The following is a 230686-nucleotide window of genomic DNA, read 5'->3' on the forward strand; positions in this document are numbered from 1 at the left end:
CCGCCAGCCCGGTGATCCTGTTGATGAGCAAGACCCGGGCCGAGCCATTGAAGCATGTGTACATCGGCCTGTATTACGTAAAGTTCGTACCGTTGCTGTTGTCGCTGTACGCGATCAATCTCAGCGCCAGTTTCCTGGCCTGGAAGTGGGTGCAGTTGAAATGGCTGCTGCCGCGCTACTTCGGCTACCGCCACTACAACCGCGACTCCATCTCGATGGAGAGCACGGCGATCCCGGGCACTGACTACCACATGGGCTACATCCCCAAGAAACTGCCCGCCGAACTGGTCTATCGCTGGAGAAAAGACAAGGTCTACCATAACTACATCCAGTCGATCATCAAGGCCAACCGCGACTACTACAAAGTACCGCTGGGCCAGTTCCCGCAACCGACGGCGATTTCCGACGAGGACCTGAAAGTCTTCCTGATGTCGTCGCAGATCACCCATTACCTGCAGACGGTCGATGGCGTATCGACCTTCGACATGCGTGATTTCACCCGCGAGATCCGCCTGTCCAGCTCGGTGTTCGACGTGGCCAGCATTTCCATCGCCCAGGACTTCGCCACCGACAGCATGCGCATCACCCTGCGCGACGGCTTCAGCGTCGGCCCGGGCGAGCCGCACTGGGACCTGGCCAAGGTCTACTTCATGTCGAACACCATGGTGTTCTTCATCCTCGGCGCGCACCTGCACCATCACCTGTTCTTCGCCGAAATGGGAGCGGCGTTCCTGTTCAACCTGGTGCCCAAGGGCTCCAACTTCCACAAGCTGATGGACCCGCACACCGCCTATATCCTGATGCTCAACCACCAGTTCAAGGAATCGCCGCTGTCGCTGCGCGAAACCACAGGCATCGCCGACAAGTTCCTCTACAGCTGCATCGGCTACTACTCGGCGCAGACCTTCTACAAGGTCGGCTATGAAAACGCCCTGAACATGTACAACAAGCGCGACACCGAAGACCAGGCGCTGACCCAGAAATTCGAGATCAAGTTCGCCATCCCGTTCGACCAGTACCTCAATGGCCAGCACGCACTCAACGCCCAGTACCGCGACTACTACGCGGCGGTGCTGAAGTTCGTCACGGCCAGTTACGACGACCTGCTGCGCGACGGCTCCGAGCCCTACATCAACAACTGGGTCGCCGAGCTGTGCCGCTATGTCAACCTGCCGTGCCAGGCCAATGACAAGGCCTTCAACATCGAAGTGATCGCCACCTATATCTGGTACGTATCGTTCGTCCACTCCCTGGAGCACTACCAGTTCCACAAGTACAAGATGAACTACTGCCTGCTGACCCGGCTGCCGTTCGCGGTCGCCAAGCACTTGCCCGCGGAACAGGTGTTCAGCCAGTACGACATCTGGAAGTCCAAGCACATCGTGCACACCTTCGGCAAGAACCACCTCAATGCCGGTGTCTCGGAGAGCTATGCCGACCTGGACTACAAGTTCCGCGACCTGCCGCTGATCGACAAGCAGGCGCAACTGAAGAAGGACGTACTCGCGCTACTGGAGAAACACCAGACGCCAAACGAGGCGATCGCTTTGTCCATTCGCTACTGAGCCTGGGCGCGGAAGGCCGGCGACGAAGGGGTCTGTTCAGTTTTCGCAGAAAGGAGTACAAATGTGCTCCATGGACAATTTATCCCCCAAACGCCGCGCCATCCTCGAATTCATCCGCGAGCGCATCACCGATCAAGGCCAGCCGCCGTCGCTGGCCGACATCGCCGAGCGCTTCGGTTTCGCTTCGCGCAGCGTGGCGCGCAAGCACATCACCGCCCTGAGCCAGGGCGGCTTCATCGACGTCACCCCCAACCAGGCGCGGGGCATCCGCCTGGCCGAGCCGCTGCGCCGGCCCGAGATCCTCGAAGTGCCGGTGCTCGGCCAGGTCGCCGCCGGTGCGCCGATCGGGCCCGACCTCGATATCCACGAGCAGTTGCTGCTCGACCCCAGCCTGTTCCGGCGTACCCCTGACTACCTGCTCAAGGTGCGCGGCGACTCGATGGTCGACGACGGCATCTTCGACGGTGACCTGGTCGGCATTCGCCAGCAGGGCGAGGCCCGCGACGGGCAGATCGTGGTCGCCCGGCTCGACGGCGAGGTGACCATCAAACGCCTGCAGCGCATCCGCGGCGGTTATCGCCTGCTGCCGCGCAACCCGGCCTATGCCCCCATCGATGTGAGCCCCGAGCGCGAGTTCTTCATCGAAGGCGTGTTCTGCGGCTTGCTGAGGCGTGACTGATGGGCGCGGTGGTCGAACTCGACCGGCTGCTCGACCAGCGCCAGGTATGGCGCGGGCGGCAGGCCCGGGCGCGCCCGCAGGGCCTGCAGCCCACCGGGCATGCCACCCTCGATGGTCGGCTGCCGGAAGGCGGTTGGCCGGCGGCGTCGCTCAGCGAGCTGCTGCTGGCCAGCCCCGGCTGCGGTGAGTTGCAGTTGCTCTGGCCCACGCTTGCCCGGCTGAGTGGGGACGGGCAGCGGGTGGTGCTGGTGGCGCCGCCGTTCATCCCTTATGCACCGGCCTGGCAGGCTGCCGGAGTCGACCTGCGCTGGCTGGTGCAGGTCGACGCCGAGGCCGGCGATGCCCTGTGGGCGGCCGAGCAGTGCCTGCGCTCGGGCAGTTGCGCCGCGGTGTTGTGCTGGCCGGAGCGTGCCGATGATCGGGCGCTGCGGCGTTTGCAAGTGGCCGCGGAAACCGGCAACGCGTTGGCGTTTGCCTGCCGCCCGCGACAGGCCGCGCTGAACCCTTCGCCCGCCGCCCTGCGCATTGCCCTCGACCTGCGCCCGGCACAGTGGCGCGTGCTCAAGTGCCGGGGTGGCCTGCCGCCTGCCGCACCCATCGCCTGCCCAGGGCAGGGGTGATGCGCCATGCTCTGGGCCTGCATCCTGTTTCCCCAGCTGGCGCTGGACACTGTCCTGCGCGAACGCGACGACCCCGAGGCACCGCTGGTGCTGCTTGGCGGGCCGCCCCAGCGCCGCGTGCTGCGGGCGGTCAACCCGGCAGCCAGTGCGCTGGGCCTGCGCGCCGGCCAGGCATTGACCGCCGCCCGTGCCCTGGCCGACGGTTTCGCCTGCGTCGATGTCGAACCGGCGCGTATCGAGCAACTGCAACAGTTGCTCGCGGCCTGGGCCTACCGTTTCAGCGCCCAGGTCAGCCTGCACTATCCCCGTGCGTTGTTGCTGGAAGTGGGCTCGAGCCTGCAACTGTTCGGCCCGTGGCCGTCGTTCGAGGCGCGTCTGCGCGAGGAACTGGCGGCACTCGGCTTGCGCCAGCGCATCGTGCTGGCCAGCAACCCGGTGGCGGCGAGAATGCTCGCCAACGGCCATGATGGCCTGGCGCTGAACTGCCCGCAGGCAACCCGCGACGCCTTGCTCGACATGCCCGTGGAGCGTGTCGGCCTGCCCAGCGAGGCAGCCGAAGCCTTCGCCCGCATGGGCCTGCGCCGCCTCGGGCAGGTACTGGCGTTACCCCGGGATGCCCTGGCCAGGCGTTTCAGCGCCCAGGTGCAGTTGCACTTGGACCAACTGCTCGGCCTGCGTAGCCTGGGGCTGGATTTCTACCAGCCGCCCGACCGTTTCGAGGCGCGGCTGGAGCTGAACTTCGACGTCGAGTCGCACCAGGCGCTGCTGTTCCCCCTGCGTCGTCTTATCCACGATCTGGCGGCTTTCCTCGCCGGGCGTGACTGTGGCGTGCAGCGGTTCGAGTTGCACCTGGAGCATGCCGAAGGCGCCGACACCGTGCTCAAGGTCGGCCTGCTGGCCGCCGAGCGCGACGCCTCGCTGTTGTTCGAGCTTGCCCGTGGCCGCCTGGAGCCGCTGCGCATCCCGGCGCCGGTGCGCAACCTGCGGCTGCTGGCCGCCGACCTGCCACCGTTCGTGCCTCAGCACCAGGCGCTGTTCGACCCGCGTGCGCAGCAGGCCCAGCCTTGGGACCAACTGCGCGAGCGCCTGCGCGCGCGGCTGGGCGATGACGCGGTCAAGGGCTTGCGCGCCGAGGCCGATCATCGCCCCGAGTGCGCCTGGCAAGGAGTGGAGCAGGGTGGGCAGGGCCATTTGGTGATGGCCCCTGGTCGACGCCCCGGCTGGTTGCTGCCGGTGCCTCAGGTGCTGTCCGAGACCGGCCTGCAACTGCTCGGACAGGCCGAGCGTATCGAGTCCGGCTGGTGGGACGGTGGTGATGTGCGGCGCGACTACTACCGCATCGAAACCCGTGATGGCCTGCGCGGCTGGGCCTTCCGCGACCTCGCGGCCCCGGGGCCGTTGTGGCTGCAAGGCTGGTTCGCATGAGCGCCCCCGGCTACGCCGAGCTGCACTGCCTGTCGAACTTCAGTTTCCAGCGTGGCGCCTCCAGTGCCGACGAGCTGTTCCGCCGCGCCCGCGAGCAGGGTTACCAGGCCCTGGCGATCACCGACGAATGCACCCTGGCAGGCATCGTCCGGGCCTGGCAGGCGGCAAAGCAGCATCAGGTGCGGTTGATCGTCGGCAGCGAGGTGCGGGTGCACCAGGGGCCGAAGCTGGTCCTGCTGGCACAGGACCTTGCCGGCTACCAGAGCCTCTGCGCCTTGATCACCCGCGCCCGGCGGCGTTCGCAGAAGGGCAGCTACCAGTTGCTCGTCGAGGACCTCGAGGCCCATCACCAGGGCTTGCTGGCGCTGTGGGTGGCCGAGCCAGGCGACAGCGCCGGGGCCTGGCTGCAGCCGCTGTTCGCCGGGCGCCTGTGGCTGGCGCTGCACCTGCACCGCGGGGCCGACGACGCCCAGCGCCTGGCTTACCTGCGCGCGCTAGGGGCACGGCTCGATATTCCGCTGGTGGCCTGCGGCGATGTGCACATGCACGTGCGTGGCCGGCGGGCGCTGCAGGACTGCATGACCGCCATCCGCGAACATTGCGCGGTCGCCGAGGCGGGGCGGTACCTGTTCGCCAATGGCGAGCGTCACCTGAGGTCGCTCGAGCAGTTGCGCGAGCTGTACTCCGACGATCTGCTCGCGCAGACCACGCAGGTCGCGGCGCGGTGCACGTTCGACCTGTCGCAGTTGCAATACCGATACCCGCGTGAGCTGGTGCCCGAGGGGCAGACCCCGGCCAGCTGGCTGCGCGAGCTGTGCCGCCGAGGGTTGCCCGAGCGCTGGCCCCAGGGCCCGAGCGACAAGGTGCGCATGGTGCTGGAGCAGGAGCTGGCGCTGATCGAGGAACTGGGCTACGAGAGCTACTTCCTCACCGTCCACGACATCGTCGCCTTCGCCCGCCGCCAGCGCATCCTCTGCCAAGGGCGCGGCTCGGCGGCCAACTCGGTGGTGTGCTTCGTCCTCGGCATCACCGAACTCGACCCGATGGAGCACCGCCTGCTGTTCGAACGCTTCCTTTCCCGCGAGCGCAACGAGCCGCCGGACATCGACGTGGATTTCGAGCATGAGCGCCGCGAAGAGGTGATCCAGTACGTGTTCCAGCGCTACGGCCGGCACCGGGCGGCGCTCACCGCGGTGGTCAGCAGCTACCACGCCGCCGGCGCGGTGCGCGATGTGGCGCGGGTGCTCGGCCTGCCGGCCGACCAGGTGGACGCCCTGGCCAAGTGCTGCGGGCGCTGGAGCGACCGCATCCCGGATGCCGCCCGCCTGTCCGAGGCCGGGTTCGATGCGCACAGCCCGTCGCTGCGGCGCATCCTGGTGCTGGCGGGGGAGCTGATCGGCTTTCCCCGGCACCTGTCGCAACACCCGGGAGGCTTCGTCATCTCCGAGCAGCCGCTGGACCAGCTGGTACCGGTGGAGAACGCGGCGATGGCCGAGCGCACGGTGATCCAGTGGGACAAGGACGACCTGGACATGGTCGGCCTGCTCAAGGTCGACGTGCTGGCGCTGGGCATGCTCAGCGCGCTGCGCCGCTGCTTCGACCTGATCGCCCGGCACCGGGGCCGCGAGTACACGCTGGCGACCCTGCCCAAGGAAGACCCGGCCACCTACGCCATGATCGGCCGCGCCGAGACCATGGGCGTGTTCCAGATCGAGTCGCGGGCGCAGATGGCCATGCTGCCCCGGCTCAAACCGGTGAAGTTCTACGACCTGGTGATCGAGGTGGCCATCGTCCGTCCGGGGCCGATCCAGGGCGACATGGTTCATCCATATCTGCGCCGCAGGTTGAAGCAGGAGCCGGTCACCTACCCATCGGAAAAGCTCAAGGCCGTCTTCGAGCGCACCCTGGGCGTGCCGCTGTTCCAGGAGCAGGTGATGGAGCTGGCCATGGTCGCCGCCGACTACAGCCCCGGCGAGGCCGACCAGTTGCGCCGCAGCATGGCCGCCTGGAAGCGCCATGGCGGCCTGGAGCCGCACCGCGAGCGGCTGATCGCGGGCATGCTCCGTAATGGCTACGAGCTGGCCTTTGCCGAGCGTATCTTCGAGCAGATCAAGGGCTTTGGCAGCTACGGTTTCCCCGAGTCCCACGCCGCCAGCTTTGCCCTTTTGTGCTACGCCAGCAGCTGGCTCAAGTGCCATGAGCCGGCAATCTTCACCTGCGCGCTGGTCAACAGCTGGCCGATGGGCTTCTACAGCCCCGACCAGTTGCTGCAGGAGGCGCGCCGCCAGGGCATCGAGGTGCGCCCGGTGGATGTGTTCCACAGCGAGTGGGATTGCACCCTGGAGGCACTGGGCGAGAACGAACTGGCCATCCGCCTGGGCCTGCGCCAGATCCGCGGCTTCAGCGAGGTCGATGCCCGGCGCCTGGAGCAGGCGAGGGCGCAGCGCCCCTGGCGGGATGTCGAGGACCTGTGCCTGCGCGCCCGGCTCGATGGCCGGGCCCGGGCGCGCCTGGCCGATGCCGGGGCACTGCGCGGGCTGGCTGGCGACCGCCACCAGGCGCGCTGGCAGGTGGCGGCGGTGCAGGCGCAACTGCCGTTGTTCGCCGAGGTTGAATCGACACTTGAACAGGCGGTGGCCTTGCCTGCACCCAGCATTGCCGAAGACCTGGCCGCCGACTACGACACCCTGGGCACCACCCTCGGGCCGCACCCCCTGACCCTGTTGCGGACACGCTTGCGCGCGCTGGGGTGTCGCAGTTCAAGGGAGCTGGCAGGGGTCGAGCATGGCGACAGCATCGCCGTCGCCGGCATCGTGGTCGGGCGCCAGCGACCACAGACCGCCAGTGGCGTGACCTTCGTCACCCTCGAGGACGAGCATGGCATGGTCAACGTAGTGGTCTGGCGCGACCTGGCAGAGCGCCAACGGCGCGAGCTGGTAGGTTCGAAGTTGCTCAAGGTGAGCGGGCGGCTGGAGCAGGAGAGCGGGGTGCGGCACCTGATCGCCCGGCGCCTGGAAGACATCAGCCCGCTGTTGCAGGGGCTTGATGTGCGCAGCCGGGACTTTCATTAAGCCTCAGACCATCGCCAGTCGCTGCTTGCGTGTCGGAGCCGGGAACGCCTGCTCGATGGCTTGCAGGTCCTCTTCGGCAAGCACCAGGTCGGCCGCCGCCGCATTCAAGCGCACATGCTGCGGATCCACCGCCTTGGGAATCGCGATCACCCCATCATTGCGCGTGACCCAGGCCAGGCTCACCTGGGCCGGCGTGGCGCCATGGCGCTCGGCGATCTGCGTCAGCACCGGGTGACCCAGCAAGCGCCCGGCCTGGGCCAACGGGCAGTAGGCCATGGTTGGCAAGCCCTGCTCGCGGCTCCACGGCAGCAGGTCGAATTCGATGCCACGCTCGGCCGGGTTGTACAGCACCTGGTTGGTGGCGCAGGCCCTGTTATCCAGTTCGCGCAGGTCGTCGAGGTCGAAATTGGACACGCCCCAGCGGCGAATCTTGCCCTGCTCGATCAGCCGCTCGAAGGCTTCCACCGTCTCGTCCAGCGGGTACTGGCCGCGCCAGTGCAGCAGGTACAGGTCGATGCAGTCGGTGCCCAGGCGCTGGAGGCTGCGCTCGCAGGCGGCCGGCACACCGCGTCGGCTGGCATTGTGCGGATAGACCTTGCTGACCAAAAACACCTGGTCCCGGCGCCCAGCGATGGCCTGGCCGACCACCTGTTCGGCGCCGCCCTCGGCGTACATTTCAGCAGTGTCGATCAGGCCCAGGCCCAGGTCGATGCCTTGTTGCAGCGCCGCCACTTCGGCGGCCCTGTGGCCCGGGTCCTCGCCCATGTACCAGGTACCCTGGCCGATGGCCGGAACGCGGGAGCCCGCCAGATTCACGTAACGCATGTCACCTCCTGTGGATGGGTATGGGTCAGCAGCACATCGAGCAGCGCCTCGGCGGCCTTGGACAGCTTGTGATCGCCCAGGGCGATCACGCCGATGCGCCGCTCCACGGTGGGATCGACCAGCGGCACGCAACGGGCGCCGAGCTCCTGCATCTGCTCGATGCACAGCGCCGGTACCGCGCTGACTCCCAGACCACTGGCGACCATGCGGCCGATGGTCGACAACTGATGGCTCTCGAAGGCCACCGCCAGCTTGCCATGGTTGGCGGCCAGGTGCTGTTCGAGCAGCAGGCGCACCGCAGATGGCCGCTGCAGGGCGATGAAGTCCTCGGCCAGCAGCTCCTGCCAACGCACCTGGGGCTGCTGGGCAAGGGGCGAGTCGGCCGGCACCACGGCGACGAAGCGATCCATGTACAGCGGGTGGAAACGCAGCGCCTCGCTGCTTTCCGGCTCGAAACCGATGCCCAGTTCGACGCGGCGATGGCGCACTAGTTCCAGCACCTGCTCGTTGATCACGTCGTGCACGGTGACATTGACCTTGGGGTAGCGCTGGCGAAACACCTTCAGCGACCGTGGCAGCAGATTGCCGGCGAACGCCGGCATTGCCGCCACCGACACCCGGCCCAGTTGCAGGGTGAAGCGCTGGCGCAACATTTCCTCGGTATCGTCCCAATCGGCGAGCAGGCGCCTGGCCAGGGGCAGCAGCACCTCGCCCTCGGGGGTCAGGCTGACGCTGCGGGTGGTGCGGGTGAGCAGGGCGCCGCCGAGGTTGTCCTCCAGGGCCTTGATGGTCAGGCTCAGGGCCGGTTGCGACACGTGCAGGTGCTCGCCGGCCTGGGCGAAGCTCTGGTACTTGGCCACGGTGACGAAGGCCCGCAGTTGCTTGACGTTCATGAGGGGTTGACCCTTTGTTTTGGAAAAGTTATCAATCGATGACGAAAACAAAATTAACAAATCAGTCGGCTACAGTGAAGATGACCATACGGTTCCAACAACTACAAAAGGCGACTGAGCATGGCCGGACTGGACAAGCGTGTAGCAACTTATGAAGAGGCCCTGGCGGGCCTGACCGACGACATGACCGTGCTGGCCGGCGGCTTTGGCCTGTGCGGCATCCCCGAGAACCTCATCGCCGAAATCAAGCGCCGTGGCGTCAAGGGCCTGACCGTGGTCTCCAACAACTGCGGCGTCGACGGCTTTGGCCTGGGCGTGCTGCTCGAGGACCGGCAGATCCGCAAGATGATCGCCTCCTACGTCGGCGAGAACGCCGAGTTCGAACGCCAGCTGCTCAGCGGCGAACTGGAAGTGGAGCTCACTCCGCAAGGCACCCTGGCCGAGAAGATGCGCGCCGGCGGCGCCGGCATCCCGGCCTTCTTCACCGCTACCGGCTATGGCACCCCGGTTGCCGAAGGCAAGGAAGTACGCGAGTTCAACGGTCGCAAGTACATCCTCGAAGAATCCATCACCGGCGACTTCGCCATCGTCAAAGGCTGGAAGGCCGACCACTACGGCAACGTGGTGTACCGCAACACCGCGCAGAACTTCAACCCGCTGGCCGCCACCGCCGGCAAGATCACCGTGGTCGAGGTCGAAGAGGTCGTCGAGCCCGGCGTGCTGCTGCCCAGCGAGATCCACACCCCGGGCATCTATGTCGACCGGGTCATCGTCGGCACCTTCGAGAAGCGCATCGAAAAGCGCACCGTCAAGGCCTGAGCGCCGCCCTCAAGAACAACAAAGAGATCCTGACCATGGCATTGACCCGCGAACAAATGGCGCAACGCGTCGCCCGTGAACTCAAGGACGGCTACTACGTCAACCTCGGCATCGGCATCCCCACCCTGGTGGCCAACTACGTGCCCGACGGCATGGAAGTGATGCTGCAGTCGGAGAACGGCCTGCTGGGCATGGGCGAGTTCCCCACCGAAGCCACCATCGACGCCGACATGATCAACGCCGGCAAGCAGACCGTCACCGCCCGCCGTGGCGCGTCGATCTTCGATTCGGCGCAATCCTTCGCCATGATCCGTGGCGGCCATGTCGACCTCACCGTGCTCGGAGCCTTCGAGGTGGACGTGCAGGGCAACATCGCCTCGTGGATGATCCCCGGCAAGCTGGTCAAGGGCATGGGCGGCGCCATGGACCTGGTGGCCGGCGCCGACAACATCATCGTCACCATGACCCATGCCTCCAAGGACGGCGAGTCCAAGCTGCTGCCCATGTGCAGCCTGCCGCTGACCGGTGCCGGCTGCATCCGCAAGGTGCTGACCGACCTGGCCTACCTGGAGATCGAAAACGGCGCCTTCATCCTGCGCGAGACCGCGCCGGGCGTGAGTGTCGAGGAAATCGTCGCGAAGACTGCCGGCAAGCTGATCGTGCCGGACGATGTCGAGGAAATGACCTTCTAATCAACATTCCCCTGAGGGGGCTTGTGGGAGCGCGCTTGCCCCGCGATGACGTCAGCCCAGGTGCCACGATCGCCTGGTCGGGCGCTGTCGCGGGGCGAGCCCGTTCCACGCTTGCGCTTCCATAGGGCTTTGCCTTGTCTGTTGCAAAATCCACCAATAAAACCAAAAAAGGAAAACATCGTGGCCGCTGATATCCAAGACAGCCGCTCCGCCCGCTTTGCCCTGCGCTGCTCCAACTGGGCCGAACGCTGGTTCCCCGATTCCTGGGTGTTCGCCGCCCTGGCCGTGATGCTGGTGGCCCTCGGCGCCCTGGCCATGGGCGGCAAGCCCACCGACACCGCCAAGGCCTTCGGTGACGGCTTCTGGAGCCTGATCCCGTTCACCATGCAGATGGCCTTCGTGGTCATCGGTGGCTATGTGGTGGCTAGCTCGCCACCCGCCGCCCGGCTGATCGACCGCCTGGCGCGGCTGCCGAAGAACGGCCGCTCGGCGGTGTGCTGGGTGGCGCTGATCTCGATGCTCGCCTCCTTGCTCAACTGGGGCCTGTCGCTGGTGTTCGGCGGCCTGCTGGTGCGCGCCCTGGCGCGCCGCACCGACCTGAAGATGGACTACCGCGCCGCCGGCGCCGCCGCCTACCTGGGCCTGGGCGCGGTGTGGGCGCTGGGCCTGTCGTCGTCGGCCGCGCAGTTGCAGGCCAACCCGGCCAGCCTGCCGCCGTCGATCCTGTCGATCACCGGGGTGATCCCGTTCACCGAGACCATCTTCCTCTGGCAGTCCGGGGTGATGCTCGCCGCCCTGGTGATCGTCTCGCTGATCGTCGCCTATGCCACCGCGCCCGGCCCGAACAGCGCCCGCAGCGCGCAGGATTGTGGAGTGGACCCGAGCTTCAGCGCACCACCTTCGCCCCAGCGCACGCGTCCGGGTGAGTGGCTGGAATACAGCCCGATCCTGATCCTGCTGCTGGTGGCCCTGGCCGCTGGCTGGCTGTACCAGGAGTTCGCCACCAAGCCGGCGATCACCGCGATTTCCGGGCTGAACACCTACAACCTGTTGTTCATCATGCTCGGTGCCTTGCTGCACTGGCGCCCGCGCAGCTTCCTCGATGCCGTGGCTCGCGCCGTGCCGACCACCACCGGGGTGCTGATCCAGTTCCCGCTGTACGGCTCGATCGCCGCCATTCTCACCCAGGTCAAGGGCGCGGACGCCCAGACCCTGGCCCACCATATCTCGCTGTTCTTCACCCAGATCGCCACCCATGACACCTACGCCTTGCTGATGGGCGTGTACTCGGCGGTGCTTGGCTTCTTCATTCCGTCCGGCGGTGGCAAGTGGATCATCGAGGCGCCGTACGTGATGCTGGTAGCCAACGACCTGCAATACCACCTGGGCTGGGCGGTGCAGATCTACAACGCCGCCGAGGCGCTGCCGAACCTGATCAACCCGTTCTACATGCTGCCGCTGCTGGGGGTGTTGGGGCTCAAGGCGCGTGACCTGATCGGCTTCTCGTTCGTGCAGTTGCTGGTGCATGTACCGCTGGTGCTGGTGTTGCTGTGGGCGCTGGGCACCACGTTGCAATATGTCCCGCCTGTAATGCCCTGATCAGGCAGATTCATCAGACGCCTGCCTGGAAGGGAGTCTGATGAGCGCACAAGCGCTATGGATCGGCGCTTGTGCAGCTTCCTACCGGAGTCTCCGAAAAAGCTGACTGATGGCAAATTGACGCCAATATGCTGGCCACTTACTATGCGCGCCACTTTGCGTTGATCACCAGGGACAGGTATGCCGGTACGTCTTCACTCAGCGCGCAATTATGCGCGCTTCGCATTTGTTGCAACACTGTGCAGCCCGTTGGCCTGGGCCGTTTCACCGGGTGACCAGGACCTGATCCGTGAACGCCAGAACCGCCTGCTCGAAGAGCAGCAACGGCGCCTCGAGGACCTGCGCAACCTGCCCGGCGAAAGCGCGCAACCTACCCAGCAGCAACGGCCCGAAGATACCCGCTGTTTCGATATCCACACCATCGAGCTCAAGGGCGCCGACAGCCTGTCCGCCGCCGACCGCGACAGCCTGCTCAAGCCTTTCATCGACCAGTGCCTGGGCGTCACCCAGCTCAATGCCTTGCTCAAGGCGATCACCGACCATTACCTAGGCCGTGGCCTGGTCACCAGCCGCGCCTACCTCCCGCAGCAGGACCTGTCTTCGGGCCACCTGCAGGTGCTGGTGGTGGAAGGGCGCCTGGAAGGGCTGCGCCCGGACCCGGCCAGCGGCCTGAGCGAGCGCGAGCTGGCCATGGTTTTCCCCGGTGAAGTCGAGCAGCGTCTGAACCTGCGCGAAGTCGAGCAGATGGTCGATCAGCTCAACCGCCTGCCGTCGAACAAGGCGCAGATGGAGCTGACCCCCGGCAAGGCCGTCGGCGGTAGCGAAGTGCTGGTGCGCAACACCCAGCAGAAACCCTGGCGCGCCTCGCTGTCGCGCAACAATGAAGGCCAGCGCAGCACCGGGGAACAGATGCTCAACCTCGGCCTGGAATGGGACAGCCCGCTGGGCCTGGCCGACCAGCTCATGCTGCGCGGTGGCCACGACGTGGTCAGCGACCACACCCAGGGTTCGAAGAACGGCGTGCTGTACTACAACCTGCCGTGGGGCTGGTGGAACTTCACCTACAGCTACAGCGAGAGCGAGTACCGCTCCCTGGCCCAGGCCAACGGCTTTGCCTTCAAGCAGACCGGCGACAGCCAGAACCACCAGCTGCGCGCCGAGCGCGTGGTGCACCGTGATGCCACCAGCAAGACCTCGCTGAATGCCGGCATGGCCCACCTGCGCACCAACAACTACATCGAGGACAGCCGCCTGGAGGGCAGCAGCAACCGCCTGAGCGAGGCGCAGTTCGGCATCAACCACGGCCGCCGCCTGGGCAATGCCTTCGTCAACATCGACCTGGGCACTCAGGAAGGCATCGGCGCCTTCGACGCCCAGGACAATGCCCACCCGCGCCCCGGCCAACCAGTGGCGCGCTACCGCAAGTACAGCGCCACCGTCAGCTATGTACAGGGCTTTGAAGTGCTCGGCGAGCGCCTGAGCTTCAGCAGCCTGGCCACCGGCCAGCGCAGCGAGGACGTATTGTTCAGCCCGCAGCGCATCAGCCTTGGTGGTCTGTCGTCGGTACGCGGCCTGAAGGACCAGTCGCTGTCCGGCGACAGCGGCGGCTACTGGCGCAACGACCTGCGCTGGACCCGCCCGGTGAGCTGGCCGCTGCTGCAGCCGCTGGTGGCCGAGTACGGCCTGGGCCTGGGCTACGACCTGGGCGTGATCCGCAACGACCGCTACAACGGCCAGTACCACGGCCGTGCCAGCAGCCACTCGCTGGAGCTGTTCGCCCGCGGCCAGCATATGGCTGCCAGCGTGACCTTCGCCCACAGCCTGGAACGCCCCGACGTGCTGACCGAAAAGGAACGCCCGGTCTACTTCCGCCTCGACTTTTTCATCTGATCACCTGATTGACGAGATTTGACATGGATGTTCGCCTGTTTGCCTTCCTGGCCCGCCAACGCTCGGCCAAAATTCAGCCGCGCGAGCAGTTCTGCGGGTTGCCCAAGCGCGGTCTGGCGCTGCTGCTGGCCAACGCCATGTTCTGGCAGCCGCTTTGGGCACAGGCCGCCGAAGGCGTGGTGGTCAGCGGGCCGGGCACCAGCCTGGGGCAGGCGGGCAACGGCGTGCCCATCGTCAACATCGCCGCGCCCAACGGCAGCGGCCTGTCGCACAACCAGTTCAGCGACTACAACGTCGGCCAGCAGGGGCTGATCCTCAACAACGCCACCGACCGCACCCAGGCCACCCAGCTGGGTGGCATCATCCTCGGCAACCCCAACCTGCAGGGCACCGCGGCCAACGTCATCCTCAACGAGGTCAACGGCGCCAACGCCAGCCAGCTGCGCGGCTACACCGAAGTGGCCGGGCGCGGGGCGCATGTCATCGTCGCCAACCCCCACGGCATCACCTGCGATGGCTGCGGCTTCATCAACACGCCACAGGCCACGCTCAGCACCGGCAAGCCGGTGCTCGAGAACGGCCAGCTGAGCCGTTACCAGGTCGACCAGGGCCATATCGCCATCGAAGGGGCGGGGCTCAACGCCAGCAACGTCGACAGCTTCGAGCTGATTGCCCGCAGCACGAAAATCAACGCCGAGATCCAGGCGCGCAACCTGGCCATCGTCGCCGGGCGCAACGATGTCGATGCCAGCACCCTGGCGGCCACGGCACGCCAGGATGACGGCAGTGCCAAGCCGAGCCTGGCCATCGACTCCAGCGCCTTGGGCGGCATGTATGCCGGCGCGGTCAGGCTGGTGGGCACCGAGGCCGGGGTGGGCGTGCGCCTGGACGGGCGGATGATCGCCAGCGGCGGCGATATCCAGCTCGAGGCCAACGGCCAGTTGCACATGGCCCAGGCCAGCGCCAGCGGCGACGTACGCCTGCAGGCGGCGGCTATCGATGCGCAGGGCCCGGTGCATGCCGGCCAGCAACTGCAGCTGGACAGCCGCGGCGAGCTGGTCAACCGCCAGGGGCTGACCGCCGGGGGCCAGGTACAGTTGAACGCTGGCGGCCAACTGAGCAACCTTGGCGGTATCCAGGCGGGTATCAACATCGATGGTCAGCGCGTGGCCGGCGCCGACCTGAAGATCAGCGCCGGTGCGGTGGACAACCGCAACCAGCGCCTGATCGCCAGCGGCGACCTGACCCTCTCCACCGGCACCCACCTGGACAACCAGGGCGGTAGCCTCAGCGCCGGGCGCGACCTCAGCGTCAATGCCGCGACCCTGGATAACCGTCAGCAGGGCGCGCTGAACGCCACCTGGGCCCATCTGGACAACCAGGCCGGCGAACTGTCCAGCCTCGATACCCTGGCCCTGAACCTCGGCAGCCTGGACAACCGCACTGGCAAGGTCCTGGCCAACCGCGGCATCACCGTCACCAGCCAGGGGCTGGTCGACAACCGCAGCGGCCGGATCGCCAGCCAGGCCACCCTCGAACTGAGCGTCCAGGCCCTGAACAACCAGGGCGGCGTGGTCACCAGCAAGGCCGGCCTGGCATTGGTCGCGGGCGCAGCCATCGACAACCGCCACGGCGAGATCTCCAGCGCCGGCACCACTCAGGTAGAAGCCGCCAGCCTCGACAACCGCGAGCAAGGCAAGCTGCTCAGCGATGGCACGCTCACCGCCAAGGTCAGCGGGCTGCTGGACAACCAAGCCAAGGGCCTGGTGAACGGCGTGGGCGCCACCCATATCGACGCGGGGCAGTTGGACAACCGCGGTGGCCGCCTGGTGGGTAAGGACCTGCTGACCTTGCAGGGCCAGCGCTGGGACAATCGCGGCGGCAAGATCGAGGCCGACGGCGCACTGACACTGACCATCGACCACCTCGACAACCGCGACCAGGGCCTGGTCAGCGGCCAGGCCGGGGCCCGCTACAGCGGCAGCGAGCTGCTCAACCAGCTCAGCATCCTGGGCGCCAAGGGCAACCTCGACCTGGTCGCCGCGCACCTGGACAACAGCGGTGGCAGCCTGACCAGCGGCGGCGATCTCGATGGCCAGGTCACGCGCCTGGAGCAGCTGAGCGGCAAGCTGTCCGCCGACGGCAAGCTGACCCTCAAGGGCAGCGCACTGGTCAACCGCCAGGGCGCCGTGATCGGCGCCGGGCAGGGCATGCGCCTGACCGTGGACAGCGTCGACAACCGCGGCGGCGAACTGTCCGCGGCCAAGGCGCTCAGCCTCACCGGGCAGCGCCTGGACAACACCGGCGGCCAGGTCCTGGCCGATACCGACCTGGCGCTGACGGTGGCCGAGGTCATCAACCAGGCCCAGGGCCTGTTGCGCGGCAAGGGCCAACTGACCCTCGACGGCCAGACCCTGGACAACCGCGACGGGCGTGTTTCCGCCGAGCAGGGCGCACGCTTGCGCCTGAGCCAGGCGCTGGACAACGGCAAGGGGCTGCTGACCAGCGAGGGTGACCTCGACATCGGCGCCGCCAGCCTGGACAACAGCGACGCCGAGCTGAGCAGCGCCGGCAAGCTGACCCTGGCCACCACCGGCAAGGTCGACAACCAGCGCGGCTCGATCACCGCCGACGGCGCCCTCGACCTGCGCAGTGCCAGCCTCGACAACCGCGCCGGCGAGGTCGGCGCCCAGGGGGCCATGGACATCGTCACCGGCACCCTCGACAACCGCGACAGCGGCCATGTGGTCGGCAACGACCGCCTGACCCTCAAGGCCGGCCAGGTCAACAACGCGGGCAGCGACAGCCGCATCGACAGCGATGGCGCCATGCACCTGACCGCCAGCGGTTTCGACCAGCAGGCCGGACGGATGCTGAGCAAGGCCTCGATCACCCTCGACCTGGGCCAGGGCGCGCTGGTCAACCACGGCCTGATCAAGGCCCCGGTGCTGGTACTGAACAACCTCTGCAGCGTCGACAACCAGAACGGCGAAATCACCAGCCCGCAAGGCTTCACCCTGGCGGCCAATACCCTGGACAACCGCCAGGGCAAGCTGCTCAGTGAGCAGGCCTTGACGGTGCGTATCGCCCAGGCGCTGGACAACACCAAGGGCCTGGTCTCGGCCAAGGGCCTGGACCTGCATGCCGCCAGCCTCGACAACCGCGAGGGCACCGTCAGCAGCCGCGCCGGCCTGGTGCTGACCGTCGACGGTCGCCTGGACAACCGCCAGGGCACCCTGGTGGGCGACACCGCCCTGAACCTTGTGGCCGGGACGCTGGACAACAGCAAGGGCAAGGTCTCGGGCAAAGGCCAGGGCGAGATCCAGGCCGACACCTTGCTCAACCACGCCGGTTCGCTGGTCAGCCTCGAGCAACTGCGGATACAGGGTGGTGAGCTGGACAACCGTGAGGCGGGGCTGCTCGGCAGCAATGGCGCGCTGACCCTGGAGGTCGACCGCATCGACAACCGTGGCGGCGAGATCACCGGCAAGGCCGCTGTCGCGGTCACCGGCACCTCGCTGGACAACAGCGACGGCGGCCTGCTGGTCGCTGGCACCGGCATGACCCTGGCGTTGCAATCGCTGCTCAACCGCAACAAGGCGCGCCTCGAGGCCCAGACCGGCCTGACCCTGACCGGCCTGAGCCTGGACAACGACGGCGGCCGCCTGGACCAGCCAGCGGGACATGACCCTGACCTTGACCGGCGCGGCCCTCAACCGCCTCGGTCTGCTCAGCGCCGAGGGCCAACTGGTACTGGCCGCGCACAGCCTGGACAACAGCACCGGCAAACTGGACAGCGCCGGCAGCCTGAAACTGACCACGGGCGGCGCGCTGCTCAACCAGGGCGGCGAGCTGCTCAGCGACAGCGACATCACCCTGGCCAGCGCCAGCCTGGACAACACCGACAAAGGCGCGCTGGCCAGCAAGGGCCAGCTGACCCTCAGCACCGGCCACCTGGACAACAGCCGCCAGGGCAGCATCAGCAGCAACCGCACCCTCGACGTGCACGCCGGCCAGCTCGATAACCGCGACGGCGGCCGCGTGGGCAGCCGCGAAGCACTCACCGCCACGGTCACCGGCCTCGACCAGCAGGGCGGCAAGCTGTTCAGCGACACCTCGGTAAAACTCGACCTGGGCCATGGCCACCTGGACAACCGTGGCGGCCTGATCAATGCGCCGTCGCTGCAACTGGACAACCTCAAGACCGTGGCCAACCAGGGCGGCGAGATGTCCAGCGCCCAGGCCTTCACCGTCGCTGCCGAGCAACTGGACAACGGCAACGGCCGCCTGCTCAGCGACCAGCGCCTGCTGCTGCGGGTCAGCCAGCGCCTGGACAACCTCAAGGGCCTGATCGGCGCCCAGTCGCTGGAGATTCATGCCGGCGCGCTGAGCAACCGCGACGGCGGCCGCATCGAAGCCAAGGACGCGCTCGCCCTCACCAGCCAGGGCCTGGACAACCACGCCGGCAAGCTGCTCGGCAGCAGCCTCGCGCTGGACCTCGGCGGCGCCGACCTGGACAACGGCGCGGGCCTGATCACCACCGCCGGGCCGCTGACCCTGGTCAACCTGGCCAAACTGGACAACCAGGGCGGCGAGATCTCCACCGCCCAGGCCCTGCAGTTGGACGTCAGCGAGCTGGACAACCGTGACGGCAAGCTGATCAGCGAACAGACGCTGGCCATCACCAGCGGCGCCATCGACAACCGCAACGGCCTGGTCTCGGGCTGGCAGGGCCTGACCGTGAGCGGCCAGAGCCTGGACAACCGCCAGCAGGGCACCCTGTCGAGCCGCTCCGGCGCCGTGCAGGCGACCGTGACCGACGCGCTGCGCAACAGCGACGGCGGCGCGCTGGTCGCCCAGCAGCGCCTGGACGTCAAGGCCGCCAGCCTGGACAACAGCGCCAAGGGCATCCTCTCCAGCGGCAGCGGCCAGCAACTGACCATCACGGCGGCACTGGACAACCATGACGGCGGCCTGATCGATGCCGGGGAAAAACTGGTCATCAGCGCCGGTGCTCTCGACAACCACGGCGGCCGCGTGGCCAGCCGCCAGGACCTGGACCTGACCGCCGCGAGCCTGAACAACACCGACGGCAGCCTCGCCGCCCAGGGCGCGCTGACCCTCGACCTGCTCGGCGAACTGCTTAACCGCCAGGGCAAGCTGTTCGCCGGCAAGGACCTGCTGATCCAGCGCGCCGGCCTGGTCGACAACCAGGCTGGCCAGATCGCCAGCCAGGGCCTGCTCAAGGTGCTGGCCGCCAGCGTCGACAACAGCCAGCGCGGCACCCTGGCCGCCAATGGCCCGCTCACGCTCGACAGCCGCGGGGCGCTCAACAACTCAGGCGATGGCCTGATCTACAGCCAGCAGGGCGACGCAGGTCTGCAGGCGGCCAGCCTGAACAACGCCAAGGGCACCGTGCAGGCCAAGGGCGCGATCACCGCGCAGACCTCCGGCGTGCTCGACAACCAGGGCGGCAAGCTGATCGCCCAGGATGGCGCTCTGACCGTGACCGCCGACACCCTCGACAACCGCGGTGGCATCCTCGCCAGCCTCAAGCAGGCGCTGGGCGTGCGCACCACCGGCGTGCTGCGCAACGGCAGCTACACCACTGGCCAGCGCGGCATCCTCCAGGCGCTGAGCCTGGACGTGCAGAGCGCCAGCCTCGACAACCACGGTGGGCGCATCGCCGCGCTCGGCGGTGATACCGTGATCCGCACCGGGCAGCTGGACAACCGCGATGGCGGCATTTCCGCCAGTGGCCTGCTCAAGGTCACCGGCGCCAGCCTGCTCAACGGCGGCGACGCGCGCGGCGAGATGGTCGGTCAGCGTATCGACCTTGGGCTGAGCGGCGCGCTGGATAACCGCTCCGGCATCATCGAAAGCGCCAGTACCCTCGCCATCACGGCCGCCACCCTGGACAACCAGGCGGGCCAACTGCGTGCACTGGGCACCAGCGGCACTACACGATTCCAGATCGGCGGGCTGCTGGACAACCGCAACGGGACCCTGGAAACCGCCAACACCGATCTTGCCCTGGTCATTGGCGATCTGCTGAATGCCGGGGGCAGCATCACTCACCTCGGCAATGGTGATTTCGGTGTCAGCAGCCAGCAGGTCATGGCGGCGGGAGGCCGCCTGTTGACGCACGGCACCCTGAATCTCAGTGCCGACGACTGGGTCAACAGCAGCGTGCTGCAAGCCGGCACGCTCAACCTCGATGTCAAGAACTTCACCCAGACCTCCAGTGGGCAACTGCTGGCGACGAAGGCGTTGCTGGGCAAGGGCGGCAACTGGCTCAATGATGGGTTGATTGCCAGCGACGGCACGCTGAGCCTGACCTTGGGTGGTACCTATTCGGGCAACGGCCGACTGACCAGCCTGGGGAACATGACCCTGTCTGCGGCGCAGATGAGCCTGGGCACCGCCACAAGCATTGCCGGTGGCGACAACATCGTTGTCAACGTCGGCAACCAGCTGAGCAACATTGGGCGCTTGTCGGCGGTCAACGACCTGACGATCCACGCCGGCAGCCTGTCCAATTACGGGGCATTGGCCGCGTCGGGCAACCTGAACCTGATTGCCCAGTCCGTCCACAACGACCAGGCCGCCGATGGCAGTCGAGGCTTGCTGTTCAGTGGCCGGGACATGTCGATCCACACGGCGGATTTCAGCAACCGTTATGCGGACGTCTACAGCCTGGGCAATCTGCTGGTCGCCGGCGTCACCGCAGGCAGTACTGCGGCAACCTTCCTGAACAGCTCCGGGACTGTCGAGGCGGCCGGCGACATCAACCTGCAGGCAGCCAGCTTCGTCAACAAACGCGATAAGTTCAGCGCCAGCCAGCAGATCACCGACGGCTACATGACCATCTACTGCGTCCAGCATTGCAAAGGGTCGCGGTGGGTGAGGGGGCCGGTGCACATCTACAAGACCCAGGAAACCGTGGTGCTGGAGGATTCGCCAACGGCAACCCTGGCTGCCGGGCGTGACCTGACCATTGGTGGGGGCAGCGTTCTCAATTCTCGCAGCGTGATCTCGGCGGGCAATGATCTCACCATCACGGCCAGCAGCATTACCAACGAGGGGGAGCGTTCCAGGTCGGGAACCGTTGGCAAAGAGGTGGGGTCTGGAACCAAGGTCCCCACGGCGTACTTCTTCCAGTTGATCAACGAGGTAAACGCCTACAACCAGGCCCACCCGCGTTCTGGACCGTTCGATGAAGCAGCCTTCAAGGCCCTGGTCGCGAAGTTCGACCCCGGGATGTTTTATGGCATCAATGAAGCACTCACGCTCAAGGACGATAATCAATTCATTGCTCCGGCGCTGATCCAGGCTGCAGGCACGGCGAAGCTCACCGCGGCAGGCGACGTCAACAATATCGTTGTGCGCAGGGCGCCGGAGGCGACCAGCAGTCGTGCGTTCGATACCCAGGTAGCCAGCGCGACGCAGCCTACGGTGGTCAACCTGAATGCGCAGTTGCCACCCGATCTGGCCCAGCGACAGGTAGACCCGACCACCCTGCCAGGCTTCAGCCTACCGGCGGGGCAGAATGGCCTGTTCCGCTTGAGTGGCAAAGGCAGCGATGCGGCAACCGGGCCCACTCAGGGCTGGACATTGGGCAACGCCACCGTAGGCTCACATGAGCGCCAGGGGCTGGCCAGCACCCGGCCGGGCACGATCCAGGCAGTGGATGCAGCCGCGTCCAGGGTGAGCGAGCAGGCCATCGATCGCATTGCCCACCAGCGTGTCGAGTCGGCGGCCAAGGCCAGTGCCATCGGGGTCAACGCGCCTGTGGCCGAGGCAGTGGATAGCGACGTTCGATCGCCGAACCCAGGTGCGCAGGCACATGAACTGAGCGCGCAGGATGCCGGAGTCAGTGCCCCGCCACGGATACCGGGCATCACCCGCCTGCCCGACAGCCAATATACGAGCAAGCCGCACAAGTACCTGATTGAAACCAATCCGGTGCTGACCGACCTCAAGCAGTTCATGAGCTCCGACTATCTGCTCGGCAATCTGGGCTATGACCCGGACAAGAGCTGGAAGCGCCTTGGTGACGGCTTCTACGAGCAGCGCCTGATTCAGCAGGCGGTGGTGGCGCGTACCGGCCAGCAGTTCATCGATGGCCAAACCTCTGGCGAGCAGTTGTACAAGCACCTGATGGACAATGCCATCCGCAGTAAGGATGCGCTTGGCCTGAGTGTTGGCGTCGGCCTGAGCTCTGCGCAAGTGGCGGCGTTGACGCACGACATCGTCTGGCTCGAAGAGCGTGAGGTCAATGGTGAGCAGGTACTTGCACCTGTGCTGTACCTGGCCCATGCCAACGGCCGCCTGGCGCCTGACGGCGCGTTGATTGCCGGGCAGGATGTTCAGCTGATTGCCGGGGAAAACCTCAACAACATTGGTACGCTCCGTGCCTCACGCAACCTCAGTGCCACTGCAGGCAAGGACCTTACGAACAGCGGCCTGATCCAGGCAGGTGGTCGCCTGGACCTGTTGGCCGGCAACAGCCTGGTCAACAGTGCCGGCGGCATCATCAGCGGGCGCGATGTGAGCCTGACCGCCGTCAATGGTGACCTGATCAATCAACGAGACCTGACGCGCACGGACAACGACTACGGTAGCGTGCGTGAGCAGAGGGACCATCTCGACAGCGCGGCCCGCATCGAAGCCAGCAACAGCCTCAGCCTCAAGGCGGGCCAGGACATCAAGAACGTCGCCAGCGTGATCCAGAGCGGCGGCGACTTGTCGCTCAGTGCCGGGCGTGATGTGAGCTTGCTGTCGGTCGAAGAGCGTCACGGCTTCTACACCGAGCGCCAGCGCAGCAACACGGTGCAGCAGCACGGCGCCACGGTCACTGCCGGCCGCGACCTGAGCCTCGTCTCCGGCCGCGATCTCACCGCCGTGGCCAGCCAGATCGACGCGGGCCGCAATCTCACCCTGGCCGCAGGCGAAGACCTGAACCTGAGCTCCGCCGCCAACGAAGCCCACAGCTTCAGCCGCAGCAAAAAGGTCACCCAGTCCAATGACCAGGTCACCCAGGTGTCGACCACGGCCAAGGCCGGCGGCGATGTGTCGCTGTCCGCGCGCCAGGACATGGCCATCGTCGCCAGCCAGGTCAAGGGCAAGGGCGATGTCCACATCGACGCCGAGCGCGACCTGACCATCGCCTCCGACCAGAACGAGAGTGCTTCGTACTACCTGAAGAAGAGCAAGGGTTCGTTCGGTCGCGGTAGTTCCAAGCAGCAGGAGAGCTACCACAGCACCAACGTCGCCTCGGTGATCGAGGCCGGTGGCGACCTGACCGTCAACGTCAGCAAGAAGGACGATGGCGGCATATCCCTGGACGGCGGCCGCGATGTGACCGTGATCGGCAGCCAACTCAAGGCCGGCGGCGATGTCATGCTCGGTGCCACGGGCGATGTGGCGGTACTGTCCGGTGTCGAGGAGCACGGCGAGTACAGCAAGAAGAGCAAGTCCGGTTTCCTTGGCCTGTCGAAAAGCGGCAAGAGCCAGTTGCAGACCCACGCCACGCAGGTCGGCAGTGAACTGGATGCCGGCAACGACATCGTGGTTGCGGCAGGCAGCGATGTGCGCCTGCGCGCCAGCGAGGCGAATGCCGGCAAGGACGTCGAGCTGCGCGCGGGGTTGCTGGACAAGGAGGGTGACATCAACCTGGTGTCGGCCAACGACACGGCCTACAGTCACAGCGACTCGTACAAGAAAAAGATCGGCATGTCGGTTGCCCCCGGCATCGTCGTCGTCCCGTCCGTTTCGGTAGCCTCGGCGAAGAAAGCCGGGCAGGAAGCACGCAGCAGCTCCAGCGTCGGCAGCCAGGTCCTTGCCGTGCGTGATGCCTCGCTCCAGGCCGAGCGCGATATCAACGTGCTCGGCAGCGGTGTCAATGCCGGTCGCAATGTCAGCTTGAACGCGGGACGTGATGTCAACGTCGCCGCCGCCGAGAACCAGAGCGACAGCAAGACCTGGTCGAAAACCTCGAAGATCGGTTTGAGTACCAGTGCCGACGACAACGGGATCAAGGTGTTCGCGGGCGTCGAGAAGGAATTGGCCAAGGATCGCCTGCGCGAACAGTTGGCCTCTGCCAGCCAGATCAAGGCCGGCCAGGACCTGGACGTCAAGGCGGGGCGTGATATCAATCAGACCGGCTCGGACTTGATAGCAGGCCACGATATCAGCCTGGGCGCGGGCCGCGACATCAACATCGACGCGGCGCGTGAAACCCGAATCCACGAGCAGGAGCGGGAGTATGCGACCCAGGGTGCCGGAGCTTCGATCAACCACAACTTCGGGCGCACCAAGGACGCGGTGAGCAACGCCGGCAAGGGCGAGAATGGCGTGAGCAAGGTCGCCAGCACCCTGCAGGCCATCGACGGCATCAACCAGTTCCTTGCCGGGCCAACCGGCGACCTCAAGATCGGCAACAGTTCGCAGAAGAACCAGCAGACCAGCATCGAGCAAAGCAACCGTGGCTCCAGCCTGGAGGCCGGCAACGATATCAAGCTGCAGGCCGGCAACGACGTCAATGTCAAGGGCAGCCAGGTGCAGGCCGGGCGGGACATCGACGTCAAGGGACGTGACATCAACATTGATGTCGCCCACGGCAGCAGCACCCAGAAGACCCGTGAGTCGCAGAACTGGGCCGGCATTCACGGTGGTACCAGTGGCGGCATCAAGGTCGGCATCGGCGCCAGCCATGGCGCTGCGGGTGCCGATGGCACCCAGGGCAACTCGACGCCGAGCCAGCTCGACGCGGGGCGCGATATCAAGCTCGACGCCAGCCACGACCTGAACATCGTCGGTTCGCAGGTCAAGGCCGGGCGTGACATCGACTTGGCCGCAGGCAATGACCTGAACATCCGCGCCGCGCAGAACGACTCGCACTACGAACAGAACCGTCGCAGCGGCGGTGGTGAAGTCGGGTTGGCGTTCGGCTCGGAAGGGGTGGGGATCTACGCCAGTGTCAACCTGGGCAAGGGCAAGCTGGAACGCGACGCACAGCGACACCAGGAAGCCTACGTCTACGCAGGCGACCAGCTGAAGTTCGCCAGTGGCAAGGACACCAACATCAAAGGCGCCCAGGTACGCGGCGACGAAGTCATCGGCCGTGTGGGCGGCGACCTGAATGTGGCCTCGGCCATCGATACCGGCAAGGTCAAGGGCAAAGAGTTCGACCTGAGCGCCACCGTTACGGTAGGCCCGGGCTCGGGTATCAGCGGCTCGGTCGGCAAAGGCAAGACCACGGGCGAAACCGAGTGGGTGGAAAACCAGACCCGCATCACCGCTCGGGACAAGGTCGACATCCGCACCGAAAACCACACCCAGCTCGATGGTGCCCTGATCGCCTCCGACAACGGCAACCTCAAGCTCGATACCGGCACGCTGGGCCACAGTGATATTGCCGGCAAGGACCAGGAACGCGGCTATTACCTGAACGTCGGTGGTACCTGGAAAAAAGGGACTGCAGCAACACAGCAGGACAGCAGCCAGACGGGCAAGGGTGACAAAGGCGAGAACGGCTGGAGCGTCAGTGGCTGGACGTACGAGAAGGACCGCGAGCAGATCGTCCGTGCCACCGTGGGGGCGGGTGATATCACTGTGCGCGAGGATGCGGAGACGGGGAAGGACTCCACTGTCGGGTTGAATCGGGATCTGGACAAGGCTTACGAGATCACGCGGGATCATGAGTCGCGCACCGATCTGTACTTGAGTGATTCTTCGGTTAACGGCGCAATCCATCCTGTAGAGACGCTGAGCGGATGGACAAATGAGCTGCGTAACTATGACAAGGCCGCACTCAAGAACTACGAGCAGGTTGGAAATGCTGTCAATGTCCTGGTCAACCGATTTGAACGCTTGCAAGGCCGTCAGCTGGATGCCAATGCGGTAGCCGTTGGCGGGGTGAAACTCGCAGAGGACACCTATGAAGCCTTGCTGATGGCGAACTTCAAGCCCGATGAAGCCAAGGCGCTTATGCGCACGCCGAGCTTCCAGCAAGAGGTGCTGGCACGACTGAACCAGATCGAACATGTGTTCGATAAACATCAGGAGTCCACGAAAGAACTTGTACGTGTGCTGGGGGAGCTTGACCCCTCGCATATCAGTGAGTCACGTGGTCCGGTCCAGATGGCGCTCAGCTATGCCTCGCTCATCAATGAGTATCTGGAGTCAGACCCAGAGCGAGGTCAGAAAGTGGCTTTGGCGCTGGCGATGATCCAGGGGCCCAAGGCAGTCATGCAGCTAGCGGTATCGACAGCCATTGGGCAGACGGAGCTTGGTCAAGACCTCAATGAACAGTACGACCGTGCCATGACCCGAGTCGGCACGATGCTTGCCGAGCACATGGAAGGCGGCGGTGTTGTCCTGAATGGGGAATCTGAGAGCGACAAATTCCTGGTGGGGGGCGGTAAGCTCATCAGCAGCATGATTCTGGGGGTTGCTTCGGGGCGCAAAGGGGGTGGTGGGAATGAGGCCAAAAAGCCTGCGACTACTCCTGTGGAGTTGCCAGGGGGCGGGAAGGGTGTCATAGATGGTGCAAAAGGAACTGGGGCTGTTGTAGATGACACGATCAAGGCATTACCAGCTCCAAGGCAAATAGATGCATCGTGGAGTGCGAGCACTTACAAAAAAGGCGGTCTGATGACAGGTATTGAGCATGTGTTCTATCGCCATGGACCTGACTCAGGATTTGCGAATGTTAGTAAGTTTTCGCAAGGGACATCTGTTAAAGATGTCTCCAGTTATGTTGATAGCGCATTGAGATATGGGAAGGTAACTCCCAATGGTCCTGGTGGGCACGTTATTGAGTACAACGCAGGTAAGGTGATTGGGACAAGCGTCTCAGGTGCGCCAACATCGACAATTAAAATAAATGTTCGGGATGGTGTAATCCAAACTGCATTCCCGTACTAGTTAGGAGTGGTTATGAATAGTGGGGGTACGCTAATAGAACGATTTGTCGTCCAAGAGTTGGACGACAGCGTCCGCTCTATTTTGAAAGGTGCCTTTGATGAACGGATGTGTTCAGAGAAGGTTCTGCTGAGGGAGTTCGAATTTAATTGCTTTGACGTTTCTCTGGATTTTGAAAAAGGCATTGTTACATTGCAAGATGCTCTTTCCGCTGGCGAGGGTAGCTCTCTTGATATATCTATGCGTGACTTTGCCTCTGCTTGCGGCTTGAATGTCTTTTGTCGGTTGTAGAAGCCTAGGGAGGCGCTGATTGATTAAATTTTTTGCGCTCGAAACCCCGGTAGGCCCTGATTTGTCAGGAGTGTCATAGGGATTGAGTAAAGAAAAAGGGGGCAGATTTATTTTTCTACTCTGAAAGATAAAGGGGACGGATTTATTTTCCTACTCTAATTTCTGTCTTTGCATTGCCGAGACGACGTTGAAGCCCGTTGCTTAAGGTGTCTGTGAGGAAATAACGTGCTGGAAGCCGGGGCGTCAAAATTAGAGTATGGAAAATAATTTTGTCCCCTTTTTGATGGGCTCACTGCCAGCTACGGCAGTTCTCCGGAAGCCAAAGCCTATCGGGCGAAGCAAGAGGAACTGTTGCAGGAGGGGCAGTTGAAGGATGCTATCCAGACGGATGTGGATGACCTCCGCTCTCGTTTTGGCAGCAAATATGATGCGGTGATCGAACAGATGTTAAAGTACGCGAAAACTCTGGATCCCAACGATTTCATCAAAAGGTGATGGCATGAATTTCACGTATAGTTCGAAAGATGGGTTTGATGTATTTGCTGGGGTGCGTGGGCGCGATGAAGTCCGGGCCAAGTTAAAGCTCCCCTACAAGGTGTTTGCCAAGACTGCTTTCTCCGAGAATTCGACGGATGTCTTTGGTGACGCTCTGATGAAGGCATGGTATGACCTGCACGATAGCTTGAGCGGGGTGCAACTTTACTATCCTGAAGCATCTCTGGACTTTCAGGGGCAGACACTTCTCGGGGTTTCGGCCGATTTGCTGGAGCGATTTTTCCAACGGATGCATGTAAATTATGAATTCGAGGACGATGGCTCCGGTATGAAATTGCTGACGGATGGTCTCGAGATCGGGCTCTATGCTCCAGATTTGGAAAGTGGCAAGAATGCGATAGTAGAAGCTGTCTATGTACCTATCCCAGTACCGGTATGAAAAGGGGCGAGTTGCCACTTTTACATGTAGTAGAAAAGGGGGCGGATTTATTTTTCTACTCTAATTTCTACTTTTGCATGCCAAAGCGAAGGTGAAGCCTTTAGGTATCGGTGGGGCGTCGAGTGCTGGGAACTGGGCATGTCGAAATTAGAGTATGAAAAATAAATCTGTCCCCTTTGTGTTAGGGTGTCAGAGTTAAGGCTAATTGAAGGCAGCAATAACGGGGTTGGTGGGGTTTTTGAATGGATTGTTGATGAAGGCAACGTGACTCATCGGCGCTTTTTCCCCGCCAAGTAACTGGCCTGGCTAACCAAATTCCGAAAAATAAGGAGAAGGTAATGTCCCCGCTTGGTGTATTGATTAGTTTAGGTTTGGCTTGTTGGGCAACCATTTTTTTGGGATATAGAAAGCGCTGGATAGGGCGAGAAGATATTTTTGAATTTGCCATGAGTCAGCTTTTAAATGGTTGCGAAAGCGAGCGCGTTGCCATCATTGCTGGAGGCGAATATTTAAACGATGAAGAACTTCTTGAGGTTGTCTCAAAGCAAATGGAGATGACGGATCTTGTTGCCGAAATTGAAAAGTGGCGTTTAGCTTTTCTGCTTTGTATTGATGCGTCGAATGACAGTGACGAAGATAAAATAAATAGACTTCAGGACGTCTATGCGTACTTTAATTATCCGGAGGATATGGCTTCGTGCAGTATTTACTCTCAGGATAGTGTCGGCCCGCTTGTCGCAATGAGCCAAGTTGTGGAAAAACTAAGAGGAAGGTTTTTGCTCCGATAATTCGAAGGCGGCGGTGAAGCCTGGTGCTTTAAGGTGTCGGTAAGGGCGTAGTGAAGGTTTAGAAAAAAGGAGGACAAAAGGGGCAGCTTGTTTGTTCTGCTCTAATGTTTTACTGTCGTACGGCCGGGTGGGTGGTAAGTTTACTGGGTTTAGATAAGTGAGATTGTGACCAGTTTGGTGTTTGAGAAGGTTGGCGATGTAAATAGTAACTTTCCTTATCTGTGCGTATACAAGGAGGGGAATGAGGGGCCGTTTATGGAGATTTCCGTAAATTCAGACATGGAGTTGGAGTTTGTTTTTTACTCAAATGCCAATGGTGTTTCACTCACGGCCGAGGAATGGCGGGAAATTTTTGTGCGCGGGGAGGAATTTCATCCAGAGGCATTAGAGAGTGGTGATTGAGTTGGTGAAGTGGAAGATAGTGACAGAAGAGTGACTGACAGAAAAGGGCAAAAAAGGGGAAATATTTATTTTCTACTCTAATTTCTGCCTTTGCATGGCCAAGACGACGAAGAAGCTTGATGCTTAATATGTCAGTGAGGACGTCTGGCGCGGGAAGCGGGGCAAGTCGAAATTAGAATAAATAATAAATCTGTTCCCTTTTTCGGTCTTTTTCGATGTAGGGGCCTCCGAATGCATGGTGAAGTCTTATTCGTGCAGCTCGGGGGTGTTGCGCAGCTGCCGGCCCCCAAATCGATAACTATTCGAGGCCAAACCGTTGAACTCTATACGTTGGTGGGGGCTGATGGCGTTCAAATGAACTTGCGCAATGGCTCAAGTTTCTACTGCAGAGTCTGGTGCTCTATGGGCGCTTGATATCATCGGACATTCAGGGGCGAAAGCTCCAAAGCTGGAGGTGAAATTAAAATGCTTTTGTGCTGTCGAGATTCCGAAGAATTCAAGGAAATCGTGGAGTGGAGTCAAGGCTTAGCAGTTGACGCGCTGTGGCTGAGCGTCTGCAAGACATTTTCTTGTGAGGGTTACAACGACCGTAAGCGTATTTTTTTGCAGGTGCTGGCTGAGCTGATTCTTGAGGGTAGGGTGTTTCTCGCTAATGGGGACCGATTGAAAGGGGATGTTGTTGAACAAATAGCTGCATTTGATTCGGCTTGGCCTGCAGAACAAGATACTGACGAAGCGCTATTTTGGATCACAAAAGATGGAGTTAGTTGGGTGCCGGGAGGCCTCGTTTGGGTTTACAAGGACGGTACGGAAGTTTGGACATGAGCAATGCCTGTAACATTGTTGCGGAAAAGTGAAGAAAAAAGGGCTGGCGGAAAGGGGACAGATTTGTTTGTCCTACTCCATTGTCTGCTGATGCATCACCAAGACGAAGAAATCTAGTGCTTAAGGCTCCGTTGAGGACGTCGAGCGCAGGAGGTGGGGCACGTCCAAATTAGAGCTATAGAAAATGAATCTGTCACCTTTAATCTGTAGCCGGAACGTAGCTGATCTAGAGCGGTATACCAATTCAGGAACGCCCGTTATTGCACGGATTTTTGACAACACGAACGGTACGCGTTTTTCCCATTTTGTTGTTGTGGACGGTGTTACCACGAGAAACGGTGTTGCGGTGGTAGCCATACGTGACCCGCATGGTGTTCAATATTTCAGTCCAGTGAGAACGTTCGAGAAGAATTTCTCTGGTGAAGTTGTCGTGCCAAGGAGCGCGTTGAAAAAATGATTTTGACGATTTGTTTTGAGCAAGACCTTATAAGTCAAAGGTTGCTGGAGCTGCGATATCTCCCCTGCCTTTGTAGAGTTTCGGAGACTTTTGAGATCGAGTTTTTCGATCCTTTGCCAGTCGTCAGCGGAACGGTAACGGAGTGGGACAGGACGGCTCTTGAACAGCGGGTTATCCCAGGGACAGGTGGAGAGTACTCTCACTATGCGCTCTCAGAAATCAGCCTGGCGCCGCTGGAGCGAGAACGTTATCTGATAGTCGATCTGAAAATGTTTCATCGGTATTTTGGTTGGTGTGAGGTCCTAAAGGACGGCGCTTATGTAACGCCGGGAAATTTTTGGGATGAAGAATGAGTTGGGTGCGGTGCAAATGTACATCAAGTGACATTTAATCGAGGGGGTAAGTCTTGGCCTAAAATATGCACTTTAGGACCTTGGCAGAGGGAGTGAGTATGAGTGAGGTGGCGCTGCCTTATGTTAGTCTGATGGAAAAGTATTTATCGGACAAATGTACCTTGGGCCAGTTTGTTGAGGTGTTTTTTGGGCGGTTCAAGAATGAGTCGCGGGTGTTGCCCGAGGATGTCTATCTTGTGCTGGACGAACTGTTCGGCAATCTTGACGCTTTTACAGAAAATGAGGATTTATTGCGCGACGATCCCGATTATTATCTCAACGCGGAGCAGGTGGGTCATTGCATTCGGTGCGCTTGCGAATCTCTTAAGAAGTAAATATTTTGCAAATACTCCTCATAGGCCGAAAGGGGACTGTCGTGTACGAAGTCATGCTGGAACGCGTGCCGGACGTGGCGTTGCAAGCTGTCCTCAAGGTAATCGTGGCTTCGGCGAAAACGCATTCTGATCTTTCGCTGTCGGCAGACTCCGAAGTTCAAGGAGGGGAGAGCCTGGAGGCGGTGACGCAGCGATTGCACGGTAGTGGTGAGTCGGTATGTCTGAGCCTGCGGCTCTGGGAATTCAATGTATCCAATAAGGTGAGCCTGCCGTTGGTGCTGCTGCGAGTCATCAAGTGGGAAGATCGCCTCGATATTGAACTCTCCTTCAACAGTACGCCTGCTGACGACCTGAGCGATATCATGCAGGCGCTGCATGCATATGTGTCGGGCTTGGCGGGTCGTTTCTCGATACCTGTATTTTATGGCGGGATGGAGCCCGCGATTGATAAGGATACGCGGTACTTTACTAACGAAACGCTTGGCCCCCTTTAAACTGGTCGGGCGGCACAAGGCCGCTCCTTGCAGGCTTATTCTTCTGCCTGGCGTGACAGATACACCGGCGGCACCTGGTCTACCAGCCAGACACCGTTGTCCGCTTGATAGAACACTGCTCCCGCTGCGCACATGGCCTGGGTATCGACCGTGAGCAGCACCGGCTGGCCATAGCGCTTGCCCACCGCCAACGCAGTCTGTGGATCCTCGCTCAGGTGCACATGATGGCGGCTGCCCGGGATCAAGCCCTGGGCTTCGATGGAGGCCAGGAAGCGGCTGGCGGTGCCGTGATAGAGCAGGGCGGGTGGCGCCTTGGCGACGTGGCGTACTTCGACCTGGCTGCTGCTGTGGCCTTGGGCGGCGCGGATGCGGCGGCCATCGTCGGAGAGGGTGAAACGGCGCTTGTCATTGGTCTCGACCACTTCACGCAAGGCGTGCAGGTCGAAGGCGTGACCTTGCCTGCCGGCGCCGTGGATCAGCGCGTCGACATCGGCCCAGCCGTCGCGGTCGAGGGACAATTCGATGGATTCGGGGGCGTGGCGCAGTACGTAGCTGAGGAACTTGCTGAGGGTGTCGCGTTGTTTCTGGTTCACTGGAAAGATCCTTTTCCATGGCTTCTGGTCGTTTGGGTCGGGGGCATTCTCCGGATTCGGGGTCGAGTTCTCAAGTGTGTAGAGTACCTGTGGGAGCGGACTCCCACAGGTATGTCGCTGATATCAGCCCTGACGCAATGCGTCGAGCAGCGTCTTCAGTTTGTCGCGGCCCTCGGCATCCAGCCCGAACACCGGCCGCCGTGGCTCGCCTACCGGCAACCCGGTCATCTCAAGGCCAGCCTTGATGGTCGCCGGCAAGCCGCCCTTGAGAATGAAGTCGAGCAACGGCAACTGGCGGTAGAACAGCGCCTTGGCCTGTTCCAGCTCACCGTTCTGCACCGCCTGGTACAGCCGCAGGTTCAGTTCGGGAATCAGGTTGGCCGCCGCCGTGCACCAGCCCGTGGCACCGGCAACGAAGGCTTCCAGCGCCAGCGGGTTGCAGCCGTTGTAGAACGGCACCTGGCCTTCGCCGAGCAGTTGCAGCTTGTGCATGCGCTGGATGTCGCCAGTGCTTTCCTTGACCATGGTCACGTTGTCCACCTCGCGCACGATGCGCAGGATCAGCTCCACCGGCATGTCGGTGCCGCTGGTGGCCGGGTTGTTGTAGAGCATGATCGGCAAATCGATGGCCGCGCCGATGGCGCGGTAGTGCTGGACGATCTCGGCTTCGCTGAGTTTCCAGTAGGCCGCCGGCAGCACCATCACCGCGTCGGCGCCGTGCTGCTGGGCAAAGCGGGCGCGGCGCACGGCGCCGGCGGTGGTCAGGTCGGAGACGCTGACGATGCTCGGCACGCGCTTGGCAATGCGCTCCAGGCTGTACTGGGCGACCTGCTGCCATTCGCTGTCGCTCAGATAAGCGCCTTCGCCGGTGCTGCCCAGCGGGGCGATGGCGTGGGAGCCGTCTGCGATCAGGCGGTCGATGGACTGGCCCAGCGCGGGCAGGTCGAGCTGTTCGCCGTCGGCGCTGAACGGGGTGATGGTGTAGCCGATGATGCCGTGGAATTGATTAGTCATTGTGCAAGGCTCCGCAAGCAAGGCGTAAAGGGATCAGTTCAGGCAATCGGCGTGGCTGCGCAGGGCCTGCCGGGCGTAGTAGTTGAAGGCGGCGCCGTGGCGCTTGGGCCGGTCGATCCAGTCGTGGGCGTCGCGGCCCAGCTCCGGGGCGATCGGCTTGATGGTGCCGGCGGCCATCGCCAGCAGTTGCAGGCGCGCGGCGCGTTCAATCAGCTGGGCGTAGACGCAGGCCTGCTCGATGCTGGTACCTGTGGACAGCTGGCCGTGGTGCGAGAGCAGGATGGCGCGCTTGTCGCCCAGGGCGGCGCTGATGATCTCGCCTTCCTCGTTACCCACCGGCACGCCTGGCCAGGCTTCGAGGAATGCGCAGTCTTCGTAGAGCGGACACAGGTCCATGTGCGAGACCTGCAGCGGCACTTCCAGCATCGACAGCGCGGCGACATGGGTAGGGTGGGTGTGGATGATGCAGTTGACGTCGGGGCGGGCGCGGTACACCCAGCTGTGGAAGCGGTTGGCCGGGTTGGGCATGCCTTCGCCTTCCAGCACTTCGAGGTCTTCGTTGACCAGCAGCAGGTTGCTGGCGGTGATTTCGTCGAAACCCAGGCCCAGTTGCTGGGTGTAGAAGGTGCCCGGTTGCGCGCCACGGGCGCTGATCTGCCCGGCCAGGCCCGAGTCGTGGCCGTTATCGAAGAGAATTCGGCAGGTCAGGGCCAGCTTTTCGCGCACAGTCCACGTATTATCGGCAAGCGAGCCTTGCATCTGTGTCAGTGCCTTTTGCACCAGCTGGTCTTTGCTGAGGGTAAGGGTATTGGCCATGGGGATCTTTCCTCTGTGGCGTGATGACGGATGTCAGGGCTGGCTCGCCCCCGAGCTTTGGACGGTGAGGGGGCGAACCATCAGATGACACAAATAATCCTATATGACACAAAGTGTCATGCGCAAGTGCGTTTGTTCGGGAAACCCGCTTCACATGTCTATCCGACTGAAACTGCTGAGAAAGAAACTGGGCATCACCCTTGAGCAGCTGGCCGAGAAATCCGGCATGACCAAGAGCTACCTGTCCAAGGTCGAGCGTGGCCTCAACACGCCGTCGATCGCTGCGGCGCTGAAGCTGGCGCGGGCGTTGAACGTCAATGTCGAGGAACTGTTCGACGGCGAGCATGACGGCCAGGCGCGCTACAGCCTGGTGCGCCGCGGCGAGCGCCAGGCGCTGGTGGGCGGCGGCGAGGGGCCTGGGTATGCGGTGCTGACTTCGCAGGTTGGCCAGCGCAGCCTGTTGCCGTTTTTGATCCAGCCGCCGACCGAATTCAGTGACCCGACCTTCAAGGAACACGAGGGCGAGGAGTTCCTGTTCGTCCACGAAGGGCAGGTGGAGGTGGACTTCATGAGCGAGCGGGTGCTGCTGGAGGCCGGCGACGCCTTGCATTTCAATGCCCAGACCCCGCACCGCCTGCGTTCGGTCGGCGAGCGCCAGGCGCAGTTGCTGGTGGTGGTGCAGGGCGGCGAAGGGTGAGGGTGGGGCGATGATCGAGGTCTCGAGGTTCTGGCGTGATCCGGCATTGCCCTTCGTCGAGGCACGTCTGGTCGGGGATGGCCGCCAGGTGTGCTACACCGCGCATTCCCACGCGAGCTTTTCCATCGGCGTGATCACCGGCGGGCGCAGCACATACCTGACCGGTGATGCACGGCATGAGGTGGCCGTGGGGACCACGGTGCTCATGAACCCAGGGGTGGTGCACACCTGCAACCCCCTCCAGGGCGAGCCTTGGTCCTACCTGATGCTGTTCGTTGATTTGCCGTGGTTGCAGGCCCGAGGGTTCGAACTGCCGGCCGCGACATTGAGCACGTCGACCGCGCTGTACGGGCGGTTGCTCGACCTGTTCGCCGGGCTGCTCGACAGCGAGGCGCTGGACAAGGCCGAGCGGCTGGCGACGTTCTTCGCAGAGCTGCCAGGTTATCTCGAGGGCGGCGCGGCGCGTCACCCACAGTCGCATCCACGCCTGGAGATGGCCGCCGCGTTCATTCGCACCCACCGTCTGGATCCGCTGACACTTGAGGACATCTGCGCTGCGGCGGGCTTGTCACGGGCCTACCTGATCCGCGCATTCGGCAAGCGCTTCGGGCTATCGCCGCACGCCTACCTGCTCGACCAGCGGGTGCAGCATGCCCGGGCGCAGTTGCGCGCAGGCAGGGCCATCGCCGAGGTGGCGCTGGAAGCCGGCTTTGCCGATCAGGCGCATCTGCAGCGGGCCTTCAAGCGACACCTGGCGACCACGCCGGGGCGCTATCGCAATGCCTGAAAAGCACGTGGGAGCGGGCTTGCCCCGCGATAGGGCACTAACCGTCAACCTCATACCATCAGGTACACCGCGCTCGCCACCAGCAACCCCGCCAGCACCCGATTGAGCAGACGCATCCGCCAAGGCTCGGCCAGGTACTGGCGGATCACGCTGCCGGCCCAGGCCCAACTGGCCACGGAGACGAAGCAGATCGGCCCGTAGATCCAGGTGAACAGCCACAACAGCTGCTGCTCGCCGCCGGTATAGGCGCCGATGCCGGCCACGGCCGCCAGCCAGGCCTTGGGGCTCAGCCACTGCATGGCCGCGCCGTGCCAGGCGCTTGGCGCCCGCTTGCCATCCTCGGCGCCCAGCGCGCCGTCGTCGCTGGCCAGCTTCCATGCCATGTACAGCAAGAACAGTACGCCGCCCCAATGCAACAGCTGCCCCAGCAGCGGCCAGCGCAGCAGCAGCTCATGCACGCCCAGCCCCACCAGCACCAGCAGCAGGCAGAAGCCCAGGGTGGCGCCCGCCGCATGCCCGATGCTGGCCCGCAGGCCATGGCGCGCGCCGCTGCCGAGGGCGACGATGTTGACCGGGCCGGGGGAGATGGAGGCGGCCAGGGCGAAGGCCGCCATGGACAGTGTCAGGCTCATCGGGCGTTTCCTTGTGGCGAGGATAGTGCGGCTATCCTGCCCGAGGCCGCGGCGCGGGTATTGAACAAAAATGCCCAAGGAGCCTATCAGCTGGAGGGTGTGTTGGCGTTGTCCTGGGTCTGCCGGGCTTGCTGCTGGGCGGGCGACTGGGCGTCACCCTTGGCGATCTGCTCGGCCTGCTGGCGTTGCAGCGCCCATTGGTCGCTGCGTTCCTTGAGGCGGTCGGCGCCGCCTTCGGCAAAGGCCGAGGTGGCCGAGATCGTTGCCAGCAGGGCGAGTGCACAGGTTAGGGTTTTCATCACTGGGGTCTCCATCGATTGACCTGAAAAACGGCCGCCAGGCGGCCGGGTTGAGGCAAGGATGGCGTGCGCAGATTTTCCCAGGATTAACACCCTGATCAGTTGGCCAGCAGTTGCTCGTGCACCCATCCGTGGTCCGTGAGCACCATGGCGCGGGTTTCCTCCAGCGGCTTGGCAGCACTGGCGGCCGCCTGGCCGAGGCCTGCGATGCCGGCCTGGACCGCCGCGTCGCTGGCCCAGGTCGGCAGTTCGTTCACCTGGTAGCTGTAGCTCACCTGCGACTGCTTGCGCCCATCCTGTTCGGTAGGCTTGCCGACGCTGTTGATGGCGGTGACCTGGGCCTTGCCGAAGCACAGCCCGCCGGTGCTGGTGCCGTTCGCTTTGCGCCTTGCATCGGCCTTGTAGTAGCGGCGGCCCTCGTCGGTGAGGTCGTAGGCGTAGTAGATGTCGGTGCGTGCCGGCTGCCACAGGCGCTCAGGGACTTCGGTACGGGCAACTTCCCGTTCGCTGACCACGCCGACCTGGGCCAGGGCGTGCAGGGCCTGGTTGGTGCCTTCGACATCGAAGTCACGGGTGCGGGTGGGGAAGGCACTGATCACGAAACAGTGCGGGTACTGGCTGTCGAGGTAGGCTTGGGCAGCCTGGCGCAGGTCGGCTTCGCGGGGCTGCTGGTTGTCCGAGCAGCCGACCAGGGTCGCCAGCAACGCCAGCGGTATGATCTTCCTGTCCATTGTAAGGCTTCCTTGTATTGCCAATTGCTGGGTGGAGCGCAGGCCAGGATTAGAACCCGCGGGCCAGAGCGGCCGCAATCGTGGCACGACGACATATCGCCCGTGCTGTGCGCTGTTTGGCAAAGCCTGCCTTTGGCACCGACTGGCGGCCAACCGGCAAACGGTGGGTGTTCAGCCATACTCTGCTGGTTCCGCCCCGGCGCCGTCGGACCCGTCGCTTACTGCGCCTCCCGGGTATCGATGCTCACCACCACCGACATCCCTGGCCGCAGATGCCTGGCCTCGGGCTGGTCGCCATCGACGGTGATCCGCACCGGGATGCGCTGGGCGATCTTGACGAAGTTGCCGGTGGCGTTGTCGGCCTGCAACAAGGCGAACTCGGAGCCAGTGGCCGGCGAGATCTGCTGCACGTGACCGCGCAGTTTCAGATGATCGAGCGCATCGACGGTGAAGATCGCCGGCTGGCCGATGCGCACGTTGGCCATCTGCGTCTCCTTCAGGTTGGCGATCACCCACAGGGTGTCCGGCACCAGTGCCATCAACTGCGCACCGGGGTTGACGTAGGCGCCCAGGCGGGTGCCGATCTGCCCCAGCTGGCCGTCGCGCGGCGCCTTGACCCGGGTGTTGTCCAGGTCGATGCGGGCCAGCTCCACCGCGGCCTTGGCGTTTTCCACCGAAGCTTCCAGCGCAGCGCGATTGACGACCACCGTTTCGCGGTCCTGGCGGGCGATTTCCAGTGCGGCCCTGGCCTGGGCCAGGCTGGCGACGGCGGCGGCCTGGCTGGCGCGGCTCAGGTCCAGTTCACGGCGTGATACCGAGCCGTCGCTTACCAGCGCCTGGTTGCGTTGCAGGTCGGCGCGGGCCTTGTCGGCCTGGGCGGCGGCGTCGGCGATCGCGGCCTGGCGCTGGGCAATGGTGGCCTCGGCGCTGTTGCGCTGCTGCAGGTTGTTGGCCAGCGCCGCCTGTTGCTGCTTGAGCTGGGCAACGGCCTGGGCCAGGCGTTGGGTGTAGATGCGGTCGTCCAGGCGCACCAGCAGGTCGCCCTGTTTGACGAACTGGAAGTCGTGCACCGGCACCTCGACGATGTAGCCGCCCAGCTGAGGGCCGATGATGGTCACCTGGCCGCGCACCAGCGCGTTCTCGGTGCTTTCGATGGCGCTGCTGAATGGCGGCAGGCGCCAGGCGTAGAGCACCAGCAGGATGCCGGCCAGGGCCACGGCGGCGAAGCTCAGCGATGACAGCAGGCGTACCCGCCGGGTACGCGCCGGGCTGGTCGGCTCGCTCGGGGGCGCGCTGCCTTCCGGGGTTTCGGCGATGGCGGTGGTGGTGGTCGTTGGCGTTTCCTGGGTCATCGGTTGGAGGCACCGCTGGTGGAGTGGGTGTAGCGCAGGTACAGGCTGCGGATGAAGATCCAGATCATGGTCAGGATAGCGATGGCGCCGATCAGCATGAACACATCGTTGTAGGCCAGCACATTGGCCTCGCGGGTCGCGGCGTTGGCCAGCAGGCGCATGCCGGCCTCGTTGCGCAGCGCAGGGTCGGCCAGCACCCCGGCATAACCGGCGCCCCCCCCCTGGACCCGGGCGCTGACCAGGGGTTCCAGGGCACTCAGGCGGTCCATCAGCTGGCTGGAGTGGAATTTCTCCCGCACCGTCTGGAAGGTGCCCAGCAGTGCCGAGCCGATCAGCCCGCCGAGGTTGTTGCAGATGCCGAACAGCACCGAGAAGCTCACCAGGTTGCGCGGGTTGGCGCGCACATGGCTGATGCCCAGCGCCATCGACGGGCCGACGAAGAAGGTGCTGCCGAAGGCCAGCAGGAACTGGCTGAGGTACATCTGTGCCGGGCGGGTCAGGTTGGTGGAGCCGCTGTCCATGAACGCGCCGGTGGCCATTGCGGCCAGGGAGATGAACAGCGGCAGTACCAGGTGCGTGGGGTTGATGGTCAACGCGCTGGTGGCAAGGCCGGTGATCGCGCCCAGCAGCATCACCGCGTACAGCGCGCGCATCTGCTCGTTGCCCATGTTCAGCGCCTGGAGGAAGCCCACCGCGCCGGTGGACTGCTCGGAAATCACCATGCGGATCAGGATCACGCACAGTGCCAGGCGAATGATCGCGCCGCTGCCCAGCCAGCGGGTCATCAGCAACGGGTTGCTGCGGTTGTGCTCGATGGCCAGGCCCGAGAGGATCAGGGCAATGGCGCCGGCCAGGGCGACGCCGATCCACGGCGCGTCCAGCCACCAGTCGATACGCCCCAGCGACAGCGCCGCGCAGAGCAGGGCAGTGCCGCTGGCCATCAGGGTGAAGGTGAGAAAATCCAGCGGCTCGAAGGTCTTGAAGCGATCGCCCGGCGGTAGCTTGAGCAACAGCACGCAGCCCAGCGCGGCCAGGGCCAGGCCCAGCTCGAACAGGTACAGCCCGCGCCACTCGGCGATCTGCAGCAGGTCTTCGGAAAACACCCGGGCCAAGGGTACGGCCAACTGCGAGGCGCCCAGCCCGAGGACCATCGCCTTGAGCCGCCACTGCGCGGGGAAGGCCTGGATCATGTAGTAAAGCCCCAGCGAACTCAGCGCGGCACCGACCATGCCATGGGCGGCGCGCACGGCGATGGCCGAGTTGAGGTCGTTGACGAACAGGTGGGCGAGGGTGACCAGCGCGTAGAGCACCAGGAACACTTCGGTGAAGGCGCGCAGGCCGAACTCCTGGCGAAACTTCACCAGCAACAGGTTCATCGACACGTTGGTCATCACGTAGGCCGCCGGTAGCCAGGCCATCTCCGCGCTGGTGGCACCGAGGGCGCCCTGCAGAAATGGCAGGTTGGCCACCACCAGGGCGTTGCCCAGGCCGCCGGTGATGGCCACCAGCAGACCGACCACGCCGAAGGCCAGGCGCTTGGCCGGGGCGTGCAGCGGTGTCGAGGGCGAACCGGGCAGGCTGGGCTTTTCGTGTGGCAGCCACTGGCGGGGGGCGTACTTGTCCATCGTGTTGTCCGTTACCGCGGGTGTTCAGACTCTACGTGAATGGCCGGGGGGATGAAAACAGGGCTCAGGCGTCGAGCGGCAGGCGCATGGCGCACCGCTGGTCCAGGCCATGGGCCAGCTCGCTGGCGAGAATTGCGCGCAGGCGGGCGTCCAAGCGTGTCGCAGGGATGGGCTCGAAGCCGTAGCGCGCGTAGAACGGGGCATTCCAGGGGACATCGTCGAAGGTGGTCAGGGTCAGCCAGGCCAGGCCCTTGAGGCGAGCGGCATGCCGTGCCTGGTCTAGCAGGCGCCGGCCCAAGCCGCGGCCCTGGGCCTCTTGCCGCACGGACAGCTCATGGATGTGCAAGGCGTCGTCGGCAATGCTGGCGCAGAGAAAACCCAGTGCCTGGTCCTGGTCATCCACGGCGACCCAGCTGCAACCTTCGCTCACGAATGCGAGGTGTTCGGCTTCATTCATCACGTCGCTGTCGGCCAGCCAGGCGAGGTGCGGCAATTGCCGGAATGCCTGGGCGGCGGAGCGTTCCAAGGCAGGGAGCGCTGGAACATCATCGGTGAGAGTAGGGCGGACAGGCATGGGGGACACAAGACCTTCAGGCACGGGCGTTGACGCGCAGTAACGTGCAGTTTGCCAGATCGACGCGGGAAGGTGTTGCAATGTAATTGTTATAACGTAACATTTGCATTTTTCCTCCCAGGCAGGACCCTCACCGTGATCCGCAGAAACCCCTCCGGCCATCTTCCGCAAATCGCCGAATCGGCCTATATCGACCACACCGCCATCATCTGCGGCAAGGTGATCATCCACGACAACGTGTTCGTTGGCCCTTATGCGGTCATCCGCGCCGACGAGGTGGACGCCAGCGGCGACATGCAGCCAATCGTCATCGGTGCCAACTCCAATATCCAGGATGGCGTGGTGATCCATTCCAAATCCGGCGCGGCGGTGCGCATCGGCCAGTACAGCTCGATCGCCCACCGCTCCATCGTCCACGGTCCGTGCGAAGTCGGCGACCGGGTGTTCATCGGCTTCAACAGCGTGCTGTTCAACTGCAAGGTCGGTGATGGCAGCGTGGTGCGGCACAACTCGGTGGTCGACGGCCGCGACTTGCCGCCGCGCTTCTACGTGCCGCCCACCGAGCACATCGGCCCGCATACCGACCTGGAGCGCTACCCGCCGGTCAGCGTGTCTGCCTCGGAGTTCTCCGAGGATGTAGCGCGCACCAATATCGACCTGGTCCAGGGCTACAAGGCCTTGCAGAACGAGTTCTGAGCATGGACACGCTATTGGTGCGCAATGCGCGGCTGGTCAACGAGGGGCGTGAATTCGAAGCCGACCTGCTGGTGCGCCATGGGCGCATAGAACGGATCGCCGGCAGCCTCGACAACGCCCGGGCGGCACTGGAGATCGATGCCAAGGGCGCCTGGTTGCTGCCAGGGATGATCGACGACCAGGTGCATTTTCGCGAGCCGGGGGCGCCGCACAAGGGCAGTATTGCCAGCGAGTCGCGGGCGGCGGTGGCCGGGGGCATCACCAGCTACATGGACATGCCCAACACCAACCCGCCGACGTTGACCCTGGAGGCGCTGGCCGACAAGAAGCGCCGGGCGGCGGCAGGCTCACGGGCCAACTATGGTTTTCACTTCGGGGTGAGCCGCGACAACCTCGACACCATTGCCGCCCTCGACCCCCGCGAAGTGGCCGGGATCAAGGTGTTCATGGGCGCGTCCACTGGCGACATGCTGGTGGATGATCCGCAGGTGCTGGAAAAACTCTTTGTCTATGCGCCGACCATCGTCCTGGCCCATTGCGAGCACACGCCCAGCATTGTGCAGAACGAGGGGTGGTGGCGGGCGCGCCACGGCGAATTCATCCCTCCGGCCGCGCACCCGCTGATCCGCGATGCCGACGCCTGCTACCGCTCCTCGAGCCTGGCCGTGCATCTGGCCCGGCGCTTCGGCACGCGCCTGCATGTGCTGCACCTGACCACGGTGCGCGAGCTGGCGTTGTTCACGTCCGGCCCGGTGAGCGGCAAGCGCATCACCGCTGAGGTGTGCCTGCACCACCTGCTGTTCGACGACAGCGACTACGCCAGCCTCGGCCACTTGATCAAGTGCAATCCGGCGATCAAGACCGGCACCGACCGCGATGCCCTGCGCAACGCCCTGGCCCGCGACCGTATCGATGTGATCGGTACCGACCACGCGCCGCATACGCTGGAAGAAAAGCGGCGGGTGTATACCCGCGCACCGTCAGGCCTGCCGCTGGTGCAGCACGCCCTGCCGGCGGCGCTGGAGCTGGTCAGCGAAGGGGTGCTGAGCATGGCCCAGGTGGTGACCAAGACCAGCCACGCGGTGGCCGAGCTGTTCGCCATTCGCGAGCGCGGTTTCCTGCGCGAGGGATACTGGGCGGACTTCGCCATCGTCGAGCGCCTGGCCAGGCCACGGGCCGTGGCGGACGACCCGATCCTGGCGCGCTGCGGCTGGACGCCGTTCCAGCAGCGCGCCTTCCACCATGTGGTACGTAGCACGGTGGTGTCGGGGCAACTGGCCTGGCACCAGGGCCAAGTGTGCGACCCGTGCCAGGGATTGCCCTTGATGTTCGACCGTTGATTTGAGCTGGGGGCCGCTGCGCAGCCCCTGTGGGAGCTGGCTTGCCAGCGAAAGGGGCGCGGCGCGCGCCCAGCATTTCGGAACCTTGCCATGACTGAAGAGCAATTGTTGCAACAACCTGCAGCCGCCTACATGAACGAGCCGCAGCGGCAATTCTTCCGTAACCTGCTGCTGGCCCAGCGCGGCGAGCTGCAGGGCCGTATCGAACAGGAGTTCCGCGCCCTGCGTGAGCAGGAGGTGCACAGCGACCTCGCCGACATCGGCAGCGCCGAAGAAGAGCGCCACTGGCAACTGCGCTCGCTGGAGCGGGAGAAGAAACTGCTGGACAAGATCGACCAGGCGCTGGAGCGCCTGGCCCGGGGCGACTACGGCTGGTGTGAGGAAACCGGTGAGCCGATCGGTCTGCGCCGCCTGCTACTGCGGCCCACCGCGACTTTGTGCGTCGAGGCCAAGGAGCGCCAGGAACTGCGCGAGCGGCATGTGCGTGACGACGTCTAGTCAGAGGCCAGCCCCTGAACCTGCAATTGCCAGCGCACCGAGCTGACGCCTTTCTCCAGGCTTACCCGGCCGACCAGGCGCTCCAACTGGGTTGGCGCCTGCGGCGTGCCGAGCAGTTCGGCGCGTACCTCCAGCCGTGTTGGGTCGGCCAGGTCTTCGCTGTGCAGCGACTGCAAGCGCAGGCCCGGGTCGCTGAGGCTGTGCAGCATCAGGCTGCGTACCTGGATCTCGTCCTCGGCGCGGCAGACGATGCGCACCTCGTAGCGCTGCTCGACTTCGCTGGCCGGCAGCACGTCCTGGCGGTCGAGGCGCTGGGCGAGGTCGCGCAGCAGGATGTTTGCGCACAGCACCACCAGGCTGCCCAGCGACGCCTCCAGCAACAGCCCGAGGCTGCACAGCACGCCAACCGCGGCGGTGCACCAGAGGGTAGCGGCGGTATTCAGGCCCCGCACGTTGAAGCCGTCGCGCATGATCACGCCGCCGCCGAGAAAGCCGATGCCCGACACCACGTAGGCGGCGATGCGCGAGGCATCGGTGGGCGCCATGCCTGGCACGGCCTGGGTCATCAGCACGAACAGGCAGGCACCGGTGCTGACCAGGGCGTTGGTGCGCAGGCCCGTCAGGCGCTGGCGCAGTTGACGCTCGGCGCCGATCAGGGCACCGAGCAGCAGGGCCACGCTGACGCGCAGCAGGAAGATTTTCCAATCCATAGCGAACTCCGTTCTGCGGGCGATGGCCCGCATGGGCGCCGACTTGAGACGGCGCGATTGCAAACGAGGAATGCGCAGGACCACGCGCCTTGCCGGAGGCAGGGCTGGGAAACTAAGGAGGAATGTTCAGCCAGGGAGGGCCGAAGGGAACCACCGTCTACCGAGTACGGCGAGACAGTGGCAGGAACGCTGCCGGACTAGCTCGCCGTGTGGGCCTGTCGCAATCGACTGGGGCTACTGTCCAATGCAGGGGTCTCCTGGGTGAGGGATGCTTGAATGCGCGGCGGACCATACGCCTCGATCCGCGCTGGGTCAAGGCGTGGGGCATGACAATTGTGTTACGTCAAGCGCCGGCAGGTGCCGGCCTGGGTACATTCTTCATGGAAAATCCCTCTGAATGACCTGGCGGCAATGGTACGCTTGCGCCTTTCGTTGCCAACCCCCCCGGACCGATACATGTTGTTCAATCTCGCCGTGCTGTTCGGCACCCTGGTGGCCATGGAGGGCGTCGGCACGCTGGCCCACAAGTACGTCATGCACGGCTGGGGCTGGTGGCTGCACCGCTCGCATCACGAGCCGCAACTGGGCATGCTGGAAACCAACGACCTCTACCTGCTGGCGCTCGGGCTTATCGCCGCTGCCCTGGTGATGCTGGGCAAGGCCGGGCACGCGCCGCTGCAATGGGTTGGTGGCGGCGTGGCGGGCTATGGGCTGGCCTACGTGCTGGCCCATGACGGATTCTTCCACCGCCATTGGCCGAGGGCGCCGAAACCGGTCAACCGCTACCTCAAGCGTCTGTACCGGGCTCATCGCCTGCACCATGCGGTGAAGGGCCGCCAGGGCAGCGTGTCGTTCGGATTCTTCTATGCGCCGCCGTTGCGGGTGTTGAAGCAGCAGCTGAAACGGCGACGGGGTTGATTGCTTGGCGCCTCATTTGCCTGTTGGACCGGATACGGCTCAACCGTGCCGCTCGAGGGGCTGCGACGATGACGTTCTGCTGGCCGACCCGGCTCATTGCACCGGCAGGAAATTCATCAACAGCAGGCTTTGCGCGTAGTTCAGGCCGATCCGTCGATAGCGCTCGTCAAGCATCTGCGCCAGCAGGTCGAGGCGGGCGACGACCTTGCCGAACTCCACCGCGAAGCTGAGGTTGCTGCCTTGCTCGGAGATTTCGTTGGAAAACAGCAGGAGCACGCCATTGGCATCCTGGCGCTGGCCGAGCATCCAGGTGGCCTTCTCGATGTTGCGCGCGGCATTGTGGATGAACAACGGGTCGAGGGTGTCGGTCATGTAGAACTCGGTGCGCCCGCCATGGGCGGTGACCAGCATGCTGCCGATGGCATAGATGAACGCGCCTACCCGGTCGCCGCGAAACTCCGGGCTCAGGGCGTAGCTCAAGGCCGCCAGGTCGCGGCGCTCGCCCAACTGCGCCAGGGGCTGGCGCTGTTCGATGGCGATGCGGATCTGCCGTGCCGCGGTGGTGGCGTCGAGGTAGCCCGATTGCCGCCACTGGTTGGGGTTGCGCAGGTACAGCTTGTTCATCAGCAGATACAGGCTTTGCAGGTTGTCGCGCATGGCCAGGGTGGCCATGCGGTCGACGCTGGTCTGGAACAGCTCGTCGGGCTTGCCGTTGCCGAACTGGGTGAGCATGTCACGGCCCTGCTGCTGGGTGCAGGCAACCAGGCACGCCAGGCTGCCGGCCATCAGCAGTAGGCGAGGAAACGGAAAGCGTCTTCGTACGGCCATCGGCACCGGTTGGAAAAGGCGGTCCCACCGGGGATCGGTGGGACCTGGCCATGCATAGAGCGCACAAACGCGAAAAAGTGCGATATCGGCCTGCGCCGGCGGCCGGCCAAGGTCGATCAGGCTACATCGACCAGCACGATTTCGCTGTCTTCCAGCGCCGTCACCTTGAGCAGCGTTTCCTGCTCGATCGCCACCCCGTCACGGGCCTTGGCTTGCAAGCCGTTCACTTCAATCCGTCCCTTGGCAGGTACCAGGTAGCCGCGGCGGCCCTCATCGAGGCGGTACTCGGCGCTTTCACCGGCGCGCAGGGTCGCGGCCACCAGGCGCGCGTCGGTGCGGATGCGCAGGCTGTCGTCATCGCCTTCGCGGCCGCTGGCCAGGGTCACGAAGCCTTCGCCACGTTCGCCCTTGGGGAAGGGGCGGCTACCCCAGGAGGGCGCATCACCGACCTTTTCCGGGATGATCCAGATCTGGAAGATCCGCGTGTCGACCTTCTCCAGGTTGTACTCGCTGTGGACGATGCCGCTGCCAGCGCTCATGACCTGCACGTCGCCAGCTTCAGTGCGGCCCTTGTTGCCCAGGCTGTCCTGATGGGTGATGGCGCCTTCGCGAACGTAGGTGATGATCTCCATGTCACGGTGCGGGTGCGGCGGGAAGCCAGCACCGGCCGCGATCAGGTCGTCGTTCCACACGCGCAGGTTGCCCCAGTGCATGCGTGCCGGGTCATGGTACTCGGCGAAGGAGAAGTGATGATGGGCGTCGAGCCAGCCGTGGTTGGCGTGGCCAAGGCTTTCGAAGGGTCGCAGTTGCAGCATGGTGGCGCTCCTATGAGTCGGTGGAATGAGGTCATTATGCGTGTTTAAAATATCGATAAAAAGCGTAAATATCGGCTAAATACAATCGTTAAATTCGATAATTTAGTTTGCGACTCTGCATGCGCTTCATCGCCTAATCCACTGATCCATAAGCATTCGCTGGCACTTTTGCGCGGATGAGGCGAACATGCCGGCTGTTCTGATTTTCAACGGAGTGACCGTGCCGCACGAGCATCCCCGGGCCCCGGCCGACCTGACCCCTCCCGCCCAGTTGCCCTGGTTGCGTCGCCTGGTCGCGCGCCTGTTGGGCCGCGGTTTGTCGCGCCTGCAGGCGCAGCATCGCGACTCCTGGTTCCTCGGCCACGCCACGGGGCAGCGCAACGGCCATGCCGATGGCTTGCGTGAGGGCTACGAGCAAGGCCGGGTCGATGGCTATGAGGCCGGGCGCCAGGTCCTGGTGATCCGCGATACCCGCCCGGACCAGGCTGCGACGCCGGGACGTGATGACAACCTGTTCGACGACTGGCGCCTGCCGGTGACCGCCGAGCTGAAAAGGCGCTTCAAGGCTGATGTCGCCAAGCGGTTGCCTGGCGAGGCACAACCGAGCGCGGCGCAATGGAAGTTGATTTTCAGCGACACGCCCTCGACCTGCGTGGTGGCCGGCGCCGGCGCCGGCAAGTCGACGTCTTTGGTGCTGCGCATCCTGCTGCTGCGCCACTACCTGGGCTTCGAGCTCGATGCCCTGACCGTGGTGACCTTCACCCGCGAGTCGCGCCGTGACTTCATCCAGCGCCTGCTGCAGGTGTTCGCCCTGTGGCAGCTCGAATTGTCGCCTGCCCAGGGGCGAGAGCTCGTGCGTACATTCCATTCGCGCATCCTGCCGTTGGTGCGCAGCCTGCCGGGTTTTGCCCAGGTGCGGGCGTTCGAGACCCTGGGCAACGAAATGCCCGCAGGCGGCGAGGCGAACGCTGACAGCAACCCGTTCGACCTGCGCCTGAACGATGCCCAACGCCAGCAGCTCAACCAGTGCTACAGCGACCTGCTGGGCCAGAGCCCGCGTTTCGTCCAGCTGGTCGGCGCGTTGCGCCAGGAGGCGCTGCTGCTCAAGCCGCTGGACCCGGACCACCCGGATGTGCAGAAGCGTGTACAGGTAACCCAGCTGGCCGCCCAGCGCGACGAGGAATTGTGCGATGTGATCGAGGACCTGTGGTTTACCGCCGGTGCCTGGCCAATCAAGGGTATCGAGCCGTGCCGGGACACGGTGCAGATCCGCGGCAGCCGCTTTCATGTCCATGGCCGTCTGGAAGGGCTGGACGCCTGGGTGGTATTGGGCTTCGACCCGTCTGAAAGCGCCCAGTACCAGCGGCCGGGCGCCAAGCTGGCGGTGCGCGCGGAATGGGCGGTAAAGCGCACCCTATTTCAAGCTTTCTGCGATAAGCCATTGATATGGCTCGATAATTATGCGGCGGCAAAACGACTTGCGACGTCCTTGGCGGGTGATGCCGTGGCCGGTCCGGGCTTCGAGTACAAGGTGAAGGGCGAGCTGGCTCCGGCGCCCTTGCTCGACGCCTTCGTCAGCGCCGCCAGCTTCATTGAGAACCTCGGCCTGGACGTCAACACCGCCGTGGCCGCCATGAACTTCCCGTCCGGCGACAGCGACGCGGCATTCTTCGAGGCCCTCGCGCTGTTCTGGAAAGCACTGGAAGCACACCTGCTGGCGCAGTCGCCGCCGGTGATGACCTACAACCGCATGTTTGCCCTGTTTGGCGAGAACAATCCGGAGAACCTCGGGTTGCTCCCCGATCCCTTGCTACGCCCATTGGCGCATCTGATGATCGACGAGTTCCAGGACGTCTCGCCGCAGATCGTCAGTTGGCTGCGTGCCTGCCTCGCCGAAATCCGTCGCCGTGGGCCGGCCATGCACAGCGGGCGGGTGGCGCAACATTCATCGCTGATGTGCGTGGGCGATGACTGGCAGTCGATCTACGGCTGGCGCGGCAGCTCGCCGAAATACTTCATGGAGTTCACCAAGGCCTTCCCGTCACCGGCCAACACGCGGGTGATGCTGGTGGAAAACTACCGCAGCCAGCAGTACATCATCGAGGCCGCCGAGCATCTGGTCAAAGGCGCCTCGGCCATCACCGGCAAGAAGGCCAGGGCCAGTGGGCTGGCGGCCGAGCTGCCGCTGTCGCCGGTGAAGGTCTTCGACCGGGACGAGGCCGCACTGGCCGAAACGGTGATCGAGCATTACCAGCGCGGTGAAACGGTACTAATGCTGTTTCGAAAAACAAGCGATAAGTTATTGATTGAAAAGCATTTGTCGCAAATAGCTAAAGTAGATTCTAGCTTGCCGCCCAGCCAGCGCCGCCTGCGCCAGTTGACCTATCACAGTGCCAAGGGACTACAGGCTGACACGGTGTTCATGCTTGGCGATTGCCAATACCTGACCAGCTCGCCCTATAAGAACCAGGTCTATCGCCTGGCCGGCCTGGGCAAACCAGCAGACGCCCAGGCATTCGATACGGCGCAGAAAGAAGAGGTACAGCGCCTGGCCTACGTGGCGGTGACGCGGGCGGTCCGGCAATGCTATTGGCACGTGGAGAAAGCCAGCGGCGAGGCTGCCGGGCAGGCACGTGCGTCGAGCCAAGTCCTGGGGCAGGAGGCCTTTTTCGAAGACCTGCGCGGCCAGTAGGCTCAGTTGTTGGGGTCGCGGCGGCGGGTCAGGCGCAGGTAGAGAGCATCTTCTTCCTCTTCAAGGCCCAGGGCCATGCGGTTCATCCCCTCGACGTAACCCTCGCTGGCGATGGGTTCACGCAGGGGCTGGCCATCCTCGCCCAGCGGGCTGCGACCCAAGGCCTGGGTCAGCGCTTCGATCACCGGTGCTTCGAGCGCGCCGTCGAGGTCGTTGCCCTCAAGGTAGTCCATGCCGGTGTCCCAGCGTTTTCTGAGCATCTCGAACCGGGCTCTGTTCTCCTGGCGCAGCAGGCGTCGCCAACTTGGTTGCCGGGCGATCCACTGGCGGCGAGCCTCGGCGTCCCGGTCCCGGGCGTCGACTTCCTCCAACACCGCTTCCTCGGTCCACGGCGAGATTTCGGCCGTGTGGCGGTACAACATCGCCTGCTGGGGCTCGGGGAAGTCCAGGCGCCTGGCCAGGCCGGTACGCAGGGCCAAGCGTATCTCGATCAGGTCCAGGCCTTCACCGACGCCATTGTGCAGCACGTCGTCGGACAAGGTGTCAAAGCGATGCAGGGCTGGCAGCACGGGCCTGGCGCCACGCTCGGCCAGCGGCCGGGTGGCCCAGGCATCCCGAGCGCGCAGGGCATCTCGCCGAGCTACGCGGGCGTTGAACAGGTCCTGGGCCAAGGTGTTCACCTGGTCACGCCGGAACAGGCGCCGGAAGAACTGGAACAGTGGTGGGGTGGCGACTTCCGCGCCTGCGGACTCATCGTAGGCCATCACTTCGATCTGCAAGGTGCCGAAACCATCGGCGCCTGCATCGCCACAGCTCACCGGGAACTCATCGGCCACGTCGTCCAGGCGTGCACGAAGGCGAGTACTGGCGCTTGCGCGCTCGAGCAGTGCCCATACCTGGCGGGCAAATGCTCGGGGATGGCGATGGGCACTGGCCGACAGGCCCGCCTGTTCGACGACTTGGCGCAGGCTGGCATGCTCGTCTGCGTCGAATAGCGCTGCCCACATTGCCCGCTGTTGCTGGCTGGCGCTTTGCAACCAGTCGATTCGGCATGGTGACACGGTGCCGTCGATCCCCTCGACACGTTGTTCGACCGAAGCGCCGGCAATCTGCAGGCTTTCGCGGGTTGTCTCGTCCAACGGGTTGTCGTTGAACCGCCAGCGGTATGACGCACGCCTGGCCAACAGTTCACCCAGGAAGGGAGAGGACAACAGGGCGGGCAGCCCCGGTACCTGTTCGATGCCGTTATTGCTCAGGTCCACCACCCGCAGCATGCAAGGATTGCGCTGCATCAGGCTGCTCAACCCAGTAGGCCACAGGCGCAGTCGGCTGCTATCCAGGCGCAAGGTCGCGAGGTTGTCCAGGCCGGTCAGGTTGGGACTGGTGGCGAGGGGGTTGTTGCTCAGGAGCAAGTGGCGCAGTGGTCGCATCGAACTGAATAAATCCGCTGTGTCGGCATCCAGCGCAATACGATTGGCGCGTAGGTCCAGCGTTTCCAGCGGCAGTCCGGTGAGCATCCGCAGGTCAGGCAAGGTGAGCGTCAACTGGTGATGTGGCATTTCCAGGATGCGCAGGTCCTGCAAGGTGGGGAGTACCTCATGGGCCACGGCGGGCAGCGCGCCCAGGCGCGTGCCACTCAAGCGAAGCTCCTGCAACCGTGGGGCGTGTCGCAATGCCTGCAGCACCGAGCTGGCGCTCAACTGGGAGCTGTTTCGCACATCGACGCGCCTGAGTGCCGGGAAGGCCTGCAGGAAGTCGGCCGGCATCTCGATCACATTGAGATTCTCCAGCGACAGCGTGGTGATATGGTCGAAGCGTGCCGTGAGTATCGGCAGGGCGTCGAGGGCGACATTGGAAAGACTCAGCATGTCGCCGTCCAGACGTTGCCAGGCCCGCACGAGCAGGTCTGCGGTCCTGGCGTAGCCCGCACCGACTTCGTCACCCCAGTCTTGGGTGCCTCTGTCGGTCCAGGCGTGCAGCTGTTCGCGCAGCGAGGACAGCTGGATGCGCAGCGCCTGTATCTGTTCGGCCACACCTGCGCGGACGCGCAGGGTGGCCAGTAACTGGCGCACCTCGCGACCGTTGAGCCCCGGGTACAGGGCATGCAGCTCGCGCTCTGCCCGCGTGGCGAACAAACCGGGGCTCAGTGGATAGCCGTAACGCCCGTCGCTCAGGCGCAAAGGTGAGTGCCAGCCCGGTTGTGACGGTTGCTGGCCGAGCATGCGTGCGGTCGCTGGGCGGTTGGCCAGGGCTGCGTGATAGCACTGTTCGGGCGTCCATTGCGGGTGTGCGGCCAACAGGCTGTCGCTGATCAGCCGGCTGTCGGCATTGGCCAGGCTGGGGCGATACAAGCCCAGGATCGCCCTGTCCAGCCGGCACCGGGCTTGCAACAGCCGCGCCTCTTCGGCCAACCGCAGGGGGACCCGCCCGCTGAGAAGGGCTTGCCGTTCGGCGCCGTTGGCGGTGGCCACCAGCTCTTCCAGTGCTTGCATGGGCAGTCCGGAGAACACGCGCCCGATCGTCAGCGCCGCAGCGCAACCCGGCGGGGCCGGGACTTGATGGAGGCTGTCGGCCTTGAGTCGCCGCAAGGCGTCCTCCAGTAGCGCGGGGGCGCGCCGGCCGTTGACGTGCATCTGCTCGAGCACGCCGCGCTCCAGGCCGGTGCTGTCGAGTGCCGCAATCAGCTCCTCGTCGGTCAGCCCGTCGCCAAGCGGTCCCAGCCGGCGCATCAGTTTTGCCCGCTCCCAGTCTTGTGGTCGCTCGTGCGCCATGCGCCAGGCACCGCTGCCATTGCCGTACAGCGCTGGCTGATAGGCGCGAGGGTCGGCAGGGTGTACAACGCGCCATTGTCCCTCGAGGCCGCGGCGGATTTCGTGGAGCGTACCGTCCAGGTCGACGAAATGCCGGTCATCATGGTGAAAGATGCCTTGCTCGTCGGGCTCAAGGCCCGCCGGTAACTCCACCGGGCTGCGGTAATGCTCGAGTTCAGGGTGCCATAGCAGTTCCTGGCCCTCCAGCCACAGGCTTTGCATCCAATCGACGAACCCACAGGCCTGGGCCAGCTTGGTAACACCGGCGATGGCGGTCACGCTGCCCAGGTTGATCAGAAGCGACTCGACCTGGTTCACCGCTTGCGCGTTGTCACCTTCGGACCAGGCTTCGAAGCCGTGGAAAATACTTGCCATGACCTGGCCTGCGCCCACGGCCAGCATGGCGACATCCAGTCCGGGAACGAACATGGCCGCCACGCCGAGCACATTCAGGCCACGCTCGCGCCACAAAGCCAGGCGCTCACGCCGGGCCTTGGCATCGACGTCCTCCGTTGGCACCGCGATGCAGCGGGCGTCCTCCCGCAGGCGGTGTACGTGGTCATTGAACAGCTTCGGCCATACGGGGAAGCCGACAGCGACTTCATGGATCGCCAGTGCGGGGAAGCGGATGGGAGCGGGCGGATCCTGCTGCTGTAGCAAGGGGGTGGCCGGCAGGCCTTGCCAGGGATGTAGGCCTGGCTCGGTTTCGGCGAAAGCGGGAGACGGCGTTTCCAGCGGGCGCATGCCGCTCGCAGTGGCTCCGAACAGTCTGGCCCTGAGCTTGCTCGCCATGCCTGGGCGGTCCTTAAGGGCAACATGCTCCAGGAAGCGTTCGCGATAGGCGGGCGCCAGCAAGCGACGACGCAAGTACCTGCCGAAGGCCAGCAGGTTGTCGAACTCCTGCACCGGTCGCGCATGGTCAAAAGGCAAGTAGGCGATGCACGACGGCGTGGACTGGCCGCTCGATGTCAACACCAACAGATCGTGCAACTGGGTATCGAGCATGCGCAACACCGCTACCCTGGCCGGTGCACCTCGGTAGCGCGGCATCGAACCGGTGCTACTGAGCTGTCGCACGGCCTGGAGGCCGTCGTCGGTCAGGTGTCCGCGCATCCGTGCGATCAACGCCTGTACGGTGAGCTCATGGCACCGGGCCTGACTCCACAGGGCGCACAACAGCGTTCTACGCTGACCGCCGTAGATATCCTGCAGGTGCTCCTGGTAGCGCCGGCCCAGGTCGAGCAGACGGCAATGGGTGACAAACGCGGCAGTGCTCAGGCCGGGTAGAGCACTGCTGTCGTCGGCACTGACTTGCAGGCTGCTGTAAGGGCCGACCTCGGCCACGCCCTCGAAATTGTGCAGGGCCGCTTCGAGCAGGCTGGTGAGACTGGCGGTGCCCGCCGGTTCCTCGATCGTGGCCGGAGTGCTTGGGGCATGATGGGACGCGTCCGGGTCGGGGAATTCGCCACCCAGGCTCGACGTGAACGGCTGATGCCTGAACCGGGCCTGTGTCAGCGCCACCTGACTGCCCAGTCGTGCCTGCAGCAGCGGCTCGCAGAACTCGGTGATACCGCGCAAGTCTTGCAGTGCCTTGGCCAGAGCCAAGTGGCTCGTCGCGCGCTGCTTGATGGCCTGGCGCAACTCGGCCTGGCGGGCGGCCGGGGCCTGGGCGAACCAGGGGGCTGGCTGCCCGTCTTGCTGGATATGCTCGCGGTGGGCGCGCCGCAGCAGTCTGCTGACGTGGTGGGGGTGCAGGTGCCTGGTCCAGCCCGGCAGGCTGCGCAGGATCTGTTCCTGGTGGTAGGGCGGTTCGCTGTGGTGCATGGTCGCATTCCAAAAGTGGGAGCGGCCATTCAAGGGCAGTTAGCGGCGCCTGGAGCGGTACATGATTGCTGCTGCCACCAGGGCAATGGCTGACACGCCCACGGTCTTTTGCCCCACAAAGGCTGTGCTGTACCCACCGTCGGTCATTGACGCCAATGGCCTAGGGTGTCTTCGCAGGTCGGCTGCTATGGTCTAGGCAAAGCCTGATCGTGGAGCTTCGCCATGCCAGCTTTCGCCATACTACGCATCGACCATGTCGTCCTGCGCGTCAGCGACCTGACCCGCAGCCTGGCTTTCTATCACGAGCTGCTCGGCTGCCCGGTGCGCAAGCGTCGGGACACACTGGGGATGATCCACCTTGGCGCCGGTGACGGCCTGATCGACCTGGTGGCGGTCGACGGCCCGCTGGGGCGCCAGGGCGGCGAGGCGCCCGGCCAGTGTGGGCATAATGTCGATCATGTCTGCCTGCGCATCGAGCCGTTCGAGGAACAGGCGCTGAGCGCGCTGTTGCACGAGGCCGGTGTCAGGGTGGAGGCTGCCGAGAAGCGTTACGGAGCCGAAGGTGAGGGCATGTCGCTGTACTGCTTCGACCCGGACGGCAACCGGATCGAGCTCAAAGGGCCGCCATTACCGGGTTGAAGCCTAGGCGTCCGCCGTCCCCAGCAGTAACCCAACCTGCTGGCGCCTGGGCAAGCGTCGCACCACCAGTTGGTGCGAGCGGCGCAGCAGGTCGCTCAGCTCGTCGCGGCCCATGGGATAGGGCGGCAGCATGCTGATCCACTTTGCCCGTGCCAGGTACGGGGCCGGGCGGATTCCGGGGCGGTCGCAATAACCCAGGAACAGCTCGTCGGCCACCTTGAACGACAGGCCCGCGCCGCCCAGGTCCTGCACGGCGAACATCTTGTTGCCGGCCACCGAGAACACACGGATGCCACCCCACTTGTAGTCTTCCTGAGCGCCCGGCAGGGCCAGGCACAGCGCCGCCACTTGCTCCTCGGTCATCCTTTTCTCAGACATAACGCTCTCCACAGGCCTCGAACGAGGTTGCCAGGTGATCGATCCATGCGCGTACTGCTGGAAGCAGGCCGCGCCGATGCGGATAGACCGCCTGCAGGTAGCCGCCAGGCAGCGACCAGTCTGGCAGCAGGCGCACCAGTTCGCCACGGGCCAGTTCCTCCTCGCAGAACATCGACGGCAGGGCGGTAAAGCCCAGGCCGGCGCGTACCGCGGCATTGCGCACGACGAAGTCGTCGATGGCCAGGCGCGGCTCCAGGGCGACTTCCTCCTGCCGCCCGTTGGGGCCATGCAGGCGAAAATGCACCAGCCGGTCAGCCTCGGCAGCGCCCAGCACCGGCAGGGTCGCCAGTTGTGCAGGCTCGCGGATATGGTCGGCAAACCCTGGTGCGGCCACCAGTTGCATCTGCGCCTGGCGCAGGCGTCGGGTGACCAAGGCTGGGTCCTCATCGCCCAGGTCGCGCACGCGCAGGGCCACGTCGATGCCTTCGGAGATCAGGTCGACCCGGCGGTTGAGCAGCACCATGTCCAGTTGCACCAAGGGGTACTGGGCGAGGAAGCGGCTGATGATATCTGGCAGGAATGCATGGGCCAGGGCCACGGGGCACGAGACGCGCAGCCGGCCGCGGGGCTCGCTGGACATGCTGGCCACCACTTCATCGGCCATCTCCGCCTCCAGCAGCATGGCCTGGCAATGGTTCAGGTAACGCTCGCCCACGGCGGTCAGCTTGAGTTGCCGGGTGGTGCGCTGCAGCAGACGCGTGCCAAGACGCTCTTCCAGCTCGGCGATGCGCCGCGACAGGCGCGACTTGGGAATGCCCAGCTGGCGCCCGGCAGCAGCGAAGCCACCGGCTTCGACCACCCGGGCGAAGTAGAAGAGATCGTTGAGGTCTTGCATTTGATAGTCTCATTGTTCCATCAGTGGAACAAACTAACGCGTTTTTGCCGACTTATCAGCTATTCGATGTGCCGATAGGATTCTCTACATCGTGATCGCCCACCGCCGCGGTCTTCATTCACAGGAGAGTCCCATGAAACTGTTGCATATCGATTCGAGCATCCTGGGCGACAATTCCGCCTCCCGCCAGCTGAGCCGCGAAGTGGTCGAGGCCTGGAAGGCCGCCGACCCGAGCATCGAGGTGGTCTACCGTGACTTGGCCAACGATGCCATCAGCCACTTCTCCGCCGCCACCCTCGTGGCCGCCGGCACCCCCGAGGAAATGCGCGATGCCGCACAGGCTCATGAAGCCAAGCTCAGTGCGGAAACACTGGCAGAGTTCCTCGCCGCCGACGCGGTGGTGATCGGTGCGCCGATGTACAACTTCACCGTGCCGACCCAGCTCAAGGCCTGGATCGACCGCGTGGCGGTGGCCGGCCAGACCTTCCGCTACACCGAAGCCGGCCCGCAAGGCCTGTGCGGTGACAAGAAAGTGATCCTGGTGTCCACCGCCGGAGGCCTGCACCAGGGCCAGCCGACCGGTGTCGGCCATGAGGACTTCCTCAAGGTGTTCCTCGGCTTCATCGGCATCACCGACCTGGAAATCGTCCGCGCCCACGGCCTGGCCTATGGCCCTGAGCACCGCGCCAAGGCCATTGATGCCGCCCAGGCGCAGATCGCAGGTGAGCTGTTCGCCGCTGCCTGATTGTTGCCACCGATTCAAAGCCGGCTGTCGCCTCGTGCGCCAGCCGGCTTTTTTCATCCAGTTTTCATGTGCCGCCAGCGCACCGGGTTCTATGCTGGCATCCATACCCGTGTACCGCGCAGTGCCTTGAACCTGGGAGCGCCCTGCGATGAAGCGAAGCAGCCTGCTGATGGCGCTATTCCTGCTGGGCGGCCTGTTGGCCCGCGCCGATGCAGCGCCGTGGGTGGCCGGATTGCACCGGCTGACCCTGGTCGACCCGGTGGACGCAAAGCCCATGCATGCCCTGGCATTCTACCCCTCCAGCGGCGAGGCGCGCCCGGTACGCATCGAGGGCTACCAGACCCGTGTCGCCGAAGAGGCACCGGTAGCCATGGGCCAGTTCCCGCTGCTGGTGATCTCCCATGGAAACACCGGCAGCCCGATGGCCCTGCATGACCTGGCCAACGGCCTGGCCCGACAGGGCTTCGTGGTGGTGGCGGTGGTCCATCCCGGCGACAACAACCGCGACCATAGCCGCCTGGGCACCCTCAGCAACCTCTATGGCCGGCCGCTGCAGATCAGCGCCGCGATCACAGCGGCGCGAAACGACAGACTGCTCGCGCCGTACCTGAATGATGGCAAGGTCGGGGTGATTGGCTATTCCGCCGGTGGCGAGACCGCGCTGATACTTTCTGGCGCGCGGCCCGACCTTGAACGCCTGCGCCGCTACTGCGAGCAACGCCCAGGTGACGCCGACGCCTGCAAGACCCATGGCGTGCTGATCGCCGACCACAGTGAACTGGCGCCCCGCGCCGACGCCAGGGTGGGCGCGGTGATGCTGATGGCGCCGCTGAGCCTGATGTTCGGTCGCCACGCCCTGGCCGGTGTGCAGGTGCCGGCGCTGATCTACAGCGGCGACAACGACCAATTACTGGCCCTGGAGCACAACGCTGATGCCCTGGCGCGCAAGCTGCCGGTAACACCTGACTACCGCCTGCTGGCCGGTGCCGGGCACTTCGTGTTCATGGCCCCCTGCGACGACGAGCAACACCTGCGCATGCCGGTACTGTGCAAGGACGCCGAGGGTGTCGACCGTCGACATATCCATCGCTCGCTGCGCAGCGAGACTACCGCCTTCTTCAGCCAGGCACTGGGCGCACCGGAGCCCGCCGAACGTTCAGCCGCGGCGGGCCAGCAACAGGGTCAGGCCCACCCCTGACAGGGCGAGCAGGGCGGCGACGGCGAAGATCGAGGCATACCCCAGGTGTACTGCCACCGCGCCCATCACCGGGCCGGCGACGGCCAGCGCCAGGTCGAAGAACACCGCGTAGGCGCCCAGCCCGGCGCCACGGCTGCTGCTGGGTACCTGGCGGATTGCCTCGACTCCCAGGGCCGGGTACACCAGCGACAGGCCGAAGCCAGTCAGCCCGGCGCCGAGCATCGCCCACAGCGGCGAGGGCGCCAGCCACAGCATGGTCAAGCCCAGGACCTCGGTGGCCATGCAGGCGATGGCCACGTTGTAGCCGCCGAAGCGGTTGACCGCGTTGACGAACAGCAGCCGCGACAGGATGAAGCACAGGCCGAAGGCGCTCAGGCACCAGGCTGCGCCGACCCAGCCGCGCTCCAGATAGTACAGGGTGACGAAGGTGGTCAGGGTGCCGTAGCCGATCGATGCCAGGGTCAGCCCCAGGCCGCAAGGCGCCACCCGCCCGAACGCCGACCAGAACGGCAACCGTTCCCCGCCGGCTACCACGACCTCGGGGCGCGTGCGCAGCACCAGCAGGGCCGATAGCGCCAGCAGCAACAGCGCCGGGCCGAGCACGGCGAAGCTCAGGCTTTCCACCAGCAGCACGCCGGCCGGCGCTCCTACCGCGATGGCGCCATAGGAGGCGATGCCGTTCCAGGAAATGACCCGGGCGGTATGTTCCGGCCCCACCTGGCCGATCCCCCAGCTCAAGGTCGCGACGCCGATCAGCCCCTGGGCGATCCCCAGCAGCAGTCGGCCGCCCAACAGCAGCGCCAGGCTCAGCCAGGGCAGGGCGAGGGTCCAGGCTGAAAGCAGGGTCAGCACGCCGCAACCGGCGATGCCGTACAGGCCATAGCGGATGGCGCGCTTGCCGCCTAGGGTGTCCGCTACCCGCCCTGCAAAAGGCCGGCTGAGCAGGGTGGACAGGTACTGCAGGCCGATGGTCAGGCCGGCGATCACCGCGCCGAAGCCCAGTTGATCGTGCACATGGCCAGGCAGCACCGCGATCGGCAGGCCGATGCAGAGGAAGGCGATGAAGGTGTAGAAGACGATCGAGAGGATCTGCAGGGTGACACTGGAAGCGTGAGGGGCTGTCATGGGCTCGTTCGCGGGCGGGCGGTGGGGCTGTGCCCATCATGGCTGCGGCGCGAGGGAAAAGAAAGCAGGCTAACTAATTAAACGCAGCGCGGGGCAAGCCCGCTCCTGCGAATGCCGCGAAGGCATTGCAGGAGCGGGCTTGCCCCGCGATGTAGATGACTCAGAGCTGGATCAGACCACCACACCCTGGCTGCGCAGGTAGTCGTCATAGGTGCCGCTGAAGTCCACCACGCCCTCGGGCGTCAGCTCGATGATGCGGGTGGCCAGCGACGACACGAATTCACGGTCGTGGCTGACGAACAGCAGGGTGCCCGGGTAGTTTTCCAGCGCCAGGTTCAGCGCCTCGATCGATTCCATGTCCAGGTGGTTGGTCGGTTCGTCCATCACCAGTACGTTGGGCTTTTGCAGGATCAGCTTGCCGAACAGCATGCGGCCCTGTTCACCACCGGAGATCACCTTCACCGACTTGAGGATCTCGTCGTTGGAGAACAGCATGCGCCCCAGGGTGCCGCGGATCACTTGCTCGCCGCTGGTCCACTGGCCCATCCAGTCGAACAGCGTCACGTCGTCCTCGAAATCGTGGGCGTGGTCCTGGGCGTAGTAGCCCACTTCGGCGCTGTCGGTCCACTTCACCGCGCCAGCGTCCGGCTTCATCTCGCCGACCAGGGTGCGCAGCAGGGTGGTCTTGCCGATACCGTTTGGGCCGATGATCGCCACGCGCTCGCCGGCTTCGATGGTGAAGCTGAAGTCCTTGAACAGCACCTTGTCGTCGAAGGCCTTGGCCATTTTCTCGACGATCACCGCCTGGCGGTGCAGCTTTTTCGTCTGCTCGAAGCGGATGAACGGGCTGACACGGCTCGATGGCTTGACCTCGGCCAGCTGGATCTTGTCGATCTGCTTGGCGCGCGAGGTGGCCTGCTTGGCCTTGGAGGCGTTGGCCGAGAAGCGGCTGACGAAGGTCTGCAGCTCGGCGATCTGGGCTTTCTTCTTGGCGTTGTCCGACAGCAGTTGCTCGCGCGACTGGGTGGCCGCGGTCATGTATTCGTCGTAGTTGCCCGGGAACAGGCGCAGTTCACCGTAGTCCAGGTCGGCCATGTGGGTGCAGACGCTGTTGAGGAAGTGACGGTCGTGGGAAATGATGATCATGGTGCTGTTACGCGCCGTGAGGATCGTTTCCAGCCAGCGAATGGTGTTGATGTCCAGGTGGTTGGTCGGCTCGTCGAGCAGCAGCACGTCCGGGTCGGAGAACAGCGCCTGGGCCAGCAGCACGCGCAGTTTCCAGCCTGGCGCCACTTCGCTCATCGGGCCGAAGTGCTGTTCCAGGGGAATGCCCAGGCCCAGCAGCAGTTCGCCGGCGCGGGATTCGGCGGTGTAGCCGTCCATCTCGGCGAACTCGGTTTCCAGCTCGGCGACGGCCATGCCGTCTTCCTCGGTCATTTCCGGCAGCGAGTAGATGCGATCGCGCTCGGCCTTGACCTTCCACAGCTGCTCGTGGCCCATGATCACGGTGTCGATCACGGTGAATTCTTCATAGGCGAACTGGTCCTGGCGCAGCTTGCCCAGGCGGGTGTTGGGCTCGAGCATCACCTGGCCGCCGGACGGCTCAAGGTCGCCGCCGAGGATCTTCATGAAGGTCGACTTGCCGCAACCGTTGGCGCCGATCAGGCCATAGCGGTTGCCGTTGTTGAATTTGACCGAGACGTTTTCGAACAGGGGCTTGGAGCCGAACTGCATGGTGATATTGGCGGTAGAAATCAAGTGCTTGTCCTGCGGGGGTTCCAGAGGTGTATTTAGGCCCTGTCATCAGTCTTGGGCCAATCTTGGGCCAGTTCGACTCGGGGCAGCAGCTTCTCCAGCTCCCTCCAGTCCGAGGAGGAGCTGATCCATTTCGCGTAGGTAGAGGGCAACATCTCGACGCCATGGCCGAGCTGGTTCGCGATGAACGCATAGGTCCATCCCAGCCATCAGGCACAGGGTTGCGTAGGTGTGGCGGGTGTCGTACTGCCGGCGCTCACGGATATCCAGCGCCATGAGCGCTGATTTGAATCGGCGGATTGTAACACTTGGCTCGTTGATCCACAGCCCACCTTTGCTTGGCTGGAACATAAATGGGCATAAAGGGTAGGCCGACTTAGAAGCCATTCGCCTCAAGTTGGCCAAGCACCGCGCCTGTCTCAAGGCGTTGAGCGCTCGGTCAATCAGCAACACCACCCGGTGATACTTTGTCTTCGTCCGGTCTGCAGGCGGGTGGTCTGCGATGATTCGCTGGATCGTTGCGGTGCGCTCCAGGAGGCTGCGCCGGGACCAGTGCGCGGCAAGCTGTTCCGCGATTGCAGGCTGGATGCCGAGCGCTTCGCCGCGCTGGACCAGCTCAAGGGTCTGGAGCCTTTGGCGGTTGAGCGAGTGGGTTTGGATTGATCAATCACGCAGGTACGGTATCGTATGACTCCCCGCAAGGAGACGCGCATGCTGACTGTAACAAGATCCAGGGAATACTTGACCGATAGCTTTGTTGGCACGCACGAAGGGTGCGGAATCTTCATCCCTGCAAATCGTATGCTGTATCAATTCGTGAGCGATAACCCCAGCAACACTGACCGAGACCAGATTGCATCCAAGGCGTTGATCATTGGCAGGAGCCTCGCAGCTTCCGCTGAACGTCGAACCATCAAAGGCGAGCGTTTGTCGTCTGCAGACTTCTTCCATGGATTGGCAGATGCTATTTCCAAGTCAGGCTTGGAGGAGGTGCTGGATTTTCTTCCTCAAGACGGTACCATTTCGCGCTCGACCTCCACAGAAGTACACAAGGCGCACGCTTTCCTCTGCAGCGCGATTACCGGTACACCCAGAGAGATTGCAGCAGCTTCGCTTCAAAGTACCTTCACTTTCACAGGCCTAACCACTTTCCAATGATGGATTCTCGAGCACGTACTGCGCTGAAGTGGGTGGCGGAAGAGGAAGGATGGGTATTTGCGTTCACCACCTCCAGATCCGCGAAAAATTATCCTGAGTACGTACGCATCTATCTCAACGCAAAGGATGTGTTCGAAGCCGATCTGGGAAGACCTCTAAGTCTCCGTCAGATGGATAACATTCTGTTGAATAGATACGACAACTACATCTAGGCTCTGCGCTACAAGCCTTGATCCGTGTTCATGCTGCATTGAAAATCAGGTAGCAGCGGTCGCTGGATGTGTGTCTATCGACACGGATAGAGAGCTGGCGTCGGCCTGCGATCAGGCCCGAACAGGTGGCCTGATTTACAAGGTACTCAGGGAGCTCGGGGCGACCATATTTTAAAAAACCTTTATAAATCAATGGCTGTGTGGTTTCATTTTCTGTTTTGAGGAATGAAGCCGCATGTTGAATCGTATGGGAGCTCTAGCTGGGATTGCACTGCTCTCCATCTGCATGGGGACAGCAGTCGCTGCTTCCTCCTCTGACCTGGTTGAAAAGCCAGAGTGGAAAGATTTCTTCGACGCGCAAGACACCGTTGGAACCATGGTGGTGAAAGATATGCGGGGGCGAGGGGCTGTAACCTATGTTTATAACCCGGATCGCTCTGATGTTAGGTTCACACCGGCCTCGACATTCAAGATTCCCCACACCCTCTTTGCGCTTGATGCCGGCGCCGTTTCGGACGAGTTTCAGGTTTTCAAGTGGGACGGAACGGTAAATGAGATTCCTACCCACAATGCTGATCAGAATCTAAGATCGGCAATGAGAAACTCAGCGGTCTGGGTTTATAGAGGATTTGCGGAAAAAATAGGTTCGAGAGAAGCGGCGCGATATCTCAGCCTCATTCACTACGGCAATGCGGATCCTACTGTCAAACAGCGCGACTATTGGATCAATGGCGGTCTCAAGGTTTCGGCTCGGGAGCAAGTCCACTTCCTGGAAAGCCTTTATCGAAACCAACTGCCGTTCAAGTTGGAACATCAGTTGCTGACAAAGGATGTCCTTATCGTGGGTGCCGGTCGAGACTGGATCATGCGGGCGAAAACCGGGCTGGGAGGCCAGATCGGATGGTGGGTAGGCTGGGTTGAGTTCCCTGACGGCCCTGTAATCTTTGCCCTGAACATCGATACCCCGAAGAGGATGGCCGATGCTCCCAAGAGAGAGGCGATAGGCAGGCAGGTTCTGGAGTCAATGGGGGCGCTGCCCGAGCACAGAAACTAAGCCAAACTGAAACCGCAGGGCGACCTTTTTCGTCTGAAAGACATCCCCCGGGGAGTACAGTCGTCCGGCGGTCAACTGCGCGTACGCATCCATTCATCCGCGACATCCCCCATGGTGGAGGGTGCTCCGCTCTTGATCCAGGCCATGAAGGTCCGATCGAACTTGAACGCCGCGCCGCATTCACCGAGCAGGAACTGCCGGACCTTCTGCGTATTACGGTAGTTCTTGTCGAGCAGGGTCGTGCGGGTGATAGGTCCAGCGTGCCAGTCGAAGCTCATTTCCACTACCTTGGGTGGCCAGGTTCGCTGGAGCCTAGCATCACTTATTGTTTGGCGCTTTTGCGGCGGCCGTGCCGGTTTCGCAATTCTGGATCCATCGTCACAACTCGACGCATTCAATTCGCTGGGCGGCAGGTGTACATGCAACTGCCGACGGCGCTGCTGGACGATTTTCTGGATGCGTCTCATCGGGGCACACCTCGATTGGCATCCTTGCGTAGAGCCGGAGTAAGTGATCAGTAAGCGCCTTTTTGCGCGATAGACCCTCCACGTCTGACCAATGGACATGGTCTTGAAGCGGGCAGGCTGGAATGGGAGTTGCTTGAGTCAAGCAAACCCACCAGGCGGGAGTGCAGACATGTTCCAGGATGACCTCTATTTCATGAGCTTCGTGGTGGCCGCCGTGCTGGCCTTGGATGTGGTGGCGGTTTTCGTATTCTTACAGGCCAGTGCCTGATCCCACGCTTGGGGACACGTCCCCAGAATCGGGGCCGGGCACAGAGTGCTCGGGAATTCGTCTGGGCGGGAGATCGGGCATCTGTGAGGATTGCATTCGTTCGGGGGGCTATTTTTGTTTGCGTGCTCGTTCGCGTGCTCCGCTTGTCCGCCAGCAGCGCCGACTTGCCGGGCGCTTGTAGACTCACCAGTGCTGTACGTAAATCTTACTCATAAGGAGCATGAGTCATGACACAGCAACAGGCTTTCAAAGAGGAACTGGCCGCCGATGTCCAGGTACCCCCAGGCTATACCTACCTGAGCAGCGGTCGTTGCGATGTTAAGGGCAAGGAAGGTGAGCGGGCCGGCGCTAACTTCGTCGAAGCGCAGATCCAGCAGTACAAATCCTTCATCCTCAGGACCACTGTCGGCGCGGGCACCTTCATGGTTCGCCTGGACTATTCCGGTGGCAGTGACAAGAACCTGCAGTACGTCAGCATCGATGACAGCTACTCCACCCAGGAGACCTTCAACATTCGCAGCGTTTCGATGAACAATCTGCGCGGTTTGTTCGCCGCGGGCAAGAGCTCGGCCAACCTGAGCTTCTATGTGTTCGGCAAACCTTGATCGCGATTGATTGACCTGTCCGGGCTCCGGTCGATTGAGGGCCGGAGTTCCGCGGTCATGCGCATGTGCTAGATTCCCATGCCTCACTGGCATCGCAAGGCGATGTCGGTCATGTCTGGTAGAAGGGAGCTGCGCCTTACCCATGTTCATCGAGACTCCTCGTCTTGTCCTGCGCCCTTGGGCAGAGCGGGACATCGAAGCCTTTGCCCTCGTCAACGCCGACCCCGAAGTCAGGCGCTACTACTACCCGGCAATACTGACGCCCGCTGAAACCTGCACGATGCTTGCCGAGTGCGATCGGCACCTGCAAACGCACGGTTTCGGCTTTGTCGCGGTCGAGCGCAAGGAGGATGGCGCGTTTATCGGCGGGCTTGGCTTGTCCTCGACCGGGGACGAGATACCGGGCGGCCCGCATGTCGAAATCGGCTGGATCCTCGGGCGTGAACACTGGCGCAAGGGCTACGCATTCGAGGCGGCCAGCGCGTGCCTGGCCTACGCGTGGTCGACCCTTGGGTTGCTTCAGGTCATCGGTTACACCTCGAGCATCAACACACCCTCCAGGGCATTGATGCAGAGGCTGGGCATGCGTTCGGATCCGCAGGAGGACTTCCTCGACGTGACGGTGCCTGAAGGCAATCCGTTGCGACCCCACGTGCTCTACCGGATCGACCGGCCCACCCAGGCGATATAGCGAACCGGCATACCGCACCCGTCACTCCGGGGCTAGGCTTGTAGATCGTAAGCAGACTATTAAAAAGGGTGGTGGCTGTGTGACTCTGTCCAGGGCATCCTGCTGGGGTGGTTGGAGTCTGTATGAATCGCTTGATGATGGCATTGGCCGCCAGCCTGCTGCTGGCCGGTTGCGCGCATGATCCCGATATCCGGGCCGGGCGCGACAACACCTTCGGCGTGACCGCGAAAGCCCCGCCGGATTACCTGAACTGCGTCAAGGCCGAGCTTCCCGCAAACGCGACGACCTTTATCGTGCAGAACCAGGACGCCCTCGAGCTGTTTGTCGCCAGCCTTGATCCGAACAAGGCCGACGGCCTGGTGAAGGTCCAGGGCTCCCCTGGGCGGCAACAATACTCCGCCTATCAACGCGATGCCTGGTATGACAAGGGGCGCCTGCTCGATGCCGCGCTGATGTGTTCGAGGGTATGATCGGCGCTTCGCGGGACGCTGCCGTTTGCCTCGTCCCGCGAAACGCTCTTGTCCTACTTCACTTCGGACGATTCTCATGTTGAACGGATTCAACCATCTCACCCTGGCCGTCTCCAACCTCGCCGACAGCATCGTGTTCTACCAGCAGGTACTGGGCTTCAGGCTCAGTGCTCGGTGGGAGCGGGGTGCCTATCTGAGCCTGGGCGAGCTGTGGCTGTGCCTGTCGGTCGATCAGGTAGAGGCGGGCGACCTGCAGCGCACGTACACGCACTACGCGTTTTCCATTTGCCAGGGCGACTTCGCGGCCTTCGCCCAGCGCTTGCGCGAGCACGACGTGCGCCTGTGGAAGCAGGACAGCAGCGAGGGAGACTCGCTGTACTTTCTCGACCCGGATGGCCACCAGCTCGAAGCGCATGTCGGCGATCTGCAATCGCGGCTGGCGGCCTGCCGGGTGAAACCTTATGCAGGCATGGTGTTCAACGACTGACGCAACCGCGCCATGCACAGCGCGTCGACAAACACCCCATCGCGCACACCGTAGTCGCGCAACCGGCCTTCGACCTCGAAGCCGAACTTGCGATACAGCGCCAGTGCCGGTTCGTTGTCGGCGTAGACGGTGAGCTGGACCCGGCGCAGGTTCATCCAGTTGTCGGCAATGTCGAGGATGGCCGTCATCAGCCGTGAGCCGACGCCCTTGCCTTGCCAGGCCTGGGCAACGCCCATCAGCAGTTCGCCCAGGTGCGCCTGGCGGATGCGTGTGCTCTGGTCGAGGCCGATATTGCCGATCACCTGGCCTTGGTGCACCGCCACCAGGCGGATTTGTCGGTCATGGTAGGCGGCCAGGCGCTCGCGCCACACTTCGACGCCCTGATAGGGCATCTGCAGCACCTGGCGGCACACCGCGGGTTCGTTGTAGAGCGCGGTGATACCGTGCAGGTGCTGCTCGGCAAAGCGTTCGATGACGATGTCGGGCGAGGCGTCGTTCACTGTGTTTCCGTCCTTTGAAAAACGAGTGGCGCCTCAGTGTACGGGGCGGCGCTGCGGACTGGCCAGTGGCGATGGCTGGGCAAGAAAGCGGATGCGTGGCCGCGCCGCGATGGGTACAGTGCAGCGAACGTCATCCTGCCGGAGCCTGCCATGTCCTGTGCCTTCACCCTCATGCAATCGCCTGTCGGCACCCTGACCCTGGTGGCGCGGGGCGAGCGGCTGGCCGCCGTGCTGTGGGAGCATGAGCGGGACAACCGGGTACGCCTCGGCGAGCTGCACCGCGACGACCAGCACGGCGTGCTGCGCGAGACCGCCCGCCAGCTGGGCGAGTACTTCGCCGGGCAACGCCAGCGCTTCGAGCTGGACCTGGACTTTGCCGGGACCGCGTTCCAGCGTGAGGTGTGGGCGGCGCTGTTGAGCATTCCCTTCGGCGAGACCCGTAGCTACGGCCAGATCGCCCGGCAGATCGGCAAGCCCGATGCGGTTCGGGCGGTGGGCGCGGCCAACGGCCGCAACCCGATCTCGATCATCGCGCCCTGCCACCGGGTGATCGGGGCCTCGGGCAGTCTCACTGGTTTCGCCGGTGGCTTGCCGGCCAAGCAGTATCTGCTGGCGCTGGAGGGGCGCCAGAGCCTAGGCGTCAGCTGAGCCAGGCACAGAATACCGTCAACACCAGCGCCAGCACGGTGCCGGCAAACAGGCTGTAGTGGCGGTGGGCGCGGCGGGCGTGGGCTTCGACTTCGCGCAGGTACTGCCCCGCAGGCGGGGCGTCCGGGCGATGGCGCAGGCCTTCGGCGATATCGGCCAGGCGCCCGCGAATCAGGGTGCCCACCAGGTACCAGACGCTGGCATAGCTGGCCAGGATCACCAGCGCATACTTCATGCGCCCAGCTCCAGCGGCCATGCCTGGGCAGTGCCAGTCGCCGTGTCGAGCAGCAGCAGGCCTGGCGCTGCATCACCGAGGCAGGCCAGCAGGTTGCCTTCGGCATCCCAGGCTGCGGACTGCCCGGCCCCCACGTAAATGTCCGCAGGGCCGACGCAGTTACTCATGATCACCGGCATGCGCAGCCGCCGGGCAACCTGCGGGTAGTGCGCAGCCCCTGCGCGGATGCCTTCCTCGGTCTTGACCACGCTGACCAGATAAAGGTCGGCGCCCTGGGCCTGGGCGTGCGCGGCGTGCTCGAGGAACATCGATTCATAGCAGATGGCCGGCGCCACCTGGTGGCTGCCGGCGGCGAACACCAGCGAGGTGCTGCCGGGCACGAAGTAGTCCAGTTCGTCGTCATGCAGGCGCTGCTTGGCATACACCAGCGGCGCCAGCCTCGGGCGCAATACCAGCATGCCGATGCGCACGCGGGCCATGGTCGGCATCGGCAGGCCGACCGCCGCCGTTACGCCGAAGCGATCGCACGCGGCTTGCAGCGGTACCAGTTGCGGCGAGTCGGCGGGCATGGCCAGTTGCCGGGCCAGCGTTGGTTCGTAGCCGGTCAAGGACAGTTCGGGGAACACCAGCAGTTCGGCGCCCAGGGCCGCGGCCTGTTCGATGGCGTGCAAATGATGGGCGATATTGGCGGCCACATCGCCTTTGCTCAAAGCCAGCTGTACTGCGCAGCTCTTCATGGAGTATCCGTCCTTGGCATGTCGTCGGCAGTCGAGGATACAATCGACGGCCGTTCCCTCCCAGTACCGATGTGTCGATTTCATGGACGAAAACACAATGACCCACGCCGCCACCATACCCGCCGACTCGCTGATCGCAGCGCATGCTGCTAAGGCGGGTTTTCGCCATTGCCGGGCGATTGAAATTGCGGACGACGGGCGGCCCGCCATGGCGCACTTCCTACGCCTGATGACAAGCATGCCCGGCTGGATCGACACGCTGATGGTGCTGCGCAACCGCCTGGTCGCGCTGCTCGGTCTCAAGGACCTGGGACGCTTGACCGCCATAGACCCGGCCCGCGCCCCGGGCAGCTACCAGCCCGGAGAGCGGGTGGGGATTTTCACCCTGGTTGCCAACACCGAGGATGAGGTGCTGCTGGTCGACCGCGACCAGCACCTGGACGTGCACATCGCCCTGCTGCGACGCCCGACGGCCGAGGGCCGTTGCGAGGTGCTGGTGAGCACCGTGGTGCGCACGCACAATCGGCTTGGCCGCCTGTACATGCTGCCGGTGGCACCGTTCCATCGGCTGATCGCACCCATCGCCTTGCGCCGTCTGGCGTGGTGACGCTCAAGAGGGCGGCTGGGCGAAGCGCTGGCGAAACCAGTCGCCGAGCATGGCCTTCTCCGCATACAGCCGGTCGTTGTTGCCCAGGCGGCCTGGGCGGCTGAGGTACATCTTGTCGCTCAGGTGCTCCTGGGCCTTGAGCGCGGGCTGGCCGGGCTGCTGCAGGGTGTAGTCGAGGTCGATGCTGGGCCAGGTGACTTCGCGCATGAAGCGCACATCGTAGGCCTGGCTGTGCCAGGGCTCGAACTGGCCGGCCAGGTCGATGTCGCGGATGTCGATGACCAGTTGCTGGCCGGGCCGCAAGTAGCGCTGGCCGAGTTTCTGCAGGTGCAGGGTGAGGACTTTCAGCACCTGCGGGTCGGCGCTGCGAGGGTAGGCCCGATTGTCGAGGCTGGCATCGCGGAATTTCTCGGGGTGCTCGAAACGCACCTCGACCTGCGCGGTCGAGGCGCCCTGTGCCATGCTGTCTAGTGCCAGCACCATCAGCACGGCACTGGCCAGGGTGGTTCGCATGATGCACCTCCGGGTTCGGGCGGTTTACCCGCTTATTTTACGCCGGTGCCGGAAAGAAGCAGAGGAATGATGCAATGACTGCGTTCAGGCGGATCGCCGCCAACAGCCGTGGCCGTGACCTGGCCGTGGGCGATATCCATGGGCATTTCAAGCGTTTGCGTGAATGCCTGGAGGCGGTCGGTTTCGATCCGCTGGTCGACCGTTTGTTCAGCGTCGGCGACCTGGTCGACCGTGGGCCGGGCAGCGCACAGGCGCTGCAATGGCTGGCCGAGCCCTGGTTCCATGCGGTGCAGGGCAACCACGAGTCGCTGGCGGTCAATCACCTGCGCGGCGGCCGGGTCGACCTGGACATGTACCGGGCGGCCGGCGGCGGATGGTTCCTCGATTTGCCAAAGGCCGAGCAGGTGCGTTTCGTCGAGGTGTTCGAACGCCTGCCGATCGCTTTGCAGGTCGACACGGCGGGCGGGCCGGTCGGCCTGCTGCATGCCGACAGCCCGTTCGACGACTGGGCGCAGCTGTATGCGAGCCTGCAGGCCGGGGATGACCTGCAGGTGCGCGAGGTGTGCCAGTGGTCGCGCCGGCGCCTCAAGGAGGGCGACAGCCGCCCGGTCAAGGGCCTGCGCGCCTTGCTGGTAGGCCATACACCGGTGCTGGAGATCAAGGTGCTGGGCAACGTCTGGCACCTGGACACCGGCGGCTGGAGCCGTGGTCACTTCAGCCTGCTCGAACTGGATGGCCTTAAGCCGCTCAGCGCCAAGCCAGGTGCGTGAGAACAGCGCCGGCCAGCAGGATCAACATCAAGCCCGAGGCGCGCTCGAGCCAGGGCAGGGCGCGGGCGAAGCGGCGCAGTACCCGCGGGTTGCCGATGGCCACGGCAACCGCGAGGTCCCAGGCCAGGACGATGGCGAACATCCAGATGCCATAGCCCAGCTTGGCCCAGGTACCGCTGCTGGCGATCATGCTCGCCAGGCTTGCATAGAACAGTGCGTTCTTCGGGTTGAGGATGCCCGAGGCGAAGCCCATGCCCAAACTGTTCAGCCAGCCACGCGCAGACCTTGCCACGCCAGGTTCGCGGGGCGTCAGGGTTGCTTGCCCGGCATGGCGCAGGAACAGTTGGCCGAGGTAGAGCAGGTAGCCACAGCCAGCCAGCTGGAGGGTGACGAACAGAGGGCCGCCATCGCGTAAAAAGGACACCCCGGTAAACGCCGCACAGATGAACATGCCGTTGGCCAGGGCGATCCCGGCACAGGCGCCACTGGCGAGCCGCCAGCCGGCGCTGGCCGAGGTGCGGGCCACCAGGAAAAAGTCCGGGCCGGGTGAGAGCAGGGCGAGGAAGTGGGCGGTGGCGACGAGCATGAACAGTTGCATGGGGGCGGGCTTCCTGGTGGAGGTAGCCGCAGTCTGTTGCTGGTGATGGGTGGAGTATTGAAGATTATTGCAGGGGGCCGCTGTGCGGTGATGTCAGTGCTTCAGTGCCGCCCGGTAGGCCCCAGGCGTCACCCCGACATGCGCCTTGAACACCCGCTGGAAGTGGCTCTGGTCGGCAAAGCCCAGGTTATAGGCCACCTCCGCCAGCGCCTGGCCCTGGCGCAGCAGACACCGGGCTTTGTTCACCCGCGCGTTGAGCAGGCAGGCGTGAGGGGTCATGCCGGTAGCGACGCTGAACGCCCGTATTAACTGGTAGCGCCCCATGCCGGCTTGGCGCGCCAGGCGCTCCAGGCTCAGTTCGGCCAGGTCCTGCTCCTGTGCGTGGTCCAACAGTTCGCGCAGTGTCGACGGCGGCAATGGTGGCGCCGCCAGCAAGGCCGGGTGCATGGAGAAATCATGTTCGCCGATGAAGGCCACCAACGCAGCCTCTTTCTCGAAGGTTGCCGCCGGTGAAAACAGCAACCTGTTCAGCGCGCAGAACTGCAGGTACAGCGCCTGTGAGCGAGTGACCCGGGCCACGGCACCGGGCTCGCCTGCGGCAACGCCGGATTCGAGGCGTAGCTGACGCAGCCACTCGGCATCCAGGTGCAGCATCTGGTAACTCCAGGCCTGACCCGGTTGCGGGTTGCAGGCATGCACCCGCTGCGCCGGCACGAACACCAGGGTACCCGGCGTCAAGCGCTCCTCACCGCTGGCGGCGCCGGTGAAGCGGCTGCTGCCGGCATCCACTGCGCCGATGGAAAAGCTGGGGTGGCTATGAGCCTTGTAGCAGGCGCGGCTATGGCAAGCGCGCCGGCTCTCGACGTACGGCATGGCCGGGTCGTACCAGATTTCGCTGCTCGGGCGGGTCATGGCGAGGTGCCTTGAGACGGACGGAGGGCGCCAGTCTAGCGTCTGGTCGCTGTTACGGCCATTTGCCGCGCCACTGTGCTTGACGGGCCTGCCCGCCAGGCGCGACGCTGCACCGGTCCCTGCCGGAGAACAAGAATGGACCTGTCGAGCCTGCTGCTGTTCATCCCCGCCTGTTTCGCTCTGAACATGGCGCCGGGCCCCAACAACCTGCTGTCCCTGCACAATGCCAGCCGCTATGGCCTGCGCACCGCTTGTGTGGCCGGTGCCGGGCGCCTGCTCGCCTTCAGCGGCATGATCGCCCTGGCCGCGATGGGCCTGGCCGTGGTGCTGCACACCAGCGAGTACCTGTTCCTGGCGATCAAGGTGCTGGGCGCGGCTTACCTGTTCTATATCGCCTGGCAGCTGTGGCGGGCACCGGTTGGCGAGGCGGCGGTGGCCGGCGAGCAACCTCGCGGCACCTGGAAACTGGCGCGCCAGGAGTTCTGGGTGGCGGCGGGCAATCCCAAGGCAATACTCATCTTCACCGCGTTCCTGCCGCAGTTCGTCACCGTGGGCAGCGCCACCCCGGTCAGTGAACAGTTCCTGCGCCTGGGCGTGCTGTTCCTGTTGCTGGAGTGGGCGGCCATCGCCATCTATGCCGGGCTTGGCGCGTACCTGCAGCGCTGGTTCGCACGGCCCGGGCCACGGCGCATGTTCAACCGGGTCAGCGCCTCGCTGCTGGGGTGCGCGGGGCTTGGCCTGCTGGCGGCCCGTCGCTGATCCGCTGTTTTCCATCGCAGCTGAGTATTGCCGCGCTTTGCGCTTGCTGAGACCTTTCCATGTTTCTGCCCGGAGCTTTTTCGCCGGGTGACAGGCGGTGGGTCTATCCCGGGAGCGTGGTGTGAAGTGGTGGAGCAAGGCAGGTCGGCAAGACCCGCGGATCAAGGAGCTGAACGTCGCCCTGGAGCATTCCCGTTCACAGTTGGCGGCATCTGAGCAGCGCGTCCGCGAGGCGGAATCGAGGGCTGAGGAACTGGCGCGAGAGAACCAGGTGCTCGGGCACCTGGCCGGCAACCTCTCGGCGTTCTCGCATTCCCTGGAAATGACCCAGACGTCGTTCGCCAGCCTCGCCCACAGCATGGAGCAGGAAAGACAGTACGCCATCCGCATCCAGGGCATTGCCAGCAGCAACCAGGCCAGCATTGATGCCATCGCGACCAACCTCGAGCAGCTGGCCGATGCCTCCGGCGAGGCGTCGGAGAAGGTCGGCAGGCTCGATCATCAGGCCCAGCAGGTTGGCGGTGTGCTGGAGATCATCCGCGAGGTGGCAGACCAGACCAACCTGCTGGCCCTGAACGCGGCCATCGAGGCGGCGCGGGCGGGCGATGCCGGGCGCGGCTTTGCCGTGGTGGCCGATGAGGTCAGGACCCTGGCCAGGCGCACAGCCGACGCCACCGCCGAGATCGGCACGCTGGTCTCGGCCATTCGTGCCGACAGTGCGCAAAGCCGAGGACATATCGCCAGCCTGGCCGAGCATTCGTCGTCATACAGCGGGGTCGGCCAGTCCGCGGCCAGTACCATGCGCCAGTTGCTCGACATGTCAACGGTGGCCGAAGGATCGGCATCGGTGTCGGCGCTGCGCAGCTTCTGCGAGCTGGCCAAGCTCGATCACCTGATCTACAAGTTCCGCGTCTACAAGGTGCTGTTCGGCGTTTCGCAGGAGCGCGGTTCGGACTTTACCGACCATACCCACTGTCGCCTGGGCAAGTGGTATCGCGAGGGGGACGGGGCGCTGCACTATGCGCATCTTGCCGGGTACAAGGATATCGACGCGCCCCATGCCGCCGTGCACCGCTGCGCATTCGACGCCATCGATGCCCATGCCAGCGGCGATACCGCAGCAATGCTCAAGGCGGTGGCCGAGATGGAAAGTGCCAGCCTTGCCGTGCAGGAGGGTTTGGAGCGCGTGGTCGCCAGTGGCGAGCAATCGCCTGCGTTGTTGCAGAGACGGCGCGAGAGCGAGGCTCAGTCGCGATAGAACGTTTGCACCAGGTGATAGCCGAACTTGCTCTTGATCGGTCCGTGTACCACCCGCAGGGGCTTCTTGAAGATCACCTGGTCGATGGCGCCGACCATCTGCCCCGGACGTATTTCACCCAGGTCGCCGCCGCGCTTGCCGGACGGGCAGGTGGAAAATTTCTTCGCCAGCACGTCGAAAGCCTCGCCGTTGGCGATGCGCTGCTTGAGCTTTTCGGCTTCGTCAGCGGTCTTGACCAGGATGTGGCGGGCTTGGGCTTTCATCGGGTTACCTGTGCTTCGGGGCAAAAGGGCGACATTATGCCTGATGTCGCCCTCAGCGTAACGCCGGGCGGTCGCGGAACTGCTCCAGCGCCTCGGGGTTGGCCAGCGCGTCGGTGTTCTTCACCGGCCGGCCATGCACCACGTCGCGGATCGCCAGCTCCACCAGCTTGCCGCTGAGGGTGCGCGGGATGTCGCTGACCTGGACGATCACCGCCGGCACATGGCGCGGTGTGGTGAACTGGCGAATCACCTGACGGATACGCAGGCTGAGCGCCTCGTCGAGCTGCAGACCGTCGCGCAGGCGCACGAACAGCACCACGCGCACATCGTTATTCCAGTCCTGGCCGATGGCCACGCTCTCCAGTACCTCCTCGACCTTTTCCACCTGGCGGTAGATCTCGGCGGTGCCGATACGCACGCCGCCGGGATTGAGCACGGCGTCGGAGCGGCCATGGATGATCAGCCCGCTGCCAGGCACCTGCTCGGCGTAGTCGCCCTGGCACCAGACACCTTCGAACTGGCTGAAGTAGGCGTCACGGTAGCGCTGGCCGTCAGCGTCGCCCCAGAAGCCGAGCGGCATCGAGGGGAAGGGATGGATGCAGACCAGCTCGCCTTTCGCGCCGCTGACCGGCTGGCGTTGTTCATCCCAGACTTCCACCGCCATGCCCAGGCCCTTGCCGGAGATCTCGCCACGACGCACCGGCAGCAGCGGGTTGCCGGCCACGAAGCAGGCGACGATATCGGTGCCACCGGACATCGAGGCCAGGCACACGTCGGCCTTTATCTTGGCGTAGACATAGTCGTAGCTGTGGGGCGACAACGGCGAGCCGGTGCAGAGGATCAGGCGCAGGCTGCCCAGGCCATGGGATTTCGCCGGCTCCACAGCGGCCTGCTCCAGGGCGGCGAGGTACTTGGGGCTGGTGCCGAAGGCGCGGATGCCTTCGGCATCGATCAGGTCGAGCAAACGCTCGGGCCCGGGGTGAAGCGGCGAGCCGTCATACAGCACCAGGGTAGCGCCGACCGCCAGTCCGCTGGCCAGCCAGTTCCACATCATCCAGCCACAGGTGGTGTAGTAGAACAGCACATCGTCGGCCTTGAGGTCGTTGTGCAGGCCGTGTTCCTTGAGGTGCTGCAACAGCACGCCGCCAGCGCGGTGGACGATGCACTTGGGCACGCCGGTGGTGCCGCTGGAATACAGGATATACAGCGGATGATCGAAGGGCTGCGCGGCGAAGGTCGGCGTCCCGCCGGGCGTAAAGTAATCGGCCCACAGGGCCGTCGGCTTGCCGGTGAACTCATCGGCGCGGGTCTGCGGCCGGGTATGCGGCACCACCAGCAACTGCTCGATGCTCGGTAGCTGGGCCACGACCTGGTTGATCTTCTCCACCTGGTCGATGACCTTGCCGGCATATTGATAACCGGCGCAAACCACCAGCAGCCGAGGGGCGATCTGGCCGAAGCGGTCGATGATGCCGTGGCTGCCAAAGTCCGGCGAGCAGCTGGACCAGACCGCGCCGAGGCTGGTGGCGGCGAGCATGGCCACCAGGGTTTCCCAGGTGTTGGGCATGACCGCGGCGATACGATCGCCCGGCGCGATGCCGGCCTGGCGAAAAGCCTGCTGCAAGCCGGCGACCTGCGCGGCCAGTTGATTGTGGGTGAGGCTGTGGCGGCCGCCGTCCTCGCGCACGGCCACCACGGCCGGACGGTCATCGCGGCGCTGCAGCAGGTGTTCGGCGAAATTCAGGGTGGCGCCGCGGAACCAGCGCGCGTCGGCCATGTGTTCGCCTTCCTCGAGGATGCTCGATGGCGGCGTGTGCCACTGCACATGGAAGTACTCGGCGAGGGTCTGCCAGAACTGCGGGCGCTGCTCGATGCTCCAGCGGTGCAGGGCGGCGTAGTCGTCGAGCTGAAGGTTGAAACGCCGGTTGACGCGACGACGGAAGGCGTCCATCCGGCTGGCTTCGATCTGGGTGGTGGTGGGGCGCCAGAGTACGTCTTTCATGCGGAAGTCTCGGTCAGGGCTGAGAGTCTTGTCGCGGTGCGAGCCCGCTCCGCTACAGGAACGGGCTTGTCTTGTTCCACTCTAGCCTTTACTGGGCGAGCCAACCGCCATCGACGTTCCAGGCGGCGCCACGGACCTGGCTGCCGGCCTCGCTGCACAGGAACAGCACCAGTTCGCCGAGGTGGCGAGGGGTGACGAAGGCGAGGGAGGGCTGCTTCTCGGCCAGCAGGTCGTGTTGCGCCTGCTGCGCATCGCCACTGCCGGCGGCGCGGTCGTCAATCTGCTTCTGCACCAGCGGCGTCAGTACCCACCCCGGGCAGATGGCGTTGCAGGTGACGTTGCTGGTGGCGGTCTCCAGGCCGATCACCTTGGTCAGGCCGACCACGCCATGCTTGGCGGCCACGTAGGCGGCCTTGCCGGTGGAACCGACCAGGCCGTGCACCGAGGCGATATTGACGATCCGCCCCCAGCCACGCGCGCGCATGCCCGGCAACACCAGGCGGCTGCCATGGAACACCGCCGAGAGGTTCAGGGCGATGATCTTGTCCCAGGCCTCCACCGGAAACTGCTCGACCGGTGCCACATGCTGGATGCCGGCATTGTTGACGAGGATGTCGACCGCGCCGAACTCGCGCTCGGCCAGGGCGAACATTTGCTCGATTTGTGCGACGTCGGACAGATCGGCCGGATGATGGGCGACCTTGACCCCGAACCGCCTGATCTCGGCGATGGCCGCGGCCGGGTCGCCGAAACCGTTGAGCAGGATATCGGCGCCGGCCTCGGCCAGCACTTGGGCTATTCCCAAGCCGATGCCGCTGGTGGAACCGGTGACCAGTGCGGTCTTGCCTTTGAGCGTCATGCTTTTCTCCTTCATACGATGCCGGTGGCGTAGAACGTGGCGATGACCACGAACACGGCCAGGGTCTTGATCAGGGTAATACCGAAAATGTCCTTGTAGGCTTCGCGGTGGGTCAACCCGGTGACCGCCAGCAAGGTGATCACCGCGCCGTTGTGCGGTAGGGTGTCCATGCCGCCGCTGGCCATGGCGGCGACCCGGTGCAGCACCTCCAGCGGGATGTTGGCGGCGTTGGCGGCGGCGATGAAACTGTCGCTCATGGCTGCCAGGGCGATGCTCATGCCGCCGGAGGCGGAGCCGGTGATGCCGGCAAGCAGGGTGACGGTGATGGCTTCGTTGACCAGCGGGTTGGGGATGCCGCGCAGGGCGTCGGCCAGTACCAGGAAACCAGGCAGCGAGGCGATCACGGCGCCGAAGCCGTATTCCGAGGCCGTGTTCATCGCTGCCAGCAAGGCGCCGCTCACCGCGCTCTTGGTGCCTTCGGCCAGGCGCTGGCGAATGGTGCCGAAGGCGCACACCAGCACCATCAGGATGCCCACCAGCAACGCCGCCTGCACCGCCCAGATCGCCGTGAGCTTGGCCACGTCGCTCTGCACCGGCGCGGCCATGCCCGGCAGTTGCAGGGTGTGGCTGGTGCCGTACCAATGCGGGATCCAGTGGGTGAACAGCAGGTTCATCACGCCTACCAGAAGCAGCGGCGCCAGGGCCAGCCAGGGATTGGGCAGGGCGATGTCGTCGGCGGTCTCCGGTTCGTTGCGCAGGTTGCTGCCATAACCTTCGCCCTTGCGCTGGGCCTTGTTGCGCTGGCGTTGCAGGTAGAGCATGCCGGCGCTGAACACGAACAACGTGCCGATCAGGCCCAGCCAGGGCGCGGCCCAGGCGGTGGTGTTGAAGAATGTGCTGGGGATGATGTTCTGGATCTGCGGAGTGCCGGGCAGGGCGTCCATGGTGAAGGAGAACGCGCCCAGGGCGATGGTCGCCGGGATCAGCCGCTTGGGGATGTCGCTCTGGCGGAACATCTCGGCGGCGAATGGGTATACCGCGAACACCACAACGAACAGCGACACGCCGCCGTAGGTGAGCAGGGCGCAGACCAGCACGATCACCAGCATGGCCTGGCGGGTGCCGAGCAGGCGGATGGCGGCGGCGACGATCGAGCGCGAGAAGCCCGACAGCTCGATCAGCTTTCCGAACACCGCGCCTAGCAGGAACACCGGGAAGTAGAGCTTGATGAAGCCGACCATTTTCTCCATGAACACCCCGGTGAAGGCCGGGGCCACGGCGGCGGGGTCGGTGAGCAGCACCGCGCCGAGGGCGGCGATGGGGGCGAAGAGGATCACGCTGTAGCCGCGGTATGCAGCGAGCATCAGCAGGGCCAGGGCGGCCAGGGCGATGAGCACGGTCATCCTAAGGGGATCTCCAACTGTTGTTTTTATGGTTGGAATGCAGATAGCGGAAATCGTGCCAAGTTACTAAGTCATTGAATTTATTGAGTTTTATTATTTATCTGAAGCTCAGTGTCTCTGATTTGAGAAAGTGGGGTCGCGCCGCGATCCATCGCCGGCTTCCACAGTTGATCGCGGTACGCCCCTGTGGGAGCCGGCTTGCCGGCGAAAGAGGGCGCAGCCCTGGACGGATCTCGGTAATGAGATGCGAGTCTCGTTATTGAGACTCGATTTCCAGAATCGCCATCTTCTTGTACAGCGTGGACCGTCCCAAGCCCAATGCCTGCGCCGCCTCCGGCACGTTTCCGGCGCTGCGCGCCAAGGCATCGATAATCAATCCTCGCTCGAACTGGGCACATGCCTGGCGGTAATCCAGCGCTGGCGCGGCCAATGCCACCGGGCTCAACGGCCCCAGTGCGTTCGCCAGGTCATGCACGCCCAGTCGCGGCTGGTCCGCCAGCAGGGTCGCCCGCTCCAGCACGTTGCGCAGCTCACGGATATTTCCTGGCCAGGCATGGCGCCGCAACAACGCCTGGGCCTCGGCCTCCAGCTCGTACTGGCTGCCCAGTTCGGCGAGGATCGCCTCGCACAGCGCCGGCAGGTCCTCCAGGCGTTCGCGCAGCGGCGGCACCTGAACCGGCAGCACGTTCAGCCGGTAGTACAGGTCGGCGCGGAACGCACCCCGGGCCATGGCCGCCTGCAGGTCGATGGAGGTAGCGGCGATGATCCGCACGTCGCTGCGCAGCATCTGGTTGCTGCCCACCGGCTCGTATTCCTTTTCCTGCAGCACGCGCAACAGCTTGCTTTGCAGGGTCAGCGGCATGTCGCCGATCTCGTCGAGGAACAGCGTGCCACCCTCGGCCAGTTGCAGCTTGCCGCTGCGCCCCTTGCGGTCGGCGCCGGTGAAGGCGCCTGGGGCGGTGCCGAAGAACTCGGCTTCGAGCAACGCTTCGGGGATCGCCGCGCTGTTGATGCTGACAAAGGCCTTGTGCGCGCGGGCCGAGGCGGCATGGATGGCGTGGGCCAGCAGTTCCTTGCCGGTGCCGGTCTCGCCCAGCAACAGTACCGGCGAGTCGCTGCCGGCCCCACGCCGGGCGCGGCGCTTGGCCTCGAGGCAGGCGGGGCTGCTGCCGACGAACTGGGCGAAGCTGTAGCGGGCCTGGCGCGCGCGCAGTTGCGAGCGGGTCGAGGCCAGCTCCTGCTGCATGCTGGCGTAGCGCTTGAGCAGCGGCGACAGGCTGCGCAGCTCGTCGAACAGGGCGAAGCCGATGGCGCCGATCAGCGCGCCCTGGTCGTCGTGGATCGGCAGGCGCATCACCACCAGCGGTTCGTTCGGCGTGTCGAGCATGTCCAGCAGGATCGGCTTGCCGTTGCTCACCACCTCGCGCATCAGGCTACCGGGGATCACCGTCTCGCACGGTTTGCCGATGGCGCTGGCGGCGTCCTCCAGGCCGAAGCGGCGGGCATAGCGCTCGTTCATCCAGACGATGCGCGCCTGGCGGTCGACGATCACCGTGCCTTCGCTGGACTGCTCGATGATCTCGAACAGCGAGCGTATGGCCAGTTGGCGAACCTGGGGGTAGTCCTTGAGGTTGTCGTGCATGTATTGGCCTTGGGTTGGACGTGAAGGCCTCATCGCCGGCAAGCCGGCTCCAGAGATAGCGCGAACCCTGTGGGAGCCGGCTTGCCGGCGATGAGGCCGGTACAAGCGATCACCTGCGCGGGTCGAACGCCTCGCGCAGCGCATCGCCGATGAATACCAGCAACGACAGGATCAGCGCCAGGGCAAAGAATGCGGTGAAACCTAGCCACGGCGCCTCGAGGTGCTGCTTGCCCTGGGTCACCAGCTCGCCCAGCGAGGCGCTGCCGGCGGGCATGCCGAAGCCGAGGAAGTCCAGCGCGGTCAGGGTGGTGATCGCCCCGGTGAGCATGAACGGCACGTAGGTCAGGGTCGCGTTGAGGGCGTTGGGCAGGATATGCCGCAGCATCACCTGGGTATCGGAAAGCCCCAGTGCGCGAGCGGCCTTGACGTATTCCAGGTTGCGCCCACGCAGGAACTCGGCGCGTACCACATCCACCAGGGTCAGCCAGGAGAACAGCGCCATGATCCCCAGCAACCACCAGAAATCCGGCTCGACGAACCCCGACAGGATGATCAGCAGGTACAGCACCGGCAACCCCGACCACACCTCCAGCAGGCGCTGGCCGAGCAGGTCGACCCAGCCGCCGTGGTAGCCCTGCAGGGCGCCGGCCGTGACGCCGATCAGCACGCTGAGCAGGGTCAGGGCGAAAGCGAACAGCAGCGAGACCCGCGTGCCGTACAGCACCCGCGCCAGCACGTCGCGGCCCTGGTCGTCGGTACCCAGCCAGTTGCTCGTGCTGGGCGGGCTGGGGGTGGGCACCTGCAGGTCGTAGTTGGGCGTGTCGGCGCTGAACGGGATCGGCGCGAAGAGCATCCAGCCGCCCTGGCCCTCGATCAGCTGACGCACGTATTGGCTGCGGTAGTCGGGCTGGAACGGCAGTTGCCCGCCGAACTGCTGCTCGGTGTAGCGCTTGAGCGCCGGGGTGTACAGCTCGCCCTGGTAGCCGAGCAGCAAGGGCTTGTCATTGGCCACCAGCTCCGCCCCCAGGCTCAGCAGCAACAGCCCGGCGAACAGCCACAGCGAGATCCAGCCGCGGCGGTTGTCGCGAAAGCGGCGCAGCCGGCGCCGGGCGATGGGCGAGAACATCAGTGGCCCCTCGCGTCGAAGTCGATGCGCGGGTCGAGCACCGTGTAGCACAGGTCGCCCAGCAGGCGGATCAACAGCCCGGCCAGGGTAAAGATGAACAGGGTGCCAAACACCACCGGGTAGTCCCGCGACACCGCTGCCTCGTAGCTCATACGCCCGAGGCCATCGAGGGAGAAGATCACCTCGATCAGCAGGGAGCCCGCGAAGAACACCGTGATCAGCGCCTGGGGTAGCCCAGCCACCACCAGCAACATGGCGTTGCGCAGCACATGGCCGTATAACACGCGCCGTTCGCTCAGGCCCTTGGCCCGGGCGGTGACCACGTACTGGCGCGCGATCTCGTCGAGGAAGGCGTTCTTGGTCAGCAGGGTCAGGGTAGCGAAGCCGCCGATCACCAGGGCGCCGACCGGCAGCACCAGGTGCCAGAAGTAGTCGGCGACCTTGCCCAGCAGGCTGAGCTGGTCGAAATCGTCGGAGACCAGGCCGCGCACCGGGAACCAGTTGAGTGAGGTACCGCCAGCGAACAGCACGATCAGCAGCAGGGCGAACAGGAACGATGGCAAGGCGTAGCCGATCACGATCAGCGCGCTGCTCCAGGCATCGAAGCGGCTGCCATGGCGTACCGCCTTGCGGATGCCCAGCGGGATCGACACCAGGTAGGTGATCAGCGTGGCCCAGAAGCCCAGCGACAGGGTCACCGGCAGTTTCTGCACGATCAGGTCGGTGACTTTGGCGCCGCGGAAGAAACTCTGCCCGAAGTCCAATCGGGCGTACTGTCCGAGCATCAGCCACAGGCGTTCGGGCGCGGACTTGTCGAAGCCGTACTGGCGCTTGATCTCCTCGATCAGCTTGGGGTCCAGGCCACGGGTGGCGCGGGACCCGCCTTGCACCGCCTCGACCCGTGCACCAGGCGCGCCGCCGCCGATACCCTGCAGGCGCGCCACGGCCTGTTCCACCGGCCCGCCGGGCGCGGCCTGGACGATGGCGAAGTTCACCAGCAGGATCGCCAGCAGGGTGGGAATGATCAGCAGCAGGCGGCGCAGGATGTAGGTGGTCATGGCCCTTTCCTTAGGCGCTCGGCCATCTGTTGGGTGGTCAGTGCCCGTGGGCTGACTTCCCACCAGGTGTCCAGGCCTTCGTCATAGGCCGCCTGCACTTTGGGCAGGCCGAAGCGGTTCCACCACACCGTCGAGCTGCCAGGCGGGTAGTAGTTGGGGATCCAGTAGTAGTTCCATTGCAGCACCCGGTCCAGGGCGCGGGCGTGACGCAGCATGTCAGCCTGGCTGTTGGCGCGCACCAGACCGTCGAGCAGGCGGTCCACCGCCGGGTCCTTGAGCACCATCAGATTGTTCGAGCCGGGGTCGTTGGCCGCTGCGGAACCGAAGTAGTTGTACTGCTCGCTGCCCGGCGACAGGGTCACCGGGTAGCCGGTGACGATCATGTCGTAGTCGCGGGCCATCACGCGGTTGACGTACTGGGCGGCGTCGACGTTGCGGATGTTCAGCTCGACGCCGATCTGCGCCAGGTTGCGCTTCCACGGCAGCAGCAGGCGCTCCAGGCCCGACTGGCCATTGAGGAAGGTGAAGCTCAGCGGCTGGCCCTGGGCGTTGACCAGTCGATCGCCCTGGGGATGCCAGCCGGCTTCCTGCAGCAAGGCCAGCGCCTGCAACTGCTGCTGGCGGATGATGCCGGAGCCGTCGGTGACTGGCGCATTGAACACCTGGCTGAACACTTCGTCCGGCACCTGGCCGCGCAGCGGCTCGAGCAGCTTGAGTTCCTCTGCGTCGGGCAGGGCGCGGGCGGCCAGCGGCGTGTTGGCGTACAGGCTCTGTTGGCGGATGTACATGTTGCGCATCATCTGCCGGTTGCTCCACTCGAAATCCCAGAGCATGGCCAGGGCCTGGCGCACGCGGCGGTCCTTGAACTGCGGCTGGTCCAGGTTGAACACGAAGCCCTGGGCGATCTGCGGCTTGGCCGGGCCCAGGTGGGCACGGCGCAGGCGCCCGTCATCCAGGGCCGCGCCGTTGTAGCCGAGGGTGTAGGCGGTGGCGGAGTACTCGCGGTTGTAGTCGTAGCCACCGCCCTTGAGTACCTGGCGGGCCACTTCGGTGTCGCCGAAGAATTCGACGCTAATGCGGGCGAAGTTGTACAGCCCGCGTGCGACCGGCAGGTCCCGCGCCCACCAGTTCGCATCGCGCTCGAAGGTGATGCTGCGGCCGTTGTCGATCCTGCCGATGCGATAGGGGCCGCTGCCAACGGGTTTGTCGAAGCCGGCGCCGTTGGCGAAGTCGCGCTGGCGCCAGTCATGCTCGGGCAGCACCGGCAGGCCGGCCAGCTCCAGCGGCAGGGTGCGGCCATGGGGCTGCTTGAAGTCGAAGCGCACCTGGCGCGGGCCTTCGACGGTGACCCCGGCGACGTCGGCAAACTGGGTGCGGAACTTGAGGCTGCCCTGGCTCATCAGCAGGTCGTAGCTGAAGCGCACATCCTCGGCGCGCACCGGATTGCCGTCGGCGAAAGTGGCGCGCGGGTCGAGGTAGAAGCGCAACCAGGCGTCGTCGGGGCCGCGCTCCAGGCGCTGGGCGATCAGGCCGTAGACGGTGTAGGGCTCGTCGAGCGAGCGTATGGCCAGCGGCGCATATAACCAGCCGTCGACCTGGCTGACGCCGATGCCCTTGTCGATATAAGGCAGGATATGGTCGAACTGGCCGATCTCGATGGCCGAGCGGCGCAGGCTGCCGCCCTTGGGGGCGCCAGGGTTGACGTAGTCGAAGTGGTGGAAGTTCGCGGGATAGCGGGGGGCTTCACCGTAGACGGTGAGGGCGTGGGTGGGGGCGGCCTGTAGTGAAAACGGCAGGATCAGGCACACGCAACTTGCAACCACACAGCGCATGATCATGTCGAAACGGCTTTTGTGGGAGCGGGGCAAGCCCGCTCCCACAACGTTCGCTCCTACAGGAACGAGCACGGCAATGCCGGATCAGTCCTGGCGGCTGGTCACTTCCAGCAGGTGGTAGCCGAACTGGGTCTTCACCGGGCCCTGGACGACGTTCAGCGGCGCGCTGAAGACCACGGTATCGAACTCGCGAACCATCTGGCCCGGGCCGAACGAGCCCAGGTCGCCGCCCTGGCGGCTGGATGGGCAGGTAGAGTTGGCCTTGGCGACTTCGGCGAAGTCGGCGCCAGCTTCGATCTGCGCTTTGAGTTCGTTGCACTTGTCTTCGCTGGCAACCAGGATGTGGCGGGCGGTGGCTCGGGCCATGGGTACTGCTCCTTAGGTTCGAAAAGGCAAGCCTAGCGCACTTGCTCGTGCCCTGTCTCGCCAGGCTTGCCGCAGAGACTCACAGGCGCGCGGCGGCGTCGCGCAGCAGTGCTTGCGTTGCGTCCCAGCCCAGGCAGCCGTCGGTGATCGACACGCCGTACTTCAGCGCGCCTTTGCCGAGAGTCTGGCAGCCGTCGAACAGGTGGCCCTCGAGCATCACCCCGAGCAGCGAGCGGTCACCGCCCAGGCGCTGGGCCAGCACGTCCTCGAACACCGCCGGCTGGCGCGCCGGATCCTTGCCGCTGTTGGCGTGGCTGCAGTCGACCATGATGCGTGGCGCCAGACCTGCCTTGGCCAGACCCTGACGCGCCAGGGCGACGCTCTGGGCGTCGTAGTTCGGGCCCTTGTGCCCGCCGCGCAGCACCAGGTGGGTGTCGGGGTTGCCCAGGGTCTCGATGATCGCCGGGTGGCCCTGCGTGTCCATGCCGAAGTGACGATGCGGGTGGGCGGCGCTGCGCATGGCGTCGCAGGCGATGCCGATACCGCCGTCGGTGCCGTTCTTGAAGCCGACCGGCAGCTCCAGGCCACTGACCATCTCGCGGTGAATCTGCGACTCGGTGGTGCGCGCGCCGATGGCGGCCCAGCCCAGCAGGTCGTCGAAGTAGCCGGCAGCCATCGGCTGCAGCAGCTCGGTGGCGATCGGCAGGCCGCGCTCGAGCATGCCCAGCATCAGGCCGCGGGACAGGGCGATGCCGGCGTGCATGTCATCGCTGCCGTCGAGGTGCGGATCGTAGGCCAGGCCTTTCCAGCCCACGGTGGTGCGCGGTTTTTCCACGTAGGCGCGCATCACCAGCAGCAGCTTGTCGTCGACCTCGCGGCTGAGCGCGGCCAGGCGGTCGGCGTACTCGAGGGCAGAGCGCGGATCATGGATCGAGCAGGGGCCGACCACCACCAGCAGGCGTTCGTCGCGGCCTTCGAGAATGGCGCGGATCGCCTGGCGCTGGGCATGGACTTGCTGGGTGAGTTCGCTGGACAGCGGCATCTGCTGCTTGAGCAGGTGCGGGCTGGGCAGGCGCTGGCTGACGGTGGTGTTGGCTGCGTGCGGCTGGGTCAGGGGCAGGGCGAGATTCGAGGCTTGCATGGCGTTTTTTCCCTGGGCGGACGGCGGGTTCTGGCCCGCGCGGTCGGCCCTATAGAGGTGTTCGACTGATCGTCAAATGGGGTGTCTGTGCGGCATTGCCACCGGAAATCGACCGAACGGAGGCGGCAGGCTGGCCCGAACGGAACTGGCTAAATCGCCATGCATAGGTGCGGTAGTAGGTGGTGTGGTTCATGACGCTGTCCTCAAGGTAATCGGTATGTTTCGTGGGCCCGGAAAAGCAAAACCCCCGGTCGGGGAGCCGACCGGGGGTTTGAGTATTCTCATGTTCGGCGGCCCCTCGAAGGTGGGCGCCGGATGGGTAATCGGCGCCTAGTGGCTAAACCAATACCCAAAATAAAAGCTGGCAACGGCGTTACGACCGGCAACGGCCAGCACGCGGTGCGCGGAGCGACCGGTGTGGTTGGCGTGGTTGCGGGTTTGTTTCGACATGTTGCTCTCCAGTGATTGGGACCGAGCTTACTGCACCTTTGCTCGGGTGTTCAATCACTAAATGCTATCGAGGCGATTGACCCGGCTTCAGCCCTTTAGCCTGCGCTCCAATGCGGCCCCCAATTAAGGGGGAAAATGCCCAGTTCATCCTTCTCCATCTCGCAAATATCTGATTAACAACGACTAAATTCATGGCATAAGCCTTGCTCACCTCCCCGCAGTATCCCTGTGTCCCCGGAGGTGCCCCATGTCGACCCCTCGCAAAGGCCTGGTCCTGTCCACCTTGCTGCTGGCCTTGCTGGGCTGGCAGGTCTCCAGCGAGGCCGCCGTGCAGTGCCAGCGCACGCTGGTGGCCAACGTGGTGGCGCTGGATCAGCCACTGATGTTCAACCGCCTGGGCGCGCAGAACGCCAATGGCATGATCTTCGCCCTGCGCCAGGACGTGGTGGATGAGCGCCGCGTACCCTTGAGCAACGGCGGCGCCGCCGTGCCAGGCAAGGTCACCCTGCGCCCGGACAAGCGCCCGCGGCCGATTGTGCTGCGAGTGGCGGCCGGTGATTGCCTGACTGTCAACCTGACCAACCTGCTGGCTTATCAGGCCAATCCCAACAAGCACGGCATCGGTCACGACGAGAACGAAGTTGAAGGCGAGGAAGCAGAGGGCGCCGTACTCGACGAGCAGGGCAACGAAAATCTTGTTGCTGATGAACAGGTGACCGACCGCCACGTCGGCTTCCAGGTCAACGGCATGCAGGCGGTCAACAGTATCGGCGACATTTCGGCTAACACCGGTCGCAACGCCAACTTCCTGGTGACACCCGGCAGCACCCGCAGCTATACGTTGTACGCCGAGCGCGAAGGTGCCTTTGCGGTCTCCAGCCGCGGTGCGCCATTCGGCGGCGAGGGCAATGCCGGGAACGTCGCCAACGGCCTGTTCGGTCAGGTGGTGGTGGTGCCCAAGGCCGGTCGCACTTACCGCAACACCCTGACCGAAGAGGAGATGCGCCTGGCCACCACCGGCCGCACCGCCACCGGTCAGCCGGTGATCGACTACCAGGCGCGCTATCCGCAAGTCCAGCCATGGATCGCCGAAGGCAAGGCTGGCAAGCCGATCATCGCCATGGTCGACGGCGAGGAGATCCTTAATAGCGAGACCGATGCCATTGTCATGGGGCCCAACCCCGACGGCAGTTTCCCGAAAGCCACCTACCCACTGGAAAGCGTCGGCAAGCGCAACCCGGCGCTGCCCAACCGGCTGGAAGCCTTCCGCGACTTCGCCTCGCAGTTCGCTGACGAAGTGGCTGGCACCCAGGCTTTCCCCGGCTATTGGGCGGACCCGGTCATGGGCCATGTGCTGGAGCCGACCCGCGACTCCTTCATGATCAACTACGGCTCTGGCGGCATGGGCGCCGAGGTGGTGGCCAACCGTCTCGGCGTGGGGCCAATGCACGACTGCTTGTCGTGCGCCTATGAGGAATTTTTCCTCAGCGCCCACACGGTGGGCGATATCGGCACCCTGGTGGACATTCCGGCCAACGTCGGGCTGGAGCATATGCGCCCGGGCGAAACGCCGCCAGCCAGCGCTACCGGGGTCAAGGCGACCATGGCCTTGTTCCCGGCGGAGCCGGCCAACGTCCACCACAGCTACATCGGTGACTTCACCAAGTTCCGCAACACCCACAATGGCCACGAGCAGCACATCTTCCACCTGCACGGGCACCAGTGGCTGTTCAACCCCAACGACGACAACTCCGACTACATCGACGCTCAGGGCATAGGCCCAGGCGTGGGCTACACCTACGAAATTGCCAACGGCGGCTCCGGCAACCGCAACCGGGTGGCGGGCGATGCAATTTACCACTGCCATTTCTACCCGCATTTCGCCCAGGGCATGTGGGCCATGTGGCGGGTACATGATGTGTTCGAGCCGGGCACGCGCCTGGCGGTCAGCGGCGAGGGCGAGAACGGCTTCCACACCACGCCGTTCGCCCTGCGCAATGGCAAGCCGGCCCCGGGTGCCCGGGCGCTGCCCGACGGCGAGATCATCGCCGGCACGCCGATCCCGGCCATCGTGCCGCTGCCCGGCAAGGCCATGGCGCCGATGCCGGGCAAGGTCACGGTGGTGCCCAAGCTGGCCGAGGCCCTGGTCGCCGAACATGACGATGAAGAAGAAGAGCAGGGCGACGATCACCCCGACGAGCCCGCCACGCCGCGTGCGGTTGGCTCCCTCGCGCTGGTCGATCGCAGCGAGACCAATCGCAACGCTGACGGCAGCCTGAAAAACCCCGGCTACCCGTTCTGGATCGGCGGCATGGAGAGCAGCGTCGGCCAGCGTCCGCCGACTCCGCCGCTGGACATGCTCGACCCGGCCATGGCCCGGCAGCTCAAGGACAGCGGCAAGGCGCTGTGGGCCAACCTCGATCCCAACCAGGTCGACGGTTGGGACGGCGGCCTTGGCCGGCACACCCTCGACGGCGTGTCTGCCGGTGGCGACGCCGTGACCACCACCACCAAGCTGGACTTCTCCAAGGTGGTGCACAAGGCCAAGCCGATCTACCTACCCGAAGAGGGCACAGAGGTCGAACAGGCGGCCATGCAGTTCCACGCCAAGGCCGAGCACCAAAGCTTCGCCCTGATCCCCGGCGGCGCGCCGGTGGCCAAGGCCTTCCGCACCAACGGCGCCTTGCCGACGGCGGGCGCGCCGTACTATGAGCCGTGCATGGACGACCGTGGCAAGCGCCTGACCCAGTCTGCGGGCGTTGGCGAGTTCTTCAGCGGCGAAAACCTCACCGGCATGAGTTTCCGCGGTTCGTCCACCTTCACCGCCGACCGGCCGCGTATGTACAAGGCGGCCAACATCCAGTTCGACGCGGTGTACAACAAGGTCGGCTACCACTTCCCGCAGGCGCGCATCCTCGCCCTGTGGGAAGACGCCTGGCCGGTGATCACCAAACAGCGCCCACCAGAGCCCTTGGTGATGCGCATGAACACCTTCGACTGCACCCAGTACGTGCACACCAACCTGATCCCGTCGTTCTATGAAATGGACGACTACCAGGTACGCACCCCGACCGACGTGATCGGCCAGCATATCCACCTGCCCAAATGGGACCTGACCGCCGCCGACGGCTCGGCCAACGGCTGGAACTACGAGGACGGCATCCTCTCGCCCGGCAGCGTGGTCGAGCGCGTGCAGGCCATTCGCAGCTTCAACAACTGCACCGAGGGTGACACCCGCGACGGCACCGCCGCCTGCCCGAAAGCCAAGCAGCATCCGTACTTCGGGCGCTTTGGCCGGGCCGACTGGCTCGGCGCGCGCAGCGCGATGCAACGCTGGTTCGCCGACCCCCTGGTAAACGTGCACAACGTCGACCGTGGCCTGGGTACCATCTTCACCCATGACCACCTCGGCCCATCGACCCACCAGCAGCTCGGGCTGTACGCCACCGTGCTGGCCGAGCCCGCAGGCTCTACCTGGTACCACGCCGAGACCGGCGAACAGCTGTACAACCCGGCGACCCGCCAGGATGGCGGCCCGACCTCGTGGCAGGCGGTGATCCAGACCGGCGATCACGACGGCGATGGCAAGAACGACAGCTACCGCGAGTTCTTCCTCGAGTACAGCGACTTCCAGCATGCCTATGAAGCCGGCGTGTATGTCGGCGCCGGTCCCAACGGGGTGCCCGATGGCCAGGCGTATCCGGCCACCGCCGACAGCTTCCGCTACGCCATCAACCCGCCAGTGCGCGGCAAGGCTTCCACCCTGCTTGAGGCGATCGTCGAGGAACGCGGCGGCATCAACCCTGGCTGCCCGAGCAGGCCATGCCCGCAGGCGATCTCGGTGGACGATCCCGGCATGTTCGTTGTCAACTACCGCAACGAACCGCTGGCCCTGCGTGTGTTCGATCCCAACAAGGTCGGCCCCGACGGCAAGCGCGGCATGCAGGCCGACGGCCCCGGCGGCGATCTGGGTTACGCCTTGCAGTCCCGGACCGACCGCGCCATACCCGCGATGAACCTGGCGCCGTCGGCGATTACCCAGGCGGTCGGCCCGACGGGGGGCACCACACTGTTCCCACCGCACGTCAACAAATCCGGCAGCGAACCGGGCGACCCGTTCACGCCGATGCTGCGCACCTATTCGGGCGATAACGTGCGCCTGCGCATGCACGCCGGTGGACATGAGGAAGAGCACAACGTCACTCTCCATGGGGTCAAGTGGCTGCAGAACGGCTCCGGCTTCGGCAACAGCTCCAACTCGGGGTGGAAGTCGTCGCAGATGATCGGCATCTCCGAGCAACTGGGCTTCATGGCGCCGGTGTCGATGATCTCCAGCTCCGCCGCCACCAACGGTGACTACCTGTACTCCCTGGATGCGGCGCTGGAAGGTTACTGGAACGGCATCTGGGGCATCATGCGCAACTACACCGCCCAGCGCGCCGACCTGTTCCCGCTGCCCAATAATCCGCAGCCTGTGGCCATGCGCAATACCGTCAACTTCGATGGTATCTGCCCGAAAACCACCAGCAACCCCAACGGCATCGGCACTCGTCCCACGGTCAAGCGCAGCTACGAAGTTGTCGCGGCGCTGGCGAACGATATACTCGAAAATCGCAACAACGTGGCCATCAATGACCCCAACGGCTCCGGCCAGCATGTCGGCGGCCCGCTCAAGGTTAACGGCGGCACGCTGGTGTTCAACAGCCGGCGCACCAGCATCCCGCTGGTGAGCGGCATCGACCCGGAGGATGGCGAGACCTTCACCATCGGCGGCCACAGCGCGCCGCTGCATGACCCGACCGCGATCCTCTATGTGCGTAAGGCCGATCTTGACCCGAACACCGGCAAGCTCAAGGCCGGGGTGCCGGTGGAGCCGCTGATCCTGCGGGCCAATGCGGGCGACTGCATCAGTGTCACCCTGGAAAACCGCCTGCCCCTGGTCATGCCCGACTTGCCCAGCACCGCCGTGATGCATAACGTGGTCAAGCGCGACCGCTTTGACGCAGAAGGCGCCACGGCCTTCGCCAACAACCTGATGCGCCCGTCCAGCCACGTGGGCCTGCACGCGCAGCTGCTGGCCTACGACATCACCAAGTCGGACGGTGTCAATGTCGGGCTCAACCCGGTACAGACAGTGCCGCCTCGCGTTGGCAGCAGCGGCGCGTATCCGACCAAGGTGTACCAGTACTATGCCGGGCATCTGGAACGCGAAGGCAAGCCGACCCTGCAATTGGGTCGCACGGTGGACAACATCAACACCACCGCCATCGAGTTCGGCGGCCTCAACCTGACCCCGGCGGATGTGATCAAGCAGCCGCAGAAAGGCCTGGTGGGCGCCATGAGCATCCTGCCGCAGAACGCCACCTGGACCGAGGATAGCGCCAGCCGCGCCCAAGCCACAGTGAAAGTCAGTGGCCAGGCTGACTACCGCGATTTCGTCACGGTGTGGCAGCGGGCGCTGAACATGCGCTGGGCCGACGGCGCGCCTGTGGCGGGGATCAATACCGAGGGCAACGGCGCGGCAGGTGATCCGCAGGACAACGGCAACATGGCGCTCAACTACAAGACCGAGCCGCTGTGGCTGCGCTTCAACATGGCGCCGACTCGCCGTTCGGTCATGCCAACGGGCTGGGCTTCGCCGACATACCCAATGCCCACATGGCCTACAGCAATGCCCTGGTTGGCGGTGATCCGCTGACACCGGTGCTATACGCCAAGCCTGGCCAGCCAGTACGCAACCACGTCGTCATGCCAAGCGGCGGGAGCCGAGGCATGACCTACCAGCTGGACGGGCACCTGTGGCCAGTGCACAACTACCAGGCCGAAAAAAGCGATGTGGACGGCTATCCCATGGGGGTACCGGGTATCGGCTCGGTGCGCTTCGGCTACAACCCGATGGCAATGTACGTGGGTGCACAGGAAAGCGTGCTGCCGGCGGCCCACTTCAGCTTCATGCTGCCCAGCGCGGGTGGTGCCAACGCGGTGCCCGGGGATTACCTGTTCCGCGACTATGCGGCATATGGCAACACATCCGGGCTGTGGGGGATCCTGCGGGTGACCAACGAGCAACCGCCGGCGGTGGCGCCTGCGCAGTAAAGGGGCCTGGCGGCCTGACCGGGAAGTGGTCAGGCCGCCAGGCATTCGCCGACAGGACTGCAATCGCGTCGGTAAACAACAAGCCATCAAAATTTGCGGCTTTATCGCCTTGCCGCTGACTCACCTTGAATGCCGACCTAGCTGGAATGTACGCCGTATCAAAGCCCCACCCAGCGAACTCTGCCAGCCAACGGCACCACCTCGCCCCCTGCCGTGGGCAGTGCCCGCCCCAGCAGCCCCATGCCTTCGCTGACCAACACCCCATCGCGCACCAGGCACAGGTTGGACGGGGTATCCAGGCCTTGGGCAAGCACCGTCACCTGCTCGGTCTGCAGGTTGCAGTGCAGGAGCCTGCCTGAGAAACGGGTGAAGCCGCCATGCCGCGCCTCACCTTGCCAGTCAGGCGTCAAAGGTTGCTGCACGCTGTCGCAGAGCTCCAGCACCAGCAGGTTGCCGCTGCGATCCAGGGCCAGGCCGGTGGGCAGCTGCAAACCCTGGACAACTACCTCGATGCGTCCATCGGCTGGCCAGACCCGGATGACCTGTCCGGCCCTGTCGGCAAAGTCGATGCCCTTGCGCAGCGGGTCACCGTGCAGCTCGCCGGAGAACAGACTGATCAGCACTGCGTCCGTGTCAGGTTCGTACACCAGTGTGACGGGCACGGCCTCCTGGCCTTGCTCCAGTTCGGGCAGCTGCGCCAGCACGCGCTCCTGCTGGTCATCGACGAACTCCACCAACTGGTTGCTATCGGGCTTGACCGCCAGCCAACTGCGCCGGGATGGATGAAAGCACAGTGCGTTGAGGTTGCCGCGACTGTGAAACACCGGCTCGGGCGGGTTGAACTGCAGGTCGAGCAACCTCGAGCCCTCGACATAGTCGGTCTGGCTGGCCAGGCAGCGTCCGTCACCGCAGGCGATGTCCGACAACCCCATGATTTCGTCGCGCAACATGCGCGCTTGCATGTTCATGGTGCGAAAACCCTGTGCCAGGGTTTCCCCGGGCAAGTAGGCGCCGGGTGAGGTCGGGTCCGGTCGCAGTCGACTGATCCGGCCGCTGAAGGGCTGCTCGGGCAGGCCGGACCCGGCCTCGGCCAGCAGCAGGCTGCCATCGGCCTGCAGACAGATGCCGCGTGGGTTGAGCAGACCCTCGGCGATGAGGGTGCTGGGGCGCAGCGTTGCGCGTGGATGTGTGGGGATATGAATAGTTGCAGACATCGGCTTCTCTCCGTGAGCGAACAGGGGTAGCGGCTACTGCGGTGGCTGCCACGGCTCGCCGGTGAGGTAGGCGCGCAGCAGCGCCCGCTGACTCGGCGACATCGAACGCACCACCGGCATGAACAGCGTGGTGCCTTTGTAGGCATCGGCGGTGCGGGCGAGGATCGGCCCCTTCGCCGCCATGATCGCGTCGGGCTGGTTCAGCGGCACGTACCGGGACATGGCGGGGAAGGCCAGGTAGTGAAAGCGCAGGACATTCGGGTACACCTGCTGCCAAGTGATGGTGCTGCCCGTGGCGATGCCGAAGTCGGTGCTGGCGAACTTGCGGAAGTTGGTGAAAAAACTGCCAGCGGCCAGGCCATTGACGGAGTAGCTCAGGGTGACGAACCCGGCCTGTGCGTCGGTACCGGGCTTGACCTTGACCGGGAGGCTGACCGCGAGCTGGCCGGCCTCGACGACCAAGGTATCGGGCACGTCGAGAAAGTCCCAGTTTTCCGGCGCTCCGTAGACCGGGCCGGAAGGGCCGGTGCCGAGCGCTATCTTGCTCAGGGTGGTTACCGGGCCACCCAGGTAGCGGACCTGCAGGGTGATCGACAGGCCGTCGGGGTAGTCCTCGGTATAGACATTGCGCTGGTCGGCGTAGACCCGATAGACCGACTCGCAGGCATGCAACAGGGTGCCGGCGACGGCGCCGGGGGCGTCGACGTGCAGTACTGAGGTTTTCGTCGCCTGCTGCTGGCTGGGGTCGAGCGGCAAGTCGACCAGGCCGCCATACACGTAGTAGTTGCGCATCAGGTCGCTGTTCGGATCGAGCGTGGCCAGGGGTACGGTACCGGCAGTGAAGGTGACCGGCCCGTAGTTGGCGTTGGGCCCGATGGGGCTGGTGATGTCGTCGCGCACGGTCCTGAAGGTCTGCTTGGGTATCAGGTTGACCATGTCGACGCTCAGCAGGCCGCTGCCGGCGAGCTCGGCGTAGGCGGTGCCGCCGGTGCTCTGGTTGACCAGCTGTCGTCCGGGCTGGCAGTTGGCGGGTTCGTTGGCAAAAGCCGGGGCCAGGGTGCCGATGACCCGACCGATGCTCGGGTTCGGGGTATATCGGCCCGCGGCGTAGTCGGCGTCCAGTTGCGCGGTGGTCATCGCCGGGCACATCTCGAACATCACGAAGCGCAACACGATCCCGGTCGCCCCGGGCGCCTGGATGATCGCGCGCAGCCCGGGGCTGTCGCGGTTCCAGCTGACGATGCTGGCGAGCGGGAAGGTCAGCTGGAAGGTGCCGCTCAGGCGGAACGAGCCCGGCGCGTCCATCGACGCGGGCAGCAGCACGCGCTTCTTCACATCAAGGCTGCTGCAGACGGTGTCGCAGCGGATCAGCAGCTGGGTATCGCTGTTGCCACCGATCTGCAGGCCGCCGACGAAGATCTGCGTGGTGGTCGTCGAGGTCGGGTCCAGGTCCACCATCATCGGGCCGGAGTTGGTTGGCTGGCCGGTCGCCGGGTCCAGCGAGCCAAGCAGGTACACCGGTTGCCCCACCAGGTCACCGCTGGTGCCGACGCTGCCGGGGCAGCCCTGCGAGCTGATCATGGCGTTCTGCAGATCGACCAGGTGCTGCCCGTAGTGGTTCCAGCCACCGGCGGTGTAGTAGTCACCCGTCGGCGCATTGAGCATGGCGTTCAACTGGTCGTCGGTGAAGGACTGGGCGCCCGGCGCCAGGGTCGAGGTGGTCAGGTCGAAGATCGGCCACTCGTCGTTGCCATCGTAGGGGATGGTCGGCGAGTTGTTCGGCAGGCTGACATCGGTGCGGATGCCACCCCAGAAATTAAGGCGTGGGCCATTCAGGATGCTCATGGTTCAATCCTCGTCCTTGATGGTTTTGCCCAGGGGCGCATGGGCGAATTTGAACAGGTAGGAGAAGTCGGACTTGTACGGGCTCCTCACCGCCGTGGCCATGGAGTGGCAGTTCATGCAGCTGCTGTTGGGCTGGATGTAGCTTTCCATGGTGACGTTGGCTGACAGTGAGGGCGTCGGCTGGCCCAGCGGATTACCGGGGTTGTCGGGCATCAGCGGGCGCTGGGTGGTGACCAGATGGTAGTACTTGAGCACGCTGCGTTGCAGCCCAGGGTCGGCGCGGTAGGCAGCGTTGACCTGTTGGGTGACATCGGCGATCGGGGTGACTCGGTTCAGCGGGTTGGGGGTCTGGAAGGTGGTGCCGGGCTTGGGCACGCAGACCAGTTGCGTGCCCTGGGTCTGCCAGTCGCAGGGCGACTGGTTGAGGCTCGCGGCGGGCGCGTCGGCGTTGAAGTAGGAATAAGCGGTGCCGGATGCCGGCTGGTCGACCCACTGGCCGCCCACCAGCGCTTTGGGCGGCACGTTGTCGATCTGCTCGAAGGTCGACCAGATCCACTGCGGATAGCCCTTGGCCTTGGTGATCACATGCAGGCCCACCAGGCCGAGGAAGGCCTCGGTCACGCCGTTGCGCCGACCCTGGTCATCGAAGGTGGCCACCCGCGCCAGCATGGTCAGGTAGCGGCTGGCGTTGTCACGGGGGCCGAGGATGCGCCAGCTCGACTTGATCTCGATGACGCCATAAGGGAACTGGATGTTGGCTGCCCTGGACACCACATCGGCGTTGTAGAACTGGTTGGCGACGATGTAGTCGTAGGATGCCTCGTTGGCCGAGATATCGTAGTAGGTCGGGTTGCCGGCCTGGTCGATCAGCCAGCCGCCAACCGCCTGGTCGATGGCGTTGACCAGCGAGCTGTTCTTCAGCGCGGCGATGTTGATGATGCCCAGGCTCCTGGCGCCCTGCGGGGTGTTCCAGGGGCCGGGATTGGCGCCACCGGGCAGGAAGATCTCATCGACGCTCTTGTAGGTCTGCCAGACGGTGTAGCCGGCGTCCCCAGGCTGCCGGGTGCAGTCCGGGTTGCCGCGCTGGCGGTCCTGGGCCGGCCAGTTCAAGGCGATGAACAGCTGCCAGCTGTAGCGATCGAACTGGTCCTGGCTGGCGTTGGCGGCCGGCGCGCTGCTGGGTGGCTGGCAATCGAGCTGGGTGGCCTGGGACGAGGGCAAGGCCTGTTCCCTGGCCAATGCCGGCAGGCTGGCCAGGCCCAGGGTTATCACGGATAAACGCAGTATGGCTTTCATGGCGATCCTTCGTCGTGGCTCAGGGTTTGCGCTGCATCAGTTTGTTCCACTGCGCCTTGTGCCCGTTGCTCTGGCCGGTTGGCGGCTCGAACAGCTGGCAGGGCGGCGGGTTCGATGGGCACATGGCGGCGACCTGCGCCCAGGTCTGGGCCGGGTCGGGCTTGGCAATGCGAAAGCCGGTGTAGTTCTGGCTGACGATCGGTGCGTTGGCGATGCTGGCATCCCCGGAAAAGTAGAACGACTGCGGTTGCCGGTAGGGCGGCTGGCCCGAGGCCTTGTTGTAGAAGGCATAGCCGAACAGGATCGGTCCCTGCGGCGAGTCCAGGTCCAGTGCATAGGCCTGCACGCTGGCGTCCAGGTGCTGGCTGCGGGTGGCGCTGTAGGGCAGGTGCTTGATGAAATCCTGCCGAGGCGGGTGGTTCATCGGCGAGAACATGCAGCAGGCCGGCATGTCCTTGGGCCGGTCCTGCGGGTAGGTGAGGAAGTAGGCCTTGTTGCCCAGGGACACGAACGAGCAGGTGTAGTTGTTGTTCTTGATCGGGAAGATCGGCAGGCAGTACTTCTCGTAGTGCTCCATCATGGCGCCGAAGCCGTCGCCATCGGCTGGAATGTAGGTGGTGTCGTAGTAGCTGGTGCCACGGGACACGGTGTAGTCGGCCGGGGCCAGGGTGGCCGGTGGGTTGCTGTAGGGCGGCGGATTCTTCTGGTAGTTGTGCATCACCCGGTACATCGTCCAGTCGCTGATCCAGTAGGCCGGAAAGAACGGATCGGACGGGTCGCTCGGTGCGCGTTTGGCGATGCAGTTGCCGTTGCTTGCATCGCAGCCCAGGGTGTTGTGCACGCCCATGGTGAAGTAGACGGCGCTGTCGTCGGCCTGGGCGACCAGCGAGGGGCACAGCAGCAGGACAAGCAGCAACAGTCGGTAGAGGATGCGGGTTTTCATGGGACACTCCTGTGAAGTGTGCCGGGTGACAGCCTCGTCACCCGGCAGTCCTGCCGGTCAGCCTTGCGGGAAGTCGCTCATGCTCAGCGGGATGGGGGGGTAGTTGCGTTTCACCAGGGCCTGGGCCCAGAGCTCCAGCACCGCCCGGCGGCTTTGCGGCATGTCCCGAGTGATGGGCATCGCCAGGGTGCTTTCCTCCTGGTACTCCTTGCTGATCAGCACGATCAGCTGGTCGACCGCGCCTTCTATGCGCGCCAGGGAGTTCAGCGGCATGTACTTGTTCATGATCGGGTACATGTAGAAGAACGGCTGCAGGATGAACGGGTAGATGAAGCTTTCCCAGATCAGCTGGCCGGCGTTCTGCTGCTTGTAGACCTGGTTCCAGGCATCGACGAATGCCTGCTGTATCTCCGGCTCCTGCGGCAACACGCGCAGCGGCGCGAGGAAGTCGGTGTAGGTTTGCATCAATTTGAAGCTGAACGGGATCTGCGGCGGCTGCTTGTCCTCATGCACGAAGAAGCGCAAGGTCGGGAAGCCCGGCGCCACGGCCTTGACAGTCAGCAGGGCAACCCCGTTGGCGTCGGTGGTGATCTGCGTGGTGCTGAACTGCACGTTGCCCTTCGGCTCATCCTTCAGTGTGCCCTGGCCCTGGACGGGGTTGGCGAATGCCAGGCTGGGGCTCAGGGCCACCGAACCTGGCGTGGGCAGGTACTGCTGGTAGCTAACCGCTTTCATGTCGGTGGTCGGGCCGGCGGGGTGGACCGCCGTGAGCCTACGGCCCGTGCCTTCGCTCAACTGGCGGGTGAGCGACGGGGTACCGACGAACTGCGGCAGGTTGGGGGTGTTGTTGGCGGGATTGTCCGGGTCCTCCAGGAACAGCGTGAAGTCGGCCGGGTTGCTGAACGCCAGGTAATAGTCGGTGGTGCACATCATGTAGGCGTTGTTGTATTCGGCCACCGTCAGCACGGTACCGGCCGGCGCGGGCAGGCCGTCGTACTGCACCATGATCTGCAAGGTCTTGCTGTCGCCGACGTCGATGAAGCTGGCGCTCTCGACCACTTCGGCGGTCCACATCTGCTGGGTCGCCGCCTGCACGGGGGTGGCGCCTTGCTGCTGCAGCTCCAGCGCTCCGCTTTGCAGCTGTTTCTGCGCCTCGGCGCTCAACGGCAGGTCGAGGATCCCCGAACGTTTGTCGAAGGCTGCCTGCTGATAGTCGTCGTAGCCGAAACCGGCCAAAGGCGTGAACTGCTCGCCCTGGCGTATCCCCAGCTGGTAGCTGCCGGCGTCGAACTTCGCCGCCACCGGTATCTTGGCCTTCGGGTCGAGCGAATAGCTGGGGAACCCATTGAGCAGGTCCAGCGACAGGGTGTCGTCATGCACCTGCGCCGAGATGACCCCCAATGTCATGGATTTGAAGTTCACACCGTCCTTCTGCAACTGTACCGGATCAGCAGGGACCAGCCGTCGCCCGGCCGGTGCCGTGGGGAACTCGTCGTCGAACCACAGGCCCAGGGTGCCGGCGGTGCGGCTGTAGGCGGGGTTGAAGAAGATGCTGCCGACATTGTCCAGGCCTTTCTGGTACATCGCCTGCACATTGGCCAGGATCTTCGAGTCGACGGTGTGGGTGATGATGGGCGGTTGGTCGTTGAAAATGCCGTTCATGTCGTAGCAGGTCAGGTAGGTAGAGAAACGGAACATCAGCCCTTTGGCCTTCTGCTGCTCCATCTGTTGCTGCAGGTTCTGCAGCAGTTGCGAGTTGCCGAGGGCCCAGCTCAGGTTCTCTTTGGGGAAGCACGTCTGCCAGGTGGTGGTCACATAGATCAGGCCACCGAGGGTCGCCCAGTTGAAGTTGAGGAAGCGGTCGAGCATGCGGTGCTCGCGCTTGAGCGTCAGGCCGCACTGGGCGTCGCCAAGTACCAGCCGGTCGAAGTACAGCGCGGTGAAGGTGTTCTGCCAGGGGCTGACGTCGACGAAGCGCGCCGGGGTGGGGGCGTCACTGCCGAACGGGTTGCCGAGCAGGTTGTAGGTCTGGTTGATCAGCGGGTCCTGGCTGACATAGCCGCCACCGGGCAGCTCGCCGCCGGTGATGATGGAGGCGGTCGCCGGGATCGTGGGGTCTGCTGGCGTGTAGTTGACGGTGCCGCAGGCATTGTCGCCAAACAGGTTCCACTCGCCGGGGATCATCACGCTGGGATTCTGCGAGACGTTGCCCGGCACCTGGGTCACATAGGTTGGCGCTTCGAGCAGCACTTGCGGGGCGATGACCCATGGCATCAACTTGCTGCTGGCATTCGCCGGGTTGATTCCGTAGTACTCGAGGAAACGCCAGTTCAGACGCATCTTCGAGGCATCGTAGAGCGGGAACATGTCGTTGTTGTTGGCGGTCGGCGGGCTCCAGAACATATGGCCGCCGAGATAGATGCGCGGGAAGTTCAGTACGCTCATGTCATGCTCCTTAGCGTTGCCACTGGGCGCGTTTCAGCGACCAGACAAAGTCCAGTTTGTTGTACCCGGCGAACTCGGACGCCGGCACTTCGGCAGTCGGATAGACAATCCCGCCTTGCTGCTTCTGGGCGAAATTGAAATAGCCCTTGGTCTTGGAGTAGGCCGCCGTGCCATGGCAGGCGAAGCACGAGGACTGGCTCTGGAAGGCCGACTCGAGCTGGGAGTTGGCCAGCAACTTCGGATTGGTCTCGGACTGAGTGCCGATCAGCTCGTACTGCGCCAGCGCCGGGTACATGGCCTGGAAGGTGGTGTTGGCGGTCTGCGCCGCCGGGGTCGGCCCGGTGCTGTTGCTCATCGGGGTCGGGGGAATCGCGTTGGTCACGGTGTACTTGCCGTTGTTGCGATTCTCGAAGGTGGTCCAGACCCATTGCGGGTTCAGCTTGTTGACCACGTGCAGGCCACTGAGCGCGGCGTAGCCGACCTGGTACTGGCCGTTGTCCTGCTGGTAGTAGGCCTGGGCGATGTAGTAGCCATCGCCTTGCAGTTGCTGCTGATAATCCGGGTCATTGCCGATCCACAGCCAGGCGGCCTTGAGCTCCCAGGCGGTGGAGGGAAAGGCCAGGTTGCTGGTCAAGGCGGCCTGGCCGTTCACGTTGTACACCTGCTTTTGCACGATGTAGTCGAAGGTGTCCTCGCCCATCAACAGCTGGAAACGCACCGGTTGCCCCTGTTGCGCGGTGGGTACCGCGCCGCCCATTTCCAGTATCAGGCCGTCCACCTGCTGCACGGCGTTGAGGTTGTGGAACGTGCGATCGGGGTTCAGGCCCTGGGCCTGGGCGGCCTGCAGCACCGCGGCCGGCACCGGCTCGCTCTGGCCCCAGGGCAGCGGTGCGGCGCCATTGCTCAGGTAGACCTGGTCCGAAGGCTTGAGGGTTTCCCAGACCCGATTGGGGCTGTTCGACTCGACCGGCTGGTTCAGGCAGACGAACCAGTTCCAGCTCATGCTTTCCGGCCCTTGGGCGAAGGTCTGCCGGGCTTGGTCGACGTTGCCGCCAAACTGCATGAACTGGTTGCAATCGAAGGGGGTAGAGCCCTCGGCCTGGGCCAGTCCGGCCAGTGCGCTGAGGACGGTTATTGAGATGGCTCGCCGCATGTAAGCTCCTTGGCTTTGGCCAGGTCGGTGTATGAGTGCCCCAGGAAATGCTGCAGGAGCAGTTGCTTCACCGCGGTCGCCGGCAGGCTGCCCGGCAACGGCAGATCACAATCGGTAATGAGCAGTGGCCCGGTCTGCGCGCTGGCGGGCAGACGGCCGTGGCTGCCACGCACCATCGAGGTGTCGAGCGGGATCAGGTCCATGTAGTAGCGAAAGCCGAGCTTCTTCTGCAGCAGGCGCCGCGCCACTTTCAGCCTGGGGAAGCGGATGGTGGGGTCGATGAACAGCTCCAGCGGGTCGTAGCCGGGCTTGCGGTGGATGTCCACGGTGCGGGCGAAGTCCGGTGCCTTGCGATCGTCGAGCCAGTAGCGGTAGTCGAACCAATTATCGGCGGCGGCTATGGCGACCAGTTCGCCACTGCGCGCGTGGTTCAGCTGCCAGGCCTGCTGCTCGGTCCTGTCCAGCACCCGCTCGATGCCGGGCTGGCCTTGCAACAGGGCTTTGACCCGAGGGATGTCGCGGGCCTGGCGGACGTAGACATGGGCAATCTGGTGGTCGACGACGGCGAAGGCAGCGCTGGCGCCGGGGTCGAGCAGTTCCCAGGTCAGTGACTGGCGCACCTGCAGCAGACCTTCAGCGCGCAGCAGGCGATTGATGGACACCGATTGACTGACTGCCTCGATGCCGTATTCCGACAGCAGCATCACGGCCGCGCCTTGCGTCTTGGCGAAGCCCAGCAGGCGGCCGACCTCGGCGTCGATGGCCTGCACTTCGTGGACGATAGACGGGTGCCCTGGCCCGAGGCGCTGCAGGCAGTAGTCGAGATGGGGCAGGTAGACCAGCTGCAGGTCCGGGCGATCGAGCTGGAACTCGGCCATGGCGCAATCGACGATCCAGCGGCTGGAGGCGATGCCGGCGGCCGGCCCCCAGAACGCCGGGAACGGAAACGCGCCGATCTGCTCTTCGATCCGCGCATGCAGGTTTGCCGGGGACGAGTACAGGCCGAACAGCTTGCGGCCATCGGCCGGATAGTGCGGGCGCGGGGTGATGGCGGCATCGACGTCGGCGTACATGTTGTACCACCAGAACAACTGGCTGCAGCGAAAGCCCGGCAGTTCGCGCTTGAGCGTCTGCCAGACCTTCTCGCCCTGGATCAGGGCGTTGGGTTGCAGCCAGAAACGCACTTCGGCCAGGTCGCGAAAGTACCAGCCATTGCCGACGATGCCGTGCCCGGCCGGTGGCAGGCCGGTGAGGATCGAGGCCTGCACCGTGGAGGTGACGGCAGGGAACACCGGTTGCAGGCTGGCCATCCTGGCGTTTTGCAACAGCCGGTTGATGTGCGGCGTCGCCGAGCCCAGCAGCGCAGGCGTCAGCCCGACCACGTTGATCAGCAGCAGCGGTTGGCGGGGCTGTTCAGAGGGCATCGGCGCAGACCTCCTGTGGGTTGGGTTGCAGCAGGCGACGCTGGCGCAACTGCTCCTCGACCCAACGCAACTCGTCGCTGATGCCCTGTTGCTGCGCAGCGGCGGTGGTGGGTCGCAGTTGCGCAGGCAGAACGCCCCAGCTGTAGGTTTCCACTTCCAGGACGGGGCGGATGTCTTCGTGCGCCGCGAGAAAATCGAAGGTCTGCGCCAGGGCGGCCTGGCTGGCGCCAAGCTCCGGCAGCAGCAGGTGTTCGCTGAACAGCGGGATGTGGAAGTGAACCCGCAACTCCCGGTAGCGCCCGGGCTCCGCCAGGCAGGCAGCGAGCGCAGCAGGCAGGTCCGCCCAGGCGCACAGATGGCCTTGGCTGTCGCGCGCCTGTACCTGGTGCAGATAGGTGGCTTCGGCAAAGCCGCCCAGCACCTCGAGTACCTGGGCGCAACGGCGAATGTCCTGGGCCGGCAGGCGGCAGATCATCGCATTGGAAAGCTGGATCTTGCCGATGGGCACCCCGGCCTGGCGCAGCCTTTCCAGGGACTGCCGGCAGTCTTCGAACATCACCGCCTGGTGGCAGACGTCGAAGCACAGTGCCAGGTATTCATGGTGTGGGTCGCTGGCCTGCCAGTGGTGGAAGAAGGCGACGGCCTGGTCGGTAGTTTGCAGCACGCAGTCCGGCTCCATTTCCAGGCATACGATGATCTTCTTGCCGGTTTCCTGGTGCAGACGGGCCAGCGCCGAGGTGAGCTGGCGCAGCTGTTCCTCGGCACGCTGCTGCAGCGCCGGGCTCCAGTGGGCGGCATAGCCCAGCGGCACGCTGGAAATCACCCCTTGCCGGCAGTCCGGCGGCAGCGCTTCGGCCAGCAGCCGTGCCAGCTCCAGGCTGTACGCCAGCCGTTGCTGCTCGGCCCAGCTGGGCAGGTAGACGGCAGCCTTCACCGCGCCCTCATGGAACTGCCCGTAGGGGAAGCCGTTGAGCGAGGTCAGGCGCAGCCCGCTGCGTCGCAGCAGGTCGAGAAACGCCTGCCGTGCCGGCGCCTGGCGCAACTCGGAAGCGGCGCGGGCGCTGATCCACAGCCCGCTGTCTTGCACGTCGAGCCCGCGCAGTCTGCGCACGCCCTGGAAGTGTTGCTCGATGGAGGCGCGCAGCGCGGCCAGGTCAGGTGCCGGGTGCACGTTGCCGCAGTAGCCGAGCTGCGAGGCGCTCCAACCCCGGCCAGCGCTCATTTGACCACCGGATCCTGGCCGCGCAGGGCCGAGTTTTCCTGCCACTGGCGACGCTGGTCGATGGGCAGCGGGGTGCTGACCAGGGTCTTGTCCAGCTGGCCACTCTGGGCAAAGAAATCCACCGGGTTGTGGAACAGCACCTGTTCGACCTGGGCCTCGCTGAAGCCTGCGGCCAGCATCGCCTGGCCGGTCTTTGGCACCTTGAGCGGGTCACTGATGCCCCAGTCGGCGGCACTGTTGACCACCATTTTTTCCGTACCGTACTGCTGCAGCAGCGCGACCATGCGTTGCTCGGACATCTTGGTGTTGGGGTAGATCGAATGGCCGCGCCAGCAATCGCTGTCGAGCACCAGCGGCAGGGTCAGTTCGTTGAGGTGGTCGATGATCACCAGGTGCTCGGCGATGCCGACTTCGCGGATCACCGCCAGGGTGCGCTTGGTGCCGCCGATCTTGTCGCGGTGTGGGGTGTGCACCAGCACCGGCAGGTTGAATTGCCTGGCAAGCTCAAGTTGCGCGGCGAGAAAGCGGTCTTCCTCGGGGGTGATGTCGTCGTAGCCGATTTCACCCACCGCCACCACGCCGTCCTTGACCAGGTAGCGCGGCAGGACCTCGAGTACCTCATAGGCGATCGACAGGTCGTTGGCCTCCTTGGGGTTGAGGCCGATGGTGCAGAAGTGATGGATGCCGAACATGCTGGCGCGAAAACGCTCCCAGCCCAGCAGGGTGTCGAAGTAGTCGACGAAGCTGCCGAGGCTGGTCCTGGCCTGGCCCTGCCAGAACGCGGGTTCGATCACCCCGGTGATGCCGGCGGCAGCCATGTTCTGATAGTCGTCGGTGGTGCGGCTGACCATATGGATATGCGGGTCGAAGTACTTGGGCATGGTGAATCCTCGTCAGGGAGAAGGCATCGTCGGGTATCAGGTGGCCAGGTGCTCATGCCAGCCGCGGGGCAGACATTGCTGGCGGCAGAGGCCGAGCAGCCGCTGGTGCTGCGCCGGGCTGAGCAGGTTGAAGGCAATCGCCAGGTACAGACCGCCGGAGACCGGGCGCGCGGCAGCCAGCTGCTCATCCAGCAGATCAAGGGCCAGTTGGTTGAGGGTGACGCCCTGACGCTCGCTCAGGCCGCGCAGGCGGCTCACGTCCAGCCCCATGCCGAGCGCTTTGAGCACCAGCTGGTGGAACGCACGCTCCGGGTAATGGCGGGACGGGTAGAGGGTGTCGAGGGCGAGGGCGGCGAACACCTGGCTGTTGCTGGTGCGCCCGGCCTGCAAGGCCAGCTCCAGGCACGCGCCACGGCTGTCGAGCCAGTCCAGGGCCTTGAGCAGGGCGACCTTTTCCTGGTCGTCGCCCCACAGGAACAACTGGCGCAGCAAAGGCAGCTGCCCGGCCTCGGGTTGCTGGTCGAGGACCTGCGCCAGCAGCAGCGCGCGTGCCAGTTGCAACTGGCTCCAGCCCTCATCGTCGGGCATGGCCCGGTCGCCGATGCGGCGCTTGCACTGGCTGCTCAGCAGGGCGGCGGTGTTGGCGTCCGGCGACTGCCCGAGGCGTTCCTGCGCCTGGTGCCACCACTGCAACTCGGCCTGATCGAGTTGCACGATCAAGGCCTGCTGCCGTTCGGCCAGGCAGTCGTGGCGCATGTCCAGCGCCGCCGTTGGCGACGAAGCGATATGACTGTTCATGTCGGTTTGATCCAGCGTTGGAGGTGTGGAAGCAGGAAGAACACCAGGACGCACAGCAGGCTGCCCAGGGGCTGGTCGGCCACCGCCAGCACCAGGGCATCGAACAGCGGCAGGGCCGCCAGCCCCGCGCCGATGAAGGCACGTACTTGCCGGCGCCGCGGATCGGCGAGGTGCAGCCAGTAATGCCAGCCCAACCAGCCCAGCCACAGCAGCAACACCGGCCAGAACCACAGGGTGTCGGCGTAGGCCGCCAGGGCCAGCGGGCTGAGCATCAGCAGCAGGGGCAGGCGGCTGAGCAACTGGTTGAGGTGCTCCTGGCGTGCCAGGTAGGTCAGGCCGCTGATGTACACGCCCAGCAGGATCGCGCACAGCCAGATGGGCTGCGCCGGTACCGCCAGGCTGGCTGCCGCGGTGAGGTACAGTGCCGAGCGGCACGCGCCCATCAACCAGACGCTGTGGACGTGGGTCTTGTGCAGCAGGTTGTAGCCGAGAATGCAGCCCACCAGCAGGGTGACGCTGCCCAGCAGCCAGTGCGGCTGTTCGACCAGGCGGCTCAGGCCGAGCGCCGCGGTCGCGGCCAGCAGCAGCAACCCGTAGATGGCCAGGCGCACCTGCCGCCGGCTGACCAGCCCGAGGGTGATGGGGCGGGCGTTGCTGTGCTGTTGGTCCCAATCGGCGTCCAGCAGGTCGTTCAGCAGCATGCCGGCCAGGTACAGCAGCGACAGCATGGCCAGCAGCAGTAGCCACACCAGCGACGAGGGTGGCGCCAGGGCGCCGGCGCTGCTGGCCAGCAGGGCGGCGGCCAGGGTGTTGGTCCACACCGTGGGCAGGTTGGAGACCCGGCCAACGGTCAGCCAGGTTTTCAGGTCCGGGGCGATCGGGTTCATTGCGCGCAGCCCTCGCCCAGGGTGAGGGGCGCGCGCTGGCTGACCAGCCGCAGCAGCGCCTGTTCCATCAGGGCGTCATCGATCTCGTGCAGGTCGACCGATGTGCCGATGCAGCTCAGCATGGGGATGGACAGCTGCCCGCCCAGGTGCTGGCGAAACTCCTCGAGCCGAAGCAACACTCGCGAACGTCCATGCGCATCTTTCAGGCTCAGCTCCGGCGGGCACAGGTTGAAGCCAAGCCTGAGCAACAAGCTGATGACGCGCTCGCTGTCGGCATCGCTCAACAGACCCAGGGCATTGGCATAGAGCCCGTCGAGGGCCATGCCCACCGCCACCGCTTCACCGTGGCGCAGGCGGTGCTGGCTGAGGTTTTCCAGCTTGTGCGCCGCCCAGTGGCCGTAGTCCAGGGGGCGCCCGTTGCCGCGTTCGAAGGGGTCGCCAGCGCCGGTGATGTGCCCCAGGTGCAGCTCGGCGCAACGGCGGATGGCGTAACGGCTGGCCGGATGATCGAAGTGGGCGAGGGCGTCGGCCTCCCGCTCCATCCACTCGAAGAAGGCGCGGTCCTTGATCAGCGCCACCTTGACCGCCTCGGCCAGGCCGGCAATGCGGTCGCGGTGGGCAAGCGTGGTGAGCAGCTGGAAGTCATTGATCACTGCGCAGGCAGGGTAGAAGGCGCCGAGCAGGTTCTTCTGGCCGAAGGCGTTGATGCCGTTCTTCACGCCGATGCCGGCGTCGTTCTGTGCCAGTACCGTGCTGGGGATGCGGATCAGGCGCATGCCCCGGTGAAAGGTGGCGCAGGCGTAGCCCACCGCGTCCAGCACGGCGCCGCCGCCCAGGGCCAGGACGAAGCAATGGCGGTCCAGCCCATGGCTCAGCATGTCGCTGTACAGCTGTTGCAATACCTGTGCGTCCTTGCTCAGCTCACCGGCCGGCACGGCGATGGGCGCGGCTTTCAGGTTCAGGTCCGCGGCATGGGCGGCAAAGTAGGCGTCGATCTGGCCCGGCAGGTGCGGTGCGCAACGCAGCAGCTGTTCGTCGGCGAACACCAGCACTGTTACCCGACCACGCTGCTGTGCGGTGAGCTGGCGATGCAGGCAGGTGTTGAGCGGATCGAACAGGTGCTCGGTGAACACCACGGGGTAGTCGTAACTGACCGTGAAACGCCCGCGCAGTGGTTCACCCTTGCGCAAGGCCTTGAACAGGCTGTACCCGGCAATGAACAACGCGGGCAGGACCATGCCGGCGAGCAGGGTCACCAGCAGCGCGTTCTGCGCGACCAGGAAGCTGCCGATGGCGCTGTAGGCCAGTGCCAGGCCGGCATTGGCCAAGGTGGTGACCAGGATGAAGGCGCGCAACGGATAGCGCTGCATGCCGGCCGCCACCACCGAGGTTTCCGCCAGCACCGGCACGCCGCGCAGGCAGATCAACGACAGCGTGCCCAGCCGATACGCCAGTTGCCCCGGCTGGCGCTGGTGCAGGCCCAGGCGGCTGGACAGCAGGCGAAAATACCCCGCCCCCAGCGCATACCCCAGCCCGGCACCCAGGCACAGGCCGATGAAGATCACCAGGTAGCCGCCAACGCTGCCAAGCGTCGCCACCGCAAACAGCGCGACCATGCTCGACGGCACGGGTAGTACCACGTCCAGCGCCAGCAAGCCGATCAGCAGCACCGCCAGGGTAAGCATCTGGGCGGGGGTCGAAGGCAGGAAGTGTTCGAGGTGGGAAAGGAAGTTCTGGATCTGTTGTTCGAATAATACAAAGCTGGCGATCACCAGGCCTGAGAAGCACAGTACTGACAACCAGAAATGTTTGCCCGGCCCTCTTTGCGAGAGCGCACGATACCCGCGGTTGCGCTTCATCAAGCGTCCCTCTTGTTATTTGACTGATTTCCGTTTCAGCAATCGAACGTCACGCCAATGGGCGCAAGGACATGGACTCCTCTGAACTTATTGGCGAGGGAGTTGTATTTATGATGTTGGCGAAGACAAACACAAAACTAGTCGGCCGCTTCGCTTTTGCAAGGAAATGTGGGGCGAAGGGTTAGATGAAACACGTGATTTTTATGAGTGCATTAGAATGCTTGCGAATTATTAATCCTGACTATATATAAATAATTAATCTTGAAGCTTGTATGGTTTGGCTGGTGAATGATAATCAATTAATTTGGTCATTATTCTTCGCCTTGCAAGTTCGTAGCTGAAGTCAAGTTAGATAGTCTTCTAACTAGTACGCAGCTATTTAAAATGACGCGTGCTGAGTGAAGGCTCTTTACTCACCAACGGTAATCCTCGCATATACGTCCATGGAGAACATCTGTACTCCAGCTGGCAGGACGCCGCCTCGATGCTGAGTTGAGGTAATATCGCCGCCTCGCCACCGGCAGCCCAACGCGCCAGACAAAGGATTGCATGCCCGCCACCCCGTCCCTGCGTCATCTGTTCTTCTGTGTCGTGCTCGGCGCGCTCGCCGGCTGCCGGCCTGAGCCCGCACTGCCGCTCGACCAGCAGCTCTATATCTGGCAACGCCAATGGCAACCCGCCCATGAGCAAGCCCTGGCGGACAGCCGCGCCGACTTTTCGACCTTGCGCGTACTGGCCTTGCAAGCGCAGCCCAAAGCCGGGTGGAGCAGGGCGCTGGTCGACCTGCCACGGCTCAAGGCCGATGGCCGGCCAGTGATCGCCGTGGTGCGCCTGGACGGCCAGTTGCCGGCGCTCGACCTGCAGGAGGCAGGCCCACAGATGGCGCGCCTGCTGGCGGACTGGCAGGCCGCGGGTGTGGCCCTGGAGGGGTTGGAGATCGACCATGACAGCGGCAGTGCTCGCCTTGCAGGCTATGGCGAATTTCTCCTGAAACTGCGCGCACAACTGCCGCCGGGCCTGAAGCTGAGCATCACCGCATTGCCCGCCTGGCTCGACAGCCCGCAGCTGCCGGCGCTGTTGCAGGCGGTGGACAGCAGTGTGTTGCAGGTGCACGCAGTGAGCGACCCGCGGCGCGGCCTGTTCGATCCGGCACAGGCCAGGCAATGGGCCCAACGCTGGAGTCGCGTCGGCGACAAGCCGTTCTACCTGGCCTTGCCCGCCTATGGCGTCGCGTTGCTGCCTGATACCGGTGGCGCGCCCGTTGTGGAAAGCGAAACACCGTTGAGTCGTGGCGGCGAACGCCGCGAACTGCTGGCCGATCCAAAGCAATTGGCGGACCTGGGCAGACAATTGCGCCACCAGCCACCTGCGCACCTGGCCGGGCTGATCTGGTTCCGCCTACCGTTGCCCGGCGACCGCCGCGCCTGGAGCCTGACCACCTTGAAGGCAGTGGCGCGAGGCGACGCGCTCGCCAGCCACTGGCGGGTCGAACTGTCCGGGCAGGCGGGGCTGCGCGACATCAATCTGGTCAACGTCGGCAATCTCGACCTGCCGATACCTGCGCGGGTGGAGCTGAACGTCGCATCCTGTGACGCCGCCGACGGGCTCAACGGCTACCGCTTGCAGCAATCCCCGCAACACCTCATCTTCAACCGCCAGTCCAGCGCGCGTCTCGCCGCTGGCGGCCGGCGCGTCCTCGGCTGGGCGCGCTGCCATGGAATCGATCAAGGAGCATGGAATGTCTACCCGTAACTGGCCCCGGCGCCTGCTGTACCTGTCCCTGAGCGTGCCGGCCGTTCCGGCGCTGGCCTGTGGCCCGGACTTCCCGATGCAGTTGCTCGGCGATCGGGCGCATACCCTGGCCGAGTTGCCGGAGGGCAATTTCGGCTTCGAGGTGAATCGCCTCGGCGAGCAGATCGCAGGCCTCAAGCCCGCCACCGATGTGACCCTGACTCCTTACTGGGACAGTGACGACAACGACCGACCTTACCGTGAGCAGCGCAGCCGTATCGAGGCAAGCGAGCTACCGCAATCGCTGCGCGAAAAGGTCGCGCAACTGCGTGCCCTGGCGGATCCGCAACAAGTGCTGGAGCAGGGCGCCGAATTGCCGGATGAACTGCGCCTGTACATTGCCGGCGCGGTGGCTTTCGACACCGGCGACCACGCCCTGGCCGCGGATTATTTTGCCAAGGTGCTGGCCCTGCCAGCTGAACAACGCAAGCTGCGCAGCACCTGGGCAGCCTACTCGCTGGGGCGGGCCTTGATGGCCCGCAGCTTCGCGGCCAGTGATGATCCGCAACAGACCCCGCAGGCCCTGCAAGCCCAGGCGCGCGAGGCTTTCCAGCAAGCCCGCGCGCTCAGCGCCGAAGGCTTCAGCGACCCATTGGAACTGGGGGTTGCCAGCCTTGGCGAGGAGGCCCGCCTGGCCAAGCTCGCCGGCGACTGGAACAGCGCCATCCGCTTGTATGCCAGCCAGAGCCGTCTGGGCTCGGGCAGTGGCTACAGCTCGCTCAGGCAACTTGCCAACGAACTGGTGAGCCTGCCGGATGAACAGCTGAAGACGCAGTTGGCGCAACCGATGCCACGCAAGCTGCTCACCGCCTATCTGCTCAGCCATGTCGGTTGGGACTACGACGGCCAGCCGCCAACCCAGGCCCGGCGCCTGCCCGGGTTGCTGCAGGCCAGTGTCGGCGACAAGCTGGAAGACGCCGACCGCCTGGCTGCATTGACCTACCAGCAAGGCAACTATGCCGCGACCAGGAGCTATCTGCAGCAGGCCGGCGATACCGGCCTTGCCTGGTGGCTGCGCGCCAAGCTGGCCTTGCGCGATGGCGACAAGGCCCAGGCAGCCGCTGCCTATGCCAAGGCCGCCGCCGCGTTCCCCCGCGAAGAGTCGTGGGGCTCCAGACAGACACCCGATTGGGACTACGAAAGCGTCAAGCCCGGCTGCCGGGTCGAAGGCGAGGGCGCGATCCTGGCGCTGGAGCGCGGCGACTACCTGCAGGCCTTCGACCTGCTGTATCGCAGCCAGGACATCTACTGGCAGGATACGGCCAACGTGGCCGACCGCGTGCTGACCCTGGACGAGCTCAAGGGCTATGTCGATGCCCATGTGCCGGCGCCACCGGCCCCCAAGGTGGAAGAGGGCGGCTATGTGCCGCGACCGGTGGCGACGCAGCTGCGCGAGTTGCTGGGCCGACGTCTGCTGCGTGAGGGCCGTTATGACGAGGCGCCCGGCTACTTCGCCACGGCGCAGTTGCAGGCCGATGCCAAGGCCTACGGCCAGCATCGCCAGGAGGCCGCCTCGCGCTGGACGGCCACGGGCCGCGCCGAGGCGCTGTTCGCCGCGGCCACCTTGGCACGCGGTGCCGGCATGGAAATCCTCGGCTACGAAATGGCACCGGACTATGCCTGGCTGGGTGGCAGCTTCAGCCTGGGCAGCGCCACCCTGCAGCCCGGGCCGTTCATCGGTGCCGGCGAAGTGCAGCGCCAGTTGGCGACCGAGGCCAAGCCCGACCAGCGTTACCACTATCGTTATGTCGCCGCCGACCTGGCCAACCAGGCCGCGGACCAGTTGCCGCGCAGCAGCCAAGCCTTCGCCGCGGTGCTGTGCACGGCGGCGGGCTGGGTGCCGGGCACCGAGCAGGAAAGCGCGCTGTACAAGCGCTACGTCCAGCAGGGGCCGTTCGTGCAGTGGGCAGAGGATTTCGGCAACCAGTGCGAAGCGCCCCGGTTCGACCAGGCCAACAAACGCTATGTGACAGAGAAGCTGGATGCCGCGCGGGCGGCGTTGCGGCCGTACAAGGCGCAGGCGCTACCGGTGGGGTTGGTGGTATTGGCGGGGGTTGCCTGGATGTGGTTGCGACGGCGCAAGGCCAAGGTGTGAAACGAAAAGGGGCGGCCATCAGCCGCCCCCTGACCTTCACTTCTGTGCAGTCGTCACCCCTGCATCCAGCTTCACCGTTTCCTCGAGCGTGAAACGGCCCAACGGGTTCTGCAGGAAGTTCTGGATATTGCTACGCGAGATGTTGATGTACGGGCTGTAGTACAGGTCGATCCAGTGCACGTCCTGCTTGGCCAGCTTCTGCAGGTCCTGGTACATCTGCCCGCGCTTGACCGGGTCGGTCTCCACCCGGGCCGCGGCCACCAGGTCCTTGACCTTGTCGTTGTGGTAGCGGGTCATGTAGTTCTGGTTGGTGTCGTGGCCGAGCACGAAGGTGGTCTTCTGGTCCGGGTCGAGCACGTCGTTGGTCCAGTACATCACCGACAGGTCGTAGTCGCCATCGACCAGCATCTGCCAGCTCTGGGTCGGGTCGACCTTCTGCAGGTTGGCGGTGATGCCGACATCGGCCAGCTGCTTCTGTACCAGCACGGCGATCTGCTCGTCGGCCTCGTTGCCGGCGTTGACCACGTAGTTGACCTTGAGCCCCTCGGCACCGGCCTTCTTCAGCAGTTCACGGGCCTTGGCCGGGTCGAACGGGCGTTGCGGGTTGTTGGCATTGTGGTACAGCGCGCCTTTTGGAATGTACGAGTAGGCCGCTTCGCCATGGCCGAAGGTCACGGTTTCCACCAGCGCCTTCTTGTCGATCGCCAGGTCGATGGCCTCGCGCACCTCGACCTTGCCCAGCAGGCCTTTCTCATGGTTGATGAGCAGGTGGTCCTCGCGGGTCGACGGGTCGATGTGGATGGTCAGGCTCTTGTCTTTCTGCAGCGCGTCAACGCGGGAGAACGGCACGAAGATCGCCGAGTCCAGTTCGCCGGCCTGGACCTTGAGCATGCGCGTGTTGTCGTCGGGGATCGAGATCCACTCCACGCCGTCCAGGCTGACCTTGTCGGCTTCCCAGAAGTAGGGGTTTTTCTCCAGGATCACGCGGTCGCCGCGCAGCCACTCCTTGACCTTGAACGCGCCGGAGGTCACCGGTTCCTGGGCGTAGGCCTCTTCGCCGATGGCGTCCATGGCCTTTTTCGACAGGATCGACACGTTGGCGGTGGCCAGCTGCGCGAGGAACGGCACCGACTTGTTCTTCAGGGTCACCACCAGGGTGCGGTCATCCGGTGCTTCGGCCTTGTCGATGATCTTGTAGGAGTCGGACCACAGTGAGCCGGGGTTGTCGCGAATGCGCAGCAGGGAGAACGCCGCATCGCTGGCAGTCAGCGGCGAGCCATCGGAGAACTTGGCTTCGCGAACCTTGAAGGTGTAGGTCAGGCCGTCGTCGGAGACTTTCCAGCTTTCGGCCAGGCCCGGCAGCAGCTTGGTGCCGCTGTTGTCGACGCGCACCAGTACGTCGTAGACGTTGGCGAAGACCCAGCTGTCGCGGTTCTGCGCGCTCTTGATCGGGTCGAAGGTGGTGCTCTCCTCGCGGCAGCCGATGGTCAGCACGCCGGCGGCCTGGGCCATGCCACCGGCCAGGGTGCTGGCGGCCAGCACGGCGGCGGTGAGTAACTTCAATGCAGTGGGTTTCATGCTCAAGCTCCGTTTGATGGTCATGTGGGGTGGGTCAGCACGGCAGTCGCGGGTGGACGCAGGCATGGTAGCGGCCACCTTCTGCGTGGCTGGGGGGAATATCTGCGCCGCACTCGGGCAACGCGTGGCGACAACGTGGGTGAAAGGCGCAGCCGGACGGTGGCTGCAGCGGGCTCGGCGGCTCGCCGGCCAGCGGGTGCTGCGGCAGGCGCCGGGCCGGGTCGATGTCGGCGATGGACTGCACCAGCGCGGCGGTGTAGGGATGGCGCGGGTCGTCGAAGACCTCGGCCACCGGGCCTTCCTCGACGATCCGGCCCAGGTACATCACCGCCACCCGGTCGCACAGGTGGCGTACCACGCCCAGGTCGTGGGTGATGAACAGCAGGGCCAGGCCCATGCGCTGGCGCAGTTCCAGCAGCAGGTTGATGATCTGCCCCTGGATCGACACGTCGAGGGCGGCGACGCACTCGTCGGCGACGATCAGCCGGGGCTCGACGGCCAGCGCCCGGGCGATGCCGACCCGCTGGCACTGGCCGCCACTGAGCGAACCGGGCTTGCGCTCGGCGAGTTCCGCGCGCAGGCCGACCAGGCCGAGCAGTTCGGCGACCCGGGCGGGGATCTGCGCGGCGGGCACCTTGCGCTGCACCTGCAGCACCTCGGCGAGGATCTGGCCGATGCGCTGGCGTGGATTGAGCGCGCTGTACGGGTCCTGGAAGATCATCGCGGTCTCGCGGCGCAGGCGCTCGATATCCAGGCGGTTGCCCTGGCGCATGTCGCTGCTGTCGAACAGCACCTGGCCGCTGCTGGCCGGGGTCAGTTGCAGGATGGCCCGGGCCAGGGTGCTCTTGCCGCAACCCGACTCGCCCACCAGGCCCAGGGCCTGGCCGGCGGCGAGGCTCAGCGACGCGCCGTTGACGGCGTTGACCTTGCGTGGGCGCAGGTTTAACAGGCCGCCGCCCGAGGCGGGGAACTGCACATGCAGGTCGTTGACCTGCAACAGCGTGGTCATGACAGGCCTCCGGCCAGCAGCGGGGTATGGCAGGCCAGGCGATGGCCGGGGGCGATCACCCGCAGTTCCGGCAATTGTGCCCGGCAGTCCGGCGTGGCCTGCGGGCAGCGCGGTTCGAAGCGGCACCCTGCGGGCAGGGCGTCGAGCAGCGGCGGTTGCCCGGCAATGGTGTTCATCAGTCCCGCGTGCCGCCGCGTCGCGGGATGGCAGGCCAGCAGTCCGGCGCTGTAGGGGTGGCGCGGCTGGCTCAGCAGGGCCTGCTTGGCGCCGTGTTCACACAGGCGCCCGGCGTACATCACGGCGATGCTGTCGCAGGTCTGCGCGACCACGCCGAGGTCGTGGCTGATCAGGATCATCGACAGGCCGCGGCGGTCGCGCAGCTCCAGCAGCAGGCGCAGGATCTGCGCCTGCACGGTGACGTCCAGCGCCGTGGTCGGCTCGTCGGCGATCAGCACCTTGGGGTTGCAGCCCAGGGCCACGGCGATCATCGCCCGTTGCCGCATGCCGCCGGAGAACTCGTGGGGATAGCTGTCGACGCGGGTTTTCGGGTCGGGGATGCCGACTTGGCGCAGCACCTCGATGGCCTCGGCCCGCGCTTCGCGCCGCGAGGCGCCCTGGTGCAGGCGGATGCCCTCGGCGATCTGCGCGCCGATACGCATCAGCGGGTCGAGGTGGCTGCTGGGGTTCTGGAAGATCATGCCCAGCTCGCGACCGCGCATACGGCGCATGCCGGCCTCGTCCAGGCGCAGCAGGTCGTTGCCGGCCAGGCGCACGGCCTGGCCTTCGAGGCGCAGGTTCGGCGACGGCAGCAGGCGCATCAGGCCGCGACAAGCCAGGGTCTTGCCCGAGCCGCTTTCGCCCACCAGGCCGAGGATCTCGCCCTGGCCGAGGTCGAACGACAGGCGATCGACCAGGGTGATATCGCGTTGGCCAGCGCGGGCGATGACGCTCAGTTCGCGGACCTGGAGCAGGGCAGGGCTCATGTACGGTCTCCCAGCAGCTCGGCGACGCCGTCGGCCAGCAAGCTGAAGCCCATGGCCAGGGTCACCACGGCCAGGCCCGGGAAGGTGCAGATCCACCAGGCGCTGGTGATGAAACTCTGCCCCTCGGCCACCATGGTGCCCCATTCCGGGGTGGGCGGCTGCACGCCGAGGCCCAGGTAGCTGACGGCCGCGCCATTGAGCAGCACCAGCACGGCATCCGACATGCAGAACACCACCGAGCCGAACAGGGCGTTGGGCAGCAGGTGGCCGAACAGCACGCGTCGGTGGCTGAACCCCAGGCTCCTGGCGGCCAGGGCGAAATCGCCTTGCTTGAGCACCAGGATCTGCGAGCGGATCAGCCGCGCATAGGACACCCAGCCGACCAGGGCCATGGCGATGTAGAAGCTGCCCAGGCCCGGGCCGAGGATGGCCATGATCGCCAGCATCAGCACCAGGAACGGGAAGGCCAGGACGATATCGACCAGGCGCATGCAGATGTTGTCCAGCAACCCGCCGACATAGCCGGAAACCGCGCCGATGCAGGTGCCGAGCAGGAATGGAAAGATCACCCCGATCAGCGCCATCTGCAGGTCGATGCGCGCGCCCCAGATCACCCGCGAAAGGATGTCGCGGCCAAAGTTGTCGGTGCCGAACGGGTGACCAAGGCTGGGCGCGGCCAGGCGCAGGTCGGCGTTCTGCGCCAGCGGGTCGAACGGCGCTATCCATGGCGCGCAAAGCGCCAGCAGGCACCAGCCGAGGACGATCGCCAGGCCGCAGTACAGCGCCAGGCGGCCATTGCCCAAGTGCCAGGCCAGGCGCCAGCGTAGCGCCAGTGCGGGGCTCTGGCTCATTGGATGGTCACCCGCGGGTCGAGGGCGGTAGTCACCACGTCGGCGATGAAGTTCACTGCCACCGTGGCGCAGGCCAGCACCATGGCCACGCCCTGGACCACCATGTAGTCGCGGGTGAAGATGCCGCGCACGAGCAACTGGCCGACACCGGGCAGCGAGAACAGGCTTTCGATCACCACGGTGCCGCTGATCAGCCAGCCGATGTTGACCGCCAGCAGGTTGATGGTCGGCAGCATGGCGTTGGGCAGGACGTGCCGGCGCAGGATCGCCCCTTCGCCCAGGCCGCGTGCGCGGGCGGCGGTGACGTGGTCGGCCTGTAGCTCCAGGAGGATGCTCGCGCGCAGGTTGCGCACCAGCACCGCCGAGAGCGCCAGGGCGATGGTCAGGCACGGCAATACCAGGTGGTGCAGTTTGTCTGCCCAGGTGCGGCCATAGCCGGATACCGGGAACAACCCCCAGTGCACGCTGAACAGCAGGATCAGCATGAGCCCCAGCCAGAAGGCCGGCAGGCCGAGCCCGGCGGTGGTGAACAGGCGGATCAGGTTGTCGGCCCAGCCGCCCTTGTGCCGCGCGGCGAGGGTGGCCAGCGGCACGGCGATCAGCAACGCCAGCAGCACGCTGCCCAGCACCAGCAACACAGTCGGCTCGATGCGCCCGGCAATCAGCGGCAGGGCGTCGACCTTGTACAGCAGCGACTTGCCCAGGTCGCCGTTGAGCAGGTTCTTCAGGAAGTACAGGTACTGCACCAAGATCGGCTCGTCGAGGCCGAACTGGGCGCGAATCTTCGCGATCGCGTCCGGCGTGCTGCGCGCGCCCAGCAGCACCCGCGCCGGGTCGCCGGGGATCGAGCGCACCAGCACGAAGGTGATGATGCTGATGCCCAGCAGTACCGGCAGCAGTTGCAACGGGCGAATCAGGACGAACCGGTAACGTGCCAGGCTCATCGGTCAGCCCCGGTTGCGTTGCAGGAAGTCCAGCAACACCGGGAAATAGGCCTGGGGTTCTTCGTAGAACGGCATGTGGCTGCTGTTGGGGAACACGTGCAGCTCGGCGCGGCCGTGCAGGGCCAGGTTCATGCGCATGGCGCAGGCGGGGGTCAGTTCATCATGCTGGCCGGTGGTGATCAGCACCGGCATGCGGAACTCGCCCATTTGCTCGAGGCGGTTCCAGTCCTTGAGGTTGCCGATATAAAGGAACTCGTTGGGGCCCTGCATGGTGCTGTACGGGCCCATGTTCCAGTCGCCCAGCGAGCGCTGGATCGGCGCCGGCCACTGCTCGAGGCGGCAGACGTGGCGGTAGTTGAGCAGGGTGATGGCCGCCTGGTACTGGGGATGATCGAGGGTGCCCAGGGCCTCGTGGCGCTGCATCATCGCCACGGTCTCGCTGCCCAGCGCGCCGCGCAGGCGCTCAAGCTCGGTGATCAGGTGCGGAATGTCGCCGACAGTGTTCTCGAGAATCAGACTTTTCAGCGACTGCGGGTGATGAATGGCGTACTCGATCGCCAGCCAGCCGCCCCAGGAGTGCCCCAGCATGTGCACGCGACCCAGGTCCAGGGCCTGGCGCACGCGTTCGACCTCGGCCACGTAGCGGGTGATGTTCCACAGGCTGTCGTCATCCGGGCGGTCGGAGGCGCCGGTGCCCAGCTGGTCGAAGGCGACCACGCGGATACCCTTGTCCTTGAGCCAGGCATGGGCGTCACGCAGGTAGTCGCAGGGCAGCCCCGGCCCGCCATTGAGGCACAACAGCACCTCGTCACCTTCGCCAAAGCTGTACACCACGACGTTGTGGCCATCGACCTCTACGTCGAACCGCTGGTCAGGTTGCATCTCACGCCACATCGCTACTCTCCTGTTGGCCATGGCTTGGGGCTATAACTAGCGCAGGAGAATTCGTCGCCTACAAGCTAGTGTTTCCTATAGGTTTTGTATGGCAGTCCCGCGCCAAGCCGTGGCATTCTACGTGCCGGACTTCGGGATGGAAATCCAAAAGGAATCACAGGGAGTGTCAGGTATGCAGGCCAAGGTGGCTGAACTCAATGCCCGTCTGGCGTCGGACAAGAGCCTGGACGAACAGATGGACAGCGTCGCCGAACTGGCGGCAGAACTGGGCTTTGATGCCCTCGTGTACGACTACAGCCCGGTGCCGCTGGATCATGTCGGCGAGCTGATCACCCCGAGCGTGGTCCGACTGCGCCAGACCCCGAAGGACTGGCAGGACCTGTGGTGTTCCGAGGGTTTCTACCAGATCGACCCGGTACAGCAGGTTGCCGTGTCCTCCATCGCGCCCTTCGTCTGGTCGTACCTGCCCAAGGGCGAGACCATCCTGCAGCGCCACATCGACCGTCGCCACGCCCCGGTGGTCGGCTACCTGCACGATGCGCAGCTGACCTGCGGCGTGACTGTGCCGATCCACCTGCCACGGGGCGGGCTGGCGACCCTGACCGGCCTGCGCCCCCAGGCCAGCCAGCGCGACCTGGACGACGCCCGGGAGCACCTGGGCGATTTCAGTCAGATTGCCCACGCTTTGCAGGAGGCGGCCTATCCCTTGCTGGCCAAGGAGTCCTCTACCCGCGCCATCCGTCTGACCCGCCGCGAAGTCGAGTGCCTGCGCTGGGCCGCCGAAGGCCTGACGGCAGGGGAGATCGCCGACAAGCTCAACCGCTCGCTGGCGACGATTTCCCTGCACCTGACCTCGGCGATGCACAAGCTCGGGGCCAAGAACCGCGTCCAGGCGGTCGCCCGGGCGGTGCATTACCGCCTGCTCGACCCGTGAAAAGGGCAAAAAAAACCGAAAACCTAGCAAATTCTCTAGTTATGCCGCGTTGCAGATAGGGATATCGTGTGTTCCATGATTCACATGGAGCCGGATGAAATGGAACTCACCCAATCGCGTGAAGGTTTTGCCCCCTTTGGCGAATACCAGACCTGGTACCGCGTCACCGGCGACCTGGCCTGTGGCCGCACCCCGCTCGTCATCCTGCACGGCGGCCCGGGCTGCACCTACGACTATGTCGATGCCTATAAAGATGTCGCCGCCGGTGGCTACCCGGTCATCCACTACGACCAGCTGGGCAACGGCCGTTCCACCCACCTGCCGCAGATGCCGCCGTCGTTCTGGACGGTGAAGCTGTTCCTGGATGAGCTCGACAACCTGCTTGAGCACCTGGGCATCAGCGAGCGCTACGCACTGCTGGGCCAGTCCTGGGGCGGTATGCTCGCCAGCGAACACGCGGTGCGCCAGCCCAGGGGCCTGCGCTGCCTGGTGATCGCCAACTCGCCGGCCGACATGCGCACCTGGGTGCGCGAGGCCAACCGCCTGCGCGAAGAGCTGCCCAAGGACGTCCAGGAAACCCTGCTGCGCCACGAAGCCGTGGGCGACTACACCGCGGCCGACTACATCGCCGCCACCCAGGTGTTCTACGACCGCCACGTGTGCCGGCTCAAGCCCTGGCCGGAAGAGGTGGCACGCACCTTCGCCCAGGTGGAGGCCGACCCGACCGTGTACCACGCGATGACCGGGCCCAACGAATTTCACATCATCGGCAGCACCAAGGACTGGACCATCGTCGACCGCCTGCCGCGGATCAACGTGCCGAGCCTGCTGATCTCCGGGCGCTATGACGAGGCCACGCCGCTGGTAGTCAAGCCGTACCTGGACCTGATCCCCGGGATCCGCTGGGCGTTGTTCGAGAACTCCAGCCACATGCCGCATGTGGAGGAGCGGGTGGCGTGCATGGGCACCGTGGTCAAGTTCCTCGACGAGAGTCTGTAGCTTCAAGGGCCGCCAGCCGGCCGACAGTTTCCCTTCCTCAGGCCTGTCCGGGTTCAACCCGGCGGCCTGAGTTTTATCTCCTCCCAGGTGACGAGCACCAGCACGTTCCCACGCGGTGATTAACAACCCGACGCCCCAGCGCTATCCTTAATCCAGTTCCCCAAGGAACCTCACCATGCGCCGGCTGCTACTGCTGTTACTGATCACCGTCATCCCAGGCTGCCAAACCCCATTGCCCGCCGCCAACCCGCAGATGGCCTGGGTCGACCTGTCGCTGCCATTCCCCAACGACCGCGTCCTGCTGGCCGAACGCCTGGACAAGCAACGCCTGGACGAAGGCCGCTTCTTCCAGGTCAGCCCTGGCAGCCACGAATTGGTGGTGCGCTTTGACTATGAAACGAACGGCGGAGGAGGCATGAGCATGCTCGGCGGCACCACCGTCCGCCAATGCTACCTCACCCTCGATTACGCCCATTTCCAGGGCGGCCAGCGCTATGTGCTGGAAGCCCGCTCCATGGCCCTGACACCCGAGGCGAGGCTGTACAATGCCGCCCGGGAGATCGTCGCAGAGGTCAGCGAGTTCTACTGCCTGATGTGACCGAGCCCGGTTCATTGACTGTTCGTGAAGGAATTCAACCGTTGTGTGAAGCATGAGTCGTTCGCTGTTCATTTCCCTCGATGGCCCCAAGGGCACCGGCAAGACCACGCTGCTGGAAGCCGTCACCAAAGCGCTGAGGGCGGACAACAGGAAAGTGATCCGCATCTGCGAGAAGAAAAGCGATCCCTACCGGGGCGAAACCATGGTCCTGGTCAACCAGTTCGTCAGGAAACCCTGCCGGGACCTGGAAATGAAGGTTTGTGAGCGCCTGGCGGACAGCCGTGCCTGGATTTCCCGGCATGTGCTGGCCAAGCAACCGGCGGACAGCATCATCCTGATCGATCGCTGGTACCCGTCCGATGCGGCGTTTCGCCGACTGGTGCCGTTTGCCGAGATCCTTCGCTTGAACCTCGAACGCAACGTGCGGGTGCCGGACCTGCATGTGGGCGTTATCACCGACCCTGAACTCTCGTGGAAGAGGGCAGCGGCGCGGTCGCGCGGATTGAGCAGTACCGTGATGCACGCGCTGGAGGAGCATGTCGCTTGCACCGAAGCGTTCGAGCGAGTGGTTGCCGATCAAGGGTGGGTTTTATGTCGCAACGAAGGAACGCTTGAAGAGGCGACAAGCGCGTTGGTATCTGAGATCCGTCGCCTGCTTTGATGGTCCTGATTTTCACTCCATCGGTGAAAGTGTTCACGCGCACGGCCGGTTTTTCCCAGGTGCCGGGCACGCCAGACTGGCTGGCAATCAACTGACCAGGAGCGTGACGTGAACACACAAGACCTTCCCCTCGTTTCCCTTGCCATCCTCAAGGCCAAGCCAGGCCAGGCAGCAGCGCTGAAAGAGGCCTTGCTGGCCCTGATCGAGCCGACCCGGGCCGAGCCCGGCAATCGTGACTACATGTTGTTCGAGCGCAGCGACGAGCCCGGGACGTTTTACATGCGCGAAGCGTTCGACCATCAACAGGCCCTGGACACCCACCTGGCCACCGAACACTTTCAGTATTTTGCCGAGCAGGCTGACCAGCTGCTGGCAGAGCCATTGCAACTGATCTTCCTTGACCCAGTATCCAGTGTCGTTGCGCCCTATCCCTGACACCCCTGCAAGTCACCAGGGAATTTGCCTTCCGTCCCAGGCCCAGAAGGTACCGGTCTGTGATGGTCCATGCCGGCCGATGAGTTCGAGGATGCAACCGGCGGCAAAAGCAGGCGAGAACAGTTTGTCGATTGGCACATTGCCCTGGAAGGGGCGCGAGAGCTGGGTGTCGGTGGTCCCAGGGTGCAGGGCAAGGACCGTCGAAGCGGGGTTGAGCCGCTTGAGTTCGATGCTGGCCGTGCGCAACAGCTGGTTGAGCGCGGCCTTGCTGGCGCGATAGCTGTACCAGCCGCCAAGGTGGTTGTCGCCGATCGAGCCGACCCGGGCCGACAAGGCGGCGTAGGTGACCGGTTGCTGGCGCAGCAAAGGCAGCAGGTGCCTGAGCAGCAGGATAGGGGCGAAGCAATTGGTCACGAAGCTGGCCTGCAACCCCGCGATGTCCAGTTGCGCCAGGGACTTCTCGGGGCGAGCCGGGGGGGCGTGGAGTACGCCAAGGGTACTGATGACCAGATTCAACTGCGCACAGCTGGCCTGGACCTGCGCCGTCAGTGCTTGCAACGCCCGTTCATCCCGAGCATCGCAATCGATGCGCATCAACCTGCGGCCGTGCGTCAGGGCCAGCGCATCGAGCGACGTGCTGCGGGTTGCCTGGCGCGACACGGCGATCAGCAGGCCCACGTCTTCGCGTGCCAGCAGTTGTTCGCACAGGGCAAGCCCGATGCCTTGGCTGGCGCCGCAGACCAACACGTTTGCGGGGCTGTGGAGGTTGGTGATGACACTCATCCGAAGTGCTCCCTGGTATGAATCGAGCTGCCCTTAATTTCTATACAACATTGAAAATTATCTGTACAAAGCCATAATCTTGTACAGGATTTGTCTTCTGTACAGGTTTTTCATGGTTTGCTCCGGACGATTAGCCTGCCTCTGTCTGCTGCTGATTTCGCTCACTTCGGTCGGCGCGGATTGGCGAGCCACGCTTGTGACGGCTCAACGGCTGGGTGAAGGGGAATTCACCTGGTTCGGCCTGCGTCTGTACAGCGCCCGTTTGTGGGCCGAGGGACCGGTGCTGGACTGGAGCCGGCCATTCGCCCTGGAGCTGAGCTACCACCGGTCGTTGTCCCGGGAAACGCTGGTCAAGGCAAGCTTGGAGGAGATGCGCCGTCTTGGCGCCGGCACCGTCACCACGCAACAGTTCGACGCATGGGCCCGTGAAATGCAGGCGGCATTCGTGGATGTGCGCCCCGGTATGCGCATCACCGGGGTGTTCCTTCCGCAAACAGGTTGCCGCTTCTACGTCGATGGCCGACTGCGCCATGAAGTGGCCGATGTGGCTTTCGCCCGGGCCTTCTTTGCCATTTGGCTTGACCCGCGCACCCGGGATCCACAATTGCGCCAGCGCCTGCTCGGCCTGGCCGGTAACGATCGAGGACACTGAATATGTACAAAGCTTTGTTGTTGACCATGTGCCTGTTGCTCGGCAGCTGTGGCAACGTCGGCGTCGAGCACTACGCCGGCGAGCAACCCAAGCTGGACCTGGCGGCCTTCTTCGCGCGTCCGGTGCAGGCCTGGGGCATGTTCCAGAAGCGCTCAGGCGAGGTCGTGAAGCGTTTCCATGTGCGTATCGATAGTCACCGCGAGGGCGAGCGGCTGATCCTTGACGAGCGGTTTCTCTACAGCGACGGTACTCGACAGCGGCGCACCTGGACGCTGGAGCCCGATGGCCCCGGTCGCTGGCGTGGCACCGCGGGCGACGTGATCGGCGAAGCCCGCGGCGAGGTGGCTGGCAATGCGCTGCGCTGGCGTTACCAACTGGACCTGCCGGTTGACGGGCGGCACTGGCAGGTGGACCTGGACGACTGGATGTACCTGATGGACGACGACACCCTGATCAACCGCTCGCGCATGAGCAAGCTGGGCGTGGAGATCGGCCAGATCACCCTGTTCTTTCGCCGCCTGCCGGAGGGCACGCCATGAATCTCAATACACTCTTCGAGCAGGTCGCTGCCGGCCAGGTGCAGGCATTGGAACTGCTGTCGCTGGAGGGCGGTTTCTACCTGCTGCGGGCGATGGCCAATGCGGGGCCGGTCACACTGAGCGACGATCAGGGGCAGGCCGTTCGTTTTCACTCCATCACTCAATTGCGCCAGACGCTGGCCGGTTTGCAGCCGGTGCCGTGCATGCTGGTCCAGCAAGTGGTGCACGATGAAATGTGTGGGCAGCGTGACGGCCCTGTTGCGCCGCTGCGGGTGCCGGTGACGTTGGACGAGCAGTGGTAGCTTCGGCGATGCGTCTGGGCCTGGTGCTGGGCGACCAGCTGTCGTTCGACCTGGCCAGTCTCGCCGCGCTTGACCCGGCCCGCGATGCGATTCTGATGGCCGAAGTGGAAGGTGAGGCGCGCTATGTGCCGCATCATCCGCAAAAAATCGTGCTTGTCTTCAGCGCCATGCGTCATTTCGCCCAGGCGCTCAGGGCACGTGGCTGGCAGGTGCACTACGTCGAATTGGACGCCGACGGCAACAGTGCCAGCATTGCCGGCGAACTGCGGCGCTGGCAGCAGGCTCTGGGCGCCAGCGAGGTTCACTTGACCGAGTGCGGTGAGTGGCGCCTGGAACAGACGCTCCGCGAGGCGGGGCTACCGTTGGTGTGGCACCGCGACACCCGTTTCCTGTGCTCGCGAGAGGCGTTCGCGCGCTGGGCCCAGGACCGTACCCAACTGCGCATGGAGCATTTCTACCGCGGCATGCGCAAGCGCTGCGGCCTGCTCCTGGAGCCCGACGGCAGCCCGGCGGGGGGCGCATGGAATTTCGATAACGACAATCGCAAGCCGTTGGCGCGCGGCCTGCGCGGCCCGTTCCCGGCGCATTTCGCACAGGATGCCATAACCCGTGGCGTGGTGGCCCTGGTACGCCAGCGTTTCAGCGACCACTACGGCGAACTCGACGGTTTCGACTATCCCGTGACCCATACCGAAGCTCAACAGCTCTGGCAGCATTTTCTCGACTTCGGCCTGGCGGCGTTCGGCGACTACCAGGACGCAATGGCTGAAGGCGAGCCTTACCTGTTCCATGCGCGCATCAGCGCGGCGCTGAACATAGGGCTACTGGATGTGCGCTGCCTGTGTGAAGACGTGGAAAGCGCCTGGCGCCAGGGCCGGGTACCGCTCAATGCCGCAGAGGGCTTCATCCGCCAGTTGATCGGCTGGCGCGAGTATGTGCGTGGCATTTACTGGCTGCGTATGCCCGAGTACGCCAGGCTCAACCACCTGGGCAACACCCGCGGCCTGCCGGGCTTCTACTGGAGTGGGCAGACGCGCATGCGCTGCATGGCGCAGGCGATCGGACAGACCTTGCGCCTCGGTTACGCACATCACATCCAGCGGCTGATGGTCACCGGCAACTTTGCCCTGCTAGCCGGCATCGCGCCGCCCGCGATCTGCCAATGGTACCTGGCCGTGTACATCGATGCGTTCGATTGGGTAGAACTGCCCAATACCCTGGGCATGGTGATGCACGCCGATGGTGGCTACCTGGGTTCCAAACCCTACTGCGCCAGTGGTCGTTACATCCAGCGCATGTCCGATCACTGCCAGGCCTGCAGCTTCAGGGTGGATCAGGCGGTTGGTGAAGACGCGTGCCCGTTCAATGCGTTGTACTGGCATTTTCTCATTCGCCACCGCGCCCAGCTTTCAGGCAACCCCCGCCTGGCCTTGGTGTATCGCAGCCTGGACGGCATGGCGCCTGCCCATCGCGAGGGTGTGTGGCAACGCGGTGAAACGCTGCTGGCGCGGCTCGATGCCGGCCAGGACCTATGAAGAAGCAGCATCTCCCGAGCAAAATATGCGCGGTGTGCGGCCAGCCTTTCGCCTGGCGCAAGCGCTGGGCGCGGTGCTGGGCGCAGGTGCGCTATTGTTCTGAACGCTGCCGCCGCTCAGCGCCGCGCGGCGAGACGCACCAGCAAGGGGAGGGCCAGGGCCCAGATCGGCACCAGCAGCAAACTTGTCACCACCGCCCCCAGGGGCAAGGTGACATCAGCTAGCCTGGCGCCGCCCAGGTACGCCAGCGGGCCTCCCAGCGCGCCCACTGACGCGCCGCGCCAGAACGGCCAGCCCGCCCACGCCAGGCTGTGGCGAAGGCCGCTGGCCAGTACCAGCCACAGCAATACCAGCCACAATGGCAGTGGCCATGCTTCAAAACGAAACAAGCCGATCGCCCCCAGCAGGCTATCAAGCACGCAACCGGCCAAGGTCACGCGCAACAGTGCGCGAACTTCGCTGCCGCGAGCCGCGCACAGTGTCAGGTGCACCGCCATCCCCAGCGGCACCAACAACAGTAGCCAGGGAACCTTGGCGCCCAGCACGCAGGCCCACCAGCCAACCTGCAGCCATAGCGCATTGGCGATCAGCCAGGCGCGGGGCATCGTCATTGCCCGGGCAACGGCGCCCGCCGCGCCTGGGGCGCCGCCCACAGCAACTGGGCCACGCCGATGGCACGTTCCTCGAAGCCGCCCTGGCAGTAGCACAGGTAGAATTCCCACAAACGCTGAAAGGTCTCGTCGTAGCCCAGGTCCGCCAGCGTGCCACGTGCCTGGCGCAGATTGTCGCGCCAATGCCCCAGGGTGATGGCGTAATCGACGCCAAAATCCTCCAGGTGCACGAGGTTGAGCGCGGTGCGCCGGCTGGCGGTGTCCAGCAACACACTCAGCGAGGGCAGGGCGCCGCCGGGGAAGATGTAGCGCTGGATGAAATCCACCGAGCGGCGCGCCCGGGCGTAGCGTTGGTCACGAATGGTGATGGCCTGCAGCAACATCAGCCCGTCAGGCTTGAGCAGTGACGCGCACTGGCGGAAGTACACGGGCAAGTAGCGGTGCCCCACCGCTTCTATCATCTCGATGGAGACCAGTTTGTCGAAAGTCCCCGTCAGGTCGCGGTAATCGTCACACAGCACGGTCACCCGTTGCTCCAGCCCAAGGTCCTTCACCCGTTGCAGGGTGTAGGTGTACTGCGCGTGCGACAGTGTCGTGGTGGTCACCCGGCAACCGTGGCGGGTGGCGGCGTGAATTGCCAGGCTGCCCCAGCCACAGCCGATTTCCAGCAGGTGATCCTGCGCGCTGAGCTCAAGCTTTTGGCAGATGCGCTCCAGCTTATGCTGCTGCGCCTGCTCCAGCGATTGCCCGGGGTATTCGAACTGCGCGGCCGAATACATCATGGTCGGGTCCAGCAGTTGCTCGAACAGGGTATTGCCCAGGTCGTAATGGGCCAGGATGTTGCGTCGAGCGCCGCTGCGGTTGTTGCGGTTTAGCCGGTGCAGCAGCCGCAGGGCAGGGCGTCCCAGGCGCGCCAGGCCGCCCTCGAGGGCGTCGAGCACATCGAGGTTGGCCACGAACAGACGGGTGACCAACGCCAGGTCCGGGCTGCGCCAGTAACCATGGATATAGGCTTCGCCCGCGCCAATCGAGCCATTGCCGGCGATCAGGCTCCAGGCGGCATCCTCGAGTATCTCTATCTCGACCTGCAGGGCGCTGCCAGGGTCGCCGAAGGTCCACTGGCGACCGTGGCAGAGCAGGCGCAGATGGCCGTGACGCAGTTTGCCCAGCTGGGCGAGCACGGCGTTGCGCGCCAGGCTGCCAAGCAGCGGCGCCAAGCCCGCAGACTTGCTAACACTCAGGGTCGGATTGGACATGATCGGGGTCCTCGCAGGGGTGGCCGAGTGCCAGGTCGCCCCGGCTGGCGCTGTGGTCGTGTATGGGGGTGCGTTTGATGAACAGGCGCAGGGCTTGCCAGTAGATGGCCCAGACGGTGCGCAGGCTCATCCAGGGGAAGGTCAGGACGTAGGCGCGTATGTCCTTGCCATCCAGGGGGCGGCGTTTCAGGGCCAGGTCGGCTTCGAAGACCTTCTGCTCGCCTTGCCAGTTCTCCATGTGAATGCGTACCTGCGCCTGGTCCAGGTGAAAACGCAGCCGATAGTCCATGTCCAGGGGCAGGAACGGCGATACATGAAAGGCCTTGGCCATGGCGAATGGCCTGGTCAGATCACCTTGTACCGGTAGCACATAGTGGAAACGCTCACGCCACGGGGTGTTGCGCACTTCCAGCAGGATTGCCGCCAGGTGTCCGTCGCGGTCATGGCAGAAATAGAAGCTCACCGGATTGAACGACAGCCCCCAGCAACGCAGTTGGGTCAGCAGGTACACGCGCCCGTCAGGCACTTGCCCGGTGGCCTGGCTCACCAGCAGTCGCGCGGCTTGGGCCAGCGGCAGACCTTGGCGGGTGAGGCTCGGCAGGTAGTCGGCTTCGCGCCAGCACAGCGGGGCCAGGCGCCAACGCCCCAGCCAACGAGACAGCCCCAGCCAGCCAGCCTGTTCATCCAGATCCAGGTAGAACATGCCGATCCTGTAACGAAAGGCATGGGCCCGTGGGCTCAGGCGCCGGTGGCTGATCCAACCCTGGCATAGGCCACTGTTCACAGTTGCTCTCCGAAATGCCTGGCGACCTGCAACGCACTGACCACTCCGTCCTCGTGGAAGCCATTGCCCCAGTAGGCGCCGCAGAAGTAGCTGTGTTGCTGGCCTTGCAATTGCATTTGCCGAGCCTGCGCGGCGGACGCCGCCAGGCTGTACTGCGGGTGGGCGTAGCTGAACCGCGCGAGGATCTGCGCGGGGTCGATCAGCGCGGTCTGATTCAGGCTGACGCAAAAGGTCGTCGGCGCTTCAATGCCCTGCAGGATGTTCATGTTGTAGGTCACCGCAGCTGGCGCCTGTTCGGGGCCGCCGAGGCGGTAATTCCAGCTGGCCCAGGCGTTGCGACGGCGTGGCAGCAGGCGGCTGTCGGTGTGCAGCACCACGTCGTTCTCGGCATAGCCGATGGCGCCCAGCACTGAACGTTCGTGCACGCTCGGCGCTTCCAGCAGCGCCAGGGCCTGGTCGCTGTGGCAGGCGAACACCACATTGTCGAAGCGCTCGGTACCGGCGTCGCTGATCAGGGTAACCCCGCCTTCGTCGCGACCGACCCGGTGCACCCGGCAGCCCAAGCGGATGCGCTCGGCGAAGGGGCGGCACAGCGGGGCGACATAACTGCGCGAGCCGCCCGCCACGACACGCCACTGCGGGCGCTGGTTCACTGACAGCAAGCCGTGGTTGCGACAGAAACGCACGAAGAATGCCAGCGGGAAACCGAGCATGTCGGCTCGCGACATCGACCAGATCGCAGAGCCCATGGGCACGATGTAATGCTCGATGAAACGCTGGCCGTAACCTCCTTCATCAAGGTACGCGCCCAATGTGGTGGTGGGCTCGATCCGCTGCTGTTCCAGGTCGGCGAGAGACTGCCGGTTGAAACGCAGGATATCGCGCAGCATTCCCCAGAACCCTGGTGACAGCAGGTTGCGGCGCTGGGCAAACAACGTGTTCAGATCGTGCCCGTTATACTCCAGGCCGCTGAGCGGATCATGCACGGAAAAACTCATCTGCGTCGGCTGCGAAGCGACCCCGAGTTGTTCGAGCAAACGAATGAAATGGGGATAGGTCCAGTCGTTGAACACGATGAACCCCGTGTCGATGGCATGGCGCTCACCGCGCCACACCACGTCGACGGTGTGGGTGTGGCCACCGACCCAGCCGGCGGCCTCGAAAACCGTTACTTCGTGCTTGCGCGACAACAGGTAGGCGCAGGTCAGGCCGGCGATGCCGCTGCCGATGATGGCTATACGCATGATTGATCAGTCCGTTTCTTGACGAGCCAGGCGCCGGCCCAATGCCAGGCGCGCTTGCGCCGGCAGCGCTCCGAGCAGGCGCAACCCCCAGGTGAACAGGCGCGGGAAGTTTATTTCCAGCGGCCGACGCGGCAGCCGTCTGACGATGTGCCGGGCGGCGCGCTGGGCTGACCACAGCTGAGGCATCGGGAAGTCGTTGCGACGCGTCAGCGGTGTGTCGACGAAGCCTGGATTGATCAGCGTGACGTCGATGCCGGCTTGCGCCAGATCGATGCGCTGCGACTCCACCAGGTAGCGCACAGCGGCCTTGGATGCGCCATAAGCGCCGGCGCGGGGCAAGGCCAGCCAGGTTACCGAGCTGCCCATGACCACCAGGTGCGGGCCGATACCGGCACGCAGCAGGGGCAGGGCGACCGCCAGGCAGTGGCTGAGGCTCAGCACATTGGTGCGGATAACGCGCTCGACCAGCGCCGGGTCGAACCGGCCGGGTTCCAGGTACTCGCAGGTACCGGCGTTGAAAATCGCCATGTCCAGGGCGCCCCAGGCCTGGCGAATGCGGTCTGCTATCTGCGCGACCTGCTCGGGATCGTCCAGATCGCCGTTGGCCAGCAGCACCTGCCCGGGAAAGCGCTCGGCAAAGGGCACCAGTTGCTCGACCCGGCGACCGCCCAGGGCAACCTGATGGCCTTGTTCCAGCAGGCACTGCGCGAGCGCCGCACCGATGCCGCTGCTGGCACCGGTCAACCAGCAGCGGCTCATGCCAACCGCCCCTTGAGCCAGCGAATCGCCCCCCCCATCAGCGGAATGTGTTCGTAGAGCAGCGCGCCGGCGTCGAAGAAATCCTGGTGGTAATGCACCCGGTCATGCCATTGCAGGTAACTGCAGCCTTGCAGGGAAACCGGGCGACCGCCTGCAAGCCGCGGATGACGAAATTGCAGGGTCCAACGCAGGTACCCTTGCCCGGTCCTCACCTCGTCGGCACCGGAGAATACGTAGCGGATGTCATGGGCGTTGGCGTACAGCTGGGCAAAATACGCCCGCAGCTCGCTCAGCCCGTCAATCCGATGCAGCGGGTCGCGGAAGGTGACGTTCTCGCTGTACAGGTTCTCTAGCGCTTCGAGGTGCTGCCCATCGAGCTGGGCGAAGCGCTCGGCGAAATTCTGCAGGTACGTTGACATGCTCGGCTCCGACAAATCCTGTACAAACAAATTTTTTGTACAGGTATAGAAGAAGCCTACGTTTAAATCTGTACAAGTCAACGTTCTTGTACAGATATTTTGCTCAGTGTCCGACCGCTGCCAGCTGGCGGCGCAGGTCGGCGACCTCGACCTCCAGCTCGCGCACCCTTTCTTCGGCAGCGATCTGCGCCGAGACATCGTGTTGAATGCCGATGTAATAGGTCAGCTGGTCTGCCTCGTTATGTACCGGGGTGATGGACAATTCGTTCCAGAACGAGCTGCCGTCCTTGCGATAATTGCGCAGCACCTGACGGCAGGGCTGGCCCGTGCGGATCGCCTCGCGGATCACCGCGATACCCGGCTGCTGCTGATCCTGGCCCTGGAGGAAGCGGCAGTCCTGGTAGAGGATATCGTCCCCGCAGTAGCCGGTGAGGCGTTCAAAGGCGGGGTTGACGTAGATCAGGATGCTGTCGCGGCCTTCCTGCTCGGCAACGACAATGCCATCGTTGGAGTGCTCGACCATCAGTTGCAGGAGTTTTGCGTTGATCATTGGGGACACCCATGAAAAGCTGAGCTGTATGGCGGGCGCAACAATACGAAGCGCCGGCGCGATTCTGTACATAATGGCCTATCTGAGCTCGCCGCAGAAAGAGCGTATGGGTTTAGAATGGGCCATCTTTCTGATGATTCCTCCTGATGACCGAAGTCACCTCACCCGATTTACTGCCCATGCGCGATGTGGTCAGCCTGACTGGCATCAATCCGGTGACCTTGCGCGCCTGGGAGCGACGTCACGGCCTGATCAGCCCGCAACGTACCGACGGTGGTCATCGCCTGTACACGCCCAGCGACGTGCAGCGCATTCGCGACATCCTGCACTGGACAGCCAACGGCCTGCCGATCAGCAAGGTCGGCGAAATGCTCGCCGCTCAGCGTCACACGCCGGTGCAGCAGGATTCGGCCTTCCAAGACTGGCGCGCGGCCCTGAAACGCGCGGCAATGGCGTTCGATACGCGCGGGTTGGAGGGTGTCCATGGCCAGTTGTTCACGCTCCTGCCCAAGGCCACCGTGCTGCGCGAAGTGCTGCTGCCGGTCTGGCAGGCGATGGGCGCGGGCAGGGCCTTCGGTGAGCGCAGTCAGTGGCTGTTCCTTGACACCTTCCTGCGCGCACGCCTGTTGCTGCGCCTGCAGATGAACCAGGCCGATGCGCCAAGGGTGCTGCTGGCCGGTACCGAAGGGGCTGCAGAACTGCCGTTGCTGTGTACCGGCCTGTTGCTCAGCAGCGAGCAACAGCGCGTCGACGTGCTCGGCTGCTGGCAGCCGTTGGAGGAACTCGCCCTGGTGTGCGCGGCGACTCAGCCAGCGGCGTTGGTGATTGCCGTGCAAGGCCCGGTGAACGCCGGGCTGGCCAAGCGGCTGCGGGCCTTGCAGCTGGAGATTGCCTGCCCGCTGGCCCTCACCGGGGTAGCTGGACCGCAAGCCGCGTTGCAAGGCATCCCGCTGCGTGTGCTGGACGAGCAGGGGGACGATGTGGCGGGGATGCTCAACGCGTTGCTCCGGGGAGCCCTGGATCTCTGAGAGCAGGGCCGCTGCGCCGATTAGGTCAACGCCAAAATGGATTGAATTTTGCTCTGCATTGCCGGTTCTACCGCATCAAGCTCCTCGATTTCTTACATGCACGGAGCTTGATTGCAGGAGAGCCGTGTGCCTCGAATCATCACCCCATCGACCCCCGAACACGAAATCACCGAGCACAACGCCAGGATGTTCGGTTCGCCCAAGGAGCGTCTGGACTTCTATCGGCGCGAGATCCAGTACGAAACCAGCATCCTGGCCAATCGTACCGACGCCTATCTGGCCGCCCAGTCGTTTCTGGTTATCGCTTTCGTCTCGTCCATGGGCAACCTCAATCAAGGGTGGGGGGAGATGTTCACCCTGATCGTGCCCGCGTTCCTTGCTTTGCTTGGCGTGCTGAGTTCGCTCAATGCCTGGCCAGGTATTCGCGCGGCGTACAACATCATCGATCACTGGCAACTCAAGCAGAGCCACTTGCTGCGCAGCGAGCCCTTGATGGGGCTGGCCTATGACGAATCGCCCCTGTTCTGCGAGGCCGAAACATCACGTGCGGGGCATCGCAAGTCTTTGCTCTTTTCCCTGCGTACTCCGTGGATCTTTCTGGTGTTCTGGGTGCTGCTGGGGAGTTACTCGGTGTATATCCAATTGGCCTGATTAGGTTGTCATGCTGGGAAGCATGGCCCCCGACCGCTGGCGCGGGGCAGGGGCCGTGCGGCAATGTCAGCGCCCCAGCGCAGCGATCAACTGTTCGTTGAACGCCGGGATATCGTCCGGCGTACGGCTGCTGATCAGGTTACCATCCACCACCACCGCTTCATCGATCCAGCTGCCGCCGGCGTTGCGGATGTCGTCCTGCAACGTCTTGTAGCTGGTCATTCGCTTGCCCTTGACCAGGCCAGTCGAGACCAGCAGCCATCCACCGTGGCAGATCACCGCCAACGGTTTGCCTGCAGAGTCATGGCTTTTGACCAATTCCTGGGCGCCGGGTATCAGACGAATGGTGTCGGAGTTCTGCACGCCGCCGGGCAGCACGAGGGCATCGTACAGATCGAGCCGGGCACTTTCGAACGTGGCATCCACCGGGAATTCGTCGGCGGGCTGGTCGTGATTCCAGCCGCGTACAGTCCCATCCTTTTCGCTCAGGATATCGACCACCGCGCCCAGCTTTTGCAGGGCTTCACGAGGGCCGGTCAACTCCACCTGTTCAAACCCGTCGGTGACCAGAAAGGCCACGCGCTTGCCATTCAATTGTGCACTCATCGTCGTGTTTCCTTTATTGATAGGCTTGATAGGGCAGGCCCCGGGCATGCGGCGAAGTTCCAACGGATTGCCGGAAGGCCTCGCCGCGCACCGGACATCAGTGCTTGCCAGGTAACAGCGTCCCCAGGACCTGCTTGGCCGTCTGCACGATTACCCCTGCCTCGTCAGGGTCGCCCTTGAGCAGGGTGCTGGCGAACTGCTTCGCTTGTTCCAGCTTGATGTGCGGGGGGAGCGGCGGCACGTTGGGGTCGGTCTTGAATTCGATCAGCACCGGGCGGTCGGCGGCCAGGGCCCGATCCCAGGCGCTGGCGACCTCGTCTTCGCGCTCGACGAAGATGCCCTGCAGGCCGATGGAAATGGCAAACAGGTGGTAGGGCACATCGGGTATGGACTGGGACGCCTCGAACTTCGGGTCGCCTTCCATGACCCGCTGCTCCCAGGTGACCTGGTTGAGGTCCTCGTTGTTGAACACGGCGCAGATCCATTTGGGGTTTTCCCATTGCTGCCAGTACTTGGCCACGGTGATCAGCTCGGCCAGGTTGTTCATCTGCATCGCACCGTCGCCCACCAGGGCAATCACCGGGCGCTGCGGGTGCGCAAACTTGGCGGCGATCGCATAGGGCACGGCGGCGCCCATGCACGCCAGGCCGCCGGACAACGAACACTGCATGCCCTGGCGGATCATCAGGTCACGCGCGAACCAGTTGGCGCAGGAGCCGGAGTCACTGGTGACGATGGCCGCATCCGGCAGGCGCGGGGAGAGCTCGTGCACCACCCGCTGCGGGTTGATCGGGTCGGCCTTGGCCAGGGCGCGTTTTTCCAGGGTCTTGTCCCAGCGCGCGCGCCAGCCTTCGATCTTCTTGCGCCAGCGCCGGTCGGGCTTGTGCTCGAGCAATGGCAAGAGCGCCTGCAGGGTTTCGCCGGCGTCACCGACCAGGTTGACCTCCATCGGATAACGCAGGCTGAGCATGTCAGGTTGCAGGTCGATCTGCACGCCGCGAGCCTGGCCTTCCTTGGGCAGGAATTCGGAATAGGGAAAACCCGAACCGATCATCAGCAAGGTGTCGCACTCAGTCATCAGCTTGTAGCTGGGCTCGGTGCCGAGCAGGCCGATGGACCCTGTGACCCAGGGCAGGGTATCCGGCAGCACGGCTTTGCCCAACAGTGCCTTGGCAACGCCCGCCCCGAGCTTTTCGGCCACCGCCTCCACCTGTTCGCTCGCCTGCAGAGCGCCAGCACCGACCAGGATGGCCACCTTGCGACCGGCATTGAGCACATCGGCGGCCTGCTGAAGGTCAGACGTGTAGGGCAGCACCTTCGGCTTGCTGTAGCCGACGCCGGAGTGCACGGTGCCGTGGGCCCTGGCGGGCGCCTCATAGGGCAGGTCCTGCAGGTCATTGGGCAGGATGATGGCGGTTACCCGGCGCTCGCCCACGGCCGTGCGCACGGCGCGGTCGAGCAGGTGGCGTACCTGGGCAGGGGTGGACGCCTGCTGCACGAACGCCCCGGCCACATCCTTGAACATCGACAGCAAGTCCAGCTCCTGCTGATAGTGCCCGCCCAGCGCCGCTCGTGCCTGCTGGCCAACGATGGCCAGCACCGGCTGGTGATCCATGCGCGCATCGTACAGGCCGGTAAGCAGGTGCGAGGCACCTGGGCCCGAGGTAGCGATGCATACGCCCAGCTCACCGGTGAACTTGGCGTGGGCGCTGGCCATGAACGCGGCCATCTCCTCATGGCGGGCCTGAATGAATTCGATCTTGCCGTTGGCCCGGTTCAACGCGCCGAACACACCGTTGATGCCGTCGCCCGGGTAACCATAGATACGCCGCACGCCCCACTGGTACAAACGCTCGACCAGGAAGTCACCTACCGTCGTTGTCATCGTCGTGTCCCTGTCAGTGATGGATAGGGTCTGGACTGGATCGCGCAGGCGAAAGTTTCACTGGGTGTAGCTGGTCGCCCGGCATGAACCTCGAAGCTGGCTCGTATTCTCAAGGGTATTGCCCAACTTCATCGCGAGGCCCTCATGTTTACCCTCGACAGCACCACCCAACCGCAGAGGACGCTGCATTTCGCCGATGACGGCGCGACGCCGAACAGCCGCTTCGCCGTATTGCTCTACCGCCTGCGCCTTGCACCGGCCGATGACAACGCCAGCGCGTTCGAGGCGTTGTTCGCCGCCCACCAATGGACGCCGTTGTGGCGCGACGGCATTTTTGAGTACCAGCATTTCCACCCCAATGCCCATGAGGTGCTGGGTGTCGCAAGCGGGCAGGCGCGGGTGACACTGGGCGGCGCGGGCGGCCAGACGTTGACCGTGAAAGCGGGCAATGTCCTGGTCCTGCCGGCTGGCACTGGCCATTGCTGTGTCGAGCACAGCGATGACTTCCTGGTGGTGGGGGCTTACCCGCTGGGGCAGGAGCAGTACGCCATCCAACGACCCGAGGATGGCGCGCACGACCAGGCGCTGGCGCGCATCGCCGCCGTGCCCAGGCCAGCGCAAGATCCGGTGACCGGCGCACGAGGCGCCCTGATGACGCTATGGCGCTGATCACCAGCCAACGGCATTCAGGCCTCTTTGAAGCGCAGCATGTCTTCCTGGGGTAGCGCGGTGACCTTGATCGCCCGCACCGGCACGGCAAACTTCGCACCGATCCTGGAGAACCGCTCCAGCAGGTGGAAATTGATCGCCTGCTGGATATCCATGTACAGGTTGTAGCCGGGGTCCTTGACGATATACACGCACTCGAACTCCAGCGCCTCCTTGCCGAAGCCACGCAGGTGGGCGCGATCGAAGCGCGCCTGGCCCTGTGCCTTGATCGCCTCCTCGATGATGCCCGGTGCCTTCTTCACGGCATCGGTGGGGGTGTCGTAGGACAAGCCGAACTCGAACACGATGCGTCGCTCCTGCAGGCGCTTGTAGTTCTGGATGGTGCTGCTGATCATGCTGGCATTGGCCATGACGATCTGCTCGCCGCCCAGGCTGCGGATGCGCGTGGTCTTCAGCCCGACATGCTCCACGGTGCCGGCCAGGGGGCCGACGACGATGAAGTCGCCCACCTCGAAGGGCTTGTCCACGGCGATCGACAGCGAGGCGAACAGGTCGCCGAGGATGTTCTGCACCGCCAGCGCCACGGCGATGCCACCCACCCCGAGGCTGGCGACGAAGGCGGTGATGTTCACCCCCAGGTTGGACAGCATGGCCAGCACCACCACCGACCACAACAGCACCCGCGCGCCCCAGGCGGACAGGGTGGCCAGCGCGCTCCCCTGGTTCAGCCCGTCGCCGCCGTGCCGAGCGAAATAGCGGCGCAGGCCCAGGGCGATGGCGCGGTTGGCCCACAGGCCGATCTGCAGCGCCGCCACCACGAACCACAGGCTGCCCACCCGGGCTAGCCAACGCTCGGGCAAATCGAGCATGCCCAGGCCCACCAGCAGCGAGGCGAGCAGCAGCAAGGCATTGCTGGTGCCGTCGAGCACCTTGGCCAGCACTTGGCTGAACGCGCCGTCGTGTTCCGACCAGCGCCGTACCCGCCGCTGCACGAAGCTGATCGCCGCCCGCGCCGCGACAAAGGTCAGGGTGGCGACGCCCAACGCCAGCAGCAGGTTGAGGATTGAGATACCGAATAGTGCGGTATCGGTGAACAGTTCAATGATGCGGTCATTCATGAGTGGCTCGCCTCCTGGTTGCCCTCGGGGGATGTGCAGCGTCCTTTCATGGGACGTCGAGGTGCGGCCAGAGGTCGATCGGATTTTCACCGCCGGGTTTTCGGAACGTCTTGACCCCGCCGCCACTCCACCGCTTCACAGCGCCTGACAGGAGCAAGCGGATGATTTATCTAGGCTGTGCCGGCTGGAGCATTTCGCGACCTTATGTCGACGCGTTTCCCGCGCAAGGCAGCCACCTGCAGCGCTATGCGCGGCGGCTGAACGCGGTCGAGATCAACAGCGCGTTCTACCGCCCGCACCGCCCTGAAACCTATGCGCGATGGGCCGCCTCGGTGCCGACGACATTTCGCTTTTCCGTCAAGCTGCCCAGGACCATCACCCATGAACAGCGCCTGCACGCCTGCGGACCGCTGCTCGATGGGTTTCTCGCCCAGTGCGGCCAGCTGGGGGAGCGCCTCGGTTGCCTGCTGGTCCAGTTGCCACCTTCGTTGGCCTACGACGCCCAAATGGCGCGTCGCTTCTTCGAAGCGTTGCGCGAACGCCATGCCGGACCAGTGGCGGTCGAGCCGCGCCACGCTTCGTGGCATGCGGCGCAGTCAATGCTCGTCGCGCTGCGCATCGCCCAGGTGGCCGCCAGCCCGCCGCGCCTGGTCAGCGATGCCGAGCCCGGCGGGTGGCCAGGGCTGGAGTATTGGCGCCTGCATGGCGAGCCGCGTGTCTACTACAGCGCTTATTCCGACCATTACCTGCAGGCTTTGGCGGCGCGGCTGCGGGCGAGTGCTGCCAGCCAGACAGATATCTGGTGCATATTCGACAATACCGCCGCCGGCGCCGCCTTGGGCAATGCCCTGGCAACCTGGGATCAGTTGTGCTGATGCAGTCGGATCAAACTTTCCCAGGCGGCCGGTACTCTTCTGAAAGACAGTCATCCGCCACGGGACCCTTTCATGAAACAGCCTGAATCCAAACCCGCTGACAAGACCCCACGCCCCATTTCCTCGGAAGAGGCCCAAAAAGGGCAGCCTGCGCCGGATCCGATGCTCGAGCGCCCGGATCCGGATACAGAGGCGGTCGACAAGGTGATAACGCCGACTTCAATCAAAGAGCAGGAAGAGCAGACCCGTGCGATCGAGAAGCGCCTGCGCGACGTTGACGACAAAGCCTGATAAAGACGTGCCAGCGAGGGATGAGCTTGTTTGAGCACGCCGATGCGGCTGCGGCGCTGCTGGCCGCGCGGGCTCAATTCGCCATCACCATTGGTCTTCATATTGTCCTTGCCGCCTTCAGCATTGGCCTGGCGCAGTGGTTGATGGCCTTGGAAGCCTGGTGGCTGTGGCGCCGACAGCCAGCCGTGTTGGCGCTGTACCGCTACTGGCTGAAAGTGTTTGCCTTGACCGTGGCCGCCGGGACCGCCTTCGGCCTGGTCATGGAGTATCAGTTCGGTCTGAATTGGGCACGGCTGTCGCTGGCAGTCGGCGAGATCATCGGTCCATTGATGCTCTATGAGGTACTGGTGGCATTCTTTCTGAAAGCGGGTTTTCTCGGGGTGATGTTGTTCGGCCAGAACAAGGTCGGGCCGAAGCTGCATTTTTTCGCGACCTGCGCGGTGGCCTGTGCACTGGCGCTGGTGCTGGTGCTGGGTTACTCATGGCTGGGTGCCTGCTGGCTGTACTGGCGATGCGAAGGCCCGCTGCAACGTCGGGCGGCCAGCCAGGCCAAGGTGCTCTGCGGCCTTGCCCTGGCGGCGCTGGCTGGTGTGCTGGCGTTGACGTTGCAACTCGATACGCAGTATTGGCATCGCCTCGGTCAGCCCTGGCTGCTCATAGGCGCCGGGGGAGCGAGCGTTGGATTGCTGGTGGGGTTCGCTCGCGCCTGGCGCTGTGCACACCACTGGCTGCCGCTGTCTTGCGCCCTGGGCATGATCGTCGTGGCATTCACCCTCATGCTGGTAGCGCTCTTTCCCAATGCCATCCCGCCGGCACTGACACTCGAACAGGCGGCGGCAAGCGCTGCCACTCAAGTGTTTGTACTGGTTGGCTTTGCCCTGGTTGTGCCTGTCACGCTGGGCTACAACACCTGGGGCTTCAGGGTGTTTTCGGGGAAGGTCAGGGCCTCGGACAGGCAGGGGACGACGCCTGGCCAATGAATGCGCCACGCCATTCGTCCGACATTCAGGAAATGTGCTGAACGCCTGGCAGGGTAAATGCCCTTATGCAAGTCAAACAGGCGCTATTCAACTCCCAATAAAAATACGGCCAGAGGCCTCTGCATAATGACGACTCCCCCGACCGACCTGGATGTGGCAATGGAAATTGGCATCAGCGAAACCGAGGTCAAGCGCTATCGGGGCGATACCTTTCTGCTGGGTGACGGCGCATGGCTTGTCCACTTCGGATACACCATGCCCAAGGAGCTGCGTTCGCGCCTGACCGGCAGCTTTACGCTTATCTTCAAGCCGCACATGTCACTAGGTGACAGACGAAGACCAGGGTAGGGCGCACGCGCTCCTGGTACGCCTAATGGCGCCTGCGCTCAAGTGCCGCCAGCACCCAGCCCGCCACGAATCCCAGGGCCAAGGCGGTTGCCAGGATGGCTGCGGGGTGGCGTTGCAGGCGCTCGACACCCGCCACCAGACGCCGTCCCTGCGTCGCTGTGAAGGCTGGAACTTCAGGTACTGATGGCCGCTGTCCAGGCTGTTCGACTTCACTGCCCCCCTCGTCGGGAGGCCAGTGTTCAAGGCGCGACACTGCCAGGGAAGTGCCATCCGCCAAGGTCAGCACCAGGTCCTTGATCTCGCCGGCGAAGCGGTTGGCGAACACCGGCTCGCCCGTGGCATCGAGGTTGTCATAGATGAATCGCCGCCCCTCCAGCCACCCCACGGCGGTCAGCAGCTCCGGCCCCAGATAGTACTTGCCGTCGAGGAAGAAGCCGGTGAACGGATGCACTCGCTCGAGGTTTTCCACGGTATAGCGTTCTCCCGGCTTCATACCGGTGGCGGGATCGATCATGGCTGCACGCTCCGTGTGGCGATAGTGCGAAACACACAGCCGTGCCTGCTCAGGACGAGCGGATCCGCAAGCATTTCGATACGGACATCGCCGGTACCGTGACAGATCAAAGGCCTCATGGGTTGGTTCTCCTGTACGCTGTGGGGATGGTCTATTCAGGGGAAGCCAGGAAGCGCGTTAAAGTTCAAGCGCAGATCACCAGTGGCATTTGCGTCGCGCCGACCGTCCAGGCGGCTGGAGGGAACCTCGTGCGACGCACAGGCATCTTCCGTCAAAGAAAGCAGGGCGGTCCGAGATGAATGCCTTCAGCGACCCGATGACCCCGGCGCAATGCCGGCTGGCAGCGATCAACCACAGGTTCGACACCTACGACAACCAGGCCCTGCGCCGGCACTGTCCAAGCACCTATCACGATGAACTCCTGCGCCAGGCCGACGAGATGGACCGGCTGCGGTTGATCGACTGGACTGAGTGGCGCGACCTGCGCCGGCTTGCTGATCGAGCGTTTGTGAAGGCGGTGGCCGGCGCGGACTACCACCTTGTGTAGCTGCTTGGGCACTGCCGACCATTCGTCCAGCCGATCGCACTTCGTCAGCGGCAATGGCTTCAACCGTTCAGCCGAACCCACTCAGGAGTGAGCGACATGCCCCGTGGAGACAAAGACAAGTACACCGAGAAACAGAAGCGCAAGGCCGAACACATCGAGCAAAGCTACGAGCACAAGGGCCTGTCCAAGGACGAGGCCGAGTCCCGTGCCTGGGCTACCGTCAACAAGCAGTCCGGCGGCGGCGACAAGTCCGGCGGATCGGGCAGCAAGACGTCGTCGAGCGAAAAGAAGACCGCACGTTCAGATTCGGCCAAGCGGGCCGCGAAAACCCGTCAGGGCCATGGACGTCAATCTGGCACCTCACTGGAGACGCAGACCAAGGAAAGCCTGATGAAAGAGGCGCGCAGCAAGGATATCAAGGGGCGTTCGCGCATGACCAAGGCGCAACTGGTCGAGGCGTTGCGCAGGAAAGGCTGATGCGGCGCTGACCGGCCAGTGACGGTTCTAGGCTTGGAGAAGGGCAGCCATGCCTGATCCACCGGCGTTACTCAACGCGCCTCCGTTATGGTCGCTGCGGCCACTTCGGCCAGCCAGGCCAACAGTGCCTTCATGTGTGGCTGCCGTTCCCGGCCCGGTACGCAGACCGCCATGTAGCGCGGCCCCGGCAGGCTGACGTCGGGCCGGAAGGCCGCCAGTTCGCCACGTTGCACGCTATCGGCCACCAGTACGTTGCTTGCGAGCACCAGGCCGTGGCCTGCAACGGCGGCGCTCAAGGCAAAATGCTCGTCATCGAATTCGCGCATGCGTGCACGCTCAAGCCAGTCTTGGCAGCCCGCCGCCTCACACCAAAGCTGCCAGCTGATCGAACAGCCTTGCGGGACCTGCCAGCGCAGGTCGATCAACTGGAGCTGTTCAACCGTCATGGCGGCGAGCACCGCAGGCGCGGCATAGACCGCGAAACGCTCCTCCATCAACGGCAGGTTGAACAGCTTCGGGTCGGTGTGGCTGACGGCTCGAATTGCCAGGTCGATGCTGGAATCGCGCAGCAGGTCGACCAGTTCGTTGCCGGTGTCGATGCGCAGGTTGAACGCCTCGAAAGCACGGTAGAAATCGCCCAACCTCGGAATCAGCCAGGCGGCGGCCAGCCCGGGCGTAGTGGACAGGGTCAGGGACTGTGATGCGGTGCCGGGCAGGAAGTGCTCCAGGCTACGACTGATATCCAGGAGTGCGCCATGGGTCTGCCGATAGAGCCGCTCGCCTTGCTCGGTGAGCCTCACGCCCTGCGCGCTGCGCTCGAACAGCAGAGTGCCAAGCCGGGTCTCCAGCACCTTCACCTGGTGGGAAATGGCCCCGGGCGTGACCGAAAGCTCCTCGGCCGCGGCCTTGAAGCTGGTGAGGCGCGCCGCGGCCTCGAAGCTGCGCAACGCGTTGAGCGGAAGCGAAGAGAACACCGACCACCTCGAGGGATGAATTGGATTGATGCCCGCTCAATGTATCTCATTTTTCGTGGCGGTCACCGAGCGCTAACGTGGCGGCATCCGCTTTCACCGCCCACAGGTGCACCGCCATGCAAGGTCCCGCCCGCAAGATCGTCCAGGCCGTTCTTTACGAGGCGATCGCCGTCGCCGTGCTGTCACCGGCCATCGCCATGGTCTACGACAACGGTTTGGCGCATGCCGGTGCCCTGTCGTTGATGCTGTCCGCCAGCGCGCTGGCCTGGAACGTGGTGTACAACTACCTGTTCGAGTTTTGGGAGCGCCGTCAGCCGAACCGTGCCCGCACCCTCGGCAGGCGCTTGCTGCACTCGGCGGGGTTCGAAGGTGGGTTGGTACTGCTGCTGGTGCCACTGGTGGCCTGGTGGCTGCAGATTTCCTGGTGGGCGGCGCTGGTGACCGACCTGGGGTTGTTCGTGTTCTTCTTCTTTTATGCGCTGGTGTTTCAGTGGGCGTTCGACCGCGTGTTCGATGTGCCTGTTTCGGCGCAGGGCGAGGTATCGGCCGAGGCTTGTGCGGGGCGAGGGTAGGGCGGCTGCGAGGCGAGGTGCCGAGCCGCCCGGATGCGTCAGTCCTTGCTGGCGTTGAGCTTGCGCAGCTCTTCGTAGGTGGCCGACTGGACGAACCAGAAGCCGGAGACGATGCACCAGCCGAGGCTGCCGACCACGAACACACCCAGGGCTGGCAGGAATCCGCCGGTGAACAGGGTGATGAGGGCGAACAGCCAGATAACGGCCAGGGAGACGTAGAGGACGATGTTGTTGACGCTGATGACGAAGTCTTTCACGAAGCGTATTCCTTGCGGGATATCAAAAGATTGCCCCTCCAGAGGCGCGCAGATGCTATCACATTGCTGCTATCGAGGGCTTGACCCGCGACCGATGCCTGCTGTTGAATATGCGCCCTCAAATCCCCGCAACCTTTTGCCAAAGTGGTGAAGCCAGTGCCCTGCGCCATCAAACACGCCTGATACCGACGACGGTCCATCGTGCCTGATGGCTGCCCGTGCTTGCGCGCGGCGGCGCTTCATCCTCGTACCTGCCTGATCCTGTCGTCGGTTTTTCCCTATTTCCAAGGAGAAACCCATGAACATGGATTTTCGTGCCGACGCACATTCCCTCGAACTGCTCAAATACCCCCGCACAGCACATCTGCAAGGCTCGCGCCTGCAGGACGGCGACAGCGATGCCGGCCAGGTGGCCTATGGCTCGCTGGCCGGCCAATGGTTGGTTGTGGAAGAGAAACTCGACGGCGCCAACGCCGGCATCAGCTTCACCAACGGTGGCGAGCTACGCCTGCAATCGCGTGGCCATTACCTTAGCGGTGGCGGCCGCGAGCGCCAGTTCAACCTGTTCAAGCAATGGGCCGTGGCCCACGAGCACTGGTTGCTGGAGCGTCTTGAAGACCGCTTCGTGCTGTATGGCGAGTGGCTGCACAAGAAGCACTCGGTGTTCTACGACCACCTGCCGCATTTCTTCTGCGAGTTCGACGTGTGGGACCGCGCCACAGGCCAGTTCCTGACCACTGCGGCGCGCCGACGCCTGCTCGCGGACGGCCCGGTGCTGTCGGTGCCGGTGCTGTACGAAGGCCCGGCACCGCGCCGCTACGCCGACTTGATGGCGTTGCTCGGCGACTCGCTGGCCAAGACCGCGCGCTGGCGCGAAGTGTTCGAGCAGGTGGTACGCCGCGAAGGCCTCGACCTGGCCCGCGCCTGGCGCCAATGCGACCGCTCGAGCCGCATGGAGGGCCTGTACCTGAAGCTCGAAGACGAGCGCCAGACCCTGGGCCGGCTCAAGTGGGTGCGCCAGGACTTCGTCCAGGCCATCCTCGACGCCGACCAGCACCATGCCAACCAACCGTTCATACCCAATCAACTGGCCGCAGGCGTCGATCTCTACGCACCGCGCCTGTCCCTGGACTGGCACGGCGAACGCCGCGGCTACTGAAGGAGCTTCCCGAAATGGATATTCGCCAACTGCAACAACTGGTGCCCGACCCCGGGCACGACATGGACAGCGCCGCTTGCCTCGCGGCCATCCCGGCCCTGGCACGCCTGGCCGACACCCCGCAGGATCCGACCTATCACGCCGAGGGCGATGTGTGGGTCCATACCCGCCTGGTGGTCGAAGCGTTGCTGGCGCAGGGCGCCTACCGCGACGCCAGCGCCGAGCAGCGCTTCGTGCTGTTCTTCGCAGCCCTGCTGCATGACATCGCCAAGCCCGACACCACGGTGATCGACCCGCAGACCGGGCGCATCGGCCAACCCGGCCACTCGCGCCGAGGCGCGGTGGATGCACGCCTGCTGCTGTGGCGCGCTGGCGTGCCGTTCGCGCTGCGCGAACAGATCTGCCGGATCATCACTGTGCATCAATTGCCGTTCTTTGCCCTGCAGGGTGACCGCAGCGGACGCAGCGCGGAGTTTCTGCTGCACAAGCTGTCCTGGGAGCTGCCGGTGTGGATGCTCTGCGCGGTGGCCGAGGCCGACATGCAGGGTCGTTACTATGCCGGCAAGGCCGAAGTGTTGACCGCCATCGAACTGTGGCGCGAGCTGGCGGCAGAGGAGGGGTGCTTGTACGGCCCGCGAGTGTTTGCCGACGACTACACACGCATTCAGTACCTGCGTGGCGCCCGTGTGCATCCGGATTATGCGCTGCACGAACCCCAGGGCTCCCAGGTGGTGATGCTCTCCGGCCTGCCGGCCAGCGGCAAGGATACCTGGACCGCCCGACACCACCCGGACCTGCCGGTGGTGTCGTTCGACGACGCGCGCCAGGCCCTGGGCCTGCGCCACGGCCAGAACGAAGGCGCGGCCGCGCACTACGCCATCGACCGGGCCAAGGCGCTGTTGCGCGAGCGCAGGCCCTTCGTGTGGAACTCGACGCACCTGTCGGCGCAGATGCGCAGCCGTACGCTGGACTTGCTGTACGGCTACGGGGCGCAGGTGGAGATCGTCTACCTGGAGCGGCCGGAGGACGAGATCATGCGGCGCAACCAGCGCCGCGATACGTCGCTGCGCAATGACGATATACGGCGGATGATGTTCAAGTGGGAGGTGCCGTTGCCGACCGAGGCGCATCGGGTGAGGTATGAGGTGGTGACGGGCTGAGCATCGATCAGAAGAATATTGACAAGTTTCGGACTCTTCTGACTTTAGTGCGCCTTTTCGATCTGACGGGCTTGTTCGGAGTTGCCTTAACGGCGAAAAGCGATCAGTTGGCAATTTGTCCGCTCTAGTGGGAAAACCGCCACAGGCGGGATATATCGGTCAGGTATTATTTAACACGGGCGTAGCGCTGACTAAGTGCCCTCGCGGTAGCTGCTAAACAAAGGAACGTGAATATGCGGCACTGGTTTGACTCAGGAGTGGCGAAAAGAATCTTCACTGTCTCGTTTCCGTTGATGGGAACGATGGTCGGCAATTTACTGATGATGCTGGTCGACAGACTATGCCTGGCGCACTACTCACAAGATACGCTGGCCGCGTCTGGCCCTGCGGTATTCACAAGCATGGCGATCATCGCGTTTTTCTGTAGCACGGTGGGGGTGGCACGTTCCTTTATTGCGCAGGCGCATGGTCGATCAGGGCCCAGTGCAGCTTCGCGTGAAGCTGCACTGGGGCTGCTCCTCGGTATGGCCTGTGGGGCCCTGCTGTTCATCGCAGCCCCGCTGATCGCGATGATCCCACAGCTCAGCTCTCGACCAGCGCAGATTGTCAACCTGGAGTCGCGGTATATGCTCTGGGCGGCGCTCTTCGGTGGCGTAATGACGATCGACACGGCGCTGTCCTCGTTTTTCAACGGTGTTGGTCGCACCCGCGAAACACTTATAGTGGGAATCATCGGTCAAGTAATCGACTCGATCTTCACTGTCGGCCTGGTCTTCGGCAAGTTCGGGCTGCCCGAAATGGGCATGACTGGGGCCGCTGTCGGTACATTGATCGGCACGCTGTCCATGCTGGCATGCTATGCCGTAATGCTGCCTCGAGAAGTCTGGCTTGAGGTGATGAACATCTTCATTGCCCGCAGCGAGCACCTAGTGCCGCAGCTGTTTTTCCGGTTGCGTAGAGGTGTTCCCGGTGGCCTATCCGCCGGAGTGGATCAGCTAGGAAACACTGCGTTCATCTGGATTGTGGCGGTACTGGGCGCCAGTGCACTAGCGGCAAACAACGTTAACCTAACCGTGAATTACCTAGGCATCATCCCAATCATTGGGTTAGGCATTGGTTGCAGTATTTTGTGTGCCACTGCAGTGGGCAAGGGGCGCTACACCGAGTTGGCAATGATCCTGCGGGTCACGGTGATCATTGAACTGCTCTACGTCCTGCTGGTTTCCACCGTTCAAATCACAGTGCCGCAAGTCTTGCTCAGGGCGTTTGGTGATCTGGGACAAAACGCGCAGACGATGGCCCTGGCCATCGATACACAACGCGTGCTGTGGACATTCTCCACTGCCTTTGTCTTCTCGATGACCGGGGCCGCCGTCCTGGAGAGTATTGGCATGGCCCGATTTTCACTGGTCGTGCGCCTGACGCTGATGTGGTGCATGAGCATTCCGTTGATCTATTGCGTCGCCATGAGCAATCGTGACGCCCCGTCGTCGCTAATAACATGCTGGGTTATTGGTTCGGTGTTCGAACTTTTGATTGGCTTAATTTACTTCTGGCGAATCGCCAAAGCCATTCGGGGGGCCGAAAACCGTCTTCACCTGGAGTCTCATTCAGCTAGCGAGAACGCTTTGTGAACCTGAATGCGAGCATCGAAGACACTCCTCAGCTGAGTATCAGCCGTCCTCCTGTGACATGCGCCCTACCTGTCGTTCACTCGGATGCAAACGACGGTCGCTCGGCGAACCATGCCACCGCCAGCTCCTTGAACGCCTCGGCCGAAGGCGTCAGCGGGTAGCGCTGGTCATGCGCCAGTACGATGCTATGGGTTGGCAGTTTCTCCTGAGTCGGCCGACACACCAGCGCCTGGCCATCATAACTATGGTCACCAAATGGCCGGGTATAAATCAGCGCCACGCCAAAACCATTGGCGACGAGGCTGCGCTGCAACTCAAAGGTGCGCACACGGTGCACAACCGCGGGTGAAATGTCGTAAAAGCTGAACAGATCCAGCACATGCTGCCAACTGTGGACCTGATCGGTGACGACCAGGGTGTATTCGGCCAGCGCCTTGAGGCTGACGCGCGGTGCCTTGGCCAATGGGTGATCGGCCGACAGCAGCACCTGGGCAGTCAGCTGACACAGCTGGGTGCATTGAGTGTTTGGCGGTAAACCCAGGTCATAGGTGATGGCCAGCTCTATCGCGCCCTCACTGAGTCGCTTGCCAACATAATCGAAGCTGCCATCGCGCATATCGACCGTGACCCGTGGGCAGGACTGCTGCATCCGTCGCACGATCTGCGGCAGGCAATAGGGCGCCAGATCTTCAAAACAGCCCACCACCAGTTCCCCGACACACTCGCCTGCATCGGCATTGATCTCGGCAAAGGTCTGGGCCTCTGCCAGCACGCGACGCGCTTGCACCATGACGGTACGACCGAAGGGAGTCAGCGATATGCCAAGACCACGCTGGCGTATGAAGATTGCCTGGCCCAGCACTTCCTCCAGTTCGGTGATGGCCGCCGAGATGGAAGGCTGTGATACATGAAGCTCCATGGCGGCAGTGGTCAGGTTTCCGTGCTTGGCCGCTGCGAGCGCGTAGCGAAGCTGCCTGAGTGTGAACTTCATAGGTTTTTCCGTGGTGATGCATCAGGAGTTATTATTTTATCCTTTTTTATCGTTGTGAAATATTTCTCCTGCGCAGTGATCATCTTGTTTGGGAGCGTCACAATGACAATTACAAAAGCTCTGCTGTCCACGACATTTTCCATAGGGCTCTTGGCGTGCGCTGGCGCCAGCCAGGCCGCCGGCTGGTGCGAGTCTGGCAAGCCGGTGAAATTCGCCGGTCTGAACTGGGAAAGCGGGATGCTGCTCACTGAGGTGATGCAGTTCGTGCTGAAAAATGGCTATGGCTGTGACACCGACAGCCTGCCGGGTAACTCCATCTCCATGGAGAACACCCTGAGCAGCAACGATATCCAGGTGTTCGCCGAGGAGTGGGTAGGGCGCAGCGAGGTCTGGAACAAGGCGCAGGCCGCCGGCAAGGTCGTCGGTGTCGGCTCGCCAGTGGTTGGCGCGGTCGAAGGCTGGTATGTGCCGCGTTATGTGATCGAAGGCGATGCCAAGCGCAAACTCGAAGCCAAGGCACCGAACCTCAAGAGCATTGCCGACCTGGGGCAATACGCCCAGGTATTCAAGGACCCGGAAGAACCGGACAAGGGGCGCTTCTACAATTGCCCGGCTGGCTGGACCTGCGAGCTGGACAACAGCCAGATGCTCAAGAGCTATGGCTTGGAAAACAGCTACACCAACTTCCGCCCGGGCACCGGCCCGGCACTGGATGCCGCCGTGCTCTCGAGCTACAAGCGTGGCGAGCCGATCCTCTTCTACTACTGGTCGCCAACCCCGCTGATGGGCCAGGCCGACCTGGTCAAGCTGGACGAAAAGCCAGGCGTGGACAAATCCGTGACCATCAAGGTGGGTGTGTCGAAGACCTTCCACGAGCAGGCGCCGGAACTGGTGGCGGTGCTGGAAAAGGTCAACCTGCCGATCGATCTGCTGAACCAGAACCTGGCGCGCATGACCAGGGACCGCATCGAGTCGGCGGAACTGGCGAAGGCGTTCCTCAAGGAGCACCCCGAAGTCTGGCACAGCTGGGTCAGCGAAGACGCAGCCAAAAAGGTAGACGCGGCACTCTGAAGGGTGTGGGCCGGTCCGGCGCCTGCCGGGCATGCCACACAGCAGTCCGCTTCACGCACTTGCTCGAGAGAACTCCATGTTTCCCAAAGACTTCACGTTTTCCATTGCCGACTGGGTCAATGGTTGGGTCGATGCGCTGGTCACCAACTACGGTGACGTGTTCCGGCACATTTCCGACACCCTGCTGTGGGCCATCGTCAATCTTGAAGGTTTACTGCGCGCAACACCCTGGTGGCTGATGCTGGCCGTCGTCGGCGGTATTGCCTGGCACGCCACCCGCAGAATCGTACCCACCGCGGTGATCGTCGGCTTGCTGTTCCTGGTCGGTGCGGTAGGGCTCTGGGACAAGCTGATGCAGACCCTGGCGCTGATGCTGGTGGCCACGCTGATCTCAGTCCTGGTCGGCATCCCGCTGGGTATCCTGTCGGCGCGCAACGATCGCCTGCGGGCAGTGTTGATGCCGCTGCTCGACATCATGCAGACCATGCCCAGCTTCGTGTACCTGATCCCGGTACTGATGCTGTTCGGCCTGGGCAAGGTGCCGGCGATCTTTGCCACCGTCATCTATGCCGCGCCGCCGCTGATTCGCCTGACCGACCTGGGCATTCGCCAGGTGGATGGCGAGGTCATGGAGGCGATCAACGCGTTCGGTGCCAATCGCCTGCAACAACTGTTCGGCGTGCAGTTGCCACTGGCGTTGCCGAGCATCATGGCCGGTATCAACCAGACCACCATGATGGCCCTGTCGATGGTGGTCATCGCCTCGATGATCGGTGCCCGTGGCCTGGGTGAAGACGTCCTGGTCGGCATCCAGACCCTGAACGTGGGCCGCGGCCTCGAAGCGGGCCTGGCCATTGTGATTCTGGCGGTTGTGATCGACCGCATTACCCAGGCCTATGGCCGGCCACGGCATGGGGTGGGCAAATGAGCGCCAAGCAGACGATGAACAAGATCGAAGTCAAAAACGTCTTCAAGATCTTCGGTGCGCGTGCCGAAGATGCCCTGAAATTGATCCGCCAGAGCAAAAGCAAAGAGCAGGTCCTGGCCGAAACCGGTTGTGTGGTGGGGGTAAACGATCTGTCGTTGTCCATCGGCAGCGGCGAGATTTTCGTGATCATGGGGTTGTCGGGCTCGGGCAAGTCGACCCTGGTGCGTCACTTCAACCGCCTGATCGACCCCACCAGCGGCCAGATCCTGGTCGATGGCGAGGACATTCTGCAGTACGACATGCAGGCCCTGCGCGAATTCCGCCGGCGCAAGATCAGCATGGTGTTCCAGAGCTTCGGCCTGTTGCCGCACCGCACCGTGCTGGACAACGTCGCCTACGGCCTGAAAGTCCGTGGCGAGAGCAAAGCCCTGTGCACGCAGCGTGCCCTGCACTGGATCAATACCGTGGGCCTGAAGGGTTACGAAAAATCGTACCCGCACCAGTTGTCGGGCGGCATGCGCCAACGTGTGGGCCTGGCGCGTGCGTTGGCTGCCGACACCGACATCATCCTGATGGACGAAGCCTTCAGTGCGCTCGACCCGCTGATCCGCGCCGAAATGCAGGACCAGTTGCTGGAACTGCAAAAGACCCTGCACAAGACCATCGTCTTCATCACCCACGACCTGGACGAAGCGGTGCGCATCGGCAACCGCATTGCCATCCTCAAGGACGGCCGCCTGATCCAGGTTGGCACGCCGAAAGAAATCCTCTACCAGCCTGCGGACGAATACGTCGATCGTTTCGTGCAGCGTCGCGTAGCTTCGCTATAAGGACCCGCGTGTATGTCGTTTGCCGAAAAGATCATCATCGCCGACACGCCCGTTCGCTGGCAGGACGTGGTGGCTGTGGCCCGGCATGGCGCGAAGCTTGAGCTGGCCCCATCGGCTTGGGCGCGGATCGAGAACGCCCAGGCGATTGTCCAGCGCATCGTTTCCAGCGGTGACCGCGCCTATGGCGTCAACACCGGGCTTGGCGCCTTGTGCAATGTCTCGTTGCAGGACGAACAGCTCAGCCAGCTGTCGCACAACACCTTGCTCAGCCATGCCTGCGGCGTGGGTACTGCGCTGTCGGACGAGCAGACCCGGGCGATCATGTGCGCGGCGATCATCAACTTCTGCCAGGGCCGTTCCGGCCTTCAGCGCAAGGTGGTCGAGGCGCTGCTGACTTTGCTCAACCAGCACATCACCCCGCAGGTGCCGAAACAGGGGTCGGTGGGGTACCTGACCCACATGGCCCATATCAGCATCAGCTTGCTGGGCGTCGGCCAGGTCAGCTATCGCGGCCAGATCGTGCCGGCGCAGCAAGCCTTGGCCGAGGTCGGCCTGGCGCCGATCAAGCTGGGGGCCAAGGATGGCCTGTGCCTGGTCAACGGTACCCCTTGCATGACCGGCCTTAGCTGCCTGTCTTTGGACGATGCCACTCGGCTGAGCCAATGGGCGGATGTTATCGGCGCCATGAGCTTCGAAGCCCTGCGCGGCCAGCTCGATGCCTTCGACCCTGAAATCATCGCGCTGAAACCGCACCCGGGCATGCAGCGCGTGGGCAGGAATCTGCGGTGCCTGCTCGAGGGCAGCGAAATCATTGCCAGCAGCCATGGCATTCGCACCCAGGACGCCTTGAGCATTCGCTCGATCCCGCAGGTGCATGGCGCCGCGCGCGATCAGCTGGAACACGCGGCGCGGCAGATCGAGACCGAACTCAACTCCACCACCGACAACCCGATGTTGCTGGGCACACCCGAGTCGTATCGGGTGGTTTCCCAGGCCAATCCCCACGGCCAGTCCGTGGCCATGGCGGCCGACCTGCTGGCGATTGCGGTGGCCGAGATCGGGGCGATTGCCGAGCGTCGTCTCGATCGCCTGATCAACCCGTTGGTCAGCGGTTTGCCAGCCTTCCTGGTCAGTCAGCCGGGGGTGAACTCGGGCATGATGATCGTCCAGTACGTGGCCGCTTCCCTGTGTGCCGAAAACCGTCAGCTGGCTCAACCGGCCGTCATCGACAACTACGTCACCTCCGGCCTGCAGGAGGATCACCTGAGCATGGGCACCAATGCCGGGCTGAAGCTGCACCGCGCCCTGGAGAACTGCACGCAGATCCTCGCCATCGAGTACCTGTTGGCGGCCCAGGCCTTCGAGTTTCTCAAGGAGCAGCGCTTTGGCGCCGGTACCAGCATTGCCTGGCGGTTGTTGCGCGAGCGGGTTCCGGCCTATGCCCAGGACCGTTGGCTGGCACCGGATATCGCCAGCAGTGCATCGATCCTGAAAGATCCCGGCCTGCTTGGAGTGGCCTTCCCCGAACTGCAATGAGCGATGCAGGCAGCAGGAGCGGCGGTCAGAAGGCTGGTATGTAATTGAGGGCCTTATCGCCGGGCTCTCAATGCATCTTGTCATTTGCAATGGCTTAGGGCAGGGTCGATGCCAAGGACAACTCTGCCAAAGGAGCCACACCATGTCGAAGATTTATCCCGGTATCGATCCCGAGGGGCTGGTCGAGTATTCGGTGGTCTACACGGACCGCTCGCTCAACCACATGTCCCAGTCGTTTCAAGGTGTGATGAAGAACATTTCAACCACCCTGAAACAGGTCTACAACGCCCAGTCGGTTGCGGTGGTCCCGGGCAGTGGCACGTTCGGCATGGAAGCGGTAGCCCGGCAGTTTGCCACCGGCCAGCAATGCCTGGTGCTACGCAACGGCTGGTTCAGTTATCGCTGGAGCCAGATCCTTGAGATGGGCAATATCCCGGCGGCCACAACGGTGCTCAAAGCCCGCCCGGTTGAAGCGGGGCGCCAGGCGGCCTACGCCCCGGCCCCTCTGGAAGAAGTGTTGGCGGCCATTGAGTCGCAGAAACCGCAGATTGTCTTCGCCCCCCACGTTGAAACGTCATCAGGGATCATCCTGCCCGATGAGTACCTGCGGGCCGTGGGCGACGCCGTGCATGCGGTGGGTGGCCTGTTCGTGCTGGACTGCATCGCCTCAGGCGCGATCTGGGTTGATATGGACAAATGCGCAGTCGACCTGCTGATCAGCGCACCGCAGAAAGGCTGGAGCGCCTCACCTTGCTGCGCCCTGGTGATGCTCAGCGCGTTGGCCCTAGAGCGCATCGAATCGACGCAAAGCACCAGCTTCGCCTGCGACTTGAAGAAGTGGCTGCAGATCATGCAGGCCTATGAGCAGGGCGGCCACGCCTACCATGCGACCATGCCCAGCGATGCCCTGGCGCGATTCAACGAAGTGATGAAAGAGACGCAGGCCTACGGTTTCGACAAGGTCTGCGACGAACAACAGGCCCTGGGTGATCGGGTGCGCGCAATGATGACCCGCAAAGGCATCAAGAGCGTGGCCGCAGCAGGCTTCCAGGCCCCTGGCGTGGTGGTGAGCTACACCGATGATGCCGATATCAAGAGTGGTAAGAAGTTCGCCAGCCACGGCCTGCAGATCGCCGCTGGCGTGCCGTTGCAATGCGACGAGCCGGCCGACTTCCAGACCTTCCGCATCGGGCTGTTCGGGCTCGAAAAGCTGCACAATATCGAGCGTACGATCAGCACCCTTGAGCAGGCGCTGGACGAGGTGATGGTTAAATAAGCGCACGGTTGGAGAACCTGCCATGACAGCAGAGGATGCGAGGTCGCGATTCGAAGCCAAGCTTCTGCGTCCGGCAAAGCCCGGTGATGGCAGGTTGTGGGCGTTCGTAGTGCTTCCAAGGGACGCGAGTGAACGGCTTCCGAGGCGGGGAAGGGCGACTGTTGACGGGACGATCAATGGGCATCCTTTTCGGGCAACCCTTGAGCCCGATGGTCAGCTGAGCCATTGGTTGAAGGTCGGTAGCGAGTTGCTCGATGCAGCGGGTGTGGCCTGTGGCGATATCGTCACCCTCGAACTGATCCCGGTGAAGAAGGAGCCCGAGCCTGATATCCCAGCGGATTTCGAGAAAGCCTTGGCAAGCAGGCCTGAGGCTCAAAAGGTTTGGAGCACAACGACGACCCTCGCGCGGGTGGACTGGATCCACTGGATTACTTCAGCGAAGCAACTCAATACGCGTGAAAAGCGAATTGGGGATGCCTGCGAGATGCTTGCGGCCGGTAAGAAGGCGGTTTGCTGTTTCGACTCGTCTGGTTACTACAGCAAAGCATTTCGGGCGCCTGATGCGGAAAATTGACCTGTGGTTCAGCTTGGGAACATCCAGTGGCGCAACCAGCACTTTGATGCCTTATATGTGCTGTGAATCGGATTTTCCCTCTTCTCTGTAGTCCGTTTCCGAAACATACTCCCACCGCCTTCCAGTCATTGCAGCAGCCCCATCAGCCATCTAGTCTCGCCAAGTCGCCGCAAATTCGACGACACGGTTTTGACAGACCGTCCCCTGATATACGGATCATGCGCAACGCTCTATGGCGGCTGTGCGTGGGGCACTTCGGTGCGCCGAGTTCCGATATCCTCGGTCTGTCAACCCACGTACCGCTGCCACCCATTTGTTTGACAGCAGAGATGTGGTAGCTCCAGTCAGATATCGGAGCTTTATCATGTTAAAGATCGTCCCCGATCCACCGCTACACGACAAATACACCACCCACACCCTTGAAGACCTTCTGGTCCAGATATCTGAATACCTTGTCTGCGCGCTGACCGTCAGCCAGCAGACCGTCCTGCTGCACGCCAAACCGCCAGGCCAGGTCCTGACTCTCGCCGCCATGCATGAAATCGACAGCGCCCGCACCTTGGTGGAAGTGGCGTTGAGCCGCGTGCAATCCCGGCATTGACCTGGTGAGCCTGGGCTCACATTTGATGTTCACCGATCAGGCCCCGTGCAGTTCGCGGGGCCGCAGGAGGAATGGTATGGATAAGGAATTGCAAACCCCAAGCATCAGGAAGCTCGCCACCACTGGCGTCGGGCATTTCGGCGAGGCTGGAGAGGAGGGTGGTCAAGACCCGCTGTTCCGTGTTGTGGCGGGCCATTCGATGGACCATGCGGTTGAACAGGCAACCGTGCTGATGTGTGCAGTGCACAAGATCAGCGATCTGGCGATGGTGGAGACGGATCATTTGCCGACGTTGCTGACTGCCGTGCATTACCTCAGTGGCATGGCCAAGGCGCTGGCACAGGATGTGAACCATGGGTTGATGGTGGGTCGGAGGGCTGAGTAGGAATGCGATGGTCGCTCTGGCTGGCGTCAGCCTGTTAGACCTCAGGGCCGCTTTGCGGCCCATCGCCGGCAAGCCGGGTCCCACACCAACCACGCGGCTCTTAAGCAGACATGCGCCGCTCACGGCACCCGGTCCGTTCACGGTGTGAGTGCAAATAGCTATTCCACAGGCAGTGAAGCATCAGACACCGCTGACTTCGTGACGGCTTTATGATTTCACTCCGGTTACGCTCATTCTCAGCAGAGAAGAGGTGCATTGAGCCAGTGTGATTTGGGCTTTCGTTGTAGGGCGTTGCGATACCTATTCCTGGGTGCTCAGCCAGTGACTGCGCTCTCACGCTCGTAGAGTTATTCTTCACCCTTGTGCTCAGGCCGTTCGAGAGGGTGCTATGCGTAAAGGTGAGATACCGACCGAGCTCTCATTGCTCGCGTTTGACTTCTTCTACTGGTTTTCACGGTTTGAGTTCTGTCTCAAAGAGAACGGTTACCTAAAATCCGAAATCCCTGGACAGAAAGCTGAACCAGGTTGGGACAAATTTGTAGAGCGCCATGCCGAAACCTACGTGCTGACAGCTGAAGCGGCAGAGCTGCTTGCTGCTCCACCTGATCGGCAAGTGGTTGGGGCCGGGTTGGTTTTGGAGTGGGCACCAGTTGGATTTCAAGACTGTAGATCTGACCTAGCAAAGGTTGTCCGAACGGTGAAAACAGTTCGCAACAATCTATTCCATGGTGGCAAGCATGGCGCCGCGGGCTGGGATAGCCCTCAGCGTACGCAGTCTCTCCTCACATCGAGTGCAGCTGTGCTGGAGGGTTTGGTGGAGCTCGGTGATTTCCGAGGCGACTACGAAAGGTTTTATTGACTTGTGATCATCAGCAGGGGCAAGTGAGCCAGCTCGAGCCTTACAAATGCACTCCAAAGAACTTATGAAGACTCATTACACCCTTCTCGCTCATTGAGTCGGTGTGGCTTTAAGCGCTCTTTTGATTGAGATTAACACTGTGTAGCGATCCATACATCTCTCCTGTGCAGCTTGTGAGCCGTCGCTGGTGTCTTCGAAGTATCAGCTCATGAGATCTGCTTGATGCACCACACGACACCAGACGGTCGCTATTTCGTAGTGAAAGGTCAGCTATGGCGCTGCAGCAATCCCGTGCTATCTGATGAACAGCGCCAGCACATCGTGCTCCTACTGATGGAGGCGCGGAGAGCCGTCAAAGAAGCGAGGGCAACAAATGATGCAGATCAGATGCGTACCGCTCGAGCAGCTGTAGATAAGGTGAAAAGGGCACTAGGGGAGAGGGGCCCGGTGTGGTGAAGCGACGGCAGTCCGGACTACAACCGCCACAAGGCTACTAACACGCCCTACGCTGAGTGGTACCGCACACTGCCCGAATGCGCGCAGGGGCACTGATGTGAGCTTGATGCTCGCTGCTACTAGTTCCGCGATACCTTGCCGCACGGTTTCGATGTTGTCGTAGAGGGTCGTCAAAGCACCATTCACATTTCCAACCACAGTGCTTGCTCCTCGCTCACCGACCCATTTGGTTAGCTCTTCGACGGCGGCGCGTAACGCATCCTGGTTATGGCTGAAGCGCTCAAGGACTTCAGCGGCTGTCCGTAGTTCTTTCATGATTAGCGTGTCCTGGTGAGGTCGGCAGCAGACCTTGTACCACGGTTTCCCTCGGCGCCGGGTTGTCGACGGCTCGATTCGCGATGTCGTTCTTAACATTTATACTCCTCTGCTGAAGGCGTCGAATTTCTGTACGTCGATGAAAAAAAGCAGCGTTTCCCACATGAACTCCAAAGAGCAAGAGGCGGGCATGGGAGTAGGTTTCCTAGAAAGGCTCGTGAATGATCCCAAAATCTATAACTTAGGGGATCCAACTGTTTTCGTGCCAGTTGGTCGCTATTCGAGCACTCCTGGCTGGTGTTTCCTCCCCTGGAAGGGTATTGAAGGCGAATACAGGTGGGGATTTAAAGCCCGTACTGAGGTTAGTGATTACCTCTCGGTGCTCAGTGGGCTGCAGGCAGCGTTCCTGACTGATGAAAGTGAGGCCTTTTGGGTCATAAAGAATGGAAAGAGGGCTAGGGAAACCCAGCGTAGAGCTCGATGGCGGGATGCAGGTGCCAAACCAAACCTTTTGAAACCATGGGGGTGGCTCGAAGTGCAATTCGAGAAGCTCGAAAGCCTTGGTCAGGATCACCTCAAAGGAGCCGCGTTGGATCTCACCGCAACGGGTTTCGAGGGCGGTGAACACTTTACCGTTCGTCCGAGTCGAGCTCGGAATTTTCAGAGCTATTTCAGCTTGGCTACTTTCGCTCTGTGGGGTAAGCGCTGTGCCATCACGGGTTCCGCTTTAACGCTGGAAGCAGCACACATCAAACCGGTGGCGAGCTGCGAAGCTGATGATCCAGCTTTGACTGATCCATATAACGGCATCGTTCTAACGGCGTCGCTACACCGGTTGTTGGATGACGGCCTTTTTGGTTTTGACCCTAATGGCAACGTGGTAGTGGATCCCAGACTGTGCAAGAAAGAGCGCGAGATCCATCAAATAGCCACCTCACACAAGGTCGATTTTAAATTAGAAGCAGAGAAGTACCTGCAATACCGTATCGTGGGGAATATTGTAGGATCCAAGTCGTGAGCGAATAAGGTAACCGACTTTGATTCAAACAATTAAATTGTCGCCACCCGCACCCTTAAGGGAGTCGGAAAACCCCCGTATAAAGCTTTACAAACACCAATCGGTGAAAATTCGCATGGCATCCTAAATCCGGACGAGATGAGCGTTTTAGCAATTTCCTGTTGAAAATTACTTATTAAAAACATAGCTAAATACTATGTTAATTGTCCTCGGCGACCGAAAGCATCCATGCTCGACTATTTCTTTTAGAGGTGTAAGCGCAGGGCGGCGATTTTGGTAGCCCCGTGCGTACAGCATCTGTCCAGTTGTATGATTCTAGTCTTTTTATCTCAGCTCTCCAGAACACTTTCCTTCAGCCTTCGCTGAGGTTGATCTACCCTTGCGCATGGCCCTTTGATATCATTGCGGAAAACGCCCCGCATCAAGCGCGCAACGTTGGTGATACGATGATTCTTGAAAACAAGCAAAGGAGCGGATCGATGGTAAGTCATGAATACGTGCGTGAGGCGATCATCGATAAGTTGCAAATCCATGGATAACATAGCTATAAAAGCTCGGCATTTCTTGATATCAACAAATAGAGACCAAGGCACGTGAAAGTAAGACTTCCAGCTCCGGACAACTGGCAAGACTTTGAGCAGATATGCCAAAGGCTTTGGAAAGAAATTTGGTGCGACGCTAATGCTCAGCTGAACGGCCGAAGTGGGCAGCCTCAAAGCGGCGTTGATGTTTATGGCAGGCCAATATACACAGAGCTCTGGGCGGGGGTTCAGTGCAAGGATAAGGACGCTAATCTAGGAAGCAAATTAAAACCATCGGAACTCAGTATCGAGTGCAATAAGGCCGTATCATTTGAGCCAAAACTTAAAAGTTTTTCCGTGGCGACGACTGCCGCCAGAGACAAATCAATACAAGAGCACGCTAGAGTGTTGAATGCGAACAACATCTATCCATTTGATGTTCATGTTTGGTCTTGGGATGATATTGCGGCAGAAATCTTAGCTCGCCCAAGCCTCCTCAAGAGCTTTTACAGTGGACTACCAATTTACCATGAGCTAGATGGACATCAAAGTACCACCATTGCTATAAGCTCTCCGAAAGATCAATTCAGGGCTTTTTTCTCCCGTCCTGCATTTCATAATGTTCTTGGAGAGAGAATTAAAGAGTCTATTTCGCAGGTGTCGTACGAGCTGAGTGACAATGCCTTCACTCACGGAAGAGCAAGGCACGTAAATCTCACGCTGTCCGGGAACGTTTTTACAATTGAGGATGATGGGGTAGAGTTTAATCCTCTTGCACAACTGGATCCAGATAAAGCTTCCGCACGAAGCCATCTCGGCTCTCTTATGTTCTCGGCTTTTCAAGATGATTACCGAGGGGAGATTGGCATAACGTATGAAAGGATAAATAAAGACGGCATATGGAAAAATAAAATTTCCATTTCGTTAAGCAGTGGAGTTCACCTGCTACCACCATCCGAAATAATTGATATCCAAGTGGATCTGCATGAGATTTTTAGTAGGCGAGCATCTGAGCAATACGCCCAATCATTGGTGATTCCTGCCGGGGTGAAAGAAGTAGTCCTCACAGTAGGCAAAAGTCCAAACGGTAGCGGATGCTTCGGTTTTTTCCTCAGTATGCGCGAGCGGTTGCCTGCGCATGTGAAAATGACTGTATCTCACCCAAGAGGTGATATTATTGAAAAGTTCGGGCATTTACTTGGGGATCATGACATAATGTTTCAAGCAAGATAGCAGCCTTCTCCCAGGGCTTACATTTTTCGTAAGTCCTGGGTTGCTGTATGCGGACAGTAAAAACCGATGCTTCACCATGAATGAACAGCAAGGACGCAGCAATAATGAAATCCGAGATGTCAGAATTTTCCTACGACTTCGTCTTCACCAACGAGCTGATCACAGGGCCTGGTACTCATATAGTGGCTGCCCCCGAGTTTCCTTCACTATAGAAGGAGGGAAAACCGGGTGGTGGCTACGACGTCAGTTGCAAGCTATTCTCGGAGATCTTGGCTTTTAGCAGTAAATACCTAAGCCAACACTGCTGCCAGATCTCTAGCTACTCCGGTCACTGCCTTCATGGAAGGCTAGGCACTCTTTCTATCGCGCGGGCCACTTTTGATTATCGGTACCTGCCCGTTTCAGGGTTTGACCAGTGTCAGTTCACCTTCTTCAGCCAGCGGATTCACATAGAGCTGAGGGATATGAGCCTCACCGGGGTACTTCATCTCTAGCTGCGTGACAGCCCTATCAAATGCCTGGTGAACGTCCTGTCCAAAGCCGATCGATGCATAGAATCGCGCCGCGAAGTCTTTTGCTGCCACATCGGCGATAGCGCCATCCATGCCAATAGCTGCGAGAAGGTGCTCGGAACATTGTTCAGCCAGTTCACGGGAGTAACAGCAGTTGAACAGAGCGACCTTTAAGTATCGCTTGCTGCCTGCCACCGCGCGAAGCATCCCTTGCAACGGTACCACGTGGGGCTCACCAGTCGGCGTTTCCACCGCTAAGTGTCCTCCAGGGGTGCCATGTCCACTGAAGTGAATGACAGCAGGCTCGCTCTCGTCCAGAGCTTGAAGGATGTCCTCAGCCTGCACTGCCCAGTGCGAATCAACCTTCAGCGCGTCTCGATGTTTCGAGGCGCGAATATGGGCGTTTACCTGACGGATCTCATTTTGCAGATCCAACGCTTTCTCAGATTTGCGACCAGGGTCAGCACCAAAGAACAGAATCTGAATTTGCTCAGGTGGTTCCTTAAGCTTTGCCAGCTCCCGTTCGAGCTCATCTGCACGAGCCACTTGATAGGCGAGTCCGACTTGAAGAGAACCAAGCTGGCGACTCTTCGCCTGGGCATCCTGAAGTGCTTTTCTTTGTAATCGCTCCTGCTCAGCCTTGAGCTTACGGGCCTCGTTAATCTGCGCACGCTCCAGGGCTTTGTCTAGCCGCTGCTGATCGGCAGTGAGGCGAACCATTTCGCGGTTAATATCAGCGATGATTTTTGCAGCATCTGTCTCTGCCTTGGCTCGCAAACCGTCGTACCGCTGAGCCTGCTGTTGCTTTGTTCTGGCGGTCGCAGCAGACTGAGCCCGGGTTGCCTCCGCTGCGGCCTTTTGTGCGGCTTCACCATGCTTTGCCGCTTCATGGATCTTTCGCGAGTGCGACTCTCTCAGACGAGCAATTCGCTGCTGATGGCCGCGCACCAAACTGCGATAGTGATTTGAGCTCATGACTTCCCCTCAGCTTCCATGGCGTAGTAGCGGGAGCTTGGCTTATCAACGCTTCGCTTTACCAGTAGTTTTGAGAATCGCCGACCTTCAAATTGAAGACGGCCAGACGGACACCATCATGGACGACACCCTGGCTTACCTGAAAGACCGCTACAAGGATGAACAGGCCCGGTTCGACCACTTCGAGAACAAATGCGCTAAGTTCCTAACCGCCGTTTCGGTGGTGATCGCCGCATTGACGGCGCTCGCCAGCGCCAAGGGGAGGGTGCTTTTCGCCCTTAGCGGCCCGTGGGACGTCATTGCGCTTGGGTGCTTTTTGGCTGCAGCTTTCTGTGTGGTGTGCTCGTGGGGTCATGCCCTGAGCGCTCTGAGAATTCGGGACTGCCCAACGCTGCCGTACAGTCGCCAGACTGTAGAATGGATGAAAGCGGCTGATGCACCAGATCACCAGCAGCATGTCTACAACTGCTATATAGACACATTGGAAAAACTGAAGTCAGCCATCGACGAGAAATCCATACCTCTAGATTTTGCCTACAGCGAGATGGTCTACGCCGCCTGGGCGTTGTCGTTGTTAGCAGTAATCAACATCGGCAAGGAGCTATTTGCATGAGCAACGATCAGAAACCCAAGAATCAGGAAAACAAGACACCGCCGCCGCCGACCACTGAGTATCACCGACGCTCTGAGGAGCGCCCGGTGAACCGAAAAGATCAGCCAGACCGACGTTGATCCATAGTTCCCGTTGAATCAGAGGCTGTAGGCCAATGGATGTGATTACGCGCACCACCATGCCTGCAGCCTCGGATGACTCCCAATTATTAGAGTGGCCGGCAGGTTGTTATGCAACTGACCCAGGCAAATACGTCCCTTGCCTGCGACCGCAAGCGGAGCGCGCAGGCGTGAGGATGGAAGTCCCCAGGGACAAGACGCACGCCCAGCGGGCGGCTTGATTCACGACAGCCGTGCTCCCAGAGCCACGCTCATACAAGCTCTTTTTGTGCAAGGAAAGGTAAGGAGAGGAGGGGAAGCGATAGTCCAATCACTAACTCACCTAGGAAATTGTCAAGGCACGCGTCGACCGACGTACTTGGCTGAACGTTAACTGCTCGATTTTCAGGGCGGTTTCTATGGCATTCGGAAGCATTCTGTCGCCCCTTGCAGCATCAGCAATTGCGCCACGTAGCTGTCGAATCATTGCCTGGGCAGTTCCTGTCGGCATTCCTTTCGATTTTCCGGCAGCGTATAAGCATCAGGTAGCATCTCCCTGATCGAAATCCCTCGTGATTGAACGTAGTGTTTCAGGATCAAAACGAATTGAAGGCATAACGGCCTCTGGGTTTCCAGAGGGGCTCCAGGGTTATCGATCGAAGGCGAATGGCACGCTTCGGACGTCGTTTGTCGGCAGGCAAAATGCTCCCGATGGGAGGCGCTTGATGGTGCGCCAGTCGCGAATTAAGTGGAAAGCCCCATGTCAATGGCCATTAATTTTGACCCACTTTTGGCCAATAGAATTGACCCACTTGCTCACCGCTAACCGCCGGTTTTCTGCTTCAAACGATAGCTCTCACCTCCCAGCATAAAGATGTGTGAATGGTGGATCACGCGGTCGATGATGGGCACGGCCACGTTGTCGTCATGGAAGAACTCGCCCCAGCTGGTGAAGTCCTTGTTGGTGGTCAGGATGACCGAGCGGTACTCGTACAGGTTGTTGATTAACTGGAACAGGTTGTACCGGGCTTGGCGCGTCATCGGCAGGTAGCCCAGCTCATCGATGATCAGCACGTCGTATTTGCTCAGCTGATTAAGGCGCTTCTTCAGCTCGCCCTTCATTTCCGCCAGCTCCAGATCCTCGACCAACGCCAGAGCCGTGCGGAACAGCACCTTGTAGCCCGCCTGAACCGCCTTGTGGCCAATCCCAATGGCCAAGTGGGTCTTGCCCACACCCGGTGGTCCGATGAACACCAGGTTGTCGCGGTTGTCGATAAAGCTGAAGTCCAGCAAGGTGCTGACCTGGCGCTTGGTGATGGTGGTCTGGTGCCGGTAATCGAAGGCCTCCAGATGCTTCTCCGAGGGGAACTGCGCCTGCTTGAGGTTGCGGCTTACGCGGCTACTGGAGCGGGCGTTAAGCTCATGCTCGACCAGTGACTGGGCGAAGCTCAGGTAGGACAGTTCATTGGCTTCGGCTCTGGCCAGCAGGGTGGCCAGCTCACCCGCGGTCGCGCTGAGGCGCAGGCTTCGGTACTGCGCGATAGTGCTGTCGAGCAGGCTCATTGGGTCACCCCGTGGCCAGTCGACTGGCCAATGCGGGCATAAGCGTTCAGGTCGGCGTGACTAACCTGGCTACCGGCCTCTGGCGCATAGTCATGGTCGCCGATGATCCGGCCCCGCGCCTTGGCTTGCTGCCATGCTTCGAGGTAGCGCTTGAGCCCGGTGGCGGTCAGTTCACTGCGCTCGCACAACTCGCCGAGCAACGCCGTATCAACCGGCGCATGGGCCATGAGCAGGTCGCGTGCAGCAACCAGCTGATCCTTGTAGATACGCGGCGAAGTACGCTTGAGCAGTTGGCACAGGGTTGCCCCAAGGGCATCGGGCAGGATCGAGTCGATGCCGCGCTCCAGGTCGGTAATGCGCTGGGCATGGTCTCGGTAATGGTTGTTGTTCTTGATCATCCGGCCCTTGGCCTTGCACAGGTCATGGGTGGCTATGAGTTCACCGCTCTCCAGGTCATGGATCAGCAACTGGTTGTCCTGTGCGCTGACACCGACACGGGCTTGCTGCCAGGCCATGGGTACCGAGTACTTGTTGGCCTGCCATGAGATCAAGCCGGTCTTGTCGACCTTGCGGGTCTCCCTTGTCGGCGCCACGTGCAGCAGGTTCTGCGGGACGAGATAGGGCTTGAGCTGACTACGCTCCAGTGCCTCGAAATGCGCTCTTGGATGCTGCCCCGTCGTGCCGTGCACGCGTGCGTTGGCGACAGTCTCGAGCCAATCATTCAGGTGCTGTCGGACGGCGGCCTCGTCCTGGAAGTGCTCGCCGTAGAAGCAGTCACGCTTGACGTACTTGACCCCGGCCTCCACCTTGCCCTTGCTCTCCGGGTCATAGCCCTCGCAGGCATGGATGCGGTACCCGACGGTAGTCGCATACTGGTGGAAGCGCTGGTTCAGCGTCAGCTCACGGTACTGCTCGTTGATCACCACCATCTTGGTCTGATCGTAGATGCACTCCTCGGTGACGCCGCCGAAGTAGCGGAAGGCCTCGTCGTGCATCTGGATAAACCGTTCGGTATCCAGCGGCCGGAAGTTCAGACCGACATACATCAGCCGTGAACAGGACAGCACAAACACCACAAAATGAACGACACGCTCCAGGCCGCCAATCATGACGCCTCGCAGCTCACCGGGGTCGACCTGACACTGCACGCCAGGCACTGACTCAACGACCGGCTCGTAATAGCGCAACTGGCCACTGGCAACCTGCTGCTTGAGCGCTTGCACATAGCGGCGAATGCTCCGGTCTGACACCGCCAGCTCGGTGGTGCGCTCCCTCAGGCGACGGGCCAGCTTGACTGCGCTCAGGGCTGGAAACTGACCCAACTGATTAATCAGATAATCGCGGTGCTCGTCGAGCACCTTGGTGCGTGAAGGGTCAGCAATGGTAGCGCTGATCTGCATCTCATCCAGGTGGAGATACTTGCGTACGGTGTTCCGGGAAATCCCCAGCTCACGACTGATGGCACGGACCGACAGGCCTCGGCCCTGGTCATACAACCCCTTGATCTTGTGAATCACAACCCACTCCTTCAATGATCTGTCCCCGGCCTGTGCATAAGGCGGGTGACGCTACATGGTCGGTGGCCAATGCCACTATGGGTGGGTCAAAATTGTTGGCCAGAGGTGGGTCAGTTTAATTGGCCATTAACACCCCAAAGCCCCGTATTTCCCAGGCCAAACCGAGCTCTTCGATAAATTAGTGGAATCTTCTATGGTTTTTCCACCAAAGAAACAAAATAAATCGTGATTTTCCACTAATTGTTTCTGCCAGATTCGTGACTTTCCACTAATTGTTTAAAATGATTTTCGAACCAATAGATATGTAAATCGGGCGAGATTTTCAGGGGGGACGAGACGAGGTAAGGCGGCGCACTGCCGCATACTTCCCTCAAGGCCTTACGCGGCCTGCTACAAATACTGTTTTACAAGCACGAGGAGGAGGTGAGAGCAGTCATTGAACTTCAATTCAGTCGCGATGAAAGTACGAGAACGGCACCACGACGAATGCCTTGGATGAGGAAGCCAGCTACCACAAACTGCTGACTTCGTTCGGCGAGTTGAGTGCCATCAAGGAAGTCATCATTGGCCCGCTTTGCTCATGGAGCCTCGAACAGGTTCAGGTGAAGTCTTCGTCAGGACGAGGCAGTTATCGTTCGGCAGTCCGTCGATATGAATGCGGGGCGGTTCACTCCACCCCGAATCCAAGTCTGGATGATCTATGGGCTGGTGCGTGATTTGAAGAAAGATAGACCTCTGTCGCGAGTTCTTGCAGCATTTCCCTGTACGGGCGATTGCTGACCTTCAGGTTGAGAGCGAAGTGGTTTACACCTGCCTCTTGTGCGTTCAGCAGATACACTCTGAACGCCTTGGCACCTGCCCTGAGTCCGCCGTGGGTGCGTCGCAGGGGAGCGTCTGAATCCTCAGCCAGATCCACGAGTACTCCCACTCCAAATGGTTTAAACGCCGTGGCTTCTTTCTCGATTAGCGCACCTTTCTACTGGCCTGCAACACTGATCAGATCCGTAGGTTCCGGTGCGGAGCGTATCAGGCCATCCATGTGCTCCGCGATCCACGGTAAAGACTGTTGTGCCTGTTAGCACTCTTCGAGCGCATCCAGCGGAGATAAAATATCCTCCTTGATTAGCCCAAGATTCGCGTTCTTCAGGAAGAAATAGAACGTGGAATCAACGACCTTCAACTGACGAGAGTTTGAATCGTACGCGAGCACTGGTGGATTGATACCCTTGCCGGACTGCATGCCGGTGAGACCGGTAAGCGCATTCGTGAGATGCGCGATCTTTAGGTTCTCAGCACGGTGGTGAACTCGCTTGATCGCTGGCAGCATCGCATCGGCGCTGAGTCCACCGTTAAACCCGTCAAAGCCAACCTCAAGGATGTGCATGATGACGTAGTAGCTTAGGAAGTAGGGGATAGGCTTCGATTTATCTACCGTCGCTGCATTACCGCAGGCGATAGCTTCTAGATTCTTGAGATGTCGTCCAGAATAGTCGCTCGTTTTTTTGTCGATGGCTCTGGCCAGGGCCTTCGGATCATCCATAAACTTGTTGGCGACCTGATAACCTTTGACACCGTGCTCCAAACATGTGTACTTGATGAGTTCCTGGAAAACCCCGACACTGCTGAACGCACTGTCAATGCACTCTTCCACCAGCGCAGTCGCCATCTTCACGTTGAGCAGATCCTCGCCTTTCTTGACGATTCGACGGAAGTCCTCATCGCTCCATGGCTCAACCGGCACCTCGGCCAGGCGATCCTGCAGTTCGCCATTGAACTGGTTGAGTCTGTTGGCCTCTTTCCAGACACCCAAAATGATGAATTTTATTTTGAGGTCGTGAAAGCTCCGCAAATCAAATGCGAACTCTCTCTGGACTTCCTCTGAAAGGTAGTGGAAGTTTTCTAAGATGATTGGCTTGGCCGTCCCGTGCTCCCTTATCAGGCTAGCAACATCATCTGGTAGGTCAAGGTTGTATTCGATGCGGTCGTACTTGAGCTCAAGCTTGCTGGAGTGTTCAACATCCGCCGCAATTTCTCCGCGCCCACGAATCACGGCAATCGTGCCCTGAATCGATGCTTTGCCACGAATTTTAGAGGCATCTCCCGTACCTTCCGTATAGGAAGCAAGCAATGGCACGTCGTATTTCCTGACAATTGCCTGGTAAATATTCCGGAGCGTAGTCTTAGGGGAAAGAGTGATTACGATGCTGTCATCGTAGTTGATATGCTTCTTGACCAAAGCAGTTTTGCCTTGCTTTGACGCTCCGTAGACCACGATTTGCTGGTCGGTGTGGAGGGCCGCTAAGAATGCATCATCGACATGATCCCGTTCTACATAGCTGGCTACATCATTACCGCTGACACCAAAAACGTCTTCCACCGTTAACGCTGAAACCACAGCTGCCTCCCTTCGTAAGCGTAACCTTTCAATGTGATGCCGATTTGACATCAATAGTTTCACCTTGGGAAGCTTTTTTGCATGCGATGCGTGCTCCAAAGGGCCGGTTTAGAACGCTGAGCACGAGCTGGTAGCTAACATGGGCTTTGAGTCAGGGACACGCGTTAGGTAGCAACCAACTCATCGGGGTTTTGCAATGCATCAATCGATGCGGCTTGCCTTTCTGATGTGTTCAACTTCTTGGATTTTGGTAAATGATGCGGGCCTCTTACGTCTCGGGCGCTGGGAGCTCGGAATGTCCACTTAAATCTTCAAATGGCGCTGGAGCCCTTGTCCTGCAAGGCTTTCAGGGTTGGTGGGGTTTCGCAGCGTCAAAACCGATTCCACTAATTTCTCCTTGGCCGAGAGAGCTATTCCATTTGGAGTGCATTTTTAAAAAGCTATGCAGATCAATGCTTTACGATTTTTTGGCGGAAGAATTTTTCCACTTATTTCGTTAAAAAATCCGGCCGAATCGCGGCGCCTGGTGTGCTGAAGGCCCCGGAATACAAGGGCTTGAGGGTGTTGGCGGGGGACATTCCACTCAAAACGCGATTGGTGCAGATGGATCGTGAAGAAGAGTATGGGGATTACGACTTGCGACTTCGAAAATTCGAGACTCTCAAAATTTGAAACTCAGCATTTGAAATGGATTCATCGTATTTAACAACCACGCCTAAGCATTTTCGCTGAGCTATTAATCCATTCTGGAATAAATAATATATTTTTATTCTTATAAAATATAGCGATGCGCTATCTGTCGCCCATAATCCCTCTCTAATTGTGAAACTATCGAGTGCATGTGCAATTTTGAAACTTCGTAACTTGTTGATTTCAATGGCATTATTCAAAAAGGTAGGCAATGGACCCACTCTCCCATCCTTCAAGACCAGCGGGCGCTCCAGAATTCGTGGTGTTCAGTCATAAGCAAAACGAGAAGGTCAGCTTGTTCTGCCGACCCACTCTATGGCGATTCGCCGAGGTGGAGTTTGATCCTTGGGTGAGCGATTTGACCGTGAACCAGCGTTTCATCGAATTGGACAAAGTTCGAATCCCGGTCGCGCTCGCTTTTGAGAATAGCCACGCGTCACTCATTGTGGTGTCCAAGTCATGCCTGGGTTCCAGCACGAGCGTTGAAGTCCAGAATTATGCCGACGATAACGGCTTTCTCTGCGAAATTTTAGATACTGATTTCCTGAAATCTGAACGTACCCGCTACGAAAACTACCTACTCATGCTTTCCTATATCAACAAGCAGAGAGATGCACTGACTGAGCGCAATCTTCGCGAAGTGATGAGACTCCTCCCAAGGCATGGACTTACGGTGAGCAGCGCTATGCAGGCGGTTGAGCAGGATTTTGGCGAGAAGGGCGCAGCTTTGGTGTTCGAGTTGGTCAGAAAGGGCCGATTAAACGTCAAGAATTTGAGTTCGACTAAATTGAGTGGGGCATCCCAATTAGGCCATGGAGATGCCCAGGATGAGTGATCAACGATTTTCTAGGTCCGAACGCGAACGAGAAGGCTATGATTGTGACAAGTGGCGTGCGGTTGACTTAACGGTCTTGCCGGACGCCCTTCGAGGTCCGACGGAGAATCGTATTAAAGCTATCCGGGCGTTCTTGAAGGAAGGCGCATCGCTAGAGGAAATTCAAGAAAAATATGGGATACCTCGCTCAACGCTTTATCGAGTCATCGACAAATGCGAAGCACTAGACAAGTCCGGAAGTCCCGCTGGCTGGGTGGCTGCAATACCTTATAAGCGCAGTGGTGAAAAAAAATACAATCGGAAAGCGCAGCCCGGCTCATCCGCTACGCAAGGCTATTCCGGCGCTTTTACGCATTTCGTTGAGCAACATCCAGATGTGGATGAGTGGCTGAAAGCTCAAGCCCGTAGATATAGACCCCGAAAATCTGGCGGCGACTACTTTATAGCGATTCATAAAGCGTTCGTGCGCAGGTGCATTGAGGCTGGAGTTGCCAGACATCAATACCCATTAAATCAAAAAACCGAAGGTATAAGCGGGCTTAGGAGGTGGTTGCAGGATAAACACCGAGAATTGAAAGCGGAGCAAGAACTGAAGTCCTCACAAGCTAACGAGAGCGTCCGAGATATTGATCCATCGGACATCTTGGAGCAAGTTGAAGCAGATGGACACAAATTGGATCTTCGCTTGGTTATTCGCGAAAGGGATGCCTATGGGGAGCCTGTTGAATATGAAATTCTCAGGGTCTGGTTAATTTGTCTAATCGAAAAATTTTCAAGGTGTGTGTTGGGGTATTCATTGGCACTGGGCCACCAGTATGATCAAGTAGACTTGCTTACGGCGATTTATAGAGCCCTGAGCCCGCACGTTCGTCCACCGCTGAATATTCCTGATACCCGTTATCGCGATGAAGGGGGATTCCCCTCAGAAAGTTCGGGGGCGTGGCAAACGTGGTCCACATTAAAACTGGGCGGTTGCAGGAGCTGAGTGCAACACGGTCATTGAATTGAAACTGGAGCATCATGCCGCATAGCCATGGCCTTCTGCATCACCTCGCCCATAACTTCGATTGGGCATTTGAAGTCGAAGCGCTTACGCGGACGCATGTTCAGTTGCAGTGCGATGGCATTCAGTTCTTCCTGGCTGTGTACCGACAGGTCTGTGCCTTTGGGCAGGTACTGGCGGATCAGGCCATTGATGTTTTCGTTGCTACCGCGCTGCCAAGGGCTGTGCGGGTCGCAGAAGTAGATCGCCACGCCGGTTCTTTGGGTGATCTCGGCGTGTCGCGCCATCTCCCGGCCCTGGTCGTAAGTCATGCTCTTTCGCATCTCCAGCGGCATGCCATTGAGCGCGGCGCTGAAGCCTTCCAGCGCCGAAGTCGCCGTCGCGTCGTTCATCTTTACCAGCATCAGGTAGCCACTGGTGCGTTCCACCAGCGTACCGACGGACGAGGCGTTGGCCTTACCCTTGATGAGGTCGCCTTCCCAATGCCCCGGCATCTGCCTGTCTTCAATCTCCGGCGGGCGCACATGAATACTGACCATCTCGGGGATCTGGCCGCGCCGATCCACACCACCAGAGCGCGGTCGGCGTGTCGTCTTGCTTTGCCGCAGGCAGATGATCAGCTCCTTGCGCAGTTCACCGACCGGCAGGGCATAGATCGCGTTATAGATCGTCTCGCGACAGACGTAGGCATCTCTGAGGCTGGGAATGTTCATGCTGCGCAGCTTGCCGGCAATCTGCTCGGGAGACAAACGCTCACGGAGCATATGCGCCACCAACTCGAAGCGCTCACCACCCGGCAACAGCTTTCGCTTCGGTCGACACACCTGGCGGCGAGCCTGCATCTGCTGCTGGGCCGCGTGGGCCGAGTAGCCGCCACAGACATCTCGATTGCGGCGCAGCTCCCGGCTGATGGTCGAAGGGGATCGGTTGATCAAGCAGGCAATCCTACGCAGGCTGAAGCCTTGAGTACGACCGATTTGAATGGTGGCGCGCTCTTCAACGCTGAGTTCGGTATAAGACATAGTGGCAGCACCGTACCGGAAAGGTCAGGTGTTGCACTCAGTTTTTGCCGCCGCCCTGGATAATGCTTGGGCGCATAAGGCGAAGCATGTGATTGAGGTGCTAAATGATAGGCTTGGCTGTGTGGTGGAGTTCGGTAGACCGTACACCCCCAATGATCGCCCTATTGTGGAGCGTTTTTTTCTCTATTTGGTGCAAAACTTTTCTCACAAAATAATTGGTACCACGGGGAGTGAATCCACAGATGAGATCAAGGCACGTTTATCGCCAAAGTCCAAAAACCCTTTGAAGATGTTGCTGTCTCTAGAAGAGTTGGAAAGTTCCGTAGACATTGTGATCTCTGACTATAATGGTCGTCCGCACGCGTCAATCCAAGGCCACACCCCATTGGACTTGTTCCTCATGCGTATGGAGGCAAGGGCATTGCCGCCGAACACACTGCCTACCCGTTATCAAAATGAGGCAGCGTTTACGCGAATTCGCGAGCCAAAGATCGTTCAGTCAAATGCCAAATACGGGGGCGCGTTCATTAACTTTGCTTACCAGAAATACCGAAATCCGGATGTATTGCGGAGTAATTCGGCAGGACGGAAAATGATCATCGAGTATTCTCGTAGAGATGTATCTTCGATCAATTTGCTTGATGAGTCTGGTGCATTTGTTGGTGTGCTAACACCACCGCCACCCTACTCAAACACGCCACACAGCTACAGATTGCAGACTGAGATTTCAAAGGCCGTGAAGGACGGACAATTCCGCTTTACGGAAAATGAGTCATTCATTGAAGCTGTCCGTAGGTTTCAATTGAAAGGTAACAAAATGACTCGAGAGAGAGCGACTAGTCTCTACAAAAATACTGGCATGACTTCAGTAGGTTCGTCTGTCGAGGAAGAAACGTCTCCTCCGACATCGGAATCACAAGTCGACAGAGTAAAGCTGTTTAAAGTTTTCACTTTTTGAATAGAGGGTGCAAATGGACATCCAGGATACGCGACCCGTCGAGGTTGATCTTCATCCTGTCTGCAATCAGCGGTATTTGATCCCGACATTTTCGATCGGTGAGACTTACGCGCTTGTGCTTAAGGTTATTCGTCGCAGAGACTCTGGTTTAGTGATCTGGGGGCATACCCGTTACGGTAAGACTTGGGCAATGCTTTATTGTCAGCAATGCCTTGCACAAGATTTTCCTGATTTTCCTGTTGTTATTTACAATGCGAAGCGAGAAATATCAGCCACGAAAGGTAATTTTTATAACTCACTGCTGGCGGTTGTCGGTCACAAGCAGTGGAATGACAATGTTAGCCTCTCAAAAAAACATCTTCGGTTAGTGAATTTCATGGAGCAAGCGGCGCGCAGGGATTCACGGCAGGTCTTTATTCTATTCATGGATGAAGCTCAGCGGCTTCAGCAGCAGCATTTTGACTGGGTCAAGGATATCTATAATGACCTGCGGCTAAAGGGTGTGACATTGCTTCCCATCCTGGTAGGACAGCAGCAACTGCTTGATCAGAAGGAAGCCTTCCTCAAAACCGGGGTGGAGGGGGAGGCTATTGTTAATAGGTTCATGCTTTACGAGCACCCTTTCCGCGGCATACGCGAAAAAGAAGATTTCGCGACCTGCCTTGGCTTTTTTGACAGTACCCCTTATCCGGCCAATTCCACATGGACTTTCACCAAATTTTTTGTCCCACAGGCATATGCCAATGGCTTTAGGCTGGCGCAAGTGAAAGACATACTGTGGGATGCCTTTTGTGATGCTTACAAGGAATTAAAGCTAAAAAGCAAAATGGAAATACCGATGCAGTATTTCAGCAAAACGATAGAAATTATTTTGCGCGATAGTGTTGACATGGATCACCCAGGCTACACGATTACCAGGGAGTTCAGCTTGCGATCTATCCGTGAATCTTGGTTTCAAGCCGCAACGCGCAATAGTAAAGCTGCTGATCCGAGCGCCTGATGATGATAATCGTCCCGGATACTAAAACGATGAGCATCAATCCCAGGTATTGTCCGGTGGCCCCACTGTACATGGCTTACGAATCTGCGTATTCGATTCTAAGCCGGTTTGCACTTTATAACGTCATCCACGGAGATACACTGGTTAAAATCTTTGCGCCATCACAGAGAGAGGGTAATGGTAAGCGTAGCCGATTCCCAAACCTCGCCCACAGCGCGGCTGTGAATCCGGTAGCGATTCGCGAATGCTTTACCCTTGATAGAGCGCAACAAGATGCACTTTTCTTAGTACCTTCAGCTGTACCGAGCAATGATCACATTGCAGCCAATTTAAGAGTTTGTCCCGTATGCATGGTGCGTGGTGTGCACTACTCCCTATTTCAATACCTACTCATCAAGAAGTGCCCGATCCATCAGGTCGAGTTGAGCCAAGCGTGTCAGACCTGCGGCGGGGCGATGGATTACTCGTTAAACAGCAGGTTGTTCCGTGAACCATACGGCTGCAACTATTGTGGCCATCTGCTGCGACTCAAGGGAAGTCAAAGTGGCCGGTCCTATTTGAATAGATCCGGGCTGAACCGGCTGATTTTAGCCCATCGAATTTTTGAGCGCGGCAGGGATCGTCAGGTGTTTTTTGATATCAATCAGCCGACCAATATTTACTTTGATAATGCCGCTCAGTTTTCCTCGGCTATCACCGATTTTGCGGTGCATCAGCGTGCGCTGTTCAATGAGGTTCAGGCTAGGGCGGCATCAGGTCAGGGTGATAAAAAAGTGGGCTTTTACAGAATCAGTAACATCAGTCGTTGCTCGACAGTGAAAAGCTCGGTAATAGAGCTGACAGTCAATGACCTACTTCCGATTTTGAAGTGTATCTTCCGAAAAATTAGAAAGTGTTTTCTTCCTGAAATCAAACTGAGCAAGAAAAATCTTGCCGGAATTTGGCGAAGTATTGAGGAGTGTGATGTGCCCAGGCAAGGCTATCAACTCGTCGGCTATCTTGACTGGCTATGTTTTTGGTACGGAGTTAAAACGCCATCCGACTTGTGCGCGAAAGCAAGGTCATGTGTCAAAAAAAAACTGGGAGCCTGGCTTGAATCGAAACGGACGCACGAAGTATTTGCTTCACTCAAAGGGGAGCGCGAAAAAAATTGGCTGATGACGAAAATACTAGCTCATGAAATTATTTTTTTCATGACCAGGCAGATACGCCGGCTATCCGAATCGGATCTAACCTGCTCTAGGCTCTGTACGTAAAGTATTGTCGCAAGCACCGCATAGCGCAGGCCAATGAGACCATCGCCGCAAAACTTGTTGCGAGCTTGTCGAAGCGCGTCACGATGCGACGGTTCTCCTTCAGCCAGCCAAACATGCGTTCGATGATGTTGCGCTGCCGATATTTGGGGCGATCAAAAAGTCGAGGCAATCCTGGCTTGGTTTTGCGCTTCATGCTTCGCAACGGAATGACTGGCTGCATGCGATAACGATCACAATACTGGCGCAGCGCTTCAGCGTCGTAACCCTTGTCAGCCAGCAACCAGCGGCAACGCTTGCGTGGGCGACCGCGCAGGCTGGGTATGCAAGCCTGATCGAGTAGCGGTTGGGCATAGGCTATATCGCTGGCTTGTCCGCCTGACAACAGGAAACGCAGAGGCACACCATTGGCGTCGCACAGCATGTGAATCTTGGTCGTCAGGCCACCCCGGCTGCGCCCGAGCGCGTGGTCTTGCGGTTCTTCAAATCCCCTTTTTTCCCGGCACCTGATGAGGCCCGGGTTGCTCGTACGGCAGTGGAGTCGATCATCCATGTTTCCAAGTCAATCAAACCCTGCTCATTCAATCGGATATGAAGACGCTTGAGCATCTGATCAAAAGCTCCGCAATCACGCCATCCCCGGAACCGTTGATAGATCGTTGACCAAGGGCCGAATCGTTCGGGCATGTCTCGCCAGGCTGCGCCAGAGCAAAGCACCCAGAGAATACCGTTTAGCATCAGGCGATCATCGGCCCGAGGGCGCCCGGTGCGCTGATTTTTGGTGAAGATATCTGCAACCAGATCCCAGGCTGCGTCGGGGAGTTCATACCGCTTTGCCATCTTGGCCTCCTGGCTTTAATGGCGGTGTATTTTACAGAAAATCGTATTTCTTGGGTTTACGTACAGAGCCTAGGACGACCCCCAGTCAAGTGGTCTATCGCCGGTGGGTAGGGCCCGCTGCGTGGGCGCTGATTGTCCTTCCCCAGCAGTCCGCTTGTGAATTCCATTTTACAGCCCGCTCCGTTTTCGCTGAACTCGGTCGGTCAAAGGTGAGCAAACCGGCGCAGCGAGAGACGTATGCGTCGCTGTCACAGTAATAAGCGATTAGTCTACGCCCCAATTGGCCCAGGCCGCTTCATCGATGCCTTCCCCGGCAATCAGCACGCGCTTCTGTCGCAGGTTGGCATTTTGCGTCTCGGCAGGTCTTTCAGTGGCGTGTAAATCCTCCGGCTCTGTCAATGCTAGTCGAGAGTTACGAATCGCAGCGTCCCAATCTTCGTAAAAGTATTGGTCTTCTGAGGCTGCTGAGGTGGGGCGCTCAAGTGCTTTATCAAAGTCGGCCGTAAATTGGAGGTTGACGGCCTTGTGGATTTTTCCAAGGTGTGGAGTGGGTGCGGCACGTTCACTGACAAATCCTTCCGGGAAGGGCGTGGCGACAGGGTCGTAAAGATTGGCAACCGATAGGCAGTTCACACTGCTCAGCATTAGCGCAAAGCGGTAGCGGCGTTCCAATACGACTTCTACCTCGTGGGCACTCATCTCGAACTCGACCCCAACGTCTCCCATGCTGAACAATTGTTGGTGACCAGCGCGATATTTCTCCAAATGATGATGTCGGCCGAGTAACACCTGCAGGAGGGTCGCGCTCCCTTCGCTGAGGCAGATCTTCTTATCCTTGCCGAATTGGAAATACCACTCATCATTGTATCCGTAAAGAAGATCGGTGCATTTTGCTTTGGCCAGATCCGATGTGGTGCATCCTGTTTCTTGTAACAAACGAAGCATCGCGAGATCCCTCACCCAGTGCTCCACACCTCTGCAGGTTCCGCAAATCAGTTCCAGGCTTTCGCCTGAGTACAGTTTTGTGTGTGCTGTGAGTTCAGTAGCATGGGCAAAGCGAGTGGCTTGACGGTAGAGCTTCTTCATCTGGGAACGCAGGGGGTCCAGATTTTCGCCGAAGCGATGTTCCTGCCAGTTCATGGCCGCGGCGATTCTGGAAGCGGCCTGGCGATTGCTCAGTCGACCCAAGCCTTTCAGTTCACGCTGGATGAGCAAGTCATCAATGTAGACTGGAAGGTAGTAATTCCTGGGCTCTGTGGGTTCTGCCGGTCCGGGGTATACAGTGATATGTGAAAGATAAAAATACACATAGGCCTCTAGCGGCAGCAGGCTATCACTGAGCGACTTGTACTGTGTGTGGCGCAACCATAAGTCGACATGCTGAAGGTAACGCGCCACTTTACGCCGTCTACGTAGGGGTACGGTTTGCAACAGAAAATCGGTGATTTCCTGACCGAGACAGGGGATGAAATAGAGAGTTTGCAGTAGTGCCATGGGCTGCTCCGACAGGCAATCATCACTGATGAGTCGTGCACGGGGGGCTTTCAGTTGCACAGATTCGCACGTCGCGGATCAAGCGAAGCGTATTGCAGCAGGGTTTCTTTGAAACCATGGACTTATGAACGGTCGTGCTCACAGGGCGGTCGTTGCGGTCCAGAAGCACACTAATCCTAGGCCTGCTGACTGGATACCCCGAGGCAGCGGCGCACGATGTGCTAAGTGGTGATCATTGAGTGCGTTAGCGCTCATGCTAAATCCCTGCGTTGCGCCTGACTGAGATCTAGTTCTAGCCTAGCAAACGGAAGAAATCACGCAACGTGCAAGCCGCCCGCTGTCACATCATCTTCAAGCGATAAGCAACGATGCACTGGTACATTCGCCAACTATGTCTGTTCGTACTTTCGCTTTACGGGCAGTTGCCGTAAGGCTGAGGATCCGTTTCGCTGGTTTCCTTAGCGCGTCTACTCTCCCGTAGGCGAGAGTGCCTCAAAAAATGGAAGATCTCGCTATCATCAGATTTGCTTTTTACATCGTCTCGGGCACATCAGCCAAGGGCCTGAACTGAGTTGGCCAGTCTTTTCTCTTGTCCGAATTGGGTGGTATAGAACCGTTGTTCAATGCCATAAATAAGGAGTTTCAGTTCATTGTCTGTCGAAATTTCGAACTGACCACTGTTGGCATTAAAGACGAGTTGTTGGCCGCAGTAGCCATCAATGTAGGTCAGCATTCCTGCTTTATCTTGTTCGGGTAACGCCTCTAATGTCGCCATCGCCAAAGCAATACGCTTGCGATTCGGTTTGGAAACCTTCTCCGCTGCAAAATCGTTGGATAAGGTGATAAATGGTTTATCAAGGAACTGCTCAACCTCCTCTTGCGTTGCTTCTTTGTACAGTTCATCGATCCCGGGGAAAATACTGGAAATAGTGGCTAGGTTTTTGAAGATAAGGGTGTCAGAAGCTCTGAGGTAGACAGCATCTGGCTGAGCATTAATCACTAAGCGGCTCTGGGACTCTTCAATCTCCGCAACCTCGCCGAAGACTACAGTCTTCCGTTTAAGAAAAAGTGAAGGTGTGACTTTCTGAAAATAAAAATCTTCCCCTTGGCTCGCCACTAGGTAAGAGATGTCATTAAACTGTCGCTTGGCCAGATCGTCATACACTTTTGCGTCAAAATCGCCCTTCAGCATCTCCACACAAAATGTTTGTGCGGAAAACTCCTCAACTTTGAACCAAGAATCCTCGTCCAGATTGTGATCAGGACAGTAATTTACACAAGCGGCGGGATCAATGCCCAAGTCGTCGAAAAGCGTGTAATCAGAAATCAACTTGAAGAATGGTTTTTTTCTGAGTTTTTTCACCTTTACCAGTACGCAATCCATATGCTCAGCCTTTTTCTATGAATGTGTAGTTATTGATTCTATAAGCTTTTTCGATCACGACGTCATCCGGTAACTTGTACCCGGCTCGTGAGATTAGGAAAATTGACGCGCGCGCTGTAGTGGTTATGTTATAAAATTCGTAGCCATACAATAAAAACAGCGGATTGAAATACAGTGCTTGCGAGCGGTAGGTGAAAACAAACAAAACGCCGTATACAAAGAGCAGGGTTTCCCAATTTGGAACGCTGAGCGCCACGAAAAAATATCCGAGATAGCTCGGTAAAAAACTATTATTAGCATGATCAATGGAGTCAACTTGGCCTGGCTTGAACTCATCCTTGCCCAGCGATGGACTTAGCACCAAGCTTAAGCCTGTGAGCAGCACGGGGACGCAGAGATAGAGGCCGTACGACACGAAATTGGGAAGCGCAACAACAAGGCCATGCTCAGGAAAAAAAGACCCCAGCACGTAGCCCTTCTGAACCAAAAATACGATTACTAGGAGAGACGTCGCATTGAAGGTCAGTAGCAACCGGAAAGGAACGTTAAGGTCGAGTTTCGGCCACTCCATGGCATCTCCAGTGCGTGACGCCGACTGTGGATGTCGACAGGTGCGAGATAGGGCTCTGGACGATATCAAATAGCCACGCTTCACGTCCACAACGAATACTTCACCAAGTGCGGCTGCGCGAACCATAAACGCGCGGTCTCGGGAGAGACAACAAGGTTCTGGTGACCACCTTTCTAGCGCAGGGTCTGAGTCTAAGATTGTCCAAACGGCAGTAGTGGGCAATCCTGCAGGGCTCGTCGAGCATTGCTGTGACACGACGCATCACGATCTCTAAATGGTCGGAGGCGATACAGGCAATTGCTCGATTCATGACTGTGATCGCTTCTATCCTAGCGGCAGCGTCCGTCAGTTCCATCCGCGATACGGTGTAACGACGATTCTTGTGTAGGTCATTCGGCTTTCCGGGCGACCACTATTTGTGGTCAGCCTTGCTTACCTACAGTGGCAAACAACAGATGCTCGCTTGGTGCCAAAAGAGCAGCGCCGTGTTATTTTCCGTGTTCTGAAAAGTAAGCGATTACCCGGTGCCAGCGCTGGCGTCTCACGGGAGAGATCATGGTGTTGCAATGGATTCGCAAGTGGTTCTCCACGGTCGCTGCGGGTGCACCTTCGGAAGAAGGCGTCAGTCGCGCTGGCCGCTTTGATCTGTATGTCAACGGAGCTGCACCACTTCCGTTCGGCCGGTTTGCGTCGTTGAAACAGGCCGAGGTCTTGGCTCAGCGCAGTTTCAAGGGCCAGCACTACCGGATTGTGGATACTTACACCGGGGACGCCGTAGTCTTCAACTACAAGAAAACTGCACTGCTTCCGGAGCCGTTCCTCCAAGGAATTGACATTACAGGTCAGGTGACGCCTACGCCGGCGTTCATCCGGGAGCTGCACGCCAGGAAGCCGATGCTCACTCAGCCCACTTTCTGTTGGCAAAACTGTTTGCTCACCATCCTGAGTCTTCAGGCCTCACATCCGCAGCTTCGTTATGCACTGTCACTCATTCATCACCCGGAGGCAGGGGTCGAGGGGCATGCACTGATCGAGCACGCAGGGCAGTTTCACGATCCCACCCTGGAGCATCAGTCTTTACTCCGTCCGCTGGTCACCTACCGGCTCCTGGAAGTACTGGAGCCCGATCAGCTATTTGGGCAGATTCTCGCGCGATTTGGTGAGGACGGCCTCAAGGAAATGCGCCAAGGACGGCGGGCGTGGTCAAATTTCCGCGTGGATGCTGGCGGTTCGCGGATCTTCGACCTTTGAATTCCGCGTAATTTTTGGAAGCCACTGCGTTGGCGCTGCAGGATGAGCTGCCGCAGGCGTACAACTGCCAGCGCGGCGGCGTCTCGTCGAGATGGCGCGTCATACCGACAATCGATGGGGATTGGCCGGCGGCGGCCATCAGCTTTGCAGCTTACCTTTAAAGGGAGAAGGCATGAGTCACTACTTTGATCATGCGAGTCAGGAACTCAACAGCAAGATCGCCCAGGCCAAGGTGTACATCACCCGGCACAACCCGACCACTGGCGCACTGGCCGAAGCGGTGCTTCGCCAGTTCCTCAAAGACCACCTGCCGGGGGCGGTCAGCGTGGAGCAGGGCTTCATCATCGACAGTGCGGGCGGTTTATCCAAGCAGTGCGACATTCTGATTTACGACTCGCACCGGTATGCCCCGTTCTATCGAGTAGAGGGTGTGGTTGTGGTGCCGGCGGAGGCGGTGATTGCTATTATCGAAGTAAAAACCTCGATCAACCGAGCCGGATTTCATGAGGTGATTCGCTATTTCCAGAGTTTCCAGAACCTGCGATTGGCGGCGAGGACGTACTTGTTCATGTTCAACGCTCCGACGTTGGGGACTGTCAGCAGGCACTTTCATTCATTTCGACACCCAGGCAGCTATCAGGAGTTCGATCATGATACTTTCCAGTTCCTCCCGGACGAAATCACCGGCCTAGATCATTCCTACCATTTGCATAGAGACATGGTTATCCACGACCGCGATGCCATGGGCTATCTCTCGTACTTCTACGAGGATCACGAAGGTACCGCGATCAACGCACTGGAGCGGTTCTTCCTCTCTGTGTATGCCTGCGTCGAACGCCACTTGAGAAGTAGTCTGCCCGTGGGTGTGTTGGTGCCGCGAGTGTCCTATCACAACAGTACTCCCAGCAAAACTATTTTCGCCATTGACTTGTTCCCCATGTAACCTCAGGTATGCGCTGCACTTGCTTACATCGTTCAGTGGCACAACCGCTTCAGTGTTTCGCGTTTGTCATGGTTGAGACGCAGAAGGCGCCCCCCCCTTTTGACCTGGCTGCTTATTCTGGTGGGGGTTCGCTCGCGCCCGGTGTCGATCCGAGCAGCTTACTGGCCCGACTGTCAAGCAGGGCGCCCGCCTGGAAGTAGCCCATCACCGTGCTCACACTGCGGTGCTCGGTCATTGCCATCACCTCACCGAGCGGCACGCCCTGGCGTCCTGCCTCGGTGACGAAGCCTGAGCGCAGACTGTGCGCTGCCCAGTCCCCATCAAGACCTGCCATCGCCGCGCGGCGTTTGACTATCCGCGCGACTTGGTCGCCGGACAGTCCATGCGGTGCGACCCGGCCACCTTTGTACAGGCGGCGAAACAGCGGGCCGCGGCAGGCCGGTGCTGCTTCCAGCCAGGCACTCAGTGCCTGCGCCGCCGGCCCCTGCAGCGGTTTTTCTCGGCGTACGCCGCCAGTGTCGGTCTTGGTCGCCCCAAGTGTGTACAGCCAGGTGTCGGCATCCAGCCGGCGCAGGTCTTCGATCTGCAGGCCGATCACCTCCGAGCGGCGTCGGCCGCCACCGCTCCAGGCCAACAGCAGTAGGGCGCGATCGCGCACGCCGCGTACGCCGTCGCTGCAGGTGGCGAGCATTGCCTGCAATGGCTCCAGGACCACGGCAGTTTTCTTGCGCTGTGCCACCCCCTGGCGCACTTGGGCCTTGCGCGCTTCCCGCAGCAAGGTCTTCACCGCCGGCGTCTCGGTTGGGTTGTCCCATTGCTTCAACCGGTGCCACTTGGCCAGCACGGCGAGACGATGACTGACCGTACTGAACGCGAGTGCTCCCAACTTGCCCTTGACTCCCATTGCGACCAGGGCGGCATCGAGGTCTGCGGGCAGCAGGTGGCTCCAGCCGCCGTCAGCGCCCGGGCGGGCAAGGTGATCAACGATGAATTGCACTGCGACCTCCGGCGGCAAGGCAGCGTCGCCGAGCGCGCGCCGGTAACGCAGGCGCAGCCAGGCTGACCAGTAGGCGAGGGCGCTCTGGTAGCTGCGCACCGTGTTGGCGGCGGTGCCGGCGGCGATGAACGCCTCGGCGGCGGCGCGGGTGCTGGCCGCCAACTCGTGCGGCGCCAGTGGCGTGTCAATCGATGGCTGCAATGATTCTGTATTATTCATTACGTTCTACGTATTATTAATTTAGATTCAATCTAATAAGGTCGGATAATCATTCATTATCAGACCTAATATAGCGGAGGGCAGGGCATGGCGGTAGGCGTACCGGAAAGCGAGGTGTTTGCCGCGGCAGACGCGGTGCTGGCCCGTGGCGAGCGGCCGACGGTAGAACGGGTGCGCCTGGAACTGGGTCGCGGCAGCCCGGCGCGGGTCGGCGCCTTGCTCGACCAATGGTGGGAACAGTTGGCCGGCCGCCTGCGCGGTGAAACGCGGTTGCCCGGACTGCCGGCGGAAGTGGCCCAGGCCTTTGTCGCTATCTGGCAGCAGGCGACCACCTTGGCTCAAGGCGTGGTCGAGCAGTCACTGGCCAGCCAGCGGCAGGTGCTCGCGGAGGAAAGAGAGGAGCTCCTAGCATTGGATACCCGCGCCCGGCTGGACGTTGCTCAGGCGCGACAGCAGACGGCAGAGGCAATATCTGTGCGGCAGAGCGCTGAAACCCGCCTGACCGATCTAGAGCTACTGCTGGCCCAGCGTCAGGCGCAGATTAAGGATCTGCAGGAACAACGTGGCGCCTTGCAATTGGCCTGCGACACCTTGCAACAGCAGTTGCATGGTCTGCAGGCCGAACAGCACGACACCCTGCATCAAGTCGAGCAGGCTCGGCTGGCACAAGAAGCCTACGTGCGCGGTGTCGAGGAGCGCGCCTACCGCGAAATTGACCGAGCGCGCGAGGAGAGCAAAACACGCCAGGTTGAACGCCGAGAGCTCCAGCGCCAGTTCGACCAACTTCAGCAACGATCGGAGCAAGACCGTCACGTCTTGAGCGAGACGCAGCGCCAGGCAGCCACCCAGCAGGCGCGGGCCGAAGTGGCGGCGGAGCAGGGCGAGCAGCAGCGGCAAGCTCTGGAAGGCCGCTTACATGCCATGCAGCAAATGCTTGACGAGGTGCGACATACGGCCGCGGCCCAGCAGGCGCGTGCTGACACGCTGGAGCAGCAACTGGTCCAGCAGCAGGCGCCGAAGCTGCGTAAGTCCAGAATCAAGGAGCGGTGATGGGTCGGGGAGGAGCACCGCAAGCGGTCGCAATACCATGTCTAGAGTGCAACAGGGCTGCGCGACTGACGCGAGGCGTGGTGTCGGCGATCCGTACAAGGTGCGTCGAAGGCCTTGCACCCGCGCCTGCCCTGTAGCCCGCAGCACCTAACCCTCGCTTGAAATCTGTATCGTGAGACTGGCGTAGCATAATCTCAGCTGCTCGGTCGCGTTGTTGATATCCTTTGTCTTGAGAAACCTCATGCGGTTGAGCCAATACCTGACTGAATACGATGAAGACCTCAGTGGCGACAGCCAGATTGATCCGTTGGGTGTACTGACCATCTGGTCTGCCTTTGGCCAGGAAATCTTTCGCAACCGGGTCAATTCGGTTTCGAACGACGTACGAAACTACACGCTCAATCTGCTGCATCATGCAGTGATTAAGGACCTGTTCGACGATGTTGATACCGGCCCGAGCAAAGCATTGCGTGAGCAGTCAGGAGGACGTCATGGGCTGGCGCTGTGCCAGGCTTGTCTAGTCTATCTGGAGAACATATTCACGTATGCCATGGTGACTGCTGCGCCCGATACCGGCGTTGACAGTCAAGGCGTGCTGGGCGCCAGCAAGGCTCGTGCACGTCTGGAGGTCGACAGTAACCCATTTCTGCGCTTCACCCATCAACCAGCCGGACACCTGTTGGTGCGTCAGTTGGGCTTGGGTGTGAGTGGGCGCTATAAGACACCGTTCATGCAGATAGGCTTCTTCAACGACCGCTACAACTACCACCACAGTCAAGAAGCAGGACTGTTGTGGGTGAAAGTTAAGGGGATGATTCAAACTCACGAGCCGTTTCACAGGTTGTTCCAAGAAGCGCGCATGCATTTGCAGGGGATTTTCCTGCGCTTCAAAGCAGGTGGCGGAAGCGCGCTCAAGCAAGTACCGGGCAGTCTGATCAAGGCCTACCGAAGAGCACTGCCGAACTCCGCGCAAGTAGGCGCTGCCACGCGCGACTTCTGGCTAGCCTTGACTGGCCTCGACACGGGCGCTGCGGGTGCACTGCTGCGGGTGATGGATGATCAAGTTCAACACAATCCAGACGGCCACCTGCCGATCCAGCAGTTGTTCGCCCTGGCCGAAAAAAACTGCAGCGAAACGCCCGAGCGACGCAAGCTCGTGCACGTGCAGCAGGTCGAACCACTCCTTGCTCAGGTCGATCTGCTGTTTACCCTGGCCTGTCATGGCCGGCACCAGAGCCTTGGCGAAATCGAGGCGCACTGGCAAGGGCTGGGGCGCGATGCCGCAACCTTGCCGGCGGCCGCCGCGCGTATCGATGCGCATTCAGAACTGCTCGGCATTCTTTCGCACACCGGCCGCCGACGGCTGGAGCGACTCATGAGCTTGGCGCGTCAGGAACGCTTCAGTGACCAGTTTCTCGGCATGGTGGACTACCACGCGACGGTGATGCGCGAGCGTGGCCAGATACCCTGGGTTCAAATCGACCAGGCCGAGAAGGTCAAGCTCAGTGCTCGTACCAGGGCATTGCCTGAGGCGCAGGATACGCCCATGCAGCGCTGGGTGAACACGTACTACATTCCCCAGTTTGACCATTTGGTGACCGGTTATCGGGGCGGCCAGGCATGAAACTGCATTCAGCATTCAGCGAGCAAGTGAAGGCCTGCGGCCGGTTGCGCAGGGTTTGGCTTACCAGCTTCAACATCGATATCGAATTCATCGAAACCTATGTGTTGCCAACCGTACTGGGTGCCGAGACTCCCCGCACACGCATGGAGTACGAGGCGCTTCAGTTGGCGCTGACGGAGCAGCAAATCGACCTCAGGGTCTTTTGTGACCGGCGTTTCATCGGTGCCGACCAGAACAAGCGCACGGCGCTCCAGGTGCACGGTGTCTGTACTGCGCAAAAAACGGAATGGAGCTACCCAGGTGTTGGCGAAGACAGCTTGTTGCATGCAAAGGTGATCTATCTGGAAGGTGAGCAGGGGCGCGTGCTCGGCGCGGGCAGTGCCAACCTCACACTTAGCGGATGGGCGCGCAATCAGGAGGTATTCCACTTCCAGCCGATCAATGCGCTTTCGCTTTACCAGTCCGTTAAAGCGTTCTTCCAGGCACTGTTCACAAATGTGGGCGTACCGTGCCCCTTGGAAAATAGGCGCAGTAGCTCGTTCGCCAGCGCTGAGTCAGCCGTGCGGTTCTGCCACAGTTTTCAGAGGCAACCGTTTCTCGTCCAGTTGCTGGGCGAGCGTGCTTGCCATCACCTGGCAGTCTGGTCCCCTTATCTGCCGAAGGATCTGGCTCTGTTCGTCAGCCACCTGAGGAGCAGCTACGAGCAGGCGCGCATGAAGGTCAGCCTGGTGCCGGACCGGCTCGATGGGCAGTTCCTGCGTACCGGTTGGACCGAGGCGCTTGGAGACCTGCTGGCAAACGATGAGTTGCGCTTGCGGCACAACCCGACCACGGTCGATGAGCGCACACCGATGACCCATGCCAAGCTTTGGAAAACCTCCACGCACCTGGCCATCGGCTCGTGGAACTTCACTCGGGCGGGCAGCAATTCGCTGCTCGACTCACGGGGTAAAAGGCTACCCGGCAACAACATCGAGGCGGGCTTTATCTTGCCGAACAACAGTGCAGTGGAAAGCGTCCTCGGCGCCACGATGGACACCAGCCCGGCATTGTTCTTGAGCGACGAAGCATTACAGGCGCAAGCGTTGAAAATCCCGCAGAACCTTCCCTTTGACATCGTGGTGGAGTTCGACTGGGCGGAGCAGGTTTACCAACTGCGCGGCCAATGGCATATAGGGCAAGAACCGGATCAGGGATATAGGATCAAGTTGCCGGATATCGACGCTGCATTCGCGCTCGACTGGAAACCACGAAGCCACGGATTGAAGGCGTGCAGAGTGCCGGTGGCGCACGTGCATGCACTGTTGTTCGATCACAGCTTCCAGGTGCTCAAGGACGGCCGGGAGTGCTTCGTCGGCATGTTGCTGGAGACTACCCCCGAGTTCCGACGCGCGCAGCGGTACGACGACTTGGTTGGCCTGGTCGACGCCATGGCGCAAATCGATATTGTGCCCAATCAGGATGATGTCGGATTTCGTGTCCGCGAATCTGCAACGGGTGAGCCACAGGTTGATGGGCTGAGCGCCGACCTAGGCGCCGTGGCAAGCGAGCAAGACGGTTCAGACTCTGCGCATATCAGCTACTTTCGGTTATTCACGGCCAGCTACCAATTCGCGGCCCGGTTGCGTGGGGTTGAACGATTGTCAGTGCTTGAACACTGGGTGTTCGTGCGACCGGGATGCCTGCAGGAATGGGTAGACAAGACCCGCCAGCGACTTCGTGGATCTACGCCCAATGTTTTCGACTGGTTCCTGGTCCAGGAGGTTAACGCGCTCTGCAAGTTGGCGCTGGCACTCCGTCAACGCTTGCCCAAGGATGACAGCAGGATTGCCTTGTCGCGTTGGCGGACACTGAAGGTCGATATGCCACCGTTACCTGCCGAGACCAATGATGATTTTCGGCAAATGCTTGAGCAGGAGCTCGGCGGATTGGAAAGCAAGTGGGGTGGGACATGAGTCGATTTGAAGAGGGTGTGCTCATCCCTGAAACCGTATCCCAGTGGATCAACTTCAAAGGGCGTAAGGATTCCAACTGGACCTATCAGGCAGATGATCGCGAATCCATGGCGGCCAAGCAGACCGAAGGGGTGGCCTACCTGTGGAACCTGTTGGTAGCGGGCAAAGTGGCGCTACTGGCGGATGAAGTCGGCATGGGCAAGACCTTCCAGGCGTTGGGTGTGGCTGCATGGCTGTGGAAAAACAAGCCTGATGCCAAGGTGCTGGTAATGGCGCCCAATCGACATTTGTGCGGGCATTGGCGCAGGGAGTTCGAAGGCTTCATTCGTGAGCACATTCGCCAAGCCGATGACCGAGTTAAAACCGAAGATGGCATGCCCGTAGCCACGGTCTGTGAGTGCTACCAGCTGGAGCACCTGGTGCAGTCGGTGCAAAACAATGAGGGGCAGCTTTACCTCACCACGGTCTACGCGCTCAGTGGCTTGCTCGGCCCCGAGCGGCGCGCGGAAGGCCCCGAGGGCGCAGGCAGTATCGCGGCCAATTGCCATCATCGATTAAAGCAGCACTTGGGGCCCTCGGGCTTTGACCTGATCATCGTCGATGAGGCGCATTACCTGCGCAACGTCTCGGGTGGATCGCAGCGTGTGAGTGCCGCAAAAGCGCTGTTTGGCAACGCTGACAGCCGGCTGGGTGTCTGGAACCTATTGCTCACTGCGACGCCCAGCCATACCCGGTTGGATGATGTGCAGAACATCCTGGGTTATTTTACCCAGCTCGATCGTGATCCTGCCCTTGAAGCCATGAGCGGCGCCGAGCGCACGCGTCAGTTGCTGCAACGGTATGCCTTGCGGCGTCTGCGGTTGATGGAGGGACAGGGCGGTTTGTACGGCAAGCGGCACTACCGCCACGAAAAAGCCGTACCTGCGAGCTTCGATGGGCGTCCGGATGCCGAGATGTTTTTTGCTCTGTATCAGAAGCGGCTGGTGGCCGACCTGGGCCGGCAGAAGGAGAACAAGAGTCTCACTTATGGCTACCTGGAAGGGTTCGAGTCGTTTGGCTGGAAACCGCAGATCGATTCTGGTGCCGATGCGGATTATCAGGATGCGGTCGAAGACCGGATGGTGGAGGATTTCTCAAAGGCTACCGATACCGAGCTGTTGCGCGACCTTACCCGTCGCTATCGCGACCAGTTTCACACCTTCCCGGATCACCCCAAGTACGGCTTGATGATCGACCAGTGCGTGCCGAAGGCGGCTGATGGCCTCGGCACTGCGCTCGAGGACTTGAAGCACCTGATTTTCGTTCGGCGTATACCTTCTGTTCGTGAACTGACCCAGCGCATCAACGAGCGCTACGACGAGTTGTTGGCCGGAATGATCGTCAATGCATGGGGCAAGCAAGCGGACGATCCCGCAGTCAGGCATTGGCGTCATCAGGGTTGGTCACGCGATGGCTATGCCCAGTTTCATGAAGGCGTGAAGCACTCGCTTGCCGAAGTGGACGCGCACGAGGAGGCAGGGCAAGACGAGGGCGAGGGGGAGGGTACGCAGTTGGCATCGCGCATCGCCGAGCTGTTCGTGGTCAAGAAAGGCTCAGGTGGGCAAACCGATTGCGCCAATGTGCGCCTGCGCTTCAGCAAGCCGGAAAGCGTCTTTGCACTGTTCCTCGAGCCGGCATCGGACTACCTGACTGGCGGTTACTCCGCGTTCTACGCCAAGGCGGAGACAGGTCGGATCGACTATGCCAATGCCGCCAAGTACGTACGCTTGCACGGTTGGGACGTGCCGGGGGTCCACGATGCCGCCGCCCGCATGCGAGGTGCACCGCGCGACCGCCTGGAACATCCGCTCCACAGCGTCTGGTCGCTGTTGGTACCGCGCCTGCCGCCGGCGTTGTATCGCAAGCTCGAAGGCTGGGCGCGCGACAACAAGGCGATTGCGGAGAACTTCGCGAACTACATCAAGGCCGGGTTTCTTTATGCGAGCCCTGTCGTCGTCGAGCTCTACGCCTGGTTTGTCGAATACCGGCAGCAGACCCGCGAGCGTGAGGTGCAGCGTGCGTACCGTGGTTTTCATGACTGGGTAAGCCTACGGGTCGATGGCTCGTTGATGCTGCGCTATTTCACCGCCGCGTTGGAAACGTTTGACACGCTATGCGGCAAGATCATCGACCATGGCCTGGATCAATGGGACGAGGAGTGGCGCAGCCTCAAGCGCCTCACCAGCCCATGCTGGTACGCCAGTGGAGACAACAGCGAAGGTCGTCAGCGTCTCATCCTCGGCTTCAATAGCCCGTTCTATCCCAACGTGTTGGTGTCCACTTCGGTACTCCAGGAAGGGGTCAACCTGCATTTGCAGTGCCACCAGATCCATCACTACGGCCTAGCCGGCTCACCCGGTGACAATGAGCAGCGCGTGGGCCGGTTGGATCGCCTGTTTGGCTGCGTGAACCAGCGGCTGCAGCGGTCAGGTAACGCGGAGTTGAGCATTCACTATCCGTTTCTGCAGGGATCGGTTGATGAAGACCAGGTTGCTTCGTTCATCGAGCGCAAGCATCAGGTGGAAGAGCAAATGGATGCGTGCGTACAGGTGCACTTCGACAAACAGCTAAGGATCAGTGACGCGCAGCAGTGGCGTAGCTTTCTGCGCAGACCGCTACCCATCAGCGATGAGCGTTTGCAGGATCCTTATGGTGCCGTGTTTACCAAGCTGGGCCAACAGTAGCTGCAAGCACATGAGGATCTGATTGTGTGCGCCTGAAACCTGATGCATGACCGTGCGTTGGTTGTGGGTATGGCAGAAAGCCTCTAACATAAGGCTTGCAATGCGCTTGCCCGAACTCCACCACAGTAGTGGGGTGAATGAATCATCCTTCTGCCAATCCAGCACAAGCCCAATGCGGCTTGCGTGAGGATTGAAAAGTGCGTTTTAGTACTTTTCACAACCGTACATTGCGGAGGGCAAATGCGAGTCGATAGCCGTTAGCGGATGCTGAAGGCCCGAGTGCGAAAACCGCACCGGCAGTCCACAACATGATGCGATGATGCGGATGGCAATCTTTATCAGCCTTCAATGGACGGAGACGCTGCTTGCTCGATTTTCTTTCACGATTACTGAACGCGTTTGAGCCGTCTCTATCGGGGCGTAATTCTCAACCGGAGCGCACGCATCGCGCGGCTTCCCCCTCACGTCCTCCCAAGGGGCCGAGTACTTCGCTTGGTGCGGAGAACTGTGGAAGGATCGTTGCAGGTAGCGTTGTCAAGATCTTGCCGAAATCTGTATTGATACAGTACCAAGACACGACCGTACTGATTCCTCAACATGAATTGTTGAGCCCAAACGCCAAGTTCGAGAACCCGGTCAGTCTATTCAGCGTAGGCGACAATGTGGAGTTCGTGCTGACCAGCCGGGACCAGAGGGGCTGGCGGGGCAGCGTTCACGCGCTGACCGAGGCCCGGCTGCGTAACGCTTTGGGCAACCTGCAGCCAGGCACGGCAGTGCGTGCGCGGGTCGAGCGTTTTGATGATCGAGGCGCCTGGCTGTTGGCTGGCGCGCTTGTGCTCCGGGTGCCATTGGCCGAGATCAGTTGGAGCTGGATAGATCATCCTTCAGAGGTGCTGGACCTTGCTCAAGAATACATTGTGCAGATCAGTACTATTTTGCTTGAGGAAAATTGGCTGACGGAGAAGCGTGCTCGCAACGGGCGTGTTACTGCCAGCATCAAGGCTTGCTTGCCACAGCCTGAGTCGCCACGAATCACGTTGTATTTCAAAGCAACCGAGTTTCAGGTGCGCACGTTCGCGCGGGTCCCCAGACGCTGCGACGCGGTTGCACTGTTCGCACTTGAGGCGTTGAACCAGCATTTGAGCGTGAGTGAAATCGCCGAACTGACTGGCCTTCCGTTGGTTTCAATCCAGGAGATTGTGGCGTTGCTTGGAGAAGAGGGGCTGGCGGCCGGTGAGACCATCACTCAATCAGGCGAGCGATTATTAGCAGGCGTGGCTACTTCAAAACTGCTCAATGACTCTGGCGTCGCTGGATTGTTTGCAAGCGCGGCACCTGCAGAGCAGCAAGTTCATCCCATTGACGCTGTGGCTCAAACGTACCCTCGACATTTGCCCACCCCAGTATTCAGCCACAAACAACAGAGCCGTTTCATGCGATTGAGGGGGGACGAGTTGCCTGATGGTCTGCTGCTCCGCGCTCAGATCGGCGAGGTGCAACGTGAACAGCTTACGGCCATGCTCCGCAACCCCCATGTCCACTTGTTCCTGTCGCATACCCCCAACTGGAGAGCCTTGAAACTTGAGGTATCCCAGCATTGGGTGCTCGCAGGGCTGTGGAAGAGTTTTCACGCTGTAGGGCGACCACCGTTCAGGCCACCTCCCAAGGAGAGAGGGTGTGACGCGTTGCTCATGGTGCGTTATCGGGATTCAGCGCAACAGCTCTACTGGGAGCCTGCAACGGGCACGCTCTGGGCGCCGCGCGAGGGCGGCGTCAAGGCCCAGGAGGCTTCAGTGTGTGCGGAGGATTTCATTCAACACATGCCTGACGACATCGCTCAGCGCTTGGCAAAGGCAGGCCCTGGTACATGGTGTTGGGTTCAGCTTTGACGTGGAAGGACTATGGGCACTCAGTTACCAAGGCATGCGTTCTACTTTACAAAAACCTTCATCTCGGCGGCCAGTCGACATGGCATTGCGGGAGGCCTGAAGAAAGCCACTGCAGGCGCCAACCCGGTGCTCATGAGCATTGAAGCAGCATCAGCGGTACTCGGGGCGATCGACTCCTACTTGACTTTACGCCAAGCCCAGGTGCACCGCGACGGCTTGAAGGCTCTGATCCCCAAGGAGGAAAAGCGTCTGGAGCTTGAGCGTGAGGCACTTGCCCAGGATATTGATCTGGCGCGAAGGGAGATGACACAAGCAGCCGCTGTTCGTCAGGTTGTGGGGCGGATGACGCTGCGTTGCGTTCAACTGACCCGCCATTGCCTGGATGAATTGGCGCTGATCAGGAAAGGCGACCTGCCTGATGTTCAGTCATTTGAAACGGCTCTGGAGCGGTTAATGGAGGCTGATCAAGGCTTGCGTCGTAGCGTGGAATACTTCAACACCAGTGTTGCTTGACCGGAGTCTCAACCATGACCAATGAACGATTCAAACTACCCGCCAGTCTTGCCAAGGCTACACCCCGCAGCAAGTCCACCAACGGGGGCAATGATGCCCTCGACCTGGCCAAGGAGCAGACGCGCCAGGCGCGGATCAAGCGTGATACCGCCATGAGTGGCGATCGCGCCCAAGTGCTTACCGAGGGTATTGGTCTACTTCGTGATCTGGTTGGTGTATTGCATTCGGCGGTGGAACTGCACAAAACCTCTATTGAATGGAAGGGACGCGTAAGCCTGGCCGAGGCGCAAGTGCAACATGCACAAAAAGAGCTCGAAAAAATCCAGGCGCAGAATGCGCCCGAGCTTCAGCGGTTGAACCAAGTTGACGATGTGCTCAAGCCCCTTCTGAGAGTATTCGAGAAGCTTGAAGCCGTCATGGATCCGTCCTTGATCAACGATGATCACCAGCGCGAGGTGCGGGCGAGCATGGAGGTTCTGGTAGGTCGCCTGGTCGAATTAGTCCAACCAGGGAAACGCTGATCAATGTTCATGCTACTGCTGGCTGGCATCACTCTGACTTCCACTGCCATCAGTTGGTGGAATGGGAAACGTCTGGATGATGTAAATACTGAGATTGAAGCATTAGAAGCTGAACTGGCTGCTATTCATGGTGCACATGAACGCAAAACTGCTGCGCTGATTCGTCCCTACCTGGTTCAACTCGTGAAGATGTTTGAAAGAGAGTTGGCGATGCGGTCCGAAATCGCCAGTGAGTTGGAACGGGCGCACGCACGGGCCAGACAGATACTGAAAGCCCGCTTTGGCGCGCGTGAATCAGCTAGCTTCCGTCAGATGATGCTTGAAATTGAGCTTGCCCGGGGGCGCGTCACAGCCGAACGCGCCTACCTTCAAACCACCGCGCAGTATATTCGCACCTTATTTGGTGAGGTGCCCGCACAGTTGCCGACCGTTGCCTGGCTGGAAATGCCTGCGGACTACCCTTGCGAGGGCGCCGTGATTTCGTTGCCACACGGTCTACGCGGGCGTCTGCAGAATTATACCGTCGAGGCCGAAGCGTTTGATGGTCGAGGAGTATTCTATGCGGTTGATCATGAAGCACGCTTCGCCCGCATTGGCAGTGCCAAAGTGAAATTGTTGGATGCAGCAAGAGGCAGCAGTGGCGAGCCGTTGACAGCGACAGTCGTGCGCCTGGATAACAATGAGGCCCAGTTGCAGATGCAGGATGCCACCTTGCGTTTGCCACTTGGCAGGCAGGAAGGGCAATGGATTAAACCAGGCGCGGAGTTGGAAGTATTTGCGGACGGCTGGACGCTCACCGACGTGCTCGGTGATTCGCGGTCCCACAGTTTGCCGGTGAGATTGCACCCTCGTATCTCAGGCCTGGAAGAGTATTGGTGGCCAGTCGCCCTGGGCATCTGTGATGAGCACATCCCCCTGATCCATCAGATGTGGGACTATTTTCAAACACCGGCAATCCAGGATAGGCCTTGGCACATTTATGAGAATGATGACGGCCGTCTTGTCTTTCAGTTGGGCCGTTATGCCCTAGTCACTGAGGCCGATGCCGAGCAGCGATGTTTTCGGTTGCTGGACGCGCTTGAGGCTCGTGAGTCGCCTGAAGACGTTTTGCGGTGCTACGTGGCCCTTACCCCCGTCCTCATAGGGAGTACGGATGAAGAGTTGGCCAACCGCAATCGTTTCCAGTCCTTTGTGTGTGCCTTGAATGAAGAGCGCCTTGGCCAGCGCGAGGCTGCCCGTCAACGACAGGTTGCCCTGCATTTACGCAAACTCTCGTTGGTGTACCGTGAGCAGCAGCTCTACCTGGAGCAAAGTGCAAGCTGTGGTTTTCTTCCCGGCCAGGTCGAGGAAAACGGGCGTAAGGTGACAGGCTTGCTCGGTTCCCAAGGTGTTCCTGGCTGGTTGAAGGACGCGTTGGGCGAGCAAGGCTCACCTCGCCTACGAGCAGTCGGGCGAGATCGTGTATGGCCTCTGCAGTCGTTCAAGCTTTTGGATGCCCAACTTGGTATTTGCGAATTCATCCTGGACACGCATAAGCGGATGAGCGAAGCCGAGATCAACCCTTTCGATTTGTTTCGGCTTGAATTGGTCAGGGAGGGCAATCAAAAAGAAACGCTATCCAAAGCTCTTGAGAAAGCGATCACTGGTGATTTTGTGGCACCCTCGGTTCACAACGCCATCTTTACACTCAGCCCGGAGCCTGGCGAGACGTTGAATCTGGGGCAGGACGCTGTGCTTCAAGTATTGGCGTCGCGCGAGCCCGTAGTGGCGGTGTGGGGACCTCCAGGTGCCGGGAAGACAACCACGCTGGTTCAGTGGCTCAAGACACTGTTCCCGGAACAAGCTCCCCACCTCTGGCCGCGTATCCTGATTACCGGCCCTACTCACGTCGCGGTGACCAAGCTGATCGAGGATCTGCTTGAGGCAGCAGAGTATTTGCGGCCAGTTACAGTGCGTTACGGAAAACAGGACAAGATTAGTGAAGCGCTTGAGCCCAATTGGCATCAAATTAAAGTCGATGCTTTGAGCGCGGGAGATGCAGAAATCAGTCCTCAATTGCACGAAGCTTGGCTGTCTCTGCTGAAGTCGCGCAAGGGGCGTGAGGCTGCTAGCCGCTGGACATTCCGTGACAAATTGATCCACGGTGCTACCTGCACGGGCATGGCGCGTACTGATTTCGCCTTGTTGAAGGAACCTTTCGATTGCGTGATTGTGGACGAAGCAGGCAAGGCCTTTGCTGCCGAACTGATGATCCCGGCGGCCATTGCTCGGCGGGTAGTCCTGGTCGGGGATCACAACCAGTTGCCGCCAACGGTGACCACTGATGTGCTGGATGAGCGCATCGGGTATACGTTGCCGCTGGCGGAGGTCGAAACCCTGCTGCGCAAGAACTTTTTCCAGGAACTGTATGAGGGGCTAGGACCGCAAGCCAAGGGCATGCTAACCGTGCAATACCGGATGCATGAAAACATTGGTGACCTAGTCAGTACTCTGTTTTACCAGAAGCAACTGACGTCTCATCGCAAAGCGGGGAACTGGTCCCTGACCGATGCCCGCGCACTGTTTGTAGATTTCTCCAAGATGCAGAATTACCGGCATAGGAAGGCAGGTACGGGAGACACGCCTAACTCGTTGGTCAACTCCACAGAGCGCGCCGCGCTCTATCAATTGCTCAATGCTCTGCACAAAAGGGTTAGTGCAGCGAGAGTCTCCTTGAAGCTGTTGGTTATCTGCCCATACAAGGGGCAACTGGAAATTGTCACGCGTGATACGGCGGATAAGCACTATGCGTTCCAGTTGTCCGTTGCAACTGTCGATGCTGTACAGGGGGGAGAAGCTGACATGGTGATCCTGTTGATGACCAGAGCAAGTGGGGACACCCAGTTTCTCTTGGATCGCCATCGATTGAATGTGGCGCTCTCCAGAGCGCGTGACTCAGTCATCATCCTGGGGCACCTAGACTGTCTGGCAGCCGGCGGCGCGGGACCGATGGCAGAACTGATCGCGGCGGGGCGCGCCAAGAACAGCCTGAAGGTCATCTCGCTTCCCGACGGAGCAAAGTTTTCGAAGGATCTGGTGCCGGCGGTGTTCCCAGTGTCAACGGCTTCGGCGATTTGATGTAGCCGTTCGGCCAACACACTTTCCGATGCCCCCGTCGAAGGCCATGGTATTGCCTATTGGGGACTCATTATATGGTCTGGGGAGGTCTGCGAAACCCAGGGGCTATTCGCCCTGATCAAAGCGCGGACACTGCTGGAGCATGTCGAACAGTTCCGGCTGGCCGCAGGGGAGGCGGACCGAGCAGCACGATGTCGTGCAGCAGCGCTCGTTGCGTTGCGAGGTCGGCCTGGCTGGCGCTAGTGAGCAGTGTGCTGCTGGCTGTACACGTGCCGACACGCTTGCTGAGCAATTCGAACGTTGCCCATCGCTTTGGCGGGTAGGTGCTTCGCGTCCGCCTCGTCAAGCTGGGGCGAAAGCCCTGTGGGCGGCGGAGTGAGAACGCTGGGCAATTACCGCTTGGTGCGGCAGCTCTGGGTTGCGTTCAAGATCTGGATGAGGCGTGCCTCAGGATGGCCTTGGTCGGGGCGGTCGATCGGGCTGATTCCGGCGCTACCCTTATCGTCTCGGCAATGGGGCAGGAGAATGGTTGCTCCATTCTGCATACAGGCGAACTCGGTGCCGGTAATGTCAGTTTGCCTGTACGCCTCTTCATAAAATGGCGGGGGCGGTGTAGGATCGGACCTCGTGCGGCAGTGACCCGTATTCCCCCTCGACGCGCGGTGCTTTTGGCGTCTGTGCGCATTACTTTTGAGGGCGGCAGAAGCGAAACAGCATGGCTTGTATTTCGCCTACCTCGTTGAGATAAACTCCAAGCAGGGATGCAACAGTATGCCAACCGGCAGTGCGATTATTATTGGAGTTAATCCGAGAGAAGCGAATCTCAAGCGAAAAGTGCGAGAGCATTTGCACCAGCTAGGTTTCACTAAAACCCAGGAAGGTGCTCTTTGCCCACCTGGAAATGGCAAAGAGGCGATCCGCGCATTGCATGGGGCCCAACGAGAAGAACGGCTCTCCGCCAGTGAAGCCTTCGTTGTACGCAGCGGCGCCAAGCTAATGCAGTACTTTGCCGATGGCCGAGAGGTGGTGCCAGAAAAAATTTCCCCTGTTCTTGAGCGCGTCTCGTCAGGTACGTGGCAGAGCGAACTCTTTCGGCTCGCATCGTTGTCGTGGTCTGTGCCCGTGTCCAATGGTTTTGGCAGGCGCTTGCGTTACCTAGTCTGGGACCAGGCGAATGGCAAACTGATGGGGTTGATCGCCATAGGGGATCCGGTTTTCAACCTTGGCGTAAGAGACAAATTCATCGGCTGGAATACTAATGACCGAGCTGCCCGACTGGTCAACCTGATGGATGCATATGTCCTTGGCGCGATCCCACCCTATAACGCCTTGCTGGGCGGTAAGCTGATTGCTTGTCTCCTTCGCAGTCGGGACATTTATGATGATTTTGCCAGTGCCTACGGCGGGTCCACCGGCATTATCTCGCAGGCGGAAAAAAATGCGCGTCTGTTGGCGGTCGTGACGACCTCATCCATGGGGCGCTCCGCGGTCTACAACCGATTGAAGCTGGGTGGCACGCAATACCTCAAGTCCATTGGCTTTACCGGCGGCTGGGGCCATTTCCATATACCCGACTGGTTGTTTGTTGAGCTTCGAGATTATCTCCGAGATCTCGATCATCAATATGCAGACCAGCACGCCTTTGGCCAAGGTCCTAACTGGCGGTTGCGCACCACGCGAGCGGCGCTTAAGGCGCTAGGATTCAAGGACGACCTCATGCGCCACGGCATCCAGCGTGAAGTATTTATTTGTCAATTGGCAACCAACGCCGCGAAGCTTCTCCACAGCGGCAGCGGAAAGCCGGATACCCAATCACTGTTGTCAGTCCGTGAAATCGGTGAGTTAGCACTGAATCGGTGGTTGATCCCGCGTTCAATGAACAGGCCTGACTTTCGCTGTTGGAAATCTACGGATCTCATCCACCTCTACGGCCATCAGGCACGGCTTTTCGCGGCTCACGGTCATTTAGCCACTGAGCCGCGGCGTATTATCAGTTTGCGCGGATGAATGCGAAGGGTATGAGCGATGGATTACGCCATAGATCGAGTGACGAATAAACCGGTTACCGCAGATTTAGCGACACGCTCCGGATATTATATTTGTTCTTTCTGCCGCATGCGGGTGGGGCTTCGCTCAGGGCCATCGCGGAAAAACTACTTCGCCCACTGGCGTGGCGTGTCCTCCAGTTCCTGCGCTTATTTCATGTCCGGGCCACTGAGCCATGTCAACTCTGATAAGGCTCAACCAGCATCGATGCGGCAGATGGATCTGCGCTTGATGATAAAAAAAGGTGAGAACGCAGGGGCGTGGTGGATTGAATTAGTCTTGCCTCCCTGTCGTACATGTCACGCTTACATCAACCTCGATGTCGGCGGCAGGGTGCAGAAGCTTAATATGCGCGGGATGGGCTCAGGTTTCAGGGTAACCGCAGAGCCCACAGCAAACGACTACAAAATCATTTCCTTCGAAGGCAAGCCGGACCCTTTGTTCGTATCAGGCGTTGCCAGGACATGCCCAGGCCTATCTGCGGTGGGTGCAGCCGTGTTCACCGCCATTGGTCGGGATGGCGACAGCGGCTTCCCCCGCGCGCAGGTGTTAAGTCGCTCCGAGACTTATGCCCTGTTATGGTCAGTACCGGCGACACCAGTCTTCCCTGAGGAACTGCTGGTGGACAGGTTCAAGTCAAGGCATGGATGGCAGTTGGCCCTGGTAACGGTTCCGGATACCCCGTCAGAGGCCTGCATAAAGTGGTTGGAAGAATTTACCCAACTGAGCGTTATGCCTGCGACACCCTCGATCACAACCATTTGGCCGTTCCTTACCCGTTACTCCAGCATCAATACGGTTGAATACATCGAGTCTGAAGCGGTCATCCTCGCCGCTCACCGGATGCCGGGAGGAGCACACGACGGCGGGCCAACCTTGCAAGCCGTTAACCAGAATGATCGCATTTCTGTAACGGCGCCCGATCGGTCACCTGCGCTATTCACTGTGATACGCGAAGGAAGCGATGATTTCAGGATCGGAAAAACCGGGCATCCGGATGTCGATAAGTATTTTTCCAAGAATAATTCGCTGGCGCGAAGCTACAAACACCCTACGGTAGACTTGGTTTTCATTGACGATAAAGGGGAACGTGTTGTTGCCCCATTGCACCGCAGGGGATGCCAAACCTATGTCATGGCGACGAGAGCACAGGAACTGTGTTTCGATTCTCTGGCAATGCCGATGGGCACCAGGGGAAGGCTAGAGGCTATTTCACCTAATGGGCATAGGGAGAGCCGGCACCTTGTGTCTAGCGACGTGACGGATGACCACACCTCGCAGAAATGCCAGTTGTCCCCTGCGTTGAATAGCCTGCTCAAACTTTATATCACCGACCCCAAATACCAGATCTACCTGGATTTCGGCGGGTTCGGACGGTTGTCCATCGGCGCTACGCAGCCGATGGACAACCCAACAACCGTACTGCTTTCGCTTGGGCGGTCTTTAAGATTGCGCCTGCGTTGTTTTCTATCTCAGCTACACGCTGGCGGAGCGATTGCACTCTCTGGCAGTGACCAAGGGTTGGTCAACGCCTTCTTGGCCGCGCGTCCCAATCCGGGACTGGTACCGAATTATCGGCAATTGGCGGCTGATGTGCGTGCACGTGGATTTGATATTCGATCTTCAGGAGATGGGGTCTCGCGATGAGTTACCTGTACAGCCAAGAGGCAAGAGAGCGGATCTCGGCGCTCGGAACAATGATGATTACCGAGTTCATCGAAGAGGTACCCCATGCCTTTCGCAAGTCGTTCTTTGATCGTCAAGCCTCAATTCCCGGCTTTAGGCGAGGATCCCCACCTGAATTCAAGGAAAAGCAGAGGCGCTTGATCGGGCATCTGGCGCATCCACAGCCCGGACATAAAAGCGAGGCTGACTGGCAAGCCTTCGCTAGCCTGTGGGTAGCGTGGGCCAAAAGCCGCTTGGACAGTGCCTTTCCCACCGCAGACACCTCCCCCCAATTGGCGGATGCGGGTGCTGGCTTCTTCAAGCGCTTAGCCGAGTTGTATCCTGATGCCTCAAGGGAAACGGTAGAGCGGCTGGCGACGTACAGTGGTTTCGCCGAAGATCCTGCCATGCAGGCCGCCCTGAATAGCTTTCATCCGGCTTCCACCCTCGCCAGGGATCGGATGATTGATGGTTTGCCGGGCCGTTTGGATAAAATTGAGGGTTATTTTGACTTAGCTGAAACGGCGGCCGAGGAAATCGCCGAGCGCATTGACCAACTTGAACTGACGGCGACAGTAACCACCGAAGCGGTTGAGCAGATGACGGCCAACCTCAGTGGTGTTCACAAGGATATCGCTGAGTGGCGTACCGCACTGCAAAGCGTCGATCTGCGCTTGGAGCAGGTAAGCGAACTGGCTCAGTCAACGGGTAGCGCGCAGCAGGAGGCGTCGACAGCACTGGCTGACTCAGACGTGCGCGGCGAGCTCATTTCGGAGAGGGTAAGCGCCCTAGCTGCCCAGGTAGAGAACTTGGTTGCCGAGCGTGCGCGGGTTTTAGTGCTCGAGGAAGCACTGGCGATCCTCAACGCCCGGGGTCTCGACTGGGATGCCGCGGCAGCCAACCTTGCTTCACTGCACGCGCGCGTCAACACCCAGGAGTCTCGAGTCGTCGGACCGAGCCATGAAGTCGGGGGTCAATCACGCGTCCGCTTGATCGAGAACGAAGCAACAGGTCCGTTCGTCGAAATAAACTCCATAGAAGTTGCCTGCCAGGTCATTGCCAACAACCTTCAGGCAAGCGGCGTAGTGAAGCGCGAGGCCAACAGCTACGCGCGGCATATTTTGGCGGCAATCATCTGCGGCCAACTTATTCAGTTCAAAGGTTCAACCGCGGATTTAATCGCAGATGCGGTCGCAGCAGCGGTAGGAGGGGCGATCTTCCATGAGTGGCGAGTTCCCGTAGGGCTAGTATCAGAGGACGCAGCGACAGATTGCCTCGAAGTGGTAGCCGAGTCGTCTGGATGCTTGTTGCTCAAAGGCGCGAACAGGTCGGCATTCGAGGTGTATGGCAGTGCCATTCGCGATGTTGTGGCACGTCGTCAGTTCGCCACGAGTGTTAACAGTCGCTTGGTTCTGATTGCGTCTTGGACCCACGGCCCTGCGGCGTTTCCGGACGGCGGGACGCTGTCAGAACTCGGGCCGGTGTTTGATACGGACGAGTTTGCTATGCGTGGGTTATCGGCGCAGATGCCGTTAATGCAGTTCGGCCAACTGACCGTGGATGATTGGAAAGCCCTGCACAACCAGGCTGAAAACACTCCATTGGCACTGCTAAGCACGCTGAGGGAGCGTCTAGGGCAGGTGGACTTTGCTCCAGGGAACCTGTGGCTCAGGATCGCTGACCGAGCGTACGCTCAATTGCGACTAGTATTGCAAGGTCCTTCTGAGCGAGCGCTTCACACCGTGATGAAGCAATGGGCACTGCCATGGGCTCAATCACTCGGGGGGCCAGTAGAGGCGCTTACCCGCAGCACGACCGAGTTACTGAGCGACATCGACGCGGACGCCGTGCACGCGGAGAGTGTTGAGTGAAGTGGGTGGGGGTTAATCGCGACGCCACCCGGAAAACCTTGGCCGCCGCTTTGGGCTGCAGAAACGACGGTGAAGGATTAAGGGTCGCAGCAGTAGCGGAGTGCTTGCGGGCTGCATCCTATCTTTGTTCCGCGCCCAGGAATGACCGGGAAGCTTGGGTGCCTGCGACCACGCTCAGTTTGACAAGTATAGTCCGCCAGCGTTTGACGCCTCTGTGGCCGACTCTCGACGACGAACACGCTGCTGAACCAGGTATCAAGGCGATTCTGTACAGTCTGGGTGACCTTGGGGATTTGGTGCGACTCGACGGCGGACGTTGGTTAACGCCTTCACCCCAGGCGGTCAGACTTGGGGACAAGCAGGCAGTGATCATCGGCGGGGGGCCCGCACAAACCTTTCCCTGGCCAATCGCGATGCGCGGGGCAGGGCGGGTCAGACTAGTCAACGTCGATGCCTGCGCGGAACGGATTGACCTCTGGGAGCCAAACGAATGGATTGGCTCCCCCATCGAAGGATTGCAGGCGTGGTCGACCCAGTTGTTAACCAGCGCCAAAGAGCAACTGGCGCCCGCGACGACTGAATTAGCGGACATTTCAATTCGGACCAGTGGTAAATGGATCGCGCTGTCTGCTTGCGCGACCGCCGAAGGGCTCTTCCTCGCCAGATGCCGTACAGGTCTACGGTTTGAGTATTTTGTGGTCCAGGTGTCGCGGGGGTGTCTGCGGCAACTGACGGGACTGCGACCGCAACAGGCGAGGCGCTTGCAGTTTTATTTCGACGTGCAAGCCGGTCATCCCATGAAGGTTGAAGCGCATGTGTCGCAAGTACATGTTCGACTGCGCCTGCATCGTTACCTGCCACGGGAAGAGACAAAAGCGCTGCTACTGGGCTGGCAACTGCCGTCACTCGGCGGCGGCGTAGGGACGACCGACTATGTGATACCACGTGAGCTGTTTCCGCTCGTGCGCCAAGCACTTGCAGGGTTGAGCGTGGAAGTGGCTGAGCGCCAGTTTGCCGAGGGAAGTTAATAATGGGTGGGATTTCTATGAATGAAGCATCTGGTGTTCATGAGACTGCGAAAAGCCTGGCGGATAGTCTTCGACAATATATCGAAGCTCAATACCATATTCGCGATGAAGGGCTCGTGAGAGAGCGCCACGCTCTTCTCCTAAGTTCTGAAACGATTGTCCAGACGCCTTATGTGGAAGCGACCTCAGTCTACAAAATTGGAGATCCGTTCAACCGACTTCCCATTCCCAAGGTCGCCGCCGATATGCTCACCCAGTTGTCGCTCATGGGGCTCGGGCTTTACCCTCGGCCCTACGAGCACCAATCGCAAGCGCTAACTGCGTTTCTAGGTGACGAGGCTGCAGATTTAGTTGTCGCAACAGGTACCGGTTCCGGCAAAACCGAAAGCTTTCTTATGCCAATTATTGGTCAATTAGCCATTGAGGGACAGGAACGGCCCGACTCGGCGCAACTGCCGGGTTGTCGGGCACTGTTGCTTTATCCGATGAACGCCTTGGTTAATGATCAATTGGCGCGAATCCGTCGCCTAGTAGGAAACACTGACGCATCGTCGATCTTAACGCAGACTCGTTCCCACCCGATCCGCTTCGGCAGTTATACCGGGCGCACCCCCTACCCGGGAGAGCGCTCCAAAGAGCGTGACGAGCGCTTCATAGAGCCGCTGTTTGAAGAGTTTTATAACAAAGTCGCCGAAAAGCCTGCCGTGAAAGGTGAGCTCGTGAGGATTGGGCGCTGGCCAAGCAAGGATTTGGTAGGTTTCTATGGCGCTGCAGCCATCGAAACGAAGACCTACGGATCGGGTAAGAAAAAAGGCGACAATTTCACCAAAAAAAACTGGACCGGTCGGCTTCAAACCCAGCCTGGCGACCGCGAAATGATGACTCGCCATGAAATGCAAGCACGTTGTCCCGAGTTATTGATTACTAACTACTCCATGCTCGAATACATGCTCATGCGGCCTATCGAGCGCGACATCTTTGATCAGACGAAGGCATGGCTCAAAGCGGACTCGCGTAACGAGTTTATCCTCGTGCTGGATGAGGCACATATGTACAGGGGGGCCGGGGGGGCCGAGGTGGCCCTGCTGATCCGACGTCTCTGCGCTCGGCTCGATATTCCACGAGAACGCATGCGCTGCATTATGACCAGTGCGAGTCTGGGACCTGCTGAAACTGCGGCAGTCGATGGCGAGCGCTTTGCGCGGGACTTGACCGGTTTGGCTGATACATCACCACGGCGCGTCAGGGTAATCCAGGGGACGCCGGAGGAACGTTCCGCATCACAGGCAGCGCCAGCAGAACAACTCAATGCGCTGGCGGATTTCAATTTGGCGGACTTCCAGCGCTCGGCCGATGACCTCGTCGCGGCCACCGAGGCCGCAGCGCAACTGGCACGACGGTTGGGCTGGAGCCAACCGCCGAGTCAGGACCATGCCGCGTTTCGCAACTGGTTGTTTGAACGTCTCACGGGGTTCGAACCGCTGGAAAACTTGATTACCGCTGTATCGGGTCGCGCAGTTCGCTTAGATGAGTTAAGTGATCTCCTGTTTGGCAATTACCCAGCGGTCGACGCACAAAAAGCTACCGACACGCTTTTGGCGCTGGGGAGTTACGCACAGCGGAGCACGGATGGCCGGGTCTTGCTGCCGACTCGCCTGCACCTCTTCCATCGGGGGTTGCCAGGGTTGTTCGCTTGCGTGAACCCTACTTGCTCCAAGCGCTTAGGTGATCACGACGGGCCCACGATTCTCGGCCGCCTGTATACGAAACCCTCGACCCAGTGCGGTTGTAAGTCCAATGGACGTGTGTATGAACTGCTTACGCATCGTGATTGCGGGGCAGCTTTCTTGCGTGGTTTTGTGAACGAGGAGCAGAACTTCGTTTGGCACCAGCCCAGCGGTCCATTTTCAGATGGTGCGATTTCTGCGCTGATGCCGATAGAGTTGTGCGTTGAGGATGCCACTCATCCCCGCAGTCGTCACATCGATAAATGGTTACACATGGCCAGCGGCATCCTCACGGATGATCAGCCGAGAGACGAAACCGGGTTCCGTAGGGTCCGCGTACCGGACAAGGCGGCAGACGCAGGTGATCTGACTTTTGATCATTGCCCTGTCTGCACGCGTAAGATTAGAAATACCAAAGATGATCCATCGAAAATCATGGATCACCTTACCAAAGGGGAGGCTCCGTTCACTGCGCTCGTTAGGACGCAAATGGCGAAGCAGCCTGCCAGTCGAGCCAAAGATGCCCGGCATCCCAATGCAGGGCGAAAGGTTTTGATTTTCTCGGATGGTCGACAAAAGGCCGCTCGACTAGCGCGTGACATTCCGCGCGACATTGAACTTGACGTGTTTCGGCAGGCTGTCGCCTTGGCATGTCAGAAACTGAAGGACTTAGACAAACCCGCCAAACCCGCCGGCTTGCTTTACTTGGCATTTCTTTCCGTGTTGACCAAGCATGACCTCCCTATGTTCGATGGCGGTGATTCAAGACGAGTTGAGAGCGCACGCAAGTTATTTGATGACAATTATGACTCTGACTTGGCGGAAGCCATTGAGGCGAATTTTTCACTACAAGAGATTCCGGCGCGCTACCAAATTGCCCTTCTTAAATTGCTTTGTGGCAACTACTACTCACTGTCCGGAACCATGGTCGGTTTCGTTGAGCCAACGCCTCTGAAACTTAGAAAGTTGAGGCAGCACCTGGTGAATGCCGAGCTTGCGATAAGCGAAGCGAACGTCCGCGAGTTGGCCGTAGGTTGGATAGACTCGATGCTGCAAGAGTACGCATTCGATAGATCGATTGAGTCAGCCTACCGCTACAAGGCTGCGGGCTACTCGAAACCGGCATGGGGCAGCAACGGTCAATTTGGTAAATCGCTGAAAGAGAGCCTGATCAACCATTTCGGTTGGTCGAGTGAGGTGGTTCAGCGCGTTGAAGCGATCTTCCGAGATCAGTTGGCAGAGGAGGACGATGGTCACTGGTTCCTGGTGCCTGACTCCCTAGCCATTGTCGTCGACTTGGCGCATTGTTGGGCGCAATGCGCTGACTGCACAGCCCTGATGCCCTTCGCTTTGGCAGGTAAGGTTTGCCTGGCGTGCGGCAGCGACGCGGCGTCCTCCATCGATCCGATAAACAGCGATTACGTCACGGCTCGCAAAGAGTTCTGGCGACTTCCGGTGGCGCGCGCCCTAACACCAGGTGCAGAGCTATCCAACATGAGCGTCGAGGAACACACGGCGCAGTTGTCGAACCGTGACCGCAGTCGAGTGCATGCCACCACCGAACTCTACGAAATGCGATTCCAGGACGTGCTTATTGAGGATCGGGACCGCCCGATTGACGTGCTCAGTTGCACAACGACGATGGAGGTAGGGGTCGACATTGGCTCGCTGGTAGCGGTGGCGCTGAGGAACGTTCCTCCGCAGCGGGAAAATTACCAGCAACGCGCCGGCCGGGCAGGGCGGCGCGGTTCGTCGGTATCCACCGTCGTAACCTATTCACAGAATGGACCACATGACAGCCACTACTTCTTGAACCCAGCGCGTATCGTGGCGGGCCCCCCACGTACACCGGAGGTCAAGATAGACAATGCGAAAATCGCGCGCCGGCATCTTCACGCGTACCTGATCCAGACTTTCTTCCATGAAATCATGGCGCAAGGCACTGGCGCGTCGACTGAAAAAACCTCGTCGTTGCTCAAAGCGCTTGGTCCGACCGAGGATTTCTTCTGCAGTTCCGACCAATCCGGCCCGAACTTGAAGAGCTTTGAGGCTTGGGTGACACGTCGGGTGCTCGCCAGCGACGGCGATCTCCGAGAGTCAATTGTGGCTTGGCTACCGCCGGGGTTGGATACCCGCGGCCTTTCGTTGATGGAGTGGTTAGCCGCGACCAGTCAACGCTTACTCGTGGAACTTAAGAAGCTTGGTTCAACCATCCAGGTGAATGCCACGCATGAGGAAATCGCTGGACAAGAAGCCCAGGACATTGAAAATCCCTCATCAAGTATCGAACAGGCGGAGCTTCTGGAGTTTCTGTTCTATCACGGATTGCTCCCCAGCTACGCGTTTCCGACCAGCTTATGCAGCTTCCTAGTAGAAAAGCTGACTAAAAACGCGCGAGATCGTTGGGACGTGCGCACGGTGCAACGACCGCAGCAGTCGATTATCAAAGCGTTAAGCGAGTATGCCCCGGGGCGCCTCATCGTTATTGACAAGAAAACCTACCGTTCGGGAGGCGTCTTTGCAGATCTACCGCCGGGAGTTGTGAATCGTGCGGGCCCGCTCTTCGAGAACGCCAAACCGCATACACACTGTAAAGCCTGCTCGTTTGTGCGTGACCCCAATCGGTCAGCGAAGGAACAAACGGGTTGTCCCGTCTGCGGCCAACAGTTGATAACTGAACTGATGATTGTGCCAGAAGTTTTCGGGCCGGAGAGCGCCGCTGACTTGCCAGATAATGACCGTGAGCAAGAAATCACCTACGCGACGATGGCCCAGTTGCCACAACCCGTTGATCCGGAGATTTTCAGTTTTTCCGCATGTGGTCCCTACGCGAGCTTTACCCATGCGGTAGACCGCACGCTCGTCACCGTCAACCGAGGCAAGGAAGGCACAGGCGAGGGTGGCTTTTCAGTCTGCATGGAATGCGGCAATGCCTCGGTCTTCGATCAGGAGGCAAACGCGGGGGCCCATGAACGTCCATACAAACAACTCGGTCCAAAAGGAACACCGCCGAAGTGCTCTGGTAAATTCGCACGCGTGTTGCTAGGCCATGACTTCGATACGGACCTTCTCCTGTTACGCCTCAAAATCGCCTCGCCAATTGTTACCGATACGGTCAACGGGGTGGTGTTGCGCATTCTCGAAGATGCCTTGCATTCGCTTGCAGAAGCGCTGCGGCTAGCGGCCAGTCGGCATCGGCAATTAGATCTGGACCCTGCCGAATTCGGCTCTGGCTTTAGGATTGAACCCGCGCTGCTGGATGAGGCTCGCATCCTGGATGTATTTTTGTATGACACGTTGTCAGGGGGGGCAGGGTACGCAGAGATTGCAGCTCGACACATGGAGGAGGTTTTGGACGCGACTCTTGAGCTGTTAGAGAACTGTACATGTGAGAGCTCCTGCACAGAATGCCTCAATCACTTCCATAACCAACATCTTCAACACCGCCTTGATAGACATTTGGCTTCGATGCTCTTGCGGTACGCCATACGAGGAGAGGAGCCGGCATGTTTGCCGGCGACGGGGCAGATGGTGAAACTGGCCCAGCTTCGAGCCAGCCTTGAGTTAGCAGGGTATGCCTGTAGGGTTGGCTCGATTCCCTCTGCTCCCTTGCTGGTTGACCGAGAGGGTAAAACGGTAGCGGTGGGCTGCTACCCGGGGCTCATCGATAGTCTGGAGCGCCAGCAACCCATTGGCGGCACTGCAGGAGTTCACGCAGTGATCGGGCTCAACGAGTACCTGCTACGCTCGGATCTGGCGAACGCCCAATTGAAGGTACAATCGCTGTTTAAATCGTAGGTGGATCTGTTCTAGTTTTGAAGTTCAGTTGCCCGGCCAGTCACTCCCCGTGACTGGCCGGGTCGTTTTGAGCGTACGCTCAACCGCCAGTTCTGGCCCTCACGGCTTGTTGGCGATCGTTACGGAGGTCTTTTCTGCAGTCTCATTCATCGCGCCATACTGGCTCGACAACTGCTGCTGGAACGCAATGTTTGCGCCCAGGACGAGCAAGCTGTCTCGCGGTTAGGGACAGTTGTTTCCGGATAGGCAGGATCCAGCTACAGAGCGCATCTGAAGCAGGTGGACGATCAAGAGAAAGCTGCCAACACCGACCAGATCTGCTAGCAAATTGCTATAGGCGGACGTGAAAGGGACCCCGTTGCTGATCGGATCAATGACTACCTCATTGGCGATCGAGAAAACCACTGTCCAGCACCCACCTGCCCATGGGCTCCACGGAATTCCTTGCTGCAGGTCACGGCGAATACCCTGGATGCAGGTAGTGGCAGGCGTCGTAGCTAAGTCGGATCAGATCGACGCCGAAACGTTGGACCAGTACGAACACCGCGCATACCAACAGGAACGCGGTGATCGGAATACCCGCGTACTGAATCGCCCCTGGTTTCCTAGACACCTCCAAGCCTCATAATTGCCCAAATAGGAGGAGCCATGAGTCGTCAATGCCCGGTGCGCATCAGAGAGTTAAGGCATTACTTGAAGGAAGCACACCCCTGAAGCGCTCATGAGATCATAAGGATCAGGCTCAGCTGACTACCTTAGAGGTGGTCAGTTGAATCTCATTAAACGTAGCATCCTTTCTTGCCGACCGAAGCAATCGCGGATCGCGTGCGTCAGGCCCGTTTAGCATGCGTGTCGCTGTCACTCGTGCAATGAAGACGGCGACTATTTTGATGCCGACTGGGCGAAATCGCTGCCCGTTGATTTGAACGCAAGAGGACTCATCAGTTGGAGATGCCGCCAGGGATCATCGCGTCATTACTGATGTGCGACTGATCGGACGTTGCGGCCCGCTAAGCTAGAGTGAAAAACAAAAGGCTCAGTAGCAACGACCCCGCCTTCTTTGTCTGGCGGACAATGTGGAACGGGTTTCAGGTGAGTGCAAAACAGCGCTGGTTGATCAAGGTTGGACCTATAGCTCGCTGGTGATACTCCGATTCATCGGTTTCGAAATAAAGCGCGAGTTCGATCCTGCCCAATGTCCTGCGCGCGCTCTTTTCATGTATTCACCAGAGACCTCGAAACTGATTGATATCTGCTGTTTGTGAATAACGATACTCCTCAGGTGAAAAGCGTCCCTGTGGACCAAACAGTAAATCGGCCGTTAGATTTTCGAGATAGGTGATCGCCGCCGGTTGCGCATATCGCATAAAGTACTCGCGCTGTTCCGCAGATAGACAAGCTCGGTGTTTCAGACATGTTCTCACCATTTCCGCCAGTACATAGCCGCGTATGTCGTATCGCTCATCCATGGCGCAAAGGATGGTTCGATAGCATAAGTGATAGTTCGGTTTCTGGCCGGTCTGTAGGTAGGCGTCGTTACTCATCCTTGGCTCCCGGCCTGCCAGGAGGCCAGAAATTGCAGCACCTGCTCAGCTTGGCCCTGACTGACCAGTTGTTCCGCAGTTCGCCCTTCGAAAGTTAACAATTGATCTTGGCGGAACCAGCCAATGGCTTGCTCGACAGTAACTCCGGTCTCAGTCACCGTCAGAACCACCCGTAGGACATCTGTTATGAAGCGTAGCGCTGCTTCGGAGTCAGGCATGGTTGCACCATCTGACTGGCTTTGGCGATAAGTAGTGAGGTAAACGTCAAACTCAGCTGGGTTGAGGCCAAAGACCTTGGCGTAACGCTCCCCTGGAGAGGTTGTCCCTTTCGTGTTGCATAGGTAATCAGCCAGTTCTGCAGCCGACAGCGCGGTTAACTGAAATGCCTCTTGGTTCATGACTTGTTCCCCTCGCGACCTTTCGTTAACAGCATGCCCCCAAATCAACAGTAAGCAAAGCCATAGCTTTGTGGTTTTTATGGTCGACGTGGCAAGGGCGGTCGTTCAGCGGAATCGTATGTACGTCACGGATGTGGAGCTTTCAAGCAACGGCTTGGAATCCCCCAATGACACAGTAGACACAGAAAGGGCCAGGTTGAACGACTAAGGCCGCGTGATGGCGGTGGGCGGCCTGGAACTAATGTTTAGGGAATGTGCGGCAGGGTCGATTTGGGGGATTGACTTACCGCTTTTTGGTCTTTTCAGTTCTGATCACTAGTAGTGGTGCGCAGCGCCGGTTCGCAAGATACCGGAGACCGGCAGGTCCATGAAGTCGTGGTAGAACGACATACCGGTCATGGACCCCGAAACGACTGAGCAGCCGTGGTAACCGCGATCACGGGAAATGATCTTTTTCTTCTTCGGCAGACCACGCAGGTTGTTGTAGTACCACACCAGCTTGGCTTGGGTTTCGTTGGCGTCGGAGCCCGACAGGCCGTAAAACACCTTGCTCATCTTGCCCGGGGCCATTTTTACCAGCCGATCGGACAGCCGCGCCAACTCGTCGGTGGTGTGCGCGGCATAGGTATGGTAGTACGCGAGCTTGTGGGCCTGGCGGGAGATGGCTTCGGCTACCTCGGTGCGGCCGTAGCCGACGTTCATGCAATACAAGCCGGCGAAGCCGTCGATGTACTCACGGCCGGTCGCGTCTGTGATGGTGATACCTTTGCCGGTCTCGACGATTGTTGGGTCTCCCAGTTTCCCGGAAGCGAAGTCCTTCAGGTGGGTGAACGGGTGCAGTACCGCGCCACGATCCTGGGCCGAAATGAGGTCGATCTTTTGCTTGTCCATGGTTGTTCTCCTGTTATTTGATCAAAGGCCGCCGACGCAGACGTATTTGAGTTCCATGTACTCGGCCAGGCCATGTTTTGAGCCTTCCCGGCCCAGGCCGGACTGTTTCCAGCCACCGAAAGGAATCGGTGCGCCGGTGAATTTCGGCGTGTTGAGCGCGACCATGCCGTACTCCAACTGCTCGGATACTTGATCGACAAGAAGACCGCACTGGCCAACTGGCCAACAACATCACCACCCTGGAACAGTTGAAAGATCCGAAGGTCGCCGCGTTGTTCGGCTCCAGTGGCAAGGCCGAGCTGACCAGCTGCGACCCGGCGTGGAGCTGTGGCAAGGTGATCGACTACCAGATGAAGGCGTTCGAACTGACCGGCACGGTGCGCCAGGTGCGTGGCAAGTACGAGGCGCTGATGGCCGACGTGGTGACCAAGGTCAAGGGCGGCAAACCGGTGTTCTTCTATGCCTGGAGCCCGTCGTGGGTGACCAATGCGCTGGTACCGGGTAGCGACGTGCTGTGGCTGCCTACGCCCAAGGACGCGCTGCCCCCGGACATTCCCAACGACGGCTCGGCGCTGGTCAAGGACGTCGAGGGCTGCGCCGGCGATGCCAACCCGTGCCGTATGGCCATGGGCTCGTGGAACTACCACACGGTGGCGAACAAGCAGTTCCTCGCCGACAACCCGGCGATCCGGCAACTGATGCAGCAGGTGCATTTCCCCACTGCCGTGTGGTCGCAGTGGGAGGCAGCGATCGGTAAGGAGGGCGGCTCGCCGGAAATGATCCGCAAGCTCGCCGACCAGTGGATCGGCGCCAACCAGGCGCAGTTCGATCAGTGGATCGCCGCGGCCAAGTGACAGTCACGCCGGGGCGGCTGGCGCCCCGGCACTTATCCAGTATCGAAACGGAGAACCTTGCATGAATCAGGAACTGTTTGAACGCGGGCTGCAGACCCGTCGTGAAGTGTTGGGCGACGCCTACGTGGACGCCGCCCTGGCCAACGCCGATGAGTTCGGCATGCCGATGCAGGAACTGGTGTCGCAATACTGCTGGGGCGATGTATGGAACCGGCCGGGCCTGGACCGGCGCACCCGCAGCCTGCTTAACCTGGCGTTCATGACTGCGCTCAACCGGCCCCACGAGCTCAAGCTTCACATTCGTGGCGCGCTGAACAACGGGGTGAGCAAGGACGAGATCCGCGAGGTGTTCCTGCAGGCGGCGATCTACGCTGGGGTGCCGGCGGCAGTGGACAGCTTCCGCTGTGCCCGTGAGGTGTTCCAGCAGGGTTGATGCCCTGGCACGGGGCTCTCGCGTCAGCGCTATCGCGAGTTCGCCCCGTGACTCAGCCGCTGCAGGCACACTTCCAACCCTCCCCACGGTGATATTCATGGACTACCGCTACTTGGGCCACAGCGCCCTGAAGGTCTCCCCCTTGTGCCTGGGTACCATGATGTTCGGCGGCGCGACCGACGAACCGACCGCCCAGCGCATCATTGCCCACGCCCATGCCCAGGGTGTCAACTTCATCGACACCGCCGACGTTTACACCGGCGGTGCCGCCGAGTGTATCGTCGGCCGGGGCATCGCCTCCCAGCGCGACGACTGGGTGCTGGCCAGCAAGTTCGGCTCACCCGTCGATACTGCCCCGAACCGCCAGGGTCAGTCGCGCAAATGGATCAACCAAGTCGTCGAAGCGAGCCTCAAGCGCCTCGGCACCGACTACCTCGACATCCTTTACTTCCACCGTGCCGTTCCCGGTGTGACCTTGGAAGAAGGCGTGCGCGCCGTCGGCGACCTGATCCGCCAGGGGAAGGTACGTTATTTCGGGGTGTCAAACTTCCGCAGTTGGTACATTGCCGAAGTGGTGCGTCTGGCCGACGATATGGGCCTGGACCGGCCGGTGGCCAGCCAGCCGCTGTATAACCTGGTCAACCGCAGCGTTGAGGTCGAGCATTTGCCTGCCGCCCATCACTACGGTTTGGGTGTTGTGCCTTACAGCCCGCTGGCGCGGGGTGTTCTGACCGGCAAGTACGCTCCAGACGGCCCGCCACCGTCGGACAGCCGGGCAGGGCGCGGCGACCAGCGCATCCGCCAAACCGAATGGCGGCGCGAATCCCTGCACATTGCCCAATCGGTCGCCGCCCACGCCGCCTCGCGCGGCACCAGCAGCGCTGCCTTTGCTCTGGCCTGGGTCCTCAACAACCGCTGCGTGAGCTCGGTCATCGCCGGGCCTCGCACCGAGGCGCAGTGGTACGGTTACCTAGAAGCATTGCAGGTGCGTATCGAGGAGCAGGACGAGTGCTTCGTCGACAGCCTGGTACCGCCCGGGCATTGCTCCACGCCGCACTACACTGACCCTAGCTACCCGGTCGAGGGGCGTTTCAGTTCTCCCTTGCCTCGGCGGTAATGTCCCGCCGATCGTAAGCTTCACTTGGATGGCGAGCAGACCAACTTGCTGGCGCTCAATGCCGATATTGACGCTACCCGGCCAGGCCACCGAGGCCGGGGTATGAGGCGAAGTAGGGCAGCAAACAGGCGATTGGCCAGCGGGCTGTGGTGGTAACGTTCAACCCTGCAGCGTTGCCATTGAAAGGTCAGAAAGCGTGCTCGCCAAAGTATCCATGTCTTCTCCACAGCGGATACCCATTCAAATACCCTTTCCGCACAAATCATTTGCCAGTCGGGTGGTTTTCAGCGCGCCCCCGAAAGGCCAGCATGACCTCGTCGGTCCTTCCAGATGCAAAGGGGAACGGGCCATGTTCTGACTCTGTTCGGTCCATTGTACTGGTCTTCAACCTCTGGGTGGCTCAGGTTTTTAGACTGGTCGCGGGTCGCAACACCTTAGACTGAGGTTCATATGCCCGCTGCTTTCGCCATGCTCATCGGTGCACAACTGCTGGGGGAAATTGCCCGGCGCCTGTTCCATCTGCCGTTACCTGGGCCAGTGATTGGTATGTTCCTGCTCGCAGTGGCACTGGTCACTTTTGCCAACCATTGGATTGTCCCAAGTGATGGGGCACCGGCGCCGTTGACGCAAGTGGCGCAGTCGCTGATCGGTAACATGGGATTGCTGTTTGTACCGGCTGGCGTAGGTATTGTGGCCGAGTTGGGTGTACTCGAGCGAGACTGGATACCGATTGCGGTCGGCCTTCTAGTTTCTACACTGCTTGGCCTGGTGGTCACTGGCTTGGTGATGCATCACCTGACGCGTCTGGCTGAACGGCGTCAAGCATCGGCGAGTGAAGAGGATCGGGCATGATTAGTTCATTGCTTGCGTTATGGACACCATTGGCAGTCTCTCCTCTGTTATGGCTGTCGCTGTCGTTGTTAGCCTTCGTGGTCGGTCAACAGGTGCAACGTCGATGTGCAGGGGCCGCCTGGGCGAATCCCGTGTTGATAGCCATCGTATTGATGGTCGTGGTACTGCAAGCGACCGGGACCGGTTACGACACCTACTATTCTGGTGCGCAATTCATCAATTTCCTCTTGGGACCAGCAACTGTCGCACTTGCGGTACCACTCGCACTTAACCTCAGCCATGTGAGGCGCAGCTTGAGTGGGGTAGGGTTGGCCCTCCTGGCCGGTTCGCTCACCACGACGCTCAGCGGTGTTGTGCTGGTCTGGTTACTGGGAGGGGATCGGAGTGTGGCGCTTTCTATGGCACCCAAATCGGTCACTACGCCAATCGCCATGGCATTGTCGGAGGAGGTTGGTGGAGTCCCCGCACTGACCGCCAGCCTGGCCATTGCCGGGGGAATCGTAGCCGCAGTCTTGGGGCGGAGTGTGTTGGGTTGGCTACGTGTCGACGACTGGCGTGCCCATGGGCTGGCTGCTGGGGTCGCCGGCAGTGGGGTAGCCGCCGCGCAGATTGCTCCGCTCAGTGGGTTGGGGGCTGCGTTCGCGGCGGTCGGCATTGGCCTTAATGGACTGTTGACCGCAGTGATCGTCCCCCTGATCAGTTCCCTGTGGCCTGCCTGAGTGTTGCTTTACCCCTATACGGGGTAATGCGCCGGGTATGGCAGGCGGGCAACGCCTGACTCGACTGCAGCCTTGGCAACTGCGCTCGAAATCGCTACCAGCAAGCGGGCATCCATCGGTTTGGGCAAGATGTAATCCCGGCCAAATGCCAGACTGTCCAGTTGATAGGCCTGCAGTACGTCACTTGGGACCGGGGTTTTGGCCAACTGTCGCAGTGCCTCTACCGCCGCAATTTTCATCGCTTCATTGATATGTCGAGCCCTCACATCCAGGGCACCACGGAAGATGAATGGGAAGCCCAGCACGTTATTCACTTGGTTGGGGTAGTCAGATCGACCGGTGGCGATGATCAGATCGTCACGCACGGATTTGGCCAACTCAGGGCTAATCTCTGGGTCAGGGTTGGAGCAGGCAAACAGGATTGGCCTCGCTGCCATATTGCCGAGTGCCTCAGGGGTCAACAGGTTCGCACCAGAAAGACCCAAGAATACATCGGCGCCTTGCAAGGCCTCGTCCAGGGTGCGTGCTCCTGAGTCATTGGCGAATGCCAACTTGTGCGGATCGAGACCTTCACGACCAGAGTGGATCACGCCTTGACGGTCCAGCATATACAGCTTGTCGCGACGGGCGCCGAGTGCAACCAGCAGGTTCATGCAAGCGGTTGCTGCCGCACCGGCACCAAGACAAACGATGCGAGCGTCCTCTAAGCGCTTGTCCTGGATTTCTAGCGCATTGAGTAGACCGGCCGCAGTCACGATCGCCGTACCATGTTGGTCGTCGTGGAAGACAGGGATGTCGCACAGCTCAATCAATTTCTGCTCAATCTCGAAGCAGTCCGGCGCCTTGATATCTTCAAGGTTGATGCCACCGAACGTGTCGGCTATGCGTGCCACGGTATCGATAAACGTCTCGGGCGTCGTGGCCTTGACCTCGATATCTACCGAATCGATGTCCGCAAAGCGCTTGAAGAGCAGTGCTTTACCCTCCATCACTGGCTTACTGGCCAGCGGGCCGAGGTTGCCGAGGCCGAGGATCGCCGAACCGTTGCTGATAACGGCGACCAAGTTGCCCTTGCTGGTATAGCGGTACGCATCATCTGGGCAGGCAGCGATAGCCCTTACTGGCTCGGCGACGCCTGGGCTGTAAGCCAAGGCAAGATCGTTGGCGGTGTTGGCCGGCTTACTCAGTTCGATACGGATTTTCCCTGGCGTGGGATGTTCATGATAGTCCAGGGCTGCTTGCTTGAAATTGGAGGTCATGGGTTCTCACCGATCATGATTGGGGTGGAAAGGCGCCGGTGAACCCGGCGCCCGGTGGGTATCAGTGCACCAGCATGCCGGTGAACACGTATGCCTGGGACAGGGTGATCAGACCGATGATGGCGGCAAAGATCAGGCTGTGCTTCAAGGTGAAGCGGAACAGATCCGACTCCTTGCCGACGATGCTGGTGGCAGCACATGCCACAGCGATCGACTGCGGCGAGATCATCTTGCCGGTTACGCCGCCACTGGTATTGGCAGCGACCAGCAGGGTGTCGCTGACGCCAATCTGGTGCGCGGTGGTGGCTTGCAGCGAGCCGAACAGGGCATTGGACGAGGTGTCGGAGCCGGTCAGGAATACCCCCAGCCAGCCCAGGAACGGCGAGAAGAACGGGAACGCCGCGCCAGTACCGGCCAGCACCAGCGCCAAGGTGGTAGACATACCGGAATAGTTGGTGACGAAGGCGAAAGCCAGCACCATGCCGATGGACAGGATCGGTAGCTTGAGTTCGACCAGGGTCTCCTTAAAGCTGACCAGTCCGGTCTTCCAGTTGATGCGCAGGACAAACATCGAGACCAGCGCCGACAGTAAGATTGCACTACCACCCGCCGACACCAAGTCGAACTTATACACCGCCGCCATTGGGGTGGGTTGGGCGACGATGGGTGCGGCCTTCATCACCAGTTGGTCCAGGTGCGGAATCTTGAACATCAGCACCAACTGCTCGAGCGCGCCACCTGGGGCGAACATCGCCTTGAATGGTTTGAGCGTCCAGATGGTTACCAGCACAGTGAGGATCAGGAACGGCGACCAAGCCTTGAGGATCTGCCCGAAGCTGTACGGCGACGGCGTACCGCCGCGAGGGCCGGAGAAGCCGCCCATGACCGCCGCACCGCCGGACACGCTGACCACCTCACGATCGGCGGCACGGGTCGGCTGCCAGACCTTGAGGAACAGCGTCAGCGAGACGATACTGACCAGCGCCGAGGTGATGTCCGGCAGTTCCGGGCCGATGTAATTCGAGGTCAGGTACTGGGTGATGGCAAAGCTCGCGCCGGCCACCAGCGCGGCAGGCCAGGTTTCTTTGACGCCGCGCCAACCGTCCATGATCGCTACCAGCCAGAACGGTACGATGACCGAGAGCAGCGGCAGTTGGCGTCCGGCCATGGCGCCAATCTTGAACGCGTCGATGCCAGTCACTTGCCCAGCGACGATAATCGGCACACCCAAAGCACCGAAGGCCACCGGTGCGGTGTTGGCGATCAGGCACAGCCCTGCGGCGTACAGCGGATTGAAACCCAGCCCCACAAGCAAGGCACCGGTGATCGCCACTGGCGCGCCGAAGCCGGCCGCACCTTCGAGGAAAGCCCCGAAGGAGAAGCCGATCAGCAGTACCTGCAGGCGCTGGTCATCGGTGATCGACAGCACCGAGCTGCGAATCACCTCGAACTGACCGCTTTTGACCGTAAGCTTGTAGAGAAATACGGCCGCGACAATGATCCAGGCGATTGGCCACAGACCATAAGCGAAGCCGTAACCGGCAGCGGCAAAGGCCATGTCCAAGGGCATGTCGTAGGCCAGGGTGGCGACTAGGATCGACAACACCAAGGTAATGGTGCCGGCGATATAGCCTTTCATGCGAAAGACGGCGAGAGCAATAAAGAAGAAAATGATCGGGATCAGCGCGACCAAGGCTGACAAGCCCAGGCTGCCGAGGGGAGTGTACATCTGTTCCCAAGTTTGCATGTTAAAAGCCTCTTTTTATTGTTGATAGCTTGTAAGGGTGATGCGGATGTTTCGACGGGGTTAGCTGGTCGAATGTGTATGACGGTGAGCAATGCCTCCTCGCTGGCAAGCCAGATCCTGTCGGCACTGGATGCTGCGAAAACGTTATTTGGGATCTCCCACAGACGCGGTGCAGTCATGTGGGAGTGAGCTCATCAGCGACGGGCAGGTACGGGTTCAGCGAGCCTGTTTGAAGCGTAACCGCCAGGCATGGAGCAGCGGCTCTGTGTAGCCACTTGGCTGCTCACGTCCCTTGAACACCAGGTCACAGGCGGCGCGGAAGGCATGGCTGCTTTCAAAGTCCGGCGCCATCGGGCGGTAGGCTTGGTCCCCAGCATTCTGCCCATCGACCACCTGAGCCATGCGCTCCAGCGCTGCACGGACTTGGCCAGTGCTAACCACACGATGGTGCAGCCAGTTCGCAATATGCTGGGCGGAGATACGCAGGGTGGCGCGGTCTTCCATCAAACCTACGTCGTGGATATCGAGCACTTTGGAACAACCAACGCCCTGTTCGATCCAGCGCACTACATAGCCAAGGATGCTCTGGCAGTTGTTATCCAGTTCTGCCTGGATCTCGGCCGGGCTCCAGTTGCGATCGACACTGACCGGCACACTGAGCAGGCCTTGCAGCAACTCGGCGCGCTGGCTGTCCAGGTCGATGCGTTCCAACTCTTGTTGCACTTGACGCACGTCTACTTGGTGGTAATGCAGCGCATGCAGCGTCGCGGCGGTAGGCGAAGGTACCCACGCAGTGTTGGCGCCGGCCTTGGGGTGAGCAATTTTCTGTTCAAGCATGGCTGCCATCAGGTCCGGCATGGCCCACATGCCCTTGCCGATTTGCGCCCGTCCACGCAGGCCACAGTCCAGCCCCACCAGTACGTTGTTGCGCTCATAGGACTGGATCCAGGGAGTCGACTTCATGTCGCCCTTGCGCAGCATGGCGCCGGCTTCCATGGTCGAGTGCATCTCGTCGCCCGTACGGTCGAGGAACCCGGTATTGATGAACACCACTCGGTTGGCGGCTTCGGCGATGCACGCCTTGAGGTTGATGCTGGTGCGGCGCTCCTCGTCCATGATGCCCATCTTCAAGGTATGAGGGGCCAGGCCAAGAAGATCCTCAACTCGACCAAACAGCCTGTTGGCAAATGCTACCTCAGCAGGGCCGTGCATCTTGGGCTTCACGATATAGACGCTGCCGCTACGCGAGTTGCCGCGGCGGCGCAGGTCGTGAACGGCTGCAAGGCTAGTGATTACGGCATCGAGAATTCCTTCGGGAATCTCCTGACCTTCCTGATCGAGGATGGTTGGGGTGCTCATCAGATGACCAACGTTGCGCACGAACAGCAGCGAGCGCCCCGGCAGGGTTACTGGTTTACCGTCGCGGCCCTGGTAGGTGCGGTCAGGGTTCAGGGTACGCGTGAATGCCTTCCCGTTCTTGCTCACGGTTTCAGTCAGGTCGCCCTTCATCAGGCCCAGCCAGTTACGGTAGACAGCCACCTTGTCATCGGCATCGACCGCGGCCACTGAATCTTCGCAGTCCATGATGGTGGTCAAGGCCGACTCCAGCACCAGGTCCTTGACGCCAGCGGCATCGGTGCTGCCGACTGGGCTGGTCGGGTCGATCTGGATCTCCACGTGCAAGTCACGATGCACGAGCAGTACGACGGTCGGTGACAATGCTTCGCCCTGGTGACCAACGAATTGATCCGATTGGGCCAAACCGATCGCTTCACCGCTATGCAGCGATACCCGCAATTGACCATCCACTACCTGGTAGGCGCTGGCATCGACGTGAGAACCGCCCTGCAGGGGGAAGGCCTGGTCGAGGAAGGCGCGGGCGAACGCAATGACTCGAGCGCCACGCACCGGATTGTATCCAGGCCCCTTGCTGGCGCCGCCGTCTTCGGCGATGGCGTCGGTGCCATACAGGGCATCGTACAACGAGCCCCAACGGGCATTAGCGGCGTTGAGCGCATAGCGTGCGTTCATCACCGGCACCACCAACTGCGGGCCGGCCTGCACTGCTACCTCACGGTCGACATGGTCCGTGCCGACCTTAACCTTTTCAGGTTGTGGCAGCAGATAACCGATGCAGCCAAGGAAGCGCTGATAGGCCTCCATGTCCGTTACCGGCCCGGGGTGGGCGCGGTGCCAGGTATCCAATTCGCCCTGCAAGTGAACACGCTCGGCCAGCAAAGCGCGGTTGCGCGGCGCCAGATCGTGCACCAGGGCATCGAGCCCCCTCCAGAAATGATCCGACGTAATCTCGGTGCCGGGGAGCACCTCATCCTCGATGAAGTGCTTGAAGTTCTCAGCCACCTGCAAACGCTGGCATGGCACGCGCTCGGTCATTCTCGTCTCTCCTATCGCTTGGTTCATCTGTTCTTGAAGCCGCGCTCAGAGCGCAGCGATCCCGGCTGCAGCCACTTGGGCATCCTGTTCGGCCTTCACTCCGGAAACGCCCACGGCAGCAACCACTTGCCCGTCCACCCGCAGCGGAAGGCCCCCTTCGAGCGATGTCAGCAGCGGTGCGCTGACAAACGCGGTGCGCCCGCCGTTGACCATTTCCTCGTAACCCTTGGTGTCGCGTCGGCCGAGCGCTGCGCTGCGAGCCTTTTCGGTGGCGATGTAAGCAGCGATGGGGGCGCAACCATCGAGGCGCTCGAGGGCCAGCGGGTGGCCGCCGTCATCGACTACGGCGATACACACCGCCCACTGGTTACGCTGCGCCTCTTCGCGTGCGGCAGCGAGGATGCGGGCGACTTCGGCTTGTTCGAGCACAGCTTTGCGTTGCATGGTGTTCTCCTGGCTAGTGCTTCTTGCATACTGCTATGCGTTGCATGGCACTAGGTTTTCTGTGGCTATCAGTCTGGATGAGGCTTGTTAGCGGCAGAACACTTGGAAAGCGTTTTCTGCCGATACAAAAGGTATCGAATGGCACTTCGGGAACTCCCACGGACGGAACGTAGCGCCGTGGGAGATCATCGGAGTCACCTAAACGAGTGCTTCTTCCACCAGTTCAATCCAATGGCGCACAGGTGTGCGTCCAGCGCCGTCGAGGTGGGTCTGGCAGCCGATGTTGGCGGTGACGATAACTTCCGGATTGCCGCTTTCCAGGGCGTTGAGCTTGTTGTCGCGCAGTTGAAATGACAGTTCCGGCTGAGTCAGCGAATAGGTGCCTGCCGAACCGCAACACAGGTGACTGTCAGGCACGGCGGTTAGGCTGAAGCCCAGTCGCTCAAGCACACCTTCAACAGCGCCACCGAGCTTTTGTGCATGTTGCAGAGTGCAGGGGCAGTGGAAGGCCAAGCGACGATCGCCGTGGATACCCAGCCGTTCCAATGGCTCGTCGCGCAACACCTCGACCAAGTCACGAGCCAGAGTACTGACCCGCGCGGCCTTTTCGGCGTATGCAGGGTCGTCTTCGAGCAGATGGCCGTAGTCGCGCACAAAAGCGCCGCAGCCACTGGCCGTCTGTACGATGGCTTCGGCACCTGCCTCGATAGCTGGCCACCAGGCATCGATATTGCGCCGGGCGCGTTCCAAGCCCTTTTCTTGAGCATTGAGGTGGTAGTCCACTGCACCACAGCAACCGGCTTCGCGGGCCGCAGTCACAGAAATGCCCAAGCGGTCAAGCACACGTGCTGCCGCCGCATTTGTGTTGGGCGAGAGGGCAGGTTGCACGCAGCCTTCGAGCATTAGCACACGACGTGCATGCAACAGTTGAGGACGAGGCTTAGCCGGGTGCGGATGGCGCGGTAGCTTGGCTTGTAGGGTTTGCGGCAGCAACGGACGGAAGGCTTTGGCGGTGCTGGTCAAGGCCCTGAACAGTGCAGGACGCGGTACCACTGCACGCAGGCCCTCACGCAGTAGCCGCTGGCCCAGCGGGCGAGGCACCTGTTGCTCAACCACGGCGCGGCCGATGTCGAGCAGGTTGTGGTACTGAACTCCGGACGGACAGGTGGTTTCACAGTTGCGGCAGGTCAGGCAGCGGTCCAGGTGAGCTTGGGTCTTGGCCGTGACCGGCTGGCCTTCGAGCACCTGCTTGATCAGGTAAATGCGTCCGCGTGGACTATCCAACTCATCGCCCAGCAGTTGGTAGGTGGGGCAGGTGGCCGTGCAGAACCCGCAATGCACGCAGGAGCGCAGAATACGTTCGGCTTCCTCTGCACGGGGAAGACTTTTGGCTTGTTCGCTCAGATTAGTTTGCATGGTGCACTCTCAGACTTCGGCGTACAGGCGGCCCGGGTTGAAGATGCCCTGGGGATCGAGTTGCAACTTGAGATTGCGGTGGTAGCGCAGCAGCGGTGCCACCAGCGGATGGAACGACGCCGGATCTGATTCATAAAGAGTCGCATGACCGCCGATGCGGGCTACCGCCTGGCGAATCAGTTCTGCGGGGACGTCGGACTTCAACCAGCGCTGTGCGCCCCCCCAGTCCAGCAACTGCCTGCCTGGCAATTCGATCGGCGCGCTGTTGTGTGGCAGCGAAAGGCGCCACAGCGGTTGAGGGGCCTCGAAAAAGCCCAGGCGTTGCTCACGCAGGTCAGTCCAATAACTACCATCGAGGTCCTCACCTCCCAGACGCTCGACCGCGGAGGCCACCGAGCCTTCGCCGCCTTCCAGGCGCAGGTGCAGGGCATGCCCGTCGTAGGAGGCTGCACTGATCGGTATCGGTTGCTGGCCCCATTCGGCCAGCTCGCCCAAGGCCTGGTGCAGGTCCATTTCCAAGCGCAGGCTCTGGCACTTGCGCGGCTTGGGTAGCACCTTCAGCGACACTTCGGTCAACACCCCCAGGCACCCGAAACTACCCGCCATCAGCCGCGAGAGATCGTAGCCAGCGACGTTCTTCATTACTTCACCACCGAAGCGCAGCAGTTTGCCGTGACCGGTGATAACGCGGGTGCCCAGTACATAGTCCCGTACCGAGCCGGCCCAAGGGCGGCGTGGGCCGGAAAGTCCGGCGGCGACCATGCCGCCGAGGGTGGCTCCAGGGCCAAAATGCGGTGGCTCGAAAGGCAGCATCTGGCCGGCGGCGTCGAGCGCGGCCTCGATGTCCACCAACGGCGTACCGGCGCGGGCGGTTAGTACCAACTCGGTGGGGTCATAGCTGACAATCCCGCGGTGGCTGCGGGTATCAAGCACCTCGCCCGTGACCGGACGGCCAAGCATATTCTTGCTGTTGCTGCCCTGAATGCGCAGAGGCGTGCGTTCGTTGAGCGCCTGATTGACCTGCTCCAGCAGGGCAGCGCTAGCGTCGTGATCGTGTCGCATCAGAAGCGCTCCAGTTCAGGGAAGGGCAACTTGCCGTGGTGCACGTGCATCGAGCCAAATTCGGCGCAGCGGTGCAGGGTAGGGATATTCTTGCCGGGGTTGAGCAGGCCCTGCGGGTCGAAGGCGTGCTTGACGGCGTGGAACAGGGTCAGCTCATCGCTGTTGAATTGCGCGCACATCTGGTTGATTTTCTCGCGGCCCACACCGTGCTCACCGGTGATGCTGCCACCGACTGCCACGCACAGCTCGAGGATCTTCCCGCCCAACGCCTCGGCACGCTCCAGTTCACCAGGCTGGTTGGCATCGAAGAGAATCAGCGGATGCATATTGCCGTCGCCGGCATGGAATACGTTGGCGACACGCAAACCGTATTGTTCCGAAAGCTCCGTGATGCCATTGAGCACGCCCGGCAACTCACGGCGTGGAATGGTGCCGTCCATGCAGTAATAGTCTGGAGAGATGCGCCCCACCGCCGGGAAGGCGTTCTTGCGTCCGGCCCAGAAGCGCGCGCGCTCGGCTTCATCGCAGGCCAGACGCACGTCGGTCGCGCCCGCAGCCCGAAGCACTGCCTCGACGCATTCGCAGTCCTCCTGCACGTCGGACTCTACGCCGTCAAGCTCGCACAACAGGATGGCAGCAGCGTCCACGGGGTAACCGGCGTGAATGAAGTCCTCCGTGGCGCGGATAGACAGGTTGTCCATCATCTCCAGCCCCCCGGGGATGATGCCGGCGGCGATGATATCGCCAACTGCGCGCCCGGCTTTTTCCACCGAGTCGAAGCTAGCCAGCAAAACGCGTGCGACCTGGGGCTTGGGCAACAGTTTGACAGTCACCTCAGTGACAATGCCCAACATGCCTTCAGAACCAGTAAACAGCGCCAACAGGTCAAACCCTGGGGCGTCTAGCGCATCGCTGCCCAAGGTCATGTACTCGCCTTCGATGGTGAGAATCTCAACCTTGAGCAGGTTGTGTACGGTTAAACCGTACTTCAGACAATGCACGCCACCTGCGTTCTCGGCGACGTTGCCGCCGATTGAGCAAGCGATCTGTGAGGAAGGATCAGGTGCGTAGTACAACCCATGAGGCGCAGCCGCCTGAGAAATCGCCAGGTTACGAACACCGGGCTGAACCCGTGCGTAACGACCTTCGGGATTGACCTCAATGATTCGGTTGAAGCGGGCCATTACCAACAGAATGCCTTGCTCCAGTGGCAGGGCGCCTCCGGATAGACCTGTGCCAGCGCCGCGTGCGACCACCGGGACCTGACGGGCATGACAAATCTTTAAAAGGGCTTGGACGTGCTCGATCCGCTTAGGCAGTACCACCAACAGCGGAACCACACGGTAGGCGGAAAGACCATCACACTCGTAGGGAAGGAGATCTTCTTGGCTGTGGAGGATTTCCAGATCTGGAAGGGACTCTTGTAGCTCAAAAAGCAGGGCAGCCTTGTCGACCCGCGGCAGGGCACCGTCGACTCGCTCATCGTAGAGAATATTCATAAGGCTCACTTGTATTTTTGTTGTTTTTTGGCGTGGCCGGGGCGCCTGGGGGGATCACCCATACGACGCTGGCTCACCAGACCGAAGTCGAGATTAGGCTGCTCGTTCTATCGCGGGGAGTCGATGAGCACGCCAACTGGTAGGACCACTTTTTTGCCGCATGGCTAAAATGAATGTGGTGGTAGAGAGGTTTTTGCGTGAAAATCTTTCTCTAACGAGATAACAATAAGAAGCTGGTCCTACCAGTTGAGAGGTGGCAATGAACACCGTGGTTTCGCAGAAGCATGAAAAAGTACAGATCGCCGATCAAGTGGCCGAACGTATCGAAAAGCTGATCGTCGATGGTGTACTCAAGGTTGGCCAGGCATTGCCTTCTGAGCGACGTCTGGTGGAGAAGCTGGGATGCTCGCGATCAGCATTACGGGAAGGTTTGCGAGTGCTACGTGGCAGAGGCATTGTTGAGACCGAACAAGGGCGGGGTTCATTCGTTGCAGATTTGAGTAGGACAGGTAATGCGACCCCTTTGATGCACCTTTTTAGCTCACAACCGCGGACGCTGTTCGACCTGCTGGAAGTGCGAGCACTTCTTGAAGCAGAGTCGGCCAGACTGGCCGCACTACGTGCGACTGATATTGATCGGGTGCTGATCAAACGTCGCTACGACGAGATGGTAGACGCCCATGAGAATCCAGAATCCCATGACCCACGTGAGCACGCCCGGCGCGACCATGCCTTCCACAGAGCGATTAGTGAGGCTTCGCATAACCCGGTCTTAGTGCACACCTTGCAGTCACTCAGCGATTTGACGCTCAGCACGGTGTTTGCTTCCGTCAATAATCTCTACTGTCGGCCAGCGCAGAAACGGCAGATCGATCGCCAGCACTCTCGGCTCTACCATGCGGTGATGGAGCAGTTACCCGAACAGGCCCAACGAGCTGCTCGAGAACACATCACTAGCGTCCGTGACAACCTGCAAGAGATTGAGCAAGAAGAACAACGCCTGGTTCGAGCGACTATGCGCCTGGAAGGTTGGAAATAAAAACAGGCGCTTGTAAGCGCCTGTGCTCGGGACTATGGCCTGAGGGTCCTAGCTCATGGGAATTTGTTCTATGCGTAACGTGTTGGTGCTGCCAAGGCGTCCAAACGGCATACCGGCGGTTATGACAACCGTGTCGCCGGGCTTGGCCATTTCCAGCAATTGCACTTGAGAGAGTGCTGTACTCGTAACATCCTCGACCTTCCGCAACCGTTGATTGACGACCGAATAGACGCCCCAGGCGACGCTCAGACGTCGACCTGTGTTCAGATTTGGTGTCAGGTTGAGGATAGGAGCTCTCGGGCGCTCACGGGCGGCACGCAGGGTCGACGCCCCTGATTCGCTATAATTCACCAGCACCGCCACCGGCAGAATGCCGCTGATCCGGCGGATCGCACAACTGATCGCATCCGAGACAGTGGCCTCGGCCTGAGGCCGTCCAACGTCTAACTGCACCTGGTAATCCGGGCCCGCTTCAACCTGGCGGATGATCTTACTCATCATCTGCACCGCTTCCAGTGGGTAGTCACCCGAGGCAGTCTCGGCCGACAACATCACCGCGTCCGCACCTTCGGCCACGGCGTTGGCTACGTCCGTGACCTCAGCGCGGGTCGGGGCAGGGGAGAATCGCATGGACTCGAGCATCTGGGTCGCAACGACCACCGGGCGGCCCAACTGGCGGCAGATGGTGATGATGCTCTTCTGGATCTGCGGCACGCTTTCGGCCGGCACTTCCACACCTAGGTCACCACGGGCGACCATGATCGCGTCGCTCAGTTCGGCGATCTCGCGCAGTTGGGTAACGGCCGACGGTTTCTCGATCTTGGCCATGAGGAAGGCACGGTCGCCGATCAGTTGGCGCGCCTCGACGATGTCCTGCGGGCGCTGCACGAACGACAGCGCCACCCAGTCCACGCCCAGTTCCAGGCCGAAGGTCAGGTCGCGGCGGTCTTTCTCGGTGAGCGGAGAGAGGTCGAGCACCGCCTGCGGCACGTTCACGCCCTTGCGGTCGGACAGCTCGCCACCATTGAGCACCTCGGTGTCGATAGCATCAGCGTGCTTGGCGGTCACCCGCAGGCGCAACTTGCCATCGTCCAGTAGCAGATCCATGCCCAGCTCCAGGGCGGCGATGATCTCAGGGTGCGGCAGATTAACTCGACGCTCATCGCCCGGCGTGCCATCCAAGTCCAGGCGTAGAGACTGGCCACGTTGCAGATGGACCTTGCCTTCGGCAAAGCGGCCAACGCGCAGTTTCGGACCTTGCAGGTCCATGAGGATGCCCAGTGGGTAGTTCAGTTGGCTTTCCACTTCGCGGATCCACTTGAAACGCATCGCATGGTCGGCGTGCTCGCCGTGGCTGAAGTTGAGGCGGAAGATGTTCACCCCGGCCTCGACCAACTGGCGTACGTCGTCGATGCCCTTGATCGCAGGGCCCAGGGTGGCAAGGATCTTTACTTTTTTATCAGGCGTCATGTTGGGCAGTCTCGAGGATCAGGATGGCGCGGAAATCGTTGACGTTGGTGCGGGTCGGCTCGGTGACGATCAGCGCATCCAGCGCGGCGAAGTAGCCGTAGCCGTTGTTGTTGTCCAGCTCGTCGGCGGCCGACAGGCCCAGGGCCTGGGCGCGGGCGTAGCTGTCGGGGGTCATGATCGCCCCGGCGTTCTCTTCCGAACCGTCGATGCCGTCGGTGTCACCGGCCAGGGCGTAGACGCCCGGCAGGCCCTTGAGGCTTTCGGTCAGGCTCAGCAGGAACTCGGCGTTGCGCCCGCCACGGCCGTTGCCGCGCACGGTCACGGTGGTCTCGCCGCCGGAAAGGATCACGCAGGGCGCGGCCAGCGGCTGGCCATGCAGGCGGATCTGCCGGGCGATGCCGGCGTGCACCTTGGCCACTTCACGCGACTCGCCTTCCAGGTCGCCAAGGATCAACGGGCTGAAGCCGTGCTTGCGGGCGATCACGGCGGCGGCGTCCAGCGACTGCTGGGGCTTGGCGATCAACTGGAAGTGGCTGCGGGCCAGGGCCGGGTCGTTTTCCTTGACGGTTTCCGAAGCCGGGTTGTTCAGCCAGTCGATCACCGCTTTTGGTGCGGCGATGTTGTAGCGCTTGATGATCGCCAGGGCTTCGGCGCTGGTGCTCGGGTCGGCCACGGTGGGGCCGGAGGCGATGACCGTGGCGAGGTCGCCCGGTACATCGGAAATCGCATAGGTGTAGACCGTGGCCGGCCAGCAGGCCTTGGCCAGGCGGCCGCCCTTGATCGCCGAGAGGTGCTTGCGCACGCAGTTCATCTCGCCGATGGTGGCGCCGGACTTGAGCAGCGCCTTGTTGATCTGCTGCTTGTCGGCCAGGGTCAGGCCTTCGGCGGGCAGGGCCAGCAGGGCAGAGCCACCGCCGGAAAGCAGGAAGATGACACGGTCGTCTTCGGTGAGGTTGCTGACCATCTCCAGCACGCGCTTGGCAACGGCCAGGCCCGCGGCGTCCGGTACCGGGTGGGCGGCTTCGACCACCTCGATCTTCGAGCAGTTGGCGCCGTGGCCGTAGCGGGTGACCACCAGGCCCGAGACGTCGCCTTGCCAACTGCGCTCGACCACTTCGGCCATGGCTGCGGCGGCTTTGCCAGCGCCGATGACGATGACGCGGCCGGTGCGGTCGCTGGGCAGATGGGCTTCGAGCACCTGGCGGGGATGCGCGGCGTTGATGGCTGTATCGAACAGCTTGCGAAGGATTTTTTGCGGATCGACCGACATGGCAGGCTCCCAAAATTCTTGTTGTTCTGCAGAATCGAAAACGCCCCTGGAACTGCCTCCGTGCAGGCCGAACCAAGGGCGGGTATTGCTCATTGCCGCTGCCTGACCCGTGGTCGCAAGTCAGACAGTGCTGGACGCTTTGCGAACTTCCAGCGAAGAAACCGCTGTAGTCGCTAGGGAATCACTTCTCGTCGCGGATCGAGAAGTTGGCCATGTGCTCAAGGCCTTTGATCAGTGCGGAGTGGTCCCAGTTGCTGCCACCGATGGCCGCGCAGGTGCTGAACACCTGTTGCGCGTTGGCAGTGTTGGGCAGGTTGATGTTCAGTTCCTTGGCGCCTTGCAGGGCCAGGTTCAGGTCCTTCTGGTGCAGGCTGATGCGGAAGCCTGGGTCGAAGGTGCCCTTGATCATGCGCTCGCCGTGCACTTCGAGGATCTTCGAGGAGGCGAAGCCGCCCATCAGTGCTTCACGTACCTTGGCAGGATCTGCGCCGTTCTTGGCGGCGAACAGCAGCGCTTCGGCGACGGCCTGGATGTTCAGGGCGACGATGATCTGGTTGGCGACCTTGGCGGTCTGGCCGTCACCGTTACCACCGACGCGGGTGATGTTCTTGCCCATGGCCTGGAACAGCGGCAGAGCGCGTTCGAAGGCGTTCGGGCAGCCACCGACCATGATGCTCAGGGTCGCGGCTTTGGCACCGACTTCGCCGCCGGACACTGGGGCGTCGAGGTAGGCAGCGCCGGTGGCCTTGACCTTCTCGGCGAAAACCTTGGTGGCGGTTGGTGAGATCGAACTCATGTCGATCACCACCTTGCCTTCGCCCACGCCCTCGATTACACCGTTTTGACGAAACAGAACATCCTCAACGTGAGGGGTGTCGGGCACCATGACGATGATGAACTCAACTGCTTCGGCCACCGCTTTTGGGCTGGGCAGTGGTGTGGCGATGAGGTCGGCGGGCACCGGGTCATGGTGGGTAGAAACGAACAGTTCATGACCTGCTTTTTGCAGGTTTTGGGCCATGGGCTTGCCCATGATACCAGTGCCGATGAAACCGATTTTAGCCATGAGAAATTGCCTCTTTTCTATTTATTGACCCCATACAGTTACGTGTCACGGAACTGTATGGGGGCTTTGGTCTCGATCAGGCCTTGAGCCAGCCGAGCCCCGCTTTGGTTGTTGTCAGTGGCTTGTATTCCGCGCCCACCCAGCCTTGGTAGCCAATGCGGTCCAGGTGTTCGAACAGGAACGCATAATTGATCTCGCCAGTGCCGGGCTCGTTGCGCCCAGGATTGTCGGCCAACTGGATGTGGTTGATCGCAGCGAGGTTGGCTGCCATCGTGCGTGCCAGGTCCCCTTCCATGATCTGCATGTGGTAGATGTCGTACTGCAGGAACAGGTTTGGGCTGCCGACCTGTTCACGAATCTCCAGCGCTTGCTTCGTGGTGTTCAGGTAGAAACCGGGGATGTCACGGGTATTGATCATCTCCATCACCAGCTTGATGCCCACCGCTTCGAGGCGGTCGGCAGCGTACTCGAGGTTGTCGAGCAGGGTGTTTTGCACCATGAACGGGTCTACACCCTGCGGCGTGATGCCAGCCAGACAGTTAACCTGGGTGTTACCCAGCACCTTGGCGTATTCAATGGCAATGTCGACGCCGGCACGGAACTCCTCGACCCGTTCCGGCAGGCAGGCGATACCACGCTCACCCTTAGCCCAGTCGCCAGCGGGCAGATTGAAGAGCACCTGTTGCAGTTGGTTGGCATCCAGGCGGGCGCGGATCTCCTCTACGGGGTAATCGTAGGGGAACAGGTACTCGACACCACGGAATCCGGCCTGGGCGGCGGCTTTAAAACGGTCCAGGAAGTCCACCTCGGTGAACAGCATGGACAGGTTAGCGGCAAAACGAGGCATGATCGGCTCCGGGTCAGTCCAGTGGCAGGATGGAAGTAGGGGCGTCGGCTCGACTGGTAGCCAGCGCCTCAAATTCGTTAATGGCGTTGATCTCAGTACCCATGGCGATGTTCGTGACGCGCTCCAGGATTACCTCGACCACCACCGGTACGCGGAAGGTTTCCATCAGTTCGCGGGCCTGGGCGAAGGCGGCGGGCAACTGGTTCGCGTCGAATACACGGATGGCCTTGCAGCCTAAGCCCTCAACCACGGTCACGTGGTCCACGCCGTAGCTACCCAGTTCTGGCGCGTTGACGTTTTCGAACGACAGCTGCACGCAGTAGTCGATGTCAAAACCACGCTGGGCTTGGCGAATCAGACCGAGGTAGGCGTTATTCACCAGCACGTGGATGTACGGCAGGTTGAACTGTGCGCCCACCGCCAGTTCCTCGATCATGAACTGGAAGTCGTAGTCACCAGACAACGCGACGACCTGGCGCTCTGGATCGGCTTTCACCACGCCGAGAGCAGCGGGGATGGTCCAACCCAACGGCCCCGCCTGGCCGCAGTTGATCCAGTGACGCGGCTTGTACACGTGCAGGAACTGGGCGCCGGCAATCTGCGACAGACCGATGGTACTGACGTAGCAAGTATCCTTGCCGAAGAAACGATTCATTTCCTCGTATACCCGTTGCGGCTTGACCGGCACTTCGTCGAAGTGGGTCTTGCGTTGCAGGGTGCGTTTGCGTTCACGGCAGGCTTCAGCCCAGGCTTTGCGGTCCTTGAGCTTGCCAGCGGCCTGCCACTCGCGAGCTACCTCGAGGAATACATCGAGGGCGGCGCCTGCGTCGGAGACGATGCCGAGGTCCGGGGTGAACACACGACCGATCTGGGTCGGTTCGATGTCCACGTGCACAAACGTGCGGCCTTCGGTGTAGACGTCGACAGAGCCAGTATGGCGGTTGGCCCAGCGATTGCCGATGCCGAACACCAGATCCGACTCGAGCAGGGTAGCGTTGCCGTAGCGGTGCGAGGTCTGCAGGCCACACATGCCCGCCATCAACGGGTGGTCATCGGGCAGGGTTCCCCAGCCCATCAGGGTAGGGATTACCGGC

196 protein-coding genes and 8 pseudogenes (2 of these 204 cut by a window edge) are annotated in these 230686 nt (G+C 61.7%); 107 read left to right on the forward strand and 97 right to left on the reverse strand.

Annotated features, from left to right (window positions below):
* From C3F42_RS00505 to C3F42_RS00525, 5 genes are all read left to right on the forward strand, one after another.
* A protein-coding gene (locus C3F42_RS00505) for a hypothetical protein (RefSeq protein WP_023630673.1) crosses the window boundary here: on the forward strand, positions 1-1565 show its 3' portion. 34 nt of this gene lie to the left of the window's left edge; only the last 1565 of its 1599 coding nucleotides appear in the window; the start codon falls outside the window, past its left edge; it ends in the stop codon at positions 1563-1565.
* 61 nt (positions 1566-1626) lie between these two features.
* Complete coding sequence (gene lexA, locus C3F42_RS00510; RefSeq protein ID WP_177182959.1) at positions 1627-2244, forward strand: transcriptional repressor LexA; 618 nt, start codon at positions 1627-1629, stop codon at positions 2242-2244.
* Positions 2244-2864, forward strand: a complete 621-nt coding sequence (gene imuA / locus C3F42_RS00515; protein ID WP_104443780.1) for a translesion DNA synthesis-associated protein ImuA — start codon at positions 2244-2246, stop codon at positions 2862-2864. The genes lexA and imuA overlap by 1 nt, the downstream gene beginning before the upstream one ends.
* A gap of 6 nt (positions 2865-2870) precedes the next feature.
* Complete coding sequence (locus C3F42_RS00520; protein ID WP_104443781.1) at positions 2871-4289, forward strand: DNA polymerase Y family protein; 1419 nt, start codon at positions 2871-2873, stop codon at positions 4287-4289.
* On the forward strand, positions 4286-7360 hold the full coding sequence (locus tag C3F42_RS00525; RefSeq protein WP_104443782.1) for an error-prone DNA polymerase: 3075 nt from the start codon (positions 4286-4288) through the stop codon (positions 7358-7360). Before C3F42_RS00520 ends, C3F42_RS00525 begins: the two co-directional genes overlap by 4 nt.
* 3 nt (positions 7361-7363) lie before the next feature.
* Here C3F42_RS00525 and C3F42_RS00530 read toward each other — a convergent pair whose 3' ends face one another.
* Positions 7364-8185 carry an aldo/keto reductase gene (locus C3F42_RS00530; RefSeq protein WP_104443783.1) on the reverse strand — a complete coding sequence of 274 codons (822 nt, stop codon included), beginning with the start codon at positions 8183-8185 and terminating at the stop codon, positions 7364-7366.
* Positions 8173-9078, reverse strand: a complete 906-nt coding sequence (locus tag C3F42_RS00535; protein WP_038706217.1) for a LysR family transcriptional regulator — start codon at positions 9076-9078, stop codon at positions 8173-8175. Before C3F42_RS00535 ends, C3F42_RS00530 begins: the two co-directional genes overlap by 13 nt.
* Before the next feature lie 120 nt (positions 9079-9198).
* Between C3F42_RS00535 and C3F42_RS00540 the strand changes: the two genes are divergently transcribed.
* The 14 genes and pseudogenes from C3F42_RS00540 to C3F42_RS00600 all read left to right on the forward strand — a co-directional run bounded on the left by C3F42_RS00540 (position 9199) and on the right by C3F42_RS00600 (position 31923).
* Positions 9199-9897 carry a CoA transferase subunit A gene (locus C3F42_RS00540; protein ID WP_104443784.1) on the forward strand — a complete coding sequence of 233 codons (699 nt, stop codon included), beginning with the start codon at positions 9199-9201 and terminating at the stop codon, positions 9895-9897.
* A 35-nt stretch (positions 9898-9932) separates the two neighbouring features.
* Positions 9933-10589, forward strand: coding sequence for a CoA transferase subunit B (locus C3F42_RS00545; protein ID WP_023632551.1), 657 nt, complete (start codon positions 9933-9935; stop codon positions 10587-10589).
* 180 nt (positions 10590-10769) lie between these two features.
* Positions 10770-12188 carry a short-chain fatty acid transporter gene (locus tag C3F42_RS00550; protein WP_094012630.1) on the forward strand — a complete coding sequence of 473 codons (1419 nt, stop codon included), beginning with the start codon at positions 10770-10772 and terminating at the stop codon, positions 12186-12188.
* 180 nt (positions 12189-12368) lie between these two features.
* A complete protein-coding gene (locus C3F42_RS00555) occupies positions 12369-14078 on the forward strand; it encodes a ShlB/FhaC/HecB family hemolysin secretion/activation protein (protein ID WP_082120409.1) in 1710 nt (569 codons plus the stop codon).
* A gap of 137 nt (positions 14079-14215) precedes the next feature.
* Positions 14216-17554 (forward strand): annotated as a pseudogene (locus tag C3F42_RS29705) (filamentous hemagglutinin N-terminal domain-containing protein); the annotation flags it as partial.
* 208 nt (positions 17555-17762) lie between these two features.
* The gene (locus C3F42_RS00565; protein WP_104443786.1) at positions 17763-27008 is read left to right on the forward strand and encodes a hemagglutinin repeat-containing protein; all 9246 of its coding nucleotides are present in this window, start codon (positions 17763-17765) and stop codon (positions 27006-27008) included.
* Positions 27009-27020: 12 nt separating this feature from the next.
* Complete coding sequence (locus tag C3F42_RS00570; RefSeq protein ID WP_094010016.1) at positions 27021-27296, forward strand: hypothetical protein; 276 nt, start codon at positions 27021-27023, stop codon at positions 27294-27296.
* A 499-nt stretch (positions 27297-27795) separates the two neighbouring features.
* On the forward strand, positions 27796-28230 hold the full coding sequence (locus C3F42_RS00575; protein ID WP_104443787.1) for a hypothetical protein: 435 nt from the start codon (positions 27796-27798) through the stop codon (positions 28228-28230).
* A gap of 338 nt (positions 28231-28568) precedes the next feature.
* A complete protein-coding gene (locus C3F42_RS00580; protein ID WP_104443788.1) occupies positions 28569-29018 on the forward strand; it encodes a DUF2247 family protein in 450 nt (149 codons plus the stop codon).
* Positions 29019-29273: 255 nt separating this feature from the next.
* On the forward strand, positions 29274-29420 hold the full coding sequence (locus C3F42_RS29205) for a hypothetical protein (RefSeq protein ID WP_158247489.1): 147 nt from the start codon (positions 29274-29276) through the stop codon (positions 29418-29420).
* 465 nt (positions 29421-29885) lie between these two features.
* Positions 29886-30245, forward strand: a complete 360-nt coding sequence (locus tag C3F42_RS00585) for a DUF596 domain-containing protein (RefSeq protein ID WP_094010013.1) — start codon at positions 29886-29888, stop codon at positions 30243-30245.
* Between the two features lie 453 nt (positions 30246-30698).
* Positions 30699-31055, forward strand: coding sequence for a hypothetical protein (locus C3F42_RS00590; protein ID WP_104443789.1), 357 nt, complete (start codon positions 30699-30701; stop codon positions 31053-31055).
* A 98-nt stretch (positions 31056-31153) separates the two neighbouring features.
* Entirely contained in the window at positions 31154-31429 is a 276-nt protein-coding gene (locus tag C3F42_RS00595) for a colicin immunity domain-containing protein (protein WP_094010011.1), read from the forward strand.
* A gap of 41 nt (positions 31430-31470) precedes the next feature.
* Positions 31471-31923, forward strand: a complete 453-nt coding sequence (locus C3F42_RS00600) for a hypothetical protein (protein WP_143067505.1) — start codon at positions 31471-31473, stop codon at positions 31921-31923.
* A 35-nt stretch (positions 31924-31958) separates the two neighbouring features.
* On the opposite strand, the gene C3F42_RS00605 is transcribed toward C3F42_RS00600, so the two are convergent.
* From C3F42_RS00605 to C3F42_RS00615, 3 genes are all read right to left on the reverse strand, one after another.
* Positions 31959-32516 carry an RNA 2'-phosphotransferase gene (locus tag C3F42_RS00605; protein ID WP_094010009.1) on the reverse strand — a complete coding sequence of 186 codons (558 nt, stop codon included), beginning with the start codon at positions 32514-32516 and terminating at the stop codon, positions 31959-31961.
* Positions 32517-32639: 123 nt separating this feature from the next.
* Positions 32640-33530, reverse strand: a complete 891-nt coding sequence (locus tag C3F42_RS00610; RefSeq protein WP_104443790.1) for a dihydrodipicolinate synthase family protein — start codon at positions 33528-33530, stop codon at positions 32640-32642.
* A 33-nt stretch (positions 33531-33563) separates the two neighbouring features.
* A complete protein-coding gene (locus tag C3F42_RS00615; RefSeq protein ID WP_046855471.1) occupies positions 33564-34346 on the reverse strand; it encodes an aldolase in 783 nt (260 codons plus the stop codon).
* 154 nt (positions 34347-34500) lie between these two features.
* Between C3F42_RS00615 and C3F42_RS00620 the strand changes: the two genes are divergently transcribed.
* On the forward strand, positions 34501-35043 hold the full coding sequence (locus tag C3F42_RS00620) for a helix-turn-helix domain-containing protein (protein ID WP_038706211.1): 543 nt from the start codon (positions 34501-34503) through the stop codon (positions 35041-35043).
* A gap of 10 nt (positions 35044-35053) precedes the next feature.
* Positions 35054-35830, forward strand: a complete 777-nt coding sequence (locus C3F42_RS00625; protein ID WP_104443791.1) for an AraC family transcriptional regulator — start codon at positions 35054-35056, stop codon at positions 35828-35830.
* 50 nt (positions 35831-35880) lie between these two features.
* Here C3F42_RS00625 and C3F42_RS00630 read toward each other — a convergent pair whose 3' ends face one another.
* The 6 genes from C3F42_RS00630 to C3F42_RS00655 form a co-directional block, all read right to left on the reverse strand.
* A complete protein-coding gene (locus C3F42_RS00630) occupies positions 35881-36462 on the reverse strand; it encodes a LysE family translocator (protein ID WP_094010006.1) in 582 nt (193 codons plus the stop codon).
* An 86-nt stretch (positions 36463-36548) separates the two neighbouring features.
* Complete coding sequence (locus C3F42_RS00635; protein ID WP_094010005.1) at positions 36549-36761, reverse strand: hypothetical protein; 213 nt, start codon at positions 36759-36761, stop codon at positions 36549-36551.
* A 98-nt stretch (positions 36762-36859) separates the two neighbouring features.
* Positions 36860-37492: a hypothetical protein gene (locus C3F42_RS00640; protein WP_023632648.1), complete on the reverse strand. Its 633-nt coding sequence runs from the start codon at positions 37490-37492 to the stop codon at positions 36860-36862.
* Positions 37493-37710: 218 nt separating this feature from the next.
* Positions 37711-38844, reverse strand: a complete 1134-nt coding sequence (locus C3F42_RS00645) for an HlyD family secretion protein (RefSeq protein ID WP_104443792.1) — start codon at positions 38842-38844, stop codon at positions 37711-37713.
* The gene (locus C3F42_RS00650; protein ID WP_046855478.1) at positions 38841-40469 is read right to left on the reverse strand and encodes an MFS transporter; all 1629 of its coding nucleotides are present in this window, start codon (positions 40467-40469) and stop codon (positions 38841-38843) included. The genes C3F42_RS00645 and C3F42_RS00650 overlap by 4 nt, the downstream gene beginning before the upstream one ends.
* 64 nt (positions 40470-40533) lie before the next feature.
* Complete coding sequence (locus C3F42_RS00655) at positions 40534-41043, reverse strand: GNAT family N-acetyltransferase (RefSeq protein ID WP_094010002.1); 510 nt, start codon at positions 41041-41043, stop codon at positions 40534-40536.
* 135 nt (positions 41044-41178) lie between these two features.
* Between C3F42_RS00655 and C3F42_RS00660 the strand changes: the two genes are divergently transcribed.
* The 3 genes from C3F42_RS00660 (at position 41179) to dksA (ending at position 43577) form a co-directional block, all read left to right on the forward strand.
* The gene (locus tag C3F42_RS00660) at positions 41179-41739 is read left to right on the forward strand and encodes a carbonate dehydratase (protein ID WP_046855480.1); all 561 of its coding nucleotides are present in this window, start codon (positions 41179-41181) and stop codon (positions 41737-41739) included.
* A gap of 2 nt (positions 41740-41741) precedes the next feature.
* On the forward strand, positions 41742-43079 hold the full coding sequence (locus C3F42_RS00665; protein WP_094010001.1) for a dihydroorotase: 1338 nt from the start codon (positions 41742-41744) through the stop codon (positions 43077-43079).
* Positions 43080-43169: 90 nt separating this feature from the next.
* Positions 43170-43577 carry an RNA polymerase-binding protein DksA gene (dksA, locus tag C3F42_RS00670; protein ID WP_023633185.1) on the forward strand — a complete coding sequence of 136 codons (408 nt, stop codon included), beginning with the start codon at positions 43170-43172 and terminating at the stop codon, positions 43575-43577.
* Here dksA and C3F42_RS00675 read toward each other — a convergent pair.
* Positions 43574-44287 carry an MgtC/SapB family protein gene (locus C3F42_RS00675; RefSeq protein WP_038706204.1) on the reverse strand — a complete coding sequence of 238 codons (714 nt, stop codon included), beginning with the start codon at positions 44285-44287 and terminating at the stop codon, positions 43574-43576. The two genes, dksA and C3F42_RS00675, sit on opposite strands and share 4 nt — an antisense overlap.
* 456 nt (positions 44288-44743) lie before the next feature.
* Here C3F42_RS00675 and C3F42_RS00680 point away from each other — a divergent pair, with 456 nt between their 5' ends.
* Complete coding sequence (locus C3F42_RS00680; protein WP_023631094.1) at positions 44744-45205, forward strand: sterol desaturase family protein; 462 nt, start codon at positions 44744-44746, stop codon at positions 45203-45205.
* Positions 45206-45298: 93 nt separating this feature from the next.
* On the opposite strand, the gene C3F42_RS00685 is transcribed toward C3F42_RS00680, so the two are convergent.
* Both C3F42_RS00685 and C3F42_RS00690 read right to left on the reverse strand, forming a co-directional pair.
* Positions 45299-46033 carry a hypothetical protein gene (locus C3F42_RS00685; protein WP_031315351.1) on the reverse strand — a complete coding sequence of 245 codons (735 nt, stop codon included), beginning with the start codon at positions 46031-46033 and terminating at the stop codon, positions 45299-45301.
* Between the two features lie 116 nt (positions 46034-46149).
* Positions 46150-46848, reverse strand: coding sequence for a pirin family protein (locus C3F42_RS00690; RefSeq protein ID WP_023631092.1), 699 nt, complete (start codon positions 46846-46848; stop codon positions 46150-46152).
* Positions 46849-47035: 187 nt separating this feature from the next.
* Here C3F42_RS00690 and C3F42_RS00695 point away from each other — a divergent pair, with 187 nt between their 5' ends.
* On the forward strand, positions 47036-49540 hold the full coding sequence (locus tag C3F42_RS00695; protein WP_104443793.1) for a UvrD-helicase domain-containing protein: 2505 nt from the start codon (positions 47036-47038) through the stop codon (positions 49538-49540).
* Positions 49541-49542: 2 nt separating this feature from the next.
* On the opposite strand, the gene C3F42_RS00700 is transcribed toward C3F42_RS00695, so the two are convergent.
* Entirely contained in the window at positions 49543-54174 is a 4632-nt protein-coding gene (locus C3F42_RS00700) for a dermonecrotic toxin domain-containing protein (RefSeq protein ID WP_104443794.1), read from the reverse strand.
* A 222-nt stretch (positions 54175-54396) separates the two neighbouring features.
* On the opposite strand from C3F42_RS00700, the gene C3F42_RS00705 reads away from it, so the two are divergent.
* Positions 54397-54813 (forward strand): VOC family protein, encoded by a 417-nt coding sequence (locus C3F42_RS00705; protein WP_038706200.1) that lies wholly within the window; start codon positions 54397-54399, stop codon positions 54811-54813.
* Between the two features lie 3 nt (positions 54814-54816).
* Here the strand turns inward: C3F42_RS00705 and C3F42_RS00710 are convergent, their stop codons facing one another.
* Together C3F42_RS00710 and C3F42_RS00715 are read right to left on the reverse strand one after the other, a co-directional pair.
* Entirely contained in the window at positions 54817-55191 is a 375-nt protein-coding gene (locus C3F42_RS00710) for an MmcQ/YjbR family DNA-binding protein (RefSeq protein ID WP_031317135.1), read from the reverse strand.
* Positions 55184-56086 carry a LysR substrate-binding domain-containing protein gene (locus C3F42_RS00715; RefSeq protein WP_038706199.1) on the reverse strand — a complete coding sequence of 301 codons (903 nt, stop codon included), beginning with the start codon at positions 56084-56086 and terminating at the stop codon, positions 55184-55186. The genes C3F42_RS00710 and C3F42_RS00715 overlap by 8 nt, the downstream gene beginning before the upstream one ends.
* Positions 56087-56219: 133 nt before the next feature.
* Here C3F42_RS00715 and C3F42_RS00720 point away from each other — a divergent pair, with 133 nt between their 5' ends.
* Both C3F42_RS00720 and C3F42_RS00725 read left to right on the forward strand, forming a co-directional pair.
* Entirely contained in the window at positions 56220-56831 is a 612-nt protein-coding gene (locus C3F42_RS00720; RefSeq protein WP_023631820.1) for an FMN-dependent NADH-azoreductase, read from the forward strand.
* A gap of 148 nt (positions 56832-56979) precedes the next feature.
* A complete protein-coding gene (locus C3F42_RS00725; protein ID WP_094009996.1) occupies positions 56980-58029 on the forward strand; it encodes a dienelactone hydrolase in 1050 nt (349 codons plus the stop codon).
* On the opposite strand, the gene C3F42_RS00730 is transcribed toward C3F42_RS00725, so the two are convergent.
* The 3 genes and pseudogenes from C3F42_RS00730 to C3F42_RS30110 all read right to left on the reverse strand — a co-directional run bounded on the left by C3F42_RS00730 (position 57988) and on the right by C3F42_RS30110 (position 61365).
* The gene (locus C3F42_RS00730; protein ID WP_094009995.1) at positions 57988-59154 is read right to left on the reverse strand and encodes an MFS transporter; all 1167 of its coding nucleotides are present in this window, start codon (positions 59152-59154) and stop codon (positions 57988-57990) included. The two genes, C3F42_RS00725 and C3F42_RS00730, sit on opposite strands and share 42 nt — an antisense overlap.
* Positions 59155-59325: 171 nt before the next feature.
* Positions 59326-60912, reverse strand: coding sequence for an ABC-F family ATPase (locus C3F42_RS00735; RefSeq protein WP_023628643.1), 1587 nt, complete (start codon positions 60910-60912; stop codon positions 59326-59328).
* A 32-nt stretch (positions 60913-60944) separates the two neighbouring features.
* A pseudogene (locus tag C3F42_RS30110) lies at positions 60945-61365 on the reverse strand (integrase).
* Between the two features lie 255 nt (positions 61366-61620).
* On the opposite strand from C3F42_RS30110, the gene C3F42_RS00750 reads away from it, so the two are divergent.
* Complete coding sequence (locus tag C3F42_RS00750) at positions 61621-62067, forward strand: hypothetical protein (RefSeq protein ID WP_104443795.1); 447 nt, start codon at positions 61621-61623, stop codon at positions 62065-62067.
* Between the two features lie 447 nt (positions 62068-62514).
* Positions 62515-63333, forward strand: coding sequence for a class D beta-lactamase (blaOXA, locus tag C3F42_RS00755; RefSeq protein ID WP_094009993.1), 819 nt, complete (start codon positions 62515-62517; stop codon positions 63331-63333).
* 71 nt (positions 63334-63404) lie between these two features.
* Here the strand turns inward: blaOXA and C3F42_RS00760 are convergent, their stop codons facing one another.
* The gene (locus C3F42_RS00760) at positions 63405-63611 is read right to left on the reverse strand and encodes a DUF6434 domain-containing protein (protein ID WP_094009992.1); all 207 of its coding nucleotides are present in this window, start codon (positions 63609-63611) and stop codon (positions 63405-63407) included.
* Between the two features lie 684 nt (positions 63612-64295).
* Here C3F42_RS00760 and C3F42_RS00765 point away from each other — a divergent pair.
* From C3F42_RS00765 to fos, 4 genes are all read left to right on the forward strand, one after another.
* Positions 64296-64673, forward strand: coding sequence for a hypothetical protein (locus C3F42_RS00765; RefSeq protein WP_094009991.1), 378 nt, complete (start codon positions 64296-64298; stop codon positions 64671-64673).
* Positions 64674-64815: 142 nt separating this feature from the next.
* The gene (locus C3F42_RS00770; protein WP_094009990.1) at positions 64816-65364 is read left to right on the forward strand and encodes a GNAT family N-acetyltransferase; all 549 of its coding nucleotides are present in this window, start codon (positions 64816-64818) and stop codon (positions 65362-65364) included.
* Between the two features lie 122 nt (positions 65365-65486).
* Positions 65487-65834 (forward strand): hypothetical protein, encoded by a 348-nt coding sequence (locus C3F42_RS00775; RefSeq protein ID WP_023629951.1) that lies wholly within the window; start codon positions 65487-65489, stop codon positions 65832-65834.
* A 76-nt stretch (positions 65835-65910) separates the two neighbouring features.
* Positions 65911-66321 (forward strand): fosfomycin resistance glutathione transferase, encoded by a 411-nt coding sequence (gene fos, locus C3F42_RS00780; RefSeq protein WP_104443796.1) that lies wholly within the window; start codon positions 65911-65913, stop codon positions 66319-66321.
* Here fos and C3F42_RS00785 read toward each other — a convergent pair.
* The gene (locus tag C3F42_RS00785; protein WP_104443797.1) at positions 66294-66821 is read right to left on the reverse strand and encodes a GNAT family N-acetyltransferase; all 528 of its coding nucleotides are present in this window, start codon (positions 66819-66821) and stop codon (positions 66294-66296) included. The two genes, fos and C3F42_RS00785, sit on opposite strands and share 28 nt — an antisense overlap.
* A 150-nt stretch (positions 66822-66971) precedes the next feature.
* On the opposite strand from C3F42_RS00785, the gene C3F42_RS00790 reads away from it, so the two are divergent.
* Entirely contained in the window at positions 66972-67469 is a 498-nt protein-coding gene (locus tag C3F42_RS00790) for a methylated-DNA--[protein]-cysteine S-methyltransferase (protein WP_094010351.1), read from the forward strand.
* Here C3F42_RS00790 and C3F42_RS00795 read toward each other — a convergent pair.
* Together C3F42_RS00795 and C3F42_RS00800 are read right to left on the reverse strand one after the other, a co-directional pair.
* Positions 67462-67704 carry a hypothetical protein gene (locus C3F42_RS00795; protein ID WP_038706186.1) on the reverse strand — a complete coding sequence of 81 codons (243 nt, stop codon included), beginning with the start codon at positions 67702-67704 and terminating at the stop codon, positions 67462-67464. The two genes, C3F42_RS00790 and C3F42_RS00795, sit on opposite strands and share 8 nt — an antisense overlap.
* A complete protein-coding gene (locus C3F42_RS00800; protein WP_104443798.1) occupies positions 67701-68441 on the reverse strand; it encodes a carbon-nitrogen hydrolase family protein in 741 nt (246 codons plus the stop codon). The genes C3F42_RS00795 and C3F42_RS00800 overlap by 4 nt, the downstream gene beginning before the upstream one ends.
* Before the next feature lie 82 nt (positions 68442-68523).
* Here C3F42_RS00800 and C3F42_RS00805 point away from each other — a divergent pair, with 82 nt between their 5' ends.
* A complete protein-coding gene (locus tag C3F42_RS00805) occupies positions 68524-69048 on the forward strand; it encodes a DUF2867 domain-containing protein (protein WP_232888138.1) in 525 nt (174 codons plus the stop codon).
* A 3-nt stretch (positions 69049-69051) separates the two neighbouring features.
* Here the strand turns inward: C3F42_RS00805 and C3F42_RS00810 are convergent, their stop codons facing one another.
* Positions 69052-69561 (reverse strand): DUF3016 domain-containing protein, encoded by a 510-nt coding sequence (locus tag C3F42_RS00810; RefSeq protein ID WP_094009987.1) that lies wholly within the window; start codon positions 69559-69561, stop codon positions 69052-69054.
* Between the two features lie 74 nt (positions 69562-69635).
* Here C3F42_RS00810 and C3F42_RS00815 point away from each other — a divergent pair, with 74 nt between their 5' ends.
* Positions 69636-70331: a metallophosphoesterase gene (locus C3F42_RS00815; RefSeq protein WP_104443799.1), complete on the forward strand. Its 696-nt coding sequence runs from the start codon at positions 69636-69638 to the stop codon at positions 70329-70331.
* Here C3F42_RS00815 and C3F42_RS00820 read toward each other — a convergent pair.
* Together C3F42_RS00820 and C3F42_RS00825 are read right to left on the reverse strand one after the other, a co-directional pair.
* Positions 70309-70929 (reverse strand): LysE family translocator, encoded by a 621-nt coding sequence (locus C3F42_RS00820; RefSeq protein ID WP_104443800.1) that lies wholly within the window; start codon positions 70927-70929, stop codon positions 70309-70311. The genes C3F42_RS00815 and C3F42_RS00820 overlap by 23 nt on opposite strands.
* A gap of 93 nt (positions 70930-71022) precedes the next feature.
* Positions 71023-71841, reverse strand: coding sequence for an AraC family transcriptional regulator (locus C3F42_RS00825; RefSeq protein ID WP_104443801.1), 819 nt, complete (start codon positions 71839-71841; stop codon positions 71023-71025).
* Between the two features lie 135 nt (positions 71842-71976).
* Here C3F42_RS00825 and C3F42_RS00830 point away from each other — a divergent pair, with 135 nt between their 5' ends.
* The 3 genes and pseudogenes from C3F42_RS00830 to C3F42_RS30120 all read left to right on the forward strand — a co-directional run bounded on the left by C3F42_RS00830 (position 71977) and on the right by C3F42_RS30120 (position 73858).
* Positions 71977-72600: a LysE family translocator gene (locus C3F42_RS00830; RefSeq protein WP_104443802.1), complete on the forward strand. Its 624-nt coding sequence runs from the start codon at positions 71977-71979 to the stop codon at positions 72598-72600.
* A 523-nt stretch (positions 72601-73123) separates the two neighbouring features.
* Positions 73124-73363 (forward strand): annotated as a pseudogene (locus C3F42_RS30115) (methyl-accepting chemotaxis protein); the annotation flags it as partial.
* Between the two features lie 54 nt (positions 73364-73417).
* Positions 73418-73858: a CZB domain-containing protein gene (locus C3F42_RS30120; RefSeq protein ID WP_232888159.1), complete on the forward strand. Its 441-nt coding sequence runs from the start codon at positions 73418-73420 to the stop codon at positions 73856-73858.
* Here the strand turns inward: C3F42_RS30120 and C3F42_RS00840 are convergent.
* The 10 genes from C3F42_RS00840 to C3F42_RS00885 all read right to left on the reverse strand — a co-directional run bounded on the left by C3F42_RS00840 (position 73846) and on the right by C3F42_RS00885 (position 85553).
* The gene (locus C3F42_RS00840) at positions 73846-74121 is read right to left on the reverse strand and encodes a peptidylprolyl isomerase (RefSeq protein ID WP_013972552.1); all 276 of its coding nucleotides are present in this window, start codon (positions 74119-74121) and stop codon (positions 73846-73848) included. The two genes, C3F42_RS30120 and C3F42_RS00840, sit on opposite strands and share 13 nt — an antisense overlap.
* A gap of 52 nt (positions 74122-74173) precedes the next feature.
* Positions 74174-76123: an acetoacetate--CoA ligase gene (locus C3F42_RS00845; protein WP_104443803.1), complete on the reverse strand. Its 1950-nt coding sequence runs from the start codon at positions 76121-76123 to the stop codon at positions 74174-74176.
* An 88-nt stretch (positions 76124-76211) separates the two neighbouring features.
* Entirely contained in the window at positions 76212-76982 is a 771-nt protein-coding gene (gene hbdH / locus C3F42_RS00850; RefSeq protein ID WP_104443804.1) for a 3-hydroxybutyrate dehydrogenase, read from the reverse strand.
* An 11-nt stretch (positions 76983-76993) separates the two neighbouring features.
* Complete coding sequence (locus C3F42_RS00855) at positions 76994-78385, reverse strand: GntP family permease (RefSeq protein WP_038706178.1); 1392 nt, start codon at positions 78383-78385, stop codon at positions 76994-76996.
* Positions 78386-78641: 256 nt separating this feature from the next.
* Complete coding sequence (locus C3F42_RS00860; RefSeq protein ID WP_104443805.1) at positions 78642-80027, reverse strand: sigma-54-dependent Fis family transcriptional regulator; 1386 nt, start codon at positions 80025-80027, stop codon at positions 78642-78644.
* Between the two features lie 109 nt (positions 80028-80136).
* Positions 80137-81153 carry an ABC transporter permease gene (locus tag C3F42_RS00865; RefSeq protein WP_094009978.1) on the reverse strand — a complete coding sequence of 339 codons (1017 nt, stop codon included), beginning with the start codon at positions 81151-81153 and terminating at the stop codon, positions 80137-80139.
* Positions 81153-82211, reverse strand: coding sequence for a microcin C ABC transporter permease YejB (locus tag C3F42_RS00870; RefSeq protein ID WP_094009977.1), 1059 nt, complete (start codon positions 82209-82211; stop codon positions 81153-81155). Before C3F42_RS00870 ends, C3F42_RS00865 begins: the two co-directional genes overlap by 1 nt.
* Entirely contained in the window at positions 82208-84043 is a 1836-nt protein-coding gene (locus C3F42_RS00875) for an extracellular solute-binding protein (RefSeq protein WP_371920602.1), read from the reverse strand. The genes C3F42_RS00870 and C3F42_RS00875 overlap by 4 nt, the downstream gene beginning before the upstream one ends.
* Positions 84044-84130: 87 nt before the next feature.
* A complete protein-coding gene (locus C3F42_RS00880) occupies positions 84131-84412 on the reverse strand; it encodes a peptidylprolyl isomerase (protein ID WP_094009975.1) in 282 nt (93 codons plus the stop codon).
* Between the two features lie 79 nt (positions 84413-84491).
* A complete protein-coding gene (locus tag C3F42_RS00885; RefSeq protein WP_104443806.1) occupies positions 84492-85553 on the reverse strand; it encodes a 3-deoxy-7-phosphoheptulonate synthase in 1062 nt (353 codons plus the stop codon).
* 697 nt (positions 85554-86250) lie between these two features.
* On the opposite strand from C3F42_RS00885, the pseudogene mnxG reads away from it, so the two are divergent.
* Positions 86251-92099, forward strand: a pseudogene (gene mnxG, locus C3F42_RS00890) (manganese-oxidizing multicopper oxidase MnxG).
* Positions 92100-92257: 158 nt separating this feature from the next.
* Here the strand turns inward: mnxG and C3F42_RS00895 are convergent.
* Genes C3F42_RS00895 through C3F42_RS00950 form a run of 12 tightly spaced genes read right to left on the reverse strand, consistent with a single transcriptional unit; the run spans position 92258 to position 108066 of the window.
* Entirely contained in the window at positions 92258-93313 is a 1056-nt protein-coding gene (locus C3F42_RS00895) for a hypothetical protein (protein ID WP_038706172.1), read from the reverse strand.
* A gap of 33 nt (positions 93314-93346) precedes the next feature.
* Positions 93347-95158 carry a hypothetical protein gene (locus tag C3F42_RS00900; protein ID WP_104443807.1) on the reverse strand — a complete coding sequence of 604 codons (1812 nt, stop codon included), beginning with the start codon at positions 95156-95158 and terminating at the stop codon, positions 93347-93349.
* Between the two features lie 3 nt (positions 95159-95161).
* Positions 95162-96454 (reverse strand): hypothetical protein, encoded by a 1293-nt coding sequence (locus C3F42_RS00905; protein ID WP_104443808.1) that lies wholly within the window; start codon positions 96452-96454, stop codon positions 95162-95164.
* A gap of 19 nt (positions 96455-96473) precedes the next feature.
* On the reverse strand, positions 96474-97397 hold the full coding sequence (locus C3F42_RS00910) for a hypothetical protein (RefSeq protein ID WP_094009970.1): 924 nt from the start codon (positions 97395-97397) through the stop codon (positions 96474-96476).
* A 57-nt stretch (positions 97398-97454) separates the two neighbouring features.
* Positions 97455-99842 carry a hypothetical protein gene (locus tag C3F42_RS00915; protein WP_023630891.1) on the reverse strand — a complete coding sequence of 796 codons (2388 nt, stop codon included), beginning with the start codon at positions 99840-99842 and terminating at the stop codon, positions 97455-97457.
* A gap of 10 nt (positions 99843-99852) precedes the next feature.
* Positions 99853-100995, reverse strand: coding sequence for a hypothetical protein (locus tag C3F42_RS00920; RefSeq protein WP_104443809.1), 1143 nt, complete (start codon positions 100993-100995; stop codon positions 99853-99855).
* The gene (locus C3F42_RS00925) at positions 100974-102419 is read right to left on the reverse strand and encodes an alkaline phosphatase family protein (protein ID WP_104443810.1); all 1446 of its coding nucleotides are present in this window, start codon (positions 102417-102419) and stop codon (positions 100974-100976) included. The genes C3F42_RS00920 and C3F42_RS00925 overlap by 22 nt, the downstream gene beginning before the upstream one ends.
* A complete protein-coding gene (eboE, locus tag C3F42_RS00930; protein WP_104443811.1) occupies positions 102409-103641 on the reverse strand; it encodes a metabolite traffic protein EboE in 1233 nt (410 codons plus the stop codon). Before eboE ends, C3F42_RS00925 begins: the two co-directional genes overlap by 11 nt.
* Positions 103638-104522, reverse strand: coding sequence for a TatD family hydrolase (locus tag C3F42_RS00935; protein WP_104443812.1), 885 nt, complete (start codon positions 104520-104522; stop codon positions 103638-103640). Before C3F42_RS00935 ends, eboE begins: the two co-directional genes overlap by 4 nt.
* Before the next feature lie 36 nt (positions 104523-104558).
* Entirely contained in the window at positions 104559-105320 is a 762-nt protein-coding gene (locus C3F42_RS00940) for an EboA domain-containing protein (protein ID WP_104443813.1), read from the reverse strand.
* A complete protein-coding gene (locus C3F42_RS00945) occupies positions 105317-106207 on the reverse strand; it encodes a UbiA family prenyltransferase (protein ID WP_038706167.1) in 891 nt (296 codons plus the stop codon). The genes C3F42_RS00940 and C3F42_RS00945 overlap by 4 nt, the downstream gene beginning before the upstream one ends.
* Positions 106204-108066, reverse strand: a complete 1863-nt coding sequence (locus C3F42_RS00950) for a 3-dehydroquinate synthase (RefSeq protein ID WP_104443814.1) — start codon at positions 108064-108066, stop codon at positions 106204-106206. Before C3F42_RS00950 ends, C3F42_RS00945 begins: the two co-directional genes overlap by 4 nt.
* A 549-nt stretch (positions 108067-108615) precedes the next feature.
* On the opposite strand from C3F42_RS00950, the gene C3F42_RS00955 reads away from it, so the two are divergent.
* Positions 108616-109818 (forward strand): DUF3142 domain-containing protein, encoded by a 1203-nt coding sequence (locus tag C3F42_RS00955; protein WP_104443815.1) that lies wholly within the window; start codon positions 108616-108618, stop codon positions 109816-109818.
* Complete coding sequence (locus tag C3F42_RS00960; protein WP_104443816.1) at positions 109805-111952, forward strand: hypothetical protein; 2148 nt, start codon at positions 109805-109807, stop codon at positions 111950-111952. Before C3F42_RS00955 ends, C3F42_RS00960 begins: the two co-directional genes overlap by 14 nt.
* Before the next feature lie 36 nt (positions 111953-111988).
* On the opposite strand, the gene C3F42_RS00965 is transcribed toward C3F42_RS00960, so the two are convergent.
* From C3F42_RS00965 to C3F42_RS00990, 6 genes are read right to left on the reverse strand one after another with little or no spacing between them, the layout of a single operon-like run.
* Positions 111989-113530 carry an ABC transporter substrate-binding protein gene (locus tag C3F42_RS00965; RefSeq protein WP_104443817.1) on the reverse strand — a complete coding sequence of 514 codons (1542 nt, stop codon included), beginning with the start codon at positions 113528-113530 and terminating at the stop codon, positions 111989-111991.
* 34 nt (positions 113531-113564) lie between these two features.
* Positions 113565-114539 carry an ABC transporter ATP-binding protein gene (locus tag C3F42_RS00970; protein WP_104443818.1) on the reverse strand — a complete coding sequence of 325 codons (975 nt, stop codon included), beginning with the start codon at positions 114537-114539 and terminating at the stop codon, positions 113565-113567.
* A complete protein-coding gene (locus tag C3F42_RS00975; RefSeq protein ID WP_104443819.1) occupies positions 114536-115522 on the reverse strand; it encodes an ABC transporter ATP-binding protein in 987 nt (328 codons plus the stop codon). The genes C3F42_RS00970 and C3F42_RS00975 overlap by 4 nt, the downstream gene beginning before the upstream one ends.
* Positions 115519-116373 carry an ABC transporter permease gene (locus tag C3F42_RS00980; RefSeq protein ID WP_038706161.1) on the reverse strand — a complete coding sequence of 285 codons (855 nt, stop codon included), beginning with the start codon at positions 116371-116373 and terminating at the stop codon, positions 115519-115521. Before C3F42_RS00980 ends, C3F42_RS00975 begins: the two co-directional genes overlap by 4 nt.
* Positions 116370-117317, reverse strand: coding sequence for an ABC transporter permease (locus C3F42_RS00985; RefSeq protein ID WP_104443820.1), 948 nt, complete (start codon positions 117315-117317; stop codon positions 116370-116372). Before C3F42_RS00985 ends, C3F42_RS00980 begins: the two co-directional genes overlap by 4 nt.
* 3 nt (positions 117318-117320) lie before the next feature.
* Positions 117321-118211, reverse strand: a complete 891-nt coding sequence (locus C3F42_RS00990; protein WP_023631947.1) for a proline iminopeptidase-family hydrolase — start codon at positions 118209-118211, stop codon at positions 117321-117323.
* A gap of 172 nt (positions 118212-118383) precedes the next feature.
* On the opposite strand from C3F42_RS00990, the gene C3F42_RS00995 reads away from it, so the two are divergent.
* The 5 genes from C3F42_RS00995 (at position 118384) to C3F42_RS01015 (ending at position 121838) form a co-directional block, all read left to right on the forward strand.
* The gene (locus C3F42_RS00995) at positions 118384-119145 is read left to right on the forward strand and encodes a LuxR family transcriptional regulator (RefSeq protein WP_038706159.1); all 762 of its coding nucleotides are present in this window, start codon (positions 118384-118386) and stop codon (positions 119143-119145) included.
* A gap of 99 nt (positions 119146-119244) precedes the next feature.
* Positions 119245-120144, forward strand: a complete 900-nt coding sequence (locus tag C3F42_RS01000; protein WP_094009959.1) for a proline iminopeptidase-family hydrolase — start codon at positions 119245-119247, stop codon at positions 120142-120144.
* A 175-nt stretch (positions 120145-120319) separates the two neighbouring features.
* Positions 120320-120742, forward strand: coding sequence for a hypothetical protein (locus C3F42_RS01005; RefSeq protein WP_104443821.1), 423 nt, complete (start codon positions 120320-120322; stop codon positions 120740-120742).
* Between the two features lie 52 nt (positions 120743-120794).
* Entirely contained in the window at positions 120795-121403 is a 609-nt protein-coding gene (locus C3F42_RS01010) for a dTMP kinase (RefSeq protein WP_104443822.1), read from the forward strand.
* 108 nt (positions 121404-121511) lie between these two features.
* Positions 121512-121838, forward strand: coding sequence for a putative quinol monooxygenase (locus C3F42_RS01015; protein ID WP_023630321.1), 327 nt, complete (start codon positions 121512-121514; stop codon positions 121836-121838).
* Positions 121839-121850: 12 nt separating this feature from the next.
* Here the strand turns inward: C3F42_RS01015 and C3F42_RS01020 are convergent, their stop codons facing one another.
* Positions 121851-122621, reverse strand: a complete 771-nt coding sequence (locus tag C3F42_RS01020; protein ID WP_104443823.1) for an SDR family NAD(P)-dependent oxidoreductase — start codon at positions 122619-122621, stop codon at positions 121851-121853.
* Positions 122622-122733: 112 nt separating this feature from the next.
* On the opposite strand from C3F42_RS01020, the gene C3F42_RS01025 reads away from it, so the two are divergent.
* From C3F42_RS01025 to C3F42_RS01045, 5 genes are read left to right on the forward strand one after another with little or no spacing between them, the layout of a single operon-like run.
* Complete coding sequence (locus C3F42_RS01025) at positions 122734-123273, forward strand: chalcone isomerase family protein (protein WP_104443824.1); 540 nt, start codon at positions 122734-122736, stop codon at positions 123271-123273.
* A gap of 2 nt (positions 123274-123275) precedes the next feature.
* Complete coding sequence (locus C3F42_RS01030; protein WP_023630324.1) at positions 123276-123812, forward strand: DUF3833 domain-containing protein; 537 nt, start codon at positions 123276-123278, stop codon at positions 123810-123812.
* Complete coding sequence (locus C3F42_RS01035; protein ID WP_023630325.1) at positions 123809-124114, forward strand: DUF6482 family protein; 306 nt, start codon at positions 123809-123811, stop codon at positions 124112-124114. Before C3F42_RS01030 ends, C3F42_RS01035 begins: the two co-directional genes overlap by 4 nt.
* Before the next feature lie 8 nt (positions 124115-124122).
* Positions 124123-125649, forward strand: a complete 1527-nt coding sequence (locus tag C3F42_RS01040) for a cryptochrome/photolyase family protein (protein WP_104443825.1) — start codon at positions 124123-124125, stop codon at positions 125647-125649.
* On the forward strand, positions 125646-125873 hold the full coding sequence (locus C3F42_RS01045) for a DUF2256 domain-containing protein (RefSeq protein ID WP_081941257.1): 228 nt from the start codon (positions 125646-125648) through the stop codon (positions 125871-125873). Before C3F42_RS01040 ends, C3F42_RS01045 begins: the two co-directional genes overlap by 4 nt.
* On the opposite strand, the gene C3F42_RS01050 is transcribed toward C3F42_RS01045, so the two are convergent.
* The 7 genes from C3F42_RS01050 to C3F42_RS01080 all read right to left on the reverse strand — a co-directional run bounded on the left by C3F42_RS01050 (position 125766) and on the right by C3F42_RS01080 (position 131272).
* A complete protein-coding gene (locus C3F42_RS01050; RefSeq protein ID WP_038706156.1) occupies positions 125766-126254 on the reverse strand; it encodes a DUF2878 domain-containing protein in 489 nt (162 codons plus the stop codon). The genes C3F42_RS01045 and C3F42_RS01050 overlap by 108 nt on opposite strands.
* Before the next feature lie 2 nt (positions 126255-126256).
* Positions 126257-127516 carry a cyclopropane-fatty-acyl-phospholipid synthase family protein gene (locus C3F42_RS01055; protein ID WP_104443826.1) on the reverse strand — a complete coding sequence of 420 codons (1260 nt, stop codon included), beginning with the start codon at positions 127514-127516 and terminating at the stop codon, positions 126257-126259.
* Positions 127491-128300 (reverse strand): DUF1365 domain-containing protein, encoded by an 810-nt coding sequence (locus C3F42_RS01060; protein ID WP_038706154.1) that lies wholly within the window; start codon positions 128298-128300, stop codon positions 127491-127493. The genes C3F42_RS01055 and C3F42_RS01060 overlap by 26 nt, the downstream gene beginning before the upstream one ends.
* Positions 128297-129544, reverse strand: coding sequence for an NAD(P)/FAD-dependent oxidoreductase (locus tag C3F42_RS01065; RefSeq protein WP_104443827.1), 1248 nt, complete (start codon positions 129542-129544; stop codon positions 128297-128299). Before C3F42_RS01065 ends, C3F42_RS01060 begins: the two co-directional genes overlap by 4 nt.
* 6 nt (positions 129545-129550) lie before the next feature.
* Positions 129551-130303 (reverse strand): SDR family oxidoreductase, encoded by a 753-nt coding sequence (locus C3F42_RS01070; RefSeq protein WP_094009953.1) that lies wholly within the window; start codon positions 130301-130303, stop codon positions 129551-129553.
* Positions 130300-130722 carry a nuclear transport factor 2 family protein gene (locus C3F42_RS01075; RefSeq protein ID WP_104443828.1) on the reverse strand — a complete coding sequence of 141 codons (423 nt, stop codon included), beginning with the start codon at positions 130720-130722 and terminating at the stop codon, positions 130300-130302. Before C3F42_RS01075 ends, C3F42_RS01070 begins: the two co-directional genes overlap by 4 nt.
* 103 nt (positions 130723-130825) lie before the next feature.
* Positions 130826-131272 carry a PAS domain-containing protein gene (locus C3F42_RS01080; protein WP_104443829.1) on the reverse strand — a complete coding sequence of 149 codons (447 nt, stop codon included), beginning with the start codon at positions 131270-131272 and terminating at the stop codon, positions 130826-130828.
* 146 nt (positions 131273-131418) lie between these two features.
* On the opposite strand from C3F42_RS01080, the gene C3F42_RS01085 reads away from it, so the two are divergent.
* Both C3F42_RS01085 and C3F42_RS01090 read left to right on the forward strand, forming a co-directional pair.
* Positions 131419-132300 carry a MerR family transcriptional regulator gene (locus tag C3F42_RS01085; RefSeq protein ID WP_038706152.1) on the forward strand — a complete coding sequence of 294 codons (882 nt, stop codon included), beginning with the start codon at positions 131419-131421 and terminating at the stop codon, positions 132298-132300.
* A gap of 126 nt (positions 132301-132426) precedes the next feature.
* Positions 132427-132951 (forward strand): hypothetical protein, encoded by a 525-nt coding sequence (locus C3F42_RS01090; RefSeq protein WP_023630687.1) that lies wholly within the window; start codon positions 132427-132429, stop codon positions 132949-132951.
* Between the two features lie 66 nt (positions 132952-133017).
* Here C3F42_RS01090 and C3F42_RS01095 read toward each other — a convergent pair whose 3' ends face one another.
* Together C3F42_RS01095 and C3F42_RS01100 are read right to left on the reverse strand one after the other, a co-directional pair.
* On the reverse strand, positions 133018-133557 hold the full coding sequence (locus C3F42_RS01095; protein WP_023630686.1) for a type 1 glutamine amidotransferase domain-containing protein: 540 nt from the start codon (positions 133555-133557) through the stop codon (positions 133018-133020).
* Positions 133558-133654: 97 nt separating this feature from the next.
* On the reverse strand, positions 133655-135442 hold the full coding sequence (locus tag C3F42_RS01100) for a thiamine pyrophosphate-requiring protein (protein ID WP_038706151.1): 1788 nt from the start codon (positions 135440-135442) through the stop codon (positions 133655-133657).
* A 144-nt stretch (positions 135443-135586) separates the two neighbouring features.
* Here C3F42_RS01100 and C3F42_RS01105 point away from each other — a divergent pair, with 144 nt between their 5' ends.
* Complete coding sequence (locus C3F42_RS01105) at positions 135587-136111, forward strand: cupin domain-containing protein (RefSeq protein WP_038706150.1); 525 nt, start codon at positions 135587-135589, stop codon at positions 136109-136111.
* A gap of 17 nt (positions 136112-136128) precedes the next feature.
* On the opposite strand, the gene C3F42_RS01110 is transcribed toward C3F42_RS01105, so the two are convergent.
* Entirely contained in the window at positions 136129-137229 is a 1101-nt protein-coding gene (locus tag C3F42_RS01110; protein ID WP_094009950.1) for a mechanosensitive ion channel family protein, read from the reverse strand.
* Positions 137230-137390: 161 nt separating this feature from the next.
* On the opposite strand from C3F42_RS01110, the gene C3F42_RS01115 reads away from it, so the two are divergent.
* The 4 genes from C3F42_RS01115 to C3F42_RS01130 all read left to right on the forward strand — a co-directional run bounded on the left by C3F42_RS01115 (position 137391) and on the right by C3F42_RS01130 (position 139723).
* Positions 137391-138104 (forward strand): DUF72 domain-containing protein, encoded by a 714-nt coding sequence (locus C3F42_RS01115; protein ID WP_094009949.1) that lies wholly within the window; start codon positions 137391-137393, stop codon positions 138102-138104.
* 72 nt (positions 138105-138176) lie between these two features.
* Positions 138177-138395 (forward strand): hypothetical protein, encoded by a 219-nt coding sequence (locus C3F42_RS01120; RefSeq protein WP_104443830.1) that lies wholly within the window; start codon positions 138177-138179, stop codon positions 138393-138395.
* Positions 138396-138415: 20 nt separating this feature from the next.
* Positions 138416-139375, forward strand: coding sequence for a cytochrome ubiquinol oxidase subunit I (locus C3F42_RS01125; protein WP_104443831.1), 960 nt, complete (start codon positions 138416-138418; stop codon positions 139373-139375).
* 159 nt (positions 139376-139534) lie between these two features.
* Positions 139535-139723 (forward strand): hypothetical protein, encoded by a 189-nt coding sequence (locus C3F42_RS01130; protein ID WP_237750143.1) that lies wholly within the window; start codon positions 139535-139537, stop codon positions 139721-139723.
* Between the two features lie 237 nt (positions 139724-139960).
* Here C3F42_RS01130 and C3F42_RS30125 read toward each other — a convergent pair.
* A pseudogene (locus tag C3F42_RS30125) lies at positions 139961-140237 on the reverse strand (short-chain dehydrogenase); the annotation flags it as partial.
* A gap of 295 nt (positions 140238-140532) precedes the next feature.
* Here C3F42_RS30125 and C3F42_RS01140 point away from each other — a divergent pair.
* Complete coding sequence (locus tag C3F42_RS01140) at positions 140533-140784, forward strand: hypothetical protein (protein WP_104443833.1); 252 nt, start codon at positions 140533-140535, stop codon at positions 140782-140784.
* 96 nt (positions 140785-140880) lie between these two features.
* Positions 140881-141261, forward strand: a complete 381-nt coding sequence (locus C3F42_RS01145; RefSeq protein ID WP_023630434.1) for a hypothetical protein — start codon at positions 140881-140883, stop codon at positions 141259-141261.
* Positions 141262-141332: 71 nt separating this feature from the next.
* On the opposite strand, the gene C3F42_RS01150 is transcribed toward C3F42_RS01145, so the two are convergent.
* Positions 141333-142235 carry a LysR substrate-binding domain-containing protein gene (locus C3F42_RS01150; protein ID WP_104443834.1) on the reverse strand — a complete coding sequence of 301 codons (903 nt, stop codon included), beginning with the start codon at positions 142233-142235 and terminating at the stop codon, positions 141333-141335.
* 116 nt (positions 142236-142351) lie between these two features.
* Here C3F42_RS01150 and C3F42_RS01155 point away from each other — a divergent pair, with 116 nt between their 5' ends.
* Positions 142352-142807, forward strand: coding sequence for a PACE efflux transporter (locus tag C3F42_RS01155; RefSeq protein WP_104443835.1), 456 nt, complete (start codon positions 142352-142354; stop codon positions 142805-142807).
* Between the two features lie 38 nt (positions 142808-142845).
* Here C3F42_RS01155 and C3F42_RS01160 read toward each other — a convergent pair whose 3' ends face one another.
* The gene (locus C3F42_RS01160) at positions 142846-143064 is read right to left on the reverse strand and encodes a hypothetical protein (protein ID WP_023630431.1); all 219 of its coding nucleotides are present in this window, start codon (positions 143062-143064) and stop codon (positions 142846-142848) included.
* 298 nt (positions 143065-143362) lie between these two features.
* Here C3F42_RS01160 and C3F42_RS01165 point away from each other — a divergent pair, with 298 nt between their 5' ends.
* The 3 genes from C3F42_RS01165 to C3F42_RS01175 all read left to right on the forward strand — a co-directional run bounded on the left by C3F42_RS01165 (position 143363) and on the right by C3F42_RS01175 (position 147017).
* The gene (locus tag C3F42_RS01165; protein ID WP_104443836.1) at positions 143363-144223 is read left to right on the forward strand and encodes an RNA ligase family protein; all 861 of its coding nucleotides are present in this window, start codon (positions 143363-143365) and stop codon (positions 144221-144223) included.
* Between the two features lie 14 nt (positions 144224-144237).
* Positions 144238-145383, forward strand: a complete 1146-nt coding sequence (locus C3F42_RS01170; RefSeq protein ID WP_104443837.1) for an AAA family ATPase — start codon at positions 144238-144240, stop codon at positions 145381-145383.
* Positions 145384-145616: 233 nt separating this feature from the next.
* A complete protein-coding gene (locus C3F42_RS01175; RefSeq protein WP_104443838.1) occupies positions 145617-147017 on the forward strand; it encodes an MATE family efflux transporter in 1401 nt (466 codons plus the stop codon).
* Between the two features lie 76 nt (positions 147018-147093).
* Here the strand turns inward: C3F42_RS01175 and C3F42_RS01180 are convergent, their stop codons facing one another.
* The gene (locus C3F42_RS01180) at positions 147094-148008 is read right to left on the reverse strand and encodes a LysR family transcriptional regulator (protein WP_023629001.1); all 915 of its coding nucleotides are present in this window, start codon (positions 148006-148008) and stop codon (positions 147094-147096) included.
* 102 nt (positions 148009-148110) lie between these two features.
* On the opposite strand from C3F42_RS01180, the gene C3F42_RS01185 reads away from it, so the two are divergent.
* From C3F42_RS01185 to C3F42_RS29215, 12 genes and pseudogenes are all read left to right on the forward strand, one after another.
* On the forward strand, positions 148111-149079 hold the full coding sequence (locus C3F42_RS01185) for an ABC transporter substrate-binding protein (RefSeq protein ID WP_104443839.1): 969 nt from the start codon (positions 148111-148113) through the stop codon (positions 149077-149079).
* Between the two features lie 76 nt (positions 149080-149155).
* Complete coding sequence (locus C3F42_RS01190; RefSeq protein WP_023628999.1) at positions 149156-150007, forward strand: proline/glycine betaine ABC transporter permease; 852 nt, start codon at positions 149156-149158, stop codon at positions 150005-150007.
* A complete protein-coding gene (locus tag C3F42_RS01195; RefSeq protein WP_104443840.1) occupies positions 150004-150837 on the forward strand; it encodes a glycine betaine/L-proline ABC transporter ATP-binding protein in 834 nt (277 codons plus the stop codon). The genes C3F42_RS01190 and C3F42_RS01195 overlap by 4 nt, the downstream gene beginning before the upstream one ends.
* 12 nt (positions 150838-150849) lie before the next feature.
* Positions 150850-152373, forward strand: a complete 1524-nt coding sequence (gene hutH / locus C3F42_RS01200) for a histidine ammonia-lyase (RefSeq protein ID WP_104443841.1) — start codon at positions 150850-150852, stop codon at positions 152371-152373.
* Positions 152374-152515: 142 nt separating this feature from the next.
* Positions 152516-153649 carry an aminotransferase class V-fold PLP-dependent enzyme gene (locus C3F42_RS01205; protein WP_104443842.1) on the forward strand — a complete coding sequence of 378 codons (1134 nt, stop codon included), beginning with the start codon at positions 152516-152518 and terminating at the stop codon, positions 153647-153649.
* A 22-nt stretch (positions 153650-153671) separates the two neighbouring features.
* Positions 153672-154223, forward strand: a complete 552-nt coding sequence (locus C3F42_RS01210; RefSeq protein WP_104443843.1) for a YdeI/OmpD-associated family protein — start codon at positions 153672-153674, stop codon at positions 154221-154223.
* 364 nt (positions 154224-154587) lie between these two features.
* Positions 154588-154824, forward strand: a complete 237-nt coding sequence (locus C3F42_RS01215) for a hypothetical protein (protein WP_028688843.1) — start codon at positions 154588-154590, stop codon at positions 154822-154824.
* 76 nt (positions 154825-154900) lie between these two features.
* On the forward strand, positions 154901-155209 hold the full coding sequence (locus C3F42_RS01220) for a DUF3077 domain-containing protein (RefSeq protein WP_158659506.1): 309 nt from the start codon (positions 154901-154903) through the stop codon (positions 155207-155209).
* A gap of 388 nt (positions 155210-155597) precedes the next feature.
* Positions 155598-156068 (forward strand): hypothetical protein, encoded by a 471-nt coding sequence (locus C3F42_RS01225; RefSeq protein ID WP_104443845.1) that lies wholly within the window; start codon positions 155598-155600, stop codon positions 156066-156068.
* Between the two features lie 222 nt (positions 156069-156290).
* A pseudogene (locus tag C3F42_RS29725) lies at positions 156291-156620 on the forward strand (hypothetical protein).
* A 382-nt stretch (positions 156621-157002) separates the two neighbouring features.
* The gene (locus tag C3F42_RS01240; protein ID WP_104443846.1) at positions 157003-157857 is read left to right on the forward strand and encodes an HNH endonuclease; all 855 of its coding nucleotides are present in this window, start codon (positions 157003-157005) and stop codon (positions 157855-157857) included.
* A 593-nt stretch (positions 157858-158450) separates the two neighbouring features.
* On the forward strand, positions 158451-159611 hold the full coding sequence (locus tag C3F42_RS29215) for a hypothetical protein (RefSeq protein WP_158659507.1): 1161 nt from the start codon (positions 158451-158453) through the stop codon (positions 159609-159611).
* Positions 159612-160012: 401 nt separating this feature from the next.
* Here the strand turns inward: C3F42_RS29215 and C3F42_RS01245 are convergent, their stop codons facing one another.
* Positions 160013-161098, reverse strand: coding sequence for a hypothetical protein (locus C3F42_RS01245; protein ID WP_104443847.1), 1086 nt, complete (start codon positions 161096-161098; stop codon positions 160013-160015).
* 118 nt (positions 161099-161216) lie between these two features.
* On the opposite strand from C3F42_RS01245, the gene C3F42_RS01250 reads away from it, so the two are divergent.
* On the forward strand, positions 161217-161711 hold the full coding sequence (locus tag C3F42_RS01250; protein ID WP_104445265.1) for a hypothetical protein: 495 nt from the start codon (positions 161217-161219) through the stop codon (positions 161709-161711).
* Positions 161708-161830 carry a hypothetical protein gene (locus tag C3F42_RS29735; protein WP_256586246.1) on the forward strand — a complete coding sequence of 41 codons (123 nt, stop codon included), beginning with the start codon at positions 161708-161710 and terminating at the stop codon, positions 161828-161830. Before C3F42_RS01250 ends, C3F42_RS29735 begins: the two co-directional genes overlap by 4 nt.
* An 801-nt stretch (positions 161831-162631) precedes the next feature.
* Here the strand turns inward: C3F42_RS29735 and istB are convergent.
* From istB to C3F42_RS01265, 3 genes are all read right to left on the reverse strand, one after another.
* Positions 162632-163372, reverse strand: coding sequence for an IS21-like element helper ATPase IstB (gene istB, locus C3F42_RS01255; RefSeq protein ID WP_064491510.1), 741 nt, complete (start codon positions 163370-163372; stop codon positions 162632-162634).
* Complete coding sequence (istA, locus tag C3F42_RS01260; protein ID WP_081273177.1) at positions 163369-164889, reverse strand: IS21 family transposase; 1521 nt, start codon at positions 164887-164889, stop codon at positions 163369-163371. The genes istB and istA overlap by 4 nt, the downstream gene beginning before the upstream one ends.
* 1075 nt (positions 164890-165964) lie before the next feature.
* Positions 165965-167284, reverse strand: coding sequence for a hypothetical protein (locus tag C3F42_RS01265; protein ID WP_104443848.1), 1320 nt, complete (start codon positions 167282-167284; stop codon positions 165965-165967).
* A gap of 901 nt (positions 167285-168185) precedes the next feature.
* Between C3F42_RS01265 and C3F42_RS01270 the strand changes: the two genes are divergently transcribed.
* Together C3F42_RS01270 and C3F42_RS01275 are read left to right on the forward strand one after the other, a co-directional pair.
* Positions 168186-168809, forward strand: coding sequence for a hypothetical protein (locus C3F42_RS01270; protein ID WP_023102086.1), 624 nt, complete (start codon positions 168186-168188; stop codon positions 168807-168809).
* Positions 168802-169794: a helix-turn-helix domain-containing protein gene (locus C3F42_RS01275; protein WP_158659508.1), complete on the forward strand. Its 993-nt coding sequence runs from the start codon at positions 168802-168804 to the stop codon at positions 169792-169794. The genes C3F42_RS01270 and C3F42_RS01275 overlap by 8 nt, the downstream gene beginning before the upstream one ends.
* An 11-nt stretch (positions 169795-169805) precedes the next feature.
* On the opposite strand, the gene C3F42_RS01280 is transcribed toward C3F42_RS01275, so the two are convergent.
* Positions 169806-170834: an IS30 family transposase gene (locus C3F42_RS01280; protein WP_100774681.1), complete on the reverse strand. Its 1029-nt coding sequence runs from the start codon at positions 170832-170834 to the stop codon at positions 169806-169808.
* A 28-nt stretch (positions 170835-170862) separates the two neighbouring features.
* Here C3F42_RS01280 and C3F42_RS29220 point away from each other — a divergent pair, with 28 nt between their 5' ends.
* Genes C3F42_RS29220 through C3F42_RS01290 form a run of 3 tightly spaced genes read left to right on the forward strand, consistent with a single transcriptional unit; the run spans position 170863 to position 174048 of the window.
* Complete coding sequence (locus C3F42_RS29220) at positions 170863-171792, forward strand: hypothetical protein (RefSeq protein WP_158659509.1); 930 nt, start codon at positions 170863-170865, stop codon at positions 171790-171792.
* Positions 171793-171805: 13 nt separating this feature from the next.
* Complete coding sequence (locus tag C3F42_RS01285; protein ID WP_004577540.1) at positions 171806-172792, forward strand: ATP-binding protein; 987 nt, start codon at positions 171806-171808, stop codon at positions 172790-172792.
* A gap of 29 nt (positions 172793-172821) precedes the next feature.
* Positions 172822-174048, forward strand: a complete 1227-nt coding sequence (locus tag C3F42_RS01290) for a TniQ family protein (protein WP_158659510.1) — start codon at positions 172822-172824, stop codon at positions 174046-174048.
* Here the strand turns inward: C3F42_RS01290 and C3F42_RS01295 are convergent.
* The 4 genes and pseudogenes from C3F42_RS01295 to C3F42_RS01310 all read right to left on the reverse strand — a co-directional run bounded on the left by C3F42_RS01295 (position 174032) and on the right by C3F42_RS01310 (position 178334).
* Positions 174032-174885: pseudogene (locus C3F42_RS01295) on the reverse strand (IS5 family transposase). The gene C3F42_RS01290 and the pseudogene C3F42_RS01295 sit on opposite strands and share 17 nt — an antisense overlap.
* A 264-nt stretch (positions 174886-175149) precedes the next feature.
* Positions 175150-176379 (reverse strand): hypothetical protein, encoded by a 1230-nt coding sequence (locus C3F42_RS01300; protein WP_004577538.1) that lies wholly within the window; start codon positions 176377-176379, stop codon positions 175150-175152.
* Between the two features lie 550 nt (positions 176380-176929).
* The gene (locus tag C3F42_RS01305; protein ID WP_004577537.1) at positions 176930-177763 is read right to left on the reverse strand and encodes a hypothetical protein; all 834 of its coding nucleotides are present in this window, start codon (positions 177761-177763) and stop codon (positions 176930-176932) included.
* Between the two features lie 4 nt (positions 177764-177767).
* On the reverse strand, positions 177768-178334 hold the full coding sequence (locus C3F42_RS01310) for a hypothetical protein (protein ID WP_004577536.1): 567 nt from the start codon (positions 178332-178334) through the stop codon (positions 177768-177770).
* A 555-nt stretch (positions 178335-178889) separates the two neighbouring features.
* On the opposite strand from C3F42_RS01310, the gene C3F42_RS01315 reads away from it, so the two are divergent.
* Both C3F42_RS01315 and C3F42_RS01320 read left to right on the forward strand, forming a co-directional pair.
* Positions 178890-179585, forward strand: a complete 696-nt coding sequence (locus tag C3F42_RS01315) for a hypothetical protein (protein ID WP_004577304.1) — start codon at positions 178890-178892, stop codon at positions 179583-179585.
* A gap of 172 nt (positions 179586-179757) precedes the next feature.
* Positions 179758-180528, forward strand: coding sequence for a DUF6602 domain-containing protein (locus C3F42_RS01320; protein WP_004577305.1), 771 nt, complete (start codon positions 179758-179760; stop codon positions 180526-180528).
* A 112-nt stretch (positions 180529-180640) separates the two neighbouring features.
* On the opposite strand, the gene C3F42_RS01325 is transcribed toward C3F42_RS01320, so the two are convergent.
* A complete protein-coding gene (locus C3F42_RS01325; RefSeq protein ID WP_024717480.1) occupies positions 180641-181744 on the reverse strand; it encodes a site-specific integrase in 1104 nt (367 codons plus the stop codon).
* Positions 181745-181831: 87 nt separating this feature from the next.
* On the opposite strand from C3F42_RS01325, the gene C3F42_RS01330 reads away from it, so the two are divergent.
* From C3F42_RS01330 to C3F42_RS01390, 13 genes are all read left to right on the forward strand, one after another.
* A complete protein-coding gene (locus C3F42_RS01330) occupies positions 181832-182794 on the forward strand; it encodes a DNA-binding protein (protein WP_004577307.1) in 963 nt (320 codons plus the stop codon).
* A gap of 241 nt (positions 182795-183035) precedes the next feature.
* Complete coding sequence (locus C3F42_RS01335) at positions 183036-184418, forward strand: hypothetical protein (protein WP_023102082.1); 1383 nt, start codon at positions 183036-183038, stop codon at positions 184416-184418.
* The gene (locus tag C3F42_RS01340; RefSeq protein ID WP_004577309.1) at positions 184415-186373 is read left to right on the forward strand and encodes a hypothetical protein; all 1959 of its coding nucleotides are present in this window, start codon (positions 184415-184417) and stop codon (positions 186371-186373) included. Before C3F42_RS01335 ends, C3F42_RS01340 begins: the two co-directional genes overlap by 4 nt.
* Positions 186370-189096, forward strand: coding sequence for a DEAD/DEAH box helicase (locus C3F42_RS01345; RefSeq protein WP_004577310.1), 2727 nt, complete (start codon positions 186370-186372; stop codon positions 189094-189096). The genes C3F42_RS01340 and C3F42_RS01345 overlap by 4 nt, the downstream gene beginning before the upstream one ends.
* A 365-nt stretch (positions 189097-189461) precedes the next feature.
* Positions 189462-190985 carry a hypothetical protein gene (locus C3F42_RS01350; RefSeq protein WP_023102079.1) on the forward strand — a complete coding sequence of 508 codons (1524 nt, stop codon included), beginning with the start codon at positions 189462-189464 and terminating at the stop codon, positions 190983-190985.
* A gap of 12 nt (positions 190986-190997) precedes the next feature.
* Positions 190998-191498, forward strand: a complete 501-nt coding sequence (locus tag C3F42_RS01355) for a hypothetical protein (RefSeq protein WP_004577312.1) — start codon at positions 190998-191000, stop codon at positions 191496-191498.
* A gap of 14 nt (positions 191499-191512) precedes the next feature.
* Positions 191513-192019, forward strand: a complete 507-nt coding sequence (locus C3F42_RS01360) for a hypothetical protein (RefSeq protein ID WP_004577313.1) — start codon at positions 191513-191515, stop codon at positions 192017-192019.
* 3 nt (positions 192020-192022) lie between these two features.
* Positions 192023-195136, forward strand: a complete 3114-nt coding sequence (locus tag C3F42_RS01365; RefSeq protein WP_004577314.1) for a DEAD/DEAH box helicase — start codon at positions 192023-192025, stop codon at positions 195134-195136.
* A gap of 720 nt (positions 195137-195856) precedes the next feature.
* Complete coding sequence (locus C3F42_RS01370) at positions 195857-197143, forward strand: Druantia anti-phage system protein DruA (protein ID WP_228379868.1); 1287 nt, start codon at positions 195857-195859, stop codon at positions 197141-197143.
* Positions 197144-197161: 18 nt separating this feature from the next.
* Positions 197162-198829, forward strand: a complete 1668-nt coding sequence (locus tag C3F42_RS01375; protein ID WP_023102077.1) for a hypothetical protein — start codon at positions 197162-197164, stop codon at positions 198827-198829.
* A complete protein-coding gene (locus tag C3F42_RS01380) occupies positions 198826-200718 on the forward strand; it encodes a hypothetical protein (protein WP_004577317.1) in 1893 nt (630 codons plus the stop codon). Before C3F42_RS01375 ends, C3F42_RS01380 begins: the two co-directional genes overlap by 4 nt.
* Before the next feature lie 158 nt (positions 200719-200876).
* Positions 200877-201746: a hypothetical protein gene (locus C3F42_RS01385; RefSeq protein ID WP_049955556.1), complete on the forward strand. Its 870-nt coding sequence runs from the start codon at positions 200877-200879 to the stop codon at positions 201744-201746.
* Between the two features lie 17 nt (positions 201747-201763).
* Positions 201764-207271 carry a DEAD/DEAH box helicase gene (locus tag C3F42_RS01390; RefSeq protein WP_031642613.1) on the forward strand — a complete coding sequence of 1836 codons (5508 nt, stop codon included), beginning with the start codon at positions 201764-201766 and terminating at the stop codon, positions 207269-207271.
* Between the two features lie 454 nt (positions 207272-207725).
* On the opposite strand, the gene C3F42_RS29225 is transcribed toward C3F42_RS01390, so the two are convergent.
* The 5 genes and pseudogenes from C3F42_RS29225 to C3F42_RS01410 all read right to left on the reverse strand — a co-directional run.
* Positions 207726-207884, reverse strand: coding sequence for a hypothetical protein (locus tag C3F42_RS29225; RefSeq protein WP_156179934.1), 159 nt, complete (start codon positions 207882-207884; stop codon positions 207726-207728).
* A gap of 610 nt (positions 207885-208494) precedes the next feature.
* Entirely contained in the window at positions 208495-208815 is a 321-nt protein-coding gene (locus C3F42_RS01395; RefSeq protein ID WP_023102075.1) for a hypothetical protein, read from the reverse strand.
* Positions 208812-209213 (reverse strand): hypothetical protein, encoded by a 402-nt coding sequence (locus C3F42_RS01400; RefSeq protein ID WP_004577320.1) that lies wholly within the window; start codon positions 209211-209213, stop codon positions 208812-208814. Before C3F42_RS01400 ends, C3F42_RS01395 begins: the two co-directional genes overlap by 4 nt.
* A gap of 315 nt (positions 209214-209528) precedes the next feature.
* Positions 209529-210104 carry an aminotransferase class III-fold pyridoxal phosphate-dependent enzyme gene (locus tag C3F42_RS01405; protein ID WP_004577321.1) on the reverse strand — a complete coding sequence of 192 codons (576 nt, stop codon included), beginning with the start codon at positions 210102-210104 and terminating at the stop codon, positions 209529-209531.
* Between the two features lie 21 nt (positions 210105-210125).
* Positions 210126-210296: pseudogene (locus tag C3F42_RS01410) on the reverse strand (aldehyde dehydrogenase family protein); the annotation flags it as partial.
* A gap of 56 nt (positions 210297-210352) precedes the next feature.
* On the opposite strand from C3F42_RS01410, the gene proX reads away from it, so the two are divergent.
* From proX to C3F42_RS01435, 5 genes are all read left to right on the forward strand, one after another.
* The gene (proX, locus tag C3F42_RS01415; protein ID WP_004577323.1) at positions 210353-210958 is read left to right on the forward strand and encodes a glycine betaine/L-proline ABC transporter substrate-binding protein ProX; all 606 of its coding nucleotides are present in this window, start codon (positions 210353-210355) and stop codon (positions 210956-210958) included.
* Positions 210959-211019: 61 nt separating this feature from the next.
* Positions 211020-211391, forward strand: coding sequence for a 4-carboxymuconolactone decarboxylase (gene pcaC / locus C3F42_RS01420; RefSeq protein ID WP_004577324.1), 372 nt, complete (start codon positions 211020-211022; stop codon positions 211389-211391).
* A gap of 97 nt (positions 211392-211488) precedes the next feature.
* Positions 211489-212508, forward strand: coding sequence for an aldo/keto reductase (locus C3F42_RS01425; RefSeq protein ID WP_004577325.1), 1020 nt, complete (start codon positions 211489-211491; stop codon positions 212506-212508).
* Positions 212509-212958: 450 nt separating this feature from the next.
* A complete protein-coding gene (locus tag C3F42_RS01430; protein WP_004577326.1) occupies positions 212959-213360 on the forward strand; it encodes a CidA/LrgA family protein in 402 nt (133 codons plus the stop codon).
* Complete coding sequence (locus C3F42_RS01435) at positions 213357-214079, forward strand: LrgB family protein (protein WP_004577327.1); 723 nt, start codon at positions 213357-213359, stop codon at positions 214077-214079. Before C3F42_RS01430 ends, C3F42_RS01435 begins: the two co-directional genes overlap by 4 nt.
* 14 nt (positions 214080-214093) lie before the next feature.
* Here C3F42_RS01435 and C3F42_RS01440 read toward each other — a convergent pair whose 3' ends face one another.
* The 7 genes from C3F42_RS01440 to glcD all read right to left on the reverse strand — a co-directional run bounded on the left by C3F42_RS01440 (position 214094) and on the right by glcD (position 223900).
* A complete protein-coding gene (locus C3F42_RS01440; RefSeq protein WP_004577328.1) occupies positions 214094-215338 on the reverse strand; it encodes a malic enzyme-like NAD(P)-binding protein in 1245 nt (414 codons plus the stop codon).
* Between the two features lie 61 nt (positions 215339-215399).
* Positions 215400-217085, reverse strand: a complete 1686-nt coding sequence (locus tag C3F42_RS01445; protein WP_004577329.1) for a lactate permease LctP family transporter — start codon at positions 217083-217085, stop codon at positions 215400-215402.
* Positions 217086-217301: 216 nt separating this feature from the next.
* Positions 217302-219479 carry a malate synthase G gene (locus C3F42_RS01450; RefSeq protein ID WP_004577330.1) on the reverse strand — a complete coding sequence of 726 codons (2178 nt, stop codon included), beginning with the start codon at positions 219477-219479 and terminating at the stop codon, positions 217302-217304.
* Between the two features lie 45 nt (positions 219480-219524).
* Positions 219525-219923 (reverse strand): heme-binding protein, encoded by a 399-nt coding sequence (locus C3F42_RS01455; protein WP_004577331.1) that lies wholly within the window; start codon positions 219921-219923, stop codon positions 219525-219527.
* A gap of 198 nt (positions 219924-220121) precedes the next feature.
* The gene (gene glcF / locus C3F42_RS01460) at positions 220122-221339 is read right to left on the reverse strand and encodes a glycolate oxidase subunit GlcF (RefSeq protein ID WP_004577332.1); all 1218 of its coding nucleotides are present in this window, start codon (positions 221337-221339) and stop codon (positions 220122-220124) included.
* Positions 221340-221348: 9 nt separating this feature from the next.
* Positions 221349-222401: a glycolate oxidase subunit GlcE gene (gene glcE, locus C3F42_RS01465; RefSeq protein ID WP_004577333.1), complete on the reverse strand. Its 1053-nt coding sequence runs from the start codon at positions 222399-222401 to the stop codon at positions 221349-221351.
* The gene (gene glcD / locus C3F42_RS01470; RefSeq protein ID WP_004577334.1) at positions 222401-223900 is read right to left on the reverse strand and encodes a glycolate oxidase subunit GlcD; all 1500 of its coding nucleotides are present in this window, start codon (positions 223898-223900) and stop codon (positions 222401-222403) included. The genes glcE and glcD overlap by 1 nt, the downstream gene beginning before the upstream one ends.
* A 259-nt stretch (positions 223901-224159) precedes the next feature.
* Between glcD and glcC the strand changes: the two genes are divergently transcribed.
* Positions 224160-224939 (forward strand): transcriptional regulator GlcC, encoded by a 780-nt coding sequence (gene glcC / locus C3F42_RS01475; protein ID WP_004577335.1) that lies wholly within the window; start codon positions 224160-224162, stop codon positions 224937-224939.
* A gap of 48 nt (positions 224940-224987) precedes the next feature.
* Here glcC and pyk read toward each other — a convergent pair whose 3' ends face one another.
* The 5 genes from pyk to gcl form a co-directional block, all read right to left on the reverse strand.
* Positions 224988-226409 carry a pyruvate kinase gene (gene pyk, locus C3F42_RS01480; protein ID WP_004577336.1) on the reverse strand — a complete coding sequence of 474 codons (1422 nt, stop codon included), beginning with the start codon at positions 226407-226409 and terminating at the stop codon, positions 224988-224990.
* On the reverse strand, positions 226399-227679 hold the full coding sequence (locus C3F42_RS01485) for a glycerate kinase (protein ID WP_004577337.1): 1281 nt from the start codon (positions 227677-227679) through the stop codon (positions 226399-226401). Before C3F42_RS01485 ends, pyk begins: the two co-directional genes overlap by 11 nt.
* A 181-nt stretch (positions 227680-227860) precedes the next feature.
* Entirely contained in the window at positions 227861-228745 is an 885-nt protein-coding gene (locus C3F42_RS01490) for a 2-hydroxy-3-oxopropionate reductase (RefSeq protein WP_004577338.1), read from the reverse strand.
* A gap of 76 nt (positions 228746-228821) precedes the next feature.
* Positions 228822-229592, reverse strand: a complete 771-nt coding sequence (hyi, locus tag C3F42_RS01495; protein ID WP_004577339.1) for a hydroxypyruvate isomerase — start codon at positions 229590-229592, stop codon at positions 228822-228824.
* A 13-nt stretch (positions 229593-229605) separates the two neighbouring features.
* Positions 229606-230686: the 3' portion of a glyoxylate carboligase gene (gene gcl, locus C3F42_RS01500; protein WP_004577340.1), read on the reverse strand. The gene runs 695 nt beyond the window's last position; the window shows 1081 of its 1776 coding nt (coding positions 696-1776); its start codon lies off the right edge, out of view — the gene reads right to left on this strand; its stop codon occupies positions 229606-229608.

The organism is Pseudomonas sp. PONIH3 (assembly GCF_002934345.1).
Classification (GTDB): Bacteria; Pseudomonadota; Gammaproteobacteria; order Pseudomonadales; family Pseudomonadaceae; genus Aquipseudomonas; species Aquipseudomonas soli.

Bases quoted from the DNA above. Each gene is read 5' to 3' on its own strand.
- C3F42_RS00535 (WP_038706217.1), bottom strand. From the start codon at position 9,078: ATGAACGTCAAGCAACTGCGGGCCTTCGTCACCGTGGCCAAGTACCAG.
- C3F42_RS01035 (WP_023630325.1), top strand. From the start codon at position 123,809: ATGAATCTCAATACACTCTTCGAGCAGGTCGCTGCCGGCCAGGTGCAG.
- C3F42_RS00840 (WP_013972552.1), bottom strand. From the start codon at position 74,121: ATGAAAGCCCAAGCCCGCCACATCCTGGTCAAGACCGCTGACGAAGCC.
- C3F42_RS00950 (WP_104443814.1), bottom strand. From the start codon at position 108,066: ATGAAGCGCAACCGCGGGTATCGTGCGCTCTCGCAAAGAGGGCCGGGC.
- C3F42_RS00955 (WP_104443815.1), top strand. From the start codon at position 108,616: ATGCCCGCCACCCCGTCCCTGCGTCATCTGTTCTTCTGTGTCGTGCTC.
- C3F42_RS00655 (WP_094010002.1), bottom strand. From the start codon at position 41,043: ATGCCTGTCCGCCCTACTCTCACCGATGATGTTCCAGCGCTCCCTGCC.
- C3F42_RS01215 (WP_028688843.1), top strand. From the start codon at position 154,588: ATGTTAAAGATCGTCCCCGATCCACCGCTACACGACAAATACACCACC.
- C3F42_RS01040 (WP_104443825.1), top strand. From the start codon at position 124,123: ATGCGTCTGGGCCTGGTGCTGGGCGACCAGCTGTCGTTCGACCTGGCC.
- C3F42_RS00700 (WP_104443794.1), bottom strand. From the start codon at position 54,174: ATGCACCACAGCGAACCGCCCTACCACCAGGAACAGATCCTGCGCAGC.
- C3F42_RS01130 (WP_237750143.1), top strand. From the start codon at position 139,535: ATGGAAATTGGCATCAGCGAAACCGAGGTCAAGCGCTATCGGGGCGAT.
- C3F42_RS01120 (WP_104443830.1), top strand. From the start codon at position 138,177: ATGAAACAGCCTGAATCCAAACCCGCTGACAAGACCCCACGCCCCATT.
- C3F42_RS00990 (WP_023631947.1), bottom strand. From the start codon at position 118,211: ATGTGGCGTGAGATGCAACCTGACCAGCGGTTCGACGTAGAGGTCGAT.
- C3F42_RS01210 (WP_104443843.1), top strand. From the start codon at position 153,672: ATGACAGCAGAGGATGCGAGGTCGCGATTCGAAGCCAAGCTTCTGCGT.
- C3F42_RS00975 (WP_104443819.1), bottom strand. From the start codon at position 115,522: ATGAGCCCTGCCCTGCTCCAGGTCCGCGAACTGAGCGTCATCGCCCGC.
- C3F42_RS01155 (WP_104443835.1), top strand. From the start codon at position 142,352: ATGCAAGGTCCCGCCCGCAAGATCGTCCAGGCCGTTCTTTACGAGGCG.
- C3F42_RS01320 (WP_004577305.1), top strand. From the start codon at position 179,758: ATGAGTCACTACTTTGATCATGCGAGTCAGGAACTCAACAGCAAGATC.
- C3F42_RS01445 (WP_004577329.1), bottom strand. From the start codon at position 217,085: ATGCAAACTTGGGAACAGATGTACACTCCCCTCGGCAGCCTGGGCTTG.
- C3F42_RS01180 (WP_023629001.1), bottom strand. From the start codon at position 148,008: ATGAAGTTCACACTCAGGCAGCTTCGCTACGCGCTCGCAGCGGCCAAG.
- C3F42_RS01315 (WP_004577304.1), top strand. From the start codon at position 178,890: ATGGTGTTGCAATGGATTCGCAAGTGGTTCTCCACGGTCGCTGCGGGT.
- C3F42_RS00625 (WP_104443791.1), top strand. From the start codon at position 35,054: ATGATCGAGGTCTCGAGGTTCTGGCGTGATCCGGCATTGCCCTTCGTC.
- C3F42_RS01365 (WP_004577314.1), top strand. From the start codon at position 192,023: ATGTTCATGCTACTGCTGGCTGGCATCACTCTGACTTCCACTGCCATC.
- pcaC (WP_004577324.1), top strand. From the start codon at position 211,020: ATGAATCAGGAACTGTTTGAACGCGGGCTGCAGACCCGTCGTGAAGTG.
- C3F42_RS01100 (WP_038706151.1), bottom strand. From the start codon at position 135,442: ATGACAACGACGGTAGGTGACTTCCTGGTCGAGCGTTTGTACCAGTGG.
- C3F42_RS00760 (WP_094009992.1), bottom strand. From the start codon at position 63,611: ATGAGCTTCGACTGGCACGCTGGACCTATCACCCGCACGACCCTGCTC.
- C3F42_RS01065 (WP_104443827.1), bottom strand. From the start codon at position 129,544: ATGCGTATAGCCATCATCGGCAGCGGCATCGCCGGCCTGACCTGCGCC.
- C3F42_RS00695 (WP_104443793.1), top strand. From the start codon at position 47,036: ATGCCGGCTGTTCTGATTTTCAACGGAGTGACCGTGCCGCACGAGCAT.
- C3F42_RS00530 (WP_104443783.1), bottom strand. From the start codon at position 8,185: ATGCGTTACGTGAATCTGGCGGGCTCCCGCGTTCCGGCCATCGGCCAG.
- C3F42_RS01435 (WP_004577327.1), top strand. From the start codon at position 213,357: ATGATTAGTTCATTGCTTGCGTTATGGACACCATTGGCAGTCTCTCCT.
- C3F42_RS01345 (WP_004577310.1), top strand. From the start codon at position 186,370: ATGAGTCGATTTGAAGAGGGTGTGCTCATCCCTGAAACCGTATCCCAG.
- C3F42_RS00580 (WP_104443788.1), top strand. From the start codon at position 28,569: ATGTCCCCGCTTGGTGTATTGATTAGTTTAGGTTTGGCTTGTTGGGCA.
- C3F42_RS00800 (WP_104443798.1), bottom strand. From the start codon at position 68,441: ATGAAGAGCTGCGCAGTACAGCTGGCTTTGAGCAAAGGCGATGTGGCC.
- C3F42_RS00690 (WP_023631092.1), bottom strand. From the start codon at position 46,848: ATGCTGCAACTGCGACCCTTCGAAAGCCTTGGCCACGCCAACCACGGC.
- C3F42_RS01225 (WP_104443845.1), top strand. From the start codon at position 155,598: ATGCGTAAAGGTGAGATACCGACCGAGCTCTCATTGCTCGCGTTTGAC.
- C3F42_RS00585 (WP_094010013.1), top strand. From the start codon at position 29,886: ATGCTTTTGTGCTGTCGAGATTCCGAAGAATTCAAGGAAATCGTGGAG.
- lexA (WP_177182959.1), top strand. From the start codon at position 1,627: ATGTGCTCCATGGACAATTTATCCCCCAAACGCCGCGCCATCCTCGAA.
- C3F42_RS01095 (WP_023630686.1), bottom strand. From the start codon at position 133,557: ATGAGTGCACAATTGAATGGCAAGCGCGTGGCCTTTCTGGTCACCGAC.
- hbdH (WP_104443804.1), bottom strand. From the start codon at position 76,982: ATGACGCTCAAAGGCAAGACCGCACTGGTCACCGGTTCCACCAGCGGC.
- C3F42_RS00555 (WP_082120409.1), top strand. From the start codon at position 12,369: ATGCCGGTACGTCTTCACTCAGCGCGCAATTATGCGCGCTTCGCATTT.
- C3F42_RS00680 (WP_023631094.1), top strand. From the start codon at position 44,744: ATGTTGTTCAATCTCGCCGTGCTGTTCGGCACCCTGGTGGCCATGGAG.
- C3F42_RS01390 (WP_031642613.1), top strand. From the start codon at position 201,764: ATGAATGAAGCATCTGGTGTTCATGAGACTGCGAAAAGCCTGGCGGAT.
- C3F42_RS01340 (WP_004577309.1), top strand. From the start codon at position 184,415: ATGAAACTGCATTCAGCATTCAGCGAGCAAGTGAAGGCCTGCGGCCGG.
- C3F42_RS01080 (WP_104443829.1), bottom strand. From the start codon at position 131,272: ATGATCAACGCAAAACTCCTGCAACTGATGGTCGAGCACTCCAACGAT.
- C3F42_RS00985 (WP_104443820.1), bottom strand. From the start codon at position 117,317: ATGAGCCTGGCACGTTACCGGTTCGTCCTGATTCGCCCGTTGCAACTG.
- blaOXA (WP_094009993.1), top strand. From the start codon at position 62,515: ATGTTGAATCGTATGGGAGCTCTAGCTGGGATTGCACTGCTCTCCATC.
- C3F42_RS01360 (WP_004577313.1), top strand. From the start codon at position 191,513: ATGACCAATGAACGATTCAAACTACCCGCCAGTCTTGCCAAGGCTACA.
- C3F42_RS00845 (WP_104443803.1), bottom strand. From the start codon at position 76,123: ATGAAAGACGTACTCTGGCGCCCCACCACCACCCAGATCGAAGCCAGC.
- C3F42_RS01450 (WP_004577330.1), bottom strand. From the start codon at position 219,479: ATGACCGAGCGCGTGCCATGCCAGCGTTTGCAGGTGGCTGAGAACTTC.
- C3F42_RS00675 (WP_038706204.1), bottom strand. From the start codon at position 44,287: ATGGATTGGAAAATCTTCCTGCTGCGCGTCAGCGTGGCCCTGCTGCTC.
- C3F42_RS01240 (WP_104443846.1), top strand. From the start codon at position 157,003: ATGAACTCCAAAGAGCAAGAGGCGGGCATGGGAGTAGGTTTCCTAGAA.
- C3F42_RS00565 (WP_104443786.1), top strand. From the start codon at position 17,763: ATGACCCTGACCTTGACCGGCGCGGCCCTCAACCGCCTCGGTCTGCTC.
- C3F42_RS01020 (WP_104443823.1), bottom strand. From the start codon at position 122,621: ATGAGTGTCATCACCAACCTCCACAGCCCCGCAAACGTGTTGGTCTGC.
- C3F42_RS00790 (WP_094010351.1), top strand. From the start codon at position 66,972: ATGTCCTGTGCCTTCACCCTCATGCAATCGCCTGTCGGCACCCTGACC.
- C3F42_RS00520 (WP_104443781.1), top strand. From the start codon at position 2,871: ATGCTCTGGGCCTGCATCCTGTTTCCCCAGCTGGCGCTGGACACTGTC.
- C3F42_RS01115 (WP_094009949.1), top strand. From the start codon at position 137,391: ATGATTTATCTAGGCTGTGCCGGCTGGAGCATTTCGCGACCTTATGTC.
- C3F42_RS01005 (WP_104443821.1), top strand. From the start codon at position 120,320: ATGCGCCGGCTGCTACTGCTGTTACTGATCACCGTCATCCCAGGCTGC.
- C3F42_RS00610 (WP_104443790.1), bottom strand. From the start codon at position 33,530: ATGACTAATCAATTCCACGGCATCATCGGCTACACCATCACCCCGTTC.
- pyk (WP_004577336.1), bottom strand. From the start codon at position 226,409: ATGACGCCTGATAAAAAAGTAAAGATCCTTGCCACCCTGGGCCCTGCG.
- C3F42_RS00640 (WP_023632648.1), bottom strand. From the start codon at position 37,492: ATGGACAGGAAGATCATACCGCTGGCGTTGCTGGCGACCCTGGTCGGC.
- C3F42_RS01190 (WP_023628999.1), top strand. From the start codon at position 149,156: ATGTTTCCCAAAGACTTCACGTTTTCCATTGCCGACTGGGTCAATGGT.
- C3F42_RS01165 (WP_104443836.1), top strand. From the start codon at position 143,363: ATGAACATGGATTTTCGTGCCGACGCACATTCCCTCGAACTGCTCAAA.
- C3F42_RS00715 (WP_038706199.1), bottom strand. From the start codon at position 56,086: ATGCAAGACCTCAACGATCTCTTCTACTTCGCCCGGGTGGTCGAAGCC.
- C3F42_RS00880 (WP_094009975.1), bottom strand. From the start codon at position 84,412: ATGGCCCGAGCCACCGCCCGCCACATCCTGGTTGCCAGCGAAGACAAG.
- C3F42_RS00970 (WP_104443818.1), bottom strand. From the start codon at position 114,539: ATGACCACGCTGTTGCAGGTCAACGACCTGCATGTGCAGTTCCCCGCC.
- C3F42_RS01275 (WP_158659508.1), top strand. From the start codon at position 168,802: ATGAGTGATCAACGATTTTCTAGGTCCGAACGCGAACGAGAAGGCTAT.
- C3F42_RS00545 (WP_023632551.1), top strand. From the start codon at position 9,933: ATGGCATTGACCCGCGAACAAATGGCGCAACGCGTCGCCCGTGAACTC.
- C3F42_RS01010 (WP_104443822.1), top strand. From the start codon at position 120,795: ATGAGTCGTTCGCTGTTCATTTCCCTCGATGGCCCCAAGGGCACCGGC.
- C3F42_RS00770 (WP_094009990.1), top strand. From the start codon at position 64,816: ATGTTCATCGAGACTCCTCGTCTTGTCCTGCGCCCTTGGGCAGAGCGG.
- C3F42_RS29205 (WP_158247489.1), top strand. From the start codon at position 29,274: ATGGAGATTTCCGTAAATTCAGACATGGAGTTGGAGTTTGTTTTTTAC.
- C3F42_RS00765 (WP_094009991.1), top strand. From the start codon at position 64,296: ATGACACAGCAACAGGCTTTCAAAGAGGAACTGGCCGCCGATGTCCAG.
- C3F42_RS01050 (WP_038706156.1), bottom strand. From the start codon at position 126,254: ATGCCCCGCGCCTGGCTGATCGCCAATGCGCTATGGCTGCAGGTTGGC.
- C3F42_RS01300 (WP_004577538.1), bottom strand. From the start codon at position 176,379: ATGGCACTACTGCAAACTCTCTATTTCATCCCCTGTCTCGGTCAGGAA.
- C3F42_RS00885 (WP_104443806.1), bottom strand. From the start codon at position 85,553: ATGCAAGCCTCGAATCTCGCCCTGCCCCTGACCCAGCCGCACGCAGCC.
- C3F42_RS01375 (WP_023102077.1), top strand. From the start codon at position 197,162: ATGGATTACGCCATAGATCGAGTGACGAATAAACCGGTTACCGCAGAT.
- eboE (WP_104443811.1), bottom strand. From the start codon at position 103,641: ATGAGCGCTGGCCGGGGTTGGAGCGCCTCGCAGCTCGGCTACTGCGGC.
- C3F42_RS01170 (WP_104443837.1), top strand. From the start codon at position 144,238: ATGGATATTCGCCAACTGCAACAACTGGTGCCCGACCCCGGGCACGAC.
- C3F42_RS00965 (WP_104443817.1), bottom strand. From the start codon at position 113,530: ATGAAACCCACTGCATTGAAGTTACTCACCGCCGCCGTGCTGGCCGCC.
- glcF (WP_004577332.1), bottom strand. From the start codon at position 221,339: ATGCAAACTAATCTGAGCGAACAAGCCAAAAGTCTTCCCCGTGCAGAG.
- C3F42_RS00725 (WP_094009996.1), top strand. From the start codon at position 56,980: ATGAAGCGAAGCAGCCTGCTGATGGCGCTATTCCTGCTGGGCGGCCTG.
- C3F42_RS01125 (WP_104443831.1), top strand. From the start codon at position 138,416: ATGAGCTTGTTTGAGCACGCCGATGCGGCTGCGGCGCTGCTGGCCGCG.
- C3F42_RS01280 (WP_100774681.1), bottom strand. From the start codon at position 170,834: ATGTCTTATACCGAACTCAGCGTTGAAGAGCGCGCCACCATTCAAATC.
- C3F42_RS01220 (WP_158659506.1), top strand. From the start codon at position 154,901: ATGGATAAGGAATTGCAAACCCCAAGCATCAGGAAGCTCGCCACCACT.
- C3F42_RS00830 (WP_104443802.1), top strand. From the start codon at position 71,977: ATGGACCTGTCGAGCCTGCTGCTGTTCATCCCCGCCTGTTTCGCTCTG.
- C3F42_RS00650 (WP_046855478.1), bottom strand. From the start codon at position 40,469: ATGGACAAGTACGCCCCCCGCCAGTGGCTGCCACACGAAAAGCCCAGC.
- C3F42_RS00860 (WP_104443805.1), bottom strand. From the start codon at position 80,027: ATGCACGACAACCTCAAGGACTACCCCCAGGTTCGCCAACTGGCCATA.
- C3F42_RS00685 (WP_031315351.1), bottom strand. From the start codon at position 46,033: ATGGCCGTACGAAGACGCTTTCCGTTTCCTCGCCTACTGCTGATGGCC.
- C3F42_RS00905 (WP_104443808.1), bottom strand. From the start codon at position 96,454: ATGAAAGCCATACTGCGTTTATCCGTGATAACCCTGGGCCTGGCCAGC.
- C3F42_RS00925 (WP_104443810.1), bottom strand. From the start codon at position 102,419: ATGCCCTCTGAACAGCCCCGCCAACCGCTGCTGCTGATCAACGTGGTC.
- C3F42_RS01140 (WP_104443833.1), top strand. From the start codon at position 140,533: ATGAATGCCTTCAGCGACCCGATGACCCCGGCGCAATGCCGGCTGGCA.
- C3F42_RS01075 (WP_104443828.1), bottom strand. From the start codon at position 130,722: ATGTCAACGTACCTGCAGAATTTCGCCGAGCGCTTCGCCCAGCTCGAT.
- C3F42_RS01440 (WP_004577328.1), bottom strand. From the start codon at position 215,338: ATGACCTCCAATTTCAAGCAAGCAGCCCTGGACTATCATGAACATCCC.
- glcD (WP_004577334.1), bottom strand. From the start codon at position 223,900: ATGAATATTCTCTACGATGAGCGAGTCGACGGTGCCCTGCCGCGGGTC.
- C3F42_RS29735 (WP_256586246.1), top strand. From the start codon at position 161,708: ATGAGCAACGATCAGAAACCCAAGAATCAGGAAAACAAGACACCGCCG.
- C3F42_RS00980 (WP_038706161.1), bottom strand. From the start codon at position 116,373: ATGAGCCAGAGCCCCGCACTGGCGCTACGCTGGCGCCTGGCCTGGCAC.
- C3F42_RS01085 (WP_038706152.1), top strand. From the start codon at position 131,419: ATGACCGAAGTCACCTCACCCGATTTACTGCCCATGCGCGATGTGGTC.
- C3F42_RS01485 (WP_004577337.1), bottom strand. From the start codon at position 227,679: ATGTCGGTCGATCCGCAAAAAATCCTTCGCAAGCTGTTCGATACAGCC.
- C3F42_RS00750 (WP_104443795.1), top strand. From the start codon at position 61,621: ATGCTGACTGTAACAAGATCCAGGGAATACTTGACCGATAGCTTTGTT.
- C3F42_RS00935 (WP_104443812.1), bottom strand. From the start codon at position 104,522: ATGCCCAAGTACTTCGACCCGCATATCCATATGGTCAGCCGCACCACC.
- C3F42_RS01245 (WP_104443847.1), bottom strand. From the start codon at position 161,098: ATGAGCTCAAATCACTATCGCAGTTTGGTGCGCGGCCATCAGCAGCGA.
- C3F42_RS00820 (WP_104443800.1), bottom strand. From the start codon at position 70,929: ATGCAACTGTTCATGCTCGTCGCCACCGCCCACTTCCTCGCCCTGCTC.
- hutH (WP_104443841.1), top strand. From the start codon at position 150,850: ATGTCGTTTGCCGAAAAGATCATCATCGCCGACACGCCCGTTCGCTGG.
- C3F42_RS00775 (WP_023629951.1), top strand. From the start codon at position 65,487: ATGAATCGCTTGATGATGGCATTGGCCGCCAGCCTGCTGCTGGCCGGT.
- C3F42_RS00995 (WP_038706159.1), top strand. From the start codon at position 118,384: ATGCAGGCCAAGGTGGCTGAACTCAATGCCCGTCTGGCGTCGGACAAG.
- C3F42_RS00595 (WP_094010011.1), top strand. From the start codon at position 31,154: ATGAGTGAGGTGGCGCTGCCTTATGTTAGTCTGATGGAAAAGTATTTA.
- C3F42_RS00575 (WP_104443787.1), top strand. From the start codon at position 27,796: ATGAATTTCACGTATAGTTCGAAAGATGGGTTTGATGTATTTGCTGGG.
- C3F42_RS01045 (WP_081941257.1), top strand. From the start codon at position 125,646: ATGAAGAAGCAGCATCTCCCGAGCAAAATATGCGCGGTGTGCGGCCAG.
- C3F42_RS01395 (WP_023102075.1), bottom strand. From the start codon at position 208,815: ATGAGTAACGACGCCTACCTACAGACCGGCCAGAAACCGAACTATCAC.
- C3F42_RS00630 (WP_094010006.1), bottom strand. From the start codon at position 36,462: ATGAGCCTGACACTGTCCATGGCGGCCTTCGCCCTGGCCGCCTCCATC.
- C3F42_RS01310 (WP_004577536.1), bottom strand. From the start codon at position 178,334: ATGGAGTGGCCGAAACTCGACCTTAACGTTCCTTTCCGGTTGCTACTG.
- C3F42_RS00875 (WP_371920602.1), bottom strand. From the start codon at position 84,043: ATGCGCTGTGTGGTTGCAAGTTGCGTGTGCCTGATCCTGCCGTTTTCA.
- C3F42_RS00570 (WP_094010016.1), top strand. From the start codon at position 27,021: ATGAATAGTGGGGGTACGCTAATAGAACGATTTGTCGTCCAAGAGTTG.
- C3F42_RS01055 (WP_104443826.1), bottom strand. From the start codon at position 127,516: ATGTCCAATCCGACCCTGAGTGTTAGCAAGTCTGCGGGCTTGGCGCCG.
- C3F42_RS01490 (WP_004577338.1), bottom strand. From the start codon at position 228,745: ATGGCTAAAATCGGTTTCATCGGCACTGGTATCATGGGCAAGCCCATG.
- C3F42_RS00910 (WP_094009970.1), bottom strand. From the start codon at position 97,397: ATGAAAACCCGCATCCTCTACCGACTGTTGCTGCTTGTCCTGCTGCTG.
- C3F42_RS01195 (WP_104443840.1), top strand. From the start codon at position 150,004: ATGAGCGCCAAGCAGACGATGAACAAGATCGAAGTCAAAAACGTCTTC.
- C3F42_RS01335 (WP_023102082.1), top strand. From the start codon at position 183,036: ATGCGGTTGAGCCAATACCTGACTGAATACGATGAAGACCTCAGTGGC.
- C3F42_RS00815 (WP_104443799.1), top strand. From the start codon at position 69,636: ATGACTGCGTTCAGGCGGATCGCCGCCAACAGCCGTGGCCGTGACCTG.
- C3F42_RS00895 (WP_038706172.1), bottom strand. From the start codon at position 93,313: ATGTCTGCAACTATTCATATCCCCACACATCCACGCGCAACGCTGCGC.
- C3F42_RS00825 (WP_104443801.1), bottom strand. From the start codon at position 71,841: ATGACCCGCCCGAGCAGCGAAATCTGGTACGACCCGGCCATGCCGTAC.
- istB (WP_064491510.1), bottom strand. From the start codon at position 163,372: ATGAGCCTGCTCGACAGCACTATCGCGCAGTACCGAAGCCTGCGCCTC.
- C3F42_RS00920 (WP_104443809.1), bottom strand. From the start codon at position 100,995: ATGCGGCGAGCCATCTCAATAACCGTCCTCAGCGCACTGGCCGGACTG.
- C3F42_RS01070 (WP_094009953.1), bottom strand. From the start codon at position 130,303: ATGAGCCGCTGCTGGTTGACCGGTGCCAGCAGCGGCATCGGTGCGGCG.
- C3F42_RS01175 (WP_104443838.1), top strand. From the start codon at position 145,617: ATGCGGCACTGGTTTGACTCAGGAGTGGCGAAAAGAATCTTCACTGTC.
- C3F42_RS01400 (WP_004577320.1), bottom strand. From the start codon at position 209,213: ATGAACCAAGAGGCATTTCAGTTAACCGCGCTGTCGGCTGCAGAACTG.
- C3F42_RS01285 (WP_004577540.1), top strand. From the start codon at position 171,806: ATGGACATCCAGGATACGCGACCCGTCGAGGTTGATCTTCATCCTGTC.
- C3F42_RS30120 (WP_232888159.1), top strand. From the start codon at position 73,418: ATGTCAACGGTGGCCGAAGGATCGGCATCGGTGTCGGCGCTGCGCAGC.
- hyi (WP_004577339.1), bottom strand. From the start codon at position 229,592: ATGCCTCGTTTTGCCGCTAACCTGTCCATGCTGTTCACCGAGGTGGAC.
- C3F42_RS01425 (WP_004577325.1), top strand. From the start codon at position 211,489: ATGGACTACCGCTACTTGGGCCACAGCGCCCTGAAGGTCTCCCCCTTG.
- C3F42_RS00615 (WP_046855471.1), bottom strand. From the start codon at position 34,346: ATGGCCAATACCCTTACCCTCAGCAAAGACCAGCTGGTGCAAAAGGCA.
- C3F42_RS01185 (WP_104443839.1), top strand. From the start codon at position 148,111: ATGACAATTACAAAAGCTCTGCTGTCCACGACATTTTCCATAGGGCTC.
- C3F42_RS00805 (WP_232888138.1), top strand. From the start codon at position 68,524: ATGGACGAAAACACAATGACCCACGCCGCCACCATACCCGCCGACTCG.
- C3F42_RS00870 (WP_094009977.1), bottom strand. From the start codon at position 82,211: ATGACCACCTACATCCTGCGCCGCCTGCTGCTGATCATTCCCACCCTG.
- C3F42_RS00940 (WP_104443813.1), bottom strand. From the start codon at position 105,320: ATGAACAGTCATATCGCTTCGTCGCCAACGGCGGCGCTGGACATGCGC.
- C3F42_RS00665 (WP_094010001.1), top strand. From the start codon at position 41,742: ATGGACACGCTATTGGTGCGCAATGCGCGGCTGGTCAACGAGGGGCGT.
- C3F42_RS00720 (WP_023631820.1), top strand. From the start codon at position 56,220: ATGAAACTGTTGCATATCGATTCGAGCATCCTGGGCGACAATTCCGCC.
- C3F42_RS00915 (WP_023630891.1), bottom strand. From the start codon at position 99,842: ATGAGCGTACTGAACTTCCCGCGCATCTATCTCGGCGGCCATATGTTC.
- C3F42_RS01105 (WP_038706150.1), top strand. From the start codon at position 135,587: ATGTTTACCCTCGACAGCACCACCCAACCGCAGAGGACGCTGCATTTC.
- C3F42_RS01030 (WP_023630324.1), top strand. From the start codon at position 123,276: ATGTACAAAGCTTTGTTGTTGACCATGTGCCTGTTGCTCGGCAGCTGT.
- C3F42_RS00855 (WP_038706178.1), bottom strand. From the start codon at position 78,385: ATGACCGTGCTCATCGCCCTGGCCGCCCTGGCCCTGCTGATGCTCGCT.
- fos (WP_104443796.1), top strand. From the start codon at position 65,911: ATGTTGAACGGATTCAACCATCTCACCCTGGCCGTCTCCAACCTCGCC.
- C3F42_RS00590 (WP_104443789.1), top strand. From the start codon at position 30,699: ATGATTTTGACGATTTGTTTTGAGCAAGACCTTATAAGTCAAAGGTTG.
- C3F42_RS00960 (WP_104443816.1), top strand. From the start codon at position 109,805: ATGTCTACCCGTAACTGGCCCCGGCGCCTGCTGTACCTGTCCCTGAGC.
- C3F42_RS00705 (WP_038706200.1), top strand. From the start codon at position 54,397: ATGCCAGCTTTCGCCATACTACGCATCGACCATGTCGTCCTGCGCGTC.
- C3F42_RS01305 (WP_004577537.1), bottom strand. From the start codon at position 177,763: ATGGATTGCGTACTGGTAAAGGTGAAAAAACTCAGAAAAAAACCATTC.
- C3F42_RS00865 (WP_094009978.1), bottom strand. From the start codon at position 81,153: ATGTTCTCGCCCATCGCCCGGCGCCGGCTGCGCCGCTTTCGCGACAAC.
- C3F42_RS01205 (WP_104443842.1), top strand. From the start codon at position 152,516: ATGTCGAAGATTTATCCCGGTATCGATCCCGAGGGGCTGGTCGAGTAT.
- C3F42_RS00645 (WP_104443792.1), bottom strand. From the start codon at position 38,844: ATGACCCAGGAAACGCCAACGACCACCACCACCGCCATCGCCGAAACC.
- C3F42_RS01025 (WP_104443824.1), top strand. From the start codon at position 122,734: ATGGTTTGCTCCGGACGATTAGCCTGCCTCTGTCTGCTGCTGATTTCG.
- C3F42_RS01270 (WP_023102086.1), top strand. From the start codon at position 168,186: ATGGACCCACTCTCCCATCCTTCAAGACCAGCGGGCGCTCCAGAATTC.
- C3F42_RS01380 (WP_004577317.1), top strand. From the start codon at position 198,826: ATGAGTTACCTGTACAGCCAAGAGGCAAGAGAGCGGATCTCGGCGCTC.
- C3F42_RS01110 (WP_094009950.1), bottom strand. From the start codon at position 137,229: ATGAATGACCGCATCATTGAACTGTTCACCGATACCGCACTATTCGGT.
- C3F42_RS01405 (WP_004577321.1), bottom strand. From the start codon at position 210,104: ATGGACAAGCAAAAGATCGACCTCATTTCGGCCCAGGATCGTGGCGCG.
- C3F42_RS00710 (WP_031317135.1), bottom strand. From the start codon at position 55,191: ATGTCTGAGAAAAGGATGACCGAGGAGCAAGTGGCGGCGCTGTGCCTG.
- C3F42_RS00730 (WP_094009995.1), bottom strand. From the start codon at position 59,154: ATGACAGCCCCTCACGCTTCCAGTGTCACCCTGCAGATCCTCTCGATC.
- C3F42_RS01330 (WP_004577307.1), top strand. From the start codon at position 181,832: ATGGCGGTAGGCGTACCGGAAAGCGAGGTGTTTGCCGCGGCAGACGCG.
- C3F42_RS01325 (WP_024717480.1), bottom strand. From the start codon at position 181,744: ATGAATAATACAGAATCATTGCAGCCATCGATTGACACGCCACTGGCG.
- glcC (WP_004577335.1), top strand. From the start codon at position 224,160: ATGAACACCGTGGTTTCGCAGAAGCATGAAAAAGTACAGATCGCCGAT.
- C3F42_RS01355 (WP_004577312.1), top strand. From the start codon at position 190,998: ATGGGCACTCAGTTACCAAGGCATGCGTTCTACTTTACAAAAACCTTC.
- imuA (WP_104443780.1), top strand. From the start codon at position 2,244: ATGGGCGCGGTGGTCGAACTCGACCGGCTGCTCGACCAGCGCCAGGTA.
- C3F42_RS00810 (WP_094009987.1), bottom strand. From the start codon at position 69,561: ATGCGAACCACCCTGGCCAGTGCCGTGCTGATGGTGCTGGCACTAGAC.
- glcE (WP_004577333.1), bottom strand. From the start codon at position 222,401: ATGCGACACGATCACGACGCTAGCGCTGCCCTGCTGGAGCAGGTCAAT.
- C3F42_RS00795 (WP_038706186.1), bottom strand. From the start codon at position 67,704: ATGAAGTATGCGCTGGTGATCCTGGCCAGCTATGCCAGCGTCTGGTAC.
- C3F42_RS01290 (WP_158659510.1), top strand. From the start codon at position 172,822: ATGAGCATCAATCCCAGGTATTGTCCGGTGGCCCCACTGTACATGGCT.
- C3F42_RS01430 (WP_004577326.1), top strand. From the start codon at position 212,959: ATGCCCGCTGCTTTCGCCATGCTCATCGGTGCACAACTGCTGGGGGAA.
- C3F42_RS01250 (WP_104445265.1), top strand. From the start codon at position 161,217: ATGGACGACACCCTGGCTTACCTGAAAGACCGCTACAAGGATGAACAG.
- C3F42_RS01455 (WP_004577331.1), bottom strand. From the start codon at position 219,923: ATGCAACGCAAAGCTGTGCTCGAACAAGCCGAAGTCGCCCGCATCCTC.
- C3F42_RS00635 (WP_094010005.1), bottom strand. From the start codon at position 36,761: ATGAAAACCCTAACCTGTGCACTCGCCCTGCTGGCAACGATCTCGGCC.
- C3F42_RS00620 (WP_038706211.1), top strand. From the start codon at position 34,501: ATGTCTATCCGACTGAAACTGCTGAGAAAGAAACTGGGCATCACCCTT.
- C3F42_RS01145 (WP_023630434.1), top strand. From the start codon at position 140,881: ATGCCCCGTGGAGACAAAGACAAGTACACCGAGAAACAGAAGCGCAAG.
- C3F42_RS00900 (WP_104443807.1), bottom strand. From the start codon at position 95,158: ATGAGCATCCTGAATGGCCCACGCCTTAATTTCTGGGGTGGCATCCGC.
- C3F42_RS00540 (WP_104443784.1), top strand. From the start codon at position 9,199: ATGGCCGGACTGGACAAGCGTGTAGCAACTTATGAAGAGGCCCTGGCG.
- C3F42_RS00525 (WP_104443782.1), top strand. From the start codon at position 4,286: ATGAGCGCCCCCGGCTACGCCGAGCTGCACTGCCTGTCGAACTTCAGT.
- C3F42_RS00945 (WP_038706167.1), bottom strand. From the start codon at position 106,207: ATGAACCCGATCGCCCCGGACCTGAAAACCTGGCTGACCGTTGGCCGG.
- C3F42_RS01000 (WP_094009959.1), top strand. From the start codon at position 119,245: ATGGAACTCACCCAATCGCGTGAAGGTTTTGCCCCCTTTGGCGAATAC.
- dksA (WP_023633185.1), top strand. From the start codon at position 43,170: ATGACTGAAGAGCAATTGTTGCAACAACCTGCAGCCGCCTACATGAAC.